This window comes from Nocardiopsis alba DSM 43377, assembly GCF_000341225.1.
GTDB classification, from domain to species: Bacteria; Actinomycetota; Actinomycetes; order Streptosporangiales; family Streptosporangiaceae; genus Nocardiopsis; species Nocardiopsis alba.
Genome location: NZ_ANAC01000013.1, coordinates 1 through 230686, shown reverse-complemented (window position 1 = coordinate 230686; position 230686 = coordinate 1). Strand labels below are relative to the sequence as shown.

Genomic DNA, 230686 nt, shown 5'->3' with positions numbered 1-230686 from the left:
TGGCTGAACTCGATGTGGCCCTCGTCGGAGCGCTCGAACATCGGGAAGTCCACGATCCAGCAGAAGCGGTAGCACTTCTCCGCGAAGTGACCCGCGCGCCGACCGGCCTCGACCCGGACCGGGGCCATGATGCGGTTGATCTCCGCGTCGTCCTCGCTGGCGCAGAAGAACAGCCCGTACCCGGGGCCCGCGCCCAGGGTGGTCAACAGTTCCTCTTCGATCTCGGTGACGAACTTGGCGATCGGACCGGTGAGCTCGTTGTTCTCGCCGACCTTGAGCCAGGCCAGACCCTTGGCGCCCTGCTCGACGGCGTAGTCGCCGATGCCGTCGAAGAACTTGCGCGGCTTGTCGCCGACCTCGGGCACCGCCAGCGCGCGGACCTTCTTGCCCGCGAAGGCGCGGAAGTCGGTCTTGTCGAAGAGGGCGGTGACGTCGAGCATCTTCATCGGCACGCGCAGGTCGGGCTTGTCGGTGCCGTACCACTCCAGGGCGTCCCGGAAGGCGATCCGCGGGTACGGGGAGGTGATCTCCCAACCCTCGGAGAACTCACGGAAGACGTCGGTCATGACCTTCTCGATGACCTCGAAGACGTCCTCCTGCTCGACGAAGCTCATCTCGACGTCGAGCTGGTAGAACTCGCCCGGCGAACGGTCGGCGCGGCTGTCCTCGTCGCGGAAGCAGGGCGCGATCTGGAAGTAGCGGTCGAAGCCGGAGACCATGAGCAGCTGCTTGAACTGCTGCGGCGCCTGGGGCAGCGCGAAGAACTCGCCCGGGTGCAGACGCGAGGGCACCAGGAAGTCGCGGGCGCCCTCGGGGCTGGAGCTGGTGAGGATGGGGGTCTGGAACTCGTTGAAGCCCAGGTCCGTCATCTTCTTGCGGATGGAGGCCACCACCTGCGAGCGCAGCATGATGTTGCGGTGCATCCGCTCCCGGCGCAGGTCCAGGAAGCGGTAGGTCAGCCGGCGCTCCTCGGAGGTGTTGTCCTCGGGGAAGACCGTCAGGGGGAGTTCCTCGGTGCTTCCGAGGACCTCGACCTCTTCGGCCTCGATCTCGATCTCGCCGGTGGGCAGGTTGGGGTTGACGTTCTCCTGGCTGCGCGCGGCGACCTGGCCCGTCACCCGGACCACCGTCTCCTTGGGGAGACGGCTGAGCTGCTCGAAGACCGGGGACTCGGGGCGCGCCATGAGCTGGGTGACGCCGTAGTGGTCACGCAGATCGACGAAGAGCAGACCACCCAGATCCCGGCGGTTGTGCACCCAGCCGGAAAGGCGCACCTGCTGCCCGACGTGCTCCTTACGGAGCCGACCACACGTATGAGTCCTGTAACGATGCATGAGTTACCAAGTCCACTAACTACACAGCTGGGTGAGGATGCCTGAGAGCCCGGTTCCGGACCCGGCTGAAGGCATGGCATGCCCCCTGAACATCTGGAATCCTACCGCCAACCGCGCCGCCCGGCCCCAGGATCGGTTCCGGGCGACGAAGGGCCGACATGGCGAAGCGGTCGGGCCGCTCCGTCCCCTCAGGAACGGTCGGCGATGTCGCGCAGATAGGGGTTGGTGGCGCGCTCGCGCTCCACGGTGGTGCCGGGGCCGTGCCCGGGCAGGATCCGGGTGTCGTCAGACCGTGCCAGGACCGAGCGGGTCAGGCTGCCGTTCATCGCCTCGGCGTCCCCACCGGGGAAGTCGGTGCGGCCGATCGAACCGGCGAAGACCAGGTCCCCGGCGAACATGACGGGGATGCCGTCCTCGGGGGTCACCGTGTAGACGACCGATCCGGGGGTGTGGCCCGGCGTGTGTTCGACGACGAACTCCATCCCGGCCGAGGTCAGGGTGTCCCCGTCCTCGACCCGGCGCAGGTCGGAGGGCGACGGGTAGGGGCCGGGGCCGAGCAGCATCCGGAGCTGGGCGGCGAAGCCGGCGTCGACCCCCGCGGCGGGCTCCTCCAGCAGACCGTGGTCGGCCTCGTGCAGGTACACCGGGACCTCGTGGGCGTCGCCGATCTCCGCGGCCGACCAGACGTGGTCGAAGTGACCGTGGGTGAGCAGGATCGCGGCGGGGGTCAGCTCGTGTTCGACCAGGACCTTGTCCACCTGTCCGGTGGCCTCCTGGCCGGGGTCGACGATGACGCAGTCGCCGCCCGGGGCCGGTGCGATCACGTAACAGTTCGCTGAGAGCGGCCCGCTGGGGAGCGCGGCGATGAGCACGGCGTGGTCGTCCTGTCCTGGGTCGTTCGTGATGGTGGGCCGCCCGTACCGGACGGGCCCGGGTCTCCTGCGGGGAGAGAGCCTACCGAGACGGTGCGATGGCGGCCACTCGAAAGCACATATGAGAACGCGTTTGATCACCATTCGATCACCGCGCGCGCCCGGGCTCTTTGCCAAACCGCGTGGTAATGCCATATTGGTCACCGTCGCCGTGCTCGTCGGGCCCACGACCTGCGCCTCCTTTTTCGAAGGCGCCCGGGCCCGACCGATCGCACGGGACGAGAGGCAGACCCGAGGATCTGCGTTGACGCGGAACACGGCGCGTCGTTGTCCACCGGAACGTGGGGATATCGTGCTGGGGCACGGTGGTGTCCATCACGAACAGGCTCGGACATCGCCGCGACGACCCGAACCCGACCCCCCGCGGACGGGTTCACGACAGCAGGAGGACACGGTGACCACGGACCCTTGGGGCCGCGTAGACGACGATGGCACGGTCTATGTGCGCACAGGTGATGGCGAACGGGTCGTCGGATCGTGGCAGGCCGGTGCGCCGGAGGAGGCCCTGACCTTCTACCGGAACAAGTACGACGCCCTGGTGACCCAGGTGGAGCTGCTGGAGAAGCGACTGCGCAGCACCGATCTGTCGGCCTCCACGGCGATGAGCGCGATCGAGAAGCTGCGCGAGTCGGTCACGGACGCCAACGCCGTCGGCGACCTGGAGTCGCTGCTCGGTCGTCTGGACCGGCTGACCGAGCGCGCCCAGGAGCGCAAGGTCGAGCAGAAGCAGGCCCAGGAGCAGGCCCGCGGCCAGGCCCGCGAGGTCAAGGAGCGCATCGTCGCCGAGGCCGAGCGCGTCGCCGCCGAGACCACCCACTGGAAGTCCGGTGGCGAGCGGATGCTCCAGCTGATCGAGGAGTGGAAGAAGGCTCCTCGGGCGGACCGCCCCACCGAGCAGGCCCTGTGGAAGCGCATGTCCGCGGCCCGCAACTCCTTCTCCAAGCGGCGCAAGGCCTACTTCGCCAACCTGGACCAGCAGCGCGAGGGCGTGCGCGTCGAGAAGGAGCGCATCGTCGCCGAGGCCGAGGCGCTCTCGGGCTCCACCGACTGGGGGCCCACCGCCCGCGCCTACCGCGACCTGATGCAGCGGTGGAAGGCGAGCGGCCGCGCCGATCGGGCCAGCGAGGACAAGCTGTGGGCCCGTTTCAAGGCGGCCCAGGACACGTTCTTCGACGCGCGCAACGCGACGTTCGCCGAGCGTGACGCCGAGCTGCGGGTCAACGCCGAGGCCAAGGAGAAGATCCTGGAGCAGGCCCGGGAGGAGATCCCGGCCATCTCGGATCCGCGGCGCGCCCGCGCCCGTCTGCGCGACTTCCAGGAGGCCTGGGAGGAGGCCGGCGAGCTGCCGCGCGACACCCGGGACCGTCTGGAGGGCGCCTTCCGGCAGATCGAGGACGGGGTCCGCAAGGCCGAGGAGGCCGAGTGGGAGCGTACCAACCCCGAGGCCCGCGCCCGGGCCAAGGACACCGTCGACCAGCTCTCGACGGCGATCCAGGGGCTGGAGGCCAAGTTGGAGAAGGCCCGCGCCGCCGGTGACGACCGTCGGATCAAGGAGCACGAGGCCGCTCTGGAGGCGCGTCGTTCCTGGCTGGCCGAGGCCGAGCGGGCTCTGAACGAGATGAGCTGAGTCCGGCCCCCGCCGATCGACCTCGGACGGGCCGCGCCACGATCCCTCGTGGCGCGGCCCGTTCGCGTATCCGGCCCCGGTCCGGTCAGCGGTGGGCGTCCAGATGATGCACGGACGCCCGGCCCGGGAAGGCGTGGATGTCGGGCACCTCTCCAGGGCCGTGCTCGGCGGACGGTTCGGGCTCGGGTTCGGGTCGGGGACGGCGGACGCTCCGGAGACGGAGGAGACCACCGGCCGCGACCGCGAGGATCAGTGCCGCGCCCAGAGCCGCGGCGATCCACATCAGGGGGATCTGGCGCGGTACGTGGTGGACGGAGGAGGCGCAGGAGACCAGCGCGGCCTCGGCGGAGGGGGAGAGGCAGACGGTCGAGACCGGCCGCGCTCCTCGCTCCGGTACCGCGACGACCTCGGCCGTCATGGTGAGCGTGGCCCTCTCCCCCGCCTCCAGCGGCCGTTCCCATGTCGCGCGTCCGGTCTCGACCCCTTCGGGGGCCCCTTCGACGTAGCGCATGGAGTCGGGCAGGAAGGACGTGATCCGGGCCTCGGGGAGCGCTTCGCCGCCCGAGTTGCGCACCTTGACGGTGTACTCGACCCGGTCCCCGGGGGACAGACGGTCCTCGGCCTCGTCCGTGACGGTGATGTGGAGGTCTCCGGCCCCCGGCACCGGCCCCTCTTCCTCCGGGATCGGTTGCCCGGGCAGGGCGATCAACGCGGCCAGAGCGACCGCCGACATCGTCGCCGGCACGGCCATGATGTTCCCCTTCCTCATAGCGACATATCAAATAACTAAAAGTACATAAGTGATAACACTTTGTAGCCGGTGCTGGATAGTCGCCATGCGGGGAATGTCCGGAACACACCGAAGGGGCGAACGCCCTCACAGACGTCCGCCCCTCGACGTGTTCTTCCTAGTGGCCCACGAACGACCGCAGCGCCTCGGCGCGGTCGGCGCGCTCCCAGGTGAACTGCTCCAGCTCGCGGCCGAAGTGACCGTAGGCGGCGGTCTTGGAGTAGATGGGACGCAGCAGGTCCAGGTCCCGAACGATGGCGGCCGGGCGCAGGTCGAAGACCTCCTTGACGGCCTTCTCGATCAGCTCCGGGGCGACCCGCTCGGTGCCGAAGGTCTCGATGAACACACCCACCGGGTGGGCCTTGCCGATCGCGTAGGCCACCTGGACCTCGGCGCGCTCGGCCAGCTCGGCGGCGACGATGTTCTTCGCGACCCAACGGGTGGCGTAGGCGGCGGAACGGTCGACCTTCGACGGGTCCTTGCCGGAGAAAGCGCCACCGCCGTGACGGGCGTAGCCGCCGTAGGTGTCCACGATGATCTTGCGACCGGTCAGACCGGCGTCGCCCATCGGACCGCCGATCTCGAACCGACCGGTCGGGTTGACCAGGAGACGGTAGTCGTCGGAGTCCAGACCGTAGGCGGCCACGACCGGCTCGATCACGTGCTCGCGGATGTCCGGGGTCAGCATCTCCTCGAGGTTGATGTCGGCGGAGTGCTGGCTGGAGACCACGACGGTGTCCAGGCGGACCGGGGTCTGGCCCTCGTACTCGACCGTGACCTGGGTCTTGCCGTCCGGACGCAGGTAGGGCACCGTGCCGTCCCGGCGGACCTGGGAGAGCCGCTCGGAGAGCGCGTGGGCCAGCTTGATCGGCAACGGCATGAGCTCGGGGGTCTCACGGTTGGCGTAGCCGAACATCAGGCCCTGGTCGCCGGCGCCCTGGCGGTTGAGGACGTCGTCCTCGTGCTCGACACGCGCCTCGTAGGCGGTGTCGACGCCCTGGGCGATGTCCGGGGACTGCGCGTCGATGGAGACGTTGACCCCACAGGAGTCACCGTCGAACCCCTTGGCGGAGGAGTCGTAGCCGATCTCGAGGATCTTCTCGCGCACGATGGCGGGGATGTCGACGTAGGTCTGGGTGGTGACCTCACCCGCGATGTGGACCTGACCGGTGGTGATCAGCGTCTCGACCGCGACCCGACTGCCGGGATCGGTGGTGAGCATCGCGTCGAGGATCGCGTCACTGATCTGGTCGGCCATCTTGTCGGGATGGCCTTCGGTGACCGACTCGGAGGTGAAAAGGCGGCGGGACACGTTGCGTGACTCCTTGCAGCGGCTGCTGGCTGACATGTGTCGGCGGTTCCGGCACGTCCTCGGCTGCCTGCCGGGGGCGGTCAATACCGACCGACGCGGTTGGTTATCGTCCACTCTAATGGGACCGGTGGGGACGGGCGCCCTGTGATCGGCGTCGCCGACCACGAACGGACACCCGTTGGCAGTGTGTCGTACTCGGTGGTAGGAATCCAGCGTGGCACCGGGGGATTTTTCCCGGATTCCGGCGAAGACCCACTGCTCCGAGGGTTCTCGCGACCTCAGCGGGCCCCGCGTGGGAGGCGTTCGACCACCAGATCCCAGACCCGATCGGCCAACGCCTCCTTGGGACCTGTGGGAATGTCCACGACGGCTCCGTCCGAGGCCAGGACCGTGGCCTGGTTGTCCTCGGTGCCGAAGGCCCGGCCCCCGCCGACCTGGTTGACCACGAGCAGGTCACAGCCCTTGCGGGCCAGTTTGGCCCGACCGTTGGCGATCACGTCGTCGGTCTCGGCGGCGAACCCCACGATGGTCTGCTCCAGCCTCTCCCGTTCCCGGTCGACGACCAGCCCGGCGAGGATGTCGGGGTTCTCGACCAGTTCGATGGGGGCCGGGGCCGCACCGGACTTCTTGATCTTGGACGCGGCGCTGGTGACCGGGCGGAAGTCCGCGACGGCGGCGGTCATGACCACGGCGTCGGCGCCCGCGCGTTCGGCCGCCATCGCCTCGGACAGTTCGACCGCCGAGGAGACACGGACCACCCTCGCGCCCGCCGGATCGGGCAGGTCGACGTTGGCCGCCACCAGGGTGACGTCGGCGCCCCGGGCCGCGGCGGTACGCGCCAGGGCGTAGCCCTGCCGTCCGGAGGAGTGGTTGCCGATGAACCGTACGGGATCGATGGCCTCGCGGGTGCCTCCGGCGGAGATCACGACGCGACGGCCGGCCAGGTCGGGGGCGACCGCGCCGCGGCGCAGCACCAGACGGGCGGCCTCGAACAGTTCGGAGGGGTCGGGCAGTCGACCGCGACCGGTGTCGGCCCCGGTGAGACGGCCCACGGCCGGTTCCAGGACGACGGCCCCACGCGAGCGCAGCGTCTCCACGTTGGCCCGGGTGGCGGGGTGCTCCCACATCTCGGTGTGCATCGCCGGAGCGAACACGACCGGACAGCGGGCGGTGAGAAGGGTGTTGGTCAACAGGTCGTCGGCGATCCCGGCCGCGGCCTTGGCCATGATGTCGGCGGTGGCGGGGGCCACGAACACGAGGTCGGCGTTCTGGCCGATCCGCACGTGCGGAACCTCGTGGACCCGGTCCCACACCCCGGTCTCGACGGGGCGGCCGGACAGGGCCGCCCAGGTGGGCTCGCCGACGAAGCGCAGGGCGGCGTCGGTCGGTACGACCTGGACACCGTGACCGGACTCGGTCAGTCGGCGCAGCAGCTCGCACACCTTGTAGGCGGCGATGCCCCCGCCGACGCCGAGGACCACCTGGGGAAGGGATTCTGTGTCACTCACACCCAGTGTTCTACCAGGCCGCGCCCGCCGCACTCCCTCTGCGGGGGTGCGACGGGCGCGGTCGGTCCGCCCCCTCGGGGACGGGGAAGGCTCAGTTGCCCTCGTAGGGCTCGGCCGTGAGAAGGCCGGCCTTGACCTCGCGCAGGGCGATGGACAGGGACTTCTCCTGGACCTGGGTCTCGACCAGCGGGCCGACGTACTCCAGCAGGCCCTCGCCCAGCTGGGCGTAGTAGGCGTTGATCTGTCGGGCCCGCTTGGAGGCCATGGTGACCAGACTGTACTTGCTGTCGACGCACTCCAGCAGGTCGTCGATCGGCGGGTTGGTGATGCCTTCGGCGACGGGCTCGGTACCAGCCACTTCGTTACCCCCAGGGACGGTCTCCGGCTCGTCGTGAAGCCGTGACGTGGATCGGATGGGACGGATGTCGGGCCCGGCGGAGGGCGACCGGAGGGTCGGTTCCGGTCTGGCCGCTATCACACCTTGGGCGCGGTCATCAACGCTAGCAGCTCGTCGCACACTTCCTGTACGGACGTATTGACCAGGGTCGTGTCGAATTCCTTCTCCGCGGCCAGCTCGACCTTGGCCGCCTCCAGTCTGCGCTGGATGACCTCGTCGGACTCGGTGCCCCGGCCGGTGAGCCTGCGGACCAGCTCCTCCCAGGAGGGCGGGGCGAGGAAGACGTGCAGAGCGTCGGACATGGACTCCCGGACCTGGCGGGCGCCCTGGAGTTCGATCTCCAACAGGACGGGGACCCCGGAGTCCAGGCGTTCCTGGACGGGGCCGCGGGGAGTGCCGTAGCGGTTGCCCGCGAAGCAGGCCCACTCCAGGAGTTCACCCTGTTCGATCAGACGGTCGAACTCCTCGTCGGTGACGAAGTGGTATTGAACACCCTCCCGCTCGCCGGGGCGGGGGGCGCGGGTGGTCACCGACACCGAAAGCCACACGTCGGGGTCGACCTCGCGCAGGTGGGCGACGACCGTGCTCTTGCCGACCCCGGAGGGGCCGGACAGGACGGTCAATCGTTTGGCGACGGGACGGGACTGGTCCGCGTTCTGCGCAGGCATGTGAGTCTCAGGTTTCCATTCGGCGTCTGCGCCGCGCGGCGGGCCACCGGCCGATCGCCGGCCACCGGAACCCACCTCGTGATCCGGCGCCTCGCCGCGGGGACGGCTCACGCGCACGCCGCGGGCGTGTCGCGTACGGTCGCGGGAAGATCCCTTTATACCACCGGGCCGCGGTGCGACGGACGGGGTGTGACCTGGGGCCCACCCGTTCCGCCGACCGCGGCCGCGGGGTTACATGCCTCACCGTCGGGTCCCCCGCGGGGAGCGGGGGACCGTCACGCGTCTATGGGGGACACGCCGTCCGGTGTCTCGACCGTACTCGGTCGTTACTTGGTGAGGTCGCCGAACTCGCTCTCCAGGGCGGCACGCTGGTTGGTACCCAGGCCCCGGACACGGCGCGACTCAGCGATGTTGAGCCGCTCCATGATCTGCTTGGCGCGAACCTTGCCGACACCGGGAAGGGATTCCAGCAGAGCCGAAACCTTCATCTTGCCGATGACCTCGTCCTTGAGGCTGTCGGCGAGCACCTCGGACAGCGAGATGCCACCGTTCTTCAGCTTGTTCTTGACCTCAGCGCGCTCTTTTCTGGCCTTGGCGGCCTTTTCGAGAGCCGCGCTGCGCTGCTCGGGTGTGAGGGGAGGAAGGGCCACGCCGGGTCACCTCGGTTTTCTACTCGTTTGTAGAGGGCGGACGCCTGCGCAAGTTAGTAGGTCTGACCCCTGTTAGGCAACGTAAAGTGCCCTTTCAAGGGCTATTTCATCGAAGGAACTACTCACCGTCACCAGGCCATTGCGGTCAGAGACGAAAATCAGGACTTAGGTCCCGATTGCCGAGCTGGGAAACCGTGCCACCAGCGCAGGTCACCCAGGGGTGACCCGGGTCACTCTTCGCGACGATTTCCTGGTTTTGGACACGCCTATTTCCTTACCGTCTGTGACCCACAACCGTGCGTGATGGGACGGCTGCGAACCAATGTGACGACCTGGATTCTCGACCGGTCCCTCCCCGCCACCGCGAACCCCTCAACCCCGGGCGCCGACCCGACGCACCGCCGCGGCGATGGAGGCCGCCGCCGCCCCGGGATCGGCCGCCCGGGTGATCGGCCGGCCGATGACCAGAAGGTCCGCCCCCGCCTCGATCGCCTCCTCCGGGGTCGCCACCCGGGACTGATCGCCCCGGTCAGCCCCGACCGGACGCACGCCCGGGGTGATCAGCCTGATGTCGGGGCCCACCTCCGAACGGACGAGCCCCACCTCCTGAGGCGAGCACACCAGCGCGCGGGCGCCGGCCCCCACCGCGAGCGCGGCCAGGCGGCGCACCGCGTCCCGCGCGGGCCCCAGCAGCCCCACCTGCTCCAGGTCCGTCTCGTTCATCGAGGTCAGCACGGTCACGGCGGCGATCTCGGTGTCCGGGGCCGCCTCGACCGCGGCCCGGACCATGTCCGCTCCCCCGCTCGCGTGGACGGTCAGGATCGAAGGACGCAACCCCGCGACGCTGCGCGCCGCTCCGGCGACGGTCGCCGGGATGTCGTGCAGCTTGAGGTCGAGGAAGACACCGACCCGATTGGCCCCGCGCACGGCGCTGATCACCTCGGGGCCGTAGCGCAGGTACAGCTCCAGCCCCACCTTCACGGTGCTCACGTGCGGCGCGACCGCGGAGGCCCAGGTCGCCGCCGTCTCGATGTCGTCGGCGTCGATCGCGACGGCGATGGGCGCGGAAGGCGCGGTCATGTCGATCTCTCCAATCGTGTGCCCGGAGGATCCGGGGTCCTGCACTCGCCGCCGTTCGGCCGAACGTGCTTACGAATGCACATCCACTGTCATGTGCACACCATCAAGGTGTGCGGTTCCCAGGATCGGGCGCTTCATGCGCCCGATCCACGTCACTTCCACGTAACGGCCGCCCAGACGGCCGTAGCCGGTCTCACTCCGTGGACCCACCCCCGAAAGCCGGGAGCGTCCGTTCGGCCACACAGAGCCACCTCAGCGCCGTTCAGGCCGGTCAGGACGCCCCGAAGCGCCCGAGGTTCACATACCCGTCCTGTGGGCGATGCCCACCAGGTCCGCGACCCGGGTCACGTCCCGCGCCTCCAGCACCTCGGTGAACTCGCGCAGGATCCGCGCGCACGCCGAGGGGTCGGAGAAGTTCATCGTGCCCACCGCGACCGCGCTGGCCCCGGCCGCCATGAACTCCAGGACGTCGGTACCGGTCCGCACGCCGCCCACGCCCACGATCGGCACCTCGGGGAAGGCCTCGTGGACGCGGTAGACGCACCCCACCGCCAGCGGGCGGATCGCCGGGCCGGAGAGCCCGCCCATCCCCCCGGTCACGGCCGGGCGCAGCGTGCGGGTGTCCACGCTCATCCCCCGAAGGGTGTTGATCATGGTCAACCCGTCGGCCCTGGCCCCGATGCAGGCCTCGGCCAACTTCACCACGTCGGGGACGTCGGCGGCGAGCTTGGCCAGGACCGGAAGCCCCGAACGCGCGTGCGAGCGCACCGTCTGGACCACCGCCGCGGCCTGGGCCGGGTCGTCGGCGAAGTGCCGCCCGGAGGGGTCGGCCGGATCCGGGCAGGAGAGGTTGACCTCGATGGCGTCCACCCCGTCGGCCTCCGAGATCCGCCGGGCCAGCTCTCCGAACTCGGCGACCCCCGATCCGGCGATGGACACGATCGCCCTCCCCCCGCGGGAGAGCAGCCATGGCAGGTCCCGTTGGAGGAAGACGTCCACCCCCGGGCCCTGCATCCCGATGGTGCTGAGCATCCCGCTCGGGGTCTCGGCCATCCGCGGCGACGGTCGCCCCGCCCGCGGCTCCAACATGACCGATTTGGTGGTGACGGCACCGATCTCCGCCACATCGAAGAACTGCGCCAGCTCACGTCCCGACCCCGCGCATCCGGCGGCGGTCACCACCGGGTTGGGAAGCGTCAGGGATCCCAGTCTGGTCCTGAGGTCTGCGTTCACGTGCCTTCGCTCGCTCGTGGCCTTCTACGGCCGGTGACCGAGGTCGCCGGCCCTGTCATGGGAGAACCGTCCTCGTCAGGCGATGTCCCGGGTCGACTCCGCCGCCCGGGCCGCGCTCGACCCCTTCCAACCGGGCGCGCCCAAGGCGTCGAAGGGGATCGTGCCCACGTCGTCGAAGCGCACCTGTTCGCCCCGGAAGACCGGGCCGTCGACGCAGGAGCGCACCATCCGCGTGATGCCGTCCTCCCCCACCACCGGGATCACGCAGGTCATGCAGATCCCGATACCGCAGGCCATGGTCTCCTCCACCGCGACCTGGACGGGGACGCCGTGGTCGCCGGCCACCTGGGTGACCGAGCGCAGCATCGGCATGGGTCCGCAGGCGTACACCGCGTCGGAGCGGGCCTCCTCGATCACCCGTCCCAGGACGTCGGTGACCCGCCCCTTGGTCCCGAAGGAACCGTCGTCGGTGGTGAAGGTGGCCGTCTCGGCGATCCGGCGCGCGGTGATCGCGCTGAACACACGGTCGGAGGAGGCCGCTCCCAGGACGAAGTCCACACGGCAGCCCCGTCGACGCAGCGACTGGGCCAGGGGGAACAGCGGGGCGCTCCCCGATCCACCGCCCACCAGGACACAGTTGACCGGGTCCCTGGGCAGGGGGAAGGGACGTCCCAGCGGTCCGACCACGTCCAGCAGGTCCCGCGATCTGCGCTCGGCCAGCCATGCGGTCCCGGTACCGCGCACCGAGAACAGGAACTCGACGGTGCCGCCGTAGTCGGGCTTGACGTCGTGGACGGCGAAGGGGCGGCGCAGCAGCGTGCTGGAGTGGTCGCCGCCCACCCCCACCGATACGAACTGCCCGGACCGGAACCGTTCGGCTATCCCCGGCGCGACGACGGTGATGGCGTAGTAGGCGTCCACCCTGCGCACGTTCAGCACGGGGCACCTGATCTGCACCGGTCCGTTGTCGCTCATGTCTCGTGGCAGCCTCTCTAGACTCATCGCCTCGTGGTCCGGGTGTCGCGGGATTCTCCCACGACACCCGGACCGGCTACAGCCTAGGAGCCCTGACGTTCCGCCGTGAGCGCTTGGGCGTGTTCCTGAAGGGAACGCACCCCGATGTCACCGCGCACGCGGGCCTCGATCGCCTGGACGGCGGCGGCCAGACCCTGCACCGTGGTGACGCTGGGAACGCCGCGCACGATGGCCGCGGTCCTGATCTCGTACCCGTCCAGACGCGGGCCGGCCTGGCCGGCGCTGCCGAACGGGGTGTTGACGATCAGGTCGACGGCTCCGTCGTGGATGAGCTGCACGATGGTGGGCTCGCCGTCGGGGCCGGTGCCCGCGCTGTGCTTGCGCACCACGGTGGCCTGAACGCCGTTGCGGCGCAGGACCACCGCGGTCCCCTCGGTCGCGAGGATCTCGAAGCCCAGGTCGGCCAGGCGCTTGACCGGGAAGATCATCGAGCGCTTGTCCCGGTTGGCGACCGATACGAAGATCCGGCCCTGCGTGGGCACGGTCCCGTTGACCGCGAGCTGGGACTTGGCGTAGGCCGGACCGAACTCGGTGTCCAGACCCATGACCTCGCCGGTAGAGCGCATCTCCGGGCCGAGGATGGTGTCGACGCCCTCACCGTGCTTGTCGATGAACCGGTTGAAGGGCAGCACGGCCTCCTTCACCGACACCGGAGCGTCGGCGGGCAGGTCGCCGCCGTCGCCCTGGGCGGGCAGCATGCCCTCGGCGCGCAGCTCGGCGATGGTGCTCCCGGCCATGACGCGGGCGGCCGCCTTGGCCAGCGGGACCGCCGTGGCCTTGGAGACGAACGGCACCGTGCGGGAGGCGCGCGGGTTGGCCTCGAGGACGTTCAGGACACCCGAGGCGAGCGCGTACTGGACGTTGATGAGGCCGCGCACCCCGGTGCCTCGGGCGATCGCCTCGGTGGAGTAGCGGATCCGCTCGATGTCCTCCCGGCCCAGGGTGATGGAGGGCAGGGTGCACGCCGAGTCGCCGGAGTGGATCCCGGCCTCCTCGATGTGCTCCATGACCCCGCCCAGGTACAGGTCGTGGCCGTCGTAGAGCGCGTCGACGTCGATCTCGATGGCGTCGTCCAGGAAACGGTCGATCAGGACCGGGTGCTCCGGGCTGACCTCGGCGTTGCGCTCGATGTAGTCGGCGAGCATCGCCTCGCTGTAGACGATCTCCATGCCGCGGCCGCCCAGCACGTAGGAGGGGCGGACCATGACGGGGTAGCCGATCTCGTCCGCGGCGGCCTTGGCCTGCTCGAAGGAGTAGGCGGTGCCGTACTTGGGCGCGGGCAGTCCGGCGTCGGCCAGGACCTTGCCGAACTCGCCGCGGTCCTCGGCCAGGTCGATGGCCTCGGGGCTGGTGCCGATGATCGGGACACCGGCCTCCTGGAGGCGGCGGGCCAGGCCCAGCGGGGTCTGACCGCCGAGCTGGACGATGACGCCGGCGACCTGTCCGGTGGCCTGCTCCGCGCGCACGACCTCCAGGACGTCCTCCAGGGTGAGCGGCTCGAAGTAGAGCCGGTCGCTGGTGTCGTAGTCGGTGGAGACCGTCTCGGGGTTGCAGTTGACCATGACGGTCTCGAACCCGGCGTCGGAGAGCGCGAAGGAGGCGTGGACGCAGGAGTAGTCGAACTCCACGCCCTGACCGATGCGGTTGGGGCCCGAGCCCAGGATGATGATCTTGGGCCGGTCCCCGGTGGGTACCTCGGTCTCCTCGTCGTAGCTGGAGTACAGGTACGGGGTGCGGGCCTCGAACTCGGCGGCGCAGGTGTCCACCGTCAGGTAGACGGGGTGGACGCCCAGAGCGTGCCGGAGCTCGCGGACGACGTCCTCGTGCTTGCCGGTGATCTCACCGATCTGGACGTCGGAGAAGCCCAGCCCCTTGGCCTCGCGCAGCAGCTCCTCGTCGAGCTTGCCGGCCGCGGCCAGGACGCGGGCCATCTCCTCCAGACGGAGCATCTGGTCCAGGAACCACGGGTCGATCTTCGTGGACTCGTGGATCTCCTCGACGGTGGCGCCGGCGCGCAGGGCCTGCTGCACCTGGCGCAGACGGTGCTCGGTGGGACGGGCCGCCGAACGCAGCAGCTCCTCCTTGTCGCCGGGCTCGCCCGCCCAGGTCAGACCGACGCCGGCCTTCTCCAGGGAACGCATGGCCTTCTGAAGGGCCTCGGGGAAGGAACGGCCGATGGCCATCGCCTCGCCGACCGACTTCATGGTGGTGGTGAGACCGCCGTCGGCGCCGGGGAACTTCTCGAAGGCGAAGCGGGGCACCTTGACGACCACGTAGTCGAGCGTGGGCTCGAAGCTGGCCGGGGTCTCCCGGGTGATGTCGTTGGGGATCTCGTCCAGCGTGTAGCCGACGGCGAGCTTGGCCGCGATCTTGGCGATCGGGAAGCCGGTGGCCTTGGAGGCCAGGGCCGAGGAGCGGGACACGCGGGGGTTCATCTCGATGACGATGATCCGACCGGTGGCGGGGTGGACGGCGAACTGGATGTTGCAGCCGCCGGTGTCCACGCCGACCTCGCGGATGACCGCGATACCGATGTCGCGGAGCTTCTGGTACTCGCGGTCGGTGAGGGTCATGGCCGGGGCGACGGTGATGGAGTCACCGGTGTGCACGCCCATGGGGTCGAGGTTCTCGATGGAGCAGACGACCACCACGTTGTCGTTGGTGTCGCGCATCAGCTCCAGCTCGTACTCCTTCCAGCCGAGGATGGACTCCTCCAAGAGCACCTCGGTGGTCGGGGAGAGCGCGAGGCCCTGACCGGCGATACGGCGCAGCTCGGCCTCGTCGTGGGCGAAGCCGGATCCGGCGCCGCCCATGGTGAAGGAGGGGCGGACCACGACCGGGTAGCCCAGTTCCTCGGCGGCGTCCAGGCACTCCTGGAGCGTGTGGCAGATGCGCGAGCGGGCGGACTCGCCGCCGATGCGCTCGACGATGCCCTTGAAGCTCTCGCGGTCCTCGCCGGACTGGATGGCGTCGATGTTGGCGCCGATGAGCTCGACGTCGTACTTGGCCAGGATTCCGGCCTCGTGCAGGTCGACGGCGGCGTTGAGCGCGGTCTGCCCGCCCAGGGTCGGCAGGAGGGCGTCGGGACGCTCCTTGGCGATGATCTTCTCGATCATCTCGGGGGTGATCGGCTCGACGTAGGTGGCGTCGGCGATCTCCGGGTCCGTCATGATCGTGGCCGGGTTGGAGTTGACCAGGATGACCCGAAGGCCCTCGGCCTTGAGGACGCGACAGGCCTGGGTTCCCGAGTAGTCGAACTCGGCCGCCTGCCCGATCACGATCGGGCCGGAGCCGATCACGAGGACGGATGAAAGGTCACTACGGCGCGGCATGCTCTGTACCTCTTACTACTTGGCAGCCGGAGCGGGCTGGGCGGACATCAGGTCGACGAACTCGTCGAAGAGCTCGGCGGCGTCGTGGGGACCCGCGGCGGCCTCCGGGTGGAACTGGACGCTGAACACGGGACGGTCCAGCAGCCGCAGGCCCTCGACGACCTGGTCGTTGAGGCCGATGTGGCTGACCTCGGCCCGGCCGTAGGGGGTGTCGAACGGGGTGTCGAGGGGCGCGTCCACCGCGAAGCCGTGGTTCTGGCTGGTGATCGCGACCTTCTTGGTGCGGGTGTCGATGACCGGCTGGTTGACCCCTCGGTGTCCGAAGGGCAGCTTGTAGGTCCCCAGCCCCAGGGAGCGCCCCAGGATCTGGTTGCCGAAGCAGATGCCGAAGAGCGGTCTGCCGGCGTCCAGGACACCGCGCATGGCCTCGACCGGGCCGTCGGCGGTGGCCGGGTCGCCGGGGCCGTTGCTGAAGAAGACGCCGTCCGGGTCCAGCGCGAGGATGTCCTCGGCCGTGGCGGAGGCGGGCAGCACGGTGACGCGGCATCCGCGTTCGGCCAGACGCTGGGGGGTCATGGCCTTGATCCCCAGGTCGACGGCGGCGACGTGGAAACGGGTCTCGACGCCCTCGGGCGGCAGGACCTCGTAGGAGGCGTCGGTGCTGACCTCGGCGGCCAGGTCGGAGCCGGCCATGCGGGGCTGCTCCAGGATCCGCGCGAGCAGCGCCCGGGGGTCGGTCTCGACCGTGCTGATCGCGGCGCGCATGGCCCCGCGGTCACGGAGGTGGCGGGTGAGGGCACGGGTGCCCTTGAGGGCGATCCCGACCACGTTCTGGCGGCGCAGTTCCTCATCGAGGGTGCGCTGCGCGCGCCAGCTGGAGGGGACCCTGGCCGGCTCGCGCACGACGTAGCCCGCGACCCAGATGCGTCCCGACTCGGGGTCGTCGTCGTTGACCCCGGTGTTGCCGATGTGCGGCGCGGTCATCGCCACGATCTGGCGGTGGTAGGAGGGGTCGGTGAGGGTCTCCTGGTAGCCGGTCATCCCGGTGTTGAAGACGGCCTCGCCGAAGGTCTCGCCGGTGGCGCCGAAGGAGCGGCCGTGGAACACACGTCCGTCCTCGAGCACCAGAATCGCCGGCCCGCCGATCTCCTCGGACACGTTCTCCCCCTCTACGGTGCCAGGGCTGACCTGGGCTTCGATACTCACTTGATCTTCCCTTCCAGGACGGTCGGCGCGCCGCGCAGGAACGTGGCGATGATCCGGCCGGGCAGGCTCATGCCCCGGAAGGGGGTGTTTCCGCTCTTGCCGACCAGGGCGGCCCCGTCGACCTCGACGGGGGCGGCCGGGTCGTACAGGACGACGTTGGCGGGTTCACCGACGGCGAGCCCGCGGCCGTGGTCGGAGACCCGGCCGATCCGGGCGGGCGCGGCGGACATGCGGTCGGCGACCTGTTCCCAGGTGAGCAGACCGGTCTCGACCATGGTCTTGTGGACGACCCCGAGCGCGGTCTCCAGCCCGACCATGCCCATCGCGGCGGTGGACCACTCGGTCTCCTTGGCCTCCACCGGGTGCGGCGCGTGGTCGGTGGCGACGATGTCGATCGTGCCGTCGGCCAGCCCCTCGCGCAGCGCCTGGACGTCCTCGGCGGTGCGCAGCGGCGGGTTGACCTTGTAGACCGGGTCGTAGCTCTCCACCAGGTCCTCGGTGAGGATCAGGTGGTGGGGCGTGACCTCGGCGGTGACGTCGCAGCCGCGCTCCTTGGCCCAGCGGATGATGTCCACCGACCCCTTGGTGGAGACGTGGCACACGTGCAGTCGGGAGCCGACGTGCTGGGCGAGGAGGCAGTCGCGGGCGATGATCGCCTCCTCGGCGACCGCGGGCCAGCCGGGCAGACCGAGACGGTCGGAGACGCAGCCCTCGTTCATCTGGGCGCCCTCGGTCAGGCGGGGCTCCTGCGCGTGCTGGGCGATGACCCCGTCGAAGGCCTTGACGTACTCCAGGGCCCGGCGCATGAGCAGGGCGTCGGAGACGCAGATGCCGTCGTCGGAGAAGACCCGGACGCCGGCGGCGGAGTCGGCCATGGCCCCGATCTCGGAGAGTCGTTCGCCCTTCAGGCCGACGGTGACGGCGCCGACCGGGCGCACGTCGCAGTAGCCGGCCTCGCGGCCCAGGTGCCAGACCTGTTCGACCACGCCGGCGGTGTCGGCGACGGGGTCGGTGTTGGCCATGGCGTGCACGGCGGTGTAGCCGCCCATGGCGGCGGCGCGGGAGCCGGAGAGGACGGTCTCGGCGTCCTCTCGGCCGGGCTCGCGCAGGTGGGTGTGCAGGTCCACCAGGCCGGGGAGGGCGATCAGACCGGTGGCGTCCACGACCTCGGTGCCCTCGGGGGCCTCCAGGTCGGGACCGATCGCGGCGACGCGCCCCTCGTCCAGGAGCAGGTCGACGGGGTCGCCGCCGAACGGGCGGGCGCCTCGGATCAGGTACGGTCCATGGTTTTCGGGCATGGAGATGTCGGCTTTCTCGTGTTCGTGAAGTTCGTGTGCTGTGCGGCGGTCGGCGCTCCGGGGCGGGATCGCGGGGGCCGTTCCCCTCACCGGGGTCCTCGGCGCGTCCCTCGTGTCCGTCCCGTCACCCGTGTTCGGGCCGGGACGAGGACCTTCCCCGAGGCGGGGCGCCGTCAGGAGCCGCCGAGCAGCAGGTAGAGGACGGCCATGCGCAGGCTGACACCGTTGGCGACCTGCTCGGTGACGGTGCAGCGGGGAGAGTCGGCGACCTCGGCCGAGATCTCCATTCCGCGGACCATCGGGCCGGGGTGCATGACGATGGCGTCGGAGGGCATCCGCTCCAGCCGTTCCCCGTCGAGCCCGTAGTTGCGGCTGTACTCGCGCACGGAGGGGAAGAAGGAGTCGCGCATGCGCTCGGCCTGGACCCGCAGCATCATGACCACGTCGGTCTTGGGCAGCACCTCGTCGAGGTCGTAGGAGACCTCGCAGGGCCAGGTGCCGACCGAGACCGGCAGCAGCGTGGGCGGGGCCACCAGGGTCACGTGCGCTCCCAGAGTGGTGAGCAGCAGCACGTTGGACCGGGCGACCCTGCTGTGCAGGATGTCGCCGACCACGGCCACGCGCAGCCCTTCCAGGCGCCCCAGTCGGGAACGCATGGTGAAGGCGTCCAGCAGGGCCTGGGTCGGGTGTTCGTGGGTTCCGTCGCCGGCGTTGAGGACCGATCCGTCGACCCAGCCGGCCAACCGGTGGGCGGCGCCGGAGGCGCTGTGTCGGATGACGACTCCGTCGGCGCCCATCGCCTGGAGCGTAAGGGCGGTGTCCTTCAGGCTCTCGCCCTTGGAGACGCTGGAACCCTTGGCCGAGAAGTTGATGACGTCGGCCGACAGACGCTTGGCCGCCAGTTCGAAGGACGTGCGGGTCCGGGTGGAGTCCTCGTAGAAGAGGTTGACGACGGTGCGCCCGCGCAGGGTCGGGAGCTTCTTGACCGCGCGATCGCCGACCTGGGCGAGTTCGGCTGCGGTGTCCAGGATGAGCGTGGCCTCGTCGCGGTCGAGGTCGCCGGCGGAGAGCAGGTGGCGCATCAGGCGTCCCCTTCCGTGGTCTCGGGGAGCGAGCGCGACCCCGCCCTGAGGGTTCCGGTGGAGGAGGCGCGGGCCGGGCCGAGCAGGACCGCGTCGTGACCGTCGGTCTCCTCGAGTTGGACGGTGACGCTCTCCCTCAGGGAGGTGGGCAGGTTCTTGCCCACGTAGTCGGCGCGGATCGGCAGCTCGCGGTGGCCTCGGTCGACGAGTACGGCCAGCTGGACGGCCCGGGGGCGACCGAGGTCGCCGAGGGCGTCCAGGGCGGCGCGCACTGTGCGGCCGGAAAAGAGCACGTCGTCGACCAGGACGACGACGCGGTCGTCGAGTCCGCCCGCGGGGATCTCGGTCCTGCCGAGAGCGCGCGCGGGTGCCATCCGCAGGTCGTCGCGGTACATGGTGATGTCGAGGGATCCGGTGGGGACGTCGAGTTCTTCGACGCGTTCGATCCGTCGTGCCAGGCGTCGGGCGAGGGGTGCTCCTCGCGAGGGGATGCCCAGGAGGGTGACGTCCTGTCCGCCCTTGGTCCGTTCGAGGACCTCATGGGCGATGCGGGTCAGTGCCCGGTTGATCTCGTTGCCGTCGAGGACGGCCCGGGTGCCTTCGGGCGCCTCGGGCGAGGACGCGGAAACGGCGGTTCCGTTGTCGTCCTTCGTCTGTTTTCGCGCATGCAAAGCGGTGACCCCTTCCCTGCCTCACTGAACAGGTCGTTAAAGGATGTCGATCGGGCCCACGCTACCAGCGCCGACGGTTCCCTCTTCGGGCACTCCCCACGCCTTGAGAATCACAGTGTGATGCTTGTCACATAAGCCCTTGAGGATTGCCCGACTAAGAGCACCCGTATCGTGACACTCCGGATACGCACCCCATTGGTGGGAAACACGAAATTCCCTGTAGGAGCGGGCTTTCCACCCCTCGAACGCGCCTCACTCGTCCCGACCGGTCATGAAATGAGAGACGTCTCACCTACGCACGGTTTGGCCACTGATTAGTCGCGTTTCACCCCAACGGCTTGACCTGGACACCGGCACCCCTCTACCGTCACTGTCTGTAACCAATACCGGGTGGGGTTGCACCCCGTGACCATCCGCTGGACCGCCCAGGCGGCCCGCCGAGTACGAGCGGACGTCTCCCCCACCACGCCAGCCACCGTCACGGCCGGGAGCGACAAGAAGATGCCATCCGAATACGCGAAGTCCCTCGGCGCGCGACTGCGTGCCATCCGCACCCAGCAGGGCCTGTCCCTGCACGGGGTGGAGGAGAAGTCCCACGGACGCTGGAAGGCCGTCGTGGTGGGCTCGTACGAGCGTGGCGACCGCGCCGTCACCGTGCAGAAGCTGGCCGAGCTGGCCGACTTCTACGGGGTGCCGATGTCGGAGCTGCTGCCCGGCGGCGCCGCTCCGACCCCTCTGGGTCCGACACCCAAGCTGGTCATCGATCTGGAGCGCATGCAGCAGCTCCCGCAGGAGAAGGCCGGACCCCTCTCCCGCTACGTGGCCACCATCCAGAGCCAGCGCGGTGACTACAACGGGCGGGTGCTCTCCATCCGTCAGGAGGACCTGCGCTCACTCGCGGTCATCTACGACAAGTCGCCGGGCGACCTCACCGAGGAGCTCATCAACTGGGGCGTGCTCGACCCCGAGGCGCGCCGCGCCGTCGACGCCTTCTGACCCCGGGCCACCGACGACACGAGACAGAGGAGCCGGACACGACCGCACCCGGTCGTGTCCGGCTCTCGTCGTGTCGGAACCCCCGAGAACACGGCGAGGCCGGGCCGGGGCTTCCCCTCCCCGACCCGGCCTCGCCGGTCTCGACCGCACGTGGCGGCCGGACTATCGAACCTCTGTTCGACGGGCACCAGTTAACACTCCCTCGATCGAACCGTCAAGACGACCGCTCCACGCGTGCGCGAGGGGCCGGGCGTCACGGCACGACACGTCCTAGTGTTGGCCCGTGATAGACGACATCGAGCTGCGCGAGCTCTCGCCCGCGGCGTTCGCACACGCCGTACCGGCGCTCCTGGAGGTCTACACGGCGGCCATGGACCCGCCGCCCGGCCAGCTGCCGGGGCGCGCCGCCGTGATGAGGGGGCACGCCCACTACCCCGACTTCCGCTGTCTGGTCGCGGTGCGGGAGGAACGTGCCATCGGGTTCGCCTACGCCTTCCACGGCGCCGAGGGCCAGTGGTGGCACGAAGTGGTCACCGAGGGTATGCGTTCACGGGGGCTCGGCTCCCGGGTGCGGCGTCATCTGGGGGACCCGTGGGAGATCGCCGAGGTCCACGTCCACCCCGAGGCCCAGAACCGGGGGATCGGTCGGCGCCTCCTGTACGCGCTGTGCGCCGACCGACCCGAACGTACGGCGGTGCTGTCCACCCGTACGGGCCCCACCCCCGCGCGTCACCTCTACCGTTCGTGCGGCTTCGTCGAGGTGATGGACCCGTTCTCCTTCCCGGGCAGCCCGGACCGCCCCTTCGCGATCATGGTCGCGCGGCTCCCGCTGACCCGTCCCGATGCCCGGCGACCTCGCGGTAGATCTCCCTGGTGGCCGTGGACTGGTTGAAGGTGATGAAGTGGATGCCCGGCGCGCCTTCGGCCAGGAGTCGCTCGCACATGTTCTGCGCGTGCTCGATCCCGAAGGCCCGTACCGCCTCGGCGTCGTCGCCGAAGCGCTCGAAGCGGGCGGCCAGCTCACGCGGGAACGGGGCGCCCGAGAGCTTCTCGGACCGTGGGATGGAGGACAGCTTCACCACCGGGAACACCTCGGGGATGATCGGCACCTCACAGCCGCGCGCGGCCACCCGGTCGCGCAGACGCAGGTAGTCCTCGGCGTCGAAGAACATCTGGGTGATGGCGTAGTCGGCGCCGGCCTCGCACTTGCGCACGAAGTGGTCGGTGTCGATCTCGACGTCGGCCGAACGCGGATGCTTGTAGGGGAAGGCCGCCACCCCCACACAGAAGTCCCCGCTCTCCTTGAGCAGCCGGACCAGCTCCTCGGCGTAGGTGAGTCCCCTCGGGTGACTGACCCACTCGCCGTCGGGGTCACCGGGAGGGTCACCGCGTACGGCCAGCATGTTGGAGACACCCGCGTCGGCCAGGCGGCCGATGAGGTGGCGCAGTTCGGCGACGGAGTGGTCGACCAGGGTCATGTGGGCCACCGGCATCAGAGTGGTGTCGGTGGCGATGCGCTCGGTGGTCTCCACCGTCAGGTCACGGGTGCCTCCACCGGCACCGTAGGTGACCGAGACGAAGGAGGGGCCGAGCGCCTCGATCTCGCGGATGGCCCGCCACAGGCGCTCCTGGGAACGCTCGTTGCGCGGCGGGAAGAACTCGAAGGAGAACAGCGGCTCGCCCGAGTCGAGCAGGTCTCGGATATGGCGCGGCCTGGGGGCCGGCCCTCGGGGCGCCACGGGGCGGGTCGGTGCAGCGAGCATGTACACCAGCCTAGGCCAGACCTTTCCGGAGACGGACTCGACGTCCCGAATAGCGAGACGACTTATGCGCCGACAGTCTCACGTCCCACCATATGGACTCGACCAGAAAACGGACATACCACCCCGGGGGCGTTGAGAAGGAAACGCTTCCCCTGGTGGACAGAGGGTTCCGCCACCCTTTCTCCATTGAAGACCCAGCCGACCACGCCCCTTCTTGTCCATATTCCGGACGCTCACTTTTCTTCTCACTGATACCGCCCCGATCACGGAGCGTGGTGACAGGGTCGACCATTCGTCCCCACAGCCCCGACAGCACCACCCGTAACACCCGAGCGGCGGAACGGACCCGGAGAGCCCCCTTCCCCCACAGCGGCTAACCTGCTGGGTATGGCCCCTTCCTCTGCCCTCTCGACCGTGTCCGTCATCCGATCCGACGTGGACCGCGAACTGTCCGTCTTCTGCGCCGACCACCGCGGCCGCCTGCTGGAGATCGGTGACGAACTGGCCCCCGCCATGGACGCCCTGGAGACCATGGTCTCCGGCGGCAAGCGCCTGCGTCCGACCTTCGCCTACTGGGGTTGGCGCGGTGCCGGGGGCGCGGACCGTGACGAGCGGATGATCCGGGCCGCCTCCTCCCTGGAGTTCCTCCAGGCCTGCGCCCTCGTCCACGACGACGTGATCGACAACAGCGACACCCGACGCGGCCTGCCCGCGACCCACCGCCGCATGGCCAAGATGCACGCCGACCAGGGGTGGAGCGGTGACAGCGAGGGCTTCGGCCAGGGCGCCGCGATCCTCATCGGCGACCTGTGCCTGGCCTGGTCCGACGAGATGTACCAGGCCAGCGGTTTCGCCCCGGACACCCTCCAGCGGGGACGCGTCCCCTTCGACGCGATGCGCACCGAGGTCATGGCGGGCCAGTACCTGGACACGCTGGAGCAGGTGCGCGGCACCGCCACCCGTGAGGCCGCCCTCCGGGTGATGCGCTACAAGTCCGCCAAGTACACGGTGGAGCGTCCGCTGCACCTGGGGGCGGCGCTGGCCGGCCGCTACGAGGAGCTGGCCGGGGTCTACACCGACTACGGCATCCCTCTGGGGATCGCCTTCCAGCTCCGCGACGACCTGCTCGGCGTGTTCGGCGACCCCACCACCACGGGCAAGCCCGCCGGTGACGACCTGCGCGAGGGCAAGCGGACCCTGATCGTGGCCGAGACCCTCGAACGCTCCGGAAGCGCCGACGCCGAGCGGTTCCGTGAGCTGCTGGGCGCCCCCGACCTGTCGGTGGCCTCGGTCGAGTGGATGTGCTCCCTGATCGAGACCAGCGGGGCCCTGGCCGCCTGCGAGGCCCTGGTGGAGGACTACGCCGGACAGGCGCTCGCCGCCACGGAGCACCCGGAGCTGGCCGACGACGCCCGCGGGCCGCTGCGCGACCTGGTGGTGGCCGCCACCCGCCGCTCCCACTGACGACACGACCTGGAACCCGACCTCCGAGACCCCTAGGGGACGCCCCTGGGGGTTTCAGGGGTTTTCTCACATCGGTCCCCGTTGTGCGGCGCCCTCCGTTTCGCGTTGAATCGAATCTCACGATAGATCTCGAAAAGCGGAGCCCCTCATGCCCAGGCCCCCGGCCTCGCGCGGTCCGACCGGAACCACCGAACGTGCCCTCGCCCCCGACCTCGCCCGCGGCTTCATGCTGTTGTTCATCGCGCTGGCCAACACGGTCTGGTACCTGTGGGCGCTACCGAGCGGCGGCGCCACCATGCATCCCCCCTCGGAGGACCTCCCGGACCGGATCGCGCAGTTCTTCACGATCGTCGTCGTGGACATGCGCAGCTACCCGATGTTCGCCTTCCTCTTCGGTTACGGGATGGTGCAGCTCGCCCGTCGCCAAGAGGCGGCCGGAAGCGACGCCAAGGCGGTCGCGGCCCTGCTGCGTCGCCGCAACCTGTGGCTGATCGCCTTCGGCGCGGTCCACGCCCTCCTGCTCTGGATGGGCGACGTGCTCGGCGCGTACGGTGTGGCCGGCCTGCTGCTGGGATGGCTCTTCCTCCGCCGCCGGGAGACCACCCTGCTGGTGTGGGGCTGGGTCCTGACCGGTCTGTTGGCCTCGCTCTCCGTACTCGGCCTCCTGTCCATGCCCTTCCTCGGTTCGCTGCCGGACGAGGACGCCGCCGGCATGGAGGCGCTCGCCGGCAGCATCGCCGACCCCTCGTTCCTCACCGCCGCCCTGGACCGGATCACGGTCTGGCCCGGAGTCGCCCTCCTTCAGGGTGTGTTCGGCCTCGCGATCCCCGCGGCGATCCTCTTCGGCTATCGGGCCGCGCGCATGCGCGTTCTGGAGGAGCCCGGTGCACACCTGCCCCTGCTGCGGCGGACCGCCGTCATCGGTATCTCCGTGGGCTGGCTGGGCGGTCTGCCCCTCGCCCTGTACCAGGTCGGTGCGCTGGACCTGAACGCCACGCAGGCCCAGATCCTGACCCTTCCGCACATGACCACCGGCATCCTCTGCGGTGTCGGCTATGTGGCGCTGATCGCCCTGATCGCGCACCGGATCCAGAACCGGGACCGCGAACCCGGCGTGGTGGTCACCGCTCTGAGCGCCACCGGTAGGCGTTCCCTGTCCGCCTATCTCGGTCAGTCGGTCCTGTGCGCGCCGATCCTGTCCGCCTGGGGGCTGGGTCTGGCCGCCTGGATGACGTCGTGGACGATGTTCCTGTACGCGGTCGGGGTCTGGCTGGTCACCGTGGTGATCGCCTACGGCATGGAGCGCGCCGGCCGTCGCGGACCGGCCGAGGTCCTGCTCCGACGTCTGTCCTACCGGCGGGTGAACACCCCTTCGCCCGCATCCGCCCCGGAAGGGGACGAGGGGCCGCACCAAGAGCGGACCACCCCCTGACCCGAAGGCGCAAAAAGGCGCGTGCCGATCAGTGCTCGGCACGCCGCCTTCCTCCAGGATGGCTGTCATGGGCGACGATCACATGACAAACCACACCATAGGGGTGACCGGGGCCACCGGTGCCCTGGGCGGACGCGTGGCCGCCAGGATCGCCAGGCTCGGGGCCAGGCAGCGTCTCATCGTGCGCGATATCAATCGGGCCCCGGAGTATCCGGGCAGTAGCGCGTCGATGGCCGTCTACGAGGACACCGCCGCCTTCGAACGGGCCTGTCGTGGTGTGGACACCCTGTTCCTGGTCTCGGCGACCGAGTCCGAGAATCGGATGGACACCCACATCAGCGCGGTGGACGGCGCCGTCCGGGCCGGGGTGTCCCGGATCGTGTACCTGTCGTTCCTGGGTGCCGGACCGGCCGCCACCTTCACCTTCGCCCGGACGCACTTCTTCACCGAGGCGCACATCCGCTCGACCGGGGTGCCGTACACGTTCTTGAGACCCTCCCTCTACCTGGATCTGATGCCCTCCTGGGTGGACGACCACGGTGTGGTGCGCGGCCCGGCCGGAGAGGGTCGCGTCGCCTGGGTGTCCCGGGACGACGTGGCGGACGTGGCCGCCACCGTGCTCACCGACCCCGTGGTGATCGCCGCCTCCGAGGAGACCACCTACGACGTGACCGGCCCGGAGGCGCTCTCGGTCGGGGCCACCGTGGAGCGACTGGGCCGGCTCACCGGACGTTCGATCCGGTACGTGCCCGAGACCTGGGAGGAGGCCTTGGAGTCGCGTCGCTCGAGCGGGGCCCCGGAGTGGGCGGTCGAGGGGTGGGCCTCGTCGTACGCGGCGATCGCCTCCGGTGAGCTGGACGTGGTCTCCCCCACGGTGCCGGATCTGACCGGGCATCCGGCCCAGTCGATCGAGGGCTTCCTGCGCCGCCATCCCAGCGCGTTGTCGCACGTCCACGTCTGATCGCTCCGCCCCGGCCGTCGTGCTCCCGCACGGCGGCCCCGTCGTCTCCGAGGTTCCCCGAGGGAATCCTCCCCTCCCCCTTGACCTCAACATTGGTTTAGGTAGGAGGGTCGTTCTTGTAAGACGAACGACGGACCACGGAGTGTGCGATGCGAGCGGTGAGAGTGGACGGATTCGGCGGCCCGGAGGTCCTCGCCCTTCACGAGGTCCCCGAGCCCGAGCCCGGTCCCGGCGAGGTGGCCGTACGGGTGGAGGCGGCCAACGTCATCTACCTCGACACCCTGATCCGGAGGGGCCTCGCCCGGGAGTTCTTCCCGATCGAGCCTCCGTACGTGCCGGGTTCGAGCGTGGTGGGCCGGGTCGAGGAGGTCGGCCCGGAGGCCGATCCCTCCCTCGTCGGAGCCCTCGTGCTCTCCGAGACGGAGGAGGGCGGATACGCGGAGCGGGTCGTGGTCCGTGAGGACGGCCTGGTACGGGTGCCCGACGGGCTCTCCCCCCACGATGCCCTGGCCCTGCTGGTCGACGGAGCCACGGCGATGCTCCTGGAGCGCTCCGCCCGTTTCCTCCCCGACACCCGGGTGCTGGTACTGGCCGCCGCGGGCGGCGCCGCGAGCCTGGTCGTGCAGCTCGCCCGGCTGGCGGGGGCCCGGGTGATCGGCGCCGCGTCCAGCCCGGAGAAGCGGGAACTGGCCCGAGCCCTGGGAGCGGTCGAGACCGTGGACTACTCGGCCCCCGACTGGCACGACCGGGTCCGCGAGATCACCGGCGGGGCCGGGGTGGACGTGGTCGTCGACGGGGCCGGAGGGGCGCTGGGGGCGTCGGCCTTCTCCCTCGTGGCCGACGGGGGACGTTTCGTCAGCTACGGCACCACCGACGGGGAGATCGTCGAGATCGACGAGGCCGAGGCGTCCCGACGTCGGATCGAGACCGTGGGCCTGTTCGACATCCAACGGGAGGAGAACCTGGGCCGGAACGACCTGGCCAGACTCGCCTTGGAGGAGGCCAGGGAGGGCCGGATCCGACCGCACGTGGGGATGACCCTGCCCTTGGAGCGGGCCGCCGAGGCGCACCGGGCGCTCCAGGAGCGTCGGGTCGTCGGGAAGGTGCTCCTCGTCCCCTGACCCGAACGGTCAGGAACGGTCGGAGCGCGCGGTCAACCGGGCCCGCAACGCGGCGGCGGCCGCTCGGGGGTCCTCCGCCTCGGTGATCGCGCGCACCACGACCACCCGACGGGCACCGGCGTCCAGTACGCGGTCGACGTTGTCGAGGTCGATGCCGCCGATGGCGAACCAGGGGCGGTCGCCGGCCAGCTCGGCGGCCCGCTCGACCAGGGAGAGCCCGGCCGCGGGACGACCCGGCTTGGTCGGGGTGGCCCAGGTCGGCCCGACACAGAAGTAGTCGCTGCCCGCCTCGGCCGCGGAGGCCGCGGCGGCGTCGGCGTCGTTGTTGGAACGGCCGATGATCGGGTCGGCGCCGATGATGTCCCTGGCCATGGGGACGGGAAGGTCCCGCTGCCCCAGGTGCAGGACGTCGGCGCGCACCGAGCGGGCGATGTCGGCCCGGTCGTTGACCGCGAGCAGGGCCCCGTGCCGCTCGCAGGCCTCGCGCATGATCTCCAGGGCCGCGAGCTCCTCACGGGCCTCCAGACCCTTGTCCCGGAGTTGGACGATGTCCACACCTCCGGCCAGGGCGGCGTCGGTGAACTCCGCGAGATCGCCGCGCCCGGTCCGGGCGTCGGTGCACAGGTACAGAAGCGATGCGTCCAGGCGCTCGCGCAGGCTGGTTCCGTGGCTGGTCCTCACACCGTCCACCTTAGGGCCCGGAGATCGGGGACCCGAGGGCACCCCCGTGCGGAGCGCCCCGGGCCCCGGACCCGCCTCAGAAGGCCAGGCTCTGGGCGCGGCGCCGCACCTCGGTGCCCCGGTTCTCGCGCATGGCCTGGATCGGGGTTCCGGGCAGGGTGTCGTCCGGGGTGAACAGCCAGCGCAGGGCCTCCTCCGTGGAGAACCCGGCGTCGGTGAGCAGCACGATGGTGCCGGGCAGCCCCTTGACCAGGTCCTCCCCGTCCAGGAAGGCGGCGGGGATGGAGAGTTCTCCGCCCCGGACCAGACCCATCAGCCGCTTCTCGCGGATGAGCGTCTTGATCCGGTTCGGGCTCACGCCCAGCGGCCGGGCGGCCTCTCGCAGGGTCAGCCAGTCGCCGACCAGTTCGTCGATTTCACGGTCGCTTTGTGTCACCCTCCCAATCTGCCACACACGGCCGGCCACGCGGACCGTCCCGGCCGTGCCGGGTGACCTGGCAGAGGTCCCGACGCGCCCCCTTCGAAGGGCCTGTCCTAGGATGGGGTACCGAACAGACACGTCCCGCGGGAGCCGGGTGGACCCGGCTGAGAGGGAGACTGCCCGTCTCCGACCGCACGAACCTGATCCGGATCATGCCGGCGAAGGGAGTGGAGGAGCGCACCGTGCGTACTTTCGAGGAAACCCCCGACACGAGGATTCGTCCTACCAATACCGTGGTCGTGGTGGGCGGTGGCGTCATCGGCCGCGTCACCGCGTGGCGGGCCGCCCAACAGGGCCTGGACGTCACGCTGGTCGAGCCCGATCCGGTGGACGAACCGTCCCACGCGCGTGCCGCCTCGACCGTCGCCGCGGGCATGCTGACCCCCGCCACCGAGGCGGTGTTCGGCGAGGAGGAGCTGATGGCCCTGGGCCTGCGCTCCGCGCGGATGTACGACGACTTCGTCGCCGAGGTGGAGGCCGCGAGCGGCCGATCGGTGGGTCATCGCCGCACCGGCACCCTGCTGGTCGCCTTCGATCGGGACGACCTGGCCGTCCTGCACGATCTGCACGCCCTCCAGGAACGGCTGGGGATCGCCACCGAACGGCTGGGCGGCCGTGAGTGCCGCAGGTTGGAGCCCATGCTGGCGCCTTCCGTGCGCGGCGGTGTCCTGGCCCCCGAGGACCACTCCCTCGACCCCCGGCTCCTCCTCCGGGCCCTGGCCGAGGCCGGGAGGCGCGCGGGGGTGCGCGAGGTCTCCGGGACCGTGGCGGAGGTCTCCTCCCCGGGCCCCGACGGGGCCCGCCTCGGGGTACGTCCGATCGACGGTCCCGTCCTTCCGGCGCACCAGGTCGTCCTGGCCGCGGGCTGCTGGGGCGACCGGATCACGCTGCCCGCGCCGGTGGTGCCGCCGCTGCGCCCGGTCAAGGGACAGTTGCTGCGCGCCCGCGTGCGCGCCGGAGAACCGCCCATCGTGGAGCGCACCGTGCGCGGCCTGGTCCGCGGATTCCCCGTCTACCTGGTGCCACGCGCCGACGGCGAGGTGATCGTGGGCGCCACCCAGGAGGAACTGGGCCACGACACCGCCCTGACCGCGGGGGGACTCTGGCAGGTACTGCGGGACGCCCGAGAGCTGGTCCCCGGGGTGGGCGAACTGGAGATCACCGAGACCTGCGTGGGCCTGCGCCCCGGATCCCCCGACAACGAACCCCTCCTGGGCCCCACGAGGGTCCCGGGACTGCACCTGGCCTCCGGCCACTTCCGCCACGGGGTGCTCCTGGCCCCCGTGACCGGAGAGGTCATGGCCGAGGCGCTCACCACCGGCACGCTGCCCGAGTACGCGCGCCGGTTCGCCGCCGACCGAGCCGTGCCCGGCGGTGACACGCGGGAGAAGCCGACGACGTGGGAGGAACAGTGGAACTGATCATCAACGGCGAGAGCCGCCAGAGCGAGGCCGCCACGGTCGAGACGGTCGTGCGCGACCTGACCTCGGCCGGGGAGGGGCGGATCCCCGGCGGGATCGCGGTCGCCGTCAACGACGAGGTCGTGCGCCGTACCGCCTGGGCCGAGACCGCCCTGTCCCCCGGAGACCGTGTGGACATCCTGACCGCCGTGCAGGGAGGCTGAACCATGACCGACACCCTCGACGCCCCCACCACGATCGACGATCCCCTCGTCATCGACGGGGTCTCCTTCGGTTCCCGGCTCATCACCGGCACCGGCGGCGCCCCCTCCCTGGAGGTCCTGGAGGAGGCCCTGCTCGCCTCGGGGACCGAGCTCACCACCGTGGCCATGCGCAGGGTCACCCCCGGTACCCGCGGTTCGGTGTGGGACGTCCTGGAGCGCAACGCGATCCGGCCGCTGCCCAACACCGCCGGCTGCTTCACCGCCGTCGAGGCCGTGCGCACCGCCCGGTTGGGCCGTGAGGCCCTGGAGACCGACTGGGTCAAGCTGGAGGTGGTGGCCGACGAGCACACCCTGCTGCCCGACCCGGTGGAGCTGCTGGACGCCGCCGAGACCCTCGTGGACGAGGGGTTCACCGTCCTGCCCTACACCAACGACGACCCGATCCTGGCCCGTCGACTGGAGCAGGTGGGGTGCGCCGCCGTCATGCCGTTGGCCGCGCCGATCGGTTCGGGCCTGGGCATCCGCAACCCGCACAACCTCGAACTGATCGTCGAGCAGGCCCGGGTCCCGGTGATCGTCGACGCGGGCATCGGTACCGCCAGCGACGCGGCCCTGGCGATGGAACTGGGATGCGACGCGGTGTTGTTGGCCACTGCCGTGACCCGCGCGCAGGACCCCGTCCGTATGGCGACCGCGATGCGCGACGCCGTCCGGGCCGGGCGGGGCGCGCGTCTGGCCGGCCGTATCCCGGTCCGCCGTCACGCGCTGGCCTCCAGCCCCGACGTGGTCTGACACCCGTGCGTCGGGCCGGCGTGGATCGTCGGCCCGACGGACGGTTTGCGCTCGTCCCCTACCGTGGTGGGGTACGGCGGCCCTTTGGAGGGCGCCGCTCCCATCAGAACCGCCCAGGCGCGAACTCCCTCGACCGCACACGGAACGACCTTGTGCGACACGGACCGGGGACGCCGCGACCGTGAACCGCGGGGCAGAACCGACGCCGGATTCCGCTATCGTGTCGGTTCGATACCTGGTGTCGGGTACGCGCCACCGGCCGCGATCTCCCGCGCTCCCCGCAGCAAGGACACAACTCCGCCGTGGACATGACGAATTCCGACCCGCTTGTAGGCGCGACACTGGACCGTCGCTACTTCGTCGAGTCAAGGATCGCCGGTGGCGGCATGGCGACGGTGTACGTCGCCCACGACCTGAGACTGGACCGCAGACTGGCCTTGAAGGTCATGCATCCCTCTCTGGCCCAGGACCCCTCCTTCGTCCAGCGCTTCATCAACGAGGCGCACTCGGTCGCCAAGCTCTCCCACCCCAACGTGGTGCAGGTCTTCGATCAGGGCGAGGATCAGGGACACGTGTTCCTGGCCATGGAGTACGTCCCGGGCCGGACCCTGCGCGACCTCCTCAAGGAGCAGGGCAGGCTGGCCCCCCGGCAGGCCCTGAACTTCATGGCCCCGGTCCTGGCCGCGCTGGGCGCCGCCCATCAGGCGGGCATGGTGCACCGCGACGTCAAGCCCGAGAACGTCCTCATCACCGAGGACGGTCGGGTGAAGGTCGCCGACTTCGGTCTGGCCCGCGCCGTCGAGCAGTCCAACCAGGGACTGACCCGGACCGGCACCCTCATGGGCACCGCCGCCTACCTGGCCCCCGAGCAGATCGAGAAGGGCACCGCCGACGCCCGCAGTGACGTCTACGCGGCCGGCATCATGCTCTACGAGCTGCTCACCGGTGGACAGCCGCACACCGGCGAGACCCCCATCGCCATCGCCTACCAGCACGTCACCGAGGACGTCCCCCGTCCCTCCCACTTCCTGCCCGGGCTCCCGCCCGAGGTGGACACCCTGGTCACCAAGGCCACCGAGCGCGATCCCAGGTACCGTCCGAGCAACGCGGGCCAGTACCTGGCCAAGGTGCTGGAGGTCCTGCGCGACCTGCCGGAGAACCCCGCCCCGGCCCAGGGCCGGATGGCGCCGGTCGCCCCGACCGGTCCCTCCGCCGCCACCATGACCGCGCCCCAGTTGATCGCCGGCGGCGCAGGTCCGGGGACCGAGAACGCCACCATGGTCGTCGACATGGGCGCCATGGACGGCTATGGCGACGACGACCGCTACCCCGACGACGGGGAGCGTTCCCGTTTCGGCCGTAAGCCCCTGCTGATCGCCGGTGCCGCGGTCATGGCCCTGATCGTCGGCGTGGTCGGCTGGTGGTTCCTGCTCGGCCGCTTCGAGTCCGTTCCCGACGTGATCGGGTCCACCCCCGAGGCCGCGGGGACCGAGATCCGGTCCAGTGGTCTGATCTACAACCTCTCCGACCGGACCGTCTACAGCGACGACGCCGCCGCCGGCGAGGTGGGCGGTACCGACCCCGAGATCGGTACCCGGCTCTCCCCGGGCGACGAGGTGACGGTGTTCCTCTCCAAGGGGCCGCAGGAGGTGGACATGCCCGAGCTGGTCGGCGCCGACGTCGCCGACGCCGTCAAGGAGTTGGAGGACCTCGGGTTCGAGTCCGACAAGATCGCCCAGGAAGAGGTCGACGCCACCGACAAGGACCCCGGCGAGGTCATCTCCACCTCGCCCGAGGCCGGCTCCACCGCCGACCGTGAGGAGACGGTGACGCTCACCGTCAGCCGGGGCATCCCCGTGCCGAGCCTGGCCGGGGAGAAGCTGGAGGACGCCGAGGCCCAGCTGGAGGACCTGGGTCTGTCGGTCGAGGTCGTCGAGGAGGAGAGCGAGAACATCGACGAGGGCCGGGTGATCACCCAGAGCCCCGACACCGGCATCAACGTGGGCGCCGGCTCCACCGTCACCCTGACCGTCTCCACCGGGCCCCCCGGAGTGGACATCCCCAACGTGGTCGGCGAGCGGATCAACGACGCCCGCAAGACCTTGGAGGAGGCGGGCTTCGAGGTCGAGGTGGAGCGCATCCTGGGCGGCCGGATCGTGGCGCACCAGTCGCACAACGGCAAGGCGCCCAAGGGCACCGAGATCACGATCACCGCGACCCCGCGGGGGATCAACCTTCCCGGTGACGACGATGACGACGACGACTGATCCGGTCGGTCTTCGATGAGGGGCGGGGGGCGCGGGCTCCCCGCCCCTCTCGTCTCTCCGTCTCCGGGAGGAACGGCGTGAACCGGCCACGCCCCGTCCTGCCGTTCCGGGCTTCTCGGGCACTACGCTCGGCGACATGAGCGGTGACGACATCCGAGTACTGGTGGTGGACGACCACCCCATGTGGCGTGACGCGGTGGCCCGGGACCTGGACGAGGCGGGCATGACCGTGGTGGGCACCGCGGGCGACGGCGCCAAGGCCCTACGGATCGCCCCGGCGGCCCGTCCCACCCTGGCCGTGGTGGACCTGCACCTGCCCGACACCGACGGGGTGCGGCTCACCTCGGCGCTTCTGGCCCTGCCCGAGCCTCCGAGGGTCCTGGTGCTCTCGGCCAGCGGGGAGAGCGAGGACGTGCTGGCCGCGGTCAAGGCCGGCGCCACCGGCTATCTCGTGAAGTCGGCCGGCCGGGAGGAGCTCTTGGACGCGGTGCGGCGGGTCCACGCCGGAGAGGCGGTCTACACCCCCGGACTGGCCGGTCTGGTCCTCGGCGAGTACCGCCGGCTCTCGGCCGAGGACGAGAGCGCCCGCGCCGGAGACGAGAAGAGCCCCCGACTCACTCCCCGGGAGACCGAGGTCCTGCGTCTGGTGGCCAAGGGGCTGGCCTATAAGCAGATCGCCCGAAGACTGACCATCTCCCACCGGACCGTACAGAATCACGTGCAGAACACCCTGACCAAACTCCACCTGCACAACCGGGTGGAGCTGGTGCGCTACGCCATCGACCAGGGGTTGGACGAATGATCTCGGGGACGGAACGGATATCACCGGTACTTTCGGTCTCCCCCGCCCCGGGGAGGGGGCGGGATTTCGGAGGTCCTTTCCGGCCCGGGGGTTGGCTCGGTCTCGTCTGCCCCACTATGGTCTAGACCATCTGGCGTCCGACGCCGTCAAGACACACAACGTCGAGGAGAATGTCGCATGCGAGTCGGTGTGCTGACCGGTGGCGGAGACTGCCCCGGTCTGAACGCGGTCATCCGCGCCGTGGTCCGTAAGGGCATCAAGGACTACGGCTACGAGTTCATCGGCTTCCGGGACGGCTGGCGTGGGCCCCTGGAGGGCGACACCATGCCGCTGGACGTGTCGGCCGTACGCGGCATCCTCCCCCGCGGAGGGACCATCCTGGGCTCCTCCCGCACCAACCTGATGAAGATCGAGGGCGGTGTCGAGCGGGTCAAGGACAACATGGCCGGCCTGGGCGTGGACGCCCTGGTCGCCATCGGCGGCGAGGACACCCTCGGTGTGGCCCGGCAGCTGCACGACCGCGGCGTCAACGTGGTGGGCGTCCCCAAGACCATCGACAACGACCTCAACGCCACGGACTACACGTTCGGGTTCGACACGGCCGTCAACATCGCGGTGGAGGCGATCGACCGCCTGCACACCACGGCGGAGTCCCACCACCGCGCCCTGGTCGTCGAGGTCATGGGCCGGCACGCCGGCTGGATCGCCCTGCACTCGGGTATGGCCGCGGGCGCCAACGTCATCCTCATCCCCGAGCGCCCCTTCGACATCGACGAGGTCGTCGCGCACGTCGAGAGCCGTTTCCGGACGCAGTACGCCCCCATCATCGTGGTCGCCGAGGGAGCCCACCCCAAGGAGGGCCAGATGGAGCTCCAGACCGGCGAGAAGGACTCCTTCGGCCACGTCCGTCTGGGCGGCATCGGCCAGAACCTGGCCGACGAGATCGAGCGGCGCACCGGCAAGGAGTCCCGCTCGGTCGTGCTCGGCCACGTCCAGCGCGGCGGCACCCCCTCCGCCTTCGACCGGGTGCTCGCCACCCGCCTGGGCGTGCACGCCATCGAGGCCGTGCACGACAAGGCCTTCGGTCGGATGGTCGGCCTTCAGGGCACCGACATCGTCCGCGTCGACCTGGCCGAGGCCACCGACACCCTCAAGACGGTCCCCGCCGAGCGTTACCAGGAGGCCGAGGTCTTCTTCGGCTGATCCGCGCCACGCGACGGCCCCTCCCGACCCCGTCGGGAGGGGCCGTTCGACGTCCGAGGGGTGTCGGTCCTCTCGATCGGCGCCGAACGGGAATGTACCGAGCGCTCCGGAGATTGTTCGATACTGGAGGGAAGCGGTGGACACTCCCGGTCTCTCCATCGCGCCCCTCTCCCTCTCATCGGGTACCAAGGCACCATCTTTTCCGGAGGTAGCACCATGTCCGCGTCGCTGGAGTCCGCGCCGCTCCCCGTAACCGAGGTCGGTGCCGACGCCGGGCTCGGAGAGCTCTGCGTGCTGATGAAGCTCGGCGAGATCGTCCTCAAGGGCTCCAACCGCAAGCTCTTCGAACGGCGTCTGCACAACAACATCCGTGCCTCGGTCCGCGACCTGGGCGACATCCGGCTCTCCCAGCGCGGCGCCGGTGTGATCATCGTGCGCAAGCCCGGGGCCTCGGACCTGGAGATCGCCGAGATCGCGGACCGCATGGCCAACGTCATGGGCGTGGTGTGGGTGCACCTGGTCCGCCGGGTGCCCAAGGACATGGACGCCGTCGTGGACGTGTCCGTGCGCTCCATGGCCGACCGTGAGGGCACCTTCGCGGTGCGCGCCCGCCGCCGCGACAAGCGCTTCGAGATGACCTCCTCCGAGCTGGCCGGCCTCCTCGGATCCAAGATCATCGAGGCCCACGGCTACAAGGTGAACCTCAAGCGGCCCGACAACACCCTCTTCGTCGAGGTCGACAAGGACGAGGTGTTCGTCTTCACCGACGGCATCCCCGGCCAGGGCGGTCTGCCCGCCGGTATGAGCGGCCGCGGCCTGGTGCTGATGTCGGGCGGTATCGACTCCCCCGTCGCCGCGCACCGGATGATCCGGCGCGGCCTGAAGGTCGACTTCCTGCACTTCTCCGGGATGCCCTTCACCGGCCCCGAGTCCATCTACAAGGCCTACAGCCTGGTCCGTCAGCTCGACCGCTACCAGGTGGGCTCGCGTCTGTTCGTGGTGCCGTTCGGCAAGGCACAGCAGCAGCTGAAGAGCTCGGGCATCGAGCGATTGCAGATCGTCGCCCAGCGCCGGTTGATGCTCAAGACCGCCGAGGCCCTCGCCGACGACCTCGGCGCCGAGTGCCTGATCACCGGGGACGCCCTGGGCCAGGTCTCCAGCCAGACGATGACCAACATCACCGCCCTGGACGACGCCGTGGACCTGCCGATCCTGCGGCCCCTCATCGGCATGGACAAGACCGAGATCATGGACCAGGCCCGCTCCATCGGGACCCTGGCCATCTCCGAGCTGCCCGACGAGGACTGCTGCACCATGCTGACCCCGCGTCAGGTGGAGACCGCGGCCAAGATCGGCGACCTGCGCCAGATCGAGAAGCGTCTGGACGCCGAGGAGCTGGCCGAGCACCTGGTGACCACGGCCCAGGTGCACAAGCCCAGCTTCCTGGGCGAGGAGGCCCCCGCGAAGGTGACCCCGACGGCCGCCGCCACGACCGTCACCGCCTGAGCCGCCCTCCCCTCGTACACCGGTGCCCCGGCCCCTCCCACGTGGAGGGTTCCGGGGCACCGGTGCGTTCGACGGTCCTACAGGGCGACCGGCTCGGCCGTGGGGGCCGGGGTGAGGGTACGGCCGCTCAGGGTGGCCAGGGTCGAGGCCAGATCGCGCAGCTCGGCCAGGTCCTCCTCGAGCAGGGCCTGCGGGCCGTCGCACAGCGCCGTCTCAGGGCTGGGGTGGACGTCCACGATGACGCCGTCGGCGCCGATGGCGATGGCCGCGCGGGAGAGGGGCAGGACCAGGTCCCGCTTGCCGCCGGAGTGGGACGGGTCGACGATCACCGGCAGGTGGGTGAGGTTCTGCGCCACCGGAACGGCGCTGATGTCCAGGGTGTTGCGGGTGGCCTTCTCGAAGGTGCGGATCCCGCGCTCGCACAGGACGATGTCGAGGTTGCCGCGCTGGGCGATGTACTCGGCGGCCATCAACCACTCCTCGATGGTGGCGCTCATGCCGCGCTTGAGCAGGACCGGCTTGCCCGCGTCGCCCACCGCCTGGAGCAGGGCGAAGTTCTGCATGTTGCGGGTACCGATCTGGAGCATGTCGGCGTAGGAGGCGACCAGCTCGACGTCGGCGGCGTCCACCACCTCGGTCACGATGGGCAGGCCGGTCTCCTCACGCACGTCGGCGAGGATCCTCAGGCCCTGCTCGCCCAGGCCCTGGAAGGCGTAGGGCGAGGTCCGGGGCTTGTAGGCGCCGCCTCGGAGCAGGGAGGCACCGGCGTCCCGGGCCATGCGGGCGGCCTCGAGGGTCTGCTCGGGGGTCTCGACCGCGCAGGGGCCGGCGATCACGGTCATGTTGTCGCCGCCGATCGGAACGCCGCGCACGCTCACGACCGTGCGGCTGTCGTGGTTCTCGCGGCTGACCAGCTTGTAGGGGGCGGAGATCCGCAGCACGTCGGCCACACCGGGCCTGGCGGCCAGGCCGAGGTCCTGGAACCTCTCGACGTCGCCGACCAGACCGATGATGGTACGGCTCACGCCACGGGTCACGTAGGCCTCACCCCCGGAAGAGGTGACCATCTCGACGAGCGCGTCGATGTTGTCGGAGGTGGCGTCCGGCGCCATAACGATGACCATGTGGGTTGTCCCTGTTTCGTCGGTTGAAGGGCGGAGCCGCGTGGCGGTCGTGCCCGGCCGGAAGGTCCCGGAACACGAAAGAGCCCCGGGCCTGTACCGGCCCGGGGCTCCTGAGGATCGTCTGTGTCAGCGCAGCGCTTTACAGGCGACCGGGGAGAAGGGCCGGTAGCCATAAAAGCGCCAAAAGTTCCGCTGCATGGCTGTGACTATAGCGCATCGTCACCGTCCGCTCGCACGACCGGGGGGAGTGAGCCACCTCTCATCGCGGCCTGGCAGGATGACGGACACGGCGCCCTCCCGAAGGAGCGGGGGCGCGAGGTCCGCGGTTCGCCGACGGATCGACACGGTCACAGGGGGGCGGATTGTCCGAAGGAACGGAGGCCGAGGGCCCGGGCCCCGACGCGCGGACGCGACGTCCGGGGTTGCCTCCCGGGCAGAGGGCGCGCCGGGAGCACAGGCCGGTGCACTACGGGCGGGTGCCCTCCTTTCGCCCCGAGCGATGGGACTTCCGGGTGTTCGGGACCACCGAGTCCCTGGGCACCTACGGCTGGAGCTGGGAGGAGTTCTCCGCGCTGCCCTCGGTCGAGGAGGTCCGGGACTTCCACTGTGTGCTGCGGTTCACCGTCCCGGACGTGCGCTGGACCGGGGTGCGTGCGAGCGACCTGGTCCGTTGGGCCCCGCCGTCGCCGGAGACCACCCACGTGATGGCCTGGGGCGAATACGGCTACAGCGCCAACCTGCGCATCGACGACTTCCTCGCCGACGGGGTGCTCCTGGCCACCCATCGGGACGGGGAGCCGCTCTCCCCCGAGCACGGGTATCCGCTCCGGCTCGTGGTACCGCAGCTCTACGGTTGGAAGAGCGTGAAGTGGTTGCGTTCGGTGGAGTACATGGTGGGCGACCGGAGGGGGTTCTGGGAGGAGCGCGGCTATCACAACCGCGCGGACCCCTGGGGCGAGGAGCGCTTCTCCGAACAGGAGGGCCCGGAGGACGGCCCTCCCCTGTAGAGGGGCTCACGCCCCCTGGCGCGGCACCCGCATCTCGAACTCGGTGCCCTCGTCGGGGGCCGTGTGGATCTCGGTGCTGCCGCCCAGGTCGCGGACGCGCCCCAGGACGGACTGGGAGACCCCGAGGCGTCCCTCGGCCCGGGCCCGTTCCAGTCGTTCCGGAGGGATGCCCGGGCCGTCGTCGCGCACGCTCACGGTGACCGCGTCGGGTTCGTCCTCGACGAGCACCCACGCCCGGGTCCCCGGCGGGCAGTGGCGTTCGACGTTGTGCAGGGCCGCGACCACCGCCGCGGTCAACTCGCGCACGACGTGTTCGGCCAGGACGACCGGGGTGGCGGGGGCCGAGACGGTGACCTCGACCGACTCCAGGGCACGCAGATGGTCGCGCAGGTCGACGGAGCCCGGGACCGCCTCCGGGGCCGTCGTCGCCGCCACCGAGGGGTCCGGGGCGTCGGTGATCAGGGCCCGGAGGCGGACCTCCTGCTCACCGGCCATGCGGCCCAGTTCGGCCGCCGGTCCGCCGATCTCGTCACCGCGTCTGCGCACCAGGGAGAGCACCTGGAGCACCGAGTCGTGGATGGAGCGGGCGAGTCGCTCACGTTCGCGGATCCGCGCTTCGAGGGCGACGGCCCGGGCGAAACGCTCCTCCGCCTGTTCGGCGACGTGGGCCATGTAGCCCACGACCAGTCCGGTCAGGAGCAGCAGGACCACCCCGCGCGCGGTCGCCGCGGTGATGGCGGCGCCCATGATCGTCCGCAGGGCGATGTCGGCCGCGCCGTAGGCGAGGGCCACCGCGATCGCGCCCCTGCGCCCCAGGACGACGCTCACGGACAGGGCCGCTCCGGCGAACCAGTAGGCGCTCAGCGGCGGGGCCTGGGTCAGGTAGAAGGGCGTGGCCGCCAGGGCGGTGGCGAACAGGCAGCCGAAGGAGACCGCCAGATCGGCCCAGAGCAGGCGGCGGGTCCGACGTGCCGGATCCGCGTAGGCCCGGGTGGTCACCACCGTCCACACGGACATCACCACGAGCACGACCCAGGCCGCCCACGGCGTCTCCAGGTAGCGGTGGTGATGGACGACCAGCACGAAGGCGTGGACCAGGGCCACGGCGCGGTAGAGGGCCAGAGCGCGCCAGAGGGGGACGTCGAAACCCAGGGGTCAGACCACCGCCCCGTCGTCGGGACCGTTGTCCCCGGAGGGGCGCGAGTCGTTCATGCGCAGGATGAGCATCACGAAGCTGCCGAGGAAGACCAGGACGCCCAGGAGCATCATCCAGTTGGGCAGGGACAGTCCGAAGAAGGCCGCGCCGAACAGCACCGCGGGAACGCCCAGGAGCCCGAACCAGGCGGCGATACCGGCCCGGTCGCCCTGGAGCAGGGGCGGGGGCGGCGGGGGTTCGTAGTGCCCCTCCGTCTCCGCCTCGGCCCGGCGACGCTCGGCCTCACGGGTCTCGTCGTCGTCATCGTCATCGATGTCGCGCGGAAGGCCGGCGAGGATGTCGCTCGGCCGGACCCGGGACTCGTCGGGGGCGCCGAGGTTCTCGGCGTCGGGCCAGGCCACCCGTTCGCGCTGCTCCCCCTGACCTTCGGGTTCGTCGTAGAAACGGGCGACCAGGTCGTTCCAGACCTCGTCGTCCCCGGAGCCGCCCGGGGCGTCGTCGTTCCCCGGACCGGTACCGAGGTCCGTGGGTCCTCCGTCCAGGAGGTCGCCTCCGACCCCGGCCTCTCCCGTCTCCCGGGCGGAGGGTCCCTCTCGACCGCGTTCCTCGTCGCCCTCGACGCGGGTCTCCCCGCGCGGGGCCAGCAGGTCGGGCCCGTTCTCGTCCGGCCCCAGATCGGGAAGTTCTGAGCCCAGGACCCGCTCGGCGGCGGTGCGCTCCTCGGCGTCGACGTAGAGGTGATCGGTGGGCGGGTCATCGCCCCGACCACCGGTGGGTTCCAGGACGTCCTCCTCCAGTGGGACCGCGTAGGCGGCGATCCCGCTGCGCCTGAGCGCCTCCAGCATGAGGTCGGCGTGTGAGGGCGCGAGCAGGATCAGGGGGACGTAGGCATCGGCGAGCAGGCCGTTGCCCCGACGTTGTGTCATCGGTCGGCTCCTTCCTCGCTTCTACTGTGCTCTCGCACGAAGGCGAGGCTGCCTTCGAAGATCGTGGCGGCGTCGTGGTCGAGTGTCGCCACGTGGTAGCTGTCGTGAAGCAGGTGGATCGTCAGCCGGGCGTCGACCGCTCTCCTGGCGAGGATACGCAGACTGTTCGGTCCGACGACGTGGTCCTGAGTGCTTCTATACGCCAGAATCGGCCCCCGCAAACCGGACATGCCCTCCTGAACCGTGCGCCACAGCTTCGGGAGTGTCGCGGCCGAGGCGGTGGGGATCCGGTCGTACCCGCCCTCGGAGACCCTCTCCAACGACACGTCGCTGGAGATACCGGGGGTGGAGGGCAGCAGACGGGCCGCCACGGAACGGAACGGTTCGATGAACGCGAGCCTGCGGTCCTCCATCGCCAGGGAGGGGTTGACCAGAACGACACCGGAGACGAGGTCGGGGTGATCCTGGAGCAGTCGGAGGGTGAGGGCCCCTCCCATCGACAACCCCATGACGAACACCTCGTCGCAGCGTTCGGCGAGGTCCAGCAGCGTCCCCTCGACGGCCGCGTACCAGTCGTCGGTGCCCGTGGCCGCCATGTCCTGCCAGGTGGTGCCGTGACCGGGCAACCGGGGGAGCTCGACGGTGAGTCCGGCCTCGGCCAGGTACTCCGCCCAAGGACGCATGGAGTGGGGAGATCCGGTGAAACCGTGACAGAGCAGCACACCGGTCGAGGAACCGGAGTGGCTGAAGGGCTCGGCCCCCGGGATCAGGGGGATGGCACTGGTCGGTCTCACTGATCTGCTCCCGGGATCGTACGACGACGGTGGGGCTCGGGGCCCCAGCCGTGAGGCTAGCCGCTCGGAAGAGCGTTCGCCATCGAGGAGACGGTCGCGTCACGCGGGACCCGGGATGGTGAGGAACACGGCCCCTTCCGGTGATCCCCCTCCCTTCGACGCGGGTCACCCTCCGAAGGGAGCGAACCGGTGAGTATCCTCGACTGTGCCCCGCGGTACGGCTCCCTCCCCACGTGATGGACACCGAGGACGGTTCCGGACGCTTTGGCGGTAATACGCACGTGGTGGAAGGATGGCTTCGTCAACCTCCCCCCGCGGTTCCGCGGGGGTTTCCTGACGTTGTCGGCAGAGCGGGACAGTGAGACGTGGCAGGCCCTTGCCCCAAGCTCCCCGCGTGTGCAGGGGTGATCTGAAGAGATGTTCTATTGGGTGGTCAAGGCGATCCTGGGGCCGGTCCTGGCCGTGTTGTGGCAGCCTCGCGCCGAGGGCGTGGAGAACGTGCCCAGGCGCGGTCCGGCCATCATGGTCAGCAACCACCTGTCGTTCTCCGACCACTTCTTCGGGCCACTGCCCCTGCCCCGCAAGATCACCTTCCTCGCCAAGGCCGAGTACTTCACCGGCACCGGTGTGAAGGGGTTCGTCAGCCGGGCCTTCTTCACCGGCGTCGGACAGATCCCGATCGACCGTTCCGGCGGCAAGGCCAGTGAGGCGGCCCTGCGCACCGGTCTTCGCGTGCTCAAGCGCGGTGACCTGCTGGGCATCTACCCCGAGGGGACCCGCTCCCCCGACGGCCGGCTGTACCGGGGGCGCACGGGCGTGGCCCGTCTGGCCCTGGAGGCCAAGGCCCCGGTGGTCCCGATGGCCATGATCAACCTGGAGAAGATCATGCCCCCCGGCCGCACCGTCCCCAAGCTGGGCGTGCGACCCAAGGTGGTCTTCGGAGAACCACTCGACTTCTCCCGGTACTACGGCATGGAGAAGGACCAGCGGGTCCTGCGCGCCGTCACCGACGAGATCATGTACGCGCTGATGGAGCTGTCCGGCCAGGAGTACGTGGACCGCTACGCCCAGTCGGTCAAGGCGGAGCTGGAGGCCGAGGCCAAGGAGGCCCGGCGCGAGCAGAACGCCGACGACAAGGACCGCCGTCGCACGAAGCGGGCCGCCAAGAAGGCGGAGCGGGCCGAGCGCAAGGCGGCGAAGAAGGCCGAGCGGGCCGCGAGGAAGAAGGGCTCCGACGAGGACGCCTGAGCGCGGAGGACGCCGTACCCGAAGGGGGCGGTCACCGGAAGGATCCTTCCGGTGACCGCCCCCTTCGGGTGTTCGCGGCCTCGATCAGCGTCGGGCCAGGTCCGCGGCCCCGACGATGCCCGCCTCGCCGCCGAGCTCGGCCAGGCGGACCTGGGCCGGACGACGGTTCGGACGTCCCGAGAGGTTGCGTTCGAAGGCCTCGCGCGCCGGGCCGAGGATGATGTCCCCGGTGTCGGAGACCCCTCCGCCCAGGACGAAGCACTCGGGGTCGAGGATGGCCGCGAGGTCGGCCAGGCCGATCCCGACCCACTCCCCCACGCGTTCGAAGCAGCCCAGGGCGCCGGTGTCGCCCTCCAGGGCCGCGCGGGTCATGCACTCGCCGTCGACCCGGTCCGCGTCCCCACCGGCGAGCTCCAGCATGCGGGCCGCCCGTACGGGGTCGGTGCGGGCCAGGTCCCGTCCCTCGGCGACCAGGGCGGTGCCGCTCGCGTACTGCTCCCAGCAGCCCTGGTCCCCGCAGGCGCACCGGCGGCCGTTCTGCACCACCCGGTAATGGCCGACCTCGGCGGCCACCCCGTAGCGGCCGCGGTGGAGCCGACCGCCGAGGACCAGGCCGCCCCCGATGCCGGTGCCCAGGGTGACGCAGACGATGTGGTCGCTGCCGCGCCCCGCGCCGAAGCGGGCCTCGGCCCAGGCGGCGGCGTTGGCGTCGTTCTCGATGACCACGGGCAGTTCGATCCGTCGCCGGACGCGTTCCTTGAGCGGTTCGTCGCGCAGCCCCAGGTTGACGGCGACCTGGACGGTGGCCCGGTCCTCGTCGACGAAGCCGGCCACGCCCACGCCCACGGCCTCGATCGTGTCGTCGGGCCTGCGGCCGCGCAGTTCCTCCACGGCCTTGGCCACGACCTCGGCGAGTTGGCCGGGGTCGCCGGACGGGGTCGGGTACTTGACCTTGTCCAGGATCTGTCCGTCGGGGTCGACGACACCGGCGGCGACCTTGGTTCCACCGATGTCTACGCCGATGGTCAGCATGGGACAGCTCCTTCGCACTTACGCCCGAACTCTGACATAAGTCTCAAGGTTCATGGCAGAGGGTTTTCAAATGGTGTAAACCATTCGATTAAACCAGGCATGCGAGGCCCCGTACACTCCGCGTCAGTCCCGCTTCTCCACGGCGTCCCGGGCGCCGCCTTCCGAGGACTCCCGGCGCACGCGTTCGTCGCGCTCGCGGTCCTCTCGTTCCCGCTCCTCACGCTCCCCGCGGAGACGCTCGGCCTCCTCGCGCCCCTCCTCCAGGGTCCGCTCGACCACGCCCCAGGTCCGCCCGAGGGCGTCGGCCAGGGTCAGCCCCGCCCGCCCCAGGTGGCCGGCGACCTCGGGGGCACTCGTACGGACGATGTCGACGAACTCCTCCAACGGAGGGCGCCGCTGATCGGTCTCGATCCGGATCGCCTCCTCCCACACGTCCTTCTTGGGCGGTGGGGAGGCGACGGCGCCCACACCACGCTTGACCCCCTCGACCAACAATCTGCGTTGCAGGGTGTCGACCAGGCGTAGGGCGTCGTCGATGAGGTCGGGGCCGTCGGATCGGGAGCGATCCCGTGCCGCGCCGTTGTTCTCGGTCATCTCTGGAGAGCCTCCTGTCGTGCCGTGGCCTCACGTTAACCGCCCGACAGGGGCGCCGGCAGACCTCTCAGGGCAGGTTCAGGGGGGAACCAGGGATGACTCGGGGACCCGACCACGTTGAAGGAAACGGGAGGATACACACCCATGGCCCCATGGATCGCTCATAGAGTCATAAAGAGCGACCCGAGTCCGAGGTGCGCCGAGAAGGGGGCAGACGATAGTCTCGGCTCCGTATATCCGCGCCGGAGACCACTCGGTCACCCGCCCGACCTGCGGTCCCGGCGCCCCGGACGAGGGCGGGACCCACGCGTACGCGCCCGGGACGAGGAGCCGCCCACGGCACCCGGAACGGCGAGCGGACGGACGACCGACGGGGCCCGGACGGTTCCACTCGCACGTCAAGCCCGGATCACCGTTGGATACCGAACGAGGAGCCATCCTACTCACGAGTAGGATTCTGTTGTTACGGTCGTCACGGCCCCATCCACCAGCACCCGTACACGTCCAGGAGCACCACGTGCGCGAATACAGCTCTCCCGCGAAAGCCGAGATCTCAGACGAGGCGCGGCTGACCGACACGCTCTTTGCGCGCGCGGCCGGCGAGCCGAAGGCGATCGCCGCCCGCCGTCAGGAGCAGGCCGGTTCCGGCCAGTGGCGTGACGTGACCGTCGAGCGTCTGCACGCCGACATCGTCGGTTACGCCAAGGCACTGATCAACGCGGGCATCGAGCAGGGCGACCGCGTGGCCCTCATGTCGCGCACCCGCTACGAGTGGACCGTCATCGACTACGCCATCTGGTCGATCGGCGCCGTCACCGTCCCGATCTACGAGACCTCCTCCGCCGAGCAGATCCAGTGGATCCTGTCCGACTCCGGCGCCAAGGCCGCCTTCGTCGAGACCCCCGACCACGCCGAGCGCGTCGAGTCGATCCGCGAGCAGGCCCCCGAGCTGACCAAGGTGTGGCGCTTCGACGGCGACGACCTGGAGAAGCTGGTCGCCACCGGCACCGGGATCTCCGACGAGGACCTGGAGAAGCGTCGCACCGCCGTCAAGGCCGACGACCTCGCCACCCTCATCTACACCTCCGGCACCACCGGCCGCCCCAAGGGTTGCGAGCTCACCCACCGCAACTTCCTCTTCATCGCCCACGCGGCGCTGGAGGGCCCGGCCAAGCCCATCATCCTCGGGCACGAGGGCGCCCCCTCCACTCTGCTCTTCCTCCCCCTCGCGCACGTCTTCGCGCGCTTCGTCCAGGTCATGGTCATCGAGGGCAAGGCCGTCCTGGGCCACTTCCCCAGCACCGGTCCGGACCTGATCGACCAGTTCTCGGTCTTCAAGCCCACCTTCCTGCTCGCGGTCCCCCGCGTGTTCGAGAAGGTCTTCACCAAGGCCCAGCAGAAGGCCGAGGCCGAGGGCAAGGGCAAGATCTTCAACATCGCCGCCGACACCGCGATCGAGTACAGCAAGGCCCTGGGCAAGGGCAACGTGCCGCTGACCCTCAAGCTCAAGCACGGCCTGTTCAAGAAGCTGGTCTACAGCAAGCTCATGGACCGTCTGGGCGGCGAGGCCCGCTACGCGGTCTCCGGCGGTTCGGCCCTGGGCGACCGCCTGGGCCACTTCTTCCGCGGCGCCGGCCTCACCATCATCGAGGGCTACGGTCTCACCGAGACCACCGCCCCGACCTCGGTCAACAGCCCCGGCTTCAACAAGATCGGCACCGTCGGCCAGCCCATGCCTGGCACCACCATCAAGATCGGCGACGACGGCGAGATCCTGCTCAAGGGCGACCACATCATGGTCGGCTACTGGCAGAACGAGAAGGCCTCGAAGGAGGCCTTCGAGGACGGCTTCTACCGCACCGGCGACCTCGGCTCCCTCGACGACGACGGGTTCCTGAGCATCACCGGTCGCAAGAAGGAGATCATCGTGACCGCCGGCGGCAAGAACGTCGCCCCGGCCGTCCTCGAAGACCGGATCCGCGCCCACGCCCTGGTCAGCCAGTGCATGGTCGTCGGCGACAACCGCAAGTTCATCGCCGCCCTGATCACGATCGACCCCGAGTCGTTCGCGCTCTGGAAGGACCAGAACGGCAAGAGCGGCGAGATCGCCGACCTGACCGAGGACGCCGACCTCCAGGCCGCGATCCAGGGTGCCGTCGACGACGCCAACAAGGCCGTGTCCAAGGCCGAGGGCATCAAGAAGTTCAAGATCCTGCCGAGCGACTTCACCGAGGAGGGCGGCCAGATGACCGCCTCCCTGAAGGTCAAGCGCCACGTGGTCAGCAAGCAGTGGAGCAAGGAGATCGACGACATCTACGACGTCTGATCCTCGAAGTCCTCCCCGAGGGGCCGGTCGCCGACGCGACCGGCCCCTCGGCCTTTCCCACCGGCCGTCAGCAGGTCCCGGTGGGCTCCGGGCCGTAGCCCGAGATGACGCCGGAACGCCTCACTGAATCCGTACGGGTCGGCGTACCCGACCCGGCGCGACACGCTGTCGACGGTGGCGCCGGGCTCCAACAACAGTTCCGACGCCAGGGTCATCCGCCAGGCCGTCGGATAGGCGATGGGGCTCTCCCCCACCAGTTCGTTGAAACGGCGGGCGAAGGAGGCACGGGAGACCCCTCCCCGCGCGGCCAGGTGGAGGGGATGGCCTCCCTCCGGGGTGAGCACCCCGTCGCCGCCGAGGAGGATCACCAGACCGAAACGCTCCTCCTCCCCCTTCACCGGTACCGACCACGGTCCCCGCAGGAACCCCCGCCGCCGGCGCGCTCCTGGGAACGGCCGGAGCGGCGGTCCTGCCCTCGACCCCGGCCCTGATCTCGACGCTCTTCGTGGATCCGCGTCGTCGGGCATCGCCGTCGGCCCGGTGATCGGCGGGGCGATGGTCGCCCACTTCTGGTGGGGGTCGGTGTTCCTGGTGGACGTCCCGGTGGTCGCGGCACTGCTGATCGCCGTGGTCATGGACGTCCTCTTCACCCGCCGTCAGGCCCGGGTGCCCGGCCCTCTGCCGGAGGTCTCCCTATTGCGTGACCGGACCTTCCGGGTCGCGCTGCTCCTGCTCTTCCTGGGCCTGGCCGCGATGAACGGCGTCCAGTACCTGGCGCCGCAGTACCTGCGTCTGGTGATGGACGTCCCGCCCCTGACCGCCGGGCTCTGGCTGGTCCCCCCTGCCCTGGCCCTGATCCTGGGCTCTCAGGCGACCCCCGTCCTGGCCCGGCGCCTGAGGCCCGCACTCGTCATCGTCGCCGGCGTCGCGATCGCGCTCCCCGGGTTCGCCGTGCCGGCCACCGCCGACGGCCGGGAGGCCTGGTGGCTGAGCGCGGGGTTGAGCCTGGTGGTCCTCGGTCTGGCCCCGATCACCGTGCCGGGCACGGATCTGGCCGTGGGGGCCGTCGCCCCGGAACGGGCGGGGGCCGCCTCCGCTCTGGGACAGACCGCCTACGAGCTGGGGCCGGCCTTCGGGATCGCCACGATCGGCACCGTGGCGGCCTCGATCTATCGGAACGAGGTGATCGCCCGGGCCCCGTCGGATCTGCCCGCACCCCTGGTGGAGTCCGCCGCCGACGGTATGGGAGGAGGCGTCGCCCTCGCGGAGGGGACGTCCGGGCCCGCCGGAGAGGCGTTCGTGTCCGCGGTCCGCGCCGCCTTCGACACGGCCTTCGCCGCCGCGGCCTGGACGAGCGCGGGTCTGGCGGTCCTGGTCGGGGTGTGGTCCCTGATGTCCTTGTGGCATCTTCGCCCTCTCGGGTGGGAGCCCGAGGGCGCGGGAACGTCTCCCGAGGCCGCAGAGAAGATCTGAGGGCCTCCTGGACGCCTTCCCCGAACACGTGAGGGGCCCGACCGCGCTCGGCGGTCGGGCCCCTCATCGGGACGCGGGGGACCTAGTGGTCCTTGTCGCTCCCGTGGTGCAGGTGGTGCCCGCTGTGGGGCTCCACGCCCTCGAAGGAGATGTTGTCCTTCGTGTACCAGTGGGCCAGGGACCTGCGGAGTTTGCCCATGCCCTTGCGGGCCTCGGGGTTCTCCACGCCCTTCTCGTCGGTCGTCCCCTCCGTCAGAGCGTCGGAGGTGATGACCGGCTTGCTCTCCAGCACGTGGGTGGTCTCGGCCGAGCTCTCCTTGTGGACCTCGATGAACTCACCGCTCGGGAGCTGCTGGATGGTGCCGCTCTCGTAACCGTGCTCCAGGATCTCCCGGTCACGGCGCTGGAGACCCAGGCAGATCCGCTTGGCGACGATGAAACCGATGATCGGACCGAGGATGGCCAGCGTACGGAAGATGTACGTGGTCACGTAGAGGTCGATCGAGAAGGTCTCCGACAGGATGTCGTTCGAACCGGCGAGCCAGAGCACACCGTAGAAGACGATGCCGGCGACGCCCAGACCGGTGCGGACCGGGGCGTTGCGCGGGCGGTCCGCGACGTTGTGGGCGCTCTTGTCACCGGTGATCCACTGCTCGATGAACGGCCACATGGCCAGTCCACCGAAGATCAGGCCGGGGATGACCAGACCGGGCACGAGGACCGCGGTCATGATCGGGTATCCGGCGCCGATCGGGATCGTGAAGTCGAGCCAGTTCGGGAAGATCCGCAGCGAACCCTCCATGAAGCCCATGTACCAGTCCGGCTGGAGACCGGAGGTGATGGACGTCGGCGTGAAGGGACCGAACAGGTGGATCGGGTTGATCTGGACAAGGGCGCTCAGACCCGCGATGACGGCGAAGGTGAAGAAGAAGAACCCACCCGCCTTGACCGCGAACCCGGGGAACATGGGTGTTCCCACGACCGTCTTGTCCGTTCGTCCCGTCCCTGGATACTGCGTGTGCTTCTGGTGCCACAGGATCATGAAGTGCGCCACGATGAGCGCCAGCAGGATCGCCGGGATCAGCAGCACGTGCAGCATGTACAGACGCGTGATGATGTCCTCGCCGGGGAACTCCCCGCCGAACAGGAACATCGAGATGTAGGAGCCCACCAGTGGCAGCGCCAACATCACGCCCTGGAGGATGCGAACACCCATACCGGAGGGCAGGTCGTCCGGCAGCGAGTAGCCGAAGAGGCCCTCGACCATGGCCAGACCGAAGATGGCGATACCGATGAGCCAGTTGATCTCACGCGGCTTGCGGAACGCCCCGGTGAAGAACACACGGAGCATGTGCACCACAAGGGAGGCCACGAAGATCAGCGCGGCCCAGTGGTGGATCTGACGCATGAGGAACCCGCCCCGGACATCGAAGTCGATGTACAGGGTCGAGGCGAACGCCTCACTCATCGGAACGCCCTGGAGGCGCTCGTAGGAGCCGTCGTAGATGATCTCCGTCATGCTCGGTTTGAACCAGAGCGTCAGGAAGACACCGCTCAAGAGCAGGATGATGAACGAGTACAGCGCGATCTCGCCCAGCATGAAGGACCAGTGGTTCGGGAAGACCTTGCGCAGGTTCTTCTCACCGGTCTTCGCCAGGTGGAAGCGGTCGTCGATGAAGTTTCCGACGCCGCGCAGCGCCTTGGGTGCTTGCGTGGTCTTACTCATCGACTAGTCCTTCGCGTATTCCCAGAACGTCGGCCCGGTCGGCTCGTTGAAGTCGCCCCGGGCGACGAGGTAGCCCTCGTCATCGACGCCGATGGGCAGCTGCGGCAGCGGCCGGTGGGCCGGGCCGAAGATGACCTTGGCGGCGTCGGACGCGTCGAACGTGGACTGGTGGCACGGGCACAGGATGCGGTGCGTGGTGCGCTCGTAGAGCGCCGCCGGGCAGCCCACGTGGGTGCAGATCTTCGAGTACGCCACGATGCCCTGGTGGGTCCAGTTCATGTGGGTCTCGTCGCTGCCCTTGCGGACCGGCTGGTCCATTCCGGGCTTCCAGTCCTCTTCCGGCATCTTGATGAGCAGGATGACGGACTTGGCCTGGTCGGTGAGGCTCATCCCGTGCGGGTAGCCCTCGTCGTCCAGAGCGGGAAGCGCGGAGATCATCCCGTACGGGTCGTTCTCCAGGTCCTCGGCACGAAGGTGACGGTGGGTGCCCTCGGCGTACATGCGCATGCCGTCGGTCCACCGGGTCTTCTTCATGAGGTCGCCGGGCACGGGCCCGGTGTCGCGCAGGAGCACCACCGGGGCCAGCCCCAGCGGGAGCATGGCCGCGATGAGCGTACGGCGCATCAGCGGACGCTTGGTGAAGCCGCTCTCGTCGGCGCTCTTCATGAAGAACTCGCTGAAGGAGCTCTTCTCCTCCTCGCTGGAGGGAAGCTCGTCGTAGGGAGAGGCCACCTCGTAGTGGGGCATCACGTTGCGCGCCCACACCGTCATACCGGCACCGATACCGAACATGGCGATGGCGAGGGTCCCGCCGAGCAGCAGGTTCGAGTACTGGCCGATCTGCGGGTCCGCGATCGCGGGCTCCCCCGCCGCGTTCGGCGGGAAGAGGAAGTACGAGACCAGGAAACCGATCCCCGCCAGGAAGGCGATGATGAACCAGGCCGAGGCGAGCTTCTCGCCGCGGCGCTGCTGCTCCTCCGGGTGGTGGTGGGTCTCCGAGGCCAGGTACGGCCCGTTGTGCTCACGCTCGGCGTGAGACGAGGTCTCGGTCACCACGTCCGTGGTGTCCTTCGGGGTGCCGACCACACGCTCGTCGGCCCCGGCCTCGTTGTTGTCATTGTTGTTGTTCTCAGTCATGGGCACGCTGCTTCGCGGTGATCCAGATCGCGCAGGCGATGATCAGGGTCAGACCCACGGTCCACCCGATGAAGCCCTCGGCGACCTGGCCGACTCGCTCTAGGTCGAAGATGCCGCCGGCGTTCGGTTCCGCCTGCAACGTCTTCACATAGGAGATGAGCTCCTGCTTCTCGTCAGGAGCGATGACGCCATCGCTGAACATCGGCATGGCGCCGGGTCCGCTGACCATGGCCTCGTAGATCTGACGCGGGGTCGAGTCGTGGATCTCCGGGGCCCACCGGCCGTCGGTGAGGGCGCCGCCGCCACCGGACCAGCTGTGGCAGTGCGCACAGTTGGTCAGGTAGAGCTTCATGCCCATGTCGACGTCGTCGGCGCCTTCGATGTAGGAGTCGTACTCCGCCTCGTAGTCCTCGATGGCGGCCTCGTAGGCCGCCTGGTCCTCGAAGTCATCGGCCTTGGGAGGCGTACCCGGAACGTCGTAGGGCACGTCGGCGCCACTACCGTCGGTCCTGATCGACTCGTCGTAGTAGGCGATCAGGTTGGCCAGGTCCTCCTCGGACATGACCATCGGCTTGCGCGGCATCTGGGAATCGGGGTCCATCGACGGCATACGGCCGGTGCTGACCTGGAAGTCGATGGCGGCCGATCCGACCTCACGGAGGTCGGGACCGTTCAGGGCCGAACCCGAACCGTCCAGGCCGTGGCACGAGGCGCACGTCTGGTCGAAGATGGCCTTGCCCGCGGCGGTGTCCACGTCCTCGGGGGACGGGGCCTCAGCCGAAAGCGTCTGCGCGCTTGCCTGGTCCGCGGTGGGGGCCAGAGAGGCGTACCCCACCCCGAACAGGGCTAGCGCGAGGATGACGACGACATACCCCGCCAGGGGATGCCGTCGCCGCGCGGTAATCCATTTCACGGTTTCCCCGTTTCGGGTTACTGGATGAAGTAGATGGTGAAGAACAAAGCGACCCAGACGACGTCGACGAAGTGCCAGTAGTAGGACACGACGATCGCACTGGTCGCCTGTTGGTGAGTGAAGCGCTTCGCGGCGTACGTGCGTCCCAGCATGATGAGGAACGCGATCAACCCACCGATGACGTGGAGTCCGTGGAAGCCAGTGGTCAGGTAGAACATCGACCCGTAGGCGCTCGACTGGAGAGTCAGGCCCTCGTGGAAGATGAGCTCGTAGTACTCATAGGCCTGTCCAAGGATGAAGAACAGGCCCATGAAGAACGTGATGAAGAACCACATGCGCAGCTTCTTGACGTCACCGCGCTCCGCGGCCCAGACGCCGAACTGCGCGGTGAAGCTGGAAGCCACCAGGACCACGGTGATCGTGGAGGCCCAGGGCACGTTGAGGTGGACGTCCGCCCACTCGCCGAGCTCGGGGTTCCCGTTCGTCACCGATCGGATGGTGAAGTACATCGCGAACAGCGCAGCGAAGAACATGAGTTCGTTGGCAAGCCAAACGATGGTGCCAACACTCACCAGGTCAGGACGCTTTGCCGCACCATGCGCTGGTGCGGTTGCTGTTTTTGGGTTCGCGGTTGCTGTCGCCACGGGAGCATTATTACGGCATCTCGCGAAGGTCCGTACTCGACCCCCCGTAAGGCGACGGATCAGTCCCGGTATCGACCGTCATCGGGGTCACGGGCGGAGGCGTATCCGTGACATGGGCGTTACTGTAACCGCCGCCGGCCCCACTCTCCGCACACGGCGCGCTCACATGCGTGAAAAACCGCGATCCTGCGCGGTTGCGGCGTTCCGTACCCCGCGAGACCGCCCCCGAACCCTCCCTTTCCAACGCCGAGATATCGAAACGATCACCGTTGGGCAACGGCACCCTCGAGGCCGTCGGACGAAGCCCCTCACGCCCCTGGCATGCTGTGGTGTCGAAGGTCTCAACCTCTCCACCGGTTCCTCGACTCTCCTGGGCCGGCGGGGGCACGAGGCAATAGAGTCGTAGTCATACAGCCAACGAACGCCACGGCCGCACCCCCCACGGCGGCGGCCGCGGACTGACGCGATGGGACGGTTGCGCGATGAGCGGTACGGACACGGACGCCAGGATGCGCGTGCTGGTCTACAGCGACAAGGCGGACACCCGTGAGCAGGTGCGGACGGCCATCGGCCGCCGCCCCGCCACCGATGTCCCCAAGGTCGAGTTCGTCGAGTGCGCGACCGCGCCCGGCGTTCTGCGCAAGCTGGAGTCCAAGGACCCGGCCGAGCGCATCGACGTGGCCATCTTCGACGGTGAGGCCGCGCCCACCGGTGGGATGGGCCTGTGCCGCCAGGTCAAGGACGAGATCTTCCGTTGCCCCCCGGTACTCCTCCTGGTGGGCCGGCGCGACGACGGTTGGCTGGCGACCTGGTCCCAGGCCGACCAGGTGGTGAGCCACCCCATCGACCCGGTCGCGCTCGCCGAGTCGCTGGCCGACCTCATGCGCCGCCGCGTGGCGGCACTCAGCGGGTGACCCGGTGGGGCGTGCGGAACACGGCCTGGTGAAGGCCGGAGGGGACGACGGCGCGAGGGACATGCGCCGTGGCCTCATGGTGGGCGGAGCCCTCAACCACGGCGCGAGTACCGGGCGATGGCGCGGCCGCGCCCGGATCCTCGCCCTTCCCCGCCCGGGTCGTTGAGGGGCGGGCACCTCACCCGTGCCCGCCCGACGACCCCGTTCCCACGCCCTTCCATCAGGAGTAGCCCACATGAACGTCCCCGCATCGTCCGCCGCGGAACGGAACGCCGTCGATACCGGCGCTCCCGTCGGAGATTCCTCCTCCGTCGAGGAGCGCACCTGGTCCAACCTGATCACCGCCCTGCTCGGCGGCGTCTCCCTGAGCGCCTCCGACACCGAGTGGGCGATGAACGAAATCATGTCCGGGTCGGCGACCGACGCGCAGGTGGCGGGGTTCGCCATCGCCCTGCGCGCCAAGGGCGAGAGCGTGTCCGAGGTGACCGGTCTGGCCCAGGGCATGCTCGACAACGCCGTGCGGATCGAGATCCCCGGCCCGACCCTGGACATCGTCGGCACCGGCGGCGACCGGGCCCACACGGTGAACGTGTCCACCATGGCCGCGATCGTGGCCTCGGCCGCGGGCGCCCGGGTGGTCAAGCACGGCAACCGCGCCGCCTCCTCCTCGTGCGGGACCGCCGACGTACTGGAGCGGCTCGGCGTGGTCCTGGACTTGGCGCCGGAACCCACCGCCCTGCTGGCGGAGAAGGCGGGGATCACCTTCTGCTTCGCCCCGCTGTTCCACCCCTCCCTGCGTTACGCGGCCAAGCCCCGTCGTGAGCTGGCGGTGCCGACCGTCTTCAACTTCCTGGGGCCCCTCACCAACCCGGCCCGGCCGACCACCTCGGCGATCGGGGTGTTCGACGAGCGCATGTGCGAGGTCATCGCCGGGGTCTTCGCCCGTCGCGGTTCCTCGGCGCTGGTGTTCCGCGGCGACGACGGTCTGGACGAGCTGACCACGACCACCACCTCCACGGTGTGGGTGGTCTCCGAGGGACGGGCCCGTCGCGAGCGGCTGGACCCGACCGACCTGGGGATCCCGCGCTCGGCCCCGGACGCCCTGCGTGGAGGCGACGTCGACTTCAACGCCCAAGCGGTACGCGACCTGCTCGCCGGCCGTACCGGGCCGGTCCGCGACGCGGTGTTGCTCAACGCCGGGGCCGCGCTGGCCGCGGTGGAGGGCATCGACGGCGATCTGACCGAGGCCGTGCGGGTCGGATACGCGCGCGCCGCCGCCGCGGTCGACGACGGTTCCGCCGAGCGGGCGCTGGAGACCTGGGTGCGCGGCAGCCGGGAGGCGGCCGAGGCCCGCTGAGATCGGGGGACGCCCCCTCGGAACGAGACGGGCGGGGCGCGGTGGATCGGATCCGCCGCGCCCCGCCCGTCTCGGTGTCCGGGCCTACCAGCCCAGGGCGAAGGCCGACTCCAGGTCGTGCTTGGAGTAGGTCTGGAAGGAGATGTGGGTGTCGGAGGAGATCACGCCGGGCACCTTGTTGACCCGGCCGGGGATCACGTCGGCCAGGTCCTCGTGACGGCGGACCCGCACCATGGCGATGAGGTCGACGCCTCCGGTCACCGAGTAGACCTCGCTGACGCCCTCGATCTCGGCGATGGCCTCGGCGACCTCCGGGATGCGGTGGACGTCGGCCTTGATCATGACGATCGCGGTGATCACTGTGCCTCCTGGGCGTTCGTGGTACGTGGGCGGGACGGGGAGGGCGTCGCTCTAGTAGGCGTCGGAGAGCCGTGTTCCGGAGTTCCTGCGCCAACGGAAGGCCACCGGTGCCGCGATCAGCCCCGCGATGAACCCGTAGACGTGCGCCGCGTAGGCCACGCCGGATCCCCCGCCCGGGGCGGTCGAGGATGTGACGTAGAGAAGATACTGAAGCGCGAAGTAGCTGCCGACCACCGCCCATCCGGGCAGCCTCATCGGGACGACGCCGAACACGAGCGTGGTCACACGGCTGCGGAACTGGACCACCAGATAGGCCCCGAGCACCCCGGAGATGGCGCCGGAGGCCCCGATCATGGGCACCCCGCCGTCCATGTCCACCAGCGCGTGCCCGTAGACGGCGACGACCCCGGTCAGCACGTACAGGAGCAGGTAGCGAAGCCTGCCGATACGGTCCTCGACCACCGGTCCGAACACGAACAGGTAGACCATGTTGCCGAGCAGGTGCATGGCGCCGCCGTGCAGGAACATCGAGCTGAGCACCGAGAACCAGACGGATTTGCCCTCGATCCCCCCGCATTCGGGGGTGAGCGGTTCGGCCAGGGCCGCGCGTCCGAGGATCTCGTCCGGGATGGCCCCCCAGCGCATGAAGTAGGCGTCGACGGCGCAGAACCGTTCGAGCATGTCGGCCGGGTACCAGACGGCGGTGGCCGCCTGTGGGGAGAGCAGGTAGACGAGGACGTTCGCGGCGATCAGGCCGTAGGTGACGACCGGTGCGCGGCGGACGGGATAGTCGTCATTGAGCGGAAGCGCGGCCATGGGCCCAGTGTGTCATCCGATCGTGGGCTTCGGCGCTCCGCAACGGGCATGTCCACTCACCTTCGATCTCGATCAGGTGGGTGCCGGGGGTGGTGAGCCAGTCCAGGATCAGCTCGCCCTCCTCCGCCGTGGCGTTGGGCACCGGTCCGGGACCGGGCGGAACGCGTTCGGCGGTGGCGGTGAGCGAGTTCAGGAAGGCCGCCGGGTCGGTCCCCGGGGTCAGGACGGCGCAGGAGGCCAGACGTCCGTGGCGGACCACGATCGTCTCCCACCCCCGATCCCCCGGCCGGGAGGCGACCAGGTGGGGCACCGAGGCGAGCGCCGTCAGACGTTGGGACCGCCGGGCGCCCCGAAGGAAGGCCACGAGACGGTCGCGCAGACTCGCCGCCTCCTCGTAGCGCAACTCGGCCGACAGTTCTCCGATCCTCGCGGTGAGCGCGTCCACCACCACAGCGGGGTCGGCGGTCATGGCGGTGCGCGCCTCTTCGGCGTGGACCCCGTACTCGTCCCGCCCCTGGGTCCCGTCACAGGGGGCGCCGCAACGCCCCAGTTGGGCGAGTACGCAGCGTGGCACCGTACGTTCGGGCGGGGCGAAGGTGTGGGTGCACTGTCGCAGGGGCAGGGCGTGCAGTAGTGCCTCGCGGGCCTCGTCCGCCTCGCGGGCGGAACGGTAGGGACCCAGGTAGGGGGCGCCGTCGTCCTTGACCGAACGGACCACCGCCAGACGCGGGTAGGCGTCGGTGGTGAGCTTCACCCAGCGGACGTTCTCCGGGTTGCGCGAACGCCGGTTGAAGGGGGGTTTGCGTTCGGCGATGATGCGCAGCTCACGGACAGAGGCCTCCAGGTCGGTGGCGCAGACGATCGGGGTGACCGCCTCGACCAGACCGGCCATCTCGCGGATCCGGCGGCGGGACTCGGCCGCGGTGAAGTAGGAGGCGACCCTGCGTCTGAGGTTGTTGCTCTTGCCCACGTACAGGCTGTGGCCCCGCGAGTCGGTGAACACGTACACGCCCGGACGGTCGGGCAGGTCCTCGGCGAGGTGCCTGCGGGCGCGCTGGGCCTTGGTCGGTGGTTTGGAGACCGCCCGCAGCTCCTCCAGGGAGGTGGCGCCCAAGGGGACGAGTTCGGAGATGAGCCCGCCGAGCACGTCCACGGTGGCGCGGGCGTCGTCCAGGGCTCGGTGATCGGGGGTGACGGAGGCGCCGTAGTAGGCGGCGAGGGTGCCCAGCCGGTGGTTGCGCACCTTGGGCACGGGCAGGAGGGCCCGGGCCAGCCGCAGGGTGTCGACCACCGGCGGCGCCGGCCACTCCAGCGCCTCGCGTTCGCAGGCGGCCTTCAGGAAACCGGTGTCGAAGGGGGCGTTGTGGGCGACCAGCACACTGTCGGGATCCTCGGTGAGGAAGGCCAACAGCTCGGGCAGGACCTTCTCGATCCGGGGCGCCGTCGCCACCATGGACTGGGTGATCCCGGTCAGGAGGGTGACCTCGGCCGGAATGAGGGTATCGGGATCGACCAGGGTGGTGTACTCGTCAAGGACCTCGCCGTCACGGACCCGCACCGCGCCGACCTCGGTGATCCGGGACCTCGACGCGCTGGTCCCGGTGGTCTCCAGGTCGACGACGACGAAGGTGACCTCGGACAACGGGGTGCCGAGGTCACCGATGCTGGTTTGGACGCCCGAGGGCGTCACGGACTGTCGAACCACCCGGTCAGAGTAGTCGGGGGGCACGACCGAACCTCTCCGGGAGAACGCCCGACCCTCCCGACGTGGAAAGATGTGGGCACCGGGGGCACCGGGACGCCAGAGGGCGCTCGGCCCCATGACGATGACGACGACAACGAGGAGGAACCCCGTGGGGATCGCGATGCCGGGTGACAGTGAGCGTTGGCGGTGCACGGGGTGCGGCAATCTCACGCGGTTCGACGTGACCCGCACCGTCCGCTCCCAGGACTACGTGCACCAGGAGCTGTCGGGCGCCGGGGCCGTCGAGGAGCGCAACGTGCTGTCGGAGACGATCGAACGGGTGCGGTGCCGCTGGTGCGGCGCCACCGACAGTGTGGAGATCGTCCCCCGCCCCGACGCCGACCGGTCGGACTCCGACCCTTCGGCGGAGAGCCCGACGGGTCTCGCATGAGTGGCGGCCCGGAGGCGGGCGGCCGGACCGACGGAGAACCGATCGACCGGAGCGGGGCCTCCGACTCCGACGACGACCCCGCCGAGCGGCTCTTCCGTCCCCTGCCCGAGACGGTCCGTGCCCGGGTGGTGGAGTACGGATCCGACGTGCTGGGCGGGATGCGCACGGCCGATCTTCCGCCCGTACTGCGCAGGGTGGCCAGGTTCGAGCCCCGGCGCAGGGCCAGGTTGGCCGGTCCGCAGATCGCCGCCCAGTTGGAGAACGACGCGGACTTTCGCGCGTTGGTCGCCTCACGGGTGGAACAGGTCTGGCCCGAGCTCGCCGAGGGGATGCGCGCGGGGGTCGTCCCTCCGGCCGCCGATCCCGTGGCAGTGGCCGCCTGCGCCTATCTGCTGCGTCCGCCCGGCTGGCCTCGGATGATCGAGGACGTCCACCAGGAGTTGGAACGGCGCAACAACGCCAAAGAGGTGGACGAGGCCGCCGAGGCCCTGGAGGAGGTGCGCCGGGAGCTGGAGGAGACCAGGCGCGGTCACCGCTCGGAGACGGACCGTCTACGTGCGCAGATCTCCGACCAGCGCACCGAGATCGCCGAACTGCGCCGGAAGGTGCACAACGAGCGGCAGCGCGCCCGAACGGCCACCAGCGAGGCCGAAGAGGCGATGAGCCGGGCCCGGGAGCACGGCAGCGAGACCGAGAACCGGGTCCATTCCCTGGAGAGCGAGAACCGGAGACTCCGGGCGAGGCTGGCCGACGCCGAGGCCCAGGTGGAGAACGCCCGTCGCGCGGTGCGCACGGGACGCAACGCCGACGAGGCCCGTCTCCGGATCCTCCTCGACGTCCTGGTGGACGCCTCGCACGGTCTGCGACGCGAACTGGCGCTGCCCACGGGGTTGGACAGCCCGGCCGACCTGGTCGCCGCCGCCGGCGACGAACGTCGTCGGGTGTCCTTGGACGGGTTGCCCGACGACGACCCCGGGCTGCTGGAGCACCTGTTGACCGTCCCCCGGGTGCACCTGGTGCTGGACGGCTACAACGTCACCAAGACCGGGTACGGCACGCTCCCGTTGGTCGATCAGCGCAACCGTCTGCTGGCATCGCTGGAGGGCCTGGCGAGCCGGACCAGGGCCGAGATCACCTGCGTGTTCGACGGCGCCGACGTCGACACCCCTCCGGTGGTCCCGAACCGTCGGGTCCGGCTGTTGTTCAGCGCCCCGGGCGAGACGGCGGACGAGTTGATCGTCCGACTGGTGCGGGCCGAGCCGCCCGGTCGTCCGATCGCCGTGGTGACCTCGGATCAGGAGATCGTTCGGGCGGTCCGCAGGGCCGGGGCCAGGGCCGTCCCCTCCCTGATCTTCCTGCGACAACTGTCCTGAGAGTGCCTGATGGTGACCACGCTCACCCGTGTCACGGGGGGTCTTCGGGCCCTGCCCTGGTTGAGCGGGGAAGGCCGGTCCGCTAGGTTCTTCCCGAACGTGAGTGCCTCATCGGGTAGAAGGCCACCCCTGTGTCCGTCCCCGGTGAGGACCCGCACACTCATGGCAGCCCCGTGACCCACGGGCGCCCCCAGCTTTCGTCTCCCAGACACCCCTGCGGATTTCTCAGACTCAAGGAGCGTGGACCGCCATGAAGAACCCCGGTGGTCGGCGTACGGCTCGCCGAATCGCTACGACCGGCCTCGGCGTGGTCGCCGCCGGCACCTTCATCGCCCCAGGTATCGCACACGCGGAGCCGACCCAGGACGAGGTCGAGGACCGCATCGAGGAGCTGAACCAGGAGGCCGCCCAAGCGGTAGAGGCCTACAACCAGGCCGAAGAGGACTACGAGGCCGCCAAGGCCGCCTTCGACGAGATCGACGACCAGGTCGGCGACGAGGAGGACCGCTACGAGGAGCTTCGCGAGAAGGTCCAGCAGTTCGCCAACGCCACCTACCAGGGCGGCGACCTCAGCTCGACCGCGAACGTCCTCACCTCCGACGGTCCCGAGACGCTCCTGGAGCAGAACGCCGACCTGACCTACCTGTCGGAGGCCCAGCAGGCCCAGCTCGACGACTTCGGCGACTCCGCCGAGCGTCTGTTCGCGCTCAAGGACGAGGCCGAGTCCGCCTTGGAGGAGGCCGAGAAGACGAAGGACGAGGCCGAGGAGGCCAAGGAGGAGGTCGAGAAGGCGATCGAGGAGCAGCAGGAGCTCCTCGCGCAGTTCCCCGACTCCGACGCCTCCGCCGAGGGCGCCGACGACAGCGGCGGCCAGAGCCACGCGGGCGGTGGCAGCGGCGGCGCGTCGACGGCCCTGGACTTCGCCTACTCCAAGGTGGGTCTGCCCTACGTGTGGGGCGGCACCGGCCCCAACGGCTACGACTGCTCCGGCCTGGTCCAGGCGTCCTGGCGCGCGGCCGGTGTCGACCTGCCCCGCACCACCTACGGGCAGGCCGACGTGGGCACCCGCATCTACGACATGAGCGCGGTCCAACCGGGCGACATCCTCTTCTTCTTCGGCGACCTGGGTCACAACGGTCTGTACGCGGGCAACGGGCAGATGGTCCACGCCCCGAGCAGCGGCCGCAACCTGGAGGTCGTCGGGTTGGCCGCCTACTGGGGCGGTCAGTTCCAGTTCGCGGTTCGTCCCTGAACCACTCGTGTCCACGAGGCCGTCGTCCTTCGGGGCGACGGCCTCGTGTTCGTTCCGGCCCCGGGCCCCGAGGTTCGTGGAAGCGTCCCGTGGGGCGGGTTTCGGACAGACCTCCCCTTCTTCCAGAACATCACGAAACAGTTGAGAGCCACCCAAGAGATGCACTAGTGTTCGTCGCCGAGCAAGGTCGTTCCTCTTCACCGAACCCCGTCGGTGACGGCCTCGCCCGGGTCGGGCACAGCAGACCCCCTTTCGGTCGTCCTCATCGACTCCGCCCCCGCCCGGTACGCCCGCCTGTTCCCGATCACCGGAGCGGCGGGAGAAAGGTGCTGACCTCGTGTCCGTGTTCTCTGGTGCCCCCGGTCGCCGTTCGGCGACCATCGCCTCGATCGGTGTCGTCGTCCTCCTCGCCTCCTCCGCGGTGGCGCGGGCGGAGCCGACCAGTGACGAGGTCCGTGAGGAGATCGAACGCCTCGAAGAGGAGTTCATCGGACTCAACGCGGCCTACAACGAGGCCAAGGAGGAGCACGAGGCGGCCGAGGAGAAGCTCACCGATCTGCTCGCCGACATCGAGGCCGCCGAGAAGACCGTCGACGACCTGAGCGGCGGGGTACGCGCCCTCGCCAACATCTCCTACATCGGTGTCGACCCGACCTCCCCCACCCAGCTCATCGGCGCCTCCGGCCCCGAGGAGGCGCTGGAGCACCAGGCCGACCTGACCTATCTGTCCGAACAGCAGCAGATGGGGCTCGACCGGTACGTGGACGAGCTCGACCACCTGGAGTCACTGCGGTCGGAGGCGGAGAGCACCGAGGAGAGCGCCGCCCAGGCCCTGGAGGAGGCCGAGGAGGCCACCGAGGAGGCCGAGGCCGCCATCGCCGAGCAGGAGGAACTGCTCTCCGAGCTCACCGCGGAGGAACGCGCCGAGGCCACCCGCAACGTCGACAACGGTGGCGAGAGCACGACCACCGGCGGCGGTTCCGGGGGCAACGGCTCCAGTGGCGGCGGAGGCGGTGGCGGCAGCTACACCGGTCCCGCGTCCGGCAACGCCCGCACCGCTCTGGACTTCGCCTACGCCCAGATCGGCAAGCCCTACATCTGGGGCGGCACCGGTCCCGACGGCTACGACTGCTCCGGACTGACCCAGGCGGCCTGGGCCCAGGCCGGTGTGAGCCTGCCCCGCACCACCTACGACCAGATCAACGCCGGGCAGCGCGTGTCCTGGGACGACAAGCAGCCGGGCGACCTGCTGTTCTTCTACGGTTCCAGCCCCGACCACGTCGGCCTGTACGCGGGCGACGGCGTGATGGTCCACGCCTCCACCTCCGCGCGCCCCATCGGTACCGTCACCCTCAACGACCACTACCGCTCCAACTTCGTCGCCGCAGTCCGCCCGTAGGGACACCCCCGGCGGGGTGTGACAGGTACCCGCTCCCCCACCCCGCCCCGGAATCACCCGAAGCGAAGCGGAGGCGCGAAGCGAACACGTCCCGCCCCCTAGACTCCTGACGTGTCGCGAACGCTGATCATCACCAACGACTTTCCGCCTCGGGCCGGGGGGATCGAGTCCTTCGTCCACGAGTTGGCGCTGCGCCGGCCGGAGGGGTCGGTCGTGGTCTACTGCTCCTCTCCCGCCGCCGCGGATCGGGCCGGCGATCCCCATTTCGACGTGCGGCAGCCGTTCCCGATCGTGCGGGACGGCGCCGGGGTCCTTCTGCCGACGCCCCGGGTGGCGGAGCGGGCACGGGTCATCGCCGGGTTGGAGGGCTGCGACTCGGTCCTGTACGGGGCGGCGGCGCCCTTGGGGCTGCTCGCTCCGGCCCTGCGTTCCGTGGCGCGACGCCAGGTGGCGATCACCCACGGGCACGAGACCGGTTGGACGGTGGTCCCCGGGGCGGGGGCGGCACTGCGCGGGATCGGATCGTCGGTGGACACCGTCACCTACCTGGGCGAGTACACGCGGCGTCGGTTGGCGCGTTCCCTCTCCCCCGCGGCGACGGCCCGGATGCGGCGGTTGACCCCCGGGGTGGACACCGGGCGTTTCCGTCCCGGGGCGGGCGGCGAGGAGGTGCGCGAGCGTCTGGGGCTGGGCGGCCGTCCCGTGGTGGTGTGCGTCTCCCGGATGGTCCCGCGCAAGGGGCAGGACACCTTGATCCGGGCCTGGCCCCGGGTGTTGAAGGACGTTCCCGATGCCGCCCTGCTGCTCGTGGGCGATGGTCCGTACGCGTCCCGGCTCCGTTCGGCGGCGGAGGGCGTCGAGTCGGTGTACTTCACCGGCCCCGTGCGGGCCGAGGAACTGCCCGCACACTACGACGCGGGCGACGTCTTCGCCATGCCGTGCCGGACCCGGAGGGGCGGTCTGGACGTGGAGGGGCTCGGAATGGTCTATCTGGAGGCGTCGGCCACCGGGCTGCCGGTCGTGGCCGGCGCGTCGGGCGGTGCCCCGGACGCGGTCCTGGAGGGCGAGACCGGACACGTGGTGGACGGTTCCCTACCGGGGCCGACCGCTCGAGCGTTGATCCGTCTCCTGAAGGACCCCGACCGCGCCGCCCTGATGGGCGCACGCGGCCGGGAATGGGTGGGTCGTGAGTGGACCTGGGATCGGACCCTCGATCGCCTGGAGAGCCTCCTGAGCGACTCCTGAGCCCCTCGAGGCTCAGGTGAGGGTCCCCCTCACAGGTCCTCGCCGTGGACCGTGCCCGGAGTGGCCGAGCCGTCGGTCACGTGGGGCTCACCGGTCTCGCTGTGGGACAGCCACTCCTCCCAGGAGCGCTGGTAGTAGCCCCAGCCGTTGTCCCACTCCAGTTCGCGGTCGGTTCCGGTGGTCTCGAGGACGTCGCCCATCAGGACCTCGTCGTGGAACCAGCGGGCGTCGTTCGGCGCCATGTTGGTGCAGCCGTTGGAGGTGTTCGCCGACCCCAGGTTCCCCGAGTTCCACGGGGCGGAGTGGGTGAACTCGCCGCTGTTGGAGGTGCGCACCGCCCAGTCGACGTCCAGCCGGTAGTGGCCGGGCGACCCTTCGGGGATACCGACGCTGGCGGAGTCCATCACCATGGACGAGTACTTCTCCATCGTGAGGTGGACGCCGGAGGTCGTGGTGTTGAAGTGGCGATCGGCCGCCCCGTTGCTCACCGGGATGCTCCGGACCTTCTCCCCGTCCACGGCCACGTTCAGCTCGTGGTCGGGGACGTGCATGGTGGCGATCAGTTCGCGTCCGACCTCGAACTCCAGACGCCGGTCGGTCGTGCCGTAGACGCCGTCGCTCGCCTCCACCCCGGCCAGTCTCAGGTCCACGGTGACCTTCTGGTGGGGTTCCCAGTACTCCTCGGGGCGAAAGACCGCGGTCTCGTCGGTGAGCCAGTTCCAGGCGCCGCGGGTCGCCTCCTCGGAGACGACCTGGATGGAGTTCTCCACCTGGGTCTTGTTGGTCACGGGTCGACCGAAATCGACGATGACGGGCATTCCCACCCCGACGGTCTGTCCGTCCGCGGGGAAGGTGGAGGCGACCTCCAGGCGTTCCTTCCCGTCGGCCGGGAGGGTGGTGAACTCCGAGACGACCTCGGTCTCCCGGCCGGCCTCGTCGGAGGCGGTGGCGATGACGGTGACGGCGGCGCCCGGCCGCAGGTTCCAGTCCGAGGTCCAACGGTCACCGGTCTCGTTCAGGGTTCCGGTGTGTTCGAGTTCGGGGGCGCTCTCGGCGTCCTCCCCGGTCGTGTCCGCCGAGGCGATCTCCTCGGGTACGACCTGCTCGATCGAGACGTCGGTGATGGTCCCCGAGTCGGTCTCGACCCGGACCGGCGTGTTCGGCGCGATCCCGGTGGCCCCGGGTTCGGGTGTGATGGTCGGCTCCGGCCCCGGGGCGTTCCGCGCGTCCTGGTCCTCTCCGCCCGGGGCACAGGCCGCCAGGAGGGAGAGCAGGGCCGCCCCCGCGATCGCTCGTCGTCTCATACACGGCTTCACAGGACCTCCAACGTCCGTTCCGCGGGGCGTGTATCCGGAGGCGGACGGGCCCGCCGGGGCCCGTTCACCGTGCCCCGGTAGCCAAGGACACCGTGACGAAGAACCCCGGTGTCCGGCGCGGGTCGAGGACCACGCGTCCGGCCACCGGGGCGGTGACGCTGACTATCTACCCAAAGTAGTCAATTCTACCCAGAGAGTGACAGAACCTTGGGTTGCGCTCTAGTGCTGGAACTCCTTGCGGTAGTACTCGAAGATCCAGCCGATCGCGGTGAGGATGATGGCGAAGAAGCCGATGAACACCATCCACCAGCCGATCGCCACACCGACCGCCGTGAAGGCGACGGCCAGGGCGACGAACATCGGCCACCAGCTGTGCGGGCTGAAGAAGCCGTACTCGCCGGCGTTCTCCGCGATCTCGCCGTCGAGGCGCTCCTCGGCCGGGAGGCCGTGGAAACGCTCACTGCGGCGAGCCGCCTGCCAGAGCCAGAAACCGATCATCCAACCGAAGCCGATGGCCACGACCAGGGCCGTGGATCCGGCCCATTCGATCTCGCCGGTCTCCTGGAGGGACCAGTAGATGTACAGGGCACCGATGAGACCGAAGAAGGTCGAGATGCCCATGAACAGGTAGGCCTGCATCTTCATGTGTGGCCGCCCCTACTTCTTCTCGGCGCCCGCGGCGACGGCACCGGGTGCCGCGGCGTGCGGGTGGTTGAGGTCGAAGGCCGGACGCTCGGACCGGATCCGCGGCAGCGACGTGAAGTTGTGTCGCGGCGGCGGGCACGAGGTGGCCCATTCCAGCGAGCAGCCGTAGCCCCACGGGTCGTCCACGTTGACCATCGGCGCCTTCTTCGCGGTGATGTACATGTTCCAGAAGAAGATGAGCGTCGAGGCGGCGAGCACGAAGGACGAGATCGAGGAGATCTGGTTCAGCTCGGTGAAGCCGTCGGTGGGCAGGTAGTCGGCGTAGCGACGCGGGAAGCCCGCGGCGCCCAGCCAGTGCTGCACCAGGAAGGTGCCGTGGAAGCCCAGGAAGAGCAGCCAGAAGTGGAACTTGCCCAGCTTCTCGTTGAGCATCTTTCCGGTGAACTTGGGCCACCAGAAGTAGAAGCCCGCGAACATCGCGAACACCACGGTGCCGAACACGACGTAGTGGAAGTGCGCCACCACGAAGTAGGAGTCGGTGACGTGGAAGTCGATGGGCGGAGAGGCCAGGAGCACACCGGTCAGACCACCGAAGAGGAAGGTGACCAGGAAGCCGATCGTGAACAGCATCGGCGTCTCGAAGGTGAGCTGCCCCCGCCACATCGTGCCGATCCAGTTGAAGAACTTCACACCGGTCGGGACCGCGATGAGGAACGTCATGAAGGAGAAGAACGGCAGCAGCACGGCACCGGTCGGGAACATGTGGTGCGCCCACACGGTGATCGACAGGCCCGCGATGGCGATGGTGGCGGCCACGAGGCTCTTGTAACCGAAGATCGGCTTGCGGCTGAACACCGGCAGGATCTCCGTCGCGATGCCGAAGAACGGCAGGGCGATGATGTACACCTCGGGGTGACCGAAGAACCAGAACAGGTGCTGCCACAGGATGGCGCCACCGTGTTCGGCGTTGAAGACCTGTGTACCGACGATGCGGTCGGCGCCCAGGGCGATCAGCGCGGCGGTCAGGACCGGGAAGGCCAGCAGCACCAGAACGCTGGTGAGCAGGGTGTTCCAGGTGAAGATCGGCATGCGGAACATCGTCATACCGGGCGCGCGCATGCACAGACCGGTGGTGATGAAGTTGACCGCGCCGAGGATCGTGCCCAGACCGGACACGGCCAGGCCCAGGATCCACAGGTCGCCGCCCAGGCCCGGGGAACGGACCGCGTCGGACAGCGGGGTGTAGGCGAACCAGCCGAAGCTGGCGGCGCCGCCCGGGGTCAGGAAGCCGCTGACGGCGATGAGGCTGCCGAACAGGTACAGGTAGTAGCCGAACAGGTTGATCCTGGGGAAGGCCACATCGGGGGCGCCGATCTGCAACGGCATGAGGATGTTCGAGAACCCGATGAAGAGCGGGGTCGCGAACATCAGCAGCATGATGGTGCCGTGCATCGTGAACATCTGGTTGAACAGTTCGTTGGACATGATCTGCTTGCCCGGTGCGAACAGTTCCAGACGCATCAGCAGCGCCATCACGCCGCCGATGAGGAAGAACGCGAACGAGGTGATCAGGTACATGTACCCGATGACCTTGTGGTCGGTCGACGTCAACCAGTTGACGATGATCGAACCCTTACGCGACGGTGCCTGACCGTCGGTACGCGGTGCGTCGGTGGTCGTCGTGGTCATTACTCGTCATTCTCCTCGGCGTCATTCTCCTCGGCGTCCTGCGCCTCGGTGTCTTCCGCCTCGGTGTCCTCGGCGCCCTGAGCCTCGGACGCCTCGTCAGCGGCGGCCTGCCGCTGCTCGGCCTCGTCCGCCGCAGCCTGCTGCTGTTCGGCGGCCCAGGCCTCGTACTCGTCCTGAGGCAGGACCTCGACGTTGAAGAGCATGCGGGTGTGGTCCACGCCGCACAGCTCGGCACAACGTCCGATGTAGGTGTCCGCGGTGCCCTCGTTCAGGTTGACCTGGAAGGAGTTGTCGCGACCGGGGACGACGTCCATCTTGAAACCGAACGCCGGGATCCAGAACGAGTGGATGACGTCGGGAGAGTAGAGGTCGAAGTGGACGACGGAGTCCTCGGGAAGCACGAGGGTCGTCTGGGTCTCGGGGTCGGTGGTGCCGTCCGGGTTGGGGATACCAACCTCGGAGAAGAGCACCTCGCCACCGTTCTCCTTGGTGTCGTCCATGTAGTTGAACTGCCAGGCCCATTGGAAGGCCACGACCTCAACGTGGACGTCGGCGGGCTCTTCGGTGTCGAGCAGGTAGGCCTGGTCTCGCGCGGTGAAGAAGAAGAGCACCGAGATGATGACGATCGGCAGCACGGTGTAGAGCGCTTCGATGGGCATGTTGTACCGCACCTGCGGCGGCAACTGCTCAGAGCGCTTGCGGTGGAAGAGGATCGTCCAGATGAACAGTCCCCACACGAGAATGCCGACCGCGAAAGCAGCGACCCACGAGCCCTGCCAGAGCGAGAGAACACGCTCGGCCTGCTCGGTGATCGGCTCCGGCATGCCCAAACGAGCGAGATCGTTCGACGCGCAGCCGGTCGCGGCCAGCCCCAGCACGGCGAGCGCGGCGCCGCGTGGTGCCCATCGGCGCAGTGTTGAGCGCCGATTTTTTTGGCGGGTCGGACTCACGGATTGCCTTCCCAGCGGTGAAGCCCGTGGATCCTCCACGGGCGGCCTAAGTATCCAAAGCTTGTCAGGGGGAAACATTATCGCGAACCGTTCGACGTGCCGTTCATGGGCTTGCCTGGTCAGCGTGTTGCCAGACGAGCCCTCGCGGAACGCTCGACATCCCTCGCGGAGCCGGGCCAGGCCGCCCCCGAGGGACATCCTCCGGCTGGCTGCGAGGCGCGGCCCGGCGTTCCCCCGGGCCCTCGGGTCGAGACCCGTGCACCCCGCCTCCGGCGGTGATGCGCGCGTACTCGGCTCGAGACTAAGGCGAGCGTATCGCTGGATTTACGGCACCCTTAACCGGGTGCGCCTTTTCGCGCACCCCAGGTCAAGATCAGGACACGGGACGACAACCAACGGGGGTGGAAGTGTCCGAGCGACCGATCGGTCAGGGGCCTCGGGTCACCGTGGAGGCGGTGGGCCGAAAGTGCCCGATCCCGATCATCATGCTGGCCGCCCGACTGCACGAAGTGCCTATCGGGGCGGTCATCGCGGTCACCGCGGACGACCCGGCCGCGAGTGCGGACATACCGGCATGGTGCCGGATGAAGATGCACGAGTTCGTCGCCGAGCACCCCCTGGATCGGGGTAGTGCTTTTCACATCCGCAGGATGTACTGACCACTCGATGGTGTGCCCAGGACCGGAGGTCGGGGTTTCGGTTCCATTGCGATAACGATCCCCGCCATCCCTTTCTTCGGGAGTGGCGTGACACGTCCGCGGCCGGGCCGGAGGGGATCCGGCGGCGGCCACGGGCAAGGCGAAGGCCGCGCGGACCTGGGTCCGCGCGGCCTCGTCCACGAGGGGGCCGGGCTCCGAGAAAGAGTTCCGACCCACGACGTGGCAGGTGTTCTAGCGAGCGTAGAACTCGACGACGAGCTGCTCGTCGAAGGGCACCGGGATCTGCTCGCGCTTGGGGCGGTCGATAACCGCGACGCGCAGGTCCTTGTGGCTGACGGCGAGGTAACCGGCGATCTTGTCGTCGGCGTGGACGCCCTCGGCGGCCTCGACGAACGGCACCATGTTGCGGGACTTCTCCCGAACACCGATGATCTGGCCCGGCTTGACCTGGTACGACGGGATGTCGACCTTCTTGCCGTCCACGGTGATGTGGCCGTGGTTCACGAACTGACGGGCGGCGTAGATCGACGCGGCCAGACCGGCGCGCAGGACGACCGTGGCCAGACGCAGCTCCAGCTCGGCGAGCATCTCCTCACCGGTACGACCGGCGCGCTTCTTGGAGTTCTCGTAGACGCGGACGAGCTGCTTCTCGGTCAGGTCGTAGTACCAGCGCACCTTCTGCTTCTCCGCCTGACGGACGGCGAAGTCGCTGCTGTTGCGACGAACACGACGGCCGTGCTCACCGGGCGGGTACGGACGCTTCTCGAAGTAGCTGACCGCCTTACGGGTCAGCGGGGTGCCGGCGCGCCGGGACAACCGCACCTTCGGTCCGGTGTAGCGCATGCATAGTCCTTTCAGGGTGAATCAGGGAATCCCAGGTAAGGCTTGCCTAGATCTGGGAGGCGCTGGACGCGCCCGGGCCCCGCGCCCGTCGGACGGGCGTTCAGGGCGGGTTCCCCACCGTCGTGCGCGACCCTGCACGGACGGCTCGGGCGAATGAACCGGCACGCGTTTCAGCGCACCGGGGCGGTGCGGGTCTCCCCGCACGGGTCACGGCCATCCACTCTACGGGGTCCGGGGCACCACCCCGACCAGAGACGGGGTTCTCAGGTCGGGGCGGCCACGCCGGTCACAGGTGGGGACGCACCTCGTCGGCGGCCTCGGAGCCGTAGGAACGCTCGACGCGCTCCAGCAGGGAGGCCGCGGTGAGCGTGTACTCCTGCGGGCCGTCGGCCTCCAGGCAGTGCACGGCGGTGGCGTTGCCGACCTGCGCGGCGCGCTCCAGGGACAGCCCCCAAGAGTGGGCGGCCAGGAAGCCGGCGCGGAAGGCGTCGCCCATGCCGGTGGGGTCGACCAGTTCGTCCACGGCGGCGGCCGGAACCTGGATGGAGGGCTCGCCCTCACGGTCGATCCGCGCGCCCTTGGGGCCCAGCGTGGTGATACGGGTGCCGACCTTGGACAGGATCTCGGCGTCCGACCACTCGGTCTTCTGCTCTGCCAGAGCCTTCTCGTACTCGTTGGAGAACAGGAAGGAGGCGCCCTCGATGAGGCCGCGCACCTGCGGGCCCTCCATCCGGGCGAGCTGCTGGGAGGGGTCGGCGGCGAAGGGGATGCCGCGCGTCCGGCACTCCTCGCTGTGCCGGACCATGGCGGCCGGGTCGTCGGCGCCGATCAACACCAGGTCGAGTCCGCCGAGACGGTCCGCGATCGGCTGGATCTCGATGTTGCGGGCCTCGGCCATGGCGCCCGCGTAGAAGGAGGCGATCTGGTTCTGGTCGCGGTCGGTGGTGCAGACGAACCGGGCCGTGTGGCGGATCTCGGAGATACGGACGGCGGAGGTGTCGACGCCGTGGCGGTCGAGCCAGGCCCGGTAGTCCTCGAAGTCCTCCCCCGCGGCGCCGACCAGGACCGGGTTCAGACCGAACCCGCCCAGGCCGAAGCAGATGTTGGCCGCGACGCCGCCGCGGCGTACGTCGAGCTCGTCGATGAGGAAGGAGAGGGACAACTGCTGGATCTGCTCGGGGATGATCTGCTCGGCGAACCTGCCCTCGAAGGACATGAGGTGGTCGGTGGCGATGGATCCGGCAACCGCGATACGCACGGGACGTTGTCTCCTTGCTAGGGGAAGGGGTGTGACGCTCGGGACGAGCCGACCGAGCCGTCGAGGACGGGCGAGGACGTGCCCGTTCGGACCTGCCAAGGGTACCCAGAGCACCGTGCCCCCAATCCTCGGGCGTTCGGGACCTCTCCCCGTCCTTCCCCGGAAACGGGAGGGGTGGGCGGACGTGTCGACACGTCCGCCCACCCCGGGTCCACCGGCCGCCGCGCGGCCCGTGGGAACGCTCAGTTGAAGGAGTCGCCGCAGGCGCAAGAGCCGGTGGCCATCGGGTTGTCGATGGTGAAGCCCTGCTTCTCGATGGTGTCGACGAAGTCGATGGTGGCCCCGGTCAGGTAGGCGGCGCTCTTGCGGTCGGTGACGACCTGGACCCCGTTGAAGTCGGCGATGATGTCGCCGTCGAGGTCGCGCTCGTCGAAGTAGAGCTGGTAGCGCAGCCCCGAGCAACCCCCGGGCTGGACGCCCACACGCAGGCGCAGGTCGTCACGGCCCTCCTGGTCCAGGAGGGAGCGGACCTTGTCGGCCGCCTCGTCGGTCAGGATGACTCCCTGCGCGGTGTCCTCGGTCTGAACCGTCATGTTGTAAAGCTCCTCTGGAAAGGGGTTGCGGCCGCCTGGCGCCCTCGGTCGTCGGCGAGGCGGACCCCGAAGGGTCCTGTCCTCCTCAACGGGTGCCAACACCGGGGCCCGGTGGAGCATTCCACCTTCCGACCGCCGTGTTCGCCCCGCCGCCGCGGCGCACGGTGCGTCCGTGCCCTCGACGACGTACGGATGTGCCCGTGAACACCAGGGTAATTTGTCCCCGGCCCCGATGCCATCTCCACGAACGTCCGTCCCGGAGCATCCCGTTCTCGACCGGTCCACCCCCGCGACCTGGTGGTCGGCCTCGGCCCCGTCCCGGGTGAGGGCCGGGGCGGGGCCGTGTTCCGGGGTCGGCGCCCCGGTGGTCGCACGAGGGCGCCGAGGGGCGTCGGGCCCCGGAACGGGCCTGACACACGTGGATCCAGTGTGCGGCCTCACATCCTCGTTCCGCCAGGGTCTAAGGGCAGAAAATTCGCATAACGAACATCTTCTCTCGCATCGCGAAATAAAAGAGTCGGGTGGGGCGCATCAGAGTCCCGGGGCCCCGTAGACCGGGAACCAACGCGAACGGTCCCGCTCCATCGGCAGATCGTCCCCCAACGCCGCCTCCACCTGGAGTTCCAGCGCGTTGTCGCGCCGCTGACCTCCCGCCGGGGCGAAGGGATAGAAGGTGCCGCGCTTGTAGAGGTAGACCAGCCCGACCCGGCGCCCGGAGCCGTCGCCGAACCCCACCAGGGAGCACAACAGCGAGGGACCGTAGCCGTTGGCCTCCAGCGTGGAGTTGACCGCGTGCAGATCGGTGACCAGGCCCGTGATGTCGGTGTCCACGAGCTCCCCTCCGGACTCCCCGCCCTCCGTCGGAGCACCGCCCCGCACCACCAGCCAGGTGTAGCCGTAGTCGTCGGTGCGCTGTTCGACCGGGGGTCCGTCACCGGCGTCCAACAGGGCGGTGACGTCGCGTTCGACGTCGGCGAAGGCCGCCCCCTCGGCCGCGCGGAAGGCCACCGACCCCGTTCCGGTCGGGGTCAGCCCCGCCCCGGCGCGCAGCGTCAGGGCCGCCGAGGGCAGACCGAAGAGCGCGTCCAGGTCGGGTTGGACCGGCTTGGAGCGCCCCAGAAGTGAACGCCAGAAGCTCATGATGTCCTTTCCGGGTGAGAGTGCCGTCCGGAGGAGCCGGAGGCGTCGTGGACACCGTCCCGGAGGGAACGGGGCCGGATGGGCCCGAGCCCCGTCAGGCCCCTCGACCGAGCTGTCGGGAGATGTCGGAGAGCTGGGCCAGGCGCTGTTCGACCGGGGGGTGGGTGGCGATCAGCTGGTTCATGCTGAACCCCTTCTTCGCGAAGGCCGGGGCGAAGAAGAAGGCGTTGAAGGGCTCGACCTGACGCAGGTCCCGGGTCGGGATGCGGGCCATGTCCCCGGTGATCTTGGACAGCGCGCTGCCCAGCATCGAGGGGCGCCCGGTGAGGTAGGCGGCGGCACGGTCGGCGGACAACTCACGGTAGCGGGACAGGGCCCGGGTGAGCAGGAAGCTCAACGCCCAGGCCACGGCGCTCACCAGGACCACCAACAGGGCGACCACCGCGGGGGCCGGACCGTTGTTGTTGCCGCGGCCGCCGGCGGGACCGGCGAACATCGCGAAACGCAGTCCGGCCTGGGTGAGGAAGCCCGCGACGATGCCGAGGAAACCGGCGATGGTCATGACCGTGACGTCGCGGTGGGCGACGTGGGAGAGCTCGTGGGCGAGGACCGCCTCCAGCTCGGGCCCCTCCAGGCGGCGCATCAGACCGGTGGTCACGCAGATGACGGCGGACTTCTCGTTGTGTCCGGTGGCGAAGGCGTTGGGCACGTCGGTGTCGGCGATGCCCACCCGCGGTTTGGGCATGTCGGCCATGGCGCACAGCCGGTCGACCAGAGCGTGCAGTTCGGGCGCCTGCTGAGGGGTGACCTCCTTGGCCCCCATCGAGAACATGGCGATCTTGTCGGAGGAGAAGTAGGAGAAGAGCGCGAAGGCGGCGACGAGGACGATCACGAGCCAGATGTTGAGCCCCGCCAGGACCAGACCGACGATGAAGGCGACGTAGACCAGGACCAGAAGGAACATGGTCATGACCATCCGGGCGGTCAGCCCCCGGTCCGGACGGAATTTCGAACCTGCCACGGCGTTTCCTCCCCCGATGCGTGGTTCGGAGTGTAGTTCGCGCAGGTGAGAATCGGGTTAAAGCGGGTCACCGCGTGTTCCCACGCCTCCGTGTTCCGTGACACACGTCGCGGCCACCGTGAGGGATCACGGCGGCCGCGATGGAGAAAGCGCGCGCAGGCACCGGACGCGATACCCCGGACCGGGGTCCGCGTCTGATTCGGGGGCTCACCCGGACGGGAGGTGACGGCCCGAGGGGGACGTTCAGCCCGGGATGAGCCCGTCGTCCTGAAGCATCTTGCGCACCTCGTCCATGCCCGCCTCAGCGTGCGGCAGGATGAACTCGGAGGGCTCCAGGGAGTCCGGAGGCAGGGGCCTGCCGTCCTCGCGCACCCGCTCCAGAAGGTCGTGCAGGGCCTTGCGGAACCTGTCCTCGTCCCCGGACTCGATCGCCTCCTCGAGGGCGGCGTCGAAGGAGTTGAGCAGGTCCAGGTCGGCGTCGGTCAGGTCCACCTGACCCTCACCCATGATGCGGACGATCACTGGCCCTCCCGGTTACCCGAACCGTTGCCACCCTCGATCTGCTGCGGGGTGGAGGAACCGCCACCGCCCAGTTCGAGCTTCATGCGCTCCAGCTCGGCCTCGACGCCGGTGGTGCTGGCCATGCGGTCCAGCTCGCTCTGGATGTCGTCCTTGGGGCCGGTGCCCGTGACGTCGTCGAGCGCGCCGGAGGCCAGCAGCTCGTCGACCGCGCCGGCGCGGGCCTGCATCTCGGCGGTCTTGTCCTCCGCGCGCTGCACGGCCATGCCGACGTCGCCCATCTCCTCGGAGATACCCGAGAAGGCCTCGCTGATCTGCGTCTGGGCCTGGGCGGCGGTGTAGGTCGCCTTGATGGTCTCCTTGCGCGTACGGAAGGCGTCGACCTTCGCCTGTAGGCGCTGGGCGGCCATCGTGAGCTTCTGCTCCTCGCCCTGGAGGTTGGCGTGCTGCTCGCGCAGGCCCTCGATCTGACCGGTCAGACCGGAGCGACGGGTGAGGGCCTCGCGGGCGAGGTCCTCACGCCCCTGGGTCAGGGCGGCCCGGCTCTGGTTCTCCAGCTTGGAGGACTGCTGTTCGAGCTGCTGGATCTGGAGCTCGACCCGCTTGCGGGAGGTCGCGACGTCGGCGACACCGCGACGCACCTTCTGCAGCAGTTCGAGCTGTTTCTGGTACGAGTAGTCGAGGGTCTCCCTGGGGTCCTCGACGGAGTCCAAGGCCTTGTTGGCCTTGGACTTGAAGATCATCGAAAGTCGCTGAAACACGCTCATTGGCGTGGCCGTCCCCTTCTCGGTGCGTACATCGGCTGTTCCCAGCGGGCGCTTTGCCCAACCCTACGCGGTCTGGCCCGCGGTCGCCATAAAGCTATGACCGGCTACCCTGAGGGTGTGTTCCGACGTCGCTCCGCTTCCGCAGCCACGGATTCGGCCTCCGCCGAATCCGCCAGCCCTGAGGCCTCTGAGGCCACCCAACCTAAGGGATATACCCCCAAGAAGGGTGTGCCCACCCCTAAGCGCAGGGAATCCGAAACCTCCCCGCGCCGACCGGTGAAGGCCCCCGAGACACGGAAGGAGGCCTACCGCGCCTACCGGGACCGTCTCGATCGCCAACGTTCCAAAGGCGTCGCGCGTTCCGTTCCCGGCGCACCGAAGGGTGAGGACGCCCGTCACTTCCGACCCCAGGACCTGAGCCCGGCCCGCGCCTACGCCCGCGACTTCATCGATTCGCGCCGCAGCGCCAGCGAGTTCTTCCTGCCGTTCTCGATCCTGATCATCCTGCTGCTCTTCGTGAACAACCCGACCTTCCAGGTGGGGGTCGCGTACGTGATCTGGCCTCTGATGATGGTCACGATCATCGCCGAGGGCGTCCTCGTGGGCCGCACCGTGAAGAAGCGCGCCACCGAGTACTTCCCCAACGACGAGCTGCTGCGGGGCATCGGCATGTACGCCGCCATGCGCCAGCTCCAGTTCCGTCGTCTGCGTCTGCCCAAGCCGCGCGTCAAGGTGGGCGAGGACCCCACCCCGAAGAGCGCGCGCTGAGCACCACCACCTCCCCATCCCCGTACGTCCGATGTGAGCGGGGCCGGTTCCCGTGCCGGCCCCTCACTCTCGACGTCCGTTGGGAGCGCTCCCTCCGGCCGGGGTCGCCACCGTCCGTTCCGGGCCCCGCCGACTAGAGTGCTCGACATGGAATTTCGGCATCTGGGCAGCACCGGCCTGATCATCAGCGAGATCGCCTACGGGAACTGGATCACCCACGGTTCCCAGGTGGAGGAGGACACCGCCGTCTCCTGCGTCCGCGCGGCGCTCGACGCGGGCATCACCACCTTCGACACCGCCGACGTCTACGCCCGGGGCAAGGCCGAGGAGGTCCTCGGTCGCGCTCTGAAGGGCGAGCGGCGCGACGGTCTGGAGATCTTCTCCAAGGTCTTCTGGCCCATGGGCGACGGGAAGAACGACAAGGGCCTGTCCCGCAAGCACATCATCCGCGGCTGCGAGGACTCCCTGCGCCGTCTGGGCACCGACTACCTGGACCTGTACCAGGCGCACCGGTTCGACCACACCACCCCGCTCGAAGAGACGATGCGGGCCTTCGAGGACCTGGTCCGGCAGGGCAAGGCCCTCTACATCGGTGTCTCGGAGTGGCGCGCCGAGGAGATCGAGCGGGCCCTGAGGATCGCGGACGAGATGGGCTTCGACCGGATCGTCTCCAGCCAGCCGCAGTACAACATGCTCTGGCGGGTCATCGAGTCGGAGGTCGTCCCGCTCTCCGAGCGCGAGGGCATCGGTCAGATCGTGTGGTCCCCGATCGCCGGCGGCGTCCTGACCGGCAAGTACAAGCCGGGCGCGGAGCTCCCCGCCGGTTCGCGGGCCAGTGATCCCAAGAGCGAGAAGTTCCTCGCCGACAAGGTCTCGGACCGGGTCCTGCTGGAGCGGGTCCAGCTGCTGGAGCCGCTGGCGGCCGAGGCCGGTCTCACCCTCTCCCAGCTCGCCGTGGCCTGGGTCCTCCAGAACGCCAACGTGTCCGCCGCGATCATCGGCGCCTCCCGGCCCGAGCAGGTGGAGAGCAACGTCCGCGCGGCCGGGGTCCGTCTCGACCCCGCGCTCATGAGCCGGATCGACGAGATCCTCGGCGACAGCGTCCAGCGCGACCCGGAGCTCACCAAGAGCCCGGAGAACGTCCGTCTCCTCTAGAGGGGCCGGACGCAGCGGGGCCCGGCGGTCGTGACGACCGCCGGGCCCCGCCGTGTCCGGGGGGAGGGTCCTCGTCAGTCCTCGGCGCCCAGGGGCATCGTGTAGACCTCGCGGTCCTCCTCCAGGAGGGCGACCGTGCCCACGCCGGCCTCGGCCAGCTCGGACCAGTTCTCACCCAGCCAGCTCTCGGCGTCGCCACGCGAGGTGAACGACTCCTCGGGCAGGCCCGTCGTCTCCACCGGAGCACCACCGGCCTCGTGGTACCGCCATGTCCATGCCATGTTCGACCGCCCTTCGTCGCCGGTTCCACGGGGACACTCGTCGAGATCCCGTGGCCGAGCTTAACCAAGCCTTGGTCCGAGATGCTGTTTACTCTTTCGGGTGCGTATCCGATTTCTGGGGACAGCGGGACAAGCGGGCTGGCCGGCGCCGCAGTGCACCTGTTCCTCTTGCAACAAGGCCCACGCGGAACGCCGTCTGCCGCTGAGGGTGACCGTCGACGACCGGTTCCGGATCCGGGACTCCGGCACCGCGGGACCGGTGCCGCCCGGTTACACGGTCACGTCCACCTCGCACGGAGTGCTGGTGGAGGCGCCCGACGGCGGCCGTCTGCTGTACGCCCGTTCCGGACCGGGTCCGGCTCCGGAGGCTCCGCCGGCCGAGGCCCCTTCCGACGCGTCCTCCACCTATTCCTCCGCCCCGGAGCAGCAGGTGGACATGGTCATCGTGGACGCCGTACAGCGCCCGGAGGTCATCGGCGAGCTGCGCCGCTCGGGGGTGATCGGCGTGACCACGGCGGTGGTGGCGGTCGGCGGCGACCATCGGGTCCGTTCTCCCGAGGAGTTCGCCCGGCGCGCCCGCCTGTGGGGCGCTCTGGCTCCGGGCGACGGCACCGTGATGACCTGTCCGCCGTCGGTGTGGCCCGAGCCCCGACCGCGAGGACCGCATCGGACGCTGGTGACCGGGGGCGCCCGTTCGGGCAAGTCGACCGAGGCCGAGCTGCGACTGTTGGCCGAACCGACGGTGGTGTACGCGGCGACCGGCCCCGCCGCCGATCCGGAGGTCGATCCCGAGTGGGCCGCGCGGGTCGCCCGCCACATCGAGCGGCGTCCCTGGTGGTGGCGGACCGAGCGGACCACCGACCTGGCCGGGCTGTTGCGTCGGGAGCGGGGCGCCGTCCTGGTCGATTGTCTGGGCACCTGGCTCACCTGGGTGATGGGCGAATGCGGTCTGTGGGAGGAGGAGCCGCCCCGGGACGCGGAGGAGCGTGTGGAGGCCGCCGTCCACGAGCTGTTGGAGGCCTGGCGCGCCACGTCGGCCTACGTGGTGGCGGTGACCAACGAGGTGGGCTCGGGGGTCGTGCCTGCGACCAGGGCCGGACGCCTCTTCCAGGACCACCTGGGGCTGCTGAACCAGTGGGCCGGGGCCGAGTCCGAGGACGTGGTCCTGACCGTGGCCGGACGCGTGGTGGAGCTTCGATGAGCGTCTCCGACGCCGTGGCGGGCGCGCGGATGGCGGTGGGCACGTTCACCGTCTGGCCGGTCCGGGTGGAGCGGGTCGATCGCGCGGTGGCCGGCTGGGCGATGCGTTGGGCCCCTGTCCTGGGTGGGGCTCTGGGCGCGCTGATCGGCGCGGCCACCGCGGCCGGTCTGTGGCTGGGCTGGTCGGCGCCGTTGTCCGCCCTGCTGGCGACCGGTCTGGGCGCGTTGGCGACCCGGGGACTGCATCTGGACGGTCTGGCGGATCTGGCCGACGGTCTGGGGAGTGGACGTTCGGCCGAGCGTTCGCTGGAGGTGATGCGCCGTTCCGATATCGGCCCGTTCGGGGTGCTGACCCTGTTGGTCGCGGTGGGCGCCCAGGTCCTGGCTCTGGCGGGGTTGGCCGAGCTCTCCCCTCGGGCGGTGGTGGTGGGGGCCCTGGTGGCGGGTGCGGCCGGTCGGACGGCGGCGACGTTGGCGTGTCTGCGCGGGGTCCCCTCGGCCCGTCCGGACGGGTTGGGCGCCTTCGTGGCCGGGACCGTGCGTCCTCCGGCGGCCCTGGTCTGTTCCCTGGGTCTGGTGGCGGTGTGCGCTCTGGGCCTGTTCCACTCCCCCGGGTTCGCGCTGGCCTGTGCGGCCGGGGTCGTGGTCGGCCTCGTCGCGGCCGGTCTCGTGCTGTGGAACGCGGTGCGGCGGCTGGGCGGTATCACCGGGGACGTCCTGGGCGCTCTGGTCGAGACCGCCGTCACGACGGCCCTCCTGGTGATGGTCGCGGTCGCCTCCCATCTGTGATCGACGTGGGACCGAGGGTGCCCCTGATCACCCGAGAGCGCCACCAGGGCTTTCCTACCGGCCGGTAACCCGTCCCGGAACCCAATGTAGCCATCATCACATTTTTTCACACGGAGTTTCACAGCGGTTCGCCATGGGCAACGCGCCCTCACGTGCCGGAACCCGCACGACACCCCCCACCAGCGACCACAGGCCCCTCATCACGCGGCCGGGCCCCACCCCACCGAGGGGCGGTCCACGTCGCCCGGGGTCGCCATGGGCCGCACCGGGCCCGTCGGCCCCACGGGGCGCCACGTCGCCGCCGGGGCACAGGGAGGACTAGCATCGGGGACGTGAGCACGACGTTGTCAGTAAACACGGAGTCCCCCAGTTCGCTCGACGCCGACGCCGTTGTCGTCGGTTACCACTCCGGAGGCGACGCCCCGGAGCCCGCATCGGGCGCTCATACCGTCGACGCCGCCTTCTCCGGTGGCCTCGGCACGACCCTGTCGCTCCTGGGAGCGAGCGGCGCCCTCGAGGAGGTGCACACCCTTGCCTCCCTCGGGGCCGTCCAGGCCCCGGTCGTCGTCGCGGTCGGTCTCGGCCCGGCGTCCGCCGACGGCTCCGTCGACACCGACGCGCTGTCCCGCGCGGCCGGCGCCGCGCTGCGTTCGCTGAGCTCGCGCCCCGAGGGCGCGGGCCGTGTCGTCCTGGCCCTGCCCGCCACCACCGCCGACCAGGTCGGCGCCGTGGCCCTGGGTGCCCGACTCGGTTCCTACTCCTTCGACCGCTACCGCACCGGTGAGAAGGCCGCCAAGGACACCGAGACCACGCTGACCCTGATCAGCGAGGCCGACGGCGCCGCCGAGGCCGCCGAGCGCGCCGGTGTCCTGGCCGACGCCGTCTCCCTCACCCGCGACCTCGTCAACACCGCCCCGGCCGACCTGGTCCCCGAGGACCTGGCCTCGGTCGCGCAGCAGGTCGCCGAACAGGCCGGCCTGGAGATCGAGGTCCTGGACGAGCGCGCCCTGGCCGAGGGCGGCTACGGCGGTCTGACCGGCGTCGGTCAGGGTTCGGTGAACCCGCCCCGTCTGGTCCGGCTGGCCTACAGCCACCCCGAGGCCACCAAGAAGGTCGCCTTCGTCGGTAAGGGCATCACCTTCGACTCCGGCGGTCTGTCCCTCAAGCCCGCGGGCTCGATGGACTGGATGAAGTCCGACATGAGCGGCGCCGCCTCGGTGCTCTCCGCTCTGCGCGCCATCGCCGCCCTGGGCCTGAAGGTGAACGTCGTCGGCTACCTGGCCGTCGCCGAGAACATGCCCAGCGGCACCGCCCAGCGCCCCTCCGACGTGCTGAGCATCTACGGCGGCAAGACCGTCGAGGTCCTCAACACCGACGCCGAGGGCCGTCTGGTCATGGCCGACGCCCTGGTCCGCGCTCAGGAGGACGAGCCGGACCTGGTCGTGGACATCGCCACCCTCACGGGCGCGCAGATCGTCGCCCTGGGCTCCCGCGTCTTCGCGGTCATGTCCAACGACGACACCGTCCGCGAGGAGATCGTCTCCTCGGCCACCGCCGAGGGCGAGGCCTCCTGGCCGATGCCGCTCCCGAGCGAGATGCGCTCCGGGCTCGACTCCGCGATCGCCGACATCGCGAACATCTCGAACGCGACCGGAGGCGGCATGCTGTCCGCCGGTCTCTTCCTCCAGGAGTTCATCGAGGAGGGCAACAAGTGGGCCCACCTCGACGTCGCCGGGCCCTCCTTCAACCAGGGCGGCCCGCACGGCTATACCCCCAAGGGCGCCACGGGTGCGGGTACCCGCACCCTCGTCCGCATCGCCGAGGACTACGCGGGCAAGTAGTCGTCCGGGGCGGCGCCGATCGAGCCTTCGGCGCCGCCCGCCTCGGCCCACCACGGATTCGGTGTCCGGGCGTCCCCGACCTCGACCGACCGTGGTACCCACCACCATCAGCCACCTGATTTAGGAGTTCGTTCCCGTGAGTGAGAGCGGCGGTACCTTCGACCTCGTCGTCCTTGGCGGCGGCAGTGGCGGCTACGCGGCGGCGCTGCGCGCGGCCGAGCTGGACATGAGCGTCGTCCTGATCGAGAAAGACAAGCTCGGCGGCACCTGCCTGCACCGCGGCTGCATCCCCACCAAGGCCCTCCTGCACTCGGCCGAGGTCGCCGACTCCGCCAAGGAGAGCGAGAACTTCGGCGTCAAGGCCTCCTTCGAGGGCATCGACATCGAGGCCGTCCACAAGTACAAGGACAAGGTCATCGGTGGCCTGCACAAGGGCCTGAGCGGGCTGATCAAGTCCCGCAAGATCACCGTCGTCGAGGGTGAGGGCAAGCTCACCGGCAAGGACGAGGTGACCGTCGACGGCAAGGTCTACAAGGGGAAGAACATCCTCCTGGCGACCGGCTCCAAGCCCAAGACCCTGGGCCTGGAGATCGACGGCGACAAGGTCATGACCAGCGACCAGGCCCTCGGCCTGAACCGCGTCCCCGAGTCCGTCATCGTCCTGGGCGGCGGTGTGATCGGTGTGGAGTTCGCCAGCGTGTGGCGCTCCTACGGCGCCGACGTCACCATCGTCGAGGCCCTCAAGCACCTGGTCCCCGTCGAGGAGGAGTCCAGCTCCAAGCTGCTGGAGCGGGCCTTCCGCAAGCGGAAGATCAAGGCCGAGCTGGGCACCCCCTTCGAGTCGGTCAAGACCACCGACTCCGGCGTGGTCGTCACCCTCCAGGGCGGCAAGACCCTGGAGGCCGAGGTCCTGCTGGTCGCCATCGGCCGCGGCCCGGTCTCCGAGGGCCTGGGCTACGAGGAGCAGGGCATCACCCTCGACCGCGGCTTCGTCAAGGTCGACGAGAACCTGCACACCGGTGTCGGGAACATCTACGCCGTCGGCGACCTGATCCCGACCCTCCAGCTGGCCCACGTCGGCTTCGCCGAGGGCATCTTCGTCGCCGAGCAGATCGCCGGGCAGAACCCGCCGGCGATCGACTACGACGGCGTCCCCCGGGTCACCTACTGTGAGCCCGAGGTCGCCTCCGTCGGTCTGACCACCCAGGTCGCCAAGGAGCGCGGTTACGACGTCGTCGAGATGAACTACAACCTCGCGGGTAACGGCAAGAGCCAGATCCTGCAGACCCAGGGCGCGGTCAAGGTCATCGCCGAGAAGGACGGCCCCGTTCTGGGCGTCCACATGGTCGGCAGCCGCGTCGGCGAGCTCATCGCCGAGGGACAGCTGATCTACAACTGGGAGGCCCTGCCCTCCGAGGTGGCCCAGCTGATCCACCCGCACCCGAGCCAGTCGGAGGCGTTGGGCGAGGCGCACCTCGCGCTGGCGGGCAAGCCCCTCCACGTCCACGACTGATCGCTTCACCAGGGGGCGGGCTCCAGGGCCCGCCCCCGCACACATCCGCGCTGCCCATCAAGGCTTGGGCAGGTATCCGCGCCCAGATCCAACGAGGAACCCATGCCGACTTCCGTTTCCATGCCCGCCCTGGGTGAGAGCGTCACCGAGGGGACCGTCACCCAGTGGCTGAAGAACGTGGGCGACACCGTCGAGGTAGACGAGCCGCTCCTTGAGGTCTCCACCGACAAGGTGGACACCGAGATCCCGTCCCCGGTGTCCGGTGTACTCACCAAGATCCTCGTCGACGAGGACGACACCGTGGAGATCGGCGCGGAGATCGCGATCATCGGTGGCGAGGGCGAGTCCGCCGACGCGCCGGCCGAGCCCGAGCCCGCCGCCGCTCCCGAGCCGGAGGCCGAGCCCGAGCCCGCCCCGGCCGCCGAGGAGCCCGCCCCCACGCCCGAGCCCGAGCCCGCTCCCGCGAGCCCCGCGGCCACGGGCACCGGTACTCCGGTGGACATGCCCGCCCTGGGTGAGAGCGTCACCGAGGGGACCGTCACCCAGTGGCTCAAGAGCGTGGGCGACACCGTCGAGGTGGACGAGCCGCTGCTCGAGGTCTCCACCGACAAGGTGGACACCGAGATCCCGTCCCCGGTCGCCGGTGTGCTCACCGAGATCCTGGTGGCCGAGGACGAGACGGTGGAGATCGGCGCCCGTATCGCCCTGATCGGCGGCTCCGCCTCCGCTCCCGCCGCTCCCGCCGAGTCCGCTCCCGCTCCGGCCGCCCCGAAGCCCACGAGCGCCCCCGCCCCGGCCACGCCTGCTCCCGCCGCACAGGAGCAGGACTCCGAGGGGGGCCCGTCCGTGGACGTCGAGACGCTGAGCGGGACCGGTCGCGCCTCCGGCACCGACGCCGTGACCGAGGCCTACGTGACCCCGCTGGTCCGCAAGCTCGCCGGCGAGCACCGTGTCGACCTGAGCCGTGTCACCGGTACCGGCGTGGGCGGTCGCATCCGCAAGCAGGACGTGCTCAAGGCCGCCGAGGCCCGGAGCTCGGCCGCCGCCGCTCCGCGCCGGACCGGCTCGGACACGTCGCTGCGCGGGCGCACCGAGAAGCTGACGCGTCTGCGTCTGTCCATCGCCGACCGCATGGTGGAGTCGCTGCACGTCTCCGCCACGACCACCCAGGTCATCGAGGTCGACGTCACCAAGATCGCGCGCCTGCGCACCCAGGCCGCGGCCGACTTCACCAAGCGTGAGGGCGTGGACCTGGACTTCTTCCCGTTCTTCGCGCTGGCCGCGGTGGAGGCCCTCAAGGCCCACCCCGAGGTCAACGCGGTGATCGACAGCCAGGCCCAGACGGTGACCTACCACGACATCGAGAACCTGGCGATCTCGGTGGACACCGAGCGCGGTCTGCTCGCCCCGGTCGTCAAGGACGCCGGTTCGCTGAACCTGGGCGGTCTGGCCCGGACCATCACCGACCTGACCGAGCGGGCCCACACCGCCGTTCTGAGCCCGGACGAGCTGGTCGGCGGTACCTTCACCATCACCGACACCGGCCACACCGGCGCCCTGTTCGGCACCCCGATCATCAACCAGCCCCAGGTCGCGATCCTGGGCGCGGGCGCGGTCGTCAAGCGCCCGGTCGTGGTCGAGGACTCCGCCATGGGCGGCGAGGTCATCGCGGTCCGGTCGATGGTCTACCTGTCGATGGCCCACGACCACCGTCTGATCGACAGCGCCGACGCCGGCCGCTTCCTCCAGACGGTCAAGGCCCGTCTGGAGGAGGGCGCCTTCGAGAGCGAGCTCGGTCTGGCCTGATCAGGGCCTCGATCCGCTCCGTGTGAGCCGGGCCCGGCCCGGGTACCGTCCGTGGTACCCGGGCCGGGCCCTTTCGTGTACGTACGGGATCCACCGTCCGGAGTGGCCGGGGTCTCCTCGCACCCGGTTGACCTCAACCGAACTCCAGGTTCTAACGTGGCAGGGTACGTCCACAGCGAGCGTCCCACCGGCAAAGGACCCCCATGTATCGAGAGAACCTTCGAATCGCGGTCGTCCTGGGAGGCGACCATCGAGGGCGTACGGGACCCCGCGTCTCCTCCTGGTTCCTCGACCTGCTGACGGCCAGTCCCGGGGTGGAGATCGACGTCCTGGACGTGGCCGAGCACCGGGGCGACGGGCACGGCACCCCTTCGGAGCTCTTCTCCGCCTCGGTGGCGGCCGCCGACGGCTTCGTCGTGGTCACCCCGGAGTACAACCACGGCTATCCGGGACCGTTGAAGAGCGCCATCGACTCCGCCCGTCGGGAGTGGTTCGCCAAGCCGGTCGCCTTCGTCTCCTACGGGGGCATGTCGGGCGGCCTGCGCGCGGTGGAGCAGTTGCGGACGGTCTTCGCCGAACTGCACGTGACCTCGGTACGCACCTCGGTGAGCCTGCACAACGCCCGGGAGATGTTCGCCGACGGCGCCGTCTCGGGGGAACGCGGCGCGGGTGCCGCGGCGGCCGTGGCGGAGATGCTGGACCAACTGACGTGGTGGGCGCTCTCCCTGCGCGAGGCACGCGATCGCCGCCCCTTCCCCGGTTAGCGGAAAAGGGCCGGAAAAGGTGGACGGGGCGGCGCCGTAACGGCACCGCCCCGCCTTTCTACCCCACCAATCACCATCCCCTGATGATCCCCATCATCAAAGGTCTGTGGTCGGGCGCACCACCGCCTGAACGGCGGATGGTCGCCCACAGTGCCTCCGCGATGACGCGGAGTTCCATGTCCCACTCCTCAACCTAGAAGACCCGGCCCCTCCCCGCAGAGGTTTCACCGAAAAAGCCGGAGAAAAATTCGAACGACCTCGACGGCAACGGGTAGACCCTCGTCATGCGAGTGGCGATCACGGGTGCGACAGGGCTGATCGGCCGGGCACTGACCACGTCCCTCCTCTCGGACGGGCACACGGTCGTGCGGCTGGTACGCCGACCTCCCCTCGACGGAGGGGCCCCGGGCCTGGAGGAGGCCGAGTGGCGGGCCGAGCAGGGGCGTGTGGACTCCGTGGCCCTACGGGGAACGGACGCGGTGGTGCATCTGGCGGGCGCCCCCGTGGTCGCGAGGCCCTGGGCCCGTCGCAGACATGAGCTCGTCCATCGCAGCAGGGCGCACTTCACCCGGGAGCTGTGCCGGGCCCTGGCGGGCATGGACCACCCGCCTCCCCGCCTCCTGAGCGCCTCGGGGGTGCACTACTACGGGCGGACCGGGAGCACCGTGGCCGTGGAGGGCCACCCGCCGGGCCGGGGCTTCCTGTCCCGGGTGTGCCGCGACTGGGAGGAGGCCACCCTTCCCGCGGAGGAGGCCGGGATGTCGGTGGCCCATCTGCGCACCGGACTGGTCCTGGCCCGCGAGGGCGGGCTGCTGCGGACCCTGGTCCCGTTACAGCGGATGGGTCTGGGCCGTCGCCTGGGCCCCGGCGACCAGTACCTGACCTGGATCTCCCTGACCGACCAGGTGGGCGCCATCCGTTTCCTGCTGGACCGTCCGGACCTCACCGGGCCGGTGAACCTCTGCTCCCCCGAGCCCGTCGGCAACGCGGCCTTCTGCCGCGAGCTCGGCCGCGCCCTGGGCCGCCCCGCGCTCCTCCCGATCCCCGCCGCCCTGGTACGCGCGGCCCTGGGAGGGCCGGCCGAGGAGAGCGTCCTCCTCGATCTGAGGGCGCACCCCCAACGTCTGGAGAAGGCCGGGTATTCCTTCTCGTTCCCCATGGTCGATCGTGCTCTTTCCGACATCCTGACCCACCCTCGACCCTCGACCGGGGCGTAAGGTGGTGGTGTGAATGATCTCGTTTACGCATGGCTGGGCGATGCTCCCGTCCCCTACCACCAGGGCTGGGATCTCCAGAAACGGCTCCACCAGAGTCGTGTCGCCGACGAGGTGGCCGACACCGTCCTCCTCCTGGAGCACGAGCCCGTGTACACGGCGGGCAAGCGCACCGGGAGGTGGGATCGTCCCATCACCGACCCCGGCGCTCCCGTCGTGGACATCGATCGGGGCGGCAAGATCACCTGGCACGGCCCCGGACAGCTCACGGTGTACCCCATCGTGCGGCTGGCCCAGCCGATAGACGTGGTCGCCTATGTTCGCATGTTGGAGGAGGCCGTCATCCGCACCATCGCGGAGTACGGCCTGACCGGCAGGCGGGTGGAAGGGCGCAGCGGGGTCTGGCTCGACGCCGACCCCGAGCGCGGTCTGATCGAGCGCAAGATCTCGGCGATCGGCTGTCGTATCGCCCGCGGGGTCGGTATGCACGGATTCGCCCTCAACTGCGACAATGACATGTCGTGGTTCGATCGGATCGTCCCTTGCGGGATCACCGACGCGGGGGTCACCTCGCTCACCAGGGAGCTGGGGCGCACCGTCACCGTCGCCGACGTGCGACCGAGCCTCGAACGCCACCTGGCCGATGTCCTCGGCGCGTCGGACTACAGCCACACCGACGGCGCCGGGATGCTCTCCGTCGCCACCGCCCGATGATGACAGACCACACCATGAGCCAGCCCCCACCGGGACACGATGCCCGAACCGAGGGCGAGAGGGTCCCCGTCACAGGGGTACAGAAGGGAACGGGTTCGCGTTGACCATCGCTCCTGAGGGCCGCAAGCTGCTGCGCGTGGAGGCGCGTAACAGCGAGACCCCCATCGAGAGAAAGCCGCCGTGGATCAAGATCAAGGCGCACATGGGGCCCGAGTACACCGAGCTCCAGTCCCTGGTCAAGGGTGAGGGCCTGCACACCGTCTGTCAGGAGGCGGGCTGCCCCAACATCTACGAGTGCTGGGAGGACCGCGAGGCCACCTTCCTCATCGGCGGCGACCAGTGCACGCGCCGATGCGACTTCTGCCAGATCGCCACCGGCAAGCCGACCGCCCTGGACAAGATGGAGCCGCTCAAGGTCGCCACCTCCGTCCAGAAGATGGAGCTGCGCTACGCCACCATCACCGGTGTGGCCCGCGACGACCTGGAGGACGGCGGCGCCTGGCTCTACGCCGAGACGGTCCGCAAGATCCACGAGCTCAACCCCGGCACCGGTGTCGAGCTGCTGATCCCGGACTTCAACGCCGAGCCCGACCAGCTCGCCGAGGTCTTCGGATCGCGTCCGGAGGTCCTGGCGCACAACGTGGAGACCGTGCCGCGGATCTTCAAGCGCATCCGTCCGGGCTTCCGCTACGAGCGTTCCCTCAAGGTCATCACCGAGGCGCGCGACTACGGTCTGGTCACCAAGTCGAACCTGATCCTGGGCATGGGCGAGACCCGTGAGGAGATCAGCGAGGCCATGCGCGACCTCCACGAGGCCGGCTGCGACCTGCTGACCATCACCCAGTACCTCCGTCCGTCCAAGCTGCACCACCCGATCGACCGCTGGGTGAAGCCGCAGGAGTTCGTGGAGCTGGGCAAGGAGGCCGAGGAGATCGGCTTCGCCGGTGTCATGTCCGGTCCGCTGGTGCGTTCCTCCTACCGAGCGGGAACGCTGTACAAGCAGGCCCGCGAGAAGCGTGACGCCGAGGCCGCGACCGCCGCGAACGGGACATGACGATCGATACGCCCGAGTCGTGATCAAGCTGGAACGGTGGCCCGCGGGCCACCGTTCCGCATGTGGGCGCGCGGACACATATCCTGGTGGTTCCAGGGCGCCCGTTTCGTGGCGCCGGGAGGCGCCGCATCGAAGGTCGACCGCGAAGAGGAGGCAAGGCAGCTCAGGGATCTCCTTCCCCACCGATCAACTCGGTGTGCGCTGCCTGAAAGCACGATGGCGAAGAAGTCCGACACCACGTCCGCCGGTAAGGGTGACGCGAAGCAGCCGGGCCGGTTGAAGCAGATCGGCATGGTCGCCAAGGTCGTCCATCAGCAGAGTCCGCGTACGATCCCGCTCGCGATCACCGTCGCGGTCGTGATCCTCGCGATCTTCATCGGTATCGGCATCTGGACCGGTTCCTGGATCATCTGGCCGCTGACCGGTCTGCCCGTCGCCTTCCTGGTCGGCTTCATCATGTTCACCCGCTCGGCCCAGCGCGTGCAGTACAAGATGCTGGACGGCCGTCTGGGCGCCGGTATGGCGATCCTGGAGAACATGCGCGGCAACTGGGTGGTCGAGCCCGGTGTCGCCGCCAACAAGCAGATGGACGTGGTCCACCGCGTCGTGGGCCGTCCCGGCGTCATCCTCGTCGGCGAGGGCGACCCCGGCCGTCTGCGCGGCCTGATCGCGGGCGAGAAGAAGCGTGTGGCGCGCGTCGCCCACGACACGCCCATCTACGACTTCAAGGTCGGCAACGGCGAGGACCAGGTCCCGGTGTCCAAGCTCCAGCGGACCCTGGTGAAGCTGCCCAGGAACCTGGACAAGGCCGGCACCGCCGAGCTGAACTACCGGCTCAAGGCGCTGCCCGCCGCGATGCAGATGCCCAAGGGCCCCATGCCCAAGGGCGCCAAGCTGCCCAAGGGCATGCGCGGCCAGAGCGGCGGCACCGCCTGATCACGACCGTGCTCGCATGAGCTCTCACGGCGACCTTCGGGGCCGTCGCACCGATCGGTGCGACGGCCCCGTTCTCATGCGCCGGTCCCGGGTTCCGGCTCGTAGTCGATGAGGTCTCCGGGAGAGCAGTCCAGCTCCCGGCAGAGGGACGCCAGGGTGGAGAAGCGGATCGCCCTGGCCCGCTGGTTCTTGAGCACCGACAGGTTGACGATGGTGACACCGACCCGTTCGGCCAACTCGGTGAGGGTCATCCCGCGCTCGGCCAGGATCCGGTCCAGGTGGATCCTGATCCCGGTGGTCTCCTCCGGCGGCATCAGACGAGGCCTTCGACGTCGTGACGCAGCCGCGCGCCCCGTCGGAAGATCTCGGCGAGCGCCGCCAGGATCAGACCGACCAGGACCAGGGGCACCGTCCCGCCCTCCAGACCGAAGGTGAACGTGAGGGAGGGGTCCGTTCCCAGGGCCCGGCTCTCCAGCACCGCACCGGTGACCCCGGCGCAGGCCGGGACCAGGAGGGAGCCGGTGATCACCGTGAGGGCGACGGTGTAGGCGCGGCGCACGTTGGCGGCTGAGAACGGGTCCCCCTCGCGCAGGGACGGGAGCATGCGCAACAGCAGGTAGGCGACCAGGCCGATGGCCAGGGTCGTGAGCAGCGCGGGGGCCACGAGGAGCAGGCGTTCGCCCACCGAGGGGTCGTGGAAGACGAGCACCATCCGCTCGACCCCCTCGATGGTGACGTTCCCGTGGGGGACGACCCCCGTCACGGAGGTCGAGGCCTCGGAGGGCAGGGGCCTGGTGAGCAGGTCGAGTCCGGCCCTGCTGTCGGCACGGACGAAACCGAGCCCCCAGACCACCAGGAAGAGCCCGTGCAGAGCCTGGAGCGCCAGGAAGACGGCGAGGACGAAGGTGAGGATCACGGAGTCCGTCCGTGACCAGAGCAGTACGTGTCGGCGACTCATGGCACCACTTTCTTATCGATCATCGATATTAATGATAAACGATAATTTCTGGGCTCGGGACGGGGCCCCGGGTGGTCCGGGAACGCCGCGGGGGCGGGACCCCGTTCGGAATCTCCGCCCCCGCGACCGCCGTCGTTCTCAGTCGCAGCTCACCTTGTCCGCCGCCGCGCTGTTGGTCTCCAGACCGTCCAGGACGTCGCCGCCGGACCCCCCGGACCCTTCGTCGCCGCCACCGCCGACACCGGACACCCCGGACCAGTCGGCGCCCATCACCAGCTCCAGGTCATCGCCCAGAGTGGGCTCCTCGACGACCTCCGCGCCACCGGTCAGGGCCGAGGCCAGGAGTTCGGCCTCCCCGTCCAGCCCCGCGCCGTGGTAGACGGTCGTGGCCTCGGGGGCGCGCAGCTCGGGGTTGCCGGTACCGACGACACCGAAGCCCTCGGCCGCCAGCAGCGGTTCGACCTGCGCCCCCAGCCCGTCGATGCCGGTGTTGTTGAGCAACGTCAGGGAGACGTCGGAGGGCTCGACCTCGCTCTCCTCCTCCGAGGAGTCGGAGTCGTCGGAACCCTCCTCCGGGTCCTCGGTGAGCTCACCGGCGGCCACCGCCGAGAAGAGCTCGGAGGCGTCGGGCTCCATGAGCTCGACCTTGTCCGGGTTGGGCTGGTAGTCCATGACGGGGGCGGTGACCATGTTCATCCGACCCAGGTCGACCTCGCGCATCGCCGCGGCCAGCTCGGCCATCTTGGCGTTGTTGAACTGGTCGTCGGTCACGAGGCTGTCGGTGACCGAGTCCAGGAACCCGGCGAGGTTGCCCGGACTGGTGAGGATGTCGCCCGAGGTGACCTCGCGCAGGATGGCGCCCATCATGCGCTGCTGGTTCTCGATCCGCCCCAGGTCGCTCCCGGTCTCCGTACTGTCCCGGGACCGGGCCAGGCCCAGCGCCTGCTCACCGTTGAGCCGCTGGGTCCCCGCGTCCAGGGTCAGATGCGCCTTGGGGTCGTCGATCGCCTCGGGGACGCACATCTCGATACCGCCGACGGAGTCGACGATCTGCTCGAAGCCCGCGAAGTCCACCAGGACCAGGTGGTCGAGGTGGATCCCGGTGACGGTCTCCACGGTATTGCCCTGGCAGTCCATCCCGCCGTAGGTCATGGCGTGGTTGATCTGGTCGACACCGCCGGCCCAGCCCTCGCCCTCCTCTCCGGGGTCGCACGGGGGGATGTCGACCATCGTGTCGCGCGGCAGGTTGACCATGGTCACCCCGCCCTGGTCGACGTCGATGCTGACGACGACCAGCACGTCCGGGCGGATGCCGTTGAGGTCGTTGTAGGCGGCGTCCTCCCCCGCCCTCTCGTCGGTGCCCAACAGGAGGATGTTGTTCACACCGTCGACCTGGGCGGGGCGATCGCCCCAACCATCGGGGTCCACATGGGCGGTCTGGATACCGAGGACGTCCTGGTAGAAGCCGTAGCCCACCAGACTTCCCGCGATGACCACGCCGGTCATCGCGCAGGCCGCCCACTTGCCGAGGGTCATCTTGGCGGCGACGGCGGCCGTAGACACGTTTCTTGGGGCCAACAGGGCACCTGCGATCCGTTCCGGGGCACGAGAGGGAGTGTCCGACCTGAGGGGGACCCGCCCCGGAGCTCGTTCCCCGGTCGGGTAATCGGACGTAACCCACCGGATGGTACCGGAACGGTCTCACCGTGTCAGATCCCGGCCATCGGCACGGCCCACCCCACCCCCACTCCGACAGAGGGCGAAAACGCAGGTCATGGACGTGAGACGACGTCGGCGCCCCCCGAAGGACACCGACGTCGCCACCTCGATCCGCGAACCCTTAGCAGGCGCTCTCGGGCGCCTCCTCGGCGGTGACCCCGCCCAGGTCGTCGGTGATGGACAGGTCGGTCTCGGCCGAGGAATCCCCGACGAAACCGTTCCAGTCGGCGCCGGCCACCAGCTCGAGGGTCTGCTCCAGCCCCTCGGCCTCCTCGATCTGGGCGTTCTCGAGGGTGCCGGCCAGCAGCTCGGCGGCGGCCTTGTCGTCGGGGCCGTAGTAGACGGTGGTGGCGTCGGGGACCCGGAGCTCGGGGTTCCCCGTACCCGTGACCACGTAACCCTCCTGGGCCAGGACCGCCTGGATCTCCAGGGCCAGCCCGTCGATCCCGGTGTTGTTGAGGATCTCGACGGAGACCTCCTCGGGGGCCACCGGACTCTCGTCCGTCTCCTCGTCCGAGGATCCCGCGTCGTCGCCCCCGGACAGGTCGACCCCGGCGTTGATCGCCTCGAACAGCTCCGAGGCCTGGGGCTGGCTCATCATGATGCGGTTCTCGTCGTCGGGGTGCGCCCCGTTGGGGACGGTGACGAACTGGACCTTGCCCAGGTCGACCTCGCGCATCGAGATGGCGATGTCGGTCATGGTCTCGACGGTGAGCTCGTCGTCGGTGGTGATGGAGTCGGTCACGGCTCCCAGGAAGTTGGTGATCGTCACCGGGTTGGTCATGACCTCGCTGCTGAGGACCTCGCGCAGCATGGCGCCCATGAACTCCTGCTGACGGTCGATCCGGGACAGGTCGCTGCCGTCGCCCTGGGCGTAGCGGGAGCGCACGAAGCCCAGGGAGTCCTCGCCGTCGAGCTTCTGGAGACCGGCCTCCAGCGTCAGGTGCGCCTTGGGGTCGTCGACCGGTTCGGGGATGCACATCTCCACGCCGCCGATGGCGTCCACCATGTCCTTGAACCCGACGAAGTCCATCATGATGAAGTGGTCCAGGTGGACACCGGTGACCTGCTCGACCACCTTCCACTGGCACCCCACCCCGCCGACGGTCATCGCGGAGTTGATCATGCCCTGGTGCGGGGACATGCCCTCGTAGCCCTCGCTCGGCTCACAGGCCGGCATGTCGACCATGAGGTCGCGGGGCAGGTTGACCAGGGTGGCGGCCCCGTTGTCCACGTTGACGCTGACGATGAGCATCGTGTCGGGACGTTCGCCCTCGGCCACGCCGTAGTCGGCGTTCTCGCCGGAACGGACGTCGGAACCGATCACCAGGAGGTTCATGACCCCCTCGACGCTGGTGGGCCGATCCCACTCGTCGGTGTCGACCCGAGTGGTCGTGATGTTGCCGATCAGGCCCTGGTACCAGCCGTACCCGCCGAGCCCGGCGATGATGGTGAGCGCGGTCGCGATACAGGCGACCCAGTGCCCGGTGGACAACCGTGCGGCGCCCAGGGCGCCGGAGGCGCGGGGGGCGGATCGTTTTCCAGCCATGCGAACCTTCGGATGCGAAGAGACCTAGAGGGGGCGGGGTCAAGGCGGCCCACAGGTCGCGGCCCCGGGAAAGCTGTGAACGGATGCTAACAGCCGTACGGAAGAGGTACTGAACGCTTCGGTGGAGGATCCGACGCCGGGAGAGGCGTTCCGTGTTCGATCAGTAACGAGTGGTGATCGTCCCGGCGGCCCGGTCGTGCAGGCCGCGAGTGTCGCGATCGTACACCACGGCCGGGATGACCAGGCAGAGGAGCAGGGTACGCGCGGTCATGGACAGGAACCAGGGCCAGGTGCGCTCCCCCGTGGCCGTGATGCCGACGCCGACGATCCGCCGCCCGATCGTTGTACCGAAAAGGGTCAGCAGGACGATGTTCATCGCCGCGAACACCACCAGAGTGGACAGGGTGGTGAAGTTGGTCAGGGCCAGGGCCTCCTCCTCACCGCCGGAGGCGGCGGCCGCGGCCAGGTCCTGTCCGATCAGCCCGAGGGAGACGGCGCCCCACACCAGCAGGACGGCCAGGCCCCAGTCCAGCGCCAGGCCGACCAGACGTCGCATGACCCCGGGGACCGAACCAGGACCGTTCTCGGGCAGGCCGAGCCGGTTGCCCCGGTAGCGGAAGTCGTCGTCGGGGGTGGCGGCCGACCGGCTCTTGTCACTCATGTCATTCACGGTATAGGCACGTCGTGGGCGCGCGTACGCGGGTCGAGGGGGCCGGTGCGATACCGGTCTCGCACCGGGGTGGCGATGGTCACCGGCAGACCCCGGGAACATCCCGTTTCACCCGTGGAACACGCGGAACCAGCAGGTGGAAGGACACATCGCCCGCGGACGGCCGGCTCCGTAACATGCAGGAAACAATCGAGACATGGCGTGGAAATCACGCGCTCATAGCTTCGAAGAGAAGCCGGGAGACGGTGCGGCCCGACCCCTGAGGGGCCGGAGGGCCGCCGTCTCAGCCACCTGCACGGAGGTTCCGTTTTGTTCAGCAGCGTCGATGAGGTGCTCGCTTACATCCGCGACGAGGACGTCAAGTTCCTCGACGTCCGTTTCTCGGACCTGTTCGGGGGTGTGAACCACGTCACCCTTCCGGTGGAGAACGTCGACGAGTCCACGTTCACCGAGGGCCAGATGTTCGACGGCTCCTCGATCCGCGGCTTCCAGGCCATCCACGAGTCCGACATGCTGCTGCTCCCCGACCTGAGCACCGGCGTCCTCGACCCGTTCCGCAAGCACAAGACGTTGAACATGACGTTCTTCGTCCACGACCCGCTCACCCTGGAGTCCTACAGCCGCGACCCGCGCAACATCGCGCGCAAGGCCGAGGCCTACCTGCGCGGCTCCGGTGTGGCCGACACGGCGTTCTTCGGTCCCGAGGCCGAGTTCTACATCTTCGACGACGTCAAGTTCGAGACGCGTTCGAACACCGGCTACTACGAGATCGACTCCATCGAGGGCGCCTGGAACACCGGCTCCTCCATCGAGGGCGGCAACCGCGGCTACCGTCCGCGCTACAAGGGCGGCTACTTCCCGGTCGAGCCGGTCGACCACTACAGCGACCTGCGCTCGGACATGGTCCGCGCCCTGATCGACGCCGGCATCGAGGTCGAGCTCCAGCACCACGAGGTCGGCACCGCCGGGCAGGCCGAGATCGGCATCAAGTTCGGCACCCTCCTGAGCTCGGCCGACCAGATCCAGCTCTACAAGTACATCGTGAAGAACGTCGCCAACGAGGCCGGCAAGACCGCGACGTTCATGCCCAAGCCGCTCTTCGGCGACAACGGCTCCGGCATGCACTGCCACCAGAGCCTGTGGAAGGACGGCGAGCCGCTCTTCTTCGACGAGTCCGGCTACGGTCAGCTCTCCGACATGGCCCGCCACTACATCGGCGGTCTGCTCAAGCACGCCCCGGCGCTGCTGGCCTTCACCAACCCGACGGTGAACTCCTACCACCGTCTGGTGCCGGGTTACGAGGCCCCGATCAACCTGGTCTACAGCCAGCGCAACCGTTCGGCCTGCATCCGTCTGCCGCTCACCGGGTCCAACCCCAAGGCGAAGCGGATCGAGTACCGCGTTCCGGACCCCTCGGCCAACCCGTACCTGGCCTTCTCCGCCATGCTGATGGCCGGTCTGGACGGTATCCGCAACAAGATCGAGCCGCCGGAGCCGGTCGACAAGGACCTCTACGAGCTGCCCCCGGCCGAGGCCGAGGCCATCGAGACGGTCCCCGCGTCCCTGGACGCGGCCCTGGAGGCCCTGGAGAACGACTACGAGTTCCTCCTGGAGGGCGGGGTCTTCACCAAGGACCTGATCGACACCTACATCGACTACAAGCGCACCGAGGAGATCGAGTCGCTGCGCCTGCGCCCGCACCCGCGTGAGTTCGAGCTCTACTACGACGTCTAAGGACGTACGACGCCGGACGCGCGCCCTCCCTTCCGGAGGGCGCGCGTCCGGCGTTCGCGGTCACTCGATGAGGGCCTCGGCGGCGTCGACGAGGAGCTCGTCCATCTCCTCCTCGGTGAGGGCCTGGTCGATGTCGTCCCTGCCGATCGACATGGCCGCGACGAACACCCCGCCGGGCAGGTGCAGGAGGGCGCCGCGTCCGGTGTCGACCTCTCCCATGTCACTGATCTCCAGGAGACCGCCCAGCTCGCTCGCCCGGTCGGTCAGGTACAGCTCCCGGTCCTGTGACTCGGCCACGACCTCGTAGTTGTCCTCGATGTCGGGCATGTCGGCCAGCGTGAAGCCCTCCGAGTAGACCAGGTTCACGCCGTTCTGGGCCTCATGGCTTCCGAAGAGGCAGCGGATCCCGCCCTCATCGGTCGTCTCCTCGTTGACCCGTTCCACGTCGGCGGGCTGGTAGTCCCGTACGACGTCGAGGGCGCCCGCCGCGTCGCAGTCCTCGGGGAAGGCGAACTCCGGCGGGGCCTCCTCGGCCTCGGTCGTCGGCTCCTCGTCCACGGCGGCCTCCTCCGTCGGGGCCGTCTCCTCCTCGGGGACGGACTTCTCTCCGCCACAGGCCGTGAGAGCGAAGGTCACGGCGGCGGTGAGGGCCAGGAGGCGTGCGGGGCGGTGGGGCATGTCGGTCCTTCGATGTCGGGGGAGACCTCGTTCCTCCCCTACGATCCCGCCCGTCTCCGCCCCGTTCGATGACGTGGATCACCACCCGCCGCCACCCGGGCCCGCCGTTTCCGGCTCCTCCGGCTACCGTTGACGCGTGGCAAGGGACGGAAGAACCAACATGACAGCGGGCGCGCTCGCCCGACGCGGTTTCGGTGACAGCGTCCGGGCCTTGAGCCTGGTGACGGCGGCCGGGTTGGACACCTCGGACGACGTCGACGTCATCGGCGCCCTCGGTGCCGCCGCCGACCCCGACCAGGCCCTGTTGGGTCTGGTCCGGCTGTTGGAGACCTCTCCCGATCCCGACGAGGTGCGCTCCGCCCTGCGCCGGGAGTCGGATCTGAGGGAGCGTCTGTGCCGGGTGCTGGGAGCGGGCACGGCCCTGACCGACCACCTGGTGCGCCATCCCGAGGACTGGCGGGAGCTGCGCGGCGCCGACGCCGCGCGCACCCCCGAACCGGAGGAGGCGCGTCGAGGGCTGCTGCACACCGTCGGCGCCCATCCCGACGACGAGGCCCCGGTGGCCGACCCCGCCGTGGTGGAGGGTGACGGGGCGGATCCCTCCGCGACCCTGCGCCATACGCTGCGGGTCGCCTACCGCCGCCGTCTACTGCGTCTGGTCGGGCGGGACCTGACCGGGGTGAACTCGGTCGAGGAGGTCGCGGCCGAACTCTCCGACCTGGCCTCCTCCCTGCTGGACGCGGCGTTGGCGGTGGCCCGGTGGGAGTCCCCCGAGGACGCGGCGCTGTGCCGGCTGAGCGTGATCGGCATGGGCAAGTGCGGCGGGCGGGAACTGAACTACGTCAGCGACGTGGACGTCGTGTTCGTCGCCGAACCCGTCGGTGACGCGGACGAGCAAGCGGCCCTGCGCGCGGCCACCGGGCTGGCCACCGCGATGATGCGGATCCCGGCGGAGACCGACGCCGAGGGCACCCTGTGGGAGGTCGACCCGGCGCTGCGCCCCGAGGGCAGGAACGGCCCGCTGGTGCGGACCCTGGCGAGCCATGTGGCCTACTACGAACGGTGGGCCAAGACCTGGGAGTTCCAGGCCCTGCTCAAGGCCCGTCCGATCGCCGGGGACGTCGCCCTGGGGCGTGCCTACGGCGAGGCGATCTCCCCCATGGTGTGGGAGTCCTCCGGGCGCAAGGGCTTCGTGGAGGACGTCCAGGCGATGCGGCGCCGCGTGGTGGCGCACATCCCCACCGGCGAGGCCGAACGGGAGCTGAAGCTGGGGCCGGGCGGCCTGCGCGACATCGAGTTCTCCGTACAGCTCCTCCAACTGGTCCACGGACGCACCGACGAGCGGTTGCGTTCGGGCAACACCCTGCGCGCGCTGACGGCCCTGTCCGAGCACGGCTACGTGGGGCGCGGCGACGCGGCCGGACTCACCGAGGCCTACCGTTTCCTGCGCCGCACCGAACACCTGTTGCAGTTGGAGCGGCTCCGCCGGACCCACCTGATGCCCGATCCGGACAGCCCGGACGGCCCCGCCCGGCTGCGCGGTCTGGGACGGGCCCTGGGCTTCACCGCCGACCCGGTCCGGGAGCTGACCGAGGCCCGTAAGCGGGTGTCGGCCGAGGTGCGGCGTCTGCACGAGAAGCTCTTCTATCGGCCGCTGCTCAACGCGGTGGCCAAGCTTCCCGAGGGCGAGGCGCGGCTCTCCCCCGGACAGGCCGAGGACCGGCTGGGCGCCCTGGGGTTCGCCGATCCGCGCGGGGCGCTGCGGCACCTGGAGTCGTTGACGTCGGGGATCTCTCGAAGGGCGGCGATCCAACGCACCCTGTTGCCCGTGATGTTGGGCTGGTTCGCCGACTCCCCCGATCCGGACGCGGGCCTGTTGGGGTTCCGCCAGGTCAGCGAGGCGCTCGGCACCACCCCGTGGTACCTGAGGCTGCTGCGCGACGACGTGCGGGTGGCCGAGCGGATGGCGTGGCTGCTGGGGACCAGCCGTTACGTGACCGAACTCCTGCTGCGCGCCCCCGGGTCGGTGGCCACGCTGGCCGACGACGCCGACCTGCGGAGCCGTCCGCCCCGCACACTGATGGCCGAGGCGGACGCGGCGCTGCGCCGCTACGACACCCCGGAGGAGGCGGTGTCGGCGGTACGCGCCCTGCGCCGCCGGGAACTGCTGCGCACGGCCTCGGCCGACCTGCTCGGGGTCTCCTCCGTGGAGGAGGTCGGTTCGGCGTTGACCGATATCGCCGCCGTGACCATCGACGCCGCTCTGCGCGCCGCCTACAAGAAGGTGGTGGCCGACTTCGGGGGCGAGGAGCTCACCCGCGTGTGCGTGGTGGCCATGGGCCGGTTCGGCGGCGGTGAGCTGACCTACGCCAGCGACGCCGACGTGATCTACGTGCACGACCCGTTCCCCGGGGCGGACGGCGGCGAGGCCACCCGTCAGGCGATGGCGATCGTGCGAGAGCTCGCCCGGCTCCTGGAGATACCGCAGGCCGAGCCGCCGTTGAAGCTGGACACCGATCTGCGTCCCGAGGGACGGAGCGGGCCGGTCGTGCGCACCCTGGACTCCTACGCCGCCTACTACCGGCGCTGGTCCCAGGTGTGGGAGAGCCAGGCCCTGCTGCGGGCGCGTCCGATCGCCGGCGACCACGGACTGCGTTCGGCCTTCCTCGCCCTGGTGGATCCCCTCCGGTATCCGGACGGGGGGATCGACACCTCGGCGGTGTTGGAGATCCGCAAGTTGAAGGCGCGCATGGAGGCCGAGCGGCTGCCGCGCGGGGCCGACCCGACCCTGCACACCAAGCTGGGACGGGGCGGGCTCTCGGACGTGGAGTGGGTGGCGCAGTCGCTCCAGCTCCGTCACGCCCACGAGCATCCCGACCTGCGGACGACCGGCACGTTGGAGACGCTGCGGGTCGCGGTCGCCCACGGTCTGTTGAGCGCCGAGGACGGCGTGGTCCTGGAGCGGGCCTGGCGGCTGGCCTCCCGCGTGCGGGGCATGGTGATGCTCGTACGTGGACGCCCCGGCGACTCGCTCCCCTCCGACCTGCGGGTGCGGGCCGCGTTGGGCGAGGCCATGGGCTACCGCGACTCCTCGGACGACGACGAGAGCGACGTCGAGGCGGAGGGGCCCGCCGAGCAGTTGACCGAGACCTACCTGCGCGCCACCCGGCGGGCCCGCGCGGTGATGGAGCGGGTCTTCTACGACGACTGAGGGCGGGCGGGGAGGACCACCGTGACGAGGAGTCCTCCCCCGTGGCGCGCCTCCAGGGTCAGGGTGCCGCCGTGGACGTCCACGACCCGGGAGACCAGGGCCAGTCCCAGACCGTGTCCCTCTCCGTCCCGGCGGGTCCGGCCCTCTCCTCGCAGGAAGGGTTCGGTGAGCCGGGCGACGCTCTCCGGTGACAGCGTCGCCCCGGTGTTCTCGGTGCGCAACACGGCCGAACCGTCCCGATCCCGATCGACCGAGATCCTCGCCCATCCTTCGCCGATGTTGTGCCGCAGCGTGTTGCGGACCAGGTTGTCGGCCAGCCGCAGCAGCAGTTCGGCGTCTCCGGTCACCGGCGCGGCGCGAAGGTCGGATCGCAGATCGACGCCGCGCCGCCGGGCCTCCTCCGCTGCCTCCTCGACGGCCCGACCGACGGGATCGGCCAGGTCCAAGGGGCGGGCCGCGGCGGTGACGGCGTCGACGTCGGCCAGCCGCAGCAGCGCCTCGGTGAGGTCGACCGCTCGGGCGTTGACCCTGGACAGGCGCTCGATCAGGGCGGGGTCGTGGCCGGGCTCTCTGCGGGCCACGTCGAGCATGGTGGCGGTGATCGCCAGCGGGGTGCGCAGTTCGTGCGAGGCGTTGGCGGCGAACCTCTCCTGGACGGCGAAGGCGTCCTGGAGACGGTCGAGCATGTGGTCGAAGGCGTCCGCCAGCCGACGGAACTCGTCGTCGGGCCCTTCCAGGCGGATCCGGTGGTCCAGGCCGCCGGCGGCGACGGCGCGGACCGCGGCGTCGATGCGGCGTAGTGGCCGCAGCACCCAGCCGGCCAGAAGCCAGCCACCGCCGAGACCGATGACGGCCAGCGCGGCCAGGACCCACAGTGAGACGTCCACGAGGGCGGAGAGGATCTCCCCTCGGGAGGTGATCCCGACATCGGAGAGGCTGGGGTCGGAGCTGGTCAGCGGGTAGTCGGGGATGAAGCGGACGACGACGTAGACGCCGACCAGGATCGCCGCCCCCGCCACGACCAGGAACGCCGCGTAGCCCAGGGTGAGACGGAGACGGGCGCTGACCGGCAGCCCCGGACGCCGGGGCGCCCGGCTCATCGTTCCCGCTCCGGGTCGACCAGGCGGTAGCCGACACCGGGGACGGTGACGATCGGGTCCGGGTCGCCCAACACCCTGCGCAGGTGCGAGACCGCGACCCGGGGCGCGGTGGTGAAGGGGTCGGCGTGCTCGTCCCACACCTTCTCCAACAGGGTCTCGGCGGTGACCACGGCCCCGTCGGCGCGCATCAGCAGTTCGAGGACGGCGAACTGTTTGCGCGGCAGCCGCAGGGGACGACCGCCCCGGTGGGCCTCCCTACGGTAGGGGTCCAAGCGCAGGTCGCCGCGATGGAGCACCGGATCGACGGCGGTGGCCGGGCGGCGGGCCAGGGCGCGCAGACGCATCACCAGTTCCTCCAGGGCGAACGGCTTGGTGAGGTAGTCGTCGGCCCCCAGCGAGAAACCGTCGACCTTGTCCCGCAGCCGGCCCGCGGCTGTGAGCATGATGATCCGGGTTCCGGGATGGTCGCGGACCAGGACGGCGCACACCTCGTCGCCGTGGGTCCCGGGGATGTCCCGGTCCAGGACGACGGCGTCGTAGTCGTTGACGGCCACGCGCTCCAACGCCCGGTCTCCGTCGAGCGCGATGTCGGCGGCGATGGCCTCCTGGCGCAGACCCGCCTGGAGGGCCTCGGCCATGTAGGGCTCGTCCTCGACGACCAGTACGCGCATGCCGTGTCCTCCCTCGTCGGCGGCCTCCCCGGCCGCCCGGTCCCGAGTCTAGGGACGCACCCTGTTGCGGAAGTGTTGCGCGATCACTCGACACGGACGCAACGCCCCTCTTGATGGTCTGGCCCCGCACGTCGGGCACCGGCCCGGCTCCGAACGAAGGGGGAGACCCGTGGGTGCGGTACACCGTCGGACGATGATCGCGGCCCTGGCGGCCGTGTTGGCGGCCGGAGGCTGCGCGGCCCCGCCGGAGGGCGTCGAGGGCGGCGGTGCCCTGCTGGTGCTGCCGGGACCGGTGGGCGGATCCGACGAACCGACCGAGGCCGACGGGTACGTTCCGGTCGGCGAGGGGCTGGAGGTCGACGCCGACGTCCCCGCGTTGACCGGACTGGATCCGAGGCTGCTGGCCGCGGTGCGAGAGGCCGCGGCGGACGCCCTGGACTCCGGGGTCGACGTGGTGATCGTCACCGGGGGCTGGCGGAGCGAGCGCTACCAGGAACACCTGTGGGAGGAGGCGCTGCGCGAACACGGGGACGAGGAGGAGGCTCGCCGGTGGGTGGCCGCTCCCGACGCCTCCTCCCACGTCCACGGGGACGCCGTGGACATCGGGTACACGAACGCGGCGGACTGGTTCTCCCGCTTCGGGTACGAGTACGGGCTCTGTCAGACCTACGCCAACGAGATGTGGCACTACGAGCTGACCGTCGACCCCGGGGAGCCGTGCCCGCCCCCGCTCGCCGACGCCTCCGAGGAACGCGGAGGCGCCCCCGACCACGAGAATCGAGGGCGCTGAGGGGGCGTGGATCAGCCGCGACCCCAGGTGACCGCGGAGGCGGGGCCGACCCGGTTGTCACCGGGCTCCCAGTCGGCGGTGCCGTCGGTGTCCACACGGACGAGTTTCCACTCGGCGTCGGGGGCGATGTCGACGTTCCCCCGCCACTCGGGATAGGTGTCGGCGTCCGTGCTCAGGCGCACCCCGTTCGCGGGCTCCCAGGAGCCGAGTTCGGGGGTCGAACCGACCACGTGGACCTCCTGACCGGGACGGGTCTCGACGGTCGCGGTCAGGGTCCCCGGCTCGCCGGGCCCCTCTCCCCCGCCGTCGCACCCTTCCTCGCACTCGCCGCCCACGTGCAGGGCCAGGGCGCCCTCGGCGGGAACGGTGGCGGTGACCCGGCCGTCGGCGACCGTGGCGGTGCCCGGGCCGGCGGCGTTGTCGTAGGCGCCGTCGGGCAGGGAGGTCGAGGCGCTCAGCGACCAGGCCTGACCGGAGGCGTTGAAGGCCGCGAAACCGGTCTCGCCCCGGTCGAAGGCCACGCGCGCCGACCCGTCGCGCAGGCGCTCGGTCAGGTCGGTGCCCTCCACCGCGTTACGGAAGGAGACCATGCCGGCGACGGTCTCGTTCCGGTGCTCGCAGACCCAGTCGCTCCCCGAGCAGTCGCTGTCGGCGGTGATCCATCCGGCCGGGTTGCCGTCGACCTCGCCGACGCTGGGCGGCCCCTCGCTCACGTTGCCCCGGAAGTCGTAGCTCGACATCACCACGGGCGTTCCGTAGGGGTGGGCGAGCATGAAGGCGGTGGCCAGGTGGTAGCGGTCGCCATCGAGGTAGGTGAGGGTCGGCTCGTAGCGCTGGGTGTCGTGGTTGTCGACGAAGACCACCGACTCGTCACCGGTGAGCCCGCCGAAGTCGGGCATCGAGGTCAGGTCGGCGATGTTCCCGTCGGCGAAGGACGACGCGAGGTTGCGCTGGTGATCGAAGTTGGTGACCTGACCGTAGGGCGTGTACGCGGTGTAGGGGATCGTCTGGTCGCCGTAGACCTCGTGGTAGACGCGCGGGGCGCCGCCGAAGCCGGGGACCTCGTCCAAGGCGCCGATGATCGCGCCCATGTCGTCCTCGGGGACGTGCTTGGAGGCGTCCACGCGGAAGCCGCCGACCCCCAGGGCGACCAGCCCGTTGAGGTAGCGGACGATCTGTGCCCGGACCTCGGGGTCACCGGTGTTCAGGTCGGCGAGTCCGAGGAGCTGACAGTTCTGCACCTCCTCCTTGTCCTGCCAGTTCTCGATCGTCTCGTAGCAGGGGCCGAAGTCCTCGTAGGTGTAGGAGGCCTCGCCGTCGCCGAACAGGTCGGGGTACTCGTACAGTTCCCAGTCGGTTCCGGCGCTGCCGGGGCCCTCGTTCTCGCGGGGGCCGGTCATGTGGTTGATGACGGCGTCGACGTAGATCCGGACACCCTGGTCGGCACAGGTCTCGACCATGTTCCGGAACTCCTCGGCGGTGCCGCGCCGGGTGTTGTCGATGCGGTAGGACACCGGCTGGTAGTCCTGCCACCAGGGGTGGTTCCCGCCTTCAGCGGTCGGGACGACCACGTGTTCCTGGGGCGGGGAGACCTGAACGCCTCCGTAGCCCCGCGGACCGAGGAAGTCGACGCACTCTGCGGCGACCGAGTCCCAGTTCCATTGGAAGAGGTGGACGATGGTGTCGCCTGCCTCCTGGGCCGCGGCGGGGGTCGGGGAGGGCGATGCCGCGTCGGCGGCGGCCGTGGCGGGGGCCGTCAGCAGGCCGGTTCCCAACAACACGGCCGCAGCCAGGGCGCCGAGCCGGGGTGTTCTCATGTGCGCTCCTTGGGGGTTCCGCGGTGGGGACATACCACCCCACCGTCGTTCTCTTGCAGTACTTGCAAGAGTTTGCGTGAGCGTGACGAAGGTAACACGGAGATCTCCCCCTGGGAACCGCCCTTCACCTCCCCTTCATCCGCGCGATACCGATGACCTCAACGAAAACAAGCGCAAGTTTTCCGCAAGATGTCAGCAAGATGAACCGGAACGAGGGCACGAAAAAACCGGGGGCGGGTCGGAATCCGACCCGCCCCCGGCGAAGATCCGGCCAGGACACTACCGGCGCCCTCGGCTCCTACCAGAAAACCGCCACGGCGATGTTCAGGACGGCGAGCGCCCCGGCGGTGATCGCCAGGTTCTTCGCGGGCTTGCGCTGGTTGAGCACGGCGACCACGACGACCGTCAGGGCGACGACCAGCTTGACCCCGATCTTGATGTGGTTCATCTCCGCCACGTCGCCCATCTCGGCGACGCCGACCAGCAGCAGACCGGTGACGAACTGGAGCAGGGAGCTGTGCAGCATGACCTTGGTGGCCTTGACGTTGTCGGTCATCAACTGCATCAGGAAACCGGCGATGATGCCGGCCAGGCCGATCATGTGCAGGAAGACGAGCACCGAGTAGAGAATGTCCATGCCGACACACTACTACGCGTTGTAGTTTTCACGTCCGCCACAGCGTCCCCCATGACGTAACGAATCGGACACCCGTTCAGGCGCGGCGGGCGGCGGGGCCCCACTGGCGCCAGAACATCCACGCCAGCAACATCAACGCGCCCGCGCCCATCGCGCGGATCATCGTGTCCCGGTCGAACACGTCGCCCACCCGGGAGAACATCGTCGGCTCCGCGATCAGGAGCGTCTCGCTCGCGCAGGCCGTCGGTTCCTCGTCCCGGTCCAACAGCAGACAGGCCGTGCTCACCGCCCTGGCGTCGGCCGGCGCCGTCTCGGAGACCCGGACCCGCACGGTGCGCACGGCCTCCTCCCCCGCGGGAAGGTCGATCCGCCAGTTGGCGACCCCCTCCTCCAATACACCGTCCTGGCCGACCTCCACCACCTCCAGCGGGGCGGGAACGTGCTGGGCCAGGAGGGCCCCCTCGGCGCGTTCGGCCCCGTCGTTGGTCACCGTCGCCCGGTAGACGAACTCCTCGCCGGGCATCGGCGAGGGAGCGTCCCCGGACAGGGCCACGCTCGTCGCCTCGGCACCGGACTCCGAGGGCGTCGCCTCCGAGGAGCCCCCCTCGCCGTCCGCCGCCACCGGGGCGGACGACAGCAGAAGGACGGCCGCCGCCCCCAGGACCGCGCTCGCCCTCGCGCGCCCCGATCCCCGCGCGTCGACGCGCCCGCCACCGTTCCCGAAACCGTCCGGCGTCATCCCGTACCTCTCTGGTATCCACGCTGTGACACCAACAGACAACTACGGGTCACGCCGTTCCAGGGGGTGGTGACACGCCCCGCACCTCTATCTCGATGGACCGGGCCCCCTGGTGGCCGACCACTCACCGTGAAAACGGGGGTCATAATGGCCGACATGCCCCTCATATCAGGAAAGGCCACCTGTTATGCCTCTGCATGATGGATGGGCCCGGGGGCTCGGGGTGTCTTAGGAGATCTCACGGAGGTCTTAGACGGGGGCGCCCGGCTCACGGATCGCGCCCGCGGAAAGCGGTATTTCTCCCCATGTGGCCCCGGGGTTCTCAGCGGCATCGTCGTGAGCGGGTCGGAAGAGCACCGATCCCGCGACATCCGAGGGGGACCCCATGACCTATGACGACCTTCGTTCCGCCAACGCCCACGCCCTGCGCGACGAGCGTCTCCGCCAGGCCGAACTCGCGCGGCGCGCCCGTCGACTGCGTGAGCAGGAGAGGCGTGACCGCCGTCGCCCGGAACGACGGACCCGGAGAGCATAATGGGCGCCATGCCCCTTATCTCCGACATCAGCCCTGTCTTCGTCGGCCGCCGGGACCAGCTCCGCCTCCTCGCCGACCAGGCCGAACGGGCCCGCTCCGGCGGCTCCGAGACGCTGCTGGTCGGCGGCGAGGCCGGGGTCGGCAAGAGCCGTCTGGTCTCCGAGTTCGTCGAGACCCGGACCCGGGGCGCCGTGTTCGCCGGAGCCTGCCTGCAACTGGGCGAGGACGGACTGTCCTACGCCCCCTTCACCGCGGTGCTCCGCCAGGTCCTGCGCGACCTCGGCCGAGAGGTCTTCGAGACCGCGGCCCCGGGAGGGATCGGCGAGTTCGCGCGGCTCCTGCCCGAACTGGGCGAGGCGCCGCGGGACCGACGGGAGAACCGGGGCATCCTCTTCGAACAGCTGTTGCGCCTGTTCGGCGGTCTCGGCGGGGAAGAGGGCGTCACCATCGTGTTGGAGGACCTGCACTGGGCCGACGGGGCCACCCGCGACCTCCTGGTCTTCCTCGTCCGCAACCTGGACCGCCCCGGCGTACAGATCATCGGCACCTACCGCAGCGACGATCTGCACCGTTCCCACCCGCTGCGCCGTCTCCTGCCCGCGCTCGAACGCCTGCCCGGGGTCGGACGGATCCATCTGGAACCGCTCACCCGGGAGGAGGTGGCCGCCCAGGCCCGGGCGATCCGGGGCGACGATCTCACCCCCTCCCAGATCGACTCCCTCTACCGGCGCAGCGAAGGGGTCCCCCTGTACGTGGAGGCCCTGGCCTCGGCCGAGACCTGCCCGACCGAAGAGGACCCCGACCTGCCGGACCACTTCCGCGACCTGCTCCTGGAACCGCTCCACCGGTTCGACGAGACGGCCTGGAGCGTCCTGCACGCGGTCGCGGCGGGGGCCATCGGCGGCGGTGTCGAACACGAGACGCTCTACCACGCCGTCGGTCTCCCCGAACGGGAACTGGAGGCGGCTCTGCGCGTCCTGGTCGACGCGAACGTGCTGCGCGCGGGGCGGACCGACTACCGGTTCCGGCACGCCCTGCTGCGCGACGCCGTCCACGGGGAGATCCTCCCCGGGCCGCACTCCCGCCTCCACCTGCGGTTCGCCCAACTGATCGACGAGTATCCCGACACGGTCCCCTCGGAGCGCCGCGCCGCCGAGCAGGCGCACCACTACCAGGCCGCCCACGACCTGCCGCGAGCGCTCCAGGCCGCCTGGTGGGCGGCGGTCCGGGCCGGGGAGGCCCTGGCCTTCGACGAGGAGCTGGCCATGGTGGAACGGGTCCTGGACCTGTGGGACCGGGTGCCCGACGCGCGGGAACGGGTCCAGAACCGCTCCCGTGCCCAGGTCGTGGACCGGGCCGCGGGCGCCGCGTTGGACTCGGGACGCCCGAAGCGGGCCCTGGAGCTCTTGGACACGGCCCTGGCCGAACTGCCCGAGGAACCCGAGGACGATGAGACCCGCATGCTCAGGGCGGTCCTGCTCCGCGAACGCGGCCAGGCCCTGTCCCAGGGGGTGCGGGACGGTGGGCTGCCGGACCTGGTGCGCGCCCTGGAGATGCATCCGCCGCATATGCCGGGGTACGCGCGGCTGTTGGCCGCTCTCGCCAAAGAGAGCCGTCTGGCACGGGCCGACCGCGAGGAGACCCCCGACCAACGGCTGCTGACCCGACTGCTCAGGGCCGGGCTCGGCCCCCGCGCGCTGGCCGAGCGTGCCATAGATGTGGCCACTCGGGAGGAGACCGCCGATCCCCGGGGAGAGGTCGACGCCCTGATCGTCCTGGGCGGTCTGCTCATGGAGGAGGGCGACGTCGAAGGGGGCCGCCCGCTCATGGAGCGGGGCACCCTGCGCGCGGTGGAGCTGACCGACCCGATACTCGAAGCGCGCGGCGCGGGCAACCTCGGCCACCATCTCCGAGAACTGGGCCGGCACGAGGAGGGGATGGAGGTCCTGCGGAGCTCCCTGGCCCGACACGACCGGCTGGGCTGGGCGTCGGTGCACCGGGCCTTCAACCACCAGAACGTGGCGGAGATCCTCTTCGAGATGGGGCGTCTGGGCGAGGCCCGGGAGCTGTCCGACCACACGGTGACCGCCGCGACCGAGCGGGTCCGGGTGCACTGCGTCCTGACGGTCCAGGCCCGCGCCGCGGCGGCCCAGGGCGACCTGGAGGCGGCCCGTCGGGCCACGGGGTCCAAGGGAGATCGGAGCATGCTGAACGCCCATCGGATGAACGTCCTTCAGCTGCACGCCCTGGCCGCGGTGGACACCTCCCTGGCCGAGGGCGATCCAGAGGAGGCGCTGGACCTGTCCCGGACGCTCCTGGACCGGACGGCCCTGGAGAGGTTCCCCGGCTACACCTGGCCGTTGCTGGAGGCGATGGCCGAGGCCGCGCGTCAGGGCGACGATCCGAAGGTGGCCGAGCGTGTGCTGAGCGTGGCGGAACGGACGGACGTGGTCGGTTCGATCATGCCCGCCTATTCCGCCTCGATCGCCGCCCTGGTCGCGGAGACCGTGGGCGATGACGCGGGTCCGCTGTGGAAGGGCGCCGTGGAGGCGTGGGAGCCGCTTCCCATGCCGCTGTACCTGGCCCGGGCCCGGTTGCGCGAGGCCGAGGTCGGCGCCGCCCGCGACCGCGACCTGGCGGTGTGCCGGGTGCGTCAGGTGTACGCGACGGCCGTCGAGTGCGGGGCGTCCCCCTTGGCGGCCTCCGCCGAGGGGTTGGCGCGCAGGCTCGGGGTCGGGGTCTCGGACGAGGCCCCGGCCCCGAGGACGCCGGCGGGGTTGACCGCCCGTGAGACGGAGGTGCTCCGGCTGCTCGCGGAGGGCGCCACCAACGCGAGGATCGCCGAGGCCCTGTTCATCTCGCCCAAGACCGCCAGCGTCCACGTCTCCAACATCCTCGCCAAACTCGACGTCCCCAACCGCGCCACCGCCGGAGCCCACGCCCGAAGGCTCGGGGTGGCCTGACTCACCCTGCGCCGTCGCCGTCGGAGGACGGGGCGTCCAGGACGATCCCCTCCACGACCCGGGCGACCAGGGTGTCCAGGTCGCCCTCGGGCGCCAGCACCCCCGGCAGGGTGAGGTGTTCGGTGACCATCCAGTTCAGGGCCAGGTAGAGGATCAGGACGGTGTCGCGGCCGCCCGGCATCCTCGATTCCTCGTGGAAGGCGATGTTGGCGTCCAGGTCGGCGCGGACCCGCGCGGTGAGGTCACGGCGCAGATCGGGGCGGCGGGTGGCCTCCAACTGGAGTTCCAGGGTGGCGAGGTAGACCTCGGGGTCCGAGACCATGCGCGTGATCGTGGCGCGCATGACCTCGACGAGCTTGGCGCGGTCCCGGGGGCCGACCAGCACGTCGTCCCACTCGGCCTGTCCGGGCATGAAGCGTTCGTAGGTGCGCACGCTCGTCTGGGCGAGCAGGTCGTCGCGGTCGGCGAAGTAGTTGGAGGCGGTGCCCGCGGGCACCCCCGCCCTGGTGTCGACCGCACGGAAGGTGAGTCCTCGGGCGCCCTCCTCCGCGAGGGCCGCGATGGCGGCGTCCAGCAGCGCGGCGCGTCGTTCCGGGTTCCTGACCATGGTTCTTCCTCTCCTCGGGTCTTTTCCGTTGCCAAACCACTATGCATGGAGTACTTTATCCGTAGTACTTCAACCATAGTGGTCAACCGGCCGCGGAAGTACCCCTTTCTCTCAAGGAGATGTATGCGAACCCTCACCTACTTCGTCGCGGTCTCGATCGACGGCTACGCCTGCGGGCCCGACGGCTCCTACGACTTCTACGAGGCGCCCGACCCCGGCGGCGACCTCGGGGACAACGGACGTTTCCACGTCGAGGAGTACCCCGAACTCCTGCCCACCGCCGCACGCGTCCACCTCGGTCTGGACGTGCCCAACAAGCACTTCGACACCATGCTCCAGGGCCGCGGCTCCTATCGGATCGCCCTCGACGAGGGCATCACCAGCCCCTACAACCACATGCGCGAATACGTCTTCTCCCGTTCCCTGCCCACCGACATCGATCCCAACGTCACCATCGTGGCCGGCGACCCCCTGGAGACCGTTCGCGAACTCAAGCGAGAGGACGGCCCCCTGGGCATCTGCGTCGTCGGTGGCCCCCGCATCGCCGGCACCCTCCTGCCCGAGATCGACGAACTCATGATCAAGCGCTACCCCGTCGTCGCGGGTCACGGGCGCCCCCTCTTCGAGGGCGCCGCCTTCGACCCCGCGCGCTTCGCACGGGTCGAGAGCCACACCTTCGAGGGCGGGGCCGACTACACCCTCTTCCGCCGGATCACACCCGAAGCGCCTTGAGCGGCGCGGCCCCGCCCCACCGGCTCGCGGACCGCGCACCGCCCCCGAGGACGCCCTCGGCACGGTGTGGTCCGCGAGCCCTCGATCAACGGTCATAATGCGTGTGCGGGGGGACGGACCGGGCAGGACGCTCGGGAAACACCCCGGAAACATCCGCACGGCAGACTGGTTCCGGACGACGTGTCCGGTAGGGCTCCAAGGTCGACGGACCGGAACCGGGGCCGACCGGCATCGAGGAAGGTTGATCGTGAATCGACAGCAGGAATTCGTGCTCCGCACGCTGGAGGAGCGCGACATCCGGTTCGTGCGGCTGTGGTTCACCGACGTGCTCGGGTACCTCAAGTCCGTGGCGGTGGCACCGGCCGAACTGGAGGCCGCCTTCTCCGAGGGCATCGGTTTCGACGGGTCCGCGATCGAGGGGTTCGCCCGGGTCTACGAGGCCGACATGCTCGCCCAACCCGACCCCGGCACCTTCCAGGTGCTCCCCTGGCGCAACGAACCGCACGGCACCGCTCGCATGTACTGCGACATCCTCATGCCCGACGGTTCGCCCTCGCCGGCCGACCCGCGCCACGTGCTCAAGCGTCAGCTCGGCAAGGCCTCCGATCTGGGCTTCACCTTCTACACGCACCCCGAGATCGAGTTCTACCTGCTCAAGAAGTTCCCCGAGCACGGGGAGTTCCCCGAACCGAACGACTCGGGCGGCTACTTCGACCACACACCGCACAACAGCGCCCACGACTTCCGTCGCAACGCGATCAACATGCTGGAGGCCATGGGCATCTCGGTGGAGTTCAGCCACCACGAGGGCGGCCCCGGCCAGCAGGAGATCGACCTGCGCTACGCCGACGCGCTGACCACCGCCGACAACATCATGACCTTCCGACTGGTCATGAAGGAGGTCGCGATGGAGCAGGGCGTGTACGCGACCTTCATGCCCAAGCCCTTCACCGAGTACCCCGGCTCGGGCATGCACACCCACCTGTCCCTGTTCGAAGGCGACCGCAACGCCTTCTACGAGCCCGGCGCCGAGTACCAGCTCTCCAAGGTGGGGCGCGGGTTCATAGCCGGACTGCTGCGACACGCCGACGAGATCGCCGCCGTCACCAACCAGTGGGTGAACTCCTACAAGCGGCTGTGGGACGACCCGGCGGCCTCCGCCGGCATGGGCGGCGAGGCGCCCGCCTACATCTGCTGGGGGCACAACAACCGGTCCGCCCTGGTCCGGGTGCCCATGTACAAGCCGGGCAAGTCCAACTCCAGCCGGATCGAGATCCGTTCGCTGGACAGCGCCACCAACCCCTACCTGGCCTACTCGGTGATCCTGGCCGCCGGGCTGAAGGGCATCGAGGAGGGGTACGAGCTACCCCCGGGCGCCGAGGACGACGTGTGGGCGTTGACCGACGCCGAGCGCAGGGCGCTGGGGATCAGGCCGCTCCCGCAGAGCCTGGACGAGGCCCTGCGCCTGATGGAGAACAGCGAGCTCGTGGCCGAGACCCTCGGCGAGCACGTGTTCGACTTCTTCCTGCGTAACAAGAAGGCGGAGTGGAACTCCTACCGCCGCCAGGTGACGCCCTACGAGCTACAGCGCTACCTGCCCACCCTCTGAGGTCGGTCTTCGAGGCCCCGTCGAACCCGTTCGGCGGGGCCTCGGCCGTGTTTTCACCCGAGCCCGAGTTCGCGGGCCTTGGCGGCCGCCGCCGTCCGGTTGTCCACGCCCAACTTGGCCATCAGGTTCGTGACGTGCACGCTCACCGTCTTGGGCGAGATGAACAACGCCTCCCCCACCTCACGGTTGCTCAGCCCCCGGGCCACCTCCACCAGCACCTCCACCTCACGCGACGTCAACCCGGCCGGCGGAACCGCGCGTTCCGGAGCGGAGGCGGTCAGGGCGGCCCGCATCCGCTCGATCCGCCCGGGAAGACCGAGCTCGGTGCGCCCGTGCAGTCCCTCGACGCGCTCCAGCATCTCCCGCGCCCGGTCCCTCCGTCCCAGGGCGAGCAGATCGCGGAAGGCCCCTGACCAGGCGTCCATCCGGGTGATGACGTCGGCCCGCTCCGCCAGGGGCAGGGCCCGTTCCCAGTGTTCGAGCGCCGTGGCCGGGTCGGTCTCCAACCATCCGAGGGCCAGGTGCCGTCCGAGCCGGGCCGCCGGCGTGGTCGGTCGGTCCTCGCGTTCCAACACCTCCAGCAACAACCCGGCCAGCCTCTCCGCGAGCTCGGTGTCCCCGGGGTCGGCGCGGTTCCGCAGGAGGTCGACCAGTTCGGCCCATACGAACAGGTCGTGGTAGGCGTGGCGGGTGTTGCCGATGAGCCCGATGTCCTCCTCACCCTCGAAGGACAGGCGCGCGGCCTCGGCCGGTCGGGGCTCCGGGCCGTTCACCAGCAGGAGCATCCGGCCGTGGTAGTGGGTGAGGTACTCCATCGCCGAACTGCGGTCGCGGGGCAGCAGACGGACGAACGTGGCCAAGGCCCTCTCGACGCCCTCCCAATCGCCCCGCGCCATGTGGATCCGGATCATGAGCCCCTGTCGGCGGGCGGCGATGAGGTCCTCATCGGCGGGATGGTCGGCCAACACCCGCTCGGCCTCCTCGACCCGGCCCAGGGAGATCAGGTAGAGGGCGACCCCGTTGGCGTAACCGCCGCCCTGACTGCGCAGGATCCCGAGCTCGGCGCAGCGCTCCAGGATCTCCCACGACAGTTCCAGGCCGCGCTCGATCTCCAGACGCCGATGCATGTTGCTCGCCAGGTTGTTGAGTCCGCGCAGCTCCACTTGGACCTCACCCGTCTCCCGGGCGATCCCGATCCCCTCGCGGAGCAACTCCTCCGGCTCGTTCGAGTCAACCGCCTCCAGCAGGGTGCCCAGGGTGACGAGGGCGTCGGCCTCGCTCGCCCGATCGCCGACCGACCGGGCCAGGCGGACGGCGGACCGCGCGGACTCCTCCGCCTCCGTCTCGAACCCCTGGAGCATCAGCACCGAGGCGGTGGCGGCGGTGATGGCGGCCTGTTCGACGTGGCCCTCCGGCAGGAGCCGGGCGGCGGCCCGCAGGTCGTCCAGGGCCGCGGTACGGCCCAGGTCCTTGTAGGCGCGGGCCCGCGCCACCAGCAGACGGGCGGACGTCTCGAGGTCGGTCTCCGGGTCGAGGTCGGCGAGCCCCTCGGTGGCGTGGTCGACGGCGCGGCGCAGGTCACCGGTGACCTGCGCGGCCAGGCAGCCCCGCAGCAGGACCCCGCTGCGGGGCAGGGAGAGCCGTTCGGCGGCGTCGGGCACCGATTCCCACAGTTCCAGGACCCGTTCGAGCAGATCGAGGTGTTCGGGGTGGGCCGCCGAGACGAGCGCCCGTCCGGCCGCCTCCCAGGAGGCGACGAGGGCGCGTGGATGGTCGTGCGCCGCGTAGGCGTGGTGGGCCAGGTGGAAGGCGGTCGTGGCGCCGGACAGCCCGGGGACCCCCGCCTCCAGTGCCTCGGCGTAGCGGCGGTGCGCGCGGATCCGCCGCCCGGGCAGCAGGTCGCCCTCGACCGCCTCCGCCAGCAGGGCGTGCCGGAACACGTAGCCGGTGTCGGTCGCGGTGAGCACCCGGGCGTCGACCGCCGGACGCAGGGCCTCGTCCAGCTCGTCCTCGCCGATCCCGGAGCGTTCGGCCACCGCCGCGAGGAGGGCGTGGTCGACCCGGTCTCCGGCGACCGAGGCCAGCCCCAGGACCTCGCGGGTGGTGTCGGGAAGGGGCTCGACCCGGCGCATGAGGAGTTCGCGCGGCCCGTCGGGGACCCCGGCCCCGTCGGCGACGCCCACGAAGGACTCGACGAACAGGGGGTTGCCGCCGCTGCGCTCGTGGATCAGGTCCAGGTCGGTGCCGCTGAGCGGGGATCCGCCCAGCGCGGCGGCCTGTTCCGCGACCTCCTCCCGGGAGAGCGGACCCAGGTCCAGTCGGGACACTCGGGGCAGCCGCTCCAGCTCGGGCAGGAGGGGCCGCAGCGGATGGGTGCGGTGCAGGTCGTCGACGCGCACCGAGACCACGAGGTGGACCGGAACGGTGTGCAGGTTGCGCAGCAGGAAGACCAGCAGGTCGCGGGTGGAGGCGTCGGACCAGTGCAGGTCCTCCACCACCAGACCGAGTCCGCCGGGGCGGGCACGCTCCTCCAGGAGGGTCAGCACCGCCTCGAACAGCCGGGCCCGCCCGTTGTCGTCCGTCGAGGGGAGACCGTCTCCCCCGGCCTCACCCGGGAGCAGACCGGCCAGCCCCACGTCGTCGAAGGGCCGTTCGCCACCGCGTGACAGGGCGCGGACCAGGGCGGTGAAGGGGGCGTAGGCGATGCCCTCCGTCCCCAGCTCCAGGCAGGCCCCCAGAGCGGTCCGCTCCACGGGGGTGCACTCCAGGTACTCGGTGAGCAGCCGTGACTTGCCGATCCCGGCGTCCCCGCACAGCAGGGTCGTCCGGGTCTCCCCCGACAGGGCCCGCCGGGCGTCGGTGAGGAGATGGTCCAGGTGGCGTGCGCGGCCCACGAAGACCGAGCTCTCGGAGGGGGACATAGAGGTCAGTATGCCCGGAACGGGGAGCGCCCGGTCGAGTGTCGGGGCTCGGTTCCGTACCGTTCCCGACCGAAGTCGGCCATTCCCGGAGGCGACGGATCGGGCGGCCCCGCTGCGGGGCCGCCCCCGCGCTCACCCCTCGCCGAGCCAGAGGTCGGGGCCGAAGACCTCGTAGTGGACCCGACGGGCGGGGAGGCCTCCCCGGAGCAGGCCCGCCCGGACCTCGCGCATGAACGGCAGTGGGCCGCACATGTAGACCTCGGCCGTCTCGGGGATCTCGATCGGGTCCAGGTCGAGGGTTCCGGGGTGTACCTCGACGCCGTCGACGGCCGCGTCCCGGTGGTCCCGTTCGTACCAGGTGTGCCCCTCGGCCCCGAGCAGACGGTCGATCAGTTCGGCGATCTCCTCACGATGGGCGTGATCGAGGGGTGAGCGGTCGGCGTGCAGGACCACGACGCGGCGCTCGGCGCCCCGTTCGGCCAGGTGGTTCAGGATCGCCACCATGGGGGTGCAGCCGATCCCGGCGGAGATCAGCACCAGGGGATGGTCGCCGTCGGCCGGGGTGACGTCGCCCGCCGGCGCGGAGACCATGAGGGTGTCCCCGGGGGCGGCGGTGGCGTGCAGCAGGGTGGAGACCTCGCCGGAGGGGCTCCGTTCCCCGGCGCGCAGACGCTTGACGGTGATCCGGCGGCGCTCCCCGTTCCATCCGGAGACGGAGTACTGGCGGGCCTGGTGGACGCCGTCGGGCATGAGCGCCCGCACGCTGACGTACTGGCCGGGCAGGAGGTCGGGGGCCGGCCCTTCGTCCCCCGGCTCCAGGGTGAGGGAGACCGCGTCGGGGGTCTGTTCGCGGCGTTCGGTCACCGTCCAGGGGCGCCATACGTCGCGACCGGTGTGCCCGGATTCGGCGTACAGGCGCGCTTCCAGGGCGATGAGGGCCCCGGCCATGAGCCAGTAGACCTCGTCCCACGCGGCGACGACGTCGGGGGTGGCGGCCTCGCCGAGGGTGTGGGCGATCGCTTCGAAGAGGTACTTGTGCACGACCACGTACTGGTCCTCGGTCACTCCGAGGGAGACGTGCTTGTGCGCGATACGGGACAGGAGGGCGTCCGGGCGTTCGTCGGGGTGGTCGATCAGGGCGGTGGCGAAGGCCGCGATGGACCCGGCCAGGGCCCGGCGCTGCTCACCGCTCGCCTGGTTGCCCCGGTTGAAGAGGCCGTCGAGGAGCTCGGGGCGGTCGCCGAGCATCGTGTCGTAGAAGCGGGAGGTGATCGCGTCCAGTTCCTGGGCGACGACGGGGATGGTGGCGCGGATCGTGGCCGCGGACTCGGTGGAGAGCACGCTTCCTCCTAGACCGGGACGGGTGTTCCCGGCAGAGATAATTGGTATCTGAAATGCATATTAAACCCGCGTCCCGTGGACCCCTCGGCGGGGTGGAATAAGAGATACGACCAGGTCAGGAAGGCTCTACGGCCGGTGATCCGTCTGACCGGAGCACCATCAGGGTCTGCTGTGTGGGCGGGGACACCAGGGACTCCACCGTCACCTCGTCCAGGGAGGCGTAGAAGGCCTCACGCGCCCGGGACAGCGCTCCGCGCAACCGGCAGGCCGAGCGCAACGGGCAGGGCGGATCGTCCTCGCACCCGGCCAGGTCCCCGGCTCCCTCCAGCTCGCGCACGATCGCCCCCACCGAGGACCGCCGCCCCGCCTCGGTCAGGGTGAGGCCGCCACCGCGTCCACGCCGCGCCTCGACCAGCCCCAGCTCCGACAGCCGCGCCACCGCCTTGGCCATGTGCGAATAGGGCACGACGAGCATGCCCGCGGCGGCCCGGGTGGTGAGGAGTTCGCCCTCCTTCGCCACCGCCAGCCGCATGACCAGGCGCAGGGAGACGTCGGTGAAGGCGGTCAGACGCATACGCCCATGCTAGGTCGTGCTCTTGTGAATCGCTCCGCTCTCGCTCCCTAGGCCTCGCCCTTCGACTCCCCCTCTTCGCTCGAGGCCCTTTCCCGTCGACCCGAGCCCTCTCGCCCTCGAGCCGCCGGTGTCCCGCGCGGCATCCAGATCCCCACCATCAGCAGCCCCAGCAGACCGGTCACCAGGGAGACCGTCGCCGCCATGTGCAGGCCCGCCAGGAAGGCCGTCTTGGCGGGGGCGATCAACGCGTCCCCGCTCGCGCCCAACGTCTTGGCGAACGCCACCGTGGACTCGATCGACTCCCCCACCGAGGGGTCGGGGTGACGGTGCGTCTCCTCGGTCACCCTCGTCAGCGTGGGCTCGATCGCCGGCCGGTAGTGGAAGGAGATCACCGCGCCCAGGACCGCGACCCCCATGGCGGTGGAGACCTGACGCACCGTGTTCTGCACCGCCGACGCGGAACCCGCCTTGCCCGGCGGGACCGAGGCCATGATCGTGTCCGTGGCCGGGGTGAGGACCACCGCCATCGCGGAGTTCTGGAGGAAGAAGAACACGACGATCAGGGCGACCGGGGTGGTCTCCTGGAGCTGGGTGTAGAACGCGAAACAGCAGCACACGACGGCCACGCCCACGAGCGCCAGGTTGCGTCGGCCCACCAGCCGCACCAGGGTCGGGCTGAGCGGGGCGAAGATCATCTGGCCCAGGGCCGAGGGGAGGATCAGCAGCCCCGCGACGAGCGGGCTGAACTCGCGCACGCTCTGCCAGTAGAAGCTCAGGAAGAAGATGATCCCGGCCATGCTGAAGAACAGCACCATGATCACTGCGATGGACACGCTGAACCCGGGGTCGCGGAAGAAGCGCACGTCCAGCGAGGGGTTCGGGGTCCGTGCCTCGTGCACCAGGAACAGGACGAGCACGCCCACCCCGAGGAGCAGAGCGCCGTACACGTCCACGTCGAACAGGGAGGCCCGCTCCCCCGCGGTGATCACCCCGTAGATCAGCAGCACCAGACCGGGGATCGACAGCGCCACCCCCAGCAGGTCGAGACGGCCGGGGTTCTCGTTCCTGGACTCGGGGACGAGGAAGAACATCAGCGACAGGCCGATCAGGACGAACGGCACGTTGATCAGGAAGATCGAGCCCCACCAGAAGTTCTCCAGCAGCAGCCCGCCGGCGGACGGTCCGATCGCCAGCGCCAGGCCGACCGCCCCGGCCCACAGGCCGATCGCCCGTCCCCGTTCCTCCTCCGGGAACAGATTCCTGATCACCGACAGGGTCTGCGGCATGACCATGGCGGCGCCGAACCCCATCGCCGCCCGCGCCGCGATGAGCTGTTCCGGTGTCTGCGAGTAGGCGGTCAGGGTCGAGGCCGTACCGAACACGATCAGTCCGGACACCAGCATGCGTCGCCTGCCCCAGCGGTCACCGAGGATGCCGAAGGTGAACAGCAGCCCCGCGAACACCAGGGTGTAGGCGTTGATCGCCCACGCCAACTGCGCCTGGCTCGCGCCGAGCCCCTTCGACGGATCGGAGAGGGTGCGCAACGCCACGTTGAGGATCGTGTTGTCCGCCACGATCACCAGCAGGCAGATGATGAGCACCGTGAGCCCGCCCCACCTGCGCCGATACGCCGTCCGCTCGTCCACAGGGCCTCTCCTCGTCCACCGGCCGTCCGGGTCCGTGGGACACCTACCCGGGGCCGGCATCGTGCCGAACCTCTCCTGTCGGGCGCGCACCCCCCGGAGGGGAATGTTCGGATCTGTGAAGCCGTTGATCTCGCGGAGACGGCGGCATGCGATGATGCCCTCGGGCACCCCGCTCACCCGTTCTCCCCACCGCACCGGTCCCCCGGACGGCGGGGGCGACGGGCGTGGAGGCCGTCCCACGACACAGGTATTCCCCCCGGGGAACACGCGCTCCGACGAGCGCATCACACCATCTTTTCGTCCACAGGTCCGGAGACACCCCGCAGGTGCTTCGAGACAACGGAGGAAGAACACCATGAACACCACGCCCAAGACGCCCGAGGCCGGCAACGCCCTGTACGGCGGGGTCACCAACCGCCGCGTCACCATCAGGGACCTGGCCCGGGCCAAGCAGCGCGGCGAGCGTTGGCCGATGCTGACCGCCTACGACGCCCTCACCTCGCGGATCTTCGACGACGCGGGCATCCCCGTCCTCCTCGTCGGCGACTCGGCCGCCAACGTCGTCTACGGCTACGAGTCGACCGTGCCGATCACGATGGACGAGCTGGTGCCCCTCACCGCCGCCGTCGCCCGTTCCACCAAGCGGGCCCTGGTCGTGTCCGACCTGCCCTTCGGCGCCTACCAGGGCTCCCCTCAGCAGGCGTTGGAGGCGGCCTCCCGGTTCATGAAGGAGGGCGGCGCCCAGGCGGTGAAGCTGGAGGGCGGCCGGGCCGTCGCCCCCCAGGTCGAGCTGCTGGTCTCGGCCGGTGTGCCGGTGATGGGCCACGTCGGTCTGACCCCGCAGTCCGTCAACACCCTGGGCGGCTACCGCGTGCAGGGGCGCGGCGAGGCCGCCGAGGAGCTGCTCAAGGACGCCAAGGAACTGGAGCGCGCGGGCGCGTTCTCGGTCGTGCTGGAGGCGGTCCCGGCCGACCTGGCCGCCGAGGTGACCCGACAGCTGTCGATCCCCACCATCGGGATCGGCGCGGGCGCCGGGACCGACGCCCAGGTGCTGGTGTGGCAGGACATGGCCGGGCTGAGCCCCCGGGTGGCGAAGTTCGTCAAGACCTACGCGAACCTGGCCGACACGCTGCGCGACGCGGCCTCCGAGTACGCGGACGAGGTCGTCAACGGCGCCTTCCCCGCCGAGGAGCACACCTACAAGAGCTGATCCGGTTCGGGGTCGGGCCCTGGGTCCGACCGTGACCGCGTGCGCCGGTCGGGGTTCTCCCCGGCCGGCGTTCCCGTGTCCGCGCCCGGTTCCTCCGTCGAACGGTCGAAGGCCCGTGCCGCCGCCCCGAACATCGGGAACAGGACCGCCGCCAGATGGACGAACGCCCCGGCCGCCAGGACCGGGGCCACCCCCAGGAGCCCGATCGCCGCGCCGATGCCGGGGGCGGCGATGGGCGCCCCGACTCGAGTGAGGGCGCCGAGCATGGACATGCCCCGGCCGACCATGGTCAGGGGCAGCCGCTCGAAGATGATCGCCGAGAGCAGGGGGTTGATGAGCCCCCCGAAGAGCCCGGAGGCCGCCCACACCGTCAGGACGACCCACAGGGGCACGTCCAGGGCCAGGACCAGGACGCGCGGTGGCCCGGCGACCGCCATGCAGAGGAAGAAGGTCGCCTTCCGGGGCAGCCGGTGGCCGGCCCAGGCCGCGATCAACGACCCGAGGATCGACGCCCCGCCGAGCGCTCCGGCCACGAACCCGACCGCCTCGGGCCCCATTCCGCCCTGGTGCGCCCAGATCGGCAGCGCCAGACTCATCACCGCCACGTCGACGATGTTGGTCACCATGATCATGACGGTGAGGGTCCGCAGGGGAACGTCGCCCCAGATCGCCCGCCATCCCGCGTGCAGCCGGGTGAGGTAGCCGTGTCCCTCCTCCGGGTCGGGACCGGCCCGGCCGACCGTCTCGGTGTCGCGGCGCAGCAGGACCGCCGTGACCAGCGCCGACGTGATCATGAGCGCCGCGTTGAGGTGGAGGGCGGTGAGCGCGCCCAAGAACGCGACCACCGCTCCGGCGGCGATCGGTCCGACCGTCATGGAGAGACGGTCGACGGTGCCGGTGAGTCCGGTGACCCGTTCGACCCGCACCCCGGCGGCGCGGGCGACGAACGGGGCCAGGGAGACCTTCGCCGCCTCGGAGGGGCCGGTGGCGAGCCCGATCACGGTGACGAGCGCGAGCAGGAGCGGAAAGGGCAGGAGGTCGGCGGCGAAGAGCAGCGGCACGGCGGCGAGCGCGGCGGCCGCGAGGAGGTCGACCCGGATGCTGACGGCCCGCTGCCCGATCCGGTCCAGGAGGGGGCCGACGAACAGCCGGGCCAGGGTGTAGGCACCGAGCTCGCACAGGGTCACCAGACCCATGTGGGTCGGGCTTCCGGTGGTCTCCAGGACGAACCAGGGGATGGCGATCATCGCCAGGCGGGTGCCGAGATAGGCGCACGCCTGCGCGAGGATCAGCCCGGTCATGGGCCTCACGGCGCACCCTTCTCGGCGCCCGGGGGAGCCTCGGTGTCGCCGAAGGGTTCCCGGTCGGTCTCGGGGAAGGGAAAGGCGGTGAGCTGGACGTTCACCGCGCGCCCTTCGGGGTCTCCCTCGTGCGCGTATCGGGCGAGCGTCTCGCTCAGCTCGGCGCGGAGGCGTTCCATCTGCTCCAGGTTCAGGTGCAGGACACGGTCGGCCATGAACTGGGCCTCACGCCACCCTTCGGGCTGCGAGGCCCACAGGTCGACCGCGGCCGCCATGCGTTCGGACCAGCGGGCGGCGAGGGCGTGGCGCAGGGCGGTGCTGAGTTCGGGGACCTCGGTGTCCAGGTGCTCGGGCATACGGAATCCCTTGTGGAGGACGCGCCACCAGCGTTCACGGGCGGTGCCCAGGGCCGGGTCCTCCTCGATGAAGCCGTAGGTCTCCAGTTGGCGCAGGTGGTAGCTGGCCGAGGCCGAGGAGATGCCGAGTTCGATGGAGACCTTCTTGCCGGTGGCCGGGGCCGCCTGAAGGAACTGGTAGACCCGCAGCCGCAGGGGGTGGGCCAGTCCGCGCAGGGAGTGGGCGTCCAGGACCGCGGCCTTCTCGAAGGGGTCGGGGACGGGGGTGGGGTTCTCGCCGTTCATGCCGAGAAGGTAGACGCCCAAGGTTCTTTGGCCAAGACCCCTTGGCCAAGAGATCTTGGGGAGGGGCTTCGACCAGGGCCTTCCCTCGATGTGAGGCGGACCACAGACCGAATGTCGCTCGGTAGTACAGTGACGCCGACACCAGGACCGCCACGGGCCGGTTCCCGGCCCCACCGGGAGGACAGCAGATGCGCATCTCGATGCCGCTCCAGTACGCGGGCGAACCGAAGGACGCCGTCGCACAGGTCGCCGAGCTGGAGAAGGTCGGACTGGACACCGTGTGGGTCGCCGAGGCCTACGGCTTCGACAGCCCCACCCTCATGGGCTATCTGGCGGCCCGCACCGAGCGCGTGGAGATCGGCTCGGCGATCCTGCCCATGTACAGCCGCACCCCCACCCTCATCGCGATGACCGCCGCCGGGCTCGACCACCTCTCCGACGGACGCGCGCTCCTCGGGCTGGGCGCCAGCGGCCCCCAGGTCATCGAGGGCTTCCACGGCGTCCCCTATACCCGGCCGTTGACCCGCACACGGGAGACCATCGAGATCTGCCGCCGGGTGTGGGCCCGCGAGGAACGGCTCACCTACGACGGCGACGTCTTCACCCTCCCGCTGCCGGCCGACCAGGGCACCGGACTGGGGCGTCCCCTCAAGATCATCAACCACCCGGTGCGCCCGCGCATCCCGATCCACGTGGCCTCGCTCGGCGTGAAGAACGTCGAGATGACCGCCCGGATCGCCGACGGCTGGCTGCCGCACCTGTTCATCCCGGAGAAGGCCGAGAGCGTGTGGGGCGAGGCGCTGGCCCGGGGCCGCGCCGAACGCGACCCCTCCCTGGGCCCGCTCGACATCACCGCCGGCGGTCTTCTGGCCATCGGCGAGGGCGAGGACACCAAGAGACTCCTGGAGTTCACCCGCCCGATCATCGCCCTGTACGTGGGCGGCATGGGCGCCAAGGGCAAGAACTTCTACAACACGGTCGCCCGGCGCTACGGCTACGAGGAGGCCGCCGAGAAGATCCAGGACCTGTACCTGGCCGGCCGCAAGGACGAGGCGGCCGCCGCGGTCCCGGACGAGTTCGTGGAGCTGACCAACCTGGTCGGCCCCGAGTCCTACGTACGCGAACGGGTGGAGGCCTTCCGCGCCGCCGGGGTCACCCGACTCAACGTCACCCCCATGGGCGACGACCCCGCCACGCTCATCGGCAAGATCAAGGAGTGGGTCTCCTGATCCGACGCGGTGCCGCCCGGAACCGTTCGGGCGGCACCGCGGGGCCCGTGTTCACAGGCCGGTGACGCGGATCCCGGCGTGGGTCTTGTAGCGGCGGTTGACCGCGATGAGGTTGGCCGTGAGCGCCTCCACCTGGTGGGCGTTGCGCAGTCGGCCGCCGAACACGCCCCGCGCGCCGGGGATGGTCCCGGCCAGGGCTCGCACCACGTCGGTGGCCTCGCGGTCCTCGCCCAGGACCAGGATGTCGAGCTCGATCTCGGCCACCTCGGGATCGAGCAGGAGCACGGCCGACACGTGGTGGAAGGCGGCGGTGACCCGGCTGCCCGGCAGGACCTCGGCCGCCTGTTGGGCGGCGCTGCCCTCGGGGACGTCGAGGGCGTAGGGGCCCTTCTTGTCGAAGCCGAGCGGGTTCACGCAGTCCACGACGATCTTCCCGGCGAGCCGGTCCGCCAGCGAGACCAGCAGTTCGCGGTGGCCGTCCCAGGGCACCGCCACGACGACGATGTCGCCCATGGCGGCCGCCTCGGCGTTCTCCAGCCCGTGCACCCGGATCTCGGTGGCCTCCGCCTCGACCAGGTCGTTCGCGGCCTTGGCGGCGCGTTCGGCGCTGCGCGAGCCGAGGTGGACGGTGTGCCCGGCCAGGGCGAACCGGCGGGCCAGGCCTCTGCCCTGGTCGCCGGTGCCGCCCAACACCGCGATGCTCTTCCCGGTGATGTCCACGTCCTGTGGTGTGCTCTGTTCGGTCATGAGGCGATCCTGTCAGAGCGCTCCCTGCCGGAGAACGCGCAGGGCCGCGCGCCGGCTCAGCGTCCTTCCTCCTCCGACTCCTCCTCGTCCCAGGCCTCGTTGCGCTCGGCGGCGATGCTCAACGCTCTGGCCGCCGTCTCCCGGTCCGGGTAGGGGCCCAGCCGTTGACTGTTGGGACAGCCCTTTCCGTGCTCCACCTCGTCGTGCTTGAGACAGAACCACCAACCGTCGTCCTGAACGTCCGTCACGGTCGACCACCTCTCGTCGTTCCAGGGCCTCGTTCGGGCATCTACCCGCCCCCGGCGCGCTCTTCACACGTGTCACGTGTCGGCGTCACCGGGTACGGGCGGGTGCCCTCCGCCAATACAATCGTTGTCCATGACTACTCCGCTGGTTCCTGGGCGCATCTCGCCGCAACGTTCGGTCCCCTCGCACATCGTCCGCCCGGAGTACGTCGGCAAGAAGTATCCCGTGGAGGGGGTCCTGGGCGATGTCCAGGACGCCGAGACCATCGAGCGGCTCCGGGTGGCCGGCCGGATCGCGGCGCAGGCCCTCGAAGAGGTCGGCAAGCACGTCGAGCCCGGTGTGACCACCGACGAGCTCGACCGGATCGGCCACGAGTTCCTGCTGGACCACGGCGCCTACCCGAGCACCCTCGGCTACAAGGGCTACCCGAAGTCGCTGTGCTCCTCGCTCAACGAGGTCATCTGCCACGGCATCCCCGACGACACCGTCCTGTCCGACGGCGACATCGTCAACATCGACATCACGGCCTACAAGGACGGCGTGCACGGCGACACCAACGCCACCTTCCTGTCGGGGAACGTCTCCGAGGAGAACCGTCTCCTGGTGGAGCGCACCCGTGAGGCGACCATGCGCGCGATCAAGGCCTGCCGCCCGGGGCGACAGATCAACGTGATCGGTCGGGTCATCGAGTCCTACGCCAAGCGCTTCGGTTACGGCGTGGTCCGCGACTTCACCGGCCACGGCGTGGGCCCGGAGTTCCACTCCGGCCTGATCATCCCGCACTACGACGACCCGCGCGCCACCACCGTGATGGAGCCGGGCATGACCTTCACCATCGAGCCGATGATCACCCTCGGCGGCGTGGAGTACGACCTGTGGGAGGACGGCTGGACCGCCGTGACCGCCGACCGGAGGTGGACGGCGCAGTTCGAGCACACGCTGGTCATCACCGAGAGCGGCGCGGAGATCCTCACCCTTCCCTGAGCGTGGCCTCCCAGGACCTCGGACCCGTTCCGGGGTCCTTTTCGCGTGCGGGGTCCGGAACGCCCCGATCGTGCCCGCGCGTCGGAGGAACGGACCCGCGACCCGGCCGACGAGGCGACGCGTTCCGCCGTACCCGCCGGCCTTAGAATCCTGAACCATGCACCAGAGCGCGCGCCGATCCGGACCACGGATCGCCGGTCGCGCCGGTGCGGGCACGGCGCCACCCGGGTGACCGTTCCCGTTCCGGGACCGACCGGTCCGCGCTCCCGTGAGGTCGACGGTCCGGACCGCGACGTCGCTCGGACCGTGCCCCTGCCCCGCGCACCGAGGACGTTCACCCGGCGCGGCCGGGTCCCGCGCCATGGGAGTCCCGGCGCCCCCTGCCGAGAACCCTGTACGAGGCTCATGCCATCGACCGCCGACCCTCTCCGACCGACTCACAGGGATCCGATGTCATGGCGATGTTCGTCCACCTGACGCCCCGGGCCAACGCCGCCCGCGTCGAACACGCGGGGGTGCGCCCCACACTCGGGCAGAAAGGGACCAGTGGGGTCTTCTGTTTCCCCACGCTCCCCTCCTATGCCCTCACCCACCACTGGTCGCACGAGTTGAGCCGTCACCACGGACCTCGCGGCCTGATCGCCATAGACGTACGGCTTCCGGACGACGAACCGGTGACGGTCGGCCACTTCGCCGACGGGAACGGGCCGCGGGCGGTGACCGCGGCGGAGGCGGTCCGGGTGATCGTGGCGCTGCGCGATCCGCTCGGCTGGGAGGTGGTCGTCCCCCGACCGATACTCCGCGAGGAGGTGCAGGCCATCCGGGAGATCCGTTGGACGTCCGGCCGGGGCCCCTTCCCCGAGTCCCCCTCCCCTCTCCTGCCGGCGCCTCGGCACGACGAGTTCCCCCAAGGCCCCCTCCCCGAATCGCTCACCCTCGCCGACCTGCCGGTGTCCCTTCCCGGCCTTCCCCGGCTCAGTCCCGTCCCCGGGCAGGTCGGAGGAGGAGAGCCCCCACGAGGGCGCTGAATTCGTCCGTTCGATGCCCGTGGACCCATGGCCCCACGGGGTGCGCGCGGGCTAGGCTCTGGCGGATGAAGATCCTCATCTCCGCGGACATGGAGGGCGCAACGGGCGTCACCTGGCCCGCCGACTGCGAGCCCGGGACCGAGCAGTGGCAGCGCTGCCGTTCGATGTTCACCGGCGACGTCAACGCGGCGATCGTCGGTCTCTTCGAGGGCGGCGCCACCGAGGTGTTCGTGAACGAGGCGCACTCGACCATGCGCAACCTCCTCTTGGAGCGTCTGGACGAGCGGGCCACCATGATCACCGGCCGCCACAAGGAACTCTCGATGATCGAAGGGGTCCAGAGCGGCGACGTGGACGGGATCGTCTTCCTCGGCTACCACTGCGGTGCCGGGGAGGACGGGGTCCTGGCCCACACCTATCTGCCGAACGCGATCACCGGGGTGTGGTTGGACGGCGTGCCCGCGAGCGAGGGTCGGCTCAACGCCGCCGTGGTCGCCGAGTACGGTACCCCCGTCATCCTGGTCACCGGCGACGACAAGGCCTGCGAGGACGCCGCCTCCTACGCCCCGCAGGCCCTGACCGTCGCGGTCAAGGATCACGTCAGCCGCTACGCCGCCCGCTGCCGTCCCCCCGCGCGCACCGCCGCCGACATCACCGAGGCGGCGCGCAGGTCCCTGGCCCCGGCCGGCCGGGTCGAGCCGGTCGCCCCCGCGCCCAGGACGGTGGAGGTCGAGGTGGACTCCGCCCAACTCGCGCAGGCCGCGGCGATCGTCCCCGGGGTGACCCGGACCGGTGAGCGCCGGGTGCGTTACACCTCCCCCGACGCCTATGAGATGATCCGGGCCTTCAAGACGGTCACGACCATGATCTCCAACCACATGGAGAAGGACTACGGCTGACCGTCCCCGCCTCGCCCGGAGGGTCTCCTCCTTCCGAGCGGTTCGGCGGACAATCGACGGGGTCGACAGGTAGAACTGTCCCCGGGGTCGGTAACGGATCGTGCCGTTCGGCACGGGCCGCCCCGGGCGTCGCCCCTGCCCGCGCCCCTCCATCGGCGCGCGACGACTCCGTCCTCATCACCTGTACCCGACGAAAGGCCGACTCCGTGGGCCACAACGACACCTTCCCGTCCGACAGTGCCCGAGAGGCGGCCCTGACGGCGGCGGGCGAGGACGCCATCCACCTGACCCGCGAGCTGATCCGACGCGACTCCACCAACCGGGGCGGAGGCGAGGGCGACGAGCGCGCCGCCGCCGAGTTCGCGGCCGAGGCCCTCGGCGCGGCCGGGCTCTCCCCCGTGATCCTGGAGTCCGCGGACCGCAGAGCCAACGTGGTGGTGCGCGTCCCGGGCACCGACCCCGACGCGGACGCCCTGCTGGTCCACGGACATCTGGATGTGGTGCCCGCCGACGCCCACGACTGGTCGGTGCCGCCGTTCTCCGGTGAGATCGCCGACTGCCCGGTCACCGGTGCCCCCGCCCTGTGGGGGCGCGGCGCGGTGGACATGAAGAACACCATCGGCATGGTCACCGCGGTCGTGCGGCACTGGTCGGAGATGGGCCTGCGACCGCGTCGCGACATCGTGCTGGCCTTCGTCGCCGACGAGGAGGACAGCGCCGCCTATGGGGCCGACCACCTGGTGCGCGAGCACGCCGATCTGTTCGAGGGCTGCACGGTCGCGATCGGCGAGGGCGGCGGCCACACCGTGCACGCCCGCTCCACCAACGGGGACCCGGTCCGTCTGTACCCGATCGGCGCGGCCGAGCGGGGCAGCGCCTGGCTGACCCTGCGCTCGCGCGGTACCGCGGGCCACGGGTCGCGTCCGCCGCGCGACAACGCGGTCGGCACCCTGGCCGCGGCCATCGCCCGGATCGACGAGCACCGTTGGCCGCTGCACATGACGCCGGTCACCCGCGCCGCCATCGAGTCCATCACCAAGGCCCTGGGGGTGGAGCGCGCGCACGGCGACATCGAGAGCAACGAGGCGGTGGACGCGTTGATCGCCCGGTTGGGGACGGCGGCGCCCCTGGTCGCGCCGACGGTACGCAACAGCGCCGCCCCGACCATGCTCTCGGCCGGGTACAAGGTCAACGTGGTGCCGGGCGAGGCGACGGCGGGGGTGGACGGCCGGGTGCTCCCCGGCGCCGAGGAGGCGTTCACCGCCGCCATGGACGAGCTGACGGGGAACCGGGTGACCTGGGAGTACGCGCACGGGTCACCGCCCGTCTCCGCCCCGGTGGACTCCCCCGCCTTCGACGCCCTGCGTTCGGCGCTGCTGGCCCACGATCCGGAGGCCCACGTGGTGCCGGTGTGCCTGTCGGGCGGCACCGACGCCAAGGTCTTCGCCCGGTTGGGGATCGACTGCTACGGCTTCTCCCCCATGCGTCTGCCCGCCGGGATGGACTACCCCGGGCTGCTGCACGGGGTGGACGAGCGGGTGCCGCTGGACGGACTGCGGTTCGGCGTGCGGGTGTTGGACGGCTTTCTGCGTTCTTGATGACCCGGGAGGGGCGTCGACGGGTACGACCCGTACGGCGCCCCTCCCTTTTCGGGTGCCCGAGGGCGGGTGCCCTGGAGGAGACGACGAAAGGGATGGGGACCGACGTGGGCGAGTCGACGGCCGAGGTGCGCGAGGGGTTCGAGGAGCGTAAGGGGGTCCCCGGGGCGTCACGTCCCGTTCCGTCTCCGCTGAGGCGTCCGCCGAGGCTGCGTCGAGGCGACCGGGTGCGGTTGGTGGCCCCGTGCAGTCCGGTCCCGGCCGCCCAACTGGACGCGGCGGTCTCGATCCTCACCGGGTGGGGGCTGGAGGTGGAGACCGGCCGGCACATCCGTGACCAGCACCCCGTACTGCCCTACCTGGCCGGGGAGGACCGGGATCGGGCCGCCGACCTCCAGGAGGCCTGGTGCGATCCCGACGTGCGCGCGGTGTTCTGCGCGCGCGGTGGCGACGGCGCGCACCGGATGCTCGACCTGCTGGACTTCGACGCGATGCGCGAGGCCGGGCCCAAGGCGCTGATCGGGTTCAGCGACATCACCGCCCTGCACGAGGCGTTCGCGATGGAGCTGGGGGTGACGACGGTGCACGGCCCGGTGGTGGGCACCCGCTACTTCGTGGGCGACGAGCCGGCCCAGCGGGATCTGCGCACGACCCTGTTCTCGCCCGAGGAGCGTCTGACGCTCACCTCGCCCGCCACGCGCGCGCTGGTCCCGGGCCGGGCCGAGGGGGTGCTGTTCGGCGGGAACCTGAGCCTGCTCAACGACGGGCTGGCCACACCGCACAGCCGGCTCTCCGCCGCCGGGGGGATCCTCGTGTTGGAGGACATCAACGAGGACGCCGCGCGCCTGGACCGGATGCTCACCCACCTGCTGCGCACCGGGTGGATGGACGGTGTGGCCGGGGTGGCGTTGGGCACCTGGACCGACTGCCCGCCGGACCCGGAGACGATCGCCGAGTTGATGCGCGACCGTCTCGCCCCGCTGGGGGTCCCGGTGCTGTGGGGTCTGGACTTCGGTCACTGCGCCGCCCAGCTCACCGTTCCGCTGGGGGTCCCGGCGGTCCTGGACGCCGACCTCGGGACCCTGGAGGCGCTCGTCCCCGTTCTGGAGTGAGGTCCGCGCGTCGAGCAGCCCCCTCCCGACCTCGTTCTTCTCGATCGGGGTCGGGGAGGCCGGGTTACACTCGGCCCATGGTTCGTGAACCGTTGACCCAAGAGCAGATCCAGCGCGGCCGGACCCTGGGCGCCCTCCTCCGCCGGGCACGGGCCGACCGCACGATGGTGGACGTCGCGCGGGACTCCGGCATCTCGGTGGAGACCCTGCGCAAGATCGAGGGCGGCCGCATCCCCACCCCCGCCTTCTTCACCATCGCGGCCGTCGCCACCACACTGGGCCTGTCCCTGGACGACCTCCTGGCGCGGACCGACGACCCTCTCTCCCCGCCCCGCGACGTCGCGGTGTGACCCGCACGACCTCTCCCCGGGGACGGAACGCCCCCACCACCGCCTACGTTGGTTTCCACACCCGTGTCCCGGGCGTGTTCGGCACTCCCGCGCGTCGGGATGATGGTCACATGAGGGGCACGGGCGCGTGTCCGGACGACCACAGGGGGAGCAGATGAGCGAACAGGCACCGCTGACACCGAACGAGACCGAACTGCGCGGTCTCCTGGACGGGCGCTGGGCGCACGTGCGAGAGCGGGCCAGGGACGTCGTTCGAGGCGAGCGGTTCGCCCCGGTGTACGGCCTGTCGGTGGAGGAGCACCGGGCCCGGACTCTGGACCAGCTCATGGCCCTGACCGAGACCGATATGCCCGGCTACGGCTTCCCCGAGTCCGTGGGCGGCAGCGACGACGTCGGCGCCTCCGTGGTGGCCTTCGAGATGCTCGTCGCCGACATGTCCCTCATGGTGAAGATGGGCGTGCAGTTCGGGCTGTTCGGCGGGGCGATCAAGGCCCTGGGCACCGACGACCACCACCGGCGCTACCTGCCCGACGTCATGAGCGTGGCGCTGCCCGGTTGTTTCGCGATGACCGAGACCGGCCACGGTTCGGACGTGCAGCGGCTGCGCACCACCGCGACCTACGACCCGGCCACCGAGGAGTTCGTGGTCCACACGCCCGACGAGGCGGCGCGCAAGGACTACATCGGCAACGCCGCCCGCGACGGTCGCGCCGCCGTGGTCTTCGCCCAGTTGCGCACCCCGGGCCCCGACGGCCTCATCGAGCACGGTGTGCACGCCCTGATGGTGCCGATCCGCGACGAGGACGGCGCGGCGCTGCCCGGGATCACCATCGAGGACTGCGGCCCCAAGGCCGGCCTCAACGGCGTCGACAACGGCCGGCTCTGGTTCGACCAGGTGCGCGTGCCCCGCACCGACCTGCTCAACCGCTACGGCGACGTCTCCCCCGACGGCACCTACTCCAGCCCGATCGAGAGCCCCAACCGGCGCTTCTTCACCATGCTGGGCACCCTCATCCGCGGCCGGATCAGCGTGGCCGGCGGCGCGGGCAGCGCCACCAAGGCCGCCCTGACCATCGCCCTGCGCTACGCCGACACCCGCCGCCAGTTCACCCGTCCCGCCGCCGACGGCCGTCCGGCGGAGGAGGTGCGGATCCTCGACTACCTGGCCCACCAGCGCAAGCTCCTGCCGGCCCTGGCCCGCACCTACGCTCTGCACTTCGCCCAGGAGGAACTGGTCACCGGGCTGCACGAGCTCTCCCGGAGCGAGGAGTCCGACGACCGTGCCCAGCGCGAGCTGGAGTCCCGGGCCGCCGGTCTGAAGGCGGTCGCGACCTGGCACGCCACCGCGACCATCCAGACCTGTCGTGAGGCCTGTGGCGGTTCGGGCTACCTGTCGGAGAACCGGATCCCGCAGCTCAAGGCGGACTCGGACATCTTCACCACCTTCGAGGGCGACAACACGGTCCTGTTGCAGCAGCTCACCAAGGGGCTGCTCACCGACTTCAAGGACTCCTTCGGCGACCTGGACCAGCTCGGCCTGGCGAAGTTCATGGCGGGCAAGGTCTTCGAGACCGTCATCGAGCGCACCGCCGCGCGGCCGTTGATCGAGCGGCTGATCGCCGCCGCCCCGGGCCGGGGCGACGAGTCGAGCCTGTACAACCGGGGTTGGCACCTGGAGCTGTTCGAGGACCGCGAGAAGCACGTCATCGAGGGTCTGGCGGCGCGCCTGCGCCGTTCCAAGAAGGACGGCAGCGACGCCTTCGAGGTGTTCAACCAGGCCCAGGACCACGTCCTGGAGGCCGGTCGGGCGCACATGGACCGGGTGGCGCTGGAGGCGTTCGTCGCGGGTATCGACCGTTGCGGCGACAAGGCCACCGCCAAGCTGCTCAACCGCCTGTGCGACCTGTTCGTGCTGTCCGTGATCGAGGAGAACCGCGGCTGGTTCCTGGAGCACGAGCGGATCTCCACCTCGCGCGCCAAGGCGGTCACCGCGGCCGTGAACGAGCTGTGCCGGGGGCTGCGCCCGTACGCGGTGCCGCTCGTGGAGGGCTTCGGTCTGCGCGACGAGTGGCTGGGCGCCCCGATCGCGTTGGGCGCCGAGCACCGACGCCAGGGCGACCGGGACTGAGGTCCGGAGCGACCCTAGGCCCCGTGAAGCCCGTCTTCGCGGGGCCTATGCTTTTGCGGACGTTCAGAGGAGGTGGGGCCATGTCGGCGATCCGGTTGTTGGTGCTCGGCGCGATCCGGTCGCGCGGTCGCGCGCACGGGTACCAGGTCCGTTCGGATCTGGAGTCGTGGGGCGCGCACGAGTGGTCCACGGCCAAGCCGGGGTCGATCTACCACGCGCTCAACCGGATGGAGCACGAAGGCCTGTTGGCCGCCGAGGAGGCCGCCGTCTCCGGAGGGCCGCCGCGTACCGAGTTCACCCTGATCGGGGACGGCGAGCGGGAGTACCTGTCGCTGCTGCGCGACGCCCTGGCCGCCGAGCACGACGCCCGGGTGGACGTGGTCTCGGCGGGGCTCGGCTGTATGACCGACCTGCCGCGCCCGGAGGTTCTGACGCTGCTCCGCCGCCGGTTGGAGAGCCTGGAGGGGTGGCGTTCCAGCGTGCTGGAGCACCACGATCCCGAGGCCCCCGTCGACGAGGAGATCGGGGCCGTCGGTGAGGTCTTGGGCTTCTGGGTGCACTCGGCCGAGTCGGCGGCGGGGTGGACGCGCTCCCTGATCGAGCGGATCGAGGGAGGCGCCCACGTCTTCGCCGGCGAGGAGGGGTGGCGTCCCTCCGGCATCCCGAGCTAGGAAGTGCCCGGGGAGCGCCTACTCGTCGCGCCACTCGACCAGGTCGGCGGCGCGTTCCAGCTCCTCCCGGACCGTATGGCGCTCCTCTTCGGTGAGCTCCTCGGCCATGATCGGTTCCAGCGCCCGCCGCCACTCCTCGGCCTCGTCGGCGCGGTCCAGGGCGGTGGCCAGCTCCACGAGCACCGCGTGGGCGGTGGCGCGCTCCAGGGCCGAGGCGGTCTCACCATGACGCTTGAGCGCGGACCGGGCCCTGCGGTAGGCGGCCGCGTCGTCGGTCTTGAACTCGCGATAGATCCGTACCTGGTCCAGTGCCTTGGCCAACCCTTCCAGGGCGGCGGAGCCCCCGTACTCCACCTCCTCGGGTTCGCCCCTCTGGATGAAGATCAGCGAGTTGCCCGAGGGGTCCACGAGTGTGAAGCGGGAGGCTCCGGGGCGGTACCGGGTGATCCGGGGCAGCCCTCGGGACAGGACCTTGCCGTGGGCGGCGCGCATCGCCTCGGTGAAGGCCGAGTGGTAGGGGGCGACGTGGTCGACCATGACGAGGCAGCCGCCGGTCATCTCCGTCGTGGGGTCCATCCCCCGGGGTCCGGCGGAGAAGTGCACCTGGAAGCCGCTCAGTTCGAAGGCCAGGTACACGTAGGGCTTGAGCTGTCGTGAGACGACGGTGAAGCCGAGCGTCTCGTAGAAGGCGAGGGTCGCCTCGGGGTCGTGGGTGTGCAGGGTCGGGATGGTGGTCTCGTTGGGGCGGATCGACGCGTTCCGGCTCATGGCCCTCCCGGGTTCGTGGTCGCCGGACCACCCTACTAGTCAACTTTGACTAGTTGACTCCCCCTTCCTCCCCGAGCCCCTTCGCTCTAGGGTGGAGCCTCATCATGTAAGGCAGGTCACACCGTGAGCACCTCCCCCGCGCCCCGGTCGCCCCACCCCGCCGACGACCCCCCTCCCGCCGCCCTCGCCGAACCCACCCGTCCCGTCCGTGCCCTGTGGGTGGCCGGCGTCAGCCTGGCCAACCTCGGGATGTGGATGGCCTTCTTCGGCCCTCTCCAGGTCCTGCTCCCCGAACAGATCGGCCACGTCGCCCCCGACGGCAAGGAGACCGTCCTGGCCTGGGTGACCGGGGTCGGCGCCGCCATGGCGATGATCGCCACCCCGCTGATCGGGGCGCTGTCGGACCGCACGACCGGCCCGCTCGGGCGCCGCCGCCCCTGGGTCCTGGCCGGGGCCGTACTCGGCGCCGTCGGACTGATCGTCCTCGGCCGGCAGGAGAGCGTCACGGGGATCCTGCTGGGCTGGTCCTTCGTCCAGACCGCCCTGTCCTGTCTGAACGCCACCCTGCTCGCGGCCGTCCCGGACCACGTGCCGCGCTCCCAGCGCGGGGCGGTCTCGGGCTGGGTCGGCGTGCCGCAGTCGGCCGGGGTGGTCGCCGCCGTGGTGCTGGTGACGGTCGTGGTCACCGAGATCGCCCCCGGCTACACGCTCATCGGGCTGCTCACCCTGGCCTGCGCCCTACCGTTCGCGCTGTTCTCACCCGACCCGCCGCTGCCCCACTCGGCCCGGCCGGCGTGGGGCGCTCTGCTCCGGGATCTGTGGGTGTCGCCCCGTCGGCACCCCGACTTCGCGTGGGCGTTCCTCACCCGGTTCCTCATCGGCACGGGGAACGCCATGTTCATCCTGTACCTGTTGTACTTCCTCCGGGACGCGGTCGGCTACGAGGAGCGTTTCCCGGGTTCCTCCGCCGCCGACGGCCTCCTGACCCTGATCCTGGTGTACACGGCGGCGGTGGTGGCCACGACCGTGGTGGCGGGGATCGTCTCCGACCGGCTGGGGCGCAGACGGGTGATGGTCTGCCTGGCCGGGGTCGTCATGGGGGTGCCCGCGTTCATGGTGGCGGCCTCACCCGAGTGGACCACGTTGCTCGCGGGGGCGGTGGTGCTGGGCGTGGGGTTCGGGATCTTCCTGTCGGTGGACAACGCCCTGGTCACCGAGGTCCTGCCGACCGCCTCAGGGCGCGCCAAGGACCTGGGGATCGTCAACATCGCCGGGGTCGGACCGCAGGTGATCGCCCCCGCCCTGGCCGGACCGATCGTGGTGCACCTGGGCGGATACCCCGTCCTGTACGCCGTGTGCGGCCTGGTGTCCCTTCTGGGGGCCGCCGCCGTGTGGCGGATCGAAGGCGTGGCCTGACCTCGGGATCCTGCGCAGCAGCCGGCCGATCGACGCCTTGGGCAACCGTTCGGCGACGGTCGTCTCCGTACCCTCACCGACCCGGGGCGGGGGCGGCCCCTCCGTGCTCGCCTCGGGTCCTCGATCCGCCTCGGCCCGCAGACGCGCGGGCTCCCACCACCACCAGTGGGTCTCGGGGACCCAGGCGGGCACCTCGGCGAGGCTGGCCTCCTCGGCCACGGCGGTCAGCGCCTCGTCGATGCGCGGGATCGCCTCGATGTCGCCCGGGCGCATGAAACGTTCCCAGGGGACGAACTCGTCACCGAGGATCTGGAGCATGGAACGGCGCCAGCAGGCCGGACGGTAGCCCTCGTGGCGTCCATGGTCGGCGGCGGTCTGGGTGCGCACCACGTAGAGGCCGACGCGGTCCGGGTTGCTCCCGCCGACCAGGAGTTCGGCGAGGGTGGCGTTGAGGTCCCGGCCGGCGGGCGAGCCCCGCTCGGCGGCGCTGGTGGCCTGATAGAGGTCGAACAGCCGCGCGAAGGCGGTGTCCATCAGGGAATCGCGGTCCCTGCGCCGCGCGGCGCTCTCCGCGAAGGCGTCCACCACACGTTGGGCCAGGCCCGGGAGGTCCCTGTCCGTTCGCACACCCACCGACACACCATCCCGTCCGTTCACCATCGCGACCGCGTTCCCGCGGCCACGCCCCTGTCCGGCCCTCCCGATCATAATCATCGGTCGCGAGGGAGTGTTTTTCGGATGCTTTCGCCCGGCATCGGCGGAGCCGATCCTCGGCGAGCGGCCGCCGGGCGATCTCTCGCCAGACGACGAGCGAGAGTCAGCCCGGGTTTGGCTGTCCGAGCGACGTCGGCGCCGCGAGAGGAAGCCCGGCCACGCGAGCGCGTAATGATCCGAAAAACACGACCGAGGGCGGACAGAAGGTTACCGCTTGGTAGTGGAGCGTGGGGAACGGGTGGGCGGAAGGGGTTCGCGAAGCGTGCGATCGAGCATCACGGCCCACTGGGCGACCACCCGCCGCCGGCGCGCGGTGTCGTCCGTGAGCAGATTGGCCAGCCCCAGCCCCCGGGCCAGGTCGAGGGTGGCCTGGACCGCCTCCCGGTTGCCGGGGATCGACTCGTCGGCGCCGAGCAGCTCGACCACCGCGTGGTGCACCGCCCGCCCCACCTGTTCCTCCAAGGGGATCACCCGTTCCCGTAGGGCCGGGTCGCTGGCGGCGGCCGCCCACAGTTGCAGGGCGGCGTCGAAGTCCGGACCGCTGAAGGCGTCCACCACCATCTGCACGACGGCCTCGGTACGTTCGGGGCCGGCCGGGACGGCGTCCGCCCGGCGGCGCAGGTCGGCGCTCCGGCTCTCGACCATGTGCCGCAGCGCCGCCAACAGGAGCCCCTCCCGGGTCGGGAAGTGGTGCTGGGCCGCGCCCCGGGAGACCCCGGCCCGTTCGGCGACCGCCCCCACCGTGGCCCCGGAGACCCCCCGTTCGGCCAGGCAGCCGACGGCGGCGTCCAGCAGCCGGGCCCGGGTGACCCGGCTGCGTTCCTGTCTCGGTTCCCGGTCCGATGCCGTGTCCACCGCGCGCCTCTCCCCTTGGTCGTCAGTACGACTTGGGCAACCCGAGGGACTGCTGGGCCACGTAGTTGAGGATCATCTCCCGGCTGACCGGGGCGATCCGGGCCAGACGGGCGGCGGCGATCGCCGAGCCCAGCCCGTACTCGGAGGCCAGCCCGTTGCCGCCCAGCGTCTGAACCGCCTGGTCGACCGATCGCACGCACGCCTCGGCGGCGGCGTACTTGGCCATGTTGGCCGCTTCCCCGGCGCCCGCGTCGTCGCCGGCATCGTAGCGGAGCGCCGCGTGCTGGGTCATCAGGCGTGCCTGCTCGGTCTCGATCTTCACCTGGGCCAGCGGATGCGCCAGCCCCTGATGGGCCCCGATGGGGCGATCCCGCCACACCACGCGCTCCTTGGCGTAGGCGACCGCCTTGTCGAGCGCGTGCCGGGCGCTGCCGGTGGCCAGGGAGGCTGCCATGATCCGTTCCGGGTTGAGGCCGGCGAACAGTTGCAGGAGTCCGGCGTCGGGGTCTCCGACCAGGGCGTCGGCGGGCAGCCGGACCCCGTCCATGAACAGTTGGTACTGATGGTCCGGGCTGATCAGATCCATCTCGATGCGGCGGGCCTCGAACCCGGGGGTGTCGGTGGGGACCACGAACAGGGCCGCCGAGAGTCGTCCGGTGTCGGTGTCCTCGATCCGGCCGACCACGAGGACCGCGTCGGCGACGTCCACACCGGAGATGAAGGTCTTGCGGCCGTCGAGCACCCACTCGTCGCCGTCGCGTCGGGCGGTGGTGGTGATGCGGTGGGAGTTGGAGCCGGCGTCGGGTTCGGTGATGGCGAAGGCCATGATCCTCTCGCCCGAGGCCAGCCCGGGGAGGAGACGTCGTCGCTGGTCGGGGGTGCCGAAGCGGGACAGGACGGTGCCGCAGATGGACGGGGAGACCACCATCATCAGGGTCGGGCAGCCCGCGGCGGAGAACTCCTCCAGCACGGCGGCCAGGTCCCCGATGCCGCCTCCCCCGCCGCCGTACTCCTCGGGGATGTTGACGCCCAGGTAGCCGAGACCGCCCGCCTCCTTCCACAGTTCGGTCAGGTAGGCGCCCTCCTTGGCCTTGGCGCGGTAGTACTCGGAGCCGTAGCGGGAGGCGAGCGCGGAGACCGCGGAGCGCAGTTCGCGGCGTTCGGTCGGTTCGTCGAAGATCATGGCACCGGTCACGGGTTCGACCCTTCGTCGACGGGGTGGGAGGGGGTGGTGCTCTCCGGGGGACCTGAGGGTTCCTCGGTCCCGGTGTGGTCGAGGACGGCCAACGGTGTCCCGGCGGGCACCCGCTCGCCCGCCTTCACGGGAAGCTCCCGCACCGTGCCGTCGGCGGGCGCGGTGACGCGGTGCTCCATCTTCATGGCCTCCATACGCAGCAGGGTCTGGCCCTCGCGCACGCTCTGCCCGACCTCGACGTCCACGGCGGTGATCGTGCCGGGCATGGGGGCGGGCAGCGCTCCCGGGTCGACGCGCGTCTCGGGGACGGGCAGAGGGTCGACGGGGGTCAGGACGACCGTGCCGGACGAGGACCGTACGTGGACGCTTCCCGGGGCACCGGGGGTCGCGGGGGCACGGTGGATCTCGAAGGGGCGGCGTACCCCGTCCGTCTCGAGGACGACCAGGTCGGGGGCGACCGACAGGACTCGGACGCCCTCGGCGGCGGGCCGGTGGACACCTCGCTCGGAGTGGAAGGAGGAGACGATCTCGCGTCCGTCGTCGGTGCGGTGTCTTCGCTCGTGCGGGGCCGAGGGCACGTTGCGCCATCCGGCGGGCGCCCCGACGGGGGTCGGCCCGCGGCCTCGGGCGGCCTCGATCGCGGCGAGGGAGGCGGACAGCGCGGCCGCGCGTTCGGTCTCCTCGTCGGCCAGGGGACGGGCCAGGGCGACGAGCCTTTCCCCGGTGAGCAGCCCGGTGTGCAGGCGCGCGGGGTCGACCAGATGGGGGTCGCCGAGGATCCGTACGAGCAGGTCCCGGTTGGTGCCCACCCCGTGCAGGAGGGCGGTGGAGAGCGCGGCGGACAGGCGGCGCAGGGCGTCGCGTCGGTCCCGACCGTGGGCGACGACCTTGGCCAGCAGCGGGTCGAAGTCCGTGCCGACCTCGTCGCCCGCCTCCACCCCGTGGTCGAGGCGGACGCCGTACCCGGCCGGCGTCTCGAAGAAGGCGGTCGCGGCGGGCACCTCGAAGGCATGCAGGGTACCGGTGCGGGGTCGCCAGTCCCGGCGCGGATCCTCCGCGTACAGACGGGCCTCGATCGCGTGACCGCGGGGCTCGGGGGGTTCCGGGGCCGGGAGAGGTTCCCCTTCGGCGATCCGTATCTGCCACTCCACCAGGTCGAGCCCGGTGACGCATTCGGTGACGGGGTGCTCGACCTGGAGTCGGGTGTTCATCTCCAGGAAGACGGGCTCGCCCGGACCGTCCTCGGTGACGGGGACGAGGAACTCGGCCGTCCCCGCCCCGGTGTAGCCGATGGCGGCGGCCAGATCGCGGGCGGCGCGGTGCAGCCGGGCGCGGAGCGCGTCCGGCAGCCCGGGGGCGGGAGCCTCCTCCAGCACCTTCTGGTGGCGTCGCTGAACCGAGCAGTCGCGTGCGCCCACCGCCCAGACGGTGCCGTGGGCGTCGGCCAGGATCTGCACCTCGACGTGGCGACCGCGTTCGACGTAGGGCTCGCAGAACACCTCGGGGTCGCCGAAGGCGGAGGCGGCCTCGGAACGCGCGGCGTCGATCTCCCCGGGCAGCGTCTCCAGGTCGCGCACCACCCGCATGCCCCGGCCACCGCCGCCGGAGACCGCCTTGACCAGGACCGGCAGGTGTTCGTCACGGACGTCGGCCGGGTCGAGCGCGTCGGCGACCGGCACCCCGGCGTCGCGCGCGACCCGTTTGGCGAGGGTCTTGGACCCCATGCGTTCGATCACCTCGGCGGCGGGGCCGACCCAGGTGAGCCCGGCGTCGACGACGGCGCGGGCGAACCCCGCGTTCTCGGACAGGAAGCCGTAGCCGGGGTGGACGGCGTCGGCCCCGGCGCGGCGGGCCGCGTCGACCAGGGCGTCGGGGTCCAGGTAGGCGTCCACGGGTCCGCGCCCCTCGGGAACGGGAAGGGCCGCGGCGATGTCGGCCTCCCGCACGTGCGGCGCGTCCTCCTCGCCCGGGGTGTGGACGGCGACGGAGGACACCCCCAGGGCGCGGCAGCTCCGAAGGACACGGCGGGCGATCTCTCCCCGGTTGGCCACCAGCAGGGCGGTGACCGGGGTGACGTGGTCGTCGGGGGACATGTCCCTCCCTCCTCTACATGCGGAAGACACCGAAGGTGTCGGTACCGGCGACGGGCGCGTTGTGGGCGAAGGACAGGCACAGTCCGAGGACGGTACGGGTGTCGCGGGGGTCGATGATCCCGTCGTCGTAGACCCGTCCGGACAGGAACATCGGCAGGGACTCGGCCTCGATCTGCCGCTCCACCAGTTCGCGCATGGCCGCGTCCTGGTCGTCGTCGTAGGGCGTCCCCTTCTTCGCGGCGGCGGCCCGGGAGACGATCGAGACCACCTCGGCCAACTGCCTGGGGCCCATCACCGCGGAGCGGGCACTGGGCCAGGCGAACAGGAAGCGGGGGTCGTAGGCACGTCCGCACATGCCGTAGTGTCCGGCGCCGTAGGAGGCCCCGATGAGCACCGAGAAGTGCGGCACGGTGCTGTTGGAGACGGCGTTGATCATCATCGAGCCGTGCTTGATGATGCCGCCCTGCTCGTACTCGGCCCCGACCATGTAGCCGGTGGTGTTGTGCAGGAAGATCAGCGGGGTGTCGGCCCGGTTGGCGAGCTGGATGAACTGCGCCGCCTTCTGCGCCTCCTCGCTGAACAGCACCCCGTTGTCGTTGGCCAGGACACCGACCGGATACCCGTGCAGGCGTGCCCACCCGGTGACCAGACCCGCCCCGTAGAGCGGTTTGAACTCGTCGAACTCCGAACCGTCCACGATCCGGGCGATGACCTCGCGGGGGTCGACCGGGATCTTGAGGTCGGGGGGCATGATCCCCAGGAGCTCCTCGGCGGGGTGGAGCGGTTCGACCACGGACCCGGCCGGGGCGGGGCCCGCCTTGGTGTGTCCGAGCCGGGCGACGATCCGACGTCCGATCCGGATCGCGTCGTGTTCGTCCTCGGCCAGGTGGTCGGCGAGCCCGGAGACCTCGGCGTGCATGCGGGCCCCGCCCAGGGACTCGTCGTCGCTCTCCTCACCGGTGGCCGCCTTGACCAGCGGCGGTCCGCCCAGGAACACCTTGGCCCGGTCCCGGACCATGACCACGTGGTCGCTCATCCCGGGGATGTAGGCGCCCCCGGCGGTGGAGTTGCCGAAGACCAGGGCGATCGTGGGGATACCGGCGGCCGAGAGCCGGGTCAGGTGGCGGAAGGTCCCGCCGCCGGGGATGAAGATCTCCTTCTGGGTGGGCAGGTCGGCGCCACCCGACTCCACGAGGCTGATCATCGGCATCCGGTTGCGTTCGGCGATCTCGCCCGCCCGCTGTGACTTCCTCAGGGTCCAGGGGTTGCTGGAGCCGCCCCGCACGGTGGGGTCGTTGGCGACGATCACGCACTCCACGCCGGAGACCACACCGACCCCGGTGACCACGCTGGCGCCCACGTGGAAGTCGCTGCCCCAGCCGGCGAGCGTGGACAGTTCGAGGAAGGGGCTCCCCTCGTCGAGGAGGAGTTCGATCCGCTCCCGGGCGAGCAGTCCGCCCCGGGAACGATGGCGTTCGATGTAGCGCTCCCCTCCTCCGGCCAGGGCCTTGGCGTGTTCGGCGTCGATCTCGGCCAGCCCCGCGAGCATGGCCTCCCGGGCCTCGGCGTAGGCCGGGCCCCGTATGTCGAGTCTCGAGGTCAGGACGCTCACCTGGTCTCCTCTCCGTTCGGGCTCCGCTCCAGCAGGAGTTCGGGGACGGGCATCCGTCGGGCCCGTAGCCATTCGCCGAGCCCCTTGGCCTGGGGGTCGGCCCCTTCACGGCGGGCCGTCCCCGGGGCGAGCAGCCCCTCGATCCAGAAGTCGACCGCGCGCAGGGAGGGCAGCGGATGACGGGTGACCCTCAGGTCGGCGACCTCGGGCAACAGGTCGCGCAACACGTCGACGGTGAGCGCGTGGGAGAGCCAGCGCCACCCCTCATCGGTGGTCGCCCATACGCCCAGGTTGGCGTCGGGACCCTTGTCGCCGCTGCGCGCGCCCAGCACCAGACCGAGGGGGACGGTGCGCACGGGCCCCTCCGGCAGGGGTTCGGGCTGCGGCGGGTCGGGGACCTCGGCGAGGGCGAGGGTCCTGGTCGGATGAGGGATCCTCTCCCACTCGCCGTCGGGGGTGATGACGATGTGCTCGACCTCCGTGGCGGGGACGAGGACGTGGGTGGCGGCGACCCCGTCGGGGCGGGCGTCGCGCGGTGGGGAGGTGATGTGGAAGCCCGCGTAGCTGCCCAGGGCCAGTTCGACGGCGGCGGCGCCGAGGCGACGGCCGATGACGGCGGGGTCGCGGTCGCGGGCGATCGCGCGCAGCCGGGCGGTGGCCGCGTCCTGCGTCGCCCCGTGCGGGTCCTGGGCCGGGGTGAACTCGAAGCGCAGTTCCTCGGGCTCGTTCCCGGCCAGGGCGGCGCGCATCTGTCGTTCCACCCGGGCGGCCTTGGCCTCGGCCTCCAGTCCGGGGAGGAGGAACTCCACCTCGTTGCGAAAGCCCGTGAGGCCGGTCAGGCCGACCTTGAGGTCGGGCGGCGGCGGTTCGCCCTGGACCCCGTCGATCCGTACCCGGTCCGGGCCCGCCTCGGTGAGGCGGACGGTGTCCAGGCGCGCGGTGACGTCGGGCCCCGGGTAGCGGGCTCCGCGGATCTCGTAGACGAGTTGGGCGGTGACGGTGCCCACCGTGACCGCTCCCCCGGTGCCCTCGTGCTTGGTGATGGTCGACGAGCCGTCGGCCTCGATCTCCGCGAGGGGGAAGCCGGGCCGGTCCAGGTCGTGGCCGGACAGCGCTTCGGCGAACGCGTAGTTGCCGCCGGTGGCCTGGGCGCCGCACTCGATGACGTGTCCGGCCACGGTGGCGCCGGCCAGGGCGTCGAGGTCGTCGTGGGTCCAGCCGAAGTGGGAGATGGCCGGCCCCACCGTGAGGGAGGCGTCGGTGACCCGTCCGGTGACGACGATGTCGGCTCCGGCGTCCAGACAGCGGGCGATGCCGAAGGCCCCCAGATAGGCGTTGGCGGTGAGGGGTCCGTCCAGGTCCAGTTCCTCGGCCCGGTGCAGGAGGTCGTCGCCGGTGACGCAGGCGATCCGGGGTTCGAAGCCCAGCTCCTCGGCCAGGTCGGTGAGGCGGTCGGCCAGGCCCCGGGGGTTGAGGCCTCCGGCGTTGGTGACCACTCGGATCCGGCGTTCCATGATCAGCCCGAGGCATTCCCGCATCTGTTTGAGGAAGGTCCGGGCGTAGCCGCGTCCGGGGTCGGCCAGTTGGTCGCGTCCCAGGATCGCCATGGTGAGTTCGGCCAGGTAGTCACCGGTGAGCACGTCCACGGTGCCTTCGGTGAGCATCTCGTGCACCGCCGAGAGGCGGTCTCCGTAGAAGCCGGAGGCGTTACCGACCCACAGGGAGGGGGCTTCTGTCGCGGTCATGGCACGAGAGTGACATCGGACACACGAAAAAACAAGCTCTCCTGATTGTTCTTCCGGGACGAGACTCCCGTATTGGCCGGAACCGGACGCCGCCGACCCGCGTTCGGGCCCCCGGGACGGGGAACGCGGCCGGTATTTTGACGCGGGTGAGTACTTCCCCAGAGGACACCACCGACACCTCCTCCACCGAGACCCCCGAACCCGACGACACCACAGGTGACGCCACCGGGGCCGAGGCCACGAAGGACGAGGGCGAAGAGGCCTTCCTGTCCGCGGCCCCGGCTCACGGACGCGGCGGCGGCCTGTTCGGTCCCGAGACCTTCGGCGTGGCCGGCGCCCTGCTCTTGGGCGTGGTCCTGTTCTCCACCGAACTCATCGCGATCTTCAACCAGTACGTCCTGACCGGGGCCTCCGGGGTCCTCGTACCCGCCGTCCAGGGCCAGCTGACCGGGGCCGGGCTGTTCTCCGCGCTGGCCGTGGCGAGCGCGTCCGCGGCCCTGTTCCGGGCGACGCACACGACACGCCCCTGGGCCCGTCACCTGGCCGCCGCCACGATTCTGGTCGGGCTGCTCGCGGTCCTGTTGACCGTGCTGTCCTACGTGCTGTTGGGCTCCTGAAGGGCGCCTCCGAGACGCCACCGTGTCCGGAACGGCCCGAATCCCTCCATTGACCAGGTGGTTCTTAGGCCCCGCTTACACGGACCCACCGGTACGTTGGCCGCGTGAGTACCACTCCGGAAGATCACCCAGGACCCGAGAACACCACGAGCGCGCCGGAGGGTGGCGGCAAGCCGACCTTCGAACCGGCGGGGACGGAGGCCCCGCCGCGGGACGAGGCGCCCGTCGAACCCGAGACGGACCCGAACGGTGAGGACACCGACCCCGGCGAGGACGCGGAGGAGGCGCTCCCCACCGAGCCCCGCCCCGGAGGCGTCCTGTCCGCCGAGACCTTCACCATCGCAGGGCTGATCCTGCTCGGTGTGACCGTCATGTCCGGGCAGCTCATCGAGATCCTCACCAGCATGATCCTGGTGGACGGCCAGCCCATCGAGGGCGGCCAGATCAGGCAGATCAGGATCCAGCTCATGACCGGCGGGTCGATGGCCCTGATCGCCGTGATCCTCGGCGGTCTGGCCCTGAGCCTGACCGACGCGGGCAGCCGCCACTGGGCCCGGTGGGGTTCGGCGGCGACCATCCTCGTGGGGCTGATGTTCGTGGTCGTGGCGGCCGTGGCCGTCTACATGATCCCGGAGGCGGCGCCGCAGATGATGCCGCCGCCCATGCCGAACTGACGGGGGCTCCCCCGCGACACCGCCCGAGACACGGAACGGCCGGGGCCCATCGAGGCCCCGGCCGTTCTCATCGCTTGCCCCGAGGACTCCCGCCGCGACGCGACCCTCGCCCACGTCCTGAACTCCACCTGGGCCTGAGGAGCCTGAACGCCGATGGGGCGGGGCCGAAGATCCGGTCCCGCCCCATCGTTCGTTCCCGGGGTCAGGCGATGCGGTCGATGACCAGCGGGGAGGGCTTCCACTCGTCGCCGGCGCCGATGTCGAACGCGCCCTCCAGGGCCTCGGCGGCCCGGTCGAAGCGCTCCGGCTCGTCGGTGTGCAGGGTGAACAGCGGCTCGCCCGCCTTGACCTCCTCGCCCGGCTTGGCGTGCAGGGTCACGCCCGCGCCGAAGGACACCGCGTCCTCCTTGCGCGCTCGCCCGGCGCCGAGCCTCCAGGCGGCCAGGCCCACCTGGTAGGCGTCCAGTCGGGTGACCACGCCACCGGTCGGGGCGAGGACCACGCGACGCTCGGCGGCCACGGGCAGCGGCGCGTCCGGGTCGCCGCCCTGCTCGCGCACGAGCTCCTTCCAGGACGCCAGCGCGCTGCCGTCGCGCAGCGCCTCGGCCGGGTCCCTGGTGCCGCCCTCGCCCGGGGTCAGACCGGCGGCCAGGAGCATCTCGCGGGCCAGGGCCACGGTCAGCTCGACCACGTCGGCGGGCCCGCCTCCGGAGAGGACCTCGACGGCCTCGGCGACCTCCAGGGCGTTGCCGACCTGACGCCCCAGCGGGCTCTCCATGTCGGTGAGCAGGGCGACGGTGCGCACCCCGTGGTCGTTGCCGATGTCCACCATGGTGCGGGCCAGTTCGCGGGCGGAGGCGAGGTCCTTCATGAACGCCCCCGAGCCCACCTTGACGTCCAGCACCAGCGAACCGGTGCCCTCGGCGAGCTTCTTGCTCATGATGGAGGCGGAGATGAGCGGGATCGACTCGACGGTGCCGGTGACGTCGCGCAGGGCGTAGAGCCTGCGGTCCGCCGGGGCCAGCCCGGAACCGGCCGCGCAGATCACCCCGCCCGTGGTGGTGAGCACCCGGCGCATCTCCTCGGTGCTCAGCGACGCCTTCCAGCCGGGGATGGCCTCCAGCTTGTCGAGGGTGCCGCCGGTGTGGCCCAGCCCGCGACCGGAGAGCTGGGGCACGGCCGCGCCGCAGGCCGCCACGGTGGGGGTGAGCGGCAGGGTGATCTTGTCACCGACCCCTCCGGTGGAGTGCTTGTCGGTGGTGGGCCGGGCCAGGTCGGAGAAGTCCAGCCGCTCGCCCGAGTCCAGCATCGCCTCCGTCCATCGGCTCACCTCGGAGCGGTCCATCCCCTGGAGGAAGATCGCCATGGCCAGCGCCGCCATCTGTTCCTCGGCGATCTCGCCACGGGTGTAGGCCCCGATCACCCAGTCGATCTGCTCGGGGGTGAGGGTCCCCCCGTCGCGCTTGGCGCGGATGATCTCGATGACGTCCATGTCACGTTCCTTCCGTGGCACTGCTTCGGTGATGGCGAGGGTGGATAAAGGGCGTCTCCCCGGCCGCGGTGGGCCGGGGAGACGCCGATGGGGTGACTATGTGAGGTTGTGCGGTCCGAAGGCCTGCGGCAGGACCCGGTCCATGGGGAGGATCCCCTCGGGCGTGTCCACAAGCAGTTCGGGCCCGCCGTGTTCGTACAGCAGTTGTCGACATCGCCCGCACGGCATCAGGGCGGAGCCCCGCCCGTCCACGCAGGCGAAGGCGACCAGACGTCCGCCGCCGGTGGCGTGCAGCGCGCTGACCAGACCGCACTCGGCGCACAGGCCCACACCGTAGGAGGCGTTCTCCACGTTGCAGCCGCTCACCACCCGGCCGTCGTCGACCAGAGCGGCGGCGCCCACCGGGTAGCGGGAGTAGGGGGCGTAGGCGCGGCCCATCGCCTCCCGGGCGGCCGCGCGGAGCGCCTCCCAGTCGACGTCCGGGGCCGTGCCCTCGGCGCCCTTCGCGTGCTCGGTCATGAGCGGCTCGCCCTCCATTGCCTACCGACGCCCGCGGGTGCCCGCAGCCGTTGCGAGGCCAGCGACAGCACCAGCAGGGTGGCGATGTGCGGGCTGTAGGTGGCCAGCTCGCGCGGCAGGGAGTCGGTGGTGAAGTACCAGAACAGCAGCACGATCGCGGCGAGCGTACCGGCCACGGCCAGACCCTTGCGGTCCTTGCGCACCTGCCACACGGCCACCACCAGCAGTACCACGGCCAGGAGCAGCAGCAGCGCGTGGATCGCGGCGCCGCCACCACGTACCTGGAGGGCGTCGGTGTAGCCGAACAGGCCCGCGCCCATGGCCAGACCGCCCGGACGCCAGTTACCGAAGATCATCGCGGCCAGACCGATGTAGCCGCGGCCGCCGGTCTGCCCCTCCTGGTAGATCTGCGAGGCGACGATCGCGAGGAAGACGCCGCCCATGCCGGCCAGACCACCGGAGATGAGCACCGCGACGTACTTGAGCGTGTACACCGGCACACCGAGGGACTCGGCGGCGTCGGGGTTCTCGCCCACCGAACGCAGTCGCAGACCGAAGGTGGTCTTCCACAGCACCAGGTAGCTGAGCGGGATCATCAGGACCGCGATGAGCGTCAGCGCCGACATCCGGGTGGTGAGGCCGATGATCAGCGCGGCGATGTCGCTGACCAGGAAGATCCCGCTCTGCGCGACCGGGGTGAGCGCCTCGGGCAGCCACGGCACGTTCAGGGTGGGGAACGAGGGCGCGGGCGGGGACTGGGCCGCGCCGGCGCCGGGGATGTCGGCGTAGACGAGGATCGACAGGTAGCGCATGGCGCCCAGGGCGAGGATGTTGATCGCCACACCGGACACGATGTGGTCCACGGCGAAGGTCACCGTGGCCACCGCGTGCATGAGGCCGCCGAACATCCCTCCCAGGGTGCCGGCCAGCAGACCGATCCAGGGGTTGTCGAAGCTCCACGCGAAGTAGGCGCCGAACCAGGTCCCGAAGATCATCATGCCTTCGAGACCGATGTTGATGATGCCGGCGCGTTCGGCCCACAGACCACCGAGCGCGGCCAGGCCGATCGGGACCGCGAAGGTCAGCGTGGTGCGGACGGTGCCCGCGTCGGTCAGCATGTCCTGGCCGGTGATGACCCGCAGCCCCGCGAGGGACACCAGGACCGCCATCAGCAGGGTGAGAAGACGCCAGCGCCCCCACCCCTTGGGCCGGGACCTTCCGGCCACCGGCTCCATCACGTTGAGTTCCTGACTCACTTCGCCTCCCCGCCGCGCTCGCCGTCGGTGCCGTGGGCGCCGTCGCCGCCCTCGGTCCCCTCGGCGGAACCGTGCTCCGGGCCGGCGCCGTGGGACACGGTCGCGGGCTCCGGAGTGGTCTCGGTCGTGCGACCGAGCTGTCGACCGACCTGTTGCTGCTGGTGGCGACGGCCCCAGCGGTGGACGACCTCGTAGACCACGACGACCGTGAGGACGATGGTGGCCTGTGCGATGACCGCGATCTCCTGGGGGATGCCGTCGAAGGGCAGAATGCCCGCCGCCTGGTTCAGGAAGGCCCAGAACAGGGAGGCGAAGACGATGCCGACCGGGTGGTTGCGCCCCAGCAGGGCGATCGCGATACCGACGAAGCCGATACCGGCCGGGAAGTCCAGGGCGTAGTAGTGGGAGCTGCCCAGAAGCTGGGGCAGGCCCACGAGCCCGGCGACCATGCCGGAGAACAGCATGGACAGGAAGATCATCTTCTTGACGTCGACGCCGCTGGCCTCGGCCGCCGTCTTGGACTGGCCGGTGGCGCGCAGTTCGAAGCCGAACCGGGTGCGGTTGAGCATCACCCAGTAGCCGATGCCCACGGCGATGGCGAGGAAGACCAGACCGAAGATCTCACGCTCCGAGCCCAGGAAGGTCGCCGGGATGCCGGGGACCCAGCCGGACTCGGGGATCGGCGGGGTGCCGATGTTGTTGGTGCTGATCTCGACCGCGAGACGGCCTTCGGTCAGCAGGTAGGCGGTGATACCGGTGGCGATCGAGTTGAGCATGATCGTCGCGATCACCTCGGACACCCCTCGGGTGACCTTGAGGTACCCGGCGATACCGGCCCACACGCCACCGACGGCGACCGCCGTGACGATGACGACGAACTGGCTGATCACCGGGGGCAGCACCAGGTATCCGCCGACCGCGGCGGCCAGCAGGGCCGCCAGTCGGTACTGGCCGTCCACGCCGATGTTGAACAGCTTCATCTTGAAGCCGATCGCCACGGCCACGGCGGCCAGGTAGTAGGTGGTGCTGTCGTTGATGATCTGCACCATGCTGTTGGGCCGGGTGCCGTATTCGAGCATCCGCTCGAAGGTGCTCAGGGGCGCGATGCCGCTGAAGAACAGCACGGCGGCGGTCACGGCGGTGGCGATGATCCCGGCCGCGAACACGGCGGCGAAGGACAGCGCCAACATGGCCGAGAGCCGGTGGATCAGCAGGAAGGCCAGTCCCGCGCCGACGGCGCCGCCCAGGAGGGCCGCCGCCCACTCCTGGAGCTGGAGGTCCAGCGCCCAGGCCGCGAGCAGTCCGCCGAGCACCGACAGCACCAGGGCGGCCGGGAGCACGAGGGTCTTGTGCAGCGTCGTGTGCTTCTCGTCGACGTCGTCGCCCGGATCGCCGTCGTCGGTCCGGCCGGAGGCGGTCCAGAACACGAAGGCGAAGGCCGCGACCACACCGATGATCAACGCGGCCCACCACAGCAGCGCCAGATCGAGCCCGGCGGTGACACCGGCGCCCAGGAGGATCGCGATCACCACGACGGCGGGACCGGGCAGGGGCGCGCCGGGGCGGGAGGTCCTACTCATGATCCGCCCTCGTTCTCTTCCTTGTCGGTGCCATCGTTCGCACCGGTCTCACTTTCCTCATCGCCGCACAGGCCGGCGCCGGTCATGGCCGAGCCGAGCTGTTCGGGGGTGACGGTGGCGGGGTCGGCCTCGGCGACCAGGCGTCCGCGCAGGATGACGTGGAGCGTGTCGGACATGCCGATCAGCTCGTCCAGGTCCGCGGAGATCAGCAGCACGGCCAGGCCCTCGGCCCGCGCTTCGCGGAGCTGTTTCCAGATGGCGGACTGGGCGCCCACGTCCACGCCTCGGGTGGGGTGGGCGGCGACCAGGAAGCGCGGTTCCCCGCTCATCTCCCGGCCGATGATGAACTTCTGCTGGTTACCGCCCGAGAGCGCGTCGGCGATGACGTCGATGCCGGGGGTGCGGACGTCGTACTCGGCGACGATGCGTTCGGAGTCCTTACGGGCTCCGGCCTTGTCGATCCAGGGGCCGCGTACGCTGGGCGCCTTGGTCTGGTGACCCAGAATGCGGTTCTCCCACAGCGGCGACTCCAGCAGCACGCCGTGGCGGTGCCGGTCCTCGGGGATGTAGCCGACCCCGGCCTCGCGGATGCGCAGGGTGGACCAGGTGCTGATGTCCTCCTCCTCCAGGAGGATCCGCCCCGAGGAGAGGCGGCGCATGCCCATGATCGCCTCGATGAGCTCGGACTGGCCGTTGCCCTCGACACCGGCGATGCCGACGATCTCGCCCCGCCGGATGTTCACGGAGACGTCGTCGACGACGGGGCGGCCCTCGGCCGACAGCACGGTGATCCCGTCCAGGGACAGGACCACGTGGTCGGTGACGGTGGACTCGCGCAGCTCGGGGACGGGCAGTTCGCCGCCGACCATCAGGGTCGCCAGTTCCCGCGCGGTGGTGGTGCGCGGGTCGGCGGTGGCGACGGTGGTGCCGCGTCGGATGACGGTGATGTCGTCGGCGACCGACAGGACCTCGTCGAGCTTGTGCGAGATGAAGATGACCGTGAGGCCCTCGCGCTTGAGTTCGCGCAGGTTGGCGAAGAGTTCGTCGACCTCCTGCGGGACCAGTACGGCGGTGGGCTCGTCCAGGATGATGGTCTCGGCGCCCCGGTACAGGACCTTGAGGATCTCCACCCGTTGGCGGTCGCCGATGCCCAGGTTCTCCATCAGGCGGTCGGGGTCCACGCCCAGCCCGTACTGGGCGGACAGGCTCCTGATCCGTTCACGGGCCTTGTTGCCGATGCCGTGCCGGCGTTCGGCCCCCAGGACCACGTTCTCCAGGACGGTGAGGTTGTCGGCCAGCATGAAGTGCTGGTGCACCATGCCGATGCCGTGCTTGATGGCGTCGGAGGGCGAGTGGAAGCGCACCTCCACGCCCTTGACTCGGATCTGTCCCTCGTCCGGCCGGTGCATGCCGTACAGGGTCTTCATCAGCGTGGACTTGCCCGCCCCGTTCTCGCCGACGATGGCGTGCACGGTACCGGGGGCCACGGTGATGTCGATGTCGTGGTTGGCCACGACGCCGGGAAAACGCTTGGTGATCCCGCGCAGCTCAACGGCGGCGGGTCCGTTCGACCCGCCGCCCGATGGCGTGCTGCTCATCAGACTCCTCTATGGGAACTTGCGGCGGGGCGTGGCGGGCCTTGACAGGGCCACGACCGGACGCCTTCGTCGCGGTGCGGCTACCGGGCGGAGCCGAAGGGGTCGTGTGCCCCTTCGGCTCCGTTCCTCGTGACCCTCGGGTCACCTCGCGGGCCCGGCTCCCGCGGTGGGCTCGACGCCCGTCACGGCTCGGTGGGAACCTCGATCTCACCGGCGACGATCTGCTCCTTGAGCGCGTCCAGCTCCTCCTGGATCGGCTCGATGGCCTCCTCGTTGGAGGTGGTGTAGTCGACACCGCCGTCGGTGAGGTCGAAGCGCTGGATGCCGCCCTCGACATCGCCCTCGACGGCCGCGCTGATGAGCTCGAAGACCGAGACGTCGACCTGCTTGATGGCGGAGGTCAGCACGTGCTGCTTCTGGTCGTCCTCGGCGTTGACGTACTGGTCGCTGTCGACGCCGATGAAGGTGAAGTCGTTGGCGACCGCGGACTCCAGGATGCCGTTGCCGGAGGCGCCGGCGGCGTGGTAGATGACGTCGGCGCCGCGGTCGTACTGGGCCTGGGCGACCGCGGAGCCACGGGCGGGCTCGTTGAAGCCGCTCATGTCCGGCGGCTGGCTCAGGTAGTCGATCTCGACGTTGATGTCCTCGTTGACGTGTTCGGCCCCGGCCACGAAACCGGCTTCGAACTTGTGGATCAGCGGGGTCTCGACACCGCCGATGAAGCCGACGTGGTCCTCCTCGGTGGTCAGCGCCGCGGCGGCACCGGCCAGGAAGGAGGCCTGTTCCTCGGCGAACACCAGGCTGGTGACGTTGTCGATGCCCTCGATCTCGGAGTCGATGATCGCGAAGTCGACCTCCGGGTACTTGGGGGCGACCGACTGGATGGCGCCGTCGTAGGCGAACCCGACGGCGATGACGAGGTCGTAGCCCTCCTCGGCCATCGTGGTCAGGCGCTCCTCCTTGGCGGAGTCGGCCTCGTCCTTGGCGGGCTCGAAGTCCTGCGTCTGGACGCCGAGCTCCTCGGCGGCCTGCTCCAGCCCGCGGTAGGCGGAGTCGTTGAAGGAACGGTCGCCACGACCACCGACGTCGTAGGCCAGTCCCACCTGGAGCTCGGATGCGTCGTCACCGGAGCCGTCGCCGGACCCGTCGTCGGCCGCGTTGTCACACGCGGTGAGTGCCAGCATGCTCGCCGCTGCGACGGCGGCGAACTTGGCCGCGTTACTGCGCTTCACTTGGGTAACTCTCCCCTTCGCCCTCTCAGCACTGCCGCATTCCGCAGCGGAACCGGCCTGAGTTCTGCTGCCGGACGATATCTCGTGGCCGAAAGTACACCGCACCATCGGACGGAGTTGTTATAAAGGCGAGAGCCAAGTGACATGGGGCCTTACCCGGAAGTTACCAAGAACACACCGGAGCCGGTCAACCGTCTTCCTATTCTCTGTTTTTTCACCCCCTCTTCCCTGGAGGAACACGGGTCCGGCACCGATGGTGCGGACCCCTTCACCCCTGGTCACGAGGCCCCGGTGACGCCCTACCGGTCTAGACCGGACTGACCCACTTCAGGCCTCGTCCGCGTCGACCTCCAGAAAGTCGATCACGGCCCGGCGGAACGCCCGGGAGGAGACGGCGTTGACGTGGTCCCTCTTGGGAACCTCGACGAAGGTCGCGCCGATGGCCTCGGCCAACCCCTCCACACCCGCCGCCACGGGGTCCTTCGCACCCGCCGCGAACAGGATCGGAACACCCTCGGGACGGGGTTCGGGGGTGAAGGGTCGGGCCGCCTGACCGAGGGCGCAGGCGGCCAGGGCGTCGGCGTCGTTGCCCGGGAGCCCGACGACCGTTCGATAGACCTGGTCGAAGGGGGTGTCGCCCTCACCCGGGACACCCTCCTCGACCCCGGCCAGGGCGTTGTCCGGGCCGAAACCGCCGAGGACCAGCCGGCGCACCCGCTCGGGGGCGGTGAGCGCGAGTTCCCAGGCCAGGCGGGAGCCCATCGAGTAGCCGACGACGTCGACACGCTCCAGACCGAGCCGATCGAGCAGGTCCACCAGGTCGGAGACGAAGTGTTCGGGGAGGTAGAACGCGCTTTCGGTGGGTTTGTCACTGGCACCGTGGCCGCGCAGATCCGGGCCGATGACACGGCGTCCCACGGCCTCCAGATCACGCACCCAGCCGGTGGACCCCCAATTCATCTGGAAGTCGCTTCCGAAACCGTGCAGGAGAAGGACCGGAACGGCCTCTCCCGGGGCCTCCGGAAGCAAATCCACATAACTCATCGTCACGTCTCCGACAGGATTCGTCGTCATGAATATCTCCGTGCCTTTCACGGGTTCGAACTTACTGAGAAAAGGGACGGAGGCCCATTCAGATGTTCCTATGAACGAATCGACTCTCCGGGCCTTTTCGTTCGTGTCGACATCCGAATGGACCTCCGTGGAGGGATGATCCGATCAATCCGTCGGGGGCTTCAGACGCACCCGCCTGCGGGGCGCGGCCTCCTCCGTCGGAACGCGACCGACGATCCCGGCCTGCGGTCCGTCCTTCCTCTCGACCGTGAAGGTCACCAGAGGGGCGCCCACCGGGACGACCTGCTCCTCCTCGGCGTGCAGGCCCGCCACGACCCCGCTCTCGGGCGAGGGGATGACCACGGCCGACTTGGTGGTCTCCACCTCCACCAGCGGGTCGTTGCGGCCGATCCGTTCCCCGACCTCGACCTGCCACTCCAGGACGGTCGCCTCGACCAGCCCCTCGCCGAGGTCGGGAAGGGAGAAGGTGATGTTCTCTTCTGCCATGTCGGCTAGTACTCCAGGGTTCGCTGGACCGCGAACAGGACGCGGTCGATCGTCGGCAGGTACTGGTGCTCCAAGGGGCCGGCCGGGTAGGGCACGTCGAATCCGGTGACGCGCTGGACCGGCGCGGCCAGGTCGCGGAAGCACTGTTCGGTGATCAGGGAGGAGACCTCCGCTCCGAGCCCGGCCGTGAGCGGCGCCTCGTGGACGACCACGGCGCGCTTGGTGCGCGCGACCGAGGCCGCCAGTCCGGCGGCGTCGATCGGCTTGAGCCAGCGCAGGTCCAGCACCTCCAGCTCGACGCCGTCCTCCGCGGCCAGTTCGGCCACCTGGAGGCAGCGGTGCACCATGGCGCCCCAGGCGACGAGGGTGGCGTGCCGGCCCGGACGCACGACACGCGAGGTGCCGATGGGGTCGGTCGGCTCGCTCAGGCGGACCGGACGACGGTCCCAGTAGCAGGCCTTGGGCTCCATGTACACGACCGGGTCGTCCGAGCGCACCGACTGGAGCAGCAGACTGTAGGCCTCGCCCGGGTCGGAGGGCGCCACGACCTTCAGGCCCGGGGTGTGCGCGAAGAGCGCCTCCAGGCTCTCCCCGTGGTGTTCGGGGGCCTGGATGCCGCCGAAGGAGGGCAGACGCAGGGTGATGGGCATGGGGGCGGCGCCGCGGGTGCGATAGTTCATGCGCGCCACCTGGTTCACGATCTGGTCGATGGCCGGATAGGCGAAGCCGTCGAACTGGAGCTCCGGGACGGGACGCCAGCCGTTCATCGCCAGCCCGACCGCCATGCCCATGATGGCGGACTCGGCCAGGGGGGTGTCGAAGACGCGCTGGTCGCCGAACTCCTTCTGGAGGCCGTCGGAGACGCGGAAGACCCCGCCGAGGGCGCCGACGTCCTCACCGAAGAGCAGGACCCGGGGGTCCTCGGCGAGCAGGGTGCGCAGGGCCCGGTTGATGGCCTGCTGCATGGACAGTTCGATCGTCTCGGTCTCGGGCGCCGATTCGGCCCTCTCGATCAGCTCGGTCACAGCTCGACCTCCTCCTGCCAGGTACGGCGCTGGCGGGACAGTTCTTCGGTGGACTCACGGAACACGTGGGTGAACAGCTCCGAGCCGTGGGGCTCGGGGGCCGTGGCCACACCGTCGCGGATCCGCTCGGCGCGGGCGGCGGCCTCGGCGTCCACCCGGTCGAGGTGGGCCTCGTCGGCGTGGCCGGCCTCGATCATGGCCGCGCGCAGCAGGTCGAGGGGGTCGCGTCGACGCCACCGGTCGGCCTCGGCCTCGTCCCGGTAGCGGCCCGGATCGTCGGAGGTGGAGTGCGGTTCGACCCGGTAGGTGAGGGCTTCGATGACGGTGGGGCCGCCGCCCTCGCGGGCCCGCTCGACCGCCTGGGCGGTGGCGGTGTGGACGGCGCCGACGTCGTTGCCGTCGACGAGGACCCCGGGGAGGCCGTACCCCTCGGCGCGCGCGGCGATGGAGCCGCCCGCGACCTGCCGGTGGTTGGGCACCGACAGCGCCCACTGGTTGTTCTGGCAGAAGAAGATGACGGGTGCGCCGAAGACGCCCGCGAAGTTCATGGCCTCGTGGACGTCGCCCTCGGAGCTGGCGCCGTCGCCGAAGTAGGCCATCGCCACGCCGTCGCCGCCGCGCAGGCTCTCGCCGATCGCCCAGCCCACCGCGTGCGGCACGGGTCCGCCGACGACGGCGTTGACCGCGCCGAAGCGGGACTCCATCACGTCGTAGAGGCCGCCGTGCCACAGGGCCCGGTGGGTGGACATGTAGCCGACCATCTCGACGCCGTAGGCCAGGGCCGAGGCCATCTCGCGGTAGGTGGGGAAGACGAAGTCGCGTGCGGGATCGAGCGCGGAGACGCCGCCGACCTGCGCGGCCTCCTGGCCCCGTACGGAGACGTAGGCGGGGAAGACGCCCTGGCGCTGGAGGGCGATCGCCTCGGTGTCCAGGTCGCGCGCGGTGCGCATGTCGCGGTAGAGCCCGCGGGTCAGTTCGGGCGACAGGTGCTCCACGGTGATGGCGCCCCGGCCCGTCGACTCTGGGGATGGCATGTCGAGCGGCTCCCAACGTGGCCCTGGGTACGCGTGGAGCGCCGCCGGGGCTCGAGGTGGTCACGGTCTTGCCTTGATTGTCCGGATGTCTGGACGTTTTCGCTAGATATCACCGAACAGTCGAGATGATCGGGAACGACACGAGACTCTCGGTTCGTGATCGTCTAGGATTCAACCCTCAGAACGGAGGAAAACGACACAACACGCTGAACACCACGAACCACCACCGACCCCACCATCTCTACCCTCTCGACGGTGCGCCGCGCCATCGTTTTCCGCGACCTCCACCGAGCACGGCGAGGCGTTGCGATCCGAACACGGGGGGTACGCGACCGTCGTCGGAACGCGTACCTTCGTACCCCCGACCCACAGGAGTCGTCATAGGTACACACAGAAGCAACGAATGCGATCGAAATAGCCGAACGAAGGGTAATTTCCTCCTGATTCATGACACTTCGGCCTAGACCCCGCCCGCTCGGGGAAACTCTCGAGCCACTCCGCGCGTCAACCATGAGTACAGTCGGACTCCACCGCCATCCCGCCGGGCGGTTCGCACGAGAGGCGACCGCGCGCAAATCCCCCGACCCCCCATCCCCCTCCGACCCACAACAGCCCGAGCGTGCGCATCCCATCTCGCCGACTGAGATCTCCATGGACGAGAACGACGTTTACCTGGCATTTCCTCGGTTCTCCGCCAAAGACGGAGACAAAGGACCGAGCACCATGACAAGAACACCTGAGGAGCACCCGACATGGCCATGGGCGAACAGCGCAGGAACGGCCGGCGGCCGGACACCACCGACCAGACCATTCTGAGCGCGCTCGCCAAGGACGCGCGAACCGGCATCACGGAGATCGCCTCACTGGCCAACGTCTCCCGGGCCACGGCCTACAACCGGATCAAGCGACTCACCGACGACGGCGTCATCCGCGGCTACTCCGTGGTGACCGACCACGCCAAGATGGGGCTGGGCGTCACCGCGCTCGTCCTCATCTCCGGTAGCCAGCCCGATTGGCGGGCCAACCGGGAGATCCTCTCCTCCTACCCGGAGATCGAGTACTGCTGGTACGTGGTCGGTTCGGCCGACATCGTCCTGCTGGTCAGGGTCGCCAACACCAACCAGCTCCGCGACCTGATCCTCACCCGGCTCCAGGCCCTGCCAGGGGTGACGTCCACTCAGACGCTCACCGTGATCGACGAGGTGGTCCATCGGCCCGTCGTGGAACCGACGGACGAGGAGGAATGAACCCTCCGGGTCACCCGCCCACCAGGACGGCGATCTCCGCCTTCAGCTCGGACAGGATCTTCGAGCCGCGCGCACGGACGTCCGCGACGTCCCCGTCGACCCCCGACACGACCTCGATATAGGCCTTCAGTTTGGGTTCGGTCCCCGAGGGGCGCAGGGTCACCCTCCCCCGCACCGTGCCCTCCAGTTCGAAACGCACGGCGTCGGTCGAGGGCAGACCCTCGTGCCCCTCGGCGAAGTCGACGGTCCTCGCCACCCTCAGAGGACCGAACGCGGTGGGCGGCTCGACGCGCACCCGCCGCATCGTCGCGGCGATCACGGCCGGATCGGACACCCGCACCGAGAGCTGATCGCTCAGGTGCAGGCCGTGGCGGCGCGCCTGGTCGTCCAACAGATCGACCAGGGTCAGCCCCCGACGTTTCGCGGTCGCGGCCAGCGAGGCGGCCACCAGCGCGGCGGAGATCCCGTCCTTGTCGGCGACCGGGCGCCCCTCGTCGCCTCCGACGCAGTACCCCAGCGCCTCCTCGTAGGCGAACACCCGACGCTCCCCCGGCCCGCCCGCGCGGGCCAGCCACTTGAAGCCGGTCAACGTCTCCTCGTAACGCGCCCCCCGGTCCCGCGCGATCTCGCCGAGCAGGCTGGAGGAGACGATGGAGGTGGCCACGACCCGATCGGGGCCCTCGGTCCGGTCGAGCACGTACTCGGCGAGGAGCCCGCCCACCTCGTCGCCGGTGAGCATCCCGTGCCCCGGGACCGCCAGGGCCAGACGGTCGGCGTCGGGGTCGTTCGCGATGACCAGGTCGACGCCCTCGGCCTCGCCCAGCGCGAGGGCCAGGTCCATCGCCCCGGGCTCCTCGGGGTTGGGGAAGTCGACCGTGGGGAAGTCGGGGTCGGGCTCGAACTGTTCGGCCACCACGACGGGACGGGGGAACCCGGCCCTTTCGAAGGCCTCCAGGAGCACGCGGCCGCCCACACCGTGCAGGGGCGTGTAGGCGACGGACAGGTCGCGGTCCTCGCCCAAGGGCAGAGCGGTGACGGCGTTCAGGTAGCGGTCGACCGCCTCACGGCCCAGGACCGTCCACCCCTCGCCCAAGGGCAGGTCGCCGACCGGGCCGACCGCGTCGATGAGGGTGGAGATCTCCGCGTCCACCGGGGAGACGATCTGCGCGCCCGCGTCGTCGCCCTCGCCGCCCACGTACACCTTGTAGCCGTTGTCCTGGGGCGGATTGTGGCTGGCGGTCACCATGATCCCGGCGTCCGCGCCCCGTTCCCGCAGCGTGTAGGCCAGCACCGGGGTCGGCAGGGGCCCTTCCAACAGGGTCACCCGGTGGCCCGCCCCGGTGATGACGGCGGCGCTGTCCCGGGCGAAGTCCGCCGAACGGTGCCGGGCGTCGTGACCGATCACCACGTGCCGGCCGCCGTCTCCGAGCCAGGCCGCGATCCCGGCGGCGGCCCGCATGACCACGACCCGGTTCATCCGCCCGGGGCCCGCGCCCAGGGCACCGCGCAGCCCGGCCGTACCGAACTCCAGCCCGGCCGCGAACCGGTCGGCGAGGTCGGTCGCCGCGGCACGCTCGCCCGCCTCGGCCCGGCCGAGCAGGTCGGCCAGTTCGTCCCGGGTGACGGGGTCGGGGTCCTGGTCGAGCCAGTCCCGGGCACGGGTGAGGAGTTCGGTATCGGTCATCGGATCGCCTTTCGGTCGAGGGATCGCCCTCGTGGGGGGAGGTCCGGGGCGGTACGGGCCCCGGACGGGAGAGGGGCGTCGGTGCGGGGTCGGATCAGATCCGGCCGACGATGTCGGCCAGCAGACGGCCGACGGTCTCGGCCGAGTCACGGCCGGTGGCCAGGACCTCCTCGTGGTCGAGGTTGGCCCCCTCCAGCCCCGCCGCGATGTTGGTGACCAGGGACATCCCCAGGACCCGGGCCCCGGCCGCTCTGGCGGCGATGGCCTCCAGGACCGTGGACATGCCGACCAGATCGGCGCCCAACGCGCGCAGCATCCGGATCTCGGCGGGGGTCTCGAAGTGCGGGCCGGGCATGGCCGCGTAGACGCCCTCGGCCAGGTCGGGGTCGACCTTGCGGGCGATGGCGCGAAGCTCGGCGCTGTAGGTCTCGGAGAGGTCCACGAAGGACGCCCCGCTCAGCGGGGACAGCGCGGTCATGTTGATGTGGTCGGCGATGAGCACCGGCGAACCGACCGAGTAGCCGGGGGCGATCCCGCCCGCGGCGTTGGTGAGGACGATGGTCCCGGCGCCCGCGGCGACGGCGGTGCGGACGCCGTGGACGACGGCGTCGGTCCCGTGCCCCTCGTACAGGTGGGTGCGGCCCAGGAAGGCGAGGATGTGCCGGTCTCCGTCGGTGATGGAGCGGATGGTGCCGCTGTGACCGTCGACGGCCGGGGGCAGGAAGCCGGTCAGTTCGGCGGAGGCGAACTCCTCACCGGAGTCTCCGAGCAGGTCGGCGGCGGGGGCCCAGCCCGAGCCCATCACCAGGGCCACGTCGTATCCGTCCACACCGGTACGTTCGCGCAGCTCGTTCGCGGCCTGCTCGGCGGTGGCCTGGGGCGTGAGAGTCACTACGGGTTCTCCTTCATCGGTGCCGCGCGGGCGGCGGGGTGCTGATGGTGGTCTTCAGGGGACGCGACCTCACGTCCCGGGCGTACGGCGCGGCCTGCGCGACCAAGGGGTCCGACAGGGGCGATGGCACGAGGTCGGGCCGATCTCCCGGCGCTGCCATTGTGGCGTGACGTCATGGGCGCGTACGGGCACCGCCGCCTCCGGCGCGTCACCGCCCGCCCGGAGCGGGCGGACGGTGGGACGCGCCTCCGGTACGAGGGTCATCGTGGTTCCGGAAGTCGGGGGACGGGGTGGTAGCCGGTGTCGACCGGCCGGGAGAAGACGCTCTGCATGCCGTGGTCACCGGCGTCGTGGCGACGGCCCGTGGGGGTGAAGCCGGCCGCCCGGTAGGCGCGTTCGCCGGCCTCGTTGCCGTCGTTGACGCACAGGACGATGTGTTCGGCCTCGGGAACGATCTGGGAGACGAGCAGGTCGAGCAGCGGGGCCGAGCAGGCGGTCCTGCCGATCCCGTGCCCCTGATGTTCGGGGGACAGGTAGAAGGCGCGCAGCAGGACCGCCCGCTCCGGCTCGTCCACCAGGTCGCGCAGCACGCCGACCCGGTCGATGATGCCGAAACCGGCGCAGGCGTCCAGGGCCTGGGCACGGTCGGACAGGTCGGCCCCGGTGAGCACGACCGCGTAGGGGAAGAGGTCGGGTACGGCGTCGGCGCGGGGCAGGGTGTGCATCGCCTCGTCGACGAACCTGCGCTGTTCGGGGGCGACCCGCTGACGCGTGACGATCTCGCGCAGCGTGTCGACCTCGGGGGTCCTGCGGTCCAGGCGCACCAGGCGCAGCCCGGGAACGTTCCTGTGTTCGGTCGCGGTGGTCGCGGGGGTGTCGGCCTGTTCGGGGGTCTTCGGCGGCACGTCGTCCTCCACTCGGCTGTCGGACCGGACCCGCCCCGGGAGGGACGGGCCGGACCGTCAGTCTTACATTCCGACCGGATGCCAGACCGTCTTGGTCTCCAGGAAAGGGGTCAACCTGGAGGTACCGGGGTCGGTGTCGAGCCAGGCGTCCTCTCCCCCGTCGGCCTCGGGGCCGGGGCGCAGTACCCGGGTGAGGGTGGCCGCCGCCGCCCTCTCGAAGTCGACGGCCGACTCGCCGGCCCCGGTCAGGTCCAGGGCGTCGACGTCGGCGTGCGAGGCCAGGTGCGGACCGATCTCGCCCGCCTTGCCGGTGAGCACGTTGACCACACCGCCGGGCACGTCGGAGGTGGCGAGCACCTCGGCCAGGTCGATGGAGGCCAGGGGCGCGCTCTCGGAGGAGACCACCACGGCGGTGTTGCCGGTGGCGATGACCGGGGCGAGCACCGAGGTCAGCCCGAGCAGCGGGGCGCCCTGGGGCGCGAACACCACGACGACGCCGGTGGGCTCGGGGGTCGAATGGTTGTAGTAGGGACCCGAGACCGGGTTCGATCCCCCGATGACCTGGGCGAACTTGTCCGTCCAGCCGGCGTAGTGGACCCAGCGGTCCACGGCCGCCGACACGTACCGGTCGGCCTCGGCCCGGGAGACCCCCAGGGCGGCGACCAGCTGGTCCGCGAACTGGGCGTGTCGGCCCTCCAGCACCTCGGCGATCCGGTAGAGGATCTGGCCGCGGTTGTAGGCGGTCCGACCGGACCAGCCGCCGAAGGCCTTACGGGCCGCGACCACCGCGTCGCGCGCGTCCTTGCGCGAGGCGAGCGAGGCGTTGGCCAGGTGTGCGCCGTCCGCTGAGGTCACGGGGTGGCTCCTACCCGACTCCGAGCGGGGGAAGGCCCCGCCCAGATAGAGCTTGTAGGTCTTGCGGACCGCGATTCGGGCCGGAACGTCGGCCTTCGTCGCGGTCGTCCGGTTCTCGGTGGCGCCGCCGTCGGCCGCGCCCTCGTTCTTCCTCTTGCCGCCGTCGCGCCGCTCAGCCAAGGTAGGCCTCCAAACCATGTCGCCCGCCCTCGCGGCCGTATCCCGACTCCTTGTAGCCGCCGAAGGGGCTGGTCGGGTCGAACTTGTTGAACGTGTTGGACCAGATCACCCCGGCGCGCAGCCGTTCGGCGGTCCAGAGCATGCGCGAGCCCTTCTCGGTCCACACGCCGGCGGAGAGCCCGTAGGGGGTGTTGTTCGCCTTGGTGACGGCCTCCTCGGGGGTCCGGAAGGTCAGTACCGACAGCACGGGGCCGAAGATCTCCTCGCGGGCCACCCGGTGGGCCTGGCCGACCCCGGTGAGGACGGTGGGCGCGAACCAGTAACCGGACTCGGGGAGCGCGCACTCGGGAGACCAGCGCTCCACGCCCTCCTCGTCGGCGGTGTCGGTGAGCTCGCGGATCCGTTCCAGCTGGGCGGCGGAGTTGATCGCGCCGATGTCGGTGTTCTTGTCCAGCGGATCGCCCAGGCGCAGTTTGGCCACGCGCTCCTTGAGACGGGGCAGGAACTCCTCGGCGATGGACTCCTGGAGCAGCAGCCGCGAACCGGCGCAGCACACGTGTCCCTGGTTGAAGAAGATGCCGGAGACCACACCCTCCACGGCCTGGTCGAGTGCGGCGTCGTCGTAGACGATGTTGGCGCCCTTGCCGCCCAGTTCCAGGGTGAGACGTTTGTCGGTGCCGGCCACCGCGCGGGCGATGCCCCGGCCCACCTCGGTGGAGCCGGTGAAGGCGACCTTGTCGGTGCCCGGGTGGTCGACCAGGGCCCGGCCGGTCTCCCCCGCGCCGGTCAGGATGTTGACCACGCCCGGGGGCAGGTCGGCCTCCTGGCAGATCTCGGCGAAGACCAGCGCGGTGAGCGGGGTGGTCTCGGCCGGTTTGAGGACGACGGTGTTGCCGGTGGCCAGGGCCGGGGCGACCTTCCACGCCAGCATGAGCAGCGGGAAGTTCCACGGGATGATCTGGGCGGCCACGCCGAGCGGGCGGGGGTCGGGGCCGAAGCCCGCGTGGGCGAGCTTGTCGGCCCAACCCGCGTGGTAGAAGAAGTGCGCGGCGACCAGCGGCAGGTCGACGTCGCGCGTCTCCTTGATGGGCTTGCCGTTGTCCATGCTCTCCAGGACGGCCAGCTCGCGCGAGCGTTCCTGGATGATCCGGGCGATGCGGAACAGGTACTTGCCCCGCTCCGCGCCGCTCATGCGGCCCCAGACGTTCTCCTGGGCGCGGCGGGCGGCGACGACGGCGCGGTCGACGTCGGCCTCTCCGGCCACGGACACCCGGGCGAGCGTCTCCTCGTCGGCCGGGTTGAGACTGGTGAGGTGCTCACCGCTCAGGGCCGGGGTGAACTCGCCGTCGATGAACAGGTCGTAGGTCTCGCGCAGGTGGACGACGGAGCGGGACTCCGGTGCGGGCGCGTACTCGAAGATCACGGCTAGTCCTGCGTGTAGTGGTCGGGGCCCGGGTAGGTGCCGGTGGACAGCCTGGTCCGCTGCATGAGCAGGTCGTTGAGCAGACTGGAGGCACCGATCCGGAACAGGTCCGGGGTGAGCCATTCCGGTCCGGCGGTCTCGTTGACCAGGACCAGGTTGCGGATGGCGTCCTTGGTGGTGCGGATGCCTCCGGCGGGCTTGACGCCGATCCGGCGGCCGGTGGCGGCGTGGTGGTCGCGCACGGCCTCCAGCATGATGAGCGTGACCGGGAGGGTGGCGGCCGGGGACACCTTGCCCGTGGAGGTCTTGATGAAGTCGGCGCCCGCCCGCATCGCCAGGTGGGAGGCGCGGCGCACGTTGTCGTAGGTGACCAGTTCGCCGGTCTCCAGGATGACCTTCAGGTGGGCGTCGCCGCAGGCCTCCTTGACCGCGGCGATCTCCTCGTAGACCTTCAGGTAGCGGCCGGCCAGGAAGGCGCCCCGGTCGATGACCATGTCGATCTCGGCCGCCCCGTCGGCGACCGCGCGCCGGGTGTCGGCGAGCTTGACCTCCATGGGGGCGCGCCCGGCGGGGAAGGCGGTGGCCACCGAGGCCACGCCGATCCCGGTGCCGCGCAACGCCTCGACGGCGACGGCGACCATGTCCGGGTAGACGCACACGGCGCCCACCTTGGGCACGGTGCGGTCGGCGGGGTCGGGCAGCGCCGCCTTGACGCACAGGGAGCGGACCTTGCCGGGGGTGTCGGCCCCTTCCAGCGTGGTCAGGTCCACCATGGAGATCGCCAGGTCGATGGCGGCCGCCTTGGCGGTCGTCTTGATGGACCTGGTGGCCAGGTCCTGGGCCCGGGCTCGGGCGCCGACCTCGTCGACTCCCGGCAGGCCGTGCAGGTAGGCCCGGAGAGCGTGGTCGGTGATCGCCTCGGGCACGGTCGCGGTGTGTGGCACGGGCACCTACAGCTTCGTCGGTTCGTGTGGCCGTCCGCCGGTGACCGGTGGGGGACGGCCCGTACGGGCTCGGTACGGGGTGCGGGCCCCGTTTCCGGCCGTCAGGTGGTCACCATAACCCCGGGTCGCTTCGGCGGCGCGCCCCCGCACGTTCGATCCCCCAAGGTTGGAGAAGCCTCCAAGGACAGGGGTGGATCTCTGTCATGGTTTCCTCCGAATAGACCCTCGAATCGGGGTGGAAACGGGGTTTTTCGACGAACTTCGACAGGGTCGGCGTCCTCTCCGGTCTAGACCGGACCACTCCCTTGGACCTCGATGGACGTCGCACCGGACCGTTATCGTGGAGGCATGGCGGAGTTTCGGATCAGCAGTGACGACGACGGGATCGACCTGCGCAGGATGGCGACCGCGTTGGCCGAATCGCAGGGGTGGGCCCGCGAGGACGTGAGCGTCTGGGACAACCGTCGGGGCGAGGTGATCGTGACCGTCGACGACTCCCTGCTGCGCAAGCCCGAGGTCGACCCGCTGCACCGGCCCCGGCACACCCCGCACGCCGTGCACGACGCCTGTGAACGGCTGCGTCGGGAGGACACCTCGCTGCGCGGAGTGGACTTCGCCTTCCTCAAGGCCGAGTGCGCCCGCTTCTTCTCGGCCGGTTGGACCCTGGCCGACGTCGAGCACGCCCTGGGCCACCGGCCCGACGGTCGCGTGTGGGAGAAGGGCGAGCGCTATCAGGGCGGCCGCTGGTTCTCGCACCGTCTGAGCGCGTGGAAGACGCCCGACGGCGACATCCGCCCCTCCCTGTCCCAGGAGGAGGCCCAGCTCCGGGTGATCGGCAAGGCCGGGCTCCCCATGGACATCGGGCTGCCGCAGGACACCGAACTGTCACAGCGCCCGGTGGCCAGCCCCGCCGTGGCCCGGTCGGCCGCCGACGACGCCCGCCGCCTCATCCGGCAGAACACCCGCACCACCACCGACTCCCTCGCCCACCAGGATCGCACCTCGGCGCACATCCGACGCCCCGACCGCCCCTGAGGCCCCTGAGGCCCCTGAGGCCCCTGAGGCCCCTGAGGCCCCGAGACTCTAGCGGGCGCCGTTCTCCCGTCGACGTTCCTCCACCACGGTGACCGCGGCGTCGGCGCAGCGGGCCAGCCCGAGTTCGAGCGGTCCCCGTCCCACCGCGTAGCGCCATAGGGAGGCGAAGAGGAGCGATCCGAACACGAACCACTCCATGTACCAGGGGCCGCCGGCCCCCATGGTGGTCTCCGTTTGGAACGGGATCAGGATCGCCAGCACCAGGATGTGCCCGGTGTAGACGGTCAGCGGCATCCGCCCCACCGAGGTGAGCGGGTACATCGCGCGGGGCAGCCGTTCGGCGAACAGCATGCACACCACCAGCACCACCAGTGCCTGCCCCACCGCCTCCAGGATCTCGAAGGTCGTACCGGTGTGCGGTGTCCCCACCGCCAGCCACCACCAGCTGTCGGTGGGCACCTGCCCGCTGACGTTGTGCATGGCGTCGCGCGTGTTCTCCCGCAGCTGCTCCGCCGTCCAGGCGTCCATCGAACCCAGCGGGGCCCCGGCGAGGAAGGTGCTGTGAGCCTCGGTCAGCCGGTCGATCCCGCCCATCCGCTCGAGCAGGAGCCACGGCCCCAGGTAGCCGAGCGCGGCGGCGACGGCCCCACCGACCGCCATGCGCACGCGGACCGCGGTGGCGGTCAGATCGGTGCGGCCCACCGCCATCCCGGCCAGGACGAAGGTCATGAAGGTGATGGCCGGGTAGTAGCCGGTGAGGAGGAACTCCGGGAGCGAGGTGAGCGATCCCGTGCGCGGCGCCGTCGGGACGAGGTCGCGGCGCAGTAGGAAGGACGCCACCGGGCCGCACAGGGCCAGGGTCCCCGCCGCGGTCCACAGCACGGCCGCCCGCGCCCGGAGGAACGGCAGCGCCAGCAGGAAGAACCCGGCGTAGTAGGTGAGGATGACGGCGATCGGGACCGCGAACAGGTCCAGCACCACGCCGAGCAGTCCGATGAGCACGGCGCGGGCCATGATCCGCACGATGGCCCGGCGCAGGGCGTCGCCCTCGACCGGCCGGGTGCGTCCGGTCATCAGGGCCAGCGAGACACCGGCCAGGAAGGCGAAGAGCGCCGAGGAGTTGCCCCGGACCAGCCCGTGCAGCGCCCACCCCTGTTCCTCGGGGAGCAGACCGTGGGAGGCCACCCCGAGGTGGACCGCGAACATGCCGAAGACCGCGAGGGCGCGGGCCGCGTCGATACCGTCGATCCTGCGCGCGACCGAGGAGGGCGTTCCCGAGGGCGCGCCTGTGTCGCCTGACTGATGCTGTGCCACATCCGTCAGGTTATGCCTGTTCCGGACATTCCCCTTCTTCGTGCGAGGCCCCGTACCGCCGGCCTTCGCCCGGCCGGGGCGGAGTGGACGTTCCGCCCCGGCCGACCGGACCGGGTCAGCCCCGCTCGGCCAGGCCGCTGAAGTGGTCCAGCGCCTCGGGGTTGGCCAGCGAATCGCGGCTGGCCACCTTCTCGGGCCGCTCGCCCATGAGGATGCGCTTGACCGGGACCTCCAGCACCTTGCCCGACAGCGTGCGCGGTACCGCCGCGATCGCCCGGACCCGGTCCGGAACGTGGCGGGGCGAGCAGTCGGTGCGGATCCGTCGGGCGATCTCCTTGGGCACGTCGCCCTCCAGGTCGGCGCCCTCGCGCAGGACGACGAACAGTTCGATCTTGGAGGAGCCGTCGCCCTGAGGGACGTCGACGACCAGGGCGTCCAGGACGTCGTCCAGGGACAGGACCGCGCGATAGATCTCGCTGGTGCCCATACGCACGCCACCGCGGTTGATGGTCGAGTCCGAACGCCCGTAGATGATCGCCGTGCCGCGTTCGGTGATCTCGATCCAGTCGCCGTGCCGCCAGATACCGGGGTAGACGGAGAAGTAGCTGTCGCGCAGACGCTCGCCGTCGGTGTCGCCCCACAGGTACACCGGCATCGAGGGGGCCGGTTCGGTGACGACCAGTTCACCGACCTCGCCGATGAGCTCCTTGCCCTCGGGATCCCAGGAGGCCACCGCCATGCCCAGGCCCCGGGACTGGATCTCCCCCTCGTAGACGGGGAGCGTCGGGGTACCGCCGACCAGACAGCTACAGATGTCGGTGCCGCCGCTGGTGGAGAACAGCCACAGGTCCGATCCGAACTCCTCGTACGCCCAGGAGAAGGCCTCGGGGCTGAGCGGGGAGCCGGTGGAGCCGATCGCCTTGAGCGCGGACAGGTCGCGCCCCTCGCGCGGGTGGACGCCCTCCTTCATGCAGGAGGACAGGAACCCGGCGCTGGTCCCGAAGACCGTCACACCGGCGTCGGCGGCCAGCTCCCACAGGGTGTCCAGGCCGGAGGCGGGGGTCGAGGGGCTGCCGTCGTACAGGACGATGGAGGCCTTGGTCAGCAGGACGCTGGCCAGGAAGTTCCACATCATCCAGCCGGTGGTGGTGTACCAGAAGACCCGGTCGTGCTCCTGGGCGTCCAGGTGCAGGTTCAGGTTCTTGAGCTGCTCCAGCAGGATGCCACCGTGACCCTGGACGATCGCCTTGGGCAGACCGGTCGTCCCCGAGGAGTAGAGGACCCACAGAGGGTGGTCGAAGGGGACGGGGGTGAAGCTCAGCGCGTCGCCCGAGCCGGAGGCCTCCAGCTCGGACCAGGGCAGGGTGCCCTCCAGGGTCGCGCCCGAGGAGAGGTTGTCGAGGAGGACCGTGTGCTCGACCGTGGGCAGGGCCTCTCGCAGTTCCTCGACCACCGGTCGGCGGTCGAAGTCCTTGCCGCCGTAGCGGTAGCCGTCCACGGCCAGCAGCACCTTCGGTTCGATCTGCGCGAACCGGTCGATGACGCTGCGCACTCCGAAGTCGGGCGAGCAGGAGGACCAGATCGCGCCGAGGGAGGCCACCGCGTAGAAGGCGGCGATGGTCTCCGGCAGGTTGGGCAGGTAGGCCGCGACGCGGTCGCCCTCGCCCACACCCAGCCTGCGCAGCCCCGAGGCGATGGCGGCGGTGCACTCGCGCAGCTCGCCCCAGGTCCACTCGGAGAGCGGACGCAGCTCGGTGGCGTGCCGGATCGCGACGGTGTCGTCGTCACGCCCCTCGAAGACGTGCCGGGCGTAGTTGAGCGTCGAACCGGGGAACCATTCGGCGCCCGGCATGCTCCGGTCGGCCAGGACCGCCTCGTAGGGGGTGTCGGCCCGGACCCCGTAGAACTCCCAGATGGACGCCCAGAAACCGTCGATGTCGGTGACCGACCAGCGCCACAGGGCGTCGTAGTCGAAGTCGCGGACGGCGGTGGACCCGCCGGAGCCGAAGGCCTCGACCCCCTTCTCCCGTGCGGCCCATCGTGCGAACGCGACGACGTTGGAGGACTCGATCCGTTCCTCGTCGGGCTCCCAGAGCACACGGGGCACGCTGCTCTCCGTCATTGGCCCGCCTTCCCAATCGCGTGAACGTGTTGCTTTGAGACCCATCTAACAACACCGCGTATCCGCGCTCACGCGCCGGCCCGGGTTTCGGCGCCCGGCCCGGCCCACCGGTGTTCGCAGGTCACCGTGGGACGGCCCGAACGCGAGGACCCCGCCCTCGACGACGCGCGAGAACGGGGTCCGCCCGCCGGAGCGGACGATGGTCACGGAGGGTCAGCTCAGGGAACGGACCGCCGCCACCGCCTCGGCCGGAGAGTCGACGACGGGGGCACCGGTGGCCTCCAGACGCTCACGGGCCATCAGGCCGCTGGCGACCAGGACCGTGCGGGCCCCGGCCTCACGGGCGGCGCGGGCGTCGTCGTCGATGTCCCCGATGAGGACGACCCGGGAGGGGTCCAGGTCCTGACGCCGCAGATGGTCGATGAGGTGCTCGGCCTTGGAGTCCTTCACCGTGGCGAACTTGCGCCCGTCGACCCGGGTGAAGTGCGAGGTCAGACCGCGCTCGGCGATCAGCGGGACCAGGTGTTCGTGGGTGGCCATGGACAGCAGCGACTGGGTGCGTCCCTCCCCCGCCCACGCGTGGAGGACGTCGGGAACGCCCTGCGCCAGCTCACAGGTGGGCAGGTGGCTCACGTAGCTCTCGTCGTACAGTTTCTCGACCCGCTCCCACTCGCCCTCGGCGAAGGTCCGTCCCAGCAGCTCCTCGTAGCAGGGGATGAGCGGACGCCGGAAGATCGAACGCCAATGGTCCATCTCCACCGGCTCACGGCCGAAGCTCGCGCAGACGGCGTTGACCGCGGCGAGGTTGGCGTGGTTGTCGTCCAGCAGGGTTCCGTTCCAGTCCCAGACGATGTGGTGGGGGTCGTGGTTCTCGGATGTCATCTCAGCCATTGGATGCACTTTACGACCGAACGTCCGTTCGCGATACGCGGTTTTCACCACTCTCGCCGAGGATCATCCAGGTCATCGCCGCCTTGGAGAGCCTCCTCGGGGTCCGAACCGCGCCGGTCGCGACGTTCGGACCGTAGCCGTCGACGTCGACGCACCACCCACACCGCGGCGAACACCATCGCCGGGAACACGATGAGGATGAGCACCGGAAGGAGGATGGCCATCAACGAGGTGAGGAAGCTGACGACGTCCTCCAGGAAGGAGACCACCGGCGCCGCGCAGCCGAGGCTCATCGTGTTGATCACCGGCCGCGACAACGCCTTGACCAGGTGGAAGGCCAGAGCGATGAGCACGCCGGCGATCACCGGTCCCCAGTCCACCCCGCCGGAGGACACGGCGGCCCCGGAGGCCTCGCCGGTGATCTCGGACAGCTCCACCGTGGAGGCGCCCGCGCCGAAGGTGATGCCGCCCGAGGTCGGTCGGACGATCGTCTGGACGACGTCGTTGACGCTGTCCAGCGCCGGGAACTTGTCCGCCGCGAACTCCACGACCAGCAGCACCCCGAGACTGATCAGGGTGACGGGATGCTCCAGCCAGGCCCAGGTGGGACCGAGCGGGATCAGGTCGGTGAAGCGGGCGACCAGCCCGACGAGGAGGAGGGGGATGTAGGCGTTGAGCCCCGCCGCGGAGGACAGGCCCAGGCCGGTGAGCGTGGCGAACATGCGGTTCCTTCGTGCGCGCCGAACGGAAAGAGGGTGCCGGCCCGAACCCTCGGACCGGCACTCATCGTTGTTGACGCTCGCCGGAGGCTCCCGGTTTCGCGTTCGACGCTATTGGCGGTAGTTCTCGACCTCGGAGGCCGGGCGGACCCTCGCCTCCTCCGGGTCCTGTCCGTACTCGTCCTTCGCCCTGCGTTGACGCAGCAGATCCCAGCACTGGTCGAGCGCCTCCTCGACCTGCTTCATCCGGGCGCGAGAGGTTCGATCCAGACCATCCGGGTCGGAGCGGAGCGCGTGCTCCTCGTCCATCAGACCGCGAATGGTCGTCATGATGTCCTGTTCGGCGCTGTCGCTCATACCGTCATCGTCGACGCGTCCCCGGGCCGGGGCAAGGGCTCCGGCCCGGGGATCACCCGATTCAGACCGAACGTTTACGGGAGACCACGAACGCGACCAGGGCCGCTCCGATCGCGGCCAGACCCCCGATGATCAGCGCCGCCACTCCGGGGCCGGTGACCGGGAGCGTGGGCTCGTACCCGTGGGACGGCGGCTTCGGCTTCTCCGTCGGCTCCTCGGTCGGTGTCGGGTAGCCCGTCGGTTCCTCGGTCGGCCCCTCCGTCGGCGTCGGGTAACCCGTCGGCTCCTCGGTCGGAGCCGGACTCGGCGTGGGCGACCCGGTCGGGCTCGGGGACGGGGATTCCGTCGGTGACGGGCTCGGGGACGGGGATTCCGTCGGCGACGGGGTGGGGCTCGGAGACGGCGACCCGGTGGGCGACGGCGAAGGACTCGGGGACGGACTGGGCGAGGGCGTGGGACTCGGGCTCGGAGACGGCGACCCGGTCGGCGACGGCGTCGGACTCGGGCTCGGAGACTCGGTCGGAGACGGGCTGGGACTCGGGGACGGGCTGGGGCTGGGCGAAGGACTCGGAGACGGCGAAGGCGAAGGTGAGGGGCTGGGTGACGGGCTCGGGCTCGGAGACGGAGTGGGTGACGGGCTCGGGCTGGGGCTGGGCGACGGAGACGGTGAGGGACTCGGAGAAGGCGAAGGGCTGGGTGAAGGAGACGGACTCAGTGAGGGCGACTCGGTCGGCGACGGCGTCGGGGGCGGAGTCGGGGTCGGCTCCGGGCCGGGCGTCTGGGGGGCGATCTGATTGCAGTCGGCGCGCACGTCACCGAGGGTCATGTCGAAGAGCGTCTCCGGTGCCCCCACGGGGTTCCCGTTCGCGTCCTGACCTTGGACGACCGCCGTGTAGTCGGTGCGGGCGCGCCCGATGAAGGGGTCCTCGATCTCGTACACGTGGGTGATGGTCACGGTGACGTGGGCGTTGGTGATCCCGTCCCCGTAGTCGCCCGGGAAGTCGAGTTCCGTGACGGCGGTGCCCGCGGAGTCCGGGGCGGGCGCGTTGATCAGTCGGCCGAGGAAGAACGGCGCGGTGGTGGAGTCCTGGATGATGACCCCGGCGGGCGGGGCGCACTGCACCCGGTTGTTCCAGGTGGAGACGGAGAGGAGACGGTGCTGACCGTCGGGCTGCGTGGGCCCTTGGGCGACCAGGCCGGCGGCCACTCCCCCACCGACCGGTAGGGGCACGTCCAGATTGGTGAAGGCGCCGTTGGCGTTGGACATGCCCGATTCCGGACCGCTCTGCACGTTCACCTCGGCGGTGCCGGTGGCGGAGGTCAGATTGTTGGAGATGTTCGAACCGGGCCCGGTGTTGATGTCCCACGATTCATTGCCCTGGCCGCTGACCTCCAGTTCGGTCAGGGTCCCGGAGACGGCCCCGTCCCCGTAGACCGAGGGGTCGAGCGTGAGGCGACCCCAAGTGCTGGAGGCGTACGGCGTGGCGGGCTGGGCGGCGGCGTCCCTGGCGGTGAAGGTGGTCCCCGCGGCGATGGCCCCGGACGCCAACAGAACAGACGCCACTATGGCCACCCCCGTCTGACGGACCCTCGTGGTCTGTAGTGACATCCGCACTCCAAGTTACTTATCGAAACCAAACGACTACCCAGAGCAACGATAAGGGAGAGGGGGTCCGACATGTCGAAGCGACCGGCCCATCGATCTGGGAAACTCCTACTGTGACCCCATTGAGGGCGAATCGCCCTCACCCCAGGACCCCGCGGCGGAATAGAAGGCCGAACCCCGGCCTTCAATACCACGAGGGGGTATTCTGATGACAGCTGAGCAGGTACTACACGGGAACGAAGGTATGACGGCGACCCACGGTTACAGCAGCGACAAACAGAGCCACATCAACCGACTCCGCCGCATCGAGGGCCAGATCCGCGGACTCCAGCGCATGGTCGAGGACGACCAGTACTGCATCGACATCCTCACCCAGACCTCGGCGGTCAACAAGGCGTTGCGCTCGTTCGCGCTGTCCATGCTCGACGAGCACCTCAAGCACTGTGTCGCCCACGCCGTCGCCAACGGCGGCGACGAGGCGGAGGAGAAGGTCCGCGAGGCATCGGACGCGATCGCCCGTCTCGTCCGCTCCTGACCGTTCCGCCACATCCCCCGCCCCACGGGTCTCCCGAGGATCGACGTTCGCGTATGCCCCCCACCGAGAACAGCCGTTCGAGCGCTCTGGAGCGCCACCTGGCCCTCCCGGTCATGGTGTGCGCGGCCGTCTCCGTTCCCGCGATCTTCCTGGATCTGTGGGGCGAGGGGATATGGGGCCGGATCGGCCGCCAGGTCAACTGGGCGGCCGGACTGGCCCTGTGGGCCGAGTGGATCCTGCTCATCCTCCTGGCGAAGGACAAACGCGCGTGGTTGCGCACGCACAGGTGGACCACCTTCATCGCCGTGCTCACCGTGCCCGCGCTCCTCTTCACCCTCGGTCCGGCCCAGGTCCTACGCCTGGTCCGGACCGCGGGGACACTGCGCCTGGCCCGGGTGACCCGGATCATCGAGGCCGGCGGGGTCCTGCGCCGCCGTCTGGGGCTCCGAGGGACGGCGGGGATCACGGCGCTCGTCATCACCATGGTCCTGTCCGCGGCGTTCGTCGTGACGGTCCTGGCCGACCCCGAATCGGCGAGCCGCCGCTACCTGGCCGACCTGCCGGGGAGCCTCTCCAACGCGCGGATCGCCGCGGCCCTGCTCCTGGTCGCCGCGACGACCGCCCTCATCCTGTACCTACGCCGACGGGCCCCCTCCGGCCCCGAAGACGCCTCCGGGGCCGACGTTCCCGATCAGTCCCCGTAACGGGCCCGTTCGTTGTCGAGCAGCCGGGCGCCCTCCCGACGCGAGCCCTCCGCGTCCAGGTAGTCGACCGTCTCCTTGGCCACGAACGACGAGGGGCGACCGCCGTCGGCGAACCCCAGACGGGAGACCTCGCCTCCGGTGACCGCCCTGATCCCCCAGTTGGCCACGATCCGCGCCCGCGCCGTGGTGGAGGGCACCGAGGCCACGTGGTAGCCGCGCGTGACCGCCAACGCGGGCAGTCCGCTCAGATCGAACCGTAGGACCCGGGCCAACGCGTCCCTACCGCTCAGGTCCACCACCAGCCCCATGTCCTTGTGCTTGAACTCGTGCAGAGGTCGGCCCAGGACCGAGGCGACCACGTTGTGCGCGGCGACCTCCGCCTGACGACCGGCGTACTGGGCCGTGGGCGGGCAGTAGGCGCTGTCGGCGCTCGACAGGTCGGGCACCGCCGCCGCGTCACCGAGGGCGAAGACGTCCGACAGCCCCGGAACGGAGAGGTCGGTACCGACCTCCAGACGCCCCCGCATCGTCGGCTTGTCCAGGGTCTCCATGAGCGGGCTCGGTGAGACGCCCGCCGTCCAGATCAACGTCCGGCAGGGCAGGGAGCGGCCGTCGGTCAGCACCACCTTGTCCGCGCTCACCTCACGGACGCTCACCTTGAGCTTGACCTCGATGCCCATCCCCCGGAGCAGGTCCATGGCCTTACGGCCGAGCCGGTCCCCCAGCTCGGGCAGCACCTTGGGGGCGATGTCGACCAGATGCCAGCGGATCACCGAGCGCAGTTCCGGATAGCGACGCGCGGCCTCCTCGCACAGGCGCATCAGGGAGGCGGCGGTCTCCACCCCCGTGTAGCCGCCGCCGACCACCACGAACCGGCAGCGCTCCTCCCGCTCGATCGGGTCTCGAGAGTCGTTCGCCAGTTCCAGCTGGGCCAGGACGTGGTCGCGGAGCAGGACCGCCTCGGCCAGGGTCTTGGCCCCGTAGGCGTGCTCGGCGAGGCCGGGGATGTCGAACTCCCGGGTGACCCCGCCCGGCGCCAGGACCAGACGGTCGTAGGGACAGGGGATCAGTTCTCCGGTGGGGCGACGCACCACCACCACGCGTTCCCGTGGGTCGACACCGATGGCGTGGCCGGGGACGAAGCGGGTCTTGCGGGTGAGCCGGTGCACCGACATGGCCACCGATTGGGGGGTGAGCAGACCCGAGGCCACCTGGGGCAGCAGCGGGCTGTAGAGCATGTAGTCGTGCGGAGCGACCAGCGCGATGTCGGCCGCCCCGTTCGGGATACGGCGTTCCAGATGGCGAACGGTGTGAAGTCCACCGAAACCCGCTCCTACCACCACGATCCGAGGCCGAGACATGTGTTCACCGCTCCTTCTCCGTGTCGGGGTCGGGACGTCCCGGGCCTTAGAGGGGCCCTGAACGGGGGGCGTACCCACTTCGCCCCTGCCGAACGTACGGGTCCGGTCGGATTTCCTCTGCCTCCCACACGAGTCGTTTCCGGGACTTTGACCCCCATTGGTCCTCGCCCGAAAAGGCATACGGGGACTTCAACCCGACGAAACCCGCCCTTGGTCGCGCACCCCGAACACTAGGTGACTGTGTGTGGTCGAGCACGAACAGAATGTGCCGACCCGTGTTCATGGAGAGGGGCAAGGAACGCGTATGCGTCCGTTCACCAAGATCGCCGCCACGACCGTACTGGCCGGAGGGATGACCGTGTTCGGTGCCGGGGCGGCGTTCGCCGCCGGGGCCGACCCGTCCCCCGAGCGGCCTCCGGCGGAGATCCCGGCCGAGGCGCCCGCCGACGTCGCCCAGCCGGTGGAGGACGTCGTCGGTGAGGCCCCGGCCGAGCTGCCGGCGGAGGTACCCGCGGAGATCCCGGCCGAGGCGCCCGCCGACGTCGCCCAGCCCGTGGAGGACGTCGTCGGCCAGGCCCCCGTCGACGTTCCCGCCGAGGCCCCGGCCGAACTGCCCGCCGAGGTCCCGGCCGACGTCACCCAGCCCGTGGAGGGCATCGTGGGCGAGGCCCCGGCCGAGCTGCCGGCGGAGGTACCCGCGGAGATCCCGGCCGAGGTCCCGAGTGACGTCACCCAGCCCGTGGAGGACGTCGTCGGCCAGGCCCCCGTCGACGTTCCCGCCGAGGCCCCGGCCGAACTGCCCGCCGAGGTCCCGAGCGACCTCCCCCAGCCCATCGAGGGCGTGACCGGTGGCCTGCTTCCCTGACGGGTCGCGATGACGAGGGGCGGACGGCCGTGGCCGTCCGCCCCTTCACGTGTCCCGGTCATGCGCCGCGGACGCCCCTGGTGATCCGCTCACCGGTCTCGGCGTCGATCGAACGCCAGTAGTCCAGGGCACGCGAGAGCACCCCGTCATCGGTGACGGACGACAGGTGCCCGACGACGTTGGAGACCAACCTGCCCCGGGCGGCGTCGTCCATGACATCGCGGATCAGCGCGCGCGGCTGGACGAAGTCGTCGTCGTCACGGTGCGGGGTGTAGGCCTCCCTCACCAGGTCGGCTTCCTCCACGCGCCAGCCGGCCTGTTCCTCCCCCTCCTGGCGTGCGGCGTCGGGCCCGCCGAAGGAATTGGGGTGATAGACCGCCCCGGTGTCGGGGGCGTCGTGACGCATGTGCCCGTCCTTGGAGTAGGAGCGCACACGGACCCGGGGCCGGTTGGGCGGCAGCTCGTTGTAGTTGACCCCGATCCGGTAACGATGGGTGTCCGGGTAGGAGAAGATCCTTCCGAGCAGCATCTTGTCCGGCGAGGCGCCGATGCCCCTCACCAGGTTGGCCGGTTCGAAGGCGGCCTGCTCGATGTGGATGAAGTGGTTCTCCGGGTTGTGGTCGAGCGTCATACGCCCGACCTCGATCAGTGGATAGTCGGCGTGCGGCCACACCTTCGTCAGGTCGAACGGGTTGAACCGGTAGTCGGCGGCCTCCGCCACCGGCATGATCTGCATGCGCAGCGTCCAGGACGGGTACTCCCCGCGCTCGATCGCCTCGAAGAGGTCGCGACGGTGATGGTCCGCGTCCTCACCGGCGAGGCGATCCGACTCCTCCTGGGTGAGGAAGTCGTTGCCCTGGTCGGTCTGAAAGTGGTACTTGACCCAGAAACGCTCGCCCCGGGCGTTGATCCACTGGTAGGTGTGCGAGCTGAAGCCGTCCATATGGCGCCAGGTCTTCGGAAGACCTCGATCCCCCATCAGCCAGGTGACCTGGTGCGCCGACTCCGGGGAGAGGGACCAGTAGTCCCACTGCATGGTGTTGTCGCGCAGGCCCGTGCGCGGATCACGCTTCTGAGAGCGGATGAAGTCCTGGAACTTCTGGGGATCCCGCATGAAGAAGACCGGCGTGTTGTTGCCGACCATGTCGTAGTTCCCCTCCCGCGTGTAGAACTTCAGTGCGAAGCCACGCGGGTCGCGCCAGGTGTCGGGGCTGCCCATCTCCCCCGCCACCGTGGAGAACCGGGCCAGCATCGGGGTCTCGCGGCCGGGTTGGAAGAGGTCGGCACAGGTGTAGGCGCTGACGTCCTCGGTCACCCGGAAGGTCCCGTAGGCGCCACTGCCCTTGGCGTGCACCACGCGTTCGGGCACCCGTTCCCGGTTGAACTGCGCCATCTTCTCTATGAGATAGGCGTCGTGGAGGAGGAGCGGGCCGTCCCGCCCCACGCTCAGGGAGTGTTCGTCGCTGGGGGCCGGAATACCGGCGTTGGTGGTGGTCGTGTCCTGGGGTTCGGACCGGTCGTCGACCATGAAGGCTCTCCTCGGGAAGCTGGGCACGTGTCCCGGACGCCCGGTCCGGGGCCTCGTGCGCGGATCTACCCGGAGGCCGGTCAAGCCACGTACAACGAGGGGCTATCTCACCGTCGCCCCTGCCGAGAGCAGGGCCGCGCCCCCCATCTCCAGGAGCAGGTCCGCCATCGCCTCTCGAGAGAGCTCCCCTCGACTGTGCGGCGTGGAGTTGAGCAGCCCGAAGGCCGCGTGCACCGACGCCCTGAGCGCGGGCCCGGGAACGTTCGGACACAGCTTCTCCAGAACACCGACCCACTCCTCCACGTAGCCGCGCTGGAGCCGGCGGACCGTACGCCGGTCCTCCTCGGTGAGGTTGCCCAGTTCACGATCGTGGACGGTGATGAGGTCGGGCTCGTCCAAGGCGAACTCGATGTGGCCCCGCAACAGGGCCCGCAGCGCCTCCTCAGGCCCGTCGGCCTCGGCCACCAGGGCACGTCCGCGCGCGGCCAGACGTTCGCTGATGTCCACCAGGACCGCCCCGAGCAGGGCCTCCTTACCGGGGAAGTGACGGTAGAGGGCGGGGCCGGTGGTACCGACCGCGCGCCCGAGGTCGTCGATGGTCACCCCCCGGTAGCCGTGCGCCGCGAAGAGGCGGGCCGCCGCCCGCAGGATCGCCGTCCTCCGCTTTCCCATCTCCCTGGCCATCGTCCACCCGCCTCTCACCCGCGCTCTCGCCGGTCCGGCCTCGTTCGGCGTCCGATGTCGGCACACCCTGGACACCCATGTTAGTAGTTACTAACATCACCTTTGTTAGTGAGCATTAACATCCCTCCACGAGAGGACACCATGAGCAGGGCACCTGTGCTCGGCTCGGCGGTGGACACCGCCGGGCCCGCGTTCGCCGCCAACGACGCCGCGAACCGCGCCCTCGCGCTGGAGCTGCGGGAACGGATCGACACCGCCGCCCTCGGCGGCCCCGAGAAGACCCGGATCCGCCACGTCGAGCGCGGCAAACTCCTCCCCCGAGACCGCGTCGACCTCCTTCTCGACCCCGGATCCCCCTTCCTGGAGATCGCCCCGCTGGCCGCCTACGGCCTCTACGGCGCGGACGGCCACGACGCGCCGGGCGCCGGGATGATCGCCGGGATCGGGCGCGTGGCCGGACGCCCCATGGTGGTGGTCGCCAACGACGCCACCGTCAAGGGCGGCAGCTACTACCCGATGACGGTGAAGAAGCACCTGCGCGCCCAAGAGGTGGCGCTGCACAACCGTCTTCCGTGCGTCTACCTCGCCGACTCCGGCGGCGCCTTCCTCCCCATGCAGGACGACGTCTTCCCCGATCGGGAGCACTTCGGCCGCATCTTCTACAACCAGGCCACCATGTCCCGGATGGGCATCCCCCAGATCGCCGCGGTCCTGGGGTCGTGCACGGCGGGCGGCGCCTACGTCCCCGCCATGAGCGACGAGGCGGTCATCGTCCGGGAGCAGGGCACCATCTTCCTGGGCGGCCCGCCCCTGGTGAAGGCCGCCACCGGCGAGGTCGTCACCGCGGAGGAACTGGGCGGCGGCGACCTGCACTCGCGCGTCTCCGGGGTGACCGACCACCTCGCCGACGACGACGCCGACGCCCTCGCCCGGGTCCGGACCATCGCCGACACCCTCGGCCCGCTCGACCCGCCCGCCTGGGAGACCCGGGAACCGCGCCCGCCGGCGCTGGACCCCGAGGAGCTCTACGGCGTGGTCCCCTCCGACACCCGCACCCCCTACGACGTGCGCGAGGTGATCGGTCGGATCGTCGACGGCAGCGAGTTCGCCGAGTTCAAGGCCGAGTACGGGACCACCCTGGTCACCGGGTTCGCGCACATCAACGGCCACCCGGTCGGGATCATCGCCAACAACGGCATCCTGTTCGCCGAGTCCGCGCTCAAGGGCGCCCACTTCATCGAACTGTGCGACCGCCGCTCGATCCCGCTGGTGTTCCTCCAGAACATCTCCGGCTTCATGGTCGGCCGCGACTACGAGGCCGGTGGTATCGCCAAGCACGGCGCCAAGATGGTCACCGCCGTGGCCTGCGCCCGCGTCCCCAAGTTCACCGTGGTGATCGGCGGGTCCTTCGGCGCCGGCAACTACTCGATGTGCGGCCGCGCCTACTCCCCCCGCTTCCTGTGGATGTGGCCCAACGCCCGCATCTCCGTGATGGGCGGTGAACAGGCCGCCTCGGTGCTGTCCACCGTGCGCCGCGACCAGAAGGAGGCGCGCGGGGAGGAGTGGTCGGCCGAGGACGAGGAGGCCTTCAAGGCCCCCATCCGCGACCAGTACGAGGAGCAGGGGAGCCCCTACTACTCCACCGCCCGCCTGTGGGACGACGGTGTCATCGACCCCGTCGACACCCGCGACGTGCTCGCCATGGCCCTGTCCGCCGCCCGCCACGCGCCCCTGGACCCCGTGGGCTACGGCGTCTTCCGGATGTGAGGAACCCTTGACCACCACACCACGCACCATCTCGAGGAGTCACGGAGTCGCGCGCGTCCTGGTCGCCAACCGGGGCGAGATCGCGCTGCGGATCATGCGTACCCTGCGCCGCATGGGCATCAGCCCGGCCACCGTCTACACCGACGCCGACTCCGAGGCCCCGCACACCCTGGCCGCCGACATCGCTCTGAGGGTGGAGCACTACCTGGACGCCGACGGGATCGTCGCCCTGGCCCTGGACTGCGGGGCCACCGGCGTGCATCCCGGCTACGGCTTCCTGTCGGAGAACGCCGACTTCGCCCGCGCGTGCACCGACTCCGGCCTGGTCTTCATCGGCCCGCCCGCCTCGGCCATCGAGGCCATGGGCGACAAGATCCGCGCCAAGGACACCGTCGCCGCGGCGGGGGTGCCCGTCCTGGGCGGCTTCGCCGAGAAACCCGGACAGCCCCTGGACGACGACGAACTCCTTCGCGCGGCCGAGGAGACCGGCTACCCGCTGCTCATCAAGCCCTCCGCCGGAGGCGGCGGCAAGGGCATGCGCTCCGTGTACGCGCCCGAGGGCCTGCTCGCCGACGCCGCGGCCGCCCGCCGCGAGGCGCTGGCCTCCTTCGGCGACGCGACCCTGCTGGTGGAGAAGCTCGTCCAGCGGCCCCGCCACATCGAGGTCCAGGTCATGGCCGACGCGCACGGCCACGTCCTGCACCTGGGCGAACGCGAGTGCAGCCTGCAACGCCGACACCAGAAGGTGGTGGAGGAGGCCCCCTCACCCCTGCTCACCGAGGGGCAGCGCCGGACCATGGGCGAGGCCGCCGTCGCCGCCGCCCGATCCTGCGGCTACGTGGGCGCGGGCACCGTCGAGTTCATCGCCGAGACCGACCCCGACGGAGGCCTGTCCTTCTCCTTCCTGGAGATGAACACCCGCCTCCAGGTGGAGCACCCGGTCACCGAGGAGGTCGTCGCCGTACGCGGCGAGCGCGGCGTCGACCTGGTGGAACTCCAGGTACGCGTGGCCTACGGCGAGGCCCTGCCCTTCGCTCAGGAGGACGTCTCCTGGGAGGGGCACGCGGTGGAGTCCAGGATCTACGCCGAGGACGCCGACCGCGGTTTCCTGCCCTCGGGCGGGCCGATCCTGCTCTTGGAGGAGCCCTCCGGCCCGCACGTGCGGGTGGACTCGGGCATCGCCCGGGGCGGGGCGGTCACCTCCGACTTCGACCCGATGCTGGCCAAGGTCGTCACCTGGGGCGCGGACCGGGCCGAGGCCCTGAACCGGATGGACGCCGCGCTCGCCTCCTACCGGCTGCTGGGCTGTGTGACCAACACCGCCTACCTGCGCCGGCTCCTGCACCACCCCCGGGTGATCGCGGGCGACCTGAGCACCGACCTCATCGCCTCCGACCCGCCCGAGGAGGCCCCCGACCTCCTCTCCTCCGTGGCCATGGCCGCCGCCCTGGACCACCAGCTCGACCTGGAGATCGGCCCCACCGCCGACCGGTTCGCCGTACCCGACGGCTGGCGGATGGGCGGCCCCGCCTGGACCCCGTGGAGACTGCGGGCCCCCGGCCACGACGCCGTCGTCGTCCGGGTCCGGCGCGACGGCGCCCCCGGGCGCTACCTGGTCGCCCTGGCCGACCGGGAGCCGGTCGCGCTCGGGGCCCGCCGCTCCGCGGACGGCACCCGGCTCACGATCACCGACGCCGACACCACCGTCACCTACGCCCGCGCCGACGACCCCGCCACCGCCCACCGGTGGCTGGGGCTGGAGGGCGCCGCCTGGAGCCTGCACGAGGAACCGGTGACGGCGGCGCTGCGCGAGGACGACGCGGCCGCCGACGGCACCGTCCGCAGCCCCATGCCCGGCACCGTCCTGGACGTACCGGTCCGGGTCGGGCAGACGGTCACCGCCGGAACCACCCTGGCGGTGGTCGAGGCCATGAAGATGGAGCACTCCGTGCCCTCCCCGATCGACGGGACCGTCGCCTCCGTGGCGGTCCGCACCGGTTCCTCCGTGCCCATGGACGCCGTCCTGGTCACCGTCGAACCCGAGAACCCGGCCGACACCCCTTCCACCTCCACCGAGGAGCAGCGATGAACCGCCACGAACTCTCGACCGAGCACGCCGATCTGCGGGCCGCGGTGGAGACCTTCGCGCAGACCGAGGTCGCGCCGGTGATCGGCGACTTCTACGAGCGCGGCGCCTTCCCCTACGAGATCGTCGCCAAGATGGGCCGGATGGGCCTGTTCGGGCTGCCCTTCCCCGAGGAGCACGGCGGCATGGGCGGCGACTACTTCGCCCTGTGCCTGGCCCTGGAGGAGCTGGCCCGGGTGGACTCCTCCGTGGCGATCACCCTGGAGGCCGGGGTGTCGCTGGGCGCCATGCCCCTCCACCGCTTCGGTACCGAGGAGCAGAAGAAGACCTACCTGCCCCGGCTCACCTCCGGCGAGGCCCTGGGCGCCTTCGGGCTGACCGAACCCGATGGCGGCTCCGACGCCGGTGCCACCAAGACCACGGCCCGTCTGGAGAACGGCGAGTGGGTGATCAACGGGACCAAGTCGTTCATCACCAACTCCGGGACCGACATCACCGCTCTGGTCACGGTGACCGCCGTGACCGGTGAACGCGAGGACGGCCGGCCGGAGATCTCCTCGATCCTCGTCCCCAAGGGCACCCCCGGTTTCTCCGTCGGCCAGAAGTACTCCAAGGTCGGCTGGAACGCCTCCGACACCAACGAGCTGGTGTTCGAGGACTGCCGTGTGCCCGAGGCCAACCTGGTCGGCGAACGCGGCCGCGGCTACGCCCAGTTCCTGCGCATCCTCGACGAGGGCCGCATCGCCATCGCGGCGCTGTCGGTCGGTCTGGCCCAGGGCTGTGTCGACGAGAGCGTCCGCTACGCCCACGAACGCCAGGCCTTCGGCGGCAGCATCGCCCGCTACCAGGCCATCCAGTTCAAGATCGCCGAGATGGAGGCCCGCACCTACAGCGCCCGTCTGGCCTACTACGACGCGGCCTCTCGGATGCTCGCCGGCGAACCCTTCAAGAAGGAGGCGGCGATCGCCAAGCTGATCGCCTCCAACGCCGCCATGGACAACGCCCGCGACGCCACCCAGGTCTTCGGCGGCTACGGCTTCATGAACGACTACGCCGTGGGCCGTTTCTACCGCGACGCCAAGATCCTGGAGATCGGCGAGGGCACCAGCGAGGTCCAGAAGATGCTGATCGCCCGCGAGCTCGGCCTTCCCGCCTGAGACTCCCACCGACCGCGGCCCCGGGGACAACGGCGTCCCCGGGCCCGCGCCCCCGTGTTCGGGGGGCGACCGTGCGTGATGCGCGTTCGGCCGGCATCATGGGTCCGCTCAAGGCCCCTCATGCCCCCGAGGTCCCGGCGCAGTGCCCCTCTCCCTCTTTCCCCGTCCGCAGGACCCCACCGAGGTCCTCCCCCTGAGTGCCCACGACCCGACGAGGCTGGGCCCCTATCGACTGCTCGGGCGGCTCGGCTCGGGCGGGATGGGGACCGTCTATCTCGGTCGCTCTCGTACCGGCCGTTCGGTGTCGGTGAAGGCGGTGCATCCGGAGCTGGCCGACGAACCCGAGTTCCGTGAACGTTTCGCCCGGGAGGTGGCCGCGCTGCGACGCGTGCGCGGCCGTTTCGTACCCCGGTTCGCGGGTGCCGCGCCCCGGGCGGAGATCCCCTGGCTGGCCACCCTCCACGTCCCCGGTCCGACCCTGCGCGAGCGGGTCGAGCACGTACGCCCGTTGCGGGCGGGGGCCCTCATCGCTCTGGCCTCCGGTGTGGTCACCGCCCTGGCCGACATCCACCGGGCCGGGCTCGTGCATCGGGACCTGAAGCCGGGCAACGTCGTCCTCTCCCCTTCCGGGCCGCGTGTCCTGGACTTCGGCGTCGCGGCCTCGGCGGCCTCTCTGCCCTCTTGCGGGCGGATCTGGGGCACCCCGGGATGGGTCTCCCCCGAACGTCTGCGCGGAGGGGCCGCCACGACCGCCTCCGACGTGTTCAACTGGGGGCAGGTGACGGCCTACGCCGCCACCGGGCGCAACCCGTTCGGCACCGGACCCGTCGCGTCGGTCGAGGAGCGGATCCTGCGCGGCGAGGCCGACCTGATCGGTCTGCCGGCCGAGCTCCTGCCCATCGTGCGCGCGGCGCTGGCCCCGGATCCGGTCCTGCGTCCCTCCCCCGCCCTGCTCCTGTCATCGCTGCCGCGGCAGGACGGTCCCCTCACCCGGCGTTCCTGGTGACCCGGTTGGCCACAATCGGACACGCATCACTCTGAGCCTCCGATCCACCACGACAGGTGACCGAGCGTGGTCTCTCGGCCGACCAGAGGCCCGTGCACCGGGATACCAGAGGTGTACGAGGCCGGTGTTGTACCGGTGACGGCGAAGAGTGATCACACGGGGGTGACAAGTGGACGAGGGCGGCACAGAATGGACTCGTAAGGCCGACGCGGCCCCCTGTCACCGGGCCCGCGACCCGGATCGCCACGACGCCTCGCACGGGTCCACCGGCCCTCACACGTTCCCCACCGGAGGAGACACCGGATGGAAGGCGCTCTGCCGCTGATCGCCCTGGTCGCCGTGGTGGTGTCCGCCGGAGTGATCACGGTCGCCGCGCACTTTCGCCAGGAGCGGGTCGCCGAGCTGCGCGGATGGGCCCGGGAGCACGACTGGGACTACGTCGAACAGCACCCTTCCCCGCTGGCGGACGCCACCCTGCCCCGGGAACTTCGCGCCCCCGGCGTCCGGGCACGCCACGTGCTCACCGGCCGACGCGGCCGCCACCTGGTCACCCTGTTCGAGCTCGACCGCCCCTCCGGCCGGGGAGGGGAGGGTCCCGCGCCGCATCCCCACCGGATCGTGGCGGTGCGCGCGCCCGGCCCGGGCGCGGAACTGGAGATCCACCGCCGTGATCTGTCCCGCACCGTGTCGTTCGACGATCGCGGAGAACCGGAGGAGATCGACCGCGCCTTCGCCGGGGCCTTTCACACCAGCGGTGACGACGAGCGTTTCGCCCGCGCCGTCCTGACCCGGGGGACCGTCGCGTGGCTGTTGTCGGACTGTCGTTCCCGGTCGCTCCCGGTCCGCTTCTCCGGCGGGCACGTCCTCACCTGGGCGCCGATGCGACTCGACCCCGCCCGTGCCCTGACCGCCGCCGACTATCTGATCGATCTGGTCGACCGGATCCCCGGCCGGGCGTGGGGGCTCAACACCGCCGGTTCCTGAGCCCGGACACGACTACCCCCGGCGCACGCACCCGGACGTTCGGCCACCCGGTGTGGTCCCGATAAAATCCGCCTTGCCCGAACCACGAGGAGTAGGACCCGATGAGCGACCCCAACGCCACGCACCGCATCTCGCGCGCGGATCTGTTCCGCGACGACGAGGAGGAGACCACGGCGGACCCCGACGCCACCGCGCAGATCTCCCGCGAGGATCTTTTCAAGGAGGACCCCGCGCCCCGCGACCGCCGGGAGCGGAACTGACCCCCTGGAGAACACGAGGAGCGCCCGCCCCCACGAGGGGGAACGGGCGCTCCGTGGTTTCAGGGGACCGTCGCGGTCAGCGGCGTTCGCGCACGGTGGCGACGATCTCGGCGACCGCCTCGTCGATCGGGACGCCGTTGTTCTGGGAGCCGTCGCGGTAGCGGAAGGACACGGCCCCCTTGCTGATGTCCTCGTCACCGGCCAGCAGCATGAAGGGCACCTTCTGCTTCTGGGCGTTGCGGATCTTCTTCTGCATCCGGTCGTCTCCGGCGTCGACCTCGACCCGGATGCCCTCGGCCTTGAGCCTGGCCGCGATCTCCTGGAGGTAGGGCACGTGCTCGTCGGCGATCGGGATGCCCACCGCCTGGACCGGGGCCAGCCAGGCCGGGAAGGCGCCGGCGTAGTGCTCCAGGAGCACCGCGAAGAACCGCTCGATGGAGCCGAACAGGGCGCGGTGGATCATGACCGGACGCTGACGGGAGCCGTCGGCGGCGGTGTACTCCAGGTCGAAGCGCTCGGGCAGGTTGAAGTCCACCTGGATCGTGGACATCTGCCAGGTGCGGCCGATGGCGTCCTTGGCCTGGACGGAGATCTTCGGGCCGTAGAAGGCCGCGCCGCCCGGGTCCATGACCAGTTCCAGGCCCTGCTTCTCGGCGGCCTGACGGAGGATGCCGGTGGCCTCCTCCCAGACCTCGTCCTCGCCGATGTACTTCTCCGGGTCCTTGGTGGACAGCTCCAGGTAGAAGTCGTCGAGGCCGTAGTCGCGCAGCAGATCGAGGACGAAGGTGAGCAGCGAGTCGAGCTCGCCCGCCATCTGCTCCTTTGTGCAGTAGATGTGGGCGTCGTCCTGGGTGAAGCCGCGGGCGCGGGTCAGGCCGTGCACCACGCCGGACTTCTCGTACCGGTACACGGTGCCGAACTCGAACAGGCGCAGCGGCAGTTCACGGTAGGAGCGCCCGCGCGCGTCGAAGATCAGGTTGTGCATCGGGCAGTTCATCGGCTTCAGGTAGTAGTCCTGACCGCCGTCGAGCTGCATGGGGGGGTACATGCCGTCCGCGTACCAGTCGAGGTGTCCCGACTTCTCGAACAGCGTGCTCTTGGTGGCGTGCGGCGAGTAGACGAACTCGTAGCCGCTCTCCTCGTGGCGCTTGCGCGAGTAGTCCTCCATGACCCGGCGGATGATGCCGCCCTTGGGGTGGAAGACGGCCAGTCCGGAGCCGATCTCGTCCGGGATGGAGAACAGGTCGAGCTCGGAGCCGAGCTTGCGGTGGTCGCGCTTCTCGGCCTCCTCCAGGAAGGTCAGGTACGCCTTGAGCGCGTCCTTGCTCTCCCAGGCGGTGCCGTAGATCCGCTGGAGCTGCGGGTTGGTCTCCTTGCCGCGCCAGTAGGCGGCGGCGGTGCGCATGAGCTTGAAGGCCGGGACCACCCGGGTGGTGGGCAGGTGCGGGCCCCGGCACAGGTCCTTCCAGCACAGCTCGCCGGTGCGCGGGTGGACGTTGTCGTAGATGGTGAGCTCGCCGGCGCCGACCTCGGCGGAGGCGCCGTCGGCCGCCTCGGCGGCCCCGCCCTTGAGACCGATCAGCTCCAGCTTGTAGGGCTCGGTGGACAGCTCGGCGCGGGCGTCGTCGTCGGAGACCGCGCGCCGGTCGAAGCGCTGCCCCTGCTTGATGATCTGCTGCATCTTCTTCTCGATGCTCTTCAGATCGGCCGGGGTGAAGGGCTCGGCGACGTCGAAGTCGTAGTAGAAGCCGTTCTCGACGGGCGGGCCGATGCCCAGCTTCGCCTCGGGGAAGAGCTCCTGCACGGCCTGGGCGAGGATGTGCGCGGTGGAGTGGCGCAGGATCGCCCGCCCCTCCTCGGAGTCGATCGCGATCGGCTCGACGGTGTCACCGTCGGAGAGCTCCAGGGCCAGGTCGCGGGGTTCACCGTTGACCAGGGCGGCGATCACGGTCTTGCCGTCCGCCTCCAGTGCCTGGCCCGCGGTGGTCGTGGCCGCCACCGCACGCGAGGTTCCGGCGAGGGTGATATGCAGCTCAGACGCGGCGGACACGGTGACTCCCAGGGATACGTCGATGTCATGGATACGCACCGGCCGCCGGTGACGGCGGCCTGGTGTTTCGTCACCGATGCTATCGGCTCCGTGATGAGGTCGCCCCGTCGTCCACAGGGCCCGGGGACGATCCCCCCATCGGCCGCTCGGGGTCCGTCGGGGTGGGAATCCAGAACGGAAACCCGTGATTCGGTCGGAGAATCGGGGCGATCCGGGCCGGGGGGACGAGGTGCTCCGAGGCCCTTCGAAGCCCTGGCGGCGGGGCCTCCACCAAGGACCTACCGGACTCTTCGTGATCTTCCGGTCTTTTCCTCAGGGCATTGATCCGCACCACGAGATCGGTGAGAATCGGCAGACATCCGACGCCGCACCGAGTTCGTGACCCGAATGCCATCAGATGTAACGACCGAATACTGTGAGCGCATGTCACCGAGTCCTCCAGACGGACCTCCAGCGACGGAGACATCCCACCGGCACCGCACCCGGGTACGCCGGTGGAGGAGGCTGCGCGCGCGGCTCAGGCTCTTCCGCCGACGCATGCACACCCACCCGGTGCTGCACCTGCCCTGGCGGATCCTGGTCGGGACGGTGGGCGCGGTGGTCGTCGTCGCCGGGATCGTCATGCTGGTGATCCCCGGCCCCGGTATCGCCTCGATCCTCTTGGGGCTGCTCATCCTCAGTACCGAGTTCCGTTGGGCCCGGCGCCTCCTCCATCCTGCCAAGGTCTGGACCCTGCGCGCCGAACGGTGGGCACTTCGGACCAAGGACGACCATCTGCGGCGGATGCGCCGCCGGCGGGCCGCGCGACGTGGACGGACCCTCGACGAATAGGCGGGACCTTTCCCGGAGGGGGTGGCCGCCGAAATCGGGGCCGTGGAGCAAAGTCGCACGTTGCCCGGCATTGAGACGACCGAAACGAAAAAAGAGGGAGCGGATCCGTAACGATCGGATCCGCTCCCTCTTCGAGGTGGGCGATACTGGACTCGAACCAGTGACCTCATCGGTGTGAACGATGCGCTCTAGCCAACTGAGCTAATCGCCCCTCGGGCCTGGGCCCCCGTCCGGCCTCGTCGGCCTGACATGTAGAACTCTAGCGCATGTTCGAGGGTGCCTCGCAACTCGACCACCGAGCCGCCCCCGAAGAGACGTGACCGAGGTCACATTACCGACATGAAGACCCCCATTGGAGTTCCACGGACGCCCCTGATCCCCGCGATGAGTAGGAGTTCCCGGCTTCACGACCCCTCCGAGGACGACCACGAGTTGACCTCCGCGTGACACGGGCCACCCATCATGGGGAAATCTTTGGTTTCCCCTGGTCATTACAGTGACGAAGGATCGTGGTGCCGCCCCGCGGCGCGCTGGGCCCGCTGGGCGGGCAGCGAGACCTCCGGTCCCACCGACCAAGAAAGTCTCCGTACTCACGTCATGATCCGCGGACAAGCGCGTTGGAGCGAGTGAGACGGCAACCGGCCGGCGCCCCAGGAACGCCTGGGCCGGACGAGAAAAGGTTTGGCGAACATGAACAGTAGCGATATCACTGCCACCGCCGAGCTGGGCCTGCGACTCGTGGTCCCGGAGCGCACCGCGGTTCCCCTGGTCGCGCGACTCGACTACAGCGCTGACGACCCGTACGCGATCCGCGTGGCCTTCCACACCGGCGAGGACAGCCCCGTCGAGTGGATCTTCGCCCGCGAGCTCCTCACCGTGGGCATCGTGCGCCCCGTCGGCGAGGGCGACGTCCGGGTGTGGCCCTCCAAGAGCGAGGGTGGAGAGCGCTCGGTGAGCATCTCCCTCTCCTCTCCCTTCGGTCAGGCGGAGTTCGACACCCAGGTCTCCCCCCTCGCCGAGTTCCTCCACCGCACCTACGAGATCGTCCCGGCCGGTCAGGAGGGCAGCTTCGTCGACCTCGACGAGGAGATCCAGCAGCACCTCCACTCCTAGGGAGTGGAACGGAGCCCGGCACCCCCGTGGGGCGGCGCGAGCGGGGCACCGACACATCGGCGGAAGAGTGAGGGGACGACGCCTGGGCGTCGTCCCCTCACTCGTTCCCGTTCCCGAGGACCCCGGTCACGGGTCCTGGTCGTCCGCGGAACGCTCGGCGAACACCGCCATCGCCTTGAGCGTGATCGGCCCCGGCTCCGCCGACACCGTCCGGTCGTCGATGGCCAGGATCGGCTGTACGTCGCGCCCGGTGGAGGTCAGGAACGCCTCGGTGATCTCGGGCAGACGCTCCATGGGAACGTCCTCCTCCTCGCCGCCGAACCACTCCAGGACCAGCTCGCGGGTGATGCCGGCCAGCGGCCCCGCCGACAGCGGCGGGGTGACCAGCCGGCCGTCCAGCACCACGAAGACGTTGCTGCCGGTGCCCTCGCACAGGTTCCCCGAGATGTTGCGGAAGATCGCCTCGCTCGCGCCCCGCTCGCTCGCGTAGGCCAGCGCGCGCACGTTGTCGGCGTAGGAGGTGGTCTTGAGCCCCGCCAGGGCCCCGAACTCGTTACGCGGCCACGGAGCCAGCGCCACGGTCGTGTGCGGGGCGATCCCGGGGAAGGGCGACATCGCCACGATCATGGTCTGCTCCCCCTCCCCGCGGCCCGAACCCAGCGGCCCGGTCCCGTCGGTGACGGTGATGCGCACACGGGCGTCGGTCACCTCAGCGTTGGCCTCCAGGGCCCGGGCGACGCCGTCGGCGATCAGTTCCAGGTCCGGCTCGTCCATGCCCAGGCCGGTCGCGGAACGCGCCAGCCGCTTCAGGTGCCGGGTCAACGCGAACGGACGCCCGTTCCGCGCCCGGACCGTCTCGAAGACACCGTCCCCGACGGTGACGCCGTGGTCGACCACCGGAATCAGCGCGTCCTTCTCCTCCAGCACCGCGCCACGCCCATGGCCGGCTCCGGCGATCCACACCCTCATTGCAACCCCCACTCTCAAGAGCCCTGGTCGGGCCGGTGTCATCCTCGAATCCTGCCACTTCGGAGCGGGTGCCCGCCGGGAGATGCCCCGAACCGGGCCCTACCCGGCGCCGTCCCCCCTGACAAGACCTGTGACCGGCACCGGCCGCGAGGCCTCTCCGCACCGTCTTTCGCGACCCCGTTCTCGCTGGTCCGGACACCGGAACACGCCGGTGTTCCGCCCCGTCCCACGAACGATGGCCGGACAGATAAGTTACGAATGACTATCATCTGGGCAACGCTTATGCGGGACCGGTGGCCGTACCCCCACGACGGTGACCTCCCCGGAACGTCCCGCAGAGCACGCGCTCCAGAACACACAAGGCCCCGCCTCCGACAGAGCAAAGAGAGACATGACCCAACCGAGCACCGCCCGCGGAGAACTCAGCTGGCTGCTGGACGACCTCCTGACTCGCGCATCGGGCACTCAGCACGCCATCGTCCTGTCCACCGACGGGCTCCTCATGGCGACCTCCAGTGGCCTGGACCGCCCCGCCGCCGAACACCTCTCGGCCATCGCCTCCGGACTGCACAGCCTCGCGGGAGGGGCCAGTCGGCAGTTCTCCGCGGGCGACATCCGCCAGAGCATCATCGAGATGGACCGCGCCTTCCTCTTCGTGGCCGCCGCCGGCGAGGGTGCCTGCATGGCCCTGATGTCGGACGCCGACAGCGACGTGGGCCTGATCGCCTACGAGATGAACAAGGTGATCGAGCGCGTCGGTCAGTACCTGTCCGCCCCACCCCGGCCGGACATGCCCTCCACCCCCGCGCAGGCGGAGAACTGATCCTCGTTCCGTACGCACGCGCGGGGATCCGCCCCTGCCGCCGCGGTGGACCTCGACGGTCCGCCACGGCAGGGCACGGAACCCCGTGGGGAAGTCGATTTCGCACTTGCCCGAAGATCCGCTAGAGTTCTTAACGCAGCGAGGGACGCGGCACCGGGAAGAACCGGAGGCCACGGAACACTCGCCGCGCGGACGTGGCTCAGCTGGTAGAGCATCACCTTGCCAAGGTGAGGGTCGCGGGTTCGAATCCCGTCGTCCGCTCGAAGGGTCCGAACACGATCGCCTCGGCGACACGGTAGGATCCAGGGACGGGAGAGATCCCGTACCACACGCGGACGTGGCTCAGCTGGTAGAGCATCACCTTGCCAAGGTGAGGGTCGCGGGTTCGAATCCCGTCGTCCGCTCGGAGAAAGGCACGCATGGGTGCCGCTCGGCCCCCCGTGCCTCCAGCCGGAGTGGCCGAGTGGTTGAGGCAAGGGACTGCAAATCCCTGCACACGGGTTCGATTCCCGTCTCCGGCTCCATGCGCACCACATTTCCATAGGGGCGATTAGCTCAGTTGGCTAGAGCACTACCTCGACACGGTAGGGGTCACAGGTTCGAGTCCTGTATCGCCCACAGGTAAGGCCGAAGGCCGGGATCCACACGGATCCCGGCCTTCGTCGTTCCCGGGGTCCGAGCCGGGCGCACCGCTCCCCCGCCGGGAGGACTCGGACCGCGCGGCCGGCTCAGATGCGAGCGCCGATGGCCCCGGCCCCCCGTGACAGCTCGGGCAACCAGGTGAGCAGCTCCTCCGCGCTGGTGACGTCGGTCGTCGTCACCAGGTTGAGCGCCCCGGCGAGTTCCTTGTCGGCGTCGTACACCGGCACGCTCAGGCTCAGCGCGCCCAGTTCCCGCTCGGACTCCGAGAGGTGGTAGCCGTTCTCGCGCACCCTACGGATGTCCTCCATCAGGGCCCGCTCCCCCTGAACCCGACCCGAGGCCAGCGCGACCTCCGGGAAACGGCGAACGTAGTCCTCGATCTCCTCGTCCGGCCAGGCGGCGAGCAGCACCTTCCCACCACCGACGTCGAGCGGCACGCGCCGTCCGATCGGGAACTGGTAGCGGAGGGGGTCGGCTCCGCTGACACGGGCGACGAGGATGCGTTCGTCCCCCGAGCGGACGAACACGGAGGAGGTCAGCCGCGTGGTCGCGGAGAGCTCGGTGAGCACCGGCGTGGCGATCGTGCTCATCCGGTCGTTGACCACGAAGCCGTGCGCCAGCCCCAGCACCACCGGGCCGAGTGAGTACCCCAGACGCCCCTGTTGGACGTAGCCACGCCGCACGAGCTGGTTCACCGTCCGCTGTGTGGTGGCCAGGTGCAGGTCGGTCTCCCTGGCGATGTCGCTCAGCCGCAGCGGACCGCGCGCGCGTTCCAGGCATTCGAGCACGTCCAGCGCACGGTCGAGCGTGCGTCCCTGGTTTCCGCCTCCGGCGCCCATGCTCGCCTCGTCACCCCTTCTTCGTTTTCTTCTGAGGATTTCCTCGCCCCGGGCGATGACCTCCAAGCCCGTGGAATACGGCGATCCGGCTCGCCTCCGTTCCCTCCAAGGTAGCGGAGGGGTTTCCGGGAGGTTGACAGCCGAGAGAGCCACAGGTCACACTCCCTATCAATCCACAAGATAAACTATCACTCAATGATAGCTGGTGCATGATGAAGGTAGCCGTTCTGGGACTGGGCGAAGCCGGCGCGATCTTCGCGGAGGCCTACGCCGCCGCCGGTCAACTGGTCATCGGCTTCGACCCCGCGAGCACGGTGCGGACCCCCGAGGGCGTCGATCGGGCCTCTTCGACCGCGGAGGCGGTGGCCGGGGCGGACGTGGTCCTGAGCCTGGCCACGGCCGCCCACGCGGTCTCCGTCGCCCGTGAAGCCGCGCCCGCGTTGCGGTCCGACGCCGTCTACATCGACCTCAACGCGGCCTCACCGCAGGTCAAGACGGATGTGGCACGTACTGTCGATGGTGCGGCCCGCGTGGTCGACGGGGCCCTCATCGGTTCGGTCGTCAAGTTCGGGTCGAAGGTCGACATCCTCCTCGCGGGCCCCGCGGCCGAAGAGGCCGCTCGGATGCTCCGGGTCGTGGGCGCGAACGCCGAGCCGATCGGCGAGACCGTGGGCGCCGCGTCGGGGCGCAAGCTGCTGCGCAGCGTGTTCATGAAGGGGTTGGGGGCGCTGATCACCGAGGCCTTGGACGCCGGACGCGCGGCGGGCGAGGAGGAATGGATGCGCGAGCAGGTGGCCGCCGCCCTCACGGACGGGACCGCCGCGCTCGAGCGGTTGGACAACGGGACACGGCTGCACGCCGTGCGGCGCTCCCAGGAGCTGGACGCCAGCATCGCCCTGCTGGACGAACTCCGTGTGGAGGCCCCGGTGAGCACGGGCGCGGCCGACCGTCACCGGTACCTGGCGCGTGTGACCGACCACCCCGACGAACGGCTGATCGACGCCTACGCGACGATCCCCACCGCCGCCATCGGGGACGCGCGGGACCGGCTCGGTTTCCTGTCCTCCAGGATCAGGCCCGTCTGGGCCGGGGCCCGGCTGTCGGGGCGCGCCCTGACGGTGCGGACACGGCCCGGTGACAATCGCGCGTTGCACGAGGCGCTGACCGTCGCCCGCCCCGGCGACGTCCTGGTCGTGGACGGAGGGGGCGACGACTCCCGGGCGCTGTTGGGAGAGCTCATCGCCGAACGCGCCATCAACAAGGGGGTGCGCGGGATGGTGATCGACGGAGCGGTCCGCGACGCCGACGAACTGCGCGAACTCGGCTTCCCCGTCTGGTCCGCCGCGATCTCTCCCGCGGGGCCCTACAAGGACGGGCCGGGCCACATCGGTCACACCATCGCGGTGGGCGGCGCGGTCTGTTCCCCGGGGGACATCGTGGTGGCCGACGGGGACGGCGTGTTCGTCGTGCCCCGCCTGGAGGCCGAGCGGACCCTTGTCGCCGCCCGGCTCGTCCTGGCCGACGAGGCCGAGCGCCGCGAGGCGATTCGGAGGGAACGCGCGTGACGATCCCCTCCCCCACCCGGTCGCTCCCCCGAAGCGACACATCGCCCGTCCACGGGCACCAGAGTTCCCCTCCACCGAAAGTCGACCCATGCCGATCGCGCTACTAGCCCTCGCGGCGTTCATCGCCGTGATCATCGTGTGGAACGTCGTGTTCAAGCGGAACATGGGCGAGGCCATGCTGCTCGGACTCGTGGTCACCGCCCTGTTCGCCGGAACACGGGCCCCGGAGTACCTCTTGGGAGGGCTGGCCGACGCCCTCACCCACGACGTGCTCTACGCCGCCCTGGCCTTCGTGTTCATGGCCTACCTCATCGACACGACGGGGCTGATCCAGAAGATCCTGGCCATCCTCAACTCCGCCTTCGGACGCCTCCGGGGCGGCCCCGCGTTCATCGACACGGCCGGTTCCGCCGTCTTCGGGGCCCTGTCCGGGTCCAACTCCGCGAACACCGCCTCCAGCGGTTCCTTCACCGGCCCCTGGATGGTGCGCACCGGGTGGACCCCCACGCGGGCGGCCACCGTGCTCGCCGGTAACGGCGGGATGGGCGCGGCTCTGCCACCCAGTGCTTCGATGGTCATCATGATCGGCTTCGCCGGAGGGATGGTCACCACCGGCCAGGTGTATCTGGGTCTCCTGATCGCCGGGCTGTACCAGATCCTGCTGCGCATCGGTCTGGTCACGTACTTCGTCCGCCGTGACGGTGTCCCCAGGGTGGACGAGCACGACCTGGTGCCGATGCGTACGTCGCTGCGTCAGGGGGCCGGCGCGCTGACGATCTTCCTCGGCGCCCTCATCCCCATCGCCGTCACCGTGGGCCCCCTGGCCACCTACCTCACCGAGGCCACGCCACTGGGCGACGCGGTCGGCGACATCTCCCTGCTGACCTGGATCCCCATCCTCATCATCGGCTTCTCGCTCATCGCCGGTCGGGACCGTCTCCCGCGGACGGTGCGCGGCTGGTCCCGTCTTCTGGACGGCGCCCTGCCGAAGTTCGCGACCATCGGCGCCCTGCTGTTCTTCGCGATCGCCGCGAGCGAGATCCTGGGGCGCCTGGGCCTGGCGGAGGACGTCAACGTCATCCTGGAGTCCCTGCCCGTCGGTTCCACCGTGATGGTGGTCGTCGTCGGCCTGGTGATCACCCTGGTCGCCGGTCCGCTCTCGTCCACGGCCACCCTGACGGCGGTCGGTCAGATCTCCTTCCTCGCGCTGGTCGGCGTGGGGGTCGACCCTCTCCTCGCGATCATCGCGATCCTGGTGTTCGCCTCCACCGAAGGGGCCTCCCCTCCCGCCTCCGGCTCGATCTTCGTCGCCGCGGGTCTGACCGGGGCACGGCCGGAGAGCACCTTCCTGCCGCTCATCGTCTACTACATGATCCCGATCTTCCTGATCGGCTGTCTGATCGGTTGGGGCGTCCTTCCGGTCCTGGGGGTATGACCATGCTCGCTCTCAAGCCCCGGACCTTCGGCGTGGTCCGCGCGCTGTTCAAGGTCGGTCTCGTCTGCTGCCTGGCACTAGGAGCGCTCCTGGTCCTGGGACAGATGGCCGGAGTCCTCACCCAACGTCCGGACTGGGTGACCGGCGCCTCCGACCTGCTGTTCGTGCCGAGCGTCGGCGCGGCGGCGACCTTCGGTGTCCTCGGTTTCATCTGCAACTACCTCGCGCCGGAGGAGCCGGAGTCCGAGGACGACTGAGGGTCCGGGAAGGGCGGGGCGGGGCGCGCCGTCACCCGCCCCGCCCTTCCCGGTGTCGGGGTCAGAGGTCGCGGTCGGGAGCGTCCAGGGCCAACCGGTAGCCGCGCTTGACCACGGTCCGGATGATCCGGGGGTCGCCCAGGGCGGTGCGCAGTCGGGCGATGGCGGCCTCCACCGCGTGGGCGTCGGCGTCCTCGCCCAGGCAGGTGAGCAGCCGAGCCCGGTCCAAGACCTGCCCGGGGCGATGCGCCAGAGCTCTCATGACGCGCATCAGTGTGGGAGAGAGCGTGCGGGCGACGCCGTCGACCAGGACGGCGTGACCTCGCGGTTGGAGATGGTGCCCGGCCACCTCCAGAGTGGGGTACCGGGCCGGCAACTCCTCGGCGAGCCTGCGGATCTGGGCGCCGACGCGCGCGCGTTCGGGCCGGACGGTGGGGATATCGTGCGCCACGAGCGGGCGGGCGGTGACCGACCCCACGCACATGGCCAGGACGTCGCCGCGCAGGGCGTGGACCAGGTCGGCCCGGCGGCCGGTGGCGTGGGCCCGGGCGAGCAGTCCGGCCGCGGCGGGGGCGCTGGTGAAGGTGACGGCCTCCGCTCCCCCGGAGACGACGGTCTCGATGAGACGGTCCAGGGCGGCCGTGTCCTCCGGCTCGACCCAGCGGTAGACGGGGACCTCGATCACCTCGGCCCCGGCCAGGCGCAGTGCGGCGGTGAAGTCCGGCAGCGGTTCACCGTGCAGCTGGACCGCCACGCGCAGGCCTCGGACACCTTGGGCGAGCAGGTGGTCCAGGACCTCGGCGGAGGATTCCGAGTTCGGTGACCACTCTTCGGTGAGACCGGCCGCGCGGAGGGCACCGCGGGCCTTGGGGCCTCGGGCCAGGAGACGTGAACCGCGCATCCCGGTCAGGAGCCGGTCGGCGACGCCCCACGTCTCGCACGCCTCGATCCAACCGCGAAAGCCGATGCCGGTGGTGGCCACGACGATGTCGGCGGGGCGACGGGCGAGTTCGTCGGAGACCGAGGCCAGGCGTCGGTCGTCGCTGATCGGGACGATGCTCAGAGCGGGGGCGGACACGACCCGGGCCCCTTTGCGGCGTAGCAGGGCGCCGATCTCCTCGGCTCTGCGGGCGGCGGTCACGGCCACGGTGAAACCGGTCAGTGGACCGGAGGGCGTGGACCCGCTCGCGGAGACGGTGTCGTCGAGGGTGGTGGGGACCGTGCTCACGGGGTCCCCTCCTCGGTGCGGACGGCGATCTGCACCGTGGCGCCTCTCCGTCGTACGGGCCAGGTGGTCAGGCACGTGTGCTCGTCGTCCAGGCTGCGCCCGGTCGACAGGGAGAAGACGTGCTTGAGCATGGGCGAGGCGATGGTGGGCTCCCCCGCCCGGTCGCCGACGATACCTCGGGAGATGACGGCGGCCCCGGTGTAGGGGTCGATGTTGTCCACCGCGTACAGGCGATGGTCACGGGTGCGGAACAGGGCCGCCTGGCGTCCGTCGGGGAGCAGGACGGCCACTCCGTCCTCGACCCCCGGCAGGTGCGCGGGGCAGGCGTCGATCCAGGTCGTGGTCGGCTGGACGGTGGCGGTGATCATCGTGGTCCTTCCTGGGGTCGACGGGCGGGCATGCCCAGGTCCACGGACGCGCCGGCGGGCACGGGCTGGTCGCGGACGGTGGTGAAGTCGATGGTGGGGTCGGGGGCGTGGGGGGCGTTGGCGAAGGAGACGAACCGGGAGAGCTTCTCGGGGTCGGCCAGGACGGCGGCCCACTCGTCGGTGTAGGAGGCCACGTGGCGTTCCATGGCCTCCTCCAGTTCCGCGGCGATCCCGAGGCTGTCGTCGATCACGACGTCGCGCAGGTGGTCCAGGCCGCCTTCGAGGGACTCGATCCAGGGCGCGGTGCGCTGAAGCCGGTCGGCGGTGCGCACGTAGAACATCAGGAACCGGTCGATGTAGCGGATGAGGGTGGACTCGTCCAGGTCGCCTGCCAGGAGTTCGGCGTGGCGGGGGGTGAAGCCGCCGTTGCCGCCCACGTACAGGTTCCACCCCTGGTCGGTGGCGATCACCCCGAAGTCCTTGCCTCGGGCCTCGGCGCACTCCCGGGCGCATCCGGAGACGGCGGACTTGAGTTTGTGGGGTGAGCGCAGGCCCCGGTACCGCTCCTCCAGGCGGATGGCCAGACCCACCGAGTCCTGGACGCCATAGCGGCACCAGGTGGTGCCCACGCAGGACTTGACGGTGCGCAGGGCCTTTCCGTAGGCGTGTCCGGATTCGAAACCGGCCTCCACCAGACGCGCCCAGACCGCGGGCAACTGTTCGAGGCGGGCGCCGAAGAGATCGATGCGCTGCCCGCCGGTGATCTTGGTGTACAGGCCGAAGTCGCGAGCGACCTCGCCGATGACGATGAGCCGCTCGGGGGTGATCTCGCCGCCGGGGATCCGAGGTACGACCGAGTAGGTGCCGTTGCGCTGGAGGTTGGCCAGGTAGCGGTCGTTGGTGTCCTGGAGGGTGGCCTGCTCGCCCTCCAGGATGTGACCGTTGCCCAGTGAGGCCAGGATCGACGCGACGGCGGGTTTGCAGACGTCGCATCCGTGTCCGGTGCCGTGGGAGGCGATCAGCGCGGAGAAGGTGGAGACGCCGGTGGAGCGGACGATCTCGACGAGTTCGGCGCGCGAACGGGTGAAGTGCTCGCACAGGGCCTTGGACTGTTCGATGCCGGACCGGGCGAGGATCCGCTTCAGCATGGGCACGCACGAGCCGCAGCTGGTGCCCGCCCCGGTACGGGCCTTCAGAGCGGGGACGTCATGGTCTCCATCGGCGATGGCCCGGGAGAGGGCGCCCTTGGTGACGGCGTTGCACGAGCAGATCTGCGCGTGGTCGGGCAGGGAGTCGGCGCCCAGGTCGGCCCCGCCCTCGGGGGTGATCAGGGAGAGCGGGTCGCCGGGGAGGGGGGAACCGACCAGGGGGCGCAGGGCGGAGTAGGCCGAGGCGTCGCCGACCAGGACGCCGCCGAGCAGGGTTCCCGCGTCGTCGGAGACCACGAGTTTGGCGTAGCGGCCGCCCGCGGCGTCGTTGACGACCACGTCCAGGGCCCCGGGGGTACGGCCGTGGGCGTCGCCGAAGCTCGCCACGTCCACGCCCAGGAGTTTGAGCCTGGTCGAGGTGTCGGCTCCGGTGAAGACGGCCTCCCCGCCCAGAAGACGGTCCGCGACGACCTCGGCCATGGCGTTGCCCGGGGCGATGAGGCCGTAGACGGTGCCGCGGTGCTCGGCGACCTCTCCGATGGCGTGGATGCGGGGGTCGTCGGTGGTGCAGGTGTCGTCGATGACGACGCCGCCGCGTTCGCCGATCCGGAGCCCGGCCGCGCGGGCGAGATCGTCGCGGGGACGGACGCCGACCGAGAAGACGACGAGGTCGGTGTCCAGGCGGTCTCCTCCGTCCAGGACCAGGCCGGCCGCCCTCCCTTGGGGGGAGGCCTCGATGGCCGTCGACGCGGTACCGGTGTGGACGTGGACGCCCAGATCGGTGACCAGGGCGCGCAGCAGCGCGGCGGCCCCCTGGTCGATCTGCGCGGGCATCAGGTGGGGGGCGAGTTCCACCACGTGTGTCTCCAGACCCAGCAGGCGCAGGGCGTTGGCGGCCTCCAGCCCCAAGAGCCCACCGCCGACGACCACGCCGGTGCGGGCGTCGCGGGCGGAGGCGATGATGGCGTCCAGGTCCTCGATGGTGCGGTAGACGTGGCAGCCGGGCAGGTCGTGGCCGGGGACGGGCGGCACGAAGGGGGTGGATCCGGTGGCCAGGACCAGACGGTCGTAGCGCAGCCCACGGCCGCGGGCGGTGGTCACGGTGCGGGCGTCGCGGTCGATGGCGGTGACGCGTTCGTCGACGTGCACGTCGACGGTGGGGCCGGAGAGATCTCCCAGGGAGAGGTCGTGGGCGTCGGCACCGTCGAAGTAGGAGGACAGGGCCACCCGGTCGTAGGCGGTGCGGGGTTCCTCTCCCACGAGGGTGACGTGCAGGTGACGATCGGTGTCACGGTCACGGAGGGCCTCGACGAGGCGGTGGCCGACCATGCCGTTGCCGACGACGACGATCTCTTCCATGGTGTGCGCGGCTCCTCCTGCTACGGGGGCGGACGGATCCCAGACAACCTCTCGCGTGTTTCCGTCGGGTCGGCCGCGTGTGACGCGGTCGTTTCGTTGTGCCGTCACCGCGGTTCGAGGGCCTGTGATGTCACGGGGGCGTGTCGTCACGGCGGGGCCGGCCCCGGGCGCGCGGTCGCGGGGCGGCGATCCCGACGGATCACCCCGCCGGGGCGCTGCGCATCCCCTCCAGCACGGCCCGTACCTCGCGCACGCATCCACCGCAGCCGGTGGTGGCGCGGGTGCGTTCGGCGATGTCCTCTCGGGTGCGGGCCCCGTCCAGCCACGCCTGTTCGATCTCGATACGGCCGACCGCGTTGCAGCGGCACACCGGCGCGTCCCGTGCCTCCTGAAGACCCGAGGTGGGAAGGGGCGCTCCTTGGAGCAGGGCCAGCCGGTCCGAGGGCACCGGGTCGCCGGTGTCGTAGAGTCCGGCCAGGGTGGCGGCGGCCTCGGGGAAGCCCAGCAGTACCGCGCCCACCACCTTCTCCTCACGGACGGCCAGCTTGGCGTAGCGGCCGCCGTAGGGGTCGCTGATCGTCACCGTCTCCGCGTTCGGAGAGCCCTCTTCCTCGTGGACCCGGCCGAACGCGGTCAGTTCGATGCCCTCGGCCTTGAGGCGGGTCAGCGGTCGGGCTCCGGTGTAGGTCGCGTGCGGTGCGGTGCCGGTCAGGCGTTCGGCCAGGACCGCGGCCTGTTCCCAACCCGGCTGGACGAGCCCGGCCCCGCCGCCGGGATGGCGGGCACAGTCTCCGATGGCGTGCACACGCGGGTCGGAGGTGGCCATGCGGTCGTCCACCACGACACCGTGATCGACCTCGATCCCGGCGGAGGCGGCCAGGTCGGTGTCGGCTCTCACTCCGGCCGCGACCACGAGGGCGTCGCCGGGCAGGATCCGGCCGTCGTCCAGTTCCAGTCCGGAGCCGGGGGTCCAGCGAACGGCGGTCCGACCGGAGTGGACCGTCACGCCCAGGGCGGCGTAACGGTCGGCCAGGATGTCCGCGGCCGCTCGGTCGATCTGGCGGCACATGATCCAGGGCGAGGCCTCCACCACCGAGACCCGTACCCCTCGGCCCACCAGGCCGCGTGCGATCTCCAGCCCCAGGACCCCTCCGCCCAGGACCACCATGGGAGCGCCGGGGCGGGCCATCGCGATCAGACGCCGACAGTCCTCCAGGTCACGGAGGACGCCCACTCCCTCCCCCGGTCCTCCCTCCGAAGCGCGCACGCCCGGGACCGGAGGAAGCACGGCGCGTGCCCCCGTGGCCAGGACGAGTTCGTCGTAGGGCAGGCGGGAACCGTCGTCCAGGGTGAGGACGCGTCGTCGGGTGTCCAGGTCCGTGGCGGTCGTACCGGTGCGCACGGTGATCCCCGGCCCATCGGGTACGGGCAGCCGGATCCGTTCGGCGGTGTGGTCCCCGGCGAGCACACCGGAGAGCAGGACCCGGTTGTAGGCGGTGTGGGGTTCCGCTCCGACCACGCTCACCCGCACGTGTTCTCCGGACGGGTCCAGACGGGCGACCTCTTGGGCGAAACGGGCACCGACCATGCCGTTGCCGACGACCACGATCCGGCGGGGAGAGGTGTTCTGGAGGGTGTTCAACCGTGACCTCCGGGTGTGGGGGCGCCGGTCTCCTCCGGAACGCCTCGGCCGTTCCGGTCCGGCGGGGCGGGTTCCAGACGCACGGCGCTGACCTTGAACTCGGGCATACGGCTGGTGGGGTCCAGCGCCGGATGGGTGAGGTTGTTGGCGGACTGTTCGCCCGCGAAGTGGAAGGGCAGGAAGACGGTGTCCAGGCGGGCCGTGGGCGTCAGACGCACGCGGGCGAGGGTGTGCCCACGCCGGGAGACGACCCGTGCCGTATCCCCGTCGGCCAGCCCGACACGGGCCGCGGTGGCGGGGTGCACCTCCACGTACACCTCGGGCTCGGCGGCGTCGAGTTCGGCCACACGCCTGCTCTGGGCCCCGGACTGGTAGTGGCCCATCAGCCTGCCCGTGGTGGCCACCAGGGGGTGGTCGGGATCGGTCTCCTCGGCGGGGGGCCGATGGTCGACCGGGACGAGGCGGGCGCGTCCGTCGGGGTGGGCGAAGGAGTCCAGGAAGAGACGGGGTGTGGACTCCTCGGGTGAGCGCACCGGCCAGTACAGCGCCTGACCGTCGGCCAGACGTTCGGGCGTGACCCCGGAGTAGTCGGCGGCCCCTCCGGCGGAGGCCCGTCCGAGTTCGGCCAGGACGGTGTCGGGGTCGGTGGGGAAGCGATCGGCCGGCTGTCCCAGTCGTGCGGCCAGCGAGGAGAGGACCTCCAGGTCGGTCCGGACCCCGTCGGGCGGGGCGGTGGCCCTCTCACGGCGTAGGATCCGCCCCTCCAGATTGGTCATGGTGCCGCGTTCCTCGGCCCACTGGGCCACGGGCAGGACCACGTCGGCCATGGCGGCGGTCTCCGAGAGCACGAAGTCGGCCACCACCAGTAGATCCAGGGCGTCCAGGCGGGCACGTACACGCGCGGAATCGGGGGCGGAGACCACGGGGTTGGAGCCGAACAGCAGAAGGGCGCGTGGCCCGTCGGGGGTGCCCAGGGCGTCGAGGAGTTCGAAGGCCGAACGCCCCGGGCCGGGCAGGGAGTCGGGCTCCACACCCCACACCCGGGCCACGTGGTCACGGGCCTCGGGGTCCTCGATGTGCCGGTAGCCGGGCAACTGGTCGGCCTTCTGGCCGTGCTCGCGTCCGCCCTGGCCGTTGCCCTGACCGGTGATACACCCGTAGCCCGAGCCCCGACGGCCCGGTAGTCCCAGGGCCAGGGCCAGGTTGATCCAGGCCGAGACGGTGTCGGTCCCTTTGGAGTGCTGTTCGGTGCCGCGCCCGGTGAGGATGTAGGCGGCGTGGTCTCGGGCGGCCCGGCCCAGCAGGTCGGCGGCGGCACGGATGTCGGCGGCGGGTACGCCGGTGACACGTTCGGTGCGTTCGGGCCACCAGGCGGCGGCGTGTTCCCAGGCGGCGTCGAACCCGGTGGTGCGTTCGGCGAGGTACTCCTCGTCGCACCGGCCCTGTACACGTGCGGCGTGCAGTAGCCCCAGGGCCAGGGCCGTGTCGGTGCCGGGACGGGGCGCCAGGTGGAGGCCGCCCCGATCGAGGGCGACCTCGGCGGTGGCCGAGCGACGCGGGTCGATGACGATGAGGGCGGGTGAGGACAGATGTCCCATCATCGGCGGCATGGTCTCGGCGGGGTTGGCCCCGGCGAGCAGGACCACGTCGGCCTCGGCGACGTCGGTCAGGGGGAAGGGCATGCCCCGGTCCAGGCCGAAGGCCCGGTTGCCCGCGGCCGCCGCCGACGACATGCAGAAGCGGCCGTTGTAGTCGATCTGGGAGGTCCCCAGGGCCAGGCGGGCGAACTTGCCCAGGGTGTAGGCCTTCTCGTTGGTCAGGCCGCCACCGCCGAAGACGGCGACGGAGTCGGGGCCGGCCGCGGCGCGAAGGGCCATGAGGCGTTCGGCGACGTGATCCAGGGCGGTGTCCCAGTCGGTCTCGACCGGATCGGAGTCGCGGTCCTTCCGCAGCAGGGGGCGTGTGAGCCGGTCGGGGACGGTGAGGACCTCGGCCGCGGTCCATCCCTTGCGGCACAGTCCGCCCCGGTTGGTGGGGAAGGGGGCCGGGCGGACGGCCGGACGTCCCTCCGGCCCCCGCTCCAGGCGCATGGCGCACTGGAGCGCGCAGTAGGGGCAGTGGGTGATGGTCATCGGGCCGTGGCCCCGACGTTCTCGACGGCGAGGGCGGGGCGCGCGGGGCGACGCATGTACACGGCCCAGGTGACCAGCGCGCAGAGAAGGTAGAAGGCGCCGAAGGCGAGGAAGGCGGGCGCGGTGGAACCGGTCGCGGCGAAGGACTCGCGGAAACCGACGTTGATGCCCACGCCCCCCAGAGCGCCGACCGCGCCGATGAGGCCGAGCATGGAGGAGGCCACGCGTTTGGCGCGGGCCAGGGCCCGGTCCCGGGGCTCACCGGCGGCGACGGCGTCCTCGGCGCGGGCCGCGTGGATGGAGGGGATCATCTTGTAGGTGGAGCCGTTGCCCAGTCCGGTGAGGGTGAACATCACCGCGAACGTCCCGATGAACAGGGGTGCCCGACCGGTCTGAACGGCCAGGACGAGCACGGCGGCGCAGGCGGCCATGGCGGTGAACACCCACAGCGTGACGCGGGCCCCGCCCAGGGAATCGGCCAGTCTTCCTCCGACCGGGCGGACGAGGGAACCCACGACCGGGCCCAGGACCGCGATCCCCGCGGCATGGACGGGTTCCAGGCCGAACTGGGCCTGAAGCAGCAGACCGAAGGCGAAACCGGTGCCGATGAACGAGCCGAAGGTGCCCACGTACAGCAACGACATGATCCAGAAGTGGGGGTCGCGGACGGCCGACAGGTGAGCGTCCGTCTCACCACGTGGGTGGACGAGGTTGTTCATGGATCGGTGGGCCCACCAGACCGACAGCAGGATCAAGGGCATATAGAAGAGCGGGACCAGGTGGCCCGCCGATGTGGTGAACAGGGCGATGACGGTCAGGCCGACCAGCTGGACGGTGGCGACCCCGATGTTGCCGCCACCGGCGTTCAGTCCCAGGGCCCACCCCTTCTCCCTCTCGGGGAAGTAGGAGTTGATGTTGGCCATGGAGGAGGAGAAGTTTCCGCCGCCCACACCGGCGGTGGCGGCCAAAACCAGGAGCAGCCAGAAGGGGGTGTCGGGGTTCCGGACGAGGAAGAACGCGGCGACCGTGGGGACGATGAGCGCCAAGGTCGCGATGACGGTCCACGTGCGTCCGCCGAAGACCGGCACCGCCAGGGTGTAGGGCACCCGTAGGACGGCGCCGACCAGGGTGACCACCGACAGCAACAGGAACTTCTGTTCGGGGGTGGTGGAGAAGCCGTGCTCGGGGATCATGAACAGTACGAGCACCGACCAGATGCTCCACACCGAGAAGCCGATGTGCTCGGAGGCGATGGAGGCCCAGAGGTTGCGGCGGGCCACGTGGCGCCCCGTCCCCTCCCAGAACCGCCGGTCCTCGGGGTCCCAGTGGGAGATCCGGTCCCCGACCGCGCGCGGCGCGCGTCGGCCTGTCTCAGAGGTCACGTCCGGTGCCTTCCTACTCGACGGCTGTCGACCCTACCGAGGGTAGGAAGGCCGTGTTGCCCGGAGATGTCCGTCCGTGAAACACGAGAGACGGCCGGCTCACCCGGCGAGTGCGGCCGTGGTGAGCGCGTCCGTCGACGACGGATGATCCGTCCGGGGTCTCCGTCAACCCTGCTCGCCGTTGACGGCGAGTCTGCGCAGGGTCTGCTCCGAGGCGGTCGTCATCTCGTTCGGGACGCCGAGGGAATCGAGGAATTCGGCGGTGGCCCGCACCTCCTCACTGCGCCGGGAGGCGTGCTTGACGGTCCCGCTGAGAAAGCGGTCGACCAGCTCCGCGCCCCCCGTGAGCTGGGAGGCCACCTGTTCGCGCACCCATTCCTCCGCCCCCGCGGCCCTACCGGCCACGACGGCCTCGCACACCACCGAGGCGAGGGGCTTCATCAGGGAGCTGCGCAGGAGCTTGCGCGCCGTGGCCTCGCCCGGCTCTCCGGGCAGGACCTCCACGTCGGCGCCCAGGGACGCGCACACCCGCGCGACCTCGGGGGCGCCCGGACCACTGGCGATGAGGGCGGTGGCGGCTCCTCCGATCGTCATCGGGCCGAGGATGGCCACGTCGGCGAACCGGGCCCCGGTGGCCTGGACCTTCTCGCCGAGAGACCTCATGACGTCGGGGGTGGCGGAGGTGAGGTCGGCGTAGACGGTGTCCGGGGCGAGCGCTCCGAGCACGCTGTCCGCGACGGCGGGAGCGACGGAGGCGGAGGTGAGCACCAGCACCATGCCCGCCCCGGCCACGGCCTCGTGGGCGGACTCCGCGCGCCGGACGCCCTCGGGGGTGTCCGTGGGGCCGGGGTCGAAGCCGGTGACCTCGTGGCCCGCTCCGGCGAGCGCGGTGGCGTAGATGTTTCCGGCCTCACCCAGGCCGATGACGGTGATGCGCATGGTGACCTTTCGTCGTGTGGGAGCCGACGACGGGCCGGGACCGCGCACGAGTGCGCCCGCTCGGTCCGGTCGCCGCTCCGCCGTGGTCCGGCGGGCGGCGTTCCCGATACGGGGTCGGGCGCTGGGCCGGATCACGGAAGGGGGTGCCGCCCACTGAGGGCGGAGGCTGCTCTTCGGAGTTCGGGGACGGCCTGACGCAGGCGGTCCCGGGATGTGTGTTCGGAAGGCCCGGAGACGGAGAGGGCGGCGAGCACCTCCCCGGTCGGGCCGGTGACGGCGACGGCCGCGGCGGCGACGGCGACGTCGCGCTCACCGATGGTCAGGCTGTAGCCGTCCTTGTCGATGTCCTCCAGTTCCCGGCGCACCCGCTCGGGATCGAGCGGTTCTCCCGAGGCGTTCGCGCACCCTTCCGACATCGCCACCACGGCGTCCCGCTCGTCCTTGGGCAGGTGGGCCGCGATGACCTTGCCGGACCCCACGTAGAGGGGGAACCAGCGGCCGATCGGAACCTGGTAGTGCAATTGAGGGCTGCCGTCGACCCGCGCCGCGAGCACGCGCTCGAAACCGCTGCGCACGTAGAGGGAGGAGGTCAGCCCGGTGACCGAGGTCAGACTCTGCATGACGGGCCGGGACTGCCGGGTGAGCCGGTCGTTGACCAGGAACCCGTGGGCCATGCGCAGCACGGCCACACCCAGGCGGTAGGTCTGGTTCTCCGCGACCACGAGGCCTCTGCGCTGGAGTACCGCCAGCGACCGGAGCACGGTCGCCGGATGCAGGTCCACCAGGCGGCACAGGTCCACCAGACGCAGAGGAGTCTCGCTGCGCTCCAGGGCCTCCAGGACGTCGAGGGCACGCTCCACACTGCGCACCGTGGGCTGACCCGACGACTCTGTGGCCACTGCGGAACCCCTCAGACTCTGGAGCTGGATGTCCCGCAAATGCTACAGGGCGGCGATCCTGGCCCGAGCCTCCTCCTCGCCGGCGTGCTTGGCCTCGGCCGCCGCGACGATCTCCTCCAGACGGTGTCGAGGGATGACGGTGACCCCGTCGTCGTCGCCCACGATCACGTCACCGGGGTTGACCACCACACGGCCCACGGAGACCGGCACCTGGAGCAGGCCGGGGCCGTTACGGTAGGGGCCGGCCGGGGTGACGGCGCGCGCCCAGGTCGGGAAGCCGATGGCGCCGAGGTCGTCGGCGTCGCGGATGGCTCCGTCCACGACGAACCCGGCGAGCCCTCGGGCCTTGGCGCGTCTGCCCATGAGGTCGCCGAGCAGGGCCCTGTGCGTGACCGCCTGGCCGTCGATCACGAGGACGTCACCGGGTGCCGCGGTGTCGATCGCCTCGTGGATGAGCTTGTTGTCGCCCCCGGCGGTCATCACCGTGAAGGCCGGTCCCACCACCTTCGCGCCCTTCCAGACGGTCGAGATGGCGGCCTCGGCCACGTACAGGCGGTCGAGCACGTCACCGACGTTGGCCGCGGGTAGCGATCCCAGGCGGCGGTACAGGTCTTCGGGAAGGGGCGTGGTCTGTCCCGTCATGGGATTCCTTTCGAGGGTGCGAGCCGCCGAGTATGTTCAGCGACACGTCTAACATTTCACCTAGCGAAGTTCATTGTCAATGTATGAAAAATTGACAGCTCCTCACACACGAATCGTGACTCTTGGTGATGGTTCGAGGCGGGGCGCCCGCCCTGGATCGGGCCGCGCCCCGCCTCAGCGAGTGGGAGGACCGGCGGGTCAGGCCGCCGGGGTCTCCTGGTCGTCCTTCTGGAGGTAGGAGGCCAGGAACGCGATGACGCCGAAGGTGGACGCGAGGGTCACCGCGGGGACCAGCAGGTGGTCGGACGCCGCGCTGACGAGCCCGGGCAGCGACAGGAGGGTCCCCACCAGCTGCCCCAGCACCATGAGGATCGCGACGAGGAAGAACGCGGCGAACGTCGCGACGAAGAGGACCCGGAGGATGCTCAGCGCGAGGTGGCGCGGCGACTGTTTGCGTTCGGACATCGGGTGCCCCTTTCTGTTCGGGCGGATGGCCGTGCCACCCGCCTGGGACCGCGGTGGATCAGACGACGAAGATGGGCAGGATTCCCCAGCCCACGAGGCAGGCCAGGAGGATGATGGGCACGAGGTAGAACAGGATCAGCGGAACGAAGGTCTTCTCCGCCTTGACCTGCACGATCCCCGAGGCGATGAAGATCGGCGCGGAGGGCGGAGAGGACCCCTCGGTCGAGGCGGCCACCAGCGGCACGACCAGCGCGATCACCGGATCCACACCCACGGCGACGAGGCTGAGGAAGGACACCTGGCCCACGGCGGTGAGGGCGGCGGTCGATGTCAAGGGGATGGAGACGATCGCGATCAGGAGTACGGTCAACGCCACCATGAGGAAAGGCCCGGCGTTGAAGTAGCCCAGCACCTGCTCGACGTCCTCGGCCAGGCCGAGGTCCGCGAGCACACCGCTGGCGGCCATCGCGAAGATCAGCAGCGCGCCGATGGTGCCCAGGCGCGGCATCGCCGCGAGCACGAAGTCGTACCACTGGCGCGCGCTCCCCGGCAGCTCACGGCGGCCGACGATGGCGGCGATGAGGATGATCAGGATCGGGATCCAGGTGATGAGCGAGATGTCACCGAGCGCGTCCCCGAGGCGGTCCGGCGAGCCCAGGTACTCCGAGAGCGGACCGGTGGTCACCGCGATCGGGATGAGGGCCCCGAGGTAGATGAGGGTGGCGGGCCAGCCGGTGCGCCACACCCGACCGAACGGCAGACGGGCCTGATCCTCCGCGGACCGTACGCCGTCCACCCGGATGAAGGCGAACGCCACCACGAGGCGATGCAGAACCTGGTAGAGACCGGTGACCAGCAGGGCCAGGTAGATGTCCCCGGTCGAGACGGCCGCGCCCGCGAAGCCGAGCATGATCACCATGGACGAACTGGGCGGCAGGGCGGCGCCCATGCCCCCGTTGCCCGCGAGGATCGTGGCCGCGCGCGCCCTGCTGAAGCCGTTGCGCACCATCCAGGGCCCGGTGACCGAACCGGTGGAGGCGACGTTGCCCGAGTTGGAGCCCGACAGCGCCCCCATCACTCCGGACGCCACGATGTCCACGTAGGCGGGGCCGCCCCGTAGTCGCCCCAAGGCGGCGTTGAGGATGTCGAGGATCTTGTTGATGAGGCCGGTGCGCTCGATCATGTAGGCCATGAACACGAAGGCCAGCGCGGCGTAGATGACCTCGTTCGAGGTGGTGTTCACGAGACCGGAGACCATCGCTCCGAAGAAGTCCCCTCCCGCGAACAGGCAGGTGGCGATGAAGCCGAGGAACATGGCCTCGCCCATGTTCCTCTTGAAGACGGCGCTCCAGACGATGATGACCGCGATGAAGGCGGCCAAGGCCAAGAGTGCAGAGGGCATGGGAGGCTCCCGAGCTCGGTGATGTGGGGACGGCGTCGCGGATTACGCCGGCGATGGCGCGCACCGCTCGGAGGAATCGAACGGTCGGCCCGATGGGGAGGTCGTCCTCGCCCGCATGTCGACACTTTTCACCTGAATGAAACAACGTTTCAAACAGTGAAGTTTAAGTTCGCTGTGTGAAGTGTGTCCCAGGTTACGTCGAACGTCAACCGTTGGCCGGAAATCTCTTGACCTGCGATGAAGCGGTCACACCACGCACATGACCGAGGGCACGCTCCAGGCACGCGTGGCGCGCCCCACCGCGATTCGTTCGGCGAGCGGGGCACTTCGGGGCCCTGAGGCGGGGGTGGGAAACGGACCGTCCCGCCTCAGGGGACGGGGCCTGACCTCAGTCCGCCCCCCGTTCGGCGATGCTCTCGGCCAGGGCGAGTGTGCGCAGGGCGGCCGTCACCACCGGCGCGTCGATGAAGCGACCATCGGCCAGGGCGATCGCGCCGCCTCCGCGGGCCGACCCGACGGAGGCGCACTCGGCCGCCTCCGCGATCTGGCGGGCACGGGACACCTCCTCCTCGGAGGGGGTGAAGGCCCGCCGGATCACCGGCACCTGGCGGGGGTGGATCGCGGTCCGGCCGAAGAGTCCGATGTCTCGCCCACGCAGGCAGGAGCGGTACAGGCCCTCCGTGTCCCGGACTTCGATGTAGGCCGCCATGCCCGGTGCCGCCAGCCCGGCGGCGGCCGAGGCGACGACGATGCGGGTCCGCAGCCAGGAGAAGGCCTCGTCGCCCCTGAGCCCCAGCTCGGCGGTCAGGTCCGCCTCGCCCAGGGCCAACGAGCGCACGGCGGGGTGCGCCGCGATCTCCGAGACGTTCTCCACCCCCCGCGCGGACTCCAGGAGGCAGTCCACGGGCACGCCCTCACCGACGGCTTCGACGACGAGGTCGACGTCCTCCGCCGACTCGATCTTGGGCACCCGGACCCCGTCCGCTCCCCCCGCCGCCACGGCGGCGGCGTCGAGCGCGAACCACTCGCTGTGCGGCGCGTTGACCCGGACGTGCACCCGCGCCCCATCGCCGACCGGCTCCGCGCGGCGGGTCTCGAGGAAGTCCCGCACGTGGCGCCGGGCCGCGTCCTTGACCGGCGGCAGGACCGCGTCCTCCAGGTCCAGGATGACCGCGTCCGCTCCGGAGGCCATCGCCTTGGCGAAGCGCTCGGGCCGGTCGCCGGGCACGTAGAGCCACGTGACCAGGGGCGTCTGCACGGCGCTCATCAGATGACCCCCGCTTCGCGCAGCCCGGTCCGGGCCTCCTCGGAGTAGCCGAGCTCCGCCAGCACCTCGTCGGTGTGACGGCCCTTGGGCGGACCCACCCACCGGATCTCGCCGGGGCTCTCGGACATACGGAAGGGCACGTTCTGGACGGCCACGCTCCCGAGCTCGTCGTCCGGGACGTGCACGATCGTCTCCAGGGCCCGGTACTGCGGATCGGTGGCGATGTCGGACGCGTCGTAGATCGGCGCGATGGCCGCCTGCGCCCGGTCGAACTCCTCGATCACCTCGTCCGCGTCGCGCGCGGCGATCCAGGCGCCCACGGCCTCGTCGAGTTCGTCGGCGTGCTCGTAGCGGGTGCGGCCGGACGCGAACCAGGGTTCGTCCACCAGGTCCTCGCGACCCACCAGGCGCATCACGCGCTCCGCGATGGACTGGGCGCTGGTCGAGATCGCCAGCCAGCGGCCGTCCCGGGTCCGGTAGGTGTTGCGGGGCGCGTTGCTGGTGGACCGGTTGCCGGTCCGCTCCGGGATCGCCCCGGTCGCGTGGTAGGCGGTGAGCTGGGGGCCGAGGACCGTGAGGATCGGCTCGATGATGGCCAGGTCGATCACCTGGCCTCTACCGGTCTCCTCACGGTGGTGCACGGCGACCATGACGGCGTAGGCCACGGCCAGCGCCGCGATCCCATCGGCCAGGGCCAGGGGTGGGAGTGTGGGCGGACCGTCCGGCTGCCCGGTCATGGAGGCGAAGCCGCTCATGGCCTCGGCGAGGGTGCCGAAGCCCGGGCGGTGGGCCATCGGCCCCTTCTGTCCGAACCCGGTGACGCGGGCGATGATGAGCCGGGGGTTGCGTTCGAGAAGCGTCTCGGGGGAGAGGTTCCAGCGTTCGAGGGTGCCGGGGCGGAAGTTCTCGATGAGGACGTCGGCCTCGTCCAGCAGACGGAGCGCGACCTCCTGCCCCTCGGGCCGGGAGAGGTCGAGCGTGGTCGTGCGCTTGTTGCGGGCCAGCATCTTCCACCAGAGCCCGACCCCGTTCTTGGTGGGCCCGTGCCCCCGGGCGGGGTCGCCGCGACGGGGGTGCTCGACCTTCACGACCTCGGCCCCGAAGTCACCCAGGTAGGTGGCGGCCATCGGACCCGCGAAGAGCGTGGCAGCGTCGACGACCTTCAGGTTGCTCAGTGATCTCATATCAAACAACCTATAAGATATATAAACAGGCGCAAGGGGGTCGCCTCCGACGAACCACCCGGGACCCCGGCGGGGTGGGGGCGCCGGGCCTCTAAGCTTGGTTCCATGAACATCGTGTCGACAGGGAGGTCCTCTTTTGTCCGCCTCTGGTAGCGGGGAGACGGCGGGGCTCCCGCGCACCGGGCGCCCCCCGACGAGCAAGGCCGAGTACGTCCACGAGACGCTGCGACACGAGATCGTGAACGGGGTCCATCCCCCCGGCGCCTCCGTCAACCAGGACGAGGTCGCCACCCGTCTCGGGGTCTCCATCACCCCCGTGCGCGAGGCGCTGCGCCGCCTGGAGAGTGACGGCCTGGTGACCTACCGCGCGCACCATGGCGCCACCGTCTCCGCGCTCGGCGTCGAGGCAGCCGAGGAACTCCGACAGCTGCGCGCGGCGGTCGAGGGTCTGAGCGCGCGCCTGGCGGCCCAACGGATCACCGACGCCCAGCTGGCCGAGCTCACGGAGGTGCACGACCGCATGGTCTCCGGACGCGAATCGGCCGACTCACAGGATCTGGCCCGGGACAGTCACCTGTTCCACCAGATGGTCGCCGATGTGGGAGGCCCCGCCTTCCTGGGTGGACATGTCCGTTCCCTACGGCGCAACAACCCCATCCTGGAGACCGTCTCGCGCTGGAAGGATCCGGCCAGGGCCACCCTGTACCTGAACGCGCACGGGCGGATGTTGGAGGCCTTCGCTCAGAGGGACGGGGCCGAGGCCGAGCGCCTGATGGCCGAGCACATCCTGGCCTCCCCCGGGGGGAACGGCTCCGATTAGGGCCTCCCCAGGACCACGCCGCCGGTCGGACGGCACCCGAACGGAGGGCGCTCCGGGCCCGGGCCCGGAGCGCCCTCCTCGATCATCCGCCCTCGGTGAACCGCAGCCGGTACAGCGCGGACACGGAGGTCGCGATCGCCCTGCACTGGGTGAAGTGCGGCTGGGCGTCCGGGTGCTCGATCGCCTTGGTGAAGTGCTCCTCGCTCTCCCACTGCGCGTAGTTGCACACCTTGGTGCCGTCGAGGCCGACGTGCACGTTGGCCGAGACGAAGCCGGGGAAGTGGCGCATGACGTCCTCCGTCGCCTCGTGCAGGAGTTCCACCAGCCTCTCCTGGTCACGGGGTTCGACCGTGAACGTGTTGATGAGCGCGACGAGATCGCGATCGGTATCGATGACGGCCATGGCGGGCTCCTTGTGTCGTCTTCACCGTGACCCGCGATCTCCACGCGTGATCCGAGCATGTTCGAACACGTTCCGTGACGACCGGGAAGCCGTCCGGGGCCGCCGAGGGGGTGCGCCGAGCTCCGCCCAGGGGTCGTGACGCCGGTCGCGGGGGTCGAGGGCGGGCCCGGTCAGGATACGACGTCGCAGGTCGGGCGGCACGCAGCGTGCCTGGGCGAGTCGATCCCGGCCGCGGTGCCGGTGAGGCGAGAGGGGGAGCCTCCCCCACCCCCGGAGGGATGTGACCGGAAGCACGTCGGCGCCGGAAAGCCCGTACCCACCGGCCCGGCGCCCTCTCCGGCACCCCTGTGAACTTCTGTGCCCTGCACCCCTGGTGTTGTCGTTTCCTATCATGTAAACGTTTACACGCACCGTTCTCGACGGTGCCGCCCTGGAACGCACGAAGGAGGTGGGGGACGCGATGGTGGGTATCAAGGACGTCGCCGAGGCCGCGGGACTGTCCGTGGCCACGGTGTCCCGGGCGCTCAACGGGAACCCGTCCGTCAGCGACGCGGCCCGTGAGCGGGTCCTCGCCGCCGCCGACGCCCTCGGCTACCGCCCCAACGTCGTGGCGCGTTCACTGCGCACCCACCGGACCGGCACGATCGGCCTGGTCATCAGCGACGTCCTCAACCCCTACTTCACCGAGTTGGCCAGGTCCGTGGAGGAGGAGGCCCGGGCGCTGGGCTACAGCGTCATCATCGGCAACGCCGACGAGCGGGCCGACCTGGAGGACCACCACGTCCGCAACCTGCTGGAGCGCCGGATCGACGGTCTTCTCGTCTCCCCCGCCGACGGCCACTCCCCCAGGACCCTGGAGGCGGCCTCGGGCCCCACCCCGGTGGTCTTCGTCGACCGTTGGATCCCCGGGGTCGACGTCCCCGTGGTGCGTTCCGACGGGCGCGGCGCGATCCGGGACCTGGTCGACCACCTGTGCTCGCTCGGTCATCGCAGGCTCGCCATCATCACCGGTCCGACCGCCACGACCACCGGACGCGAGCGGGTGGACGCCTTCCGCGAGACCCTGGCCGCGCACGGGATCCCCCTGCCGGAGTCCTACATCGGCCGCGGCGACTTCCAGGTCGAAAGCGGTCGGCTGGCCACGGAACGCTTCCTGGACCTGCCCGAACGCCCCGACGTCGTCTTCGCCACCGACAACCTCATGGCGTTGGGCGCCCTCGACGCGATCGGGGAGCGCGGCCTGCGCGTGCCCCACGACATCGGTCTGGCCGCCTTCGACGACATCCCGTGGTTCTCGCACACCGATCCGCCGATCACGACGATCTCCCAGCCCACGGCGGAGCTGGGACGGGTGGCCGTACGGGCGTTGGCCGACCTCGTCGAGGGCGGGGCCGCCTCCTCCACGGTCCTGCCCGCCCATCTCGTCGTACGCCGCTCCTGCGGCGAGCCCGATCCCCGAACCCCGAGCGGAGGAGCCGCACGTGAGTAGTCCGGACGAACTGCTGCGCATCGAGGGGGTGCGCAAGGCCTTTCCCGGGGTGGTCGCCCTCGACGAGGTCGACTTCGACCTCCGTCGCGGCGAGGTGCACGTCCTCCTGGGCGAGAACGGGGCCGGCAAGAGCACCCTCATCAAGGTGCTCTCCGGTGCCCATCGCCCCGACCGGGGGCGTGTACTGGTCAGGGGCGAGGAGGTGGTCATCCGTGACGCCCAGGACGCCGCGCGGCTGGGCATCGCCACCATCTACCAGGAGTTCAACCTGGTCCCCGACGTGACGGTGGCCGAGAACATCTTCCTGGGACGTCAGCCTCGACGTTTCGGGCTCATCGACCATCGCCGCATGGAGGCCGAGGCGGCCCTGCTGTTGGACCGGGTGGGCGTGGACGTGTCCCCGCGCGCCAAGGTCCGCGGTCTCGGTATCGCCCAACTCCAGATGGTGGAGATCGCCAAGGCGCTCAGTCTGGACGCCGGGATCCTCATCATGGACGAGCCCACGGCCGTGCTGACCACCGAGGAGGTCGAGCGGCTCTTCGCGATCGCCCGAAGGCTGCGCGACGAGGGCGTGGGCATCGTCTTCATCACCCACCACCTGGAGGAGATCGCCGCGCTCGGCGACCGTGTGACGGTACTGCGCGACGGCCGTTCGATCGACCGGGTGGCGGCGTCCACGCCCCAGGACGAGCTGGTGCGCCTCATGGTGGGTCGCGACATCGAGGAGCAGTACCCGCGTGAGCGCCCCGAGGCGGGCGAGCCGCTGCTGAGCGTGCGGGGTCTGACCCGGGCCGGTCGTTTTCACGACATCGACCTGGACGTACGGGCCGGCGAGGTCGTCGGACTGGCCGGTCTGGTCGGCGCCGGACGCACCGAGGTGGCCCGCGCCGTCTTCGGCGCCGACCCCTACGACTCGGGAACGGTCGAGGTCCTGGGCCGACGGATCCCCGGCGGCGACGTGAACGCGGCCATGGGCGCGGGTCTGGGGCTGGTGCCCGAGGACCGCAAGGGCCAGGGCCTGGTGTTGGACGCCTCGGTGGAGGAGAACCTGGGCCTGGTCACCCTCGGCCCGACCAGCCGGGTCGGGTTCGTGGACCTGGCCGGGCAGCGGGCCTCGGCCCGGCGGATCGCCGGCGAACTCGGTGTCCGTATGTCCGGCATCGACCAGCACGTGCGCACGCTCTCGGGCGGCAACCAGCAGAAGGTCGTCATCGGCAAGTGGCTGCTCGCCGACTCCAAGGTGCTGATCCTCGACGAGCCGACCCGGGGCGTCGACGCCGGCGCCAAGGTCGAGATCTACCGTCTCGTCAACGAACTGACCGCCTCCGGTCACGCGGTCCTGATGATCTCCAGCGACCTCCCCGAGGTCCTGGGGATGAGCGACCGGATCCTCGTCATGGCCCAGGGCCGCGTCACCGGTGAGCTCTCCGCAGAGGAGGCCACACAGGACGCCGTGATGTCCCTGGCCGTCGCCACCGACCCCGAAGAGAACGTAGTGGAGGGCCGGAATGGCCACTGACACAGCAAAGAGCGGCGGCGCCCGGTCCGTCGTCGGCCGTTTCCTGTTGGAGAACGGGGCCCTGACCGCGCTGGCCGTCCTGGTCGTGGTCATGTCGCTGCTCTCCGGCGACTTCCTGACCGCGCAGAACCTTCTGAACGTCGGTGTCCAGGCGGCCGTCATCGCGGTCCTGGCCTTCGGCGTCACCTTCGTCATCATCTCCGGCGGGATCGACCTGTCGGTGGGGTCGGTGGCGGCGTTGTCGGCGACGGCGCTGGCCTTCCTCGCCGCGATCGACGGGGTGCCGATCTGGCTGGCCGTGGTGTTGGCCGCCGCCACGGGTACCGCCTGCGGTCTGGTCAACGGGGCCCTGATCGCCTACGGCAAGCTTCCGCCGTTCATCGCCACTCTGGCGATGCTCTCCATCGGACGCGGGCTCTCCCTGGTGATCTCCGAGGGCAGCCCGATCGCGCTGCCGGACCCGGTGGCCCGTCTGGGCGACTCCCTCGGCGGGTGGTTCCCCGTCCCCGTGCTGATCATGCTCTTGATGGGTCTGGTCACCGCCGTGATCCTGCGCCGGACCTTCACCGGGCGCGCGATGTACGCGATCGGCGGCAACGAGGAGGCGGCCCGCCTGTCCGGGATCCGGGTCGAGCGGCAGAAGCTGGGCATCTACGCGCTCTCGGGTCTGTTCGCGGCCGTCGCCGGTGTCATCCTGGCGGCCCGTCTGGCCTCGGCCCAGCCGCAGGCGGCCCAGGGTTACGAGCTCGACGCGATCGCCGCCGTCGTCATCGGCGGCGCCAGCCTCGCCGGGGGTGTGGGCACCGCCCTGGGCACCCTGATCGGCGCGCTGATCCTCGCGGTGCTGCGCAACGGCCTCAACCTGCTCTCGGTCTCGGCGTTCTGGCAGCAGGTCGTGATCGGTGTGGTCATCGCGCTCGCCGTCCTGTTCGACACGCTGCGCCGCCGTTCCGGTGGCGCGGGCGGTGGTCCGGGCGCGGGCGGTCCGGGTGTCGGCGGTGGTCGACGCGGGGTCCGTCTCGCGCTCGCGGCCGCGGTCACCGCGCTGGTCGTGGGGGCGCTGTCCTTCCTGGTCCCGAACTCCTCCTCCGACGGTCCCCGGGTGGGGATGTCGCTGTCGACGCTCAACAACCCGTTCTTCCTCCAGATGCGCGACGGCGCGCAGGAGGAGGCGGACGAGGCCGGGGTGAACCTGATCGTCACCGACGCCCAGGACGACGCCTCGCAGCAGGCCGACCAGATCCAGAACTTCATCAGCACCGGTGTCGACGCCATGGTGCTCAACCCGGTGGACTCCGACGCCTCCGGCCCCCCGGTGCGCGGCGCCAACAACGCCGACATCCCGGTGATCGCCGCCGACCGCGGTGTCGAGGGCGCCGAGGTGGAGACCCTGGTCGCCTCCGACAACGTCGAGGGCGGTCGTGAGGCGGCCCGGGTGATGGCCGACGCGCTCGGTGAGGAGGGTCGGATCGTGGTGCTCCAGGGCACCCCCGGCACCTCCGCCAGCCGTGAGCGCGGGTCCGGTTTCGCCGAGGGGATCGCCGAGTTCCCCGACATCGAGGTCGTCTCGCAGCAGCCCGCGGACTTCGACCGTTCGCGCGGTCTGGACGTGATGACCAACATGTTGCAGAGCAACGGCGACGTGGACGGTGTCTTCGCGGAGAACGACGAGATGGCCCTGGGCGCGGCCGCGGCGCTCTCCTCCGCGGGGAAGGAGGCCGTGGTGATCGGCTTCGACGGCACCCCCGAGGGAGTCGACGCGGTCGGTGAGGGCGTCCTCTACGCCACCATCGCCCAGCGGCCGGCCGAGCTGGGTCGGGCCGCCGTGCGCAACGCGATCGCCGTGATCGAGGGTGAGCGGATCGAGGAGACCGTGAAGGTGCCGGTGGAGGTCGTCACCGAGGAGAACGTCGACGACTTCTCCTGACGTCGTCTCCCGTCGCGGGCCCCGTCCACCAGGGCGGGGCCCGCGGTGTGTCCAGGGTGTGGACACACCGTTGTCAGGCCGTCGCACCCTGATTAGCATGACCCGGGCCACACCCGGACCGGTCCCCTCCCTCGCCCCGGGGTCCGGTGAGAACGTTCGGAGCCCCCGTGAGACCACGCGCCCTCGTCGTCCCCCTGTTGTCGGTGTCCCTCCTCGCGGGTTGCGCCTCCCCGAACGCGGAACCCTCCGGGGAGGCCGCCGACGAGAGCCGTCTGGACCGGGTCCTGGACACGGGCGTGATCCGGGTGTGCACGACCGGCGACTACCGTCCCTTCACCTATCTCGACCCGGAGACCGACGAGTTCGTCGGCATCGACGTGGACATGGCGCGCGATCTGGCCGACGACCTGGGTGTGGAGGTCGAGTGGGTCCAGACGAGCTGGGACGACCTGATGGAGGACTTCCTCGCCGACTGCGACATCGCGGTGGGCGGCATCTCGATCAGTACCGACCGCTCCCGTCAGGTGTACTTCTCCGCGCCGGTGATGGAGGACGGCAAGACCCCCATCACCCTGTGCGAGAACGTCGACGACTATCGGACGATCGAGCAGATCAACCGGCCCGGGGTCCGTTCGATCATGCCCAGCGGCGGCACCAACGAGATCTTCGCCGAGGAGCACTACCCGGAGGGCACGCTCATCCGGCACGACAACAACACCGTCTTCGACGAGATCGTGGCGGGCAACGCCGACGTCATGACCACCGACGCCTCCGAGACGCTCTGGGTGGCCAACGAGTACGAGGAGCTGTGCGCCGTCCATCCGGAGGAGCCCTTCGACTACTTCGAGAAGGCGTTCATGCTGCCCCGAGGCGACGAGGTGATGAAGCACTACGTCGACCAGTGGTTGAACATCGCCCTCCACGACGGGACCTGGGACGAGGCGGTCGAGCCCTGGTTCGGCCCCGACGTGGAGCTGTGAGCCGGGCGCCTCTCACAGATGGGTGAGGGGCGCCTCGTTTTCGACCCAGCGCCAATCGACGGGCTTCCACTCCTTCTTGAGCCGGTTGCGTCGACGGTTGTGGTCGGCCAGGGCCTCGGCGACGACGGGGCCGAGGTCGGCGAGGTCGTCCGGGATCTCGATGTCGAGCATGAGGCCGTGCTCGGGCCGGATCAGGATCAGGGTGCCGTCGGGGGCGCAGGCCATCGGCTTCAGGTGCCGCAGCCCCTTGTAGGCCTTCTCGGTCGTGGGCAGCCTGGCGAGCAGCCGACCGTCGGCGTCCCACATGTACAGGCCGGAATGGTTGACGTGATAGGCGCGGCCTCGGGCCGGGTCGGTGACGACGGCGTAGTGCTCGCCCGGGATCGGGGAGGAGTCTCCCCGCCCCGGGCTCTCCAGTTCGCCGATCAGGGTGCCTCGGTCGTCGATCAGGGCGTAGCTGTAGGAGCTCCACCGGTCGGGTCGGGGGCTCTCGAAGAGGGGGATGACGAAGCGGTCCTCGGCGAGGACCCGATAGGCCTCGTAGTGGAAATCGGCGCGGCGGGGCGACAGAGACCAGACGCCGCCGCAGCCCCGGTCCCGGACCTCGGTCAGGAGGCTCGGGGTGGGGCGGTTGCCCGGTCCGGCCGGTGCCCCGTCGTGGATCGTGTGGGGGAGGCGCGGTGATCCCTCGTCCGCGACCCATTTCCCGGTGAACGGGCCGTCCCCCGGGACGACCAACGCCTTGATGATCCTTACGGTCGGCCGTTCCTCGGCGGTGAGGGGGTCTTCGGCCAACCCGATCAGGTTGGGTCGCGTCCCCATCCCGCCGGCCTCCCGTTCCGGGACCACGCACAGGAGCCGCCCGGCAGGGGTGGTGCGGATCAGCGTGGCGAAGCCGCCCCTCAGGTGTTCGGAGACGTCCCATTCGTCCCAGGAGGTGGACCGGTCCCCTCCCCAGGAGCCGATCGTCCCCCGCAGCTCGGCGTCGACCAGGAAGACCTCCCCTTGAGCGGCGGTCAAGGCCAGGGAGCCGTCGGGCAGGACGCACAGATCGTCGATGGTCGTCGGTAGCCCGCCCAACGTCTCCCGCTCTCCCACCCCTCGGGACAGGTGGAGGCCGAGTCTGCCGGCGAGCCCTCCGTCGGGGCGGAACCGGGAGATCAGGTGGGCGCACATCCCCTCCTTCCTGCCGGCGGAGATCTGGCGGATCCGGGTCAGCAGGTACCGGTCGCCCTTCGGGGAGACGTCCATGCACACGTGTTCGACGCCGGAGTAGGCGCCCGGACCGTCCATGTCGGACAGCAGGAGGGAGCCGGGCAGGGTGAGGGGAAGAGTGCGTGCCATGCCCACACTCTGCCCGCACGGTACGACAACGGCGCCTCGTGCCAGGTCGGAGCCGCTCCCAGGGGGCCGACCCCGCGACCGTCGGACCGGGTCGGCCGGCCCCGCGGATCCCCCTGCCGCACGCGCTTCCGGCGGCCCGCAAGGCCGTACCCAGGGGCTCTACGGTGAGCGCGCATTGGATTTCGGCGATTTTGTATGGAAACATCCCATAGTTGTCGTGCTCTCCTGAACGGTCGCCCAATTCCCTCCGAATGGGAACGCGCCCTCAGAGCGAGAGCACCGACCCGTCCTGTCCCCTACAGATCGAAAACTAAGTGCAGTCATTTTCTGAAGAATCCACCCTCACGCAGTTGGGCACGCCCGGCGTGCTCGCCCTTCTTCTCCTCTTCTACGGCGGCACCATGTGGATGTCCGTCGCGATTTCCAAGCGCAAGGAGAGCGCCGACGGCTACATGACCGCCGGCAACCGGATCGGCTTCGGTATCTCCGCCGCCTCCATGACCGCCACCTGGATCTGGGCGTCCTCGATGTACGCCTCGGCCACCGCGGGCTACACCTACGGTGTGGCCGGGCCCATCCACTACGGGCTCTGGGGCGCGCTGATGATCCTCTTCATCTACCCCTTCGGTAAACGGATCCGCGCCGTCGCGCCCAAGGCGCACACGCTGGCCGAGGTCATGTACGCCCGTCACGGTCGTTCCTCGCAGCTCATGCTCGCCGGATCCAACGTCCTCGGCTCCGTCATCTCCCTGACGTCGAACTTCATCGCGGGCGGGGCGATCATCGCGATGCTCTCCCCGCTGAGCTTCGGCGCGGGCATCGCCATCGTCGCCGGAGGCGTGCTGCTCTACACCCTCTGGTCCGGCTTCCGCGCCTCCGTGCTGACCGACTTCGTGCAGGTCGTGGCGATGCTCGGCGCCGCCGCGATCGTCATCCCGGTCATCTTCTTCGCCGCCGGCGGCTCCGAGATGTTCGAGGCCGGCCGCGCCATGGGCAACGTCACCCCGCAGCAGGAGAGCTTCTTCTCCTCGGACGCGTTCATGAACCAGGGCGCGCCCTACATCGCCGCGGTGCTGGCCTACGCGATCGGCAACCAGACCATCGCCCAGCGGCTCTTCGCGGTGCGCGAGGACCTGATCAAGCCCACCTTCGTCACCGCGACCGTGGGCTACGGCGCCACCGTGATCGGCGCGGGCATGGTCGGCGTCATGGCCCTCTACCTGGGCGTGCAGCCGCTCGACGGAGACGTGAACAACCTGCTCCCGCAGATGGCCGCCGAATACCTGCCGCTGCTCCTGCTGGGGCTGGCCTTCCTCATGATCATCGGCTCCCTGTCCTCCACCGCGGACTCCGACCTCGCGGCGCTGAGCTCGATCGTCATGGCCGACGTCTACGGCCAGTCCGTGGGTCGCGAGAAGGCGAACCCGAGGACGATGCTGCTGATCGGCCGCGCCACCATGGTCGTCGCGACGGGCGTCGCCCTGTACTTCGCGACGGCGAGGTTCAACATCCTCGACCTGCTCGTGTTCGTGGGCGCGCTGTGGGGCTGCCTCGTCTTCCCCGTCATCGCCTCCTTCTACTGGAAGAAGGTCACCAACCTCGCCTTCACCGTCTCGGTGCTCGCCGCGCTCGCGATGTTCCTGCCGGTGCGGTTCGAGTTCATCGCGCTCACCGGGGTCTGGGCCGTCCTCGTCGAGGCCCTGGCGATCGTGGGCGTGGGCGTGGTGCTGGGCATCATGGCCTTCGGTTTCTTCGGCCGTAAGGCGGCGGTCTGGGTGGGCGTGGTCGCGACCGTGGCGACCCTGCCGTTCGGTTTCGACTTCCTCCGCGACTACGCGGTGCTCTCCGGCTCCCTGGTCGCCTACGCGGTCTCGTTCCTCGTCTGCTGGGCGCTGTCGGTGCGCTCCAAGGCGGACTTCGACTTCGAGACCATCAAGCGGGTCACCGGGGACTTCGACGACGGTGGCCTCGACCCGCGAACGCAGGCCAACGAGAACACGGACGAGCCCGCGCCCACCACCACGAAGAACGAAGGGAACTGATCATGTCGGCGACCATTCTCACCGCCTACGTCCTCATCTGGCCGGTCCTCGTGGCCGGCGTCCTCGTGGCGATCGTCCGCGGGTTCGCCAAGGACGTGAAGGAGGCCCGCAAGGAGGGCCGTCCGCTCATCTGATCCCGTGCCCGGCCCCGACGGGGCGACGCACGCGGGATCGTCCGTCCCGGACCGGGACGGTCGGCCGGGGGCCGCTCGCGGTCACCCCCTCCCCCGGCTCCACCGCCCGTCACGATCGGCTTGTCACCGAAGTCGACGACGAATACCCCGAGAAAGCGCGTGGTTCCCCGGAACATTCGCATAATCACCCTCGGTGATCGAAGTGGTCCGTTCTCCGCTTTCTCCGCACGGATTTCCGCCACGATCGAACGCCGGACGGCGCGCGAAATAGGAGCCGCCGTCCGGAACCGCGAACGTATCCGCCCGTGGATATTCGAGGAATTCACGCGCCCGCGTCTCATGGAGCGGACCGGATCCTCACTCTCCGGTGAAGACCGGATCGACACGGGCGAGGGAGGCGGCCACTCCGGCCTCGCTGTCCTCGGTCGCCAACAGGCGGGTCTGCTCGACGATCTCCCGTTCCAGGGCGGCGGGCAGCTCGGCGAGCAACCCGGCGCGCATGGTCGCCTTCATCGAACGCACCGCGAGCGGAGCGGAGGCGGCGATCCGATGGGCGTACTCCAGAGCCGCCTCGCGGACCGCGCCGTCCTCGACCAGGAGGTCGGCCAACCCGATGGCGTACGCCTCCTCGCCGGGGACCCGACGGGCGGTGTAGAGCATGTCGGCGGCCTTCTGGGCGCCCACGATCCGGGGCAGGGAGACGCTCAGCCCGAACCCCTGGTGCAGTCCGAGGCGGCCGAAGTTGGCGTGGAAGCGGGTTCCAGGAGAGGCCACACGGAAGTCCGCGGAGCAGGCCAGGCCGAGTCCCCCGCCCACGGCGGCGCCCTGGACGGCGGCGATCACCGGGACCGGAAGCGAGTACAGGCGCAGGCCCTGACCGTAGATGGCGCTGAGCGTGTGCACGGGGCTGTCGCCCACCCCGCCCGAGGCGAAGTCCACACCGGCGCAGAAATTCTTTCCCTCCGAGCACAGGACCAGGGCCCGGACGCCGTCGGCGACCAGCCTCTCGACGGTGTCGGCGAGCTCGGTGAGCACGTCGAGGGAGAAGTGGTTGTCGGGCGGACGGTGGACCTCCACGACGCCGACGTGATCGTCGACGTGGACGGACAGCTCCTCGCTCATGGGCGCCTTCCAGGGGTTCGGGCCGGAGACGGGGGGTGGACGGCCACGAGGGTATCGGGCCGCCCTCATCGGCCCGGCGGCGGTCCACGGATGACGCGCCCGGAGTGGGCGCGGTCCGTTCCCGCCGGGTGCCCCCTGGTTAACGTGACGCCATGAGCAACGAGATCGATCCGACCGTGCCGCCCAGCGGGAACGGCTGCCAGGAGTGCACGGAGCAGGGCGGCTGGTGGGTGCATCTGCGTCGCTGCGCCGCCTGTGGTCACGTGGGCTGTTGCGACAGTTCTCCCGGTCGGCACGGGACCATGCACTTCCGCAGGACCGGCCATCCGATCGTCCAGAGCTTCGAGCCCGGCGAGGAATGGTTCTACGACTTCCGCACCGAGGCGGTGGGCCGGGGACCGGAGCTGGCCCCGCCGACCTCCCACCCGGAGAGCCAGTCGGTACCGGGCCCGGCCGACCGGTTGCCGCCCGACTGGACGAACCGGGCCGGCGGTTGAGGGGGCGACCCGCCGTCCCCTTCGCTCGGCCCCGGCGGGGTGAACGGGCATAGTGGTGCCATGACGGACGCACAGCCCACCGTCGCCGACGCGGGCGACAGGTACACGATCACCGACGGCGGCGAGGTCGCCGGGTTCACCCGGTACGTGGACGCGGGGAACCGACGCATCTTCTTCCACACCGAGATCGAGGACCGTTTCGCCGGGCGCGGACTGGCCCGGACGCTCGTGGAGCGCGCTCTGGACCACACGCGGGGGCTGGGGATGCGGATCGTTCCGGTCTGCCCCTACGTGCACGGTTACGTGGATCGGCATCACGATTTCGACGACGCCCTGGAGCCGGTGACACCCGAGATCCTGGAGATCGTCCGGACCTCCCAGTACTGACCGCCGGCCCGGGGCCCGTCCCCGGGCCGCCCCTCGGCGGGCCGGGAGTGGATCACGGGCCGGGTCGTCCCTACCGTGGGGGTGACCCTCCCCTTCGATACCGGAGCGTGCCCGCATGACCACCGCCCACGACATCCCGGATCTGCTCTCCCCCGAGTTCCACGACGACCCCTACTCCGCCTACGCGCTCCTGCGCGAGCACGCCCCGCTGCTGTGGCACGAGCCCACCTCCGGTTACGTGCTGTCCCGTTACGCCGACGTCCGCCGTGTGTTCCAGGACCGGGAGGGGGCGTTCTCCACCGAGAACTACGCCTGGCAGTTGGAGCCGGTCCACGGGCGCACCATCCTCCAGCTCGACGGTCGTGAGCACGCGGTACGTCGGGCCCTGGTCGCGCCCGCCTTCCGGGGGCGGGACCTGAGCGAACGCTTCCTGCCGGTGATCGAACGCAACAGCCGTGAGCTCGTCGACGCCTTCCGCGACACCGGGCGCGTGGACCTGGTCTCCCAGTACGCGACACGGTTCCCCGTGAACGTCATCGTGGACATCCTGGGTCTGGACCGGGCCGACCACGACCGCTTCCACGAGTGGTACACCTCGATCATCGCCTTCCTCGGCAACCTGTCCCAGGACCCCGAGGTGACCGCCGCCGGGCTGCGCACCCACGACGAGCTGGCCGCGTACATGCTGCCGATCATCCGGGAGCGGCGGAACGACCCCGGCGACGACCTGCTCTCCCGGCTCTGCCTGGCCGAGGTCGACGGCACCCGGATGACCGACGAGGAGATCAAGGCGTTCTGTAGCCTCCTTCTGGCCGCCGGCGGGGAGACCACCGACAAGGCCCTGTCCTCCCTGTTCGCCAACCTGATCGCCCATCCCGAACAGCTGGCCGCCCTGCGCGAGGATCGTTCGCTGGTGCCCCGCGCCCTCGCCGAGTCCCTGCGCTACACCCCGCCGGTGCAGATGATCATGCGTCAGGCCACCCGGGACGTGGAGTTCGACGGTGGAACGGTGCCCCGGGGCGCCACCGTCACCTGTCTGATCGGGTCGGCCAACCGCGACCCCGAACGCTTCGCCGACCCCGACGCCTTCGACCTGTTCCGGGAGGAGCTGTCGGAGGCCACGTCCTTCTCGGCCGCGGCCGAGCACCTCTCCTTCGCCCTGGGGCGGCACTTCTGTGTGGGCGCCCTCCTGGCCGAGGCCGAGGTCCGGGTGGCCGTCGACGACCTGCTCGACGCCATGCCCGACCTGCGCCCGGCCGAGGGCGCGGCGCCGGTCGAGCGAGGGCTGTTCACCCGGGGGCTCGAGGCCCTGCCGTTGGAGTTCTCCCCGGTCCCCCGCGCTCGCCGCGCCGACTGACCGGATTCGACTCGCGCGGCCCGGCCCCGGACGGGCCGCGCGAGGGCTCCGGGCGGCTCAGCGGCCGGTCGGGGAGAAGAGCACGGGGAGTTCGTGGAGGCCGCGCATCCACACCGAGGGGCGCCGACGGAGCTCCTCCGAGGGCACCGCGAGACGCACGTCGGGCAGCCGGTCCAGGAGGGTCTCCACCGCGACGCGGGCGATCGTCTCCGCGATCATCGGCGCCGGGAAGGGGCAGCCGTGCTCGCCCGCGCCGAACGACATCTGGGCCCGGTTCGTGGTGTGGACGTGCGGCTCCCCGGTCTCCAGGCGCGGGTCGCAGTGGGCGGCGGCAGGCCCCAACACCAGCAGATCCCCCCGTTCGATCCTACGTCCTCCCAGTTCACAGGCTTGAACCGCCCAGCGGCCGATGATGTTCTGGGTGGGGGTGTCCTTCCACAGCACCTCGTTGAGCGCCTCGCCGACGCTGCCGCGTCCCCCTCGCAGGGTGAGCGAGAAGTCGCCGTCGAGCAGCATGAGGCGCAGGGTGTTGCCGATCCAGTCGCCGGTGGGCGCCTGGGCCGCCGTCAGGACCACGAGCAGGTCGACGACGGCCTCCTCGTCGGTGAGCTCGGCCTCGTGCGCCAGCAGGCGGGAGGGCACGTCGTTCCTCGGGTCGGCGCGCCGTTCCATGACCATCCGGACCATGCGTTCCCGGAGCCTGCGGTGGGCGCGGGGCGCCTCCGGCGTCACGTCCAGGGAGACCAGGACGTCCTGGACCAGGTCGGGCACCTCCTGTTCCGGGATCCCGTACAGGCGGGCGACCACCTCGGCCGGGATCCGGTGGGCGTACCGGTCGATCAGGTCGGCCCTCCCGTCCCCGGCGAACCGGTCGACGAGCATGTCCGAGACCTGACGGCACAGGGCGTTCAGGTCGGCCCGATGGACGGCGCCCAAGGCGTCGCCGACCGCGTCGATCCGCCTCCGGTGTTCGGCCCCTTCGGTGAACGTCACCGAGGGGGTCCACATCACGTACGGCATCAGCGGCCAGTCGTCGTCGACGCTCTCCCAGAGGTTCCACCGCCGACAGTCGCGGGCGAACCGTTCGGGGCTGCGGGTGACGTGGTGCAGTTCCCGGTAGCCGAGGACGAACCAGGCCGGGACGTCCCCGTCGAGGAGGACGGGCGCCACCGGACCGAACCTGCGGCGCATCTCCTCGTAGAGCGCCTCGGGTTCCCTCGCGATCTCGGGACCGTACAGGCGCATGGCGTGCTCGTGGTCGGGGGACGAACGCGCGGGCTCCGTCCCGGGGGATACGACCCCCGTGTCGTCGTTCACGTCGGTCCCTTCGGGGCGCGGCCCGTCGGTCGCTGTCCGGTCAGAGGCGTTGGAGGGCATGGAGCACCTGTTTCAGGGTCTCGGGGTCGTTCCGGGTCCCCTCTCCGTTGATCGGGGGCACGGGGTGGCGGGCGATCACCGCCCCACGATCGAGCAGGTCGCCCAGAAGGATCCGTACGACGCTCAGCGGGAGCCCGAGCCGGGCCGCCAGCTCCACCACCGCGACCGGCCGGGCGCACAGACGCAGGATGTCCACGTGTTCGGACTGCATGTCGGGCGAGGGGCCGGACTCGGCGACGACGAGGGACACCGGGTCGAGGGCGACGTCGACGCCGCGGCGCCCTCCGATGACCGTGTACAGCCGGTCGGGGCTCTCCACGCCGACGGGCCCGACCGTCACCACGGGGGCGCCGTCTCGTGGTCGCCGAGGGGGGACGGGTCCGATCCCGGGTGGAGCCGATCGGGGTGTTCCCAGACCTCCTCGGCCAGAGCCCGTCCCCGGGAGAGGCCGGTCCCGTTCCCCCAGGGCATCGAGGGGCGGATGTCCTCGTCCTGCGGCTCGATCCCGGGTCGGGCCCCGGCGGGCGCTCCGAGCCGGGCCCCTCCCCCGGACATCTCCCGGGCGACCTCGTGGGTCCGGGCTCCGACGTCCTCGCCCTCGAACGTCTCCTCGGCCGGCGCCGCTTCCGGTCGAGGGCCCACGTCGGTGAGGAGGGCGGGCGGGATCAGCATGACGACCCCGAGCCCGCCCCGTGCCGAGGGACGCAGGCTCACCTTGAGCCCGTACGCGGCGGCCAGGCGGCCGACCACGGCCAGCCCCGTCCGCGAGCCGGGCAGGGTGGACAGGTCCCGGGGCTCGGCGAGAAGGCTCTCGATGTGCCGGCGCTCCCGGTGGCGGATCCCCGGTCCGCTGTCCTCGACGGTGATGGAGACCCCGGTGTCCTCCTCCTGGGCGTAGACGTGCACGTCGGTGTCGTGGGCGGAGAAGCAGGCCGCGTTGTCCATGACCTCGGCCAGCGCCTGCATGACGCCCTCGGCGGCGTGCCCGACCACGGCCGTGGTCCCGGTGTGGTGGAGGCGGACACGGCGGTAGGCGGTGATCCGCCCCATGGCCCCGCGCAGGATGCTCTCCATCTCGATGGGCCGGGTCCAGCGTCGTCCCGAGCGGCCGCCGGCCAGGACGACGAGGCCGTCGGCCAGGCGTCCGGTGCGGGAGACGTTGTGGTCCACCTCCAACAGGTCGGTGAAGACGTCGGCGCGATCGCCGTAGCGTTCCTCCAACCCTCGGAGTTGGGCCAGCAGGGTGGTCAGGTGGGCCTGGAGCCGCGCCCCCGCGTCGGCGGCGGAGAGCATCGCCGTGTCGCGGCGGCGGTCGGCGGCCAGGAGTTCGCCGAGCACGCGGCGGCGCAGCCGTTCCACGACGGGGTCGACCCGGCGGAACTCCCGGCTCAGGGTCTCCTCCGCGAGGGGCCGGTCCTGCCGGATGCGGAGCAGCATGAGGGGGAGGTCGAGGTCGGCGAGCGAGGCGACCTGCTCCTCGATCCGCTCGGCCGTGTCCCGTTCCTCGGCGGAGCGGCGTTCGGCGCCGGCGATCCTCGTGGTGACGGCGTGGGAGAGGCGGTCGATGGCCGGGTGTGCGGGGCGGGCGTGCTCGCCCAGGACGTCGTGGACCGCCCTGCCCTCGCTCACCGCGTGGGAGAGGGCGGGAAGGAGGACGTCCACGACCCGGCCGGCCTCCTCCTCCAGTAGACGCGCCCCGGCGCCGACCCGGGCCGCGTGTTCCCGGGCGTTGCGGGCGATGGCGACCTGGTGGACGGCCACCGCCACGGCGACGCACAGCAGGAGCGCGGCGACCCCTCCGAAGAGGCCGACGGCCGGTCTGGCCGGATCGGGGCTCTCGCTCACCGTCCAGGACCAGGCCGGAACGATGACCGCGGAGGCGACCAGAAGTGCGACGAGTGCCTGTTGGCCGGGGCTCGGAAGGGGCCGTTTCCGGTCGGACAGGTGTGCTGTCATGGTGATTTTCCTGGCTGCGTGGGCGAGGTGGGAGAGAAAGGGCCGCATCGCCCGACCACACGGGCATGGGCGTCTCCACTGGAGCCCGGAAAGGGTCGATCGAGGCGGCCGGATTTCACGTTAGACCACCTCAGAGGGGAGTGGGAGCTTTCCCGGGAACACATCCGAAAGGCAGATCGGAGCATCCCTCTCCCCGGACGACAAAGCAGAGGAAAAGAGAGTGGCCCCCTTTGTTTGGTTTTCTCACAAAGGGGACCGATACGGTTTTAAGGGCCTTTTTCCTAGAGAACGCCCTTGGCCGCGGTGAGGATGACCAGGAGGGGCACCCGGCGGTCGGCGGGGACCACGTAGTGGCCGCGGCGGCGGGTGGTGAGCCATCCGGCGGAGGCCAGCAGGTTGACGTGGTGGTAGATCTGCCCGGTCGTACCGAACCCCTCGCGCTCCTTGAGTTCGGCCACGGTGGAGACCCCCGAACAGACGGCCTTGAGGATCGCGAGACGGACCGGGTGCCCGAGCGCGTCGAGGGTGCCGGACAGGGCGGACCAGTCCAACCCGTCGACCTGGTCGACGGTCAGACCGTACTGCCAGCCGAGGGGCCCGTCGTCCCCGTCGAGGCGGCCCGCGTAGACCACAGCTCCGACCCCGTCCGGGACGGTCTCCTCCAGCCCCTTCAGCACCCAGAGGTCCTCGGCCCTCGCCCCTTCCGCCTCCGATACGGGCGTGGAGGGGGCCGGGCCGCGTTCCAGCTCGGCGACCCGGCGTTCCAGATCGGCGAGGCGTTCCTGTGTCGATCGTTCGCTCACGCGGCCAGAATAGCCGATTATCCGAAATTACGTAGTAACGGACTGACCAGCTCGAAAATACAGAGAAAACATGACTTTGCCCGATCCGAAGCAACCGCTTCCGTGCCCCTTGCCCGACGTGCCCCATCATGAAGGAGCGGCGTTCGGCTCCGCTCGCCCGTGTCCATCCGAGGTTCCGTCCCCCGGCGACCGGTTCGGCCGGACGGGACGACCGGTAAGGAGCACACCCCATGCGCTCGTCCAACGGTTGGCAGTACTTCGTCTGCACTCTGCTCGTCGTCATCGGCGCCATCAACATCATCCAGGGGCTCACCGCGATGTTCACCCCGGCCTTCTTCCTGGCCGACGAGTCCCGACTGCTCATGTTGGAGTACGAGGGCTGGGGCCTCCTGCTCGGAGGCTGGGGCGTGGTCATGGTCGTCGCCGGTCTGGCGATCCTGTCCGGCAGCGCCTGGGCCCGGATCTTCGGTATCGTCCTGGCCTCCGTGAACGCCCTGGCCCAACTGGCCTTCCTGATCGCCATGCCGCTCTGGTCGGCCATCGTCATCGCCATCGACATAGTGGTCGTCTACGGGCTCACCGCCGGCTGGCCCTCGGCCACCCGCGACGAGGAGGCCCCCGAGACCCGGAACTCCGCGTACCGGGCGGGCTACCGGGCGGCCCACGAACGTCCCGCCTCGACCCCTCCCCCCACCCGCTCCCCGGAGCACGGCGACCAGCGTCGCAGGACCAACGGCTGAGCCGTCCCGTTCACCGCCCCGTCCCGCCGGTTCCGGGACGGGGCGGTCCGTGTTCGGCCCCCGCGAGGCTCGCTTAGGTTCTAACGGTCGTTGCAACACCCCATCTCTGAAGGGGTGCGATGAACGACTTCCA

Annotated in this window: 208 protein-coding genes, 5 tRNA genes, 1 pseudogene and 1 riboswitch (1 of these 215 cut by a window edge); of the genes and pseudogenes, 94 read left to right on the top strand and 120 right to left on the bottom strand. The window is 70.4% G+C overall.

Going from position 1 to position 230686, the window contains the following annotated elements; all coding sequences use genetic code 11:
- Together aspS and D451_RS0115720 are read right to left on the bottom strand one after the other, a co-directional pair.
- On the bottom strand, positions 1 to 1334 hold the 5' portion of the coding sequence (gene aspS, locus D451_RS0115725) for an aspartate--tRNA ligase (RefSeq protein ID WP_081536436.1). 436 nt of this gene lie to the left of the window's left edge; 1334 of the gene's 1770 nt are visible here — the first part of the coding sequence; its start codon is at positions 1332 to 1334; the stop codon falls past the left edge of the window.
- 188 nt (positions 1335 to 1522) lie between these two features.
- Positions 1523 to 2206, bottom strand: a complete 684-nt coding sequence (locus D451_RS0115720; protein ID WP_017535141.1) for an MBL fold metallo-hydrolase — start codon at positions 2204 to 2206, stop codon at positions 1523 to 1525.
- Between the two features lie 454 nt (positions 2207 to 2660).
- Between D451_RS0115720 and D451_RS0115715 the strand changes: the two genes are divergently transcribed.
- On the top strand, positions 2661 to 3893 hold the full coding sequence (locus tag D451_RS0115715; protein ID WP_017535140.1) for a DUF349 domain-containing protein: 1233 nt from the start codon (positions 2661 to 2663) through the stop codon (positions 3891 to 3893).
- Positions 3894 to 3978: 85 nt separating this feature from the next.
- On the opposite strand, the gene D451_RS0115710 is transcribed toward D451_RS0115715, so the two are convergent.
- The 14 genes from D451_RS0115710 to pyrR all read right to left on the bottom strand — a co-directional run bounded on the left by D451_RS0115710 (position 3979) and on the right by pyrR (position 20155).
- Positions 3979 to 4644, bottom strand: coding sequence for a DUF11 domain-containing protein (locus tag D451_RS0115710; protein WP_017535139.1), 666 nt, complete (start codon positions 4642 to 4644; stop codon positions 3979 to 3981).
- Between the two features lie 157 nt (positions 4645 to 4801).
- Positions 4802 to 5995, bottom strand: a complete 1194-nt coding sequence (gene metK / locus D451_RS0115705; RefSeq protein WP_014912028.1) for a methionine adenosyltransferase — start codon at positions 5993 to 5995, stop codon at positions 4802 to 4804.
- Between the two features lie 278 nt (positions 5996 to 6273).
- On the bottom strand, positions 6274 to 7476 hold the full coding sequence (coaBC, locus tag D451_RS0115700) for a bifunctional phosphopantothenoylcysteine decarboxylase/phosphopantothenate--cysteine ligase CoaBC (RefSeq protein WP_026125105.1): 1203 nt from the start codon (positions 7474 to 7476) through the stop codon (positions 6274 to 6276).
- Between the two features lie 118 nt (positions 7477 to 7594).
- On the bottom strand, positions 7595 to 7861 hold the full coding sequence (gene rpoZ / locus D451_RS0115695) for a DNA-directed RNA polymerase subunit omega (RefSeq protein ID WP_017535137.1): 267 nt from the start codon (positions 7859 to 7861) through the stop codon (positions 7595 to 7597).
- A 116-nt stretch (positions 7862 to 7977) separates the two neighbouring features.
- On the bottom strand, positions 7978 to 8568 hold the full coding sequence (gene gmk, locus D451_RS0115690; RefSeq protein ID WP_017535136.1) for a guanylate kinase: 591 nt from the start codon (positions 8566 to 8568) through the stop codon (positions 7978 to 7980).
- Between the two features lie 326 nt (positions 8569 to 8894).
- Positions 8895 to 9218, bottom strand: a complete 324-nt coding sequence (mihF, locus tag D451_RS0115685; RefSeq protein ID WP_014909177.1) for an integration host factor, actinobacterial type — start codon at positions 9216 to 9218, stop codon at positions 8895 to 8897.
- Between the two features lie 372 nt (positions 9219 to 9590).
- Positions 9591 to 10298: an orotidine-5'-phosphate decarboxylase gene (pyrF, locus tag D451_RS0115680; RefSeq protein WP_026125104.1), complete on the bottom strand. Its 708-nt coding sequence runs from the start codon at positions 10296 to 10298 to the stop codon at positions 9591 to 9593.
- A gap of 297 nt (positions 10299 to 10595) precedes the next feature.
- Positions 10596 to 11531, bottom strand: coding sequence for a dihydroorotate dehydrogenase (locus D451_RS0115675; RefSeq protein WP_014908621.1), 936 nt, complete (start codon positions 11529 to 11531; stop codon positions 10596 to 10598).
- A 75-nt stretch (positions 11532 to 11606) separates the two neighbouring features.
- Positions 11607 to 12506: a dihydroorotate dehydrogenase electron transfer subunit gene (locus tag D451_RS0115670; RefSeq protein WP_017535134.1), complete on the bottom strand. Its 900-nt coding sequence runs from the start codon at positions 12504 to 12506 to the stop codon at positions 11607 to 11609.
- An 83-nt stretch (positions 12507 to 12589) separates the two neighbouring features.
- Positions 12590 to 15898, bottom strand: a complete 3309-nt coding sequence (gene carB / locus D451_RS0115665) for a carbamoyl-phosphate synthase large subunit (RefSeq protein WP_017535133.1) — start codon at positions 15896 to 15898, stop codon at positions 12590 to 12592.
- 15 nt (positions 15899 to 15913) lie between these two features.
- A complete protein-coding gene (gene carA, locus D451_RS0115660) occupies positions 15914 to 17056 on the bottom strand; it encodes a glutamine-hydrolyzing carbamoyl-phosphate synthase small subunit (RefSeq protein WP_014912569.1) in 1143 nt (380 codons plus the stop codon).
- 44 nt (positions 17057 to 17100) lie between these two features.
- Positions 17101 to 18402 carry a dihydroorotase gene (locus D451_RS0115655; protein WP_014911684.1) on the bottom strand — a complete coding sequence of 434 codons (1302 nt, stop codon included), beginning with the start codon at positions 18400 to 18402 and terminating at the stop codon, positions 17101 to 17103.
- 173 nt (positions 18403 to 18575) lie between these two features.
- Positions 18576 to 19484, bottom strand: a complete 909-nt coding sequence (locus D451_RS0115650; protein WP_017535131.1) for an aspartate carbamoyltransferase catalytic subunit — start codon at positions 19482 to 19484, stop codon at positions 18576 to 18578.
- Positions 19484 to 20155 carry a bifunctional pyr operon transcriptional regulator/uracil phosphoribosyltransferase PyrR gene (gene pyrR / locus D451_RS0115645; RefSeq protein WP_017535130.1) on the bottom strand — a complete coding sequence of 224 codons (672 nt, stop codon included), beginning with the start codon at positions 20153 to 20155 and terminating at the stop codon, positions 19484 to 19486. The genes D451_RS0115650 and pyrR overlap by 1 nt, the downstream gene beginning before the upstream one ends.
- A 501-nt stretch (positions 20156 to 20656) precedes the next feature.
- Between pyrR and bldD the strand changes: the two genes are divergently transcribed.
- Together bldD and D451_RS27375 are read left to right on the top strand one after the other, a co-directional pair.
- Positions 20657 to 21151 (top strand): transcriptional regulator BldD, encoded by a 495-nt coding sequence (gene bldD / locus D451_RS0115640; RefSeq protein ID WP_013154123.1) that lies wholly within the window; start codon positions 20657 to 20659, stop codon positions 21149 to 21151.
- Between the two features lie 283 nt (positions 21152 to 21434).
- Positions 21435 to 22043 (top strand): GNAT family N-acetyltransferase, encoded by a 609-nt coding sequence (locus tag D451_RS27375; protein WP_086003593.1) that lies wholly within the window; start codon positions 21435 to 21437, stop codon positions 22041 to 22043.
- Here the strand turns inward: D451_RS27375 and metF are convergent.
- Complete coding sequence (gene metF / locus D451_RS0115635) at positions 21961 to 22890, bottom strand: methylenetetrahydrofolate reductase [NAD(P)H] (protein WP_014912167.1); 930 nt, start codon at positions 22888 to 22890, stop codon at positions 21961 to 21963. The genes D451_RS27375 and metF overlap by 83 nt on opposite strands.
- 411 nt (positions 22891 to 23301) lie before the next feature.
- Here metF and D451_RS0115630 point away from each other — a divergent pair, with 411 nt between their 5' ends.
- The 4 genes from D451_RS0115630 (at position 23302) to D451_RS0115615 (ending at position 27892) form a co-directional block, all read left to right on the top strand.
- Positions 23302 to 24378 carry a polyprenyl synthetase family protein gene (locus D451_RS0115630; protein WP_017535128.1) on the top strand — a complete coding sequence of 359 codons (1077 nt, stop codon included), beginning with the start codon at positions 23302 to 23304 and terminating at the stop codon, positions 24376 to 24378.
- 148 nt (positions 24379 to 24526) lie between these two features.
- Complete coding sequence (locus D451_RS0115625) at positions 24527 to 25810, top strand: DUF418 domain-containing protein (protein WP_017535127.1); 1284 nt, start codon at positions 24527 to 24529, stop codon at positions 25808 to 25810.
- A gap of 67 nt (positions 25811 to 25877) precedes the next feature.
- Positions 25878 to 26771, top strand: a complete 894-nt coding sequence (locus D451_RS0115620; protein ID WP_014909242.1) for an SDR family oxidoreductase — start codon at positions 25878 to 25880, stop codon at positions 26769 to 26771.
- A gap of 149 nt (positions 26772 to 26920) precedes the next feature.
- Entirely contained in the window at positions 26921 to 27892 is a 972-nt protein-coding gene (locus D451_RS0115615) for a zinc-binding dehydrogenase (protein WP_017535126.1), read from the top strand.
- A gap of 9 nt (positions 27893 to 27901) precedes the next feature.
- On the opposite strand, the gene thiE is transcribed toward D451_RS0115615, so the two are convergent.
- Positions 27902 to 28573 (bottom strand): thiamine phosphate synthase, encoded by a 672-nt coding sequence (gene thiE, locus D451_RS0115610; RefSeq protein WP_014909467.1) that lies wholly within the window; start codon positions 28571 to 28573, stop codon positions 27902 to 27904.
- A gap of 76 nt (positions 28574 to 28649) precedes the next feature.
- Positions 28650 to 29009: an Rv2175c family DNA-binding protein gene (locus D451_RS0115605; protein ID WP_014909486.1), complete on the bottom strand. Its 360-nt coding sequence runs from the start codon at positions 29007 to 29009 to the stop codon at positions 28650 to 28652.
- Between the two features lie 118 nt (positions 29010 to 29127).
- Positions 29128 to 29238, top strand: a riboswitch (TPP riboswitch).
- On the opposite strand from D451_RS0115605, the gene thiO reads away from it, so the two are divergent.
- From thiO to thiI, 7 genes are all read left to right on the top strand, one after another.
- Positions 29207 to 30475 (top strand): glycine oxidase ThiO, encoded by a 1269-nt coding sequence (gene thiO / locus D451_RS0115600; protein ID WP_014911304.1) that lies wholly within the window; start codon positions 29207 to 29209, stop codon positions 30473 to 30475. Its footprint overlaps the riboswitch before it by 32 nt.
- Complete coding sequence (gene thiS / locus D451_RS0115595) at positions 30466 to 30678, top strand: sulfur carrier protein ThiS (protein WP_026125103.1); 213 nt, start codon at positions 30466 to 30468, stop codon at positions 30676 to 30678. The genes thiO and thiS overlap by 10 nt, the downstream gene beginning before the upstream one ends.
- A gap of 3 nt (positions 30679 to 30681) precedes the next feature.
- Complete coding sequence (locus D451_RS0115590; protein WP_014912804.1) at positions 30682 to 31470, top strand: thiazole synthase; 789 nt, start codon at positions 30682 to 30684, stop codon at positions 31468 to 31470.
- A 302-nt stretch (positions 31471 to 31772) separates the two neighbouring features.
- Complete coding sequence (pknB, locus tag D451_RS0115585; RefSeq protein ID WP_014911144.1) at positions 31773 to 33737, top strand: Stk1 family PASTA domain-containing Ser/Thr kinase; 1965 nt, start codon at positions 31773 to 31775, stop codon at positions 33735 to 33737.
- 136 nt (positions 33738 to 33873) lie between these two features.
- Positions 33874 to 34539: a response regulator gene (locus tag D451_RS0115580; RefSeq protein WP_017535123.1), complete on the top strand. Its 666-nt coding sequence runs from the start codon at positions 33874 to 33876 to the stop codon at positions 34537 to 34539.
- A 177-nt stretch (positions 34540 to 34716) separates the two neighbouring features.
- Positions 34717 to 35742 carry a 6-phosphofructokinase gene (locus D451_RS0115575; protein WP_014910132.1) on the top strand — a complete coding sequence of 342 codons (1026 nt, stop codon included), beginning with the start codon at positions 34717 to 34719 and terminating at the stop codon, positions 35740 to 35742.
- Positions 35743 to 35958: 216 nt separating this feature from the next.
- The gene (gene thiI / locus D451_RS0115570; protein ID WP_014908828.1) at positions 35959 to 37248 is read left to right on the top strand and encodes a tRNA uracil 4-sulfurtransferase ThiI; all 1290 of its coding nucleotides are present in this window, start codon (positions 35959 to 35961) and stop codon (positions 37246 to 37248) included.
- A gap of 77 nt (positions 37249 to 37325) precedes the next feature.
- On the opposite strand, the gene aroF is transcribed toward thiI, so the two are convergent.
- Positions 37326 to 38372: a 3-deoxy-7-phosphoheptulonate synthase gene (aroF, locus tag D451_RS0115565; RefSeq protein WP_014912155.1), complete on the bottom strand. Its 1047-nt coding sequence runs from the start codon at positions 38370 to 38372 to the stop codon at positions 37326 to 37328.
- Between the two features lie 362 nt (positions 38373 to 38734).
- On the opposite strand from aroF, the gene D451_RS0115560 reads away from it, so the two are divergent.
- Entirely contained in the window at positions 38735 to 39379 is a 645-nt protein-coding gene (locus D451_RS0115560; RefSeq protein WP_026125102.1) for a molybdopterin-dependent oxidoreductase, read from the top strand.
- Positions 39380 to 39385: 6 nt separating this feature from the next.
- Here D451_RS0115560 and macS read toward each other — a convergent pair whose 3' ends face one another.
- Genes macS through D451_RS0115545 form a run of 3 tightly spaced genes read right to left on the bottom strand, consistent with a single transcriptional unit; the run spans position 39386 to position 42255 of the window.
- Positions 39386 to 40483 carry a MacS family sensor histidine kinase gene (gene macS, locus D451_RS0115555; protein WP_017535122.1) on the bottom strand — a complete coding sequence of 366 codons (1098 nt, stop codon included), beginning with the start codon at positions 40481 to 40483 and terminating at the stop codon, positions 39386 to 39388.
- 51 nt (positions 40484 to 40534) lie between these two features.
- A complete protein-coding gene (locus tag D451_RS0115550) occupies positions 40535 to 41461 on the bottom strand; it encodes a hypothetical protein (RefSeq protein WP_017535121.1) in 927 nt (308 codons plus the stop codon).
- Positions 41458 to 42255 carry an alpha/beta hydrolase gene (locus tag D451_RS0115545; protein ID WP_017535120.1) on the bottom strand — a complete coding sequence of 266 codons (798 nt, stop codon included), beginning with the start codon at positions 42253 to 42255 and terminating at the stop codon, positions 41458 to 41460. The genes D451_RS0115550 and D451_RS0115545 overlap by 4 nt, the downstream gene beginning before the upstream one ends.
- A 417-nt stretch (positions 42256 to 42672) precedes the next feature.
- Between D451_RS0115545 and D451_RS0115540 the strand changes: the two genes are divergently transcribed.
- Positions 42673 to 43503 (top strand): lysophospholipid acyltransferase family protein, encoded by an 831-nt coding sequence (locus D451_RS0115540; RefSeq protein ID WP_017535119.1) that lies wholly within the window; start codon positions 42673 to 42675, stop codon positions 43501 to 43503.
- Positions 43504 to 43587: 84 nt separating this feature from the next.
- Here the strand turns inward: D451_RS0115540 and D451_RS0115535 are convergent, their stop codons facing one another.
- Together D451_RS0115535 and D451_RS0115530 are read right to left on the bottom strand one after the other, a co-directional pair.
- Complete coding sequence (locus D451_RS0115535; protein ID WP_014910413.1) at positions 43588 to 44535, bottom strand: ROK family glucokinase; 948 nt, start codon at positions 44533 to 44535, stop codon at positions 43588 to 43590.
- A gap of 123 nt (positions 44536 to 44658) precedes the next feature.
- Entirely contained in the window at positions 44659 to 45129 is a 471-nt protein-coding gene (locus tag D451_RS0115530; RefSeq protein ID WP_014909061.1) for a hypothetical protein, read from the bottom strand.
- A 517-nt stretch (positions 45130 to 45646) separates the two neighbouring features.
- Here D451_RS0115530 and D451_RS0115525 point away from each other — a divergent pair.
- A complete protein-coding gene (locus D451_RS0115525; RefSeq protein ID WP_014910279.1) occupies positions 45647 to 47455 on the top strand; it encodes an AMP-dependent synthetase/ligase in 1809 nt (602 codons plus the stop codon).
- Here the strand turns inward: D451_RS0115525 and D451_RS0115520 are convergent.
- Positions 47443 to 47853 (bottom strand): helix-turn-helix transcriptional regulator, encoded by a 411-nt coding sequence (locus D451_RS0115520; protein ID WP_017535118.1) that lies wholly within the window; start codon positions 47851 to 47853, stop codon positions 47443 to 47445. The genes D451_RS0115525 and D451_RS0115520 overlap by 13 nt on opposite strands.
- Here D451_RS0115520 and D451_RS26580 point away from each other — a divergent pair.
- Positions 47792 to 48928: an MFS transporter gene (locus D451_RS26580; protein WP_275040959.1), complete on the top strand. Its 1137-nt coding sequence runs from the start codon at positions 47792 to 47794 to the stop codon at positions 48926 to 48928. The genes D451_RS0115520 and D451_RS26580 overlap by 62 nt on opposite strands.
- A gap of 82 nt (positions 48929 to 49010) precedes the next feature.
- Here the strand turns inward: D451_RS26580 and qcrB are convergent, their stop codons facing one another.
- From qcrB to ctaE, 4 genes are read right to left on the bottom strand one after another with little or no spacing between them, the layout of a single operon-like run.
- Complete coding sequence (qcrB, locus tag D451_RS0115510; RefSeq protein WP_014913558.1) at positions 49011 to 50654, bottom strand: cytochrome bc1 complex cytochrome b subunit; 1644 nt, start codon at positions 50652 to 50654, stop codon at positions 49011 to 49013.
- Positions 50655 to 50657: 3 nt separating this feature from the next.
- A complete protein-coding gene (gene qcrA, locus D451_RS0115505) occupies positions 50658 to 51791 on the bottom strand; it encodes a cytochrome bc1 complex Rieske iron-sulfur subunit (RefSeq protein ID WP_014910126.1) in 1134 nt (377 codons plus the stop codon).
- The gene (gene qcrC, locus D451_RS0115500) at positions 51784 to 52704 is read right to left on the bottom strand and encodes a cytochrome bc1 complex diheme cytochrome c subunit (protein ID WP_014911746.1); all 921 of its coding nucleotides are present in this window, start codon (positions 52702 to 52704) and stop codon (positions 51784 to 51786) included. The genes qcrA and qcrC overlap by 8 nt, the downstream gene beginning before the upstream one ends.
- 17 nt (positions 52705 to 52721) lie before the next feature.
- Positions 52722 to 53348: an aa3-type cytochrome oxidase subunit III gene (gene ctaE, locus D451_RS0115495; RefSeq protein ID WP_169336177.1), complete on the bottom strand. Its 627-nt coding sequence runs from the start codon at positions 53346 to 53348 to the stop codon at positions 52722 to 52724.
- A gap of 482 nt (positions 53349 to 53830) precedes the next feature.
- On the opposite strand from ctaE, the gene D451_RS0115490 reads away from it, so the two are divergent.
- Both D451_RS0115490 and trpD read left to right on the top strand, forming a co-directional pair.
- The gene (locus tag D451_RS0115490) at positions 53831 to 54262 is read left to right on the top strand and encodes a hypothetical protein (RefSeq protein WP_017535115.1); all 432 of its coding nucleotides are present in this window, start codon (positions 53831 to 53833) and stop codon (positions 54260 to 54262) included.
- 235 nt (positions 54263 to 54497) lie between these two features.
- Positions 54498 to 55619 carry an anthranilate phosphoribosyltransferase gene (trpD, locus tag D451_RS0115485; RefSeq protein WP_017535114.1) on the top strand — a complete coding sequence of 374 codons (1122 nt, stop codon included), beginning with the start codon at positions 54498 to 54500 and terminating at the stop codon, positions 55617 to 55619.
- An 84-nt stretch (positions 55620 to 55703) separates the two neighbouring features.
- Here the strand turns inward: trpD and D451_RS0115480 are convergent, their stop codons facing one another.
- The 3 genes from D451_RS0115480 to D451_RS0115470 are packed head-to-tail and all read right to left on the bottom strand — an operon-like array spanning position 55704 to position 58524.
- Complete coding sequence (locus D451_RS0115480) at positions 55704 to 55979, bottom strand: Lrp/AsnC family transcriptional regulator (protein ID WP_014910589.1); 276 nt, start codon at positions 55977 to 55979, stop codon at positions 55704 to 55706.
- Between the two features lie 51 nt (positions 55980 to 56030).
- On the bottom strand, positions 56031 to 56795 hold the full coding sequence (locus D451_RS0115475; RefSeq protein ID WP_014908810.1) for a rhomboid family intramembrane serine protease: 765 nt from the start codon (positions 56793 to 56795) through the stop codon (positions 56031 to 56033).
- On the bottom strand, positions 56773 to 58524 hold the full coding sequence (locus D451_RS0115470) for a DEDD exonuclease domain-containing protein (RefSeq protein WP_017535113.1): 1752 nt from the start codon (positions 58522 to 58524) through the stop codon (positions 56773 to 56775). Before D451_RS0115470 ends, D451_RS0115475 begins: the two co-directional genes overlap by 23 nt.
- Before the next feature lie 124 nt (positions 58525 to 58648).
- Between D451_RS0115470 and D451_RS0115465 the strand changes: the two genes are divergently transcribed.
- The 5 genes from D451_RS0115465 to D451_RS0115445 all read left to right on the top strand — a co-directional run bounded on the left by D451_RS0115465 (position 58649) and on the right by D451_RS0115445 (position 64199).
- Positions 58649 to 58930 carry a hypothetical protein gene (locus D451_RS0115465; protein WP_014910911.1) on the top strand — a complete coding sequence of 94 codons (282 nt, stop codon included), beginning with the start codon at positions 58649 to 58651 and terminating at the stop codon, positions 58928 to 58930.
- The gene (locus D451_RS0115460) at positions 58927 to 60303 is read left to right on the top strand and encodes an NYN domain-containing protein (RefSeq protein WP_014912540.1); all 1377 of its coding nucleotides are present in this window, start codon (positions 58927 to 58929) and stop codon (positions 60301 to 60303) included. The genes D451_RS0115465 and D451_RS0115460 overlap by 4 nt, the downstream gene beginning before the upstream one ends.
- Before the next feature lie 250 nt (positions 60304 to 60553).
- Positions 60554 to 61555: a C40 family peptidase gene (locus D451_RS0115455; protein WP_014908707.1), complete on the top strand. Its 1002-nt coding sequence runs from the start codon at positions 60554 to 60556 to the stop codon at positions 61553 to 61555.
- A gap of 337 nt (positions 61556 to 61892) precedes the next feature.
- Positions 61893 to 62954, top strand: a complete 1062-nt coding sequence (locus D451_RS0115450; protein ID WP_014912059.1) for a C40 family peptidase — start codon at positions 61893 to 61895, stop codon at positions 62952 to 62954.
- Between the two features lie 111 nt (positions 62955 to 63065).
- Positions 63066 to 64199, top strand: a complete 1134-nt coding sequence (locus tag D451_RS0115445) for a glycosyltransferase family 4 protein (protein ID WP_017535112.1) — start codon at positions 63066 to 63068, stop codon at positions 64197 to 64199.
- 29 nt (positions 64200 to 64228) lie between these two features.
- Here the strand turns inward: D451_RS0115445 and D451_RS0115440 are convergent, their stop codons facing one another.
- From D451_RS0115440 to ctaC, 4 genes are all read right to left on the bottom strand, one after another.
- Positions 64229 to 65503 carry a L,D-transpeptidase gene (locus D451_RS0115440; RefSeq protein ID WP_202421419.1) on the bottom strand — a complete coding sequence of 425 codons (1275 nt, stop codon included), beginning with the start codon at positions 65501 to 65503 and terminating at the stop codon, positions 64229 to 64231.
- Between the two features lie 231 nt (positions 65504 to 65734).
- Positions 65735 to 66160 (bottom strand): cytochrome c oxidase subunit 4, encoded by a 426-nt coding sequence (locus D451_RS0115435; protein ID WP_014908701.1) that lies wholly within the window; start codon positions 66158 to 66160, stop codon positions 65735 to 65737.
- Positions 66161 to 66172: 12 nt separating this feature from the next.
- On the bottom strand, positions 66173 to 67849 hold the full coding sequence (ctaD, locus tag D451_RS0115430) for an aa3-type cytochrome oxidase subunit I (RefSeq protein ID WP_017535110.1): 1677 nt from the start codon (positions 67847 to 67849) through the stop codon (positions 66173 to 66175).
- Entirely contained in the window at positions 67849 to 68799 is a 951-nt protein-coding gene (gene ctaC, locus D451_RS0115425) for an aa3-type cytochrome oxidase subunit II (protein ID WP_435794668.1), read from the bottom strand. Before ctaC ends, ctaD begins: the two co-directional genes overlap by 1 nt.
- Positions 68800 to 69200: 401 nt before the next feature.
- On the opposite strand from ctaC, the gene D451_RS0115420 reads away from it, so the two are divergent.
- Complete coding sequence (locus D451_RS0115420; RefSeq protein WP_014911562.1) at positions 69201 to 69458, top strand: sulfurtransferase TusA family protein; 258 nt, start codon at positions 69201 to 69203, stop codon at positions 69456 to 69458.
- A gap of 231 nt (positions 69459 to 69689) precedes the next feature.
- Here the strand turns inward: D451_RS0115420 and rpsD are convergent, their stop codons facing one another.
- From rpsD to D451_RS0115385, 7 genes are all read right to left on the bottom strand, one after another.
- The gene (gene rpsD / locus D451_RS0115415; RefSeq protein WP_014911417.1) at positions 69690 to 70301 is read right to left on the bottom strand and encodes a 30S ribosomal protein S4; all 612 of its coding nucleotides are present in this window, start codon (positions 70299 to 70301) and stop codon (positions 69690 to 69692) included.
- A 286-nt stretch (positions 70302 to 70587) separates the two neighbouring features.
- Positions 70588 to 71559 carry a carbohydrate kinase family protein gene (locus tag D451_RS0115410; RefSeq protein ID WP_017535108.1) on the bottom strand — a complete coding sequence of 324 codons (972 nt, stop codon included), beginning with the start codon at positions 71557 to 71559 and terminating at the stop codon, positions 70588 to 70590.
- A gap of 242 nt (positions 71560 to 71801) precedes the next feature.
- Entirely contained in the window at positions 71802 to 72152 is a 351-nt protein-coding gene (locus D451_RS0115405) for a HesB/IscA family protein (RefSeq protein ID WP_014911982.1), read from the bottom strand.
- Positions 72153 to 72683: 531 nt separating this feature from the next.
- Positions 72684 to 73292 (bottom strand): PspA-associated protein PspAB, encoded by a 609-nt coding sequence (pspAB, locus tag D451_RS0115400; protein WP_017535107.1) that lies wholly within the window; start codon positions 73290 to 73292, stop codon positions 72684 to 72686.
- A 94-nt stretch (positions 73293 to 73386) separates the two neighbouring features.
- Positions 73387 to 74313: a zinc metalloprotease HtpX gene (gene htpX, locus D451_RS0115395; RefSeq protein WP_014912929.1), complete on the bottom strand. Its 927-nt coding sequence runs from the start codon at positions 74311 to 74313 to the stop codon at positions 73387 to 73389.
- 243 nt (positions 74314 to 74556) lie between these two features.
- Entirely contained in the window at positions 74557 to 74835 is a 279-nt protein-coding gene (pspAA, locus tag D451_RS0115390; protein ID WP_014912099.1) for a PspA-associated protein PspAA, read from the bottom strand.
- On the bottom strand, positions 74832 to 75599 hold the full coding sequence (locus D451_RS0115385; RefSeq protein WP_014908714.1) for a PspA/IM30 family protein: 768 nt from the start codon (positions 75597 to 75599) through the stop codon (positions 74832 to 74834). The genes pspAA and D451_RS0115385 overlap by 4 nt, the downstream gene beginning before the upstream one ends.
- A 96-nt stretch (positions 75600 to 75695) precedes the next feature.
- Between D451_RS0115385 and D451_RS0115380 the strand changes: the two genes are divergently transcribed.
- Together D451_RS0115380 and D451_RS0115375 are read left to right on the top strand one after the other, a co-directional pair.
- A complete protein-coding gene (locus D451_RS0115380) occupies positions 75696 to 76367 on the top strand; it encodes a DUF3043 domain-containing protein (RefSeq protein ID WP_014913529.1) in 672 nt (223 codons plus the stop codon).
- Between the two features lie 147 nt (positions 76368 to 76514).
- Positions 76515 to 77522: an aldo/keto reductase family protein gene (locus tag D451_RS0115375; protein WP_014911618.1), complete on the top strand. Its 1008-nt coding sequence runs from the start codon at positions 76515 to 76517 to the stop codon at positions 77520 to 77522.
- Positions 77523 to 77596: 74 nt separating this feature from the next.
- Here the strand turns inward: D451_RS0115375 and D451_RS0115370 are convergent, their stop codons facing one another.
- The gene (locus D451_RS0115370) at positions 77597 to 77803 is read right to left on the bottom strand and encodes a hypothetical protein (protein ID WP_014908500.1); all 207 of its coding nucleotides are present in this window, start codon (positions 77801 to 77803) and stop codon (positions 77597 to 77599) included.
- A gap of 208 nt (positions 77804 to 78011) precedes the next feature.
- Between D451_RS0115370 and D451_RS0115365 the strand changes: the two genes are divergently transcribed.
- The 10 genes from D451_RS0115365 (at position 78012) to D451_RS0115320 (ending at position 89634) form a co-directional block, all read left to right on the top strand.
- Positions 78012 to 79004, top strand: coding sequence for a bifunctional adenosylcobinamide kinase/adenosylcobinamide-phosphate guanylyltransferase (locus D451_RS0115365; protein WP_014912380.1), 993 nt, complete (start codon positions 78012 to 78014; stop codon positions 79002 to 79004).
- Positions 79001 to 79792, top strand: a complete 792-nt coding sequence (locus D451_RS0115360) for an adenosylcobinamide-GDP ribazoletransferase (protein ID WP_017535105.1) — start codon at positions 79001 to 79003, stop codon at positions 79790 to 79792. The genes D451_RS0115365 and D451_RS0115360 overlap by 4 nt, the downstream gene beginning before the upstream one ends.
- 332 nt (positions 79793 to 80124) lie before the next feature.
- Positions 80125 to 81633: a leucyl aminopeptidase gene (locus D451_RS0115355; protein ID WP_017535104.1), complete on the top strand. Its 1509-nt coding sequence runs from the start codon at positions 80125 to 80127 to the stop codon at positions 81631 to 81633.
- A gap of 136 nt (positions 81634 to 81769) precedes the next feature.
- Positions 81770 to 83146, top strand: a complete 1377-nt coding sequence (gene lpdA, locus D451_RS0115350) for a dihydrolipoyl dehydrogenase (protein ID WP_014912445.1) — start codon at positions 81770 to 81772, stop codon at positions 83144 to 83146.
- Between the two features lie 102 nt (positions 83147 to 83248).
- The gene (gene sucB / locus D451_RS0115345; RefSeq protein ID WP_081616085.1) at positions 83249 to 84952 is read left to right on the top strand and encodes a 2-oxoglutarate dehydrogenase, E2 component, dihydrolipoamide succinyltransferase; all 1704 of its coding nucleotides are present in this window, start codon (positions 83249 to 83251) and stop codon (positions 84950 to 84952) included.
- 203 nt (positions 84953 to 85155) lie between these two features.
- Positions 85156 to 85716, top strand: coding sequence for an NADPH-dependent FMN reductase (locus tag D451_RS0115340; protein ID WP_017535103.1), 561 nt, complete (start codon positions 85156 to 85158; stop codon positions 85714 to 85716).
- Positions 85717 to 86000: 284 nt separating this feature from the next.
- Positions 86001 to 86933, top strand: coding sequence for a TIGR01777 family oxidoreductase (locus D451_RS0115335; RefSeq protein ID WP_017535102.1), 933 nt, complete (start codon positions 86001 to 86003; stop codon positions 86931 to 86933).
- A gap of 9 nt (positions 86934 to 86942) precedes the next feature.
- Complete coding sequence (lipB, locus tag D451_RS0115330) at positions 86943 to 87644, top strand: lipoyl(octanoyl) transferase LipB (protein ID WP_014909162.1); 702 nt, start codon at positions 86943 to 86945, stop codon at positions 87642 to 87644.
- A 100-nt stretch (positions 87645 to 87744) separates the two neighbouring features.
- On the top strand, positions 87745 to 88698 hold the full coding sequence (gene lipA / locus D451_RS0115325; protein WP_014910578.1) for a lipoyl synthase: 954 nt from the start codon (positions 87745 to 87747) through the stop codon (positions 88696 to 88698).
- Positions 88699 to 88914: 216 nt separating this feature from the next.
- Complete coding sequence (locus D451_RS0115320; protein WP_014909057.1) at positions 88915 to 89634, top strand: DUF4191 domain-containing protein; 720 nt, start codon at positions 88915 to 88917, stop codon at positions 89632 to 89634.
- A gap of 74 nt (positions 89635 to 89708) precedes the next feature.
- Here D451_RS0115320 and D451_RS0115315 read toward each other — a convergent pair whose 3' ends face one another.
- The 5 genes from D451_RS0115315 to D451_RS0115295 form a co-directional block, all read right to left on the bottom strand.
- Complete coding sequence (locus D451_RS0115315) at positions 89709 to 89948, bottom strand: helix-turn-helix domain-containing protein (RefSeq protein ID WP_017535101.1); 240 nt, start codon at positions 89946 to 89948, stop codon at positions 89709 to 89711.
- Positions 89948 to 90592 (bottom strand): DUF2975 domain-containing protein, encoded by a 645-nt coding sequence (locus D451_RS0115310; protein ID WP_017535100.1) that lies wholly within the window; start codon positions 90590 to 90592, stop codon positions 89948 to 89950. The genes D451_RS0115315 and D451_RS0115310 overlap by 1 nt, the downstream gene beginning before the upstream one ends.
- A gap of 138 nt (positions 90593 to 90730) precedes the next feature.
- Positions 90731 to 92155 (bottom strand): LCP family protein, encoded by a 1425-nt coding sequence (locus D451_RS0115305; RefSeq protein ID WP_017535099.1) that lies wholly within the window; start codon positions 92153 to 92155, stop codon positions 90731 to 90733.
- A gap of 277 nt (positions 92156 to 92432) precedes the next feature.
- Entirely contained in the window at positions 92433 to 93860 is a 1428-nt protein-coding gene (locus D451_RS0115300; protein WP_017535098.1) for an LCP family protein, read from the bottom strand.
- Between the two features lie 160 nt (positions 93861 to 94020).
- Positions 94021 to 94521, bottom strand: coding sequence for an RDD family protein (locus D451_RS0115295; protein ID WP_026125093.1), 501 nt, complete (start codon positions 94519 to 94521; stop codon positions 94021 to 94023).
- A 318-nt stretch (positions 94522 to 94839) separates the two neighbouring features.
- Between D451_RS0115295 and glnA the strand changes: the two genes are divergently transcribed.
- Positions 94840 to 96264: a type I glutamate--ammonia ligase gene (glnA, locus tag D451_RS0115290; protein WP_014908758.1), complete on the top strand. Its 1425-nt coding sequence runs from the start codon at positions 94840 to 94842 to the stop codon at positions 96262 to 96264.
- A gap of 60 nt (positions 96265 to 96324) precedes the next feature.
- Here glnA and D451_RS0115285 read toward each other — a convergent pair whose 3' ends face one another.
- Complete coding sequence (locus D451_RS0115285; RefSeq protein ID WP_017535097.1) at positions 96325 to 96942, bottom strand: hypothetical protein; 618 nt, start codon at positions 96940 to 96942, stop codon at positions 96325 to 96327.
- Positions 96943 to 97102: 160 nt separating this feature from the next.
- On the opposite strand from D451_RS0115285, the gene D451_RS0115280 reads away from it, so the two are divergent.
- Positions 97103 to 100153: a bifunctional [glutamine synthetase] adenylyltransferase/[glutamine synthetase]-adenylyl-L-tyrosine phosphorylase gene (locus D451_RS0115280; RefSeq protein ID WP_017535096.1), complete on the top strand. Its 3051-nt coding sequence runs from the start codon at positions 97103 to 97105 to the stop codon at positions 100151 to 100153.
- Here the strand turns inward: D451_RS0115280 and D451_RS0115275 are convergent.
- Both D451_RS0115275 and D451_RS0115270 read right to left on the bottom strand, forming a co-directional pair.
- On the bottom strand, positions 100141 to 101253 hold the full coding sequence (locus D451_RS0115275) for a sensor histidine kinase (RefSeq protein ID WP_017535095.1): 1113 nt from the start codon (positions 101251 to 101253) through the stop codon (positions 100141 to 100143). The genes D451_RS0115280 and D451_RS0115275 overlap by 13 nt on opposite strands.
- Positions 101250 to 101924 (bottom strand): response regulator transcription factor, encoded by a 675-nt coding sequence (locus tag D451_RS0115270; RefSeq protein WP_017535094.1) that lies wholly within the window; start codon positions 101922 to 101924, stop codon positions 101250 to 101252. The genes D451_RS0115275 and D451_RS0115270 overlap by 4 nt, the downstream gene beginning before the upstream one ends.
- Before the next feature lie 169 nt (positions 101925 to 102093).
- Between D451_RS0115270 and D451_RS0115265 the strand changes: the two genes are divergently transcribed.
- Positions 102094 to 102714: a D-alanyl-D-alanine carboxypeptidase family protein gene (locus tag D451_RS0115265; RefSeq protein WP_026125092.1), complete on the top strand. Its 621-nt coding sequence runs from the start codon at positions 102094 to 102096 to the stop codon at positions 102712 to 102714.
- An 11-nt stretch (positions 102715 to 102725) separates the two neighbouring features.
- Here the strand turns inward: D451_RS0115265 and D451_RS0115260 are convergent, their stop codons facing one another.
- The 3 genes from D451_RS0115260 to D451_RS0115250 all read right to left on the bottom strand — a co-directional run bounded on the left by D451_RS0115260 (position 102726) and on the right by D451_RS0115250 (position 105907).
- Positions 102726 to 104531, bottom strand: coding sequence for a carbohydrate-binding module family 20 domain-containing protein (locus D451_RS0115260; protein ID WP_017535092.1), 1806 nt, complete (start codon positions 104529 to 104531; stop codon positions 102726 to 102728).
- 298 nt (positions 104532 to 104829) lie between these two features.
- The gene (locus D451_RS0115255) at positions 104830 to 105168 is read right to left on the bottom strand and encodes a hypothetical protein (RefSeq protein WP_017535091.1); all 339 of its coding nucleotides are present in this window, start codon (positions 105166 to 105168) and stop codon (positions 104830 to 104832) included.
- Positions 105169 to 105244: 76 nt separating this feature from the next.
- Positions 105245 to 105907, bottom strand: a complete 663-nt coding sequence (locus D451_RS0115250; protein ID WP_017535090.1) for a COG1361 family protein — start codon at positions 105905 to 105907, stop codon at positions 105245 to 105247.
- 385 nt (positions 105908 to 106292) lie between these two features.
- Between D451_RS0115250 and D451_RS28285 the strand changes: the two genes are divergently transcribed.
- Together D451_RS28285 and D451_RS0115240 are read left to right on the top strand one after the other, a co-directional pair.
- Positions 106293 to 106442, top strand: coding sequence for a hypothetical protein (locus D451_RS28285; protein WP_017535089.1), 150 nt, complete (start codon positions 106293 to 106295; stop codon positions 106440 to 106442).
- The gene (locus D451_RS0115240) at positions 106442 to 109405 is read left to right on the top strand and encodes a helix-turn-helix transcriptional regulator (RefSeq protein ID WP_017535088.1); all 2964 of its coding nucleotides are present in this window, start codon (positions 106442 to 106444) and stop codon (positions 109403 to 109405) included. The genes D451_RS28285 and D451_RS0115240 overlap by 1 nt, the downstream gene beginning before the upstream one ends.
- A gap of 1 nt (position 109406) precedes the next feature.
- On the opposite strand, the gene D451_RS0115235 is transcribed toward D451_RS0115240, so the two are convergent.
- Positions 109407 to 110012, bottom strand: a complete 606-nt coding sequence (locus D451_RS0115235; RefSeq protein WP_017535087.1) for a TetR/AcrR family transcriptional regulator — start codon at positions 110010 to 110012, stop codon at positions 109407 to 109409.
- 123 nt (positions 110013 to 110135) lie between these two features.
- Between D451_RS0115235 and D451_RS0115230 the strand changes: the two genes are divergently transcribed.
- Positions 110136 to 110744 (top strand): dihydrofolate reductase family protein, encoded by a 609-nt coding sequence (locus tag D451_RS0115230; protein WP_017535086.1) that lies wholly within the window; start codon positions 110136 to 110138, stop codon positions 110742 to 110744.
- Positions 110745 to 110991: 247 nt separating this feature from the next.
- A complete protein-coding gene (locus D451_RS0115225; protein WP_014911719.1) occupies positions 110992 to 112353 on the top strand; it encodes a glutamine synthetase family protein in 1362 nt (453 codons plus the stop codon).
- Positions 112354 to 112406: 53 nt separating this feature from the next.
- Here D451_RS0115225 and D451_RS0115220 read toward each other — a convergent pair whose 3' ends face one another.
- From D451_RS0115220 to D451_RS26575, 4 genes are all read right to left on the bottom strand, one after another.
- Entirely contained in the window at positions 112407 to 115274 is a 2868-nt protein-coding gene (locus D451_RS0115220) for a helix-turn-helix transcriptional regulator (protein ID WP_017535084.1), read from the bottom strand.
- A 132-nt stretch (positions 115275 to 115406) separates the two neighbouring features.
- Positions 115407 to 116615, bottom strand: a complete 1209-nt coding sequence (locus D451_RS0115215; protein WP_017535083.1) for a globin domain-containing protein — start codon at positions 116613 to 116615, stop codon at positions 115407 to 115409.
- Between the two features lie 115 nt (positions 116616 to 116730).
- Positions 116731 to 117189, bottom strand: coding sequence for an RrF2 family transcriptional regulator (locus tag D451_RS0115210; protein WP_014910586.1), 459 nt, complete (start codon positions 117187 to 117189; stop codon positions 116731 to 116733).
- Positions 117190 to 117236: 47 nt separating this feature from the next.
- Complete coding sequence (locus D451_RS26575) at positions 117237 to 118835, bottom strand: MFS transporter (RefSeq protein WP_017535082.1); 1599 nt, start codon at positions 118833 to 118835, stop codon at positions 117237 to 117239.
- A 355-nt stretch (positions 118836 to 119190) separates the two neighbouring features.
- Here D451_RS26575 and panB point away from each other — a divergent pair, with 355 nt between their 5' ends.
- Positions 119191 to 120045: a 3-methyl-2-oxobutanoate hydroxymethyltransferase gene (gene panB / locus D451_RS0115200; protein WP_017535081.1), complete on the top strand. Its 855-nt coding sequence runs from the start codon at positions 119191 to 119193 to the stop codon at positions 120043 to 120045.
- On the opposite strand, the gene D451_RS0115195 is transcribed toward panB, so the two are convergent.
- Positions 120033 to 121355 carry an MFS transporter gene (locus tag D451_RS0115195; protein WP_017535080.1) on the bottom strand — a complete coding sequence of 441 codons (1323 nt, stop codon included), beginning with the start codon at positions 121353 to 121355 and terminating at the stop codon, positions 120033 to 120035. The two genes, panB and D451_RS0115195, sit on opposite strands and share 13 nt — an antisense overlap.
- Positions 121352 to 121987 (bottom strand): ArsR/SmtB family transcription factor, encoded by a 636-nt coding sequence (locus tag D451_RS0115190; RefSeq protein ID WP_169336176.1) that lies wholly within the window; start codon positions 121985 to 121987, stop codon positions 121352 to 121354. The genes D451_RS0115195 and D451_RS0115190 overlap by 4 nt, the downstream gene beginning before the upstream one ends.
- Before the next feature lie 188 nt (positions 121988 to 122175).
- Here D451_RS0115190 and D451_RS0115185 point away from each other — a divergent pair, with 188 nt between their 5' ends.
- Positions 122176 to 123216 (top strand): LLM class F420-dependent oxidoreductase, encoded by a 1041-nt coding sequence (locus D451_RS0115185; RefSeq protein ID WP_014912050.1) that lies wholly within the window; start codon positions 122176 to 122178, stop codon positions 123214 to 123216.
- A 51-nt stretch (positions 123217 to 123267) separates the two neighbouring features.
- Here the strand turns inward: D451_RS0115185 and npdG are convergent, their stop codons facing one another.
- Positions 123268 to 123963, bottom strand: coding sequence for an NADPH-dependent F420 reductase (npdG, locus tag D451_RS0115180; RefSeq protein ID WP_014913149.1), 696 nt, complete (start codon positions 123961 to 123963; stop codon positions 123268 to 123270).
- 56 nt (positions 123964 to 124019) lie between these two features.
- Complete coding sequence (locus tag D451_RS0115175; protein ID WP_014911821.1) at positions 124020 to 124211, bottom strand: hypothetical protein; 192 nt, start codon at positions 124209 to 124211, stop codon at positions 124020 to 124022.
- Positions 124212 to 124341: 130 nt separating this feature from the next.
- Between D451_RS0115175 and map the strand changes: the two genes are divergently transcribed.
- The 8 genes from map to D451_RS0115135 all read left to right on the top strand — a co-directional run bounded on the left by map (position 124342) and on the right by D451_RS0115135 (position 132979).
- Positions 124342 to 125193: a type I methionyl aminopeptidase gene (gene map / locus D451_RS0115170; RefSeq protein WP_234305850.1), complete on the top strand. Its 852-nt coding sequence runs from the start codon at positions 124342 to 124344 to the stop codon at positions 125191 to 125193.
- A gap of 455 nt (positions 125194 to 125648) precedes the next feature.
- A complete protein-coding gene (locus D451_RS0115165) occupies positions 125649 to 126221 on the top strand; it encodes a hypothetical protein (RefSeq protein WP_026125091.1) in 573 nt (190 codons plus the stop codon).
- A gap of 65 nt (positions 126222 to 126286) precedes the next feature.
- Positions 126287 to 127120, top strand: a complete 834-nt coding sequence (locus tag D451_RS0115160) for a M55 family metallopeptidase (protein ID WP_014913275.1) — start codon at positions 126287 to 126289, stop codon at positions 127118 to 127120.
- Positions 127121 to 127326: 206 nt separating this feature from the next.
- Positions 127327 to 128718: a M20/M25/M40 family metallo-hydrolase gene (locus D451_RS0115155; RefSeq protein WP_014910214.1), complete on the top strand. Its 1392-nt coding sequence runs from the start codon at positions 127327 to 127329 to the stop codon at positions 128716 to 128718.
- 95 nt (positions 128719 to 128813) lie between these two features.
- Positions 128814 to 129830 carry a S66 peptidase family protein gene (locus tag D451_RS0115150; protein ID WP_017535077.1) on the top strand — a complete coding sequence of 339 codons (1017 nt, stop codon included), beginning with the start codon at positions 128814 to 128816 and terminating at the stop codon, positions 129828 to 129830.
- A 77-nt stretch (positions 129831 to 129907) separates the two neighbouring features.
- Positions 129908 to 130180 carry a helix-turn-helix domain-containing protein gene (locus tag D451_RS0115145; RefSeq protein ID WP_017535076.1) on the top strand — a complete coding sequence of 91 codons (273 nt, stop codon included), beginning with the start codon at positions 129908 to 129910 and terminating at the stop codon, positions 130178 to 130180.
- A gap of 154 nt (positions 130181 to 130334) precedes the next feature.
- The gene (locus tag D451_RS0115140; RefSeq protein WP_014909212.1) at positions 130335 to 132308 is read left to right on the top strand and encodes an acyl-CoA dehydrogenase family protein; all 1974 of its coding nucleotides are present in this window, start codon (positions 130335 to 130337) and stop codon (positions 132306 to 132308) included.
- An 80-nt stretch (positions 132309 to 132388) separates the two neighbouring features.
- On the top strand, positions 132389 to 132979 hold the full coding sequence (locus D451_RS0115135; RefSeq protein ID WP_026125090.1) for a PadR family transcriptional regulator: 591 nt from the start codon (positions 132389 to 132391) through the stop codon (positions 132977 to 132979).
- Positions 132980 to 132997: 18 nt separating this feature from the next.
- Here the strand turns inward: D451_RS0115135 and D451_RS0115130 are convergent, their stop codons facing one another.
- Positions 132998 to 133747, bottom strand: coding sequence for a VOC family protein (locus D451_RS0115130; RefSeq protein WP_017535075.1), 750 nt, complete (start codon positions 133745 to 133747; stop codon positions 132998 to 133000).
- A 123-nt stretch (positions 133748 to 133870) separates the two neighbouring features.
- Here D451_RS0115130 and D451_RS0115125 point away from each other — a divergent pair, with 123 nt between their 5' ends.
- Complete coding sequence (locus D451_RS0115125; RefSeq protein WP_017535074.1) at positions 133871 to 135163, top strand: MFS transporter; 1293 nt, start codon at positions 133871 to 133873, stop codon at positions 135161 to 135163.
- Between the two features lie 48 nt (positions 135164 to 135211).
- Here the strand turns inward: D451_RS0115125 and D451_RS27370 are convergent.
- The 6 genes and pseudogenes from D451_RS27370 to D451_RS0115095 form a co-directional block, all read right to left on the bottom strand.
- Positions 135212 to 135802: pseudogene (locus D451_RS27370) on the bottom strand (hypothetical protein); the annotation flags it as partial.
- 282 nt (positions 135803 to 136084) lie between these two features.
- Positions 136085 to 136732: a TetR/AcrR family transcriptional regulator gene (locus D451_RS0115115; RefSeq protein ID WP_017535072.1), complete on the bottom strand. Its 648-nt coding sequence runs from the start codon at positions 136730 to 136732 to the stop codon at positions 136085 to 136087.
- Positions 136733 to 136754: 22 nt separating this feature from the next.
- Positions 136755 to 137927 (bottom strand): acyl-CoA dehydrogenase family protein, encoded by a 1173-nt coding sequence (locus D451_RS0115110; protein ID WP_017535071.1) that lies wholly within the window; start codon positions 137925 to 137927, stop codon positions 136755 to 136757.
- Complete coding sequence (locus D451_RS0115105; RefSeq protein WP_017535070.1) at positions 137924 to 140020, bottom strand: ATP-binding protein; 2097 nt, start codon at positions 140018 to 140020, stop codon at positions 137924 to 137926. Before D451_RS0115105 ends, D451_RS0115110 begins: the two co-directional genes overlap by 4 nt.
- 13 nt (positions 140021 to 140033) lie before the next feature.
- On the bottom strand, positions 140034 to 141632 hold the full coding sequence (locus D451_RS0115100) for an acyl-CoA carboxylase subunit beta (protein WP_017535069.1): 1599 nt from the start codon (positions 141630 to 141632) through the stop codon (positions 140034 to 140036).
- Positions 141629 to 143377 carry an acyclic terpene utilization AtuA family protein gene (locus tag D451_RS0115095; protein WP_017535068.1) on the bottom strand — a complete coding sequence of 583 codons (1749 nt, stop codon included), beginning with the start codon at positions 143375 to 143377 and terminating at the stop codon, positions 141629 to 141631. The genes D451_RS0115100 and D451_RS0115095 overlap by 4 nt, the downstream gene beginning before the upstream one ends.
- A gap of 146 nt (positions 143378 to 143523) precedes the next feature.
- Between D451_RS0115095 and D451_RS0115090 the strand changes: the two genes are divergently transcribed.
- Both D451_RS0115090 and D451_RS0115085 read left to right on the top strand, forming a co-directional pair.
- Entirely contained in the window at positions 143524 to 143994 is a 471-nt protein-coding gene (locus D451_RS0115090; RefSeq protein WP_017535067.1) for a hypothetical protein, read from the top strand.
- A gap of 104 nt (positions 143995 to 144098) precedes the next feature.
- Positions 144099 to 144668 carry a hypothetical protein gene (locus tag D451_RS0115085; protein WP_017535066.1) on the top strand — a complete coding sequence of 190 codons (570 nt, stop codon included), beginning with the start codon at positions 144099 to 144101 and terminating at the stop codon, positions 144666 to 144668.
- 202 nt (positions 144669 to 144870) lie between these two features.
- Here D451_RS0115085 and D451_RS0115080 read toward each other — a convergent pair whose 3' ends face one another.
- From D451_RS0115080 to D451_RS0115035, 10 genes are all read right to left on the bottom strand, one after another.
- Positions 144871 to 146160: a thymidine phosphorylase gene (locus tag D451_RS0115080; protein WP_017535065.1), complete on the bottom strand. Its 1290-nt coding sequence runs from the start codon at positions 146158 to 146160 to the stop codon at positions 144871 to 144873.
- Between the two features lie 96 nt (positions 146161 to 146256).
- Positions 146257 to 146697, bottom strand: a complete 441-nt coding sequence (locus tag D451_RS0115075) for a cytidine deaminase (RefSeq protein ID WP_017535064.1) — start codon at positions 146695 to 146697, stop codon at positions 146257 to 146259.
- A complete protein-coding gene (locus D451_RS0115070) occupies positions 146676 to 147935 on the bottom strand; it encodes an ABC transporter permease (RefSeq protein WP_014911018.1) in 1260 nt (419 codons plus the stop codon). Before D451_RS0115070 ends, D451_RS0115075 begins: the two co-directional genes overlap by 22 nt.
- Positions 147932 to 149515: an ABC transporter permease gene (locus D451_RS0115065; RefSeq protein WP_017535063.1), complete on the bottom strand. Its 1584-nt coding sequence runs from the start codon at positions 149513 to 149515 to the stop codon at positions 147932 to 147934. The genes D451_RS0115070 and D451_RS0115065 overlap by 4 nt, the downstream gene beginning before the upstream one ends.
- The gene (locus D451_RS0115060) at positions 149512 to 151113 is read right to left on the bottom strand and encodes an ABC transporter ATP-binding protein (protein ID WP_017535062.1); all 1602 of its coding nucleotides are present in this window, start codon (positions 151111 to 151113) and stop codon (positions 149512 to 149514) included. The genes D451_RS0115065 and D451_RS0115060 overlap by 4 nt, the downstream gene beginning before the upstream one ends.
- 182 nt (positions 151114 to 151295) lie before the next feature.
- Complete coding sequence (locus D451_RS0115055; RefSeq protein WP_017535061.1) at positions 151296 to 152345, bottom strand: BMP family lipoprotein; 1050 nt, start codon at positions 152343 to 152345, stop codon at positions 151296 to 151298.
- Between the two features lie 327 nt (positions 152346 to 152672).
- Positions 152673 to 153389 (bottom strand): alpha/beta fold hydrolase, encoded by a 717-nt coding sequence (locus D451_RS0115050; RefSeq protein WP_238543816.1) that lies wholly within the window; start codon positions 153387 to 153389, stop codon positions 152673 to 152675.
- Between the two features lie 174 nt (positions 153390 to 153563).
- The gene (locus D451_RS0115045; protein WP_017535060.1) at positions 153564 to 153905 is read right to left on the bottom strand and encodes a biotin/lipoyl-containing protein; all 342 of its coding nucleotides are present in this window, start codon (positions 153903 to 153905) and stop codon (positions 153564 to 153566) included.
- Positions 153906 to 153910: 5 nt separating this feature from the next.
- Positions 153911 to 154930, bottom strand: coding sequence for an alpha-ketoacid dehydrogenase subunit beta (locus tag D451_RS0115040; protein ID WP_017535059.1), 1020 nt, complete (start codon positions 154928 to 154930; stop codon positions 153911 to 153913).
- Positions 154927 to 155964: a thiamine pyrophosphate-dependent dehydrogenase E1 component subunit alpha gene (locus D451_RS0115035; RefSeq protein WP_017535058.1), complete on the bottom strand. Its 1038-nt coding sequence runs from the start codon at positions 155962 to 155964 to the stop codon at positions 154927 to 154929. The genes D451_RS0115040 and D451_RS0115035 overlap by 4 nt, the downstream gene beginning before the upstream one ends.
- Positions 155965 to 156716: 752 nt before the next feature.
- Between D451_RS0115035 and D451_RS0115030 the strand changes: the two genes are divergently transcribed.
- Positions 156717 to 157211: an Lrp/AsnC family transcriptional regulator gene (locus tag D451_RS0115030; protein ID WP_014911596.1), complete on the top strand. Its 495-nt coding sequence runs from the start codon at positions 156717 to 156719 to the stop codon at positions 157209 to 157211.
- A 10-nt stretch (positions 157212 to 157221) separates the two neighbouring features.
- On the opposite strand, the gene D451_RS0115025 is transcribed toward D451_RS0115030, so the two are convergent.
- The 6 genes from D451_RS0115025 to deoC form a co-directional block, all read right to left on the bottom strand.
- On the bottom strand, positions 157222 to 158895 hold the full coding sequence (locus tag D451_RS0115025) for a phospho-sugar mutase (RefSeq protein ID WP_017535057.1): 1674 nt from the start codon (positions 158893 to 158895) through the stop codon (positions 157222 to 157224).
- A 94-nt stretch (positions 158896 to 158989) separates the two neighbouring features.
- Complete coding sequence (locus D451_RS0115020; protein ID WP_014911701.1) at positions 158990 to 159787, bottom strand: purine-nucleoside phosphorylase; 798 nt, start codon at positions 159785 to 159787, stop codon at positions 158990 to 158992.
- Positions 159788 to 160047: 260 nt separating this feature from the next.
- Complete coding sequence (locus tag D451_RS0115015) at positions 160048 to 160692, bottom strand: GNAT family N-acetyltransferase (protein WP_234305848.1); 645 nt, start codon at positions 160690 to 160692, stop codon at positions 160048 to 160050.
- A 63-nt stretch (positions 160693 to 160755) separates the two neighbouring features.
- Complete coding sequence (locus D451_RS0115010) at positions 160756 to 161727, bottom strand: aldehyde dehydrogenase family protein (RefSeq protein ID WP_017535055.1); 972 nt, start codon at positions 161725 to 161727, stop codon at positions 160756 to 160758.
- Positions 161720 to 163150: an aldehyde dehydrogenase family protein gene (locus D451_RS0115005; RefSeq protein WP_017535054.1), complete on the bottom strand. Its 1431-nt coding sequence runs from the start codon at positions 163148 to 163150 to the stop codon at positions 161720 to 161722. Before D451_RS0115005 ends, D451_RS0115010 begins: the two co-directional genes overlap by 8 nt.
- A gap of 2 nt (positions 163151 to 163152) precedes the next feature.
- Positions 163153 to 164100 carry a deoxyribose-phosphate aldolase gene (gene deoC, locus D451_RS0115000; RefSeq protein WP_017535053.1) on the bottom strand — a complete coding sequence of 316 codons (948 nt, stop codon included), beginning with the start codon at positions 164098 to 164100 and terminating at the stop codon, positions 163153 to 163155.
- 342 nt (positions 164101 to 164442) lie between these two features.
- On the opposite strand from deoC, the gene D451_RS0114995 reads away from it, so the two are divergent.
- A complete protein-coding gene (locus tag D451_RS0114995) occupies positions 164443 to 165129 on the top strand; it encodes a hypothetical protein (RefSeq protein WP_014912451.1) in 687 nt (228 codons plus the stop codon).
- Between the two features lie 48 nt (positions 165130 to 165177).
- Here D451_RS0114995 and D451_RS0114990 read toward each other — a convergent pair whose 3' ends face one another.
- The 5 genes from D451_RS0114990 to D451_RS0114970 all read right to left on the bottom strand — a co-directional run bounded on the left by D451_RS0114990 (position 165178) and on the right by D451_RS0114970 (position 170532).
- The gene (locus D451_RS0114990) at positions 165178 to 166443 is read right to left on the bottom strand and encodes a heparan-alpha-glucosaminide N-acetyltransferase domain-containing protein (RefSeq protein ID WP_017535052.1); all 1266 of its coding nucleotides are present in this window, start codon (positions 166441 to 166443) and stop codon (positions 165178 to 165180) included.
- Between the two features lie 115 nt (positions 166444 to 166558).
- Positions 166559 to 168565, bottom strand: coding sequence for an acetoacetate--CoA ligase (locus tag D451_RS0114985; protein ID WP_017535051.1), 2007 nt, complete (start codon positions 168563 to 168565; stop codon positions 166559 to 166561).
- A gap of 213 nt (positions 168566 to 168778) precedes the next feature.
- Positions 168779 to 169456, bottom strand: a complete 678-nt coding sequence (locus D451_RS0114980) for an HAD family hydrolase (protein WP_017535050.1) — start codon at positions 169454 to 169456, stop codon at positions 168779 to 168781.
- 44 nt (positions 169457 to 169500) lie between these two features.
- Entirely contained in the window at positions 169501 to 170178 is a 678-nt protein-coding gene (locus D451_RS0114975; protein WP_017535049.1) for a DUF4126 domain-containing protein, read from the bottom strand.
- A 108-nt stretch (positions 170179 to 170286) separates the two neighbouring features.
- Positions 170287 to 170532 (bottom strand): DUF2630 family protein, encoded by a 246-nt coding sequence (locus D451_RS0114970; RefSeq protein ID WP_014911967.1) that lies wholly within the window; start codon positions 170530 to 170532, stop codon positions 170287 to 170289.
- Between the two features lie 308 nt (positions 170533 to 170840).
- Between D451_RS0114970 and D451_RS0114960 the strand changes: the two genes are divergently transcribed.
- The 6 genes from D451_RS0114960 (at position 170841) to D451_RS0114930 (ending at position 173377) form a co-directional block, all read left to right on the top strand.
- Complete coding sequence (locus D451_RS0114960; protein WP_017535048.1) at positions 170841 to 171326, top strand: hypothetical protein; 486 nt, start codon at positions 170841 to 170843, stop codon at positions 171324 to 171326.
- 216 nt (positions 171327 to 171542) lie between these two features.
- On the top strand, positions 171543 to 171695 hold the full coding sequence (locus D451_RS28080; protein ID WP_017535046.1) for a hypothetical protein: 153 nt from the start codon (positions 171543 to 171545) through the stop codon (positions 171693 to 171695).
- Positions 171696 to 171773: 78 nt separating this feature from the next.
- Positions 171774 to 171965 (top strand): hypothetical protein, encoded by a 192-nt coding sequence (locus tag D451_RS0114945; protein ID WP_152472897.1) that lies wholly within the window; start codon positions 171774 to 171776, stop codon positions 171963 to 171965.
- Between the two features lie 15 nt (positions 171966 to 171980).
- Positions 171981 to 172115, top strand: coding sequence for a hypothetical protein (locus D451_RS28835; protein ID WP_275040958.1), 135 nt, complete (start codon positions 171981 to 171983; stop codon positions 172113 to 172115).
- A 267-nt stretch (positions 172116 to 172382) separates the two neighbouring features.
- Positions 172383 to 172673 (top strand): metal-sensitive transcriptional regulator, encoded by a 291-nt coding sequence (locus tag D451_RS0114935; protein ID WP_017535043.1) that lies wholly within the window; start codon positions 172383 to 172385, stop codon positions 172671 to 172673.
- A gap of 53 nt (positions 172674 to 172726) precedes the next feature.
- Positions 172727 to 173377, top strand: a complete 651-nt coding sequence (locus D451_RS0114930; RefSeq protein WP_017535042.1) for a hypothetical protein — start codon at positions 172727 to 172729, stop codon at positions 173375 to 173377.
- On the opposite strand, the gene D451_RS0114925 is transcribed toward D451_RS0114930, so the two are convergent.
- The gene (locus tag D451_RS0114925) at positions 173365 to 174738 is read right to left on the bottom strand and encodes an NAD(P)/FAD-dependent oxidoreductase (protein ID WP_014912714.1); all 1374 of its coding nucleotides are present in this window, start codon (positions 174736 to 174738) and stop codon (positions 173365 to 173367) included. The two genes, D451_RS0114930 and D451_RS0114925, sit on opposite strands and share 13 nt — an antisense overlap.
- Positions 174739 to 175042: 304 nt before the next feature.
- Between D451_RS0114925 and D451_RS26570 the strand changes: the two genes are divergently transcribed.
- The gene (locus D451_RS26570) at positions 175043 to 175603 is read left to right on the top strand and encodes a hypothetical protein (RefSeq protein WP_017535041.1); all 561 of its coding nucleotides are present in this window, start codon (positions 175043 to 175045) and stop codon (positions 175601 to 175603) included.
- A gap of 58 nt (positions 175604 to 175661) precedes the next feature.
- Here D451_RS26570 and D451_RS0114915 read toward each other — a convergent pair whose 3' ends face one another.
- Together D451_RS0114915 and D451_RS0114910 are read right to left on the bottom strand one after the other, a co-directional pair.
- On the bottom strand, positions 175662 to 177131 hold the full coding sequence (locus tag D451_RS0114915; RefSeq protein ID WP_017535040.1) for a catalase: 1470 nt from the start codon (positions 177129 to 177131) through the stop codon (positions 175662 to 175664).
- A 102-nt stretch (positions 177132 to 177233) separates the two neighbouring features.
- On the bottom strand, positions 177234 to 177815 hold the full coding sequence (locus D451_RS0114910) for an SACE_7040 family transcriptional regulator (protein WP_017535039.1): 582 nt from the start codon (positions 177813 to 177815) through the stop codon (positions 177234 to 177236).
- Between the two features lie 156 nt (positions 177816 to 177971).
- Here D451_RS0114910 and D451_RS0114905 point away from each other — a divergent pair, with 156 nt between their 5' ends.
- The 6 genes from D451_RS0114905 (at position 177972) to D451_RS28280 (ending at position 185075) form a co-directional block, all read left to right on the top strand.
- Positions 177972 to 179582, top strand: a complete 1611-nt coding sequence (locus D451_RS0114905) for a carboxyl transferase domain-containing protein (RefSeq protein WP_017535038.1) — start codon at positions 177972 to 177974, stop codon at positions 179580 to 179582.
- Positions 179583 to 179589: 7 nt separating this feature from the next.
- Entirely contained in the window at positions 179590 to 181671 is a 2082-nt protein-coding gene (locus D451_RS0114900) for an acetyl/propionyl/methylcrotonyl-CoA carboxylase subunit alpha (protein ID WP_017535037.1), read from the top strand.
- Positions 181668 to 182825 (top strand): acyl-CoA dehydrogenase family protein, encoded by a 1158-nt coding sequence (locus tag D451_RS0114895; protein WP_017535036.1) that lies wholly within the window; start codon positions 181668 to 181670, stop codon positions 182823 to 182825. Before D451_RS0114900 ends, D451_RS0114895 begins: the two co-directional genes overlap by 4 nt.
- Before the next feature lie 142 nt (positions 182826 to 182967).
- Positions 182968 to 183831: a serine/threonine-protein kinase gene (locus tag D451_RS0114890; protein ID WP_014912596.1), complete on the top strand. Its 864-nt coding sequence runs from the start codon at positions 182968 to 182970 to the stop codon at positions 183829 to 183831.
- Positions 183832 to 184134: 303 nt separating this feature from the next.
- Entirely contained in the window at positions 184135 to 184815 is a 681-nt protein-coding gene (locus D451_RS0114885; protein ID WP_017535035.1) for a hypothetical protein, read from the top strand.
- A gap of 101 nt (positions 184816 to 184916) precedes the next feature.
- Positions 184917 to 185075 (top strand): hypothetical protein, encoded by a 159-nt coding sequence (locus tag D451_RS28280; protein ID WP_014913300.1) that lies wholly within the window; start codon positions 184917 to 184919, stop codon positions 185073 to 185075.
- A 76-nt stretch (positions 185076 to 185151) separates the two neighbouring features.
- Here D451_RS28280 and thrS read toward each other — a convergent pair whose 3' ends face one another.
- Positions 185152 to 187125 carry a threonine--tRNA ligase gene (gene thrS / locus D451_RS0114875; protein WP_026125088.1) on the bottom strand — a complete coding sequence of 658 codons (1974 nt, stop codon included), beginning with the start codon at positions 187123 to 187125 and terminating at the stop codon, positions 185152 to 185154.
- A gap of 537 nt (positions 187126 to 187662) precedes the next feature.
- Here thrS and D451_RS0114870 point away from each other — a divergent pair.
- Positions 187663 to 187956, top strand: coding sequence for a PGPGW domain-containing protein (locus D451_RS0114870; protein WP_017535033.1), 294 nt, complete (start codon positions 187663 to 187665; stop codon positions 187954 to 187956).
- A 137-nt stretch (positions 187957 to 188093) separates the two neighbouring features.
- Here D451_RS0114870 and D451_RS0114865 read toward each other — a convergent pair.
- A tRNA-Val gene (locus tag D451_RS0114865) sits at positions 188094 to 188167 on the bottom strand.
- 479 nt (positions 188168 to 188646) lie between these two features.
- On the opposite strand from D451_RS0114865, the gene D451_RS0114860 reads away from it, so the two are divergent.
- A complete protein-coding gene (locus D451_RS0114860) occupies positions 188647 to 189069 on the top strand; it encodes an SsgA family sporulation/cell division regulator (RefSeq protein WP_014910549.1) in 423 nt (140 codons plus the stop codon).
- Between the two features lie 126 nt (positions 189070 to 189195).
- On the opposite strand, the gene D451_RS0114855 is transcribed toward D451_RS0114860, so the two are convergent.
- Complete coding sequence (locus tag D451_RS0114855) at positions 189196 to 190038, bottom strand: aminotransferase class IV (protein ID WP_014913098.1); 843 nt, start codon at positions 190036 to 190038, stop codon at positions 189196 to 189198.
- A 391-nt stretch (positions 190039 to 190429) separates the two neighbouring features.
- On the opposite strand from D451_RS0114855, the gene D451_RS0114850 reads away from it, so the two are divergent.
- From D451_RS0114850 to D451_RS0114830, 5 genes are all read left to right on the top strand, one after another.
- On the top strand, positions 190430 to 190861 hold the full coding sequence (locus tag D451_RS0114850; protein ID WP_014913584.1) for a roadblock/LC7 domain-containing protein: 432 nt from the start codon (positions 190430 to 190432) through the stop codon (positions 190859 to 190861).
- A 188-nt stretch (positions 190862 to 191049) separates the two neighbouring features.
- A tRNA-Gly gene (locus D451_RS0114845) sits at positions 191050 to 191122 on the top strand.
- 70 nt (positions 191123 to 191192) lie between these two features.
- A tRNA-Gly gene (locus D451_RS0114840) sits at positions 191193 to 191265 on the top strand.
- Between the two features lie 45 nt (positions 191266 to 191310).
- Positions 191311 to 191385: transfer RNA gene (locus D451_RS0114835), tRNA-Cys, on the top strand.
- A gap of 20 nt (positions 191386 to 191405) precedes the next feature.
- A tRNA-Val gene (locus tag D451_RS0114830) sits at positions 191406 to 191479 on the top strand.
- A gap of 110 nt (positions 191480 to 191589) precedes the next feature.
- Here D451_RS0114830 and D451_RS0114825 read toward each other — a convergent pair.
- Positions 191590 to 192342: an IclR family transcriptional regulator gene (locus D451_RS0114825; protein WP_026125087.1), complete on the bottom strand. Its 753-nt coding sequence runs from the start codon at positions 192340 to 192342 to the stop codon at positions 191590 to 191592.
- Positions 192343 to 192551: 209 nt separating this feature from the next.
- Here D451_RS0114825 and D451_RS0114820 point away from each other — a divergent pair, with 209 nt between their 5' ends.
- The 3 genes from D451_RS0114820 (at position 192552) to D451_RS0114810 (ending at position 195599) form a co-directional block, all read left to right on the top strand.
- Positions 192552 to 193907, top strand: coding sequence for an RraA family protein (locus tag D451_RS0114820; RefSeq protein ID WP_017535032.1), 1356 nt, complete (start codon positions 192552 to 192554; stop codon positions 193905 to 193907).
- A gap of 88 nt (positions 193908 to 193995) precedes the next feature.
- Complete coding sequence (locus D451_RS0114815; RefSeq protein ID WP_017535031.1) at positions 193996 to 195342, top strand: TRAP transporter large permease subunit; 1347 nt, start codon at positions 193996 to 193998, stop codon at positions 195340 to 195342.
- Positions 195343 to 195344: 2 nt separating this feature from the next.
- Entirely contained in the window at positions 195345 to 195599 is a 255-nt protein-coding gene (locus D451_RS0114810; protein WP_234305847.1) for a hypothetical protein, read from the top strand.
- Between the two features lie 61 nt (positions 195600 to 195660).
- On the opposite strand, the gene D451_RS0114805 is transcribed toward D451_RS0114810, so the two are convergent.
- The 13 genes from D451_RS0114805 to D451_RS0114745 all read right to left on the bottom strand — a co-directional run bounded on the left by D451_RS0114805 (position 195661) and on the right by D451_RS0114745 (position 211656).
- The gene (locus D451_RS0114805) at positions 195661 to 196827 is read right to left on the bottom strand and encodes a uroporphyrinogen-III synthase (RefSeq protein WP_017535030.1); all 1167 of its coding nucleotides are present in this window, start codon (positions 196825 to 196827) and stop codon (positions 195661 to 195663) included.
- On the bottom strand, positions 196824 to 197195 hold the full coding sequence (nirD, locus tag D451_RS0114800) for a nitrite reductase small subunit NirD (protein ID WP_017535029.1): 372 nt from the start codon (positions 197193 to 197195) through the stop codon (positions 196824 to 196826). The genes D451_RS0114805 and nirD overlap by 4 nt, the downstream gene beginning before the upstream one ends.
- Positions 197192 to 199702, bottom strand: a complete 2511-nt coding sequence (gene nirB / locus D451_RS0114795) for a nitrite reductase large subunit NirB (protein ID WP_017535028.1) — start codon at positions 199700 to 199702, stop codon at positions 197192 to 197194. Before nirB ends, nirD begins: the two co-directional genes overlap by 4 nt.
- A 199-nt stretch (positions 199703 to 199901) precedes the next feature.
- Positions 199902 to 201344 carry an FAD-dependent oxidoreductase gene (locus D451_RS0114790; protein ID WP_017535027.1) on the bottom strand — a complete coding sequence of 481 codons (1443 nt, stop codon included), beginning with the start codon at positions 201342 to 201344 and terminating at the stop codon, positions 199902 to 199904.
- Positions 201341 to 203476, bottom strand: coding sequence for a molybdopterin oxidoreductase family protein (locus tag D451_RS0114785; protein ID WP_017535026.1), 2136 nt, complete (start codon positions 203474 to 203476; stop codon positions 201341 to 201343). Before D451_RS0114785 ends, D451_RS0114790 begins: the two co-directional genes overlap by 4 nt.
- A complete protein-coding gene (locus D451_RS0114780) occupies positions 203473 to 204858 on the bottom strand; it encodes an MFS transporter (RefSeq protein WP_017535025.1) in 1386 nt (461 codons plus the stop codon). Before D451_RS0114780 ends, D451_RS0114785 begins: the two co-directional genes overlap by 4 nt.
- 165 nt (positions 204859 to 205023) lie before the next feature.
- Positions 205024 to 205797 carry an NAD(P)-dependent oxidoreductase gene (locus tag D451_RS0114775; protein ID WP_017535024.1) on the bottom strand — a complete coding sequence of 258 codons (774 nt, stop codon included), beginning with the start codon at positions 205795 to 205797 and terminating at the stop codon, positions 205024 to 205026.
- A 131-nt stretch (positions 205798 to 205928) separates the two neighbouring features.
- A complete protein-coding gene (locus D451_RS0114770; RefSeq protein ID WP_026125085.1) occupies positions 205929 to 206696 on the bottom strand; it encodes an IclR family transcriptional regulator in 768 nt (255 codons plus the stop codon).
- A gap of 42 nt (positions 206697 to 206738) precedes the next feature.
- A complete protein-coding gene (locus D451_RS0114765; protein ID WP_014908729.1) occupies positions 206739 to 207338 on the bottom strand; it encodes an RraA family protein in 600 nt (199 codons plus the stop codon).
- A 198-nt stretch (positions 207339 to 207536) separates the two neighbouring features.
- Positions 207537 to 207803 (bottom strand): membrane protein, encoded by a 267-nt coding sequence (locus D451_RS0114760; RefSeq protein ID WP_017535022.1) that lies wholly within the window; start codon positions 207801 to 207803, stop codon positions 207537 to 207539.
- 58 nt (positions 207804 to 207861) lie between these two features.
- Positions 207862 to 209205, bottom strand: coding sequence for a TRAP transporter large permease subunit (locus D451_RS0114755; RefSeq protein WP_017535021.1), 1344 nt, complete (start codon positions 209203 to 209205; stop codon positions 207862 to 207864).
- A 388-nt stretch (positions 209206 to 209593) separates the two neighbouring features.
- The gene (locus tag D451_RS0114750; RefSeq protein ID WP_017535020.1) at positions 209594 to 210472 is read right to left on the bottom strand and encodes an HpcH/HpaI aldolase/citrate lyase family protein; all 879 of its coding nucleotides are present in this window, start codon (positions 210470 to 210472) and stop codon (positions 209594 to 209596) included.
- Positions 210472 to 211656 (bottom strand): CaiB/BaiF CoA transferase family protein, encoded by a 1185-nt coding sequence (locus tag D451_RS0114745; protein WP_017535019.1) that lies wholly within the window; start codon positions 211654 to 211656, stop codon positions 210472 to 210474. Before D451_RS0114745 ends, D451_RS0114750 begins: the two co-directional genes overlap by 1 nt.
- Positions 211657 to 211792: 136 nt before the next feature.
- Here D451_RS0114745 and D451_RS0114740 point away from each other — a divergent pair, with 136 nt between their 5' ends.
- On the top strand, positions 211793 to 212476 hold the full coding sequence (locus tag D451_RS0114740; protein ID WP_017535018.1) for a GntR family transcriptional regulator: 684 nt from the start codon (positions 211793 to 211795) through the stop codon (positions 212474 to 212476).
- 82 nt (positions 212477 to 212558) lie between these two features.
- Here the strand turns inward: D451_RS0114740 and D451_RS0114735 are convergent, their stop codons facing one another.
- Complete coding sequence (locus D451_RS0114735) at positions 212559 to 212879, bottom strand: antibiotic biosynthesis monooxygenase family protein (RefSeq protein WP_014908423.1); 321 nt, start codon at positions 212877 to 212879, stop codon at positions 212559 to 212561.
- Between the two features lie 460 nt (positions 212880 to 213339).
- Between D451_RS0114735 and D451_RS0114730 the strand changes: the two genes are divergently transcribed.
- From D451_RS0114730 to D451_RS0114715, 4 genes are all read left to right on the top strand, one after another.
- Positions 213340 to 214368, top strand: coding sequence for a LacI family DNA-binding transcriptional regulator (locus D451_RS0114730; RefSeq protein WP_014912817.1), 1029 nt, complete (start codon positions 213340 to 213342; stop codon positions 214366 to 214368).
- Entirely contained in the window at positions 214361 to 215887 is a 1527-nt protein-coding gene (locus D451_RS0114725; RefSeq protein WP_017535017.1) for a sugar ABC transporter ATP-binding protein, read from the top strand. The genes D451_RS0114730 and D451_RS0114725 overlap by 8 nt, the downstream gene beginning before the upstream one ends.
- On the top strand, positions 215877 to 217814 hold the full coding sequence (locus D451_RS0114720) for an ABC transporter permease/substrate-binding protein (protein WP_017535016.1): 1938 nt from the start codon (positions 215877 to 215879) through the stop codon (positions 217812 to 217814). Before D451_RS0114725 ends, D451_RS0114720 begins: the two co-directional genes overlap by 11 nt.
- 167 nt (positions 217815 to 217981) lie before the next feature.
- On the top strand, positions 217982 to 218794 hold the full coding sequence (locus tag D451_RS0114715; RefSeq protein WP_017535015.1) for a transporter substrate-binding domain-containing protein: 813 nt from the start codon (positions 217982 to 217984) through the stop codon (positions 218792 to 218794).
- A 12-nt stretch (positions 218795 to 218806) separates the two neighbouring features.
- Here D451_RS0114715 and D451_RS0114710 read toward each other — a convergent pair whose 3' ends face one another.
- On the bottom strand, positions 218807 to 220138 hold the full coding sequence (locus D451_RS0114710) for a hypothetical protein (protein WP_017535014.1): 1332 nt from the start codon (positions 220136 to 220138) through the stop codon (positions 218807 to 218809).
- 350 nt (positions 220139 to 220488) lie between these two features.
- Here D451_RS0114710 and D451_RS0114705 point away from each other — a divergent pair, with 350 nt between their 5' ends.
- Entirely contained in the window at positions 220489 to 222180 is a 1692-nt protein-coding gene (locus tag D451_RS0114705; protein WP_234305846.1) for a sodium:solute symporter family protein, read from the top strand.
- Positions 222181 to 222182: 2 nt separating this feature from the next.
- On the top strand, positions 222183 to 222314 hold the full coding sequence (locus tag D451_RS28655; protein ID WP_014909044.1) for a putative transporter small subunit: 132 nt from the start codon (positions 222183 to 222185) through the stop codon (positions 222312 to 222314).
- A 357-nt stretch (positions 222315 to 222671) separates the two neighbouring features.
- Here D451_RS28655 and D451_RS0114695 read toward each other — a convergent pair whose 3' ends face one another.
- Entirely contained in the window at positions 222672 to 223436 is a 765-nt protein-coding gene (locus D451_RS0114695; RefSeq protein ID WP_017535012.1) for an enoyl-CoA hydratase/isomerase family protein, read from the bottom strand.
- Between the two features lie 152 nt (positions 223437 to 223588).
- On the opposite strand from D451_RS0114695, the gene D451_RS0114690 reads away from it, so the two are divergent.
- The 3 genes from D451_RS0114690 (at position 223589) to D451_RS0114680 (ending at position 225677) form a co-directional block, all read left to right on the top strand.
- The gene (locus D451_RS0114690) at positions 223589 to 223933 is read left to right on the top strand and encodes a UBP-type zinc finger domain-containing protein (RefSeq protein ID WP_017535011.1); all 345 of its coding nucleotides are present in this window, start codon (positions 223589 to 223591) and stop codon (positions 223931 to 223933) included.
- Between the two features lie 60 nt (positions 223934 to 223993).
- On the top strand, positions 223994 to 224320 hold the full coding sequence (locus D451_RS0114685; RefSeq protein ID WP_017535010.1) for a GNAT family N-acetyltransferase: 327 nt from the start codon (positions 223994 to 223996) through the stop codon (positions 224318 to 224320).
- Between the two features lie 115 nt (positions 224321 to 224435).
- Complete coding sequence (locus D451_RS0114680; RefSeq protein ID WP_017535009.1) at positions 224436 to 225677, top strand: cytochrome P450; 1242 nt, start codon at positions 224436 to 224438, stop codon at positions 225675 to 225677.
- 57 nt (positions 225678 to 225734) lie between these two features.
- On the opposite strand, the gene D451_RS0114675 is transcribed toward D451_RS0114680, so the two are convergent.
- From D451_RS0114675 to D451_RS0114660, 4 genes are all read right to left on the bottom strand, one after another.
- Complete coding sequence (locus D451_RS0114675; protein WP_017535008.1) at positions 225735 to 226994, bottom strand: cytochrome P450; 1260 nt, start codon at positions 226992 to 226994, stop codon at positions 225735 to 225737.
- 40 nt (positions 226995 to 227034) lie between these two features.
- Complete coding sequence (locus tag D451_RS0114670; RefSeq protein WP_017535007.1) at positions 227035 to 227397, bottom strand: DUF742 domain-containing protein; 363 nt, start codon at positions 227395 to 227397, stop codon at positions 227035 to 227037.
- A complete protein-coding gene (locus tag D451_RS0114665; RefSeq protein ID WP_026125083.1) occupies positions 227391 to 229010 on the bottom strand; it encodes a sensor histidine kinase in 1620 nt (539 codons plus the stop codon). The genes D451_RS0114670 and D451_RS0114665 overlap by 7 nt, the downstream gene beginning before the upstream one ends.
- Before the next feature lie 281 nt (positions 229011 to 229291).
- The gene (locus D451_RS0114660) at positions 229292 to 229813 is read right to left on the bottom strand and encodes an ArsR/SmtB family transcription factor (protein WP_017535006.1); all 522 of its coding nucleotides are present in this window, start codon (positions 229811 to 229813) and stop codon (positions 229292 to 229294) included.
- 230 nt (positions 229814 to 230043) lie between these two features.
- Between D451_RS0114660 and D451_RS0114655 the strand changes: the two genes are divergently transcribed.
- Positions 230044 to 230553: a DUF7144 family membrane protein gene (locus D451_RS0114655; protein WP_014912597.1), complete on the top strand. Its 510-nt coding sequence runs from the start codon at positions 230044 to 230046 to the stop codon at positions 230551 to 230553.
- The last annotated feature ends 133 nt before the right edge of the window (positions 230554 to 230686 follow it).

Bases quoted from the DNA above. Each gene is read 5' to 3' on its own strand.
- D451_RS0115710 (WP_017535139.1), bottom strand. From the start codon at position 4,644: ATGGCCGTGCCGGCGACGATGTCGGCGGTCGCTCTGGCCGCGTTGATC.
- gmk (WP_017535136.1), bottom strand. From the start codon at position 8,568: ATGCCTGCGCAGAACGCGGACCAGTCCCGTCCCGTCGCCAAACGATTG.
- pyrF (WP_026125104.1), bottom strand. From the start codon at position 10,298: ATGACCGCGCCTTCCGCGCCCATCGCCGTCGCGATCGACGCCGACGAC.
- D451_RS0115670 (WP_017535134.1), bottom strand. From the start codon at position 12,506: ATGAGCGACAACGGACCGGTGCAGATCAGGTGCCCCGTGCTGAACGTG.
- carB (WP_017535133.1), bottom strand. From the start codon at position 15,898: ATGCCGCGCCGTAGTGACCTTTCATCCGTCCTCGTGATCGGCTCCGGC.
- D451_RS0115655 (WP_014911684.1), bottom strand. From the start codon at position 18,402: ATGCCCGAAAACCATGGACCGTACCTGATCCGAGGCGCCCGCCCGTTC.
- D451_RS0115650 (WP_017535131.1), bottom strand. From the start codon at position 19,484: ATGCGCCACCTGCTCTCCGCCGGCGACCTCGACCGCGACGAGGCCACG.
- bldD (WP_013154123.1), top strand. From the start codon at position 20,657: ATGCCATCCGAATACGCGAAGTCCCTCGGCGCGCGACTGCGTGCCATC.
- D451_RS0115630 (WP_017535128.1), top strand. From the start codon at position 23,302: ATGGCCCCTTCCTCTGCCCTCTCGACCGTGTCCGTCATCCGATCCGAC.
- D451_RS0115625 (WP_017535127.1), top strand. From the start codon at position 24,527: ATGCCCAGGCCCCCGGCCTCGCGCGGTCCGACCGGAACCACCGAACGT.
- D451_RS0115620 (WP_014909242.1), top strand. From the start codon at position 25,878: ATGGGCGACGATCACATGACAAACCACACCATAGGGGTGACCGGGGCC.
- D451_RS0115615 (WP_017535126.1), top strand. From the start codon at position 26,921: ATGCGAGCGGTGAGAGTGGACGGATTCGGCGGCCCGGAGGTCCTCGCC.
- thiO (WP_014911304.1), top strand. From the start codon at position 29,207: ATGCCGGCGAAGGGAGTGGAGGAGCGCACCGTGCGTACTTTCGAGGAA.
- D451_RS0115590 (WP_014912804.1), top strand. From the start codon at position 30,682: ATGACCGACACCCTCGACGCCCCCACCACGATCGACGATCCCCTCGTC.
- D451_RS0115580 (WP_017535123.1), top strand. From the start codon at position 33,874: ATGAGCGGTGACGACATCCGAGTACTGGTGGTGGACGACCACCCCATG.
- D451_RS0115575 (WP_014910132.1), top strand. From the start codon at position 34,717: ATGCGAGTCGGTGTGCTGACCGGTGGCGGAGACTGCCCCGGTCTGAAC.
- thiI (WP_014908828.1), top strand. From the start codon at position 35,959: ATGTCCGCGTCGCTGGAGTCCGCGCCGCTCCCCGTAACCGAGGTCGGT.
- aroF (WP_014912155.1), bottom strand. From the start codon at position 38,372: ATGGTCATCGTTATGGCGCCGGACGCCACCTCCGACAACATCGACGCG.
- D451_RS0115550 (WP_017535121.1), bottom strand. From the start codon at position 41,461: ATGACACAACGTCGGGGCAACGGCCTGCTCGCCGATGCCTACGTCCCC.
- D451_RS0115540 (WP_017535119.1), top strand. From the start codon at position 42,673: ATGTTCTATTGGGTGGTCAAGGCGATCCTGGGGCCGGTCCTGGCCGTG.
- D451_RS0115535 (WP_014910413.1), bottom strand. From the start codon at position 44,535: ATGCTGACCATCGGCGTAGACATCGGTGGAACCAAGGTCGCCGCCGGT.
- D451_RS0115530 (WP_014909061.1), bottom strand. From the start codon at position 45,129: ATGACCGAGAACAACGGCGCGGCACGGGATCGCTCCCGATCCGACGGC.
- qcrB (WP_014913558.1), bottom strand. From the start codon at position 50,654: ATGAGTAAGACCACGCAAGCACCCAAGGCGCTGCGCGGCGTCGGAAAC.
- qcrA (WP_014910126.1), bottom strand. From the start codon at position 51,791: ATGACTGAGAACAACAACAATGACAACAACGAGGCCGGGGCCGACGAG.
- D451_RS0115490 (WP_017535115.1), top strand. From the start codon at position 53,831: ATGAGCGGTACGGACACGGACGCCAGGATGCGCGTGCTGGTCTACAGC.
- trpD (WP_017535114.1), top strand. From the start codon at position 54,498: ATGAACGTCCCCGCATCGTCCGCCGCGGAACGGAACGCCGTCGATACC.
- D451_RS0115475 (WP_014908810.1), bottom strand. From the start codon at position 56,795: ATGGCCGCGCTTCCGCTCAATGACGACTATCCCGTCCGCCGCGCACCG.
- D451_RS0115460 (WP_014912540.1), top strand. From the start codon at position 58,927: ATGAGTGGCGGCCCGGAGGCGGGCGGCCGGACCGACGGAGAACCGATC.
- D451_RS0115455 (WP_014908707.1), top strand. From the start codon at position 60,554: ATGAAGAACCCCGGTGGTCGGCGTACGGCTCGCCGAATCGCTACGACC.
- D451_RS0115440 (WP_202421419.1), bottom strand. From the start codon at position 65,503: ATGAGACGACGAGCGATCGCGGGGGCGGCCCTGCTCTCCCTCCTGGCG.
- D451_RS0115435 (WP_014908701.1), bottom strand. From the start codon at position 66,160: ATGAAGATGCAGGCCTACCTGTTCATGGGCATCTCGACCTTCTTCGGT.
- ctaD (WP_017535110.1), bottom strand. From the start codon at position 67,849: ATGACCACGACGACCACCGACGCACCGCGTACCGACGGTCAGGCACCG.
- rpsD (WP_014911417.1), bottom strand. From the start codon at position 70,301: ATGCGCTACACCGGACCGAAGGTGCGGTTGTCCCGGCGCGCCGGCACC.
- D451_RS0115405 (WP_014911982.1), bottom strand. From the start codon at position 72,152: ATGACGGTTCAGACCGAGGACACCGCGCAGGGAGTCATCCTGACCGAC.
- pspAB (WP_017535107.1), bottom strand. From the start codon at position 73,292: ATGAGCTTCTGGCGTTCACTTCTGGGGCGCTCCAAGCCGGTCCAACCC.
- D451_RS0115385 (WP_014908714.1), bottom strand. From the start codon at position 75,599: ATGAGCGTGTTTCAGCGACTTTCGATGATCTTCAAGTCCAAGGCCAAC.
- D451_RS0115380 (WP_014913529.1), top strand. From the start codon at position 75,696: ATGACCGGCTACCCTGAGGGTGTGTTCCGACGTCGCTCCGCTTCCGCA.
- D451_RS0115375 (WP_014911618.1), top strand. From the start codon at position 76,515: ATGGAATTTCGGCATCTGGGCAGCACCGGCCTGATCATCAGCGAGATC.
- D451_RS0115370 (WP_014908500.1), bottom strand. From the start codon at position 77,803: ATGGCATGGACATGGCGGTACCACGAGGCCGGTGGTGCTCCGGTGGAG.
- D451_RS0115360 (WP_017535105.1), top strand. From the start codon at position 79,001: ATGAGCGTCTCCGACGCCGTGGCGGGCGCGCGGATGGCGGTGGGCACG.
- sucB (WP_081616085.1), top strand. From the start codon at position 83,249: ATGCCGACTTCCGTTTCCATGCCCGCCCTGGGTGAGAGCGTCACCGAG.
- D451_RS0115340 (WP_017535103.1), top strand. From the start codon at position 85,156: ATGTATCGAGAGAACCTTCGAATCGCGGTCGTCCTGGGAGGCGACCAT.
- D451_RS0115335 (WP_017535102.1), top strand. From the start codon at position 86,001: ATGCGAGTGGCGATCACGGGTGCGACAGGGCTGATCGGCCGGGCACTG.
- D451_RS0115320 (WP_014909057.1), top strand. From the start codon at position 88,915: ATGGCGAAGAAGTCCGACACCACGTCCGCCGGTAAGGGTGACGCGAAG.
- D451_RS0115315 (WP_017535101.1), bottom strand. From the start codon at position 89,948: ATGCCGCCGGAGGAGACCACCGGGATCAGGATCCACCTGGACCGGATC.
- D451_RS0115310 (WP_017535100.1), bottom strand. From the start codon at position 90,592: ATGAGTCGCCGACACGTACTGCTCTGGTCACGGACGGACTCCGTGATC.
- D451_RS0115300 (WP_017535098.1), bottom strand. From the start codon at position 93,860: ATGGCTGGAAAACGATCCGCCCCCCGCGCCTCCGGCGCCCTGGGCGCC.
- D451_RS0115295 (WP_026125093.1), bottom strand. From the start codon at position 94,521: ATGAGTGACAAGAGCCGGTCGGCCGCCACCCCCGACGACGACTTCCGC.
- D451_RS0115285 (WP_017535097.1), bottom strand. From the start codon at position 96,942: ATGCCCCACCGCCCCGCACGCCTCCTGGCCCTCACCGCCGCCGTGACC.
- D451_RS0115280 (WP_017535096.1), top strand. From the start codon at position 97,103: ATGACAGCGGGCGCGCTCGCCCGACGCGGTTTCGGTGACAGCGTCCGG.
- D451_RS0115275 (WP_017535095.1), bottom strand. From the start codon at position 101,253: ATGAGCCGGGCGCCCCGGCGTCCGGGGCTGCCGGTCAGCGCCCGTCTC.
- D451_RS0115270 (WP_017535094.1), bottom strand. From the start codon at position 101,924: ATGCGCGTACTGGTCGTCGAGGACGAGCCCTACATGGCCGAGGCCCTC.
- D451_RS0115260 (WP_017535092.1), bottom strand. From the start codon at position 104,531: ATGAGAACACCCCGGCTCGGCGCCCTGGCTGCGGCCGTGTTGTTGGGA.
- D451_RS0115255 (WP_017535091.1), bottom strand. From the start codon at position 105,168: ATGGACATTCTCTACTCGGTGCTCGTCTTCCTGCACATGATCGGCCTG.
- D451_RS0115250 (WP_017535090.1), bottom strand. From the start codon at position 105,907: ATGACGCCGGACGGTTTCGGGAACGGTGGCGGGCGCGTCGACGCGCGG.
- D451_RS28285 (WP_017535089.1), top strand. From the start codon at position 106,293: ATGACCTATGACGACCTTCGTTCCGCCAACGCCCACGCCCTGCGCGAC.
- D451_RS0115240 (WP_017535088.1), top strand. From the start codon at position 106,442: ATGGGCGCCATGCCCCTTATCTCCGACATCAGCCCTGTCTTCGTCGGC.
- D451_RS0115235 (WP_017535087.1), bottom strand. From the start codon at position 110,012: ATGGTCAGGAACCCGGAACGACGCGCCGCGCTGCTGGACGCCGCCATC.
- D451_RS0115230 (WP_017535086.1), top strand. From the start codon at position 110,136: ATGCGAACCCTCACCTACTTCGTCGCGGTCTCGATCGACGGCTACGCC.
- D451_RS0115220 (WP_017535084.1), bottom strand. From the start codon at position 115,274: ATGTCCCCCTCCGAGAGCTCGGTCTTCGTGGGCCGCGCACGCCACCTG.
- D451_RS0115210 (WP_014910586.1), bottom strand. From the start codon at position 117,189: ATGCGTCTGACCGCCTTCACCGACGTCTCCCTGCGCCTGGTCATGCGG.
- panB (WP_017535081.1), top strand. From the start codon at position 119,191: ATGAACACCACGCCCAAGACGCCCGAGGCCGGCAACGCCCTGTACGGC.
- D451_RS0115190 (WP_169336176.1), bottom strand. From the start codon at position 121,987: ATGAACGGCGAGAACCCCACCCCCGTCCCCGACCCCTTCGAGAAGGCC.
- D451_RS0115185 (WP_014912050.1), top strand. From the start codon at position 122,176: ATGCGCATCTCGATGCCGCTCCAGTACGCGGGCGAACCGAAGGACGCC.
- npdG (WP_014913149.1), bottom strand. From the start codon at position 123,963: ATGACCGAACAGAGCACACCACAGGACGTGGACATCACCGGGAAGAGC.
- map (WP_234305850.1), top strand. From the start codon at position 124,342: ATGACTACTCCGCTGGTTCCTGGGCGCATCTCGCCGCAACGTTCGGTC.
- D451_RS0115165 (WP_026125091.1), top strand. From the start codon at position 125,649: ATGGCGATGTTCGTCCACCTGACGCCCCGGGCCAACGCCGCCCGCGTC.
- D451_RS0115160 (WP_014913275.1), top strand. From the start codon at position 126,287: ATGAAGATCCTCATCTCCGCGGACATGGAGGGCGCAACGGGCGTCACC.
- D451_RS0115150 (WP_017535077.1), top strand. From the start codon at position 128,814: ATGGGGACCGACGTGGGCGAGTCGACGGCCGAGGTGCGCGAGGGGTTC.
- D451_RS0115145 (WP_017535076.1), top strand. From the start codon at position 129,908: ATGGTTCGTGAACCGTTGACCCAAGAGCAGATCCAGCGCGGCCGGACC.
- D451_RS0115140 (WP_014909212.1), top strand. From the start codon at position 130,335: ATGAGCGAACAGGCACCGCTGACACCGAACGAGACCGAACTGCGCGGT.
- D451_RS0115135 (WP_026125090.1), top strand. From the start codon at position 132,389: ATGTCGGCGATCCGGTTGTTGGTGCTCGGCGCGATCCGGTCGCGCGGT.
- D451_RS0115130 (WP_017535075.1), bottom strand. From the start codon at position 133,747: ATGAGCCGGAACGCGTCGATCCGCCCCAACGAGACCACCATCCCGACC.
- D451_RS0115105 (WP_017535070.1), bottom strand. From the start codon at position 140,020: ATGTCCCCCGACGACCACGTCACCCCGGTCACCGCCCTGCTGGTGGCC.
- D451_RS0115095 (WP_017535068.1), bottom strand. From the start codon at position 143,377: ATGACCGCGACAGAAGCCCCCTCCCTGTGGGTCGGTAACGCCTCCGGC.
- D451_RS0115080 (WP_017535065.1), bottom strand. From the start codon at position 146,160: ATGGACGTCATCGAGATCATCCGCGCCAAGCGCGACGGGGGGACCCTC.
- D451_RS0115075 (WP_017535064.1), bottom strand. From the start codon at position 146,697: ATGGAGGGCGAGCCGCTCATGACCGAGCACGCGAAGGGCGCCGAGGGC.
- D451_RS0115065 (WP_017535063.1), bottom strand. From the start codon at position 149,515: ATGAGTAGGACCTCCCGCCCCGGCGCGCCCCTGCCCGGTCCCGCCGTC.
- D451_RS0115060 (WP_017535062.1), bottom strand. From the start codon at position 151,113: ATGAGCAGCACGCCATCGGGCGGCGGGTCGAACGGACCCGCCGCCGTT.
- D451_RS0115050 (WP_238543816.1), bottom strand. From the start codon at position 153,389: ATGAGTTATGTGGATTTGCTTCCGGAGGCCCCGGGAGAGGCCGTTCCG.
- D451_RS0115045 (WP_017535060.1), bottom strand. From the start codon at position 153,905: ATGGCAGAAGAGAACATCACCTTCTCCCTTCCCGACCTCGGCGAGGGG.
- D451_RS0115035 (WP_017535058.1), bottom strand. From the start codon at position 155,964: ATGCCATCCCCAGAGTCGACGGGCCGGGGCGCCATCACCGTGGAGCAC.
- D451_RS0115030 (WP_014911596.1), top strand. From the start codon at position 156,717: ATGGCCATGGGCGAACAGCGCAGGAACGGCCGGCGGCCGGACACCACC.
- D451_RS0115025 (WP_017535057.1), bottom strand. From the start codon at position 158,895: ATGACCGATACCGAACTCCTCACCCGTGCCCGGGACTGGCTCGACCAG.
- D451_RS0114995 (WP_014912451.1), top strand. From the start codon at position 164,443: ATGGCGGAGTTTCGGATCAGCAGTGACGACGACGGGATCGACCTGCGC.
- D451_RS0114985 (WP_017535051.1), bottom strand. From the start codon at position 168,565: ATGACGGAGAGCAGCGTGCCCCGTGTGCTCTGGGAGCCCGACGAGGAA.
- D451_RS0114980 (WP_017535050.1), bottom strand. From the start codon at position 169,456: ATGGCTGAGATGACATCCGAGAACCACGACCCCCACCACATCGTCTGG.
- D451_RS0114975 (WP_017535049.1), bottom strand. From the start codon at position 170,178: ATGTTCGCCACGCTCACCGGCCTGGGCCTGTCCTCCGCGGCGGGGCTC.
- D451_RS0114970 (WP_014911967.1), bottom strand. From the start codon at position 170,532: ATGAGCGACAGCGCCGAACAGGACATCATGACGACCATTCGCGGTCTG.
- D451_RS0114935 (WP_017535043.1), top strand. From the start codon at position 172,383: ATGACGGCGACCCACGGTTACAGCAGCGACAAACAGAGCCACATCAAC.
- D451_RS0114930 (WP_017535042.1), top strand. From the start codon at position 172,727: ATGCCCCCCACCGAGAACAGCCGTTCGAGCGCTCTGGAGCGCCACCTG.
- D451_RS0114925 (WP_014912714.1), bottom strand. From the start codon at position 174,738: ATGTCTCGGCCTCGGATCGTGGTGGTAGGAGCGGGTTTCGGTGGACTT.
- D451_RS26570 (WP_017535041.1), top strand. From the start codon at position 175,043: ATGCGTCCGTTCACCAAGATCGCCGCCACGACCGTACTGGCCGGAGGG.
- D451_RS0114915 (WP_017535040.1), bottom strand. From the start codon at position 177,131: ATGGTCGACGACCGGTCCGAACCCCAGGACACGACCACCACCAACGCC.
- D451_RS0114910 (WP_017535039.1), bottom strand. From the start codon at position 177,815: ATGGCCAGGGAGATGGGAAAGCGGAGGACGGCGATCCTGCGGGCGGCG.
- D451_RS0114895 (WP_017535036.1), top strand. From the start codon at position 181,668: ATGAACCGCCACGAACTCTCGACCGAGCACGCCGATCTGCGGGCCGCG.
- D451_RS0114885 (WP_017535035.1), top strand. From the start codon at position 184,135: ATGGAAGGCGCTCTGCCGCTGATCGCCCTGGTCGCCGTGGTGGTGTCC.
- D451_RS28280 (WP_014913300.1), top strand. From the start codon at position 184,917: ATGAGCGACCCCAACGCCACGCACCGCATCTCGCGCGCGGATCTGTTC.
- D451_RS0114870 (WP_017535033.1), top strand. From the start codon at position 187,663: ATGCACACCCACCCGGTGCTGCACCTGCCCTGGCGGATCCTGGTCGGG.
- D451_RS0114860 (WP_014910549.1), top strand. From the start codon at position 188,647: ATGAACAGTAGCGATATCACTGCCACCGCCGAGCTGGGCCTGCGACTC.
- D451_RS0114855 (WP_014913098.1), bottom strand. From the start codon at position 190,038: ATGAGGGTGTGGATCGCCGGAGCCGGCCATGGGCGTGGCGCGGTGCTG.
- D451_RS0114850 (WP_014913584.1), top strand. From the start codon at position 190,430: ATGACCCAACCGAGCACCGCCCGCGGAGAACTCAGCTGGCTGCTGGAC.
- D451_RS0114825 (WP_026125087.1), bottom strand. From the start codon at position 192,342: ATGGGCGCCGGAGGCGGAAACCAGGGACGCACGCTCGACCGTGCGCTG.
- D451_RS0114820 (WP_017535032.1), top strand. From the start codon at position 192,552: ATGATGAAGGTAGCCGTTCTGGGACTGGGCGAAGCCGGCGCGATCTTC.
- D451_RS0114815 (WP_017535031.1), top strand. From the start codon at position 193,996: ATGCCGATCGCGCTACTAGCCCTCGCGGCGTTCATCGCCGTGATCATC.
- D451_RS0114810 (WP_234305847.1), top strand. From the start codon at position 195,345: ATGCTCGCTCTCAAGCCCCGGACCTTCGGCGTGGTCCGCGCGCTGTTC.
- nirD (WP_017535029.1), bottom strand. From the start codon at position 197,195: ATGATCACCGCCACCGTCCAGCCGACCACGACCTGGATCGACGCCTGC.
- nirB (WP_017535028.1), bottom strand. From the start codon at position 199,702: ATGGAAGAGATCGTCGTCGTCGGCAACGGCATGGTCGGCCACCGCCTC.
- D451_RS0114785 (WP_017535026.1), bottom strand. From the start codon at position 203,476: ATGACCATCACCCACTGCCCCTACTGCGCGCTCCAGTGCGCCATGCGC.
- D451_RS0114775 (WP_017535024.1), bottom strand. From the start codon at position 205,797: ATGCGCATCACCGTCATCGGCCTGGGTGAGGCCGGAAACATCTACGCC.
- D451_RS0114765 (WP_014908729.1), bottom strand. From the start codon at position 207,338: ATGACGGGACAGACCACGCCCCTTCCCGAAGACCTGTACCGCCGCCTG.
- D451_RS0114760 (WP_017535022.1), bottom strand. From the start codon at position 207,803: ATGTCCGAACGCAAACAGTCGCCGCGCCACCTCGCGCTGAGCATCCTC.
- D451_RS0114755 (WP_017535021.1), bottom strand. From the start codon at position 209,205: ATGCCCTCTGCACTCTTGGCCTTGGCCGCCTTCATCGCGGTCATCATC.
- D451_RS0114750 (WP_017535020.1), bottom strand. From the start codon at position 210,472: ATGAGCGCCGTGCAGACGCCCCTGGTCACGTGGCTCTACGTGCCCGGC.
- D451_RS0114745 (WP_017535019.1), bottom strand. From the start codon at position 211,656: ATGAGATCACTGAGCAACCTGAAGGTCGTCGACGCTGCCACGCTCTTC.
- D451_RS0114735 (WP_014908423.1), bottom strand. From the start codon at position 212,879: ATGGCCGTCATCGATACCGATCGCGATCTCGTCGCGCTCATCAACACG.
- D451_RS0114730 (WP_014912817.1), top strand. From the start codon at position 213,340: ATGGTGGGTATCAAGGACGTCGCCGAGGCCGCGGGACTGTCCGTGGCC.
- D451_RS0114720 (WP_017535016.1), top strand. From the start codon at position 215,877: ATGGCCACTGACACAGCAAAGAGCGGCGGCGCCCGGTCCGTCGTCGGC.
- D451_RS0114710 (WP_017535014.1), bottom strand. From the start codon at position 220,138: ATGGCACGCACTCTTCCCCTCACCCTGCCCGGCTCCCTCCTGCTGTCC.
- D451_RS28655 (WP_014909044.1), top strand. From the start codon at position 222,183: ATGTCGGCGACCATTCTCACCGCCTACGTCCTCATCTGGCCGGTCCTC.
- D451_RS0114695 (WP_017535012.1), bottom strand. From the start codon at position 223,436: ATGAGCGAGGAGCTGTCCGTCCACGTCGACGATCACGTCGGCGTCGTG.
- D451_RS0114690 (WP_017535011.1), top strand. From the start codon at position 223,589: ATGAGCAACGAGATCGATCCGACCGTGCCGCCCAGCGGGAACGGCTGC.
- D451_RS0114685 (WP_017535010.1), top strand. From the start codon at position 223,994: ATGACGGACGCACAGCCCACCGTCGCCGACGCGGGCGACAGGTACACG.
- D451_RS0114680 (WP_017535009.1), top strand. From the start codon at position 224,436: ATGACCACCGCCCACGACATCCCGGATCTGCTCTCCCCCGAGTTCCAC.
- D451_RS0114665 (WP_026125083.1), bottom strand. From the start codon at position 229,010: ATGACAGCACACCTGTCCGACCGGAAACGGCCCCTTCCGAGCCCCGGC.
- D451_RS0114655 (WP_014912597.1), top strand. From the start codon at position 230,044: ATGCGCTCGTCCAACGGTTGGCAGTACTTCGTCTGCACTCTGCTCGTC.